The following is a 227032-nucleotide window of genomic DNA, read 5'->3' as shown; positions in this document are numbered from 1 at the left end:
CTGCTGCTGGCCGTAGCCCTGTTGCTGCTGCTCGGCCTGGCCGTACGCCTGCTGCTGCCCGTACTGCTGCCCGGCCTGCTGCTGGGGCTGCTGGCCCCACTGCTGCTGGCCGATGTCAAGGCGCGTGCTGTCGGGAACGCCGGGGGTCTCGGCGGCGTGCCGTCCCTGGGACGGGGCGGACGGGTCGAACGCCTCGGTCGGGCGCGCGTCCTCGACACCGCTCTCGCCGGGCGGGCGGTACAGATCGTCCACCGAGGGCGAGGGACCGGACGACTGCGCGCCGGCGCCCGCGCCGAACCCCGGCTCGGGCGGCGGCACCATCATGGTCCGCTCGTGGTCGGCCTGGCCCTGCTGGGGACGGCCCGGCTGGGGCGCCTCGGGCGTCCAGGGCTCGGGCGTGGACGGCGGCGTCGGCGCCTGCCACGGCTCGGCCGGCGGTTCCTGCTTGCGCTCGGGACCGGTGGCGACCGGGATGTCGGTGCCCGGCGACCAGTGCAGCGTCGCCTGGTCGTCGATGGCGGGCCGCTGCGGCTGCTCGGGCTCGGGCACGGCCGCGCCGGGACCGGGGACGATCATCGTGCGGTCGCCGGAGAGGTCCTGCGACTGCTCCGGCGGCGCCTGCTCACCGGGGACGCCGGGCTCGGGCGCGGGGAAGGCGCCGGGCTGCCCGTACTGCTGCTGCTCGTACTGGGGCCGGCCGTACTGCTGCGGGTCCTGCGGCGCGCCGTGCATCGGCTGCTGCGGGTACCCGGACTGCTGCTGCGGAGGCTGCTGCCCGTACTGCTGCTGCTCGTACTGGGGCGGCTGCTCGTACTGCGGCTGCTCGTACTGCGGCGGCTGCTCGTACGGGGGCTGCTGGCCGTAGCCGGGCTGGGGACGGCCGTACTGCGGCTGCTCTCCCGGCGGGACGTACTGCTGCGGGTCCTGCGGGGGCGTGAACCCACCGGGGCCCTGGGGCGGGCCGTAGGGCTGCTGCCCGGCGGGCGGCTGCCCGTACTGGGGCTGCTCCTGGGGCGCGCCGTAGGGCTGCTGGGGCGGCGCCGGAGGCTGCTCGCCGAACTGCGGCATCGGCTGCTCGACCATCGTGGGGGGCGGCGGGGGCGGAGCGGGCCGCTCCCCCTCGCGGGGCTCGGACGGGGGAAGCGGCGTCGGGCCGCTCTGGCCGCCCAGTTGCGGAGCCCCGAACACCACGGTGCGGTCCCCGAGCGGCCGGGCGGGGGGCTCCTGCCCCTCCACCGGCGCGGGCTGCCCCTCGTCGTCCGGCAACGGCCGCTGCGGGCCCTGCGTGCCGTCGTTCTCGGTCATCGTCGGGCTCCTTCAGCGCCGTCGTCCCGGGGCTCCTCAGCTCCCGGAAGCCCGGAGGCGCGCGGCGCATAACGCCGCCTCCGAACTTTCATCCCTGTCCCCGCGTGGCGGTCTTGCCATGCGTGGGCGTTCTCGTCCACAGCCTGCCCCGATCGCCTGGGGGATCGCAAATCACGCCCTTGAATAGACGCGGGACGGCCCCGGAGCGTTCCTGCCCGGGGACGTCCGCGTCCCGGCGCGTCAGGAGTGCCCGACGACCGCGTGCGGACGGTACGGGGCCTCCAGTCGCGCGACTTCCTTCCCGTCCAGTTCGAGGGCCTCCGCGGCGAGCGCGTCGTCCATGTGAGTGAGTTTCGTCGCTCCCACGATCGGCGCGGTCACTCCGGGACGGCCGAGCAGCCAGGCGAGCGCCACCTGCGCCGCCGGAACGCCCCGCTCGCCCGCGACCTCCCGCACGGCGTCCACGACGTCGAAGTCGGCGTCGGTGTAGAGGCCGTCCCCGAAGGCGTCGTTCTGGGACCGGACGGTCTTGCGCTCGCCGCCCCGCTCCCGGTTCCCGGCGAGCATGCCGCGCGCCAGCGGGCTCCACGGGATGAGGCCCACGCCCTGATCGGCGCAGAGCGGGTTCATCTCCCGCTCCTCCTCCCGGTAGAGGAGGTTGTAGTGGTTCTGCATCGAGATGAACTTCGTCCAGCCCCGGAGCTCGGCGACGTGCTGCGCCTTGGCGAACTGCCACGCGTACATGCTGGACGCCCCGATGTACCGCACCTTGCCCGACTTCACCACGTCGTGCAGGGCCTCCATGGTCTCCTCGATGGGCGTCCCGTAGTCCCAGCGGTGGATCTGGTAGAGGTCCACGTAGTCGGCGCCGAGCCGGCGCAGCGAGTCGTCGATGCCCGCCAGGATGTGCTTGCGGGACAGCCCTCCTGCGTTCGGGCCGTCCCCCATGGGGAGGTAGACCTTGGTGGCCAGGACGTAGTCGTCCCGGCGGGCGAAGAGCCGCGGGAGAAGGCGTCCGGTGATCTTCTCGCTGGCCCCCATCGAGTACCCGTCGGCGGTGTCGAAGAACGTCACACCGCCCTCGACGGCCCGCCGGACGATCGGCTCCGCCGCCTCCTCGTCCAGGGCCCACTTCCGGAGCGCGGGGTCGCCGTAGCTCATCATCCCCAGGCAGATCCGCGAGACCTTGAGCCCGCTCGTACCGAGCCGCACCTGTTCCATGCCGTCTCCTCTCAACCCTCTCCACGGTGTACCGCCACTCCGGCGATCACCAGTCCCACTCCGGCCGCCTCCGCCGCCGTCGGCACCTGCCGCAGCACCACCAGCCCCGTCACGGTGGCCGTCGCCGGCAGCAGCGCGACCATCAACGCCTACGTTGCACGGCTGAGTCGCGCCATGGCCAGCTGATCGCACACGTAGGGGATGACGGACGACGTGACGCCCACGCCGATTCCCGCGGCGAGCACCACGGGGTCGCCCAGCACCGGCACGGCCTGCACGCCGCCGAGGGGAAGGACGAACACGGCGGCCGCGACCATCGCCATGGCCAGCCCGTCGATGCCTCCTGCGTCCGACCGCGCGGCCTTGTGCGCGACCACAACGTACAGCGCGAAGAGCGCCGCGTTCGCGAACGCGAAGGCGAACCCCAGCGGCTCGCCTTCGAGCCGCACTTCCGTCAGCACGTACACGCCGCTTACCGCCGCCGCCAAGGCGACCAGGTTGCGTCCCGTCCGCACTCCCAGGGCGGCCAGGGCTATGACGGGCAGGAACTCGGCGGAAGGGACATGGCCATATCGTCGGCCGATGCCTAAATTGGGGGAATGGCGAACCGCAGGAGTCGGCCTGGCCGCGCCTACGAACCCAAGCCGCTCGACGCGATCGACCTTCAGATCCTCACCGAGTTGCAGCGGGACGGCCGTACGCCGCTCGCCGAGCTGGGCCGCCGCGTCGCCCTGTCCGGCCCGGCCGTCGCCGAACGCGTCCAGCGCCTTGAGGAGACCGGCGTCATCACCGGCTACCACGCGACCGTCGACCCGGTCGCGCTCGGCTTCCCCCTCACGATCCTCGTCCGGGTCAGTCCGCATCCCCGGGAGCTGAGCCGCATTCCCAAGATCGCGGACGAGGTCCCGCAGATCACCGAGTGCCACCGCATCACGGGCGACGACTGCTTCTTCTTCATCGCCCACCTGCGCAGGGTCGAGGAACTGGAGCCGATCCTCGACCGCTTCACCCCCCACGCCCGGACGACGACGTCGATCCTCCAGTCGTCTCCGGTCCCCCGCCGGCCCCTTCCGCTCGGCTGACCTGCGGCCGGCCGCCCCGGGAGAGCCGCGGCGCAACCGGGCGGGGGGCTTCGGGATAGAGGAGGTGTCAGCATCCTCTAGCCCCGGAGAAGCACTCCATGAAGACACGCGCATGCACGCGGTGAGCCGTGCCGAGGGCGAACTGGACGATTCCCGGATCGTCGCCGCGTCGCTGGACGACCCCGAGGCGTTCGGCGAGCTCTTCCGCCGGCACGCGCCGCGGCTGCACGCCTACGTCAAGCGGCGTCTCGGGGCGCCTCTCGCCGACGACCTGGTGTCGGAGGCGTTCGCGACCGCGTTCCGGCAGCGGGCGAGGTTCGACGGGCGCCGGGAGTTCGGCGCCTGGCTGTGGGGCATCGCGGCCAACCTGATCGCCCGGCACCACCGGCAGGAGACCCGCATGTACCGGGCGTACGCCCGGACCGGCGTCGACCCCGCCGAGGACGCCGACGCCGTGGCCGACGCGGCCGGCGACCGCGTGACCGCCGCCGCGCTCGGGCCCCGGCTGGCGAAGGCGCTCGCCTCGCTGAGCGCGCAGGAGCGGGACGCCGTCCTGCTGCTCGCCTGGGCCGAGATGTCCTACGCCGAGATCGCGGCGACGCTCGATCTGCCGCTCGGCACCGTCAAGGCCAAGATCCACCGGGCCCGCACGAAGCTCCGGAAGGCCCTTCCCCAGGAGAAGCACCATGGATGAACTGGACGCGCTGCGGCAGATGCGGACCGCACTGGCCCAGCAGGAGAGCCCGGAGCGCCTCGCTCTGCGCACCGACTGGAGGCACGGCCCCCGGGAACGTCCTCGGGAACGTCGCGTGCGCAGCCTCCGGACGCCGCTGCTGGCGACCGCGGCGGCCGCCGCCGTCGCGGCCGGAACCGTCGGCGTCATCGCCTTGCGGCCCGGAGAGGACGCGGTGCCCGCCCCCCGCGGGGAGCAGACCCTTACTTCCGGCAACGCGCTGCTCGTCGCCGCGACCAACGCCCAGAAGGCGCCCACCGGACGGTACTGGCACACCAAGACCGTCATGGGCGAGGTCTACGCGGTCGGCAAAAGCGCCGCGAACCACTACAAGGTGGATTCGAGGCAGGGGAACGAGGCGTGGACCGACCTCGATGGCCGCCGGCGGATGGTCCATCTCGAGATGGCGGACGTCCCGCTCACCGCGCGGGACAGGCAGAAGTGGCAGGCGGCGGGCTCGCCCGGGTGGGTCAGCGTCCCGAACCCGGAAGGGGGAGGCGGCACGATCCAGCTGGACATGTCGGACCGAACGGCCGGCCGGTCGCCCTGGCCGGCGTCCGTCGAACGGTTCCACGGCATGACGCCGCGCCAGATCGCCGAACTGCCCACCCGGCCGGACGCGCTGGAGAAGCGGCTGCTGGACCTCAGAGGGCGCTGGCACGCCGTCTCGTCGGACGGTGAGCCGGAGGAGCCGATCCGCGCTCTGCGGGGGCAGGAGCGGATCCGGGCGCTGAGCGACGTCGCCGGGACGCTGCTGTCGACCGCGCCGGCGCCGCCCGCGGTGCGCGCCGCGGTGTTCCGGATGCTCGCGAGCCTGCCCGGCGTCACGGTCGAAGGCCCGGCGACCGATCCACTCGGCCGGCCCGGGACGGCGATCTCGCTGCCGCTGAAGACGACCGCGCCGCTCGGCCTGTTCACCGCTCCGAAGCAGCTCGGCGCCTACCGGCGTCAGTTCATCGTCGCCCCGGGCGCCGGTTCCCTGCTGGCGATCCGCGACCTGGTCGTGACGCCGCCGCACGGCAGCCGGCCGCTCCCTCCCGGGGACGACGGCAAGCCGCGCTCCCTGAAGGCGAAGGACATGCCCGACCGCTTCCACAAGCCCGGCGAAATGATCGCGTACCAGGCGTTCGACGTCGCCGAATGGACCGACGCGAACCCCCCGGGGAACTGACTCCCCACCGCGGAGGGCCCGTCCCGGTGGGGCGGGCCCTCTTGAATGCCCCAGATATCCGCAAAGGTGCTGCTAAGAGCCGGTTGGTCATGGTTTGCGACCTCTATGAGGGAGGGCACCCTTCGGTCACCGGGTCGGCAGCGCCGTACTGCGGCCGACCGTAAGGGGGATCACATGACGACCAAGACCGCCGCGCCCATGGCACGGGAGCGGCACCGGACCTCGGGATGGCTGGCGTTCGCCGGCACGCTCGCCCTGGTGATCGGGGCGTTCAACGTCATCGACGGCCTGGTGGGACTGTTCAGGGACGACTACTACCTCGTCGCCCAGAACCAGCTCCTTGTATTCGACTACACGACGTGGGGCTGGATCTGGCTGATCATGGGCGCCGTCCAGATCGGGATCGGCGCGGCGATCCTGTCCGGGAAGATGTGGGCTCGCGCGACCGGGGTCTTCTTCGCGGTCGTCGCCGCCATCGGGCATCTGGCGTTCCTGCTCGCCTTTCCGCTCTGGTCGGTGCTGACCATCGCGCTGTGCGTCCTGCTGATCTACGCGCTCACCGCACCACCGCCGGGGGCGAAGGCCGGCTGACCGGGGCCGGACGTCGAGAGGCCCGTCCGGGGGACGGGCCTCTTCGCGGTGCCGGGGCGGGTCGAGGACGGCGACGTCGAAGCCACACCCCCGCAGAACGGTGCTCCGGGCATGCGAAGGGGCCCGTCCCCCGGACGGGCCCCTTCTGTGCGGCTGTCAGCCGAAGGCGGAGCACTCCACCACGGCGCGCCGGTCGGTCATGCCCTGCTGGACCGCCGAGTCCACGCACGCCCGCTGCTTCTCGGTGAGCTTCGGCTGGCCGCACTCCGTGACGCTGGAGTACGTGCGGCAGTCCTGGCGCGTGCTCTGGCCCTGGGCGGGGTCGGACGCCTGGGCGACGGCCGCGCCGCCCGCGCCCACACCCCCGACCCCGACCACGGCGGCGATCAGGGCGCCGGTCATGACCCTCTTCATCTGCTCTACTCCCCCGTCGCGTACATCGGGCAACGACCACCTACCTCCCCGGGCGCTAACCGCCCAAAACCCGACAAAGGGTCAAGAAAGCGATCGTCTTCGCAGGTCAAGCGCCGGTGACGGGACGCGGCCGGGGCCGCGCGAACTCGGCGCGGACGCCCAGCAGGCGCACCGGACGGCGTCCGGCGAAGCGGGCGAGCGCGGCGAGCGCGGCCTCCTCGATCCGCTCCGGGACGGACGTCGGCGCGTCCAGCGTGCTGCCGTGGGTCCGGGTGGTGAACGGCGCGTACCGGACCTTCACGACAACGCGGGCGACGTCCCCGTGCTCGTCCGCCACGTCGTCCGCGACGCGGCGCGCCAGCCGCGAGACCTCGCGGCGCACGCGCGTCCAGTCGTCCAGGTCCTGCTGGAAGGTGGTCTCGCGGCCGCGGGAGCGCGGCACGTGCGGGGCGTCGCTCACCGCCGAGCCGCCCAGGCCCCGGGCGAGCCGCACCAGCCACGGACCGGTCGCGGGGCCGAACCGCTCGGCGAGCGCGCCCGGATCGGCCGCCGCGAGTTCGCTGACGGTGGTGATCCCCAGTTCCCTCAGCCGCTTGGCCGTCTTCGCGCCGATGCCCCAGAGCGCGTCGGTCGGCCGGTCGCCGAGGACCGCGAACCAGGTGTCCCCGGTGAGCCGGAAGACCCCGGCGGGCTTGCCGAGCCCGGTCGCGATCTTCGCCTGGAGCTTGTTCTCGCCGATGCCCACCGTGCAGTCGAGGCCCGTCGCGGCGTGGACGCGGGCCCGGATCTCCTCCGCCACCGCCTCCGGATCGCCGTCGACCGCCAGGAACGCCTCGTCCCAGCCGAGCACCTCCACCACGGCGCCGAGGCTCCGCAATGCGGCCATGACCTCGTCCGAGACGGCCTCGTAGAGTTCCCTGTCCACCGGCAGGAACACGGCGTCCGGACATCGGCGCGCCGCCATGCGGAGCGGCAGCCCAGAATGCACGCCGTAGGCACGGGCCTCATATGAAGCCGTGCTGACCACGCCGCGTTTCGTCGGATCACCGTCACCGCCGACGACGACCGGCCGCCCGCGCAACTCAGGCCGGCGCAGCACCTCGACCGCCGCGAGGAACTGGTCCAGATCGACGTGCAGGACCCACCGAGCCACCCGCCCATTGTCCCCCGACCAGCAAGAACACGAAGCATGCGGGCCCGCGATCGCCCCACCTCGGGACCCGTCCCGCGATCAACAGGGCGGAGCTCCGCGCTACCGCTCGCGGTCGGGTGGACGAGTCTTGACGAACATGCCGCTGATTCAGGCGGCGGTGGCCGGGCGCCGCCCCGACCGGCCGGTACCGCCGATGGCCGGTACCGCCGCGATCGGGGCGGTTGTGCATCTGCTGGCCACCGCCATCGAGGAGGGCCGGGACCCGTCCTCAACGAGCGGCGTCCTGGCCGGCACCGCCTACTGTTTGCTGCCGGCCTGACGGCGGGGCCGGCGGGCGGCTAGCTCAGATGCCGGGTGAAGAACCGGGCCGCGGCGTCCCCCGCGGACTGCGGGACGCCGGTGTGCCCGCCCATATTGGCGTTCAGCGTCTTCTCCTTGGAGCCGAAGGCGTCGAACAGGTCCAGGGCCATCTGCCGGTCGTTCCCTTCGTCGTCCCACTGCAGCAGGACATGCAGCGGAATGGTGACCTGCCGGGCCTCCTCGAACAGGACCCGAGGCACGAAACTCCCGGCGAACAGAACGGCGGCCGAGATGCGCGGCTCGACCACCGCCAGCCGGATCCCGATGGAGATCACTCCCCCCGAGTACCCGACCGGACCGCCGATCTCGGGCAGCGAAAGGAGGGCGTCCATGGTGGCCTGCCATTCCGGGACCGCCTTTTCGACCCCCGGGAGGACGAGCCGGCCGACGATCTCGTCGGAGACCGGCTCGCCGGCCTCCAGCGCCCCTTGCAGGTCGGCGCGAGCCTGCTCGGTGGCGGCCGAGCGGGGCCGGTCACCGCTCTCGGGGAGCTCGATGGTGGCCGCAGCGAAGCCGTCCGCCGCGGAACGCCGGGCCCGCGCCACCAGCCGGGGGTACATCTTGTGCATTCCGAGCGGGGGGTAGCCGAGCAGGATCAGCGGGACCGGTGCGGATGCGGATGCGGGCGTCCACAGGATGCCGGGGATCTCGCCGAGGGTGAATTCGCGTTCGAGGAGGCCGTCATCGAGGCGCTGCTCAGAAGTGAATCGCATGGTCGTGCCTTTCGGGAGTGCTCTTGAACGGCGCTCCCGGACGACCTATCGTCCGACCGTGGTCCCAGAGGGGAGCACCCATGTCGATACTGTGTTCACGGGTACCACCTCCTCGTTCTCTCCCACGGCCACGTGAAAGTTAGCAGTGTTCGCCATGGTCCGCCAACAGGTTTTTTGAGCGGTCATGGTTCCCCCTTCCGGCAACGGTCGCGCTCGACCGCGCCCCGCCGTCCGCGACTACAAGACCCACCTCAAGACTGGGCTGGGCCGGCCGGCAATTGATGACCAGTCTTACTGCGCAGTGTTCCGATTTCGCCACGCTGCGATCACGTCACAGACCCGAAGCCCTCAACTACACGGCCTTGGCTTTTAGGCGAGTGGCTCCGTGGCATCCGGCCACGGAGCCTCCGTAAAACCAGTTGGTGGACCACGGCGACCACTGCTACTTTTCCGGAGGCCGTGCGAGAGAACGAGGAGGTGGTACCCGTGAACACAGTCACCCATGGGTGCTCCCTCAGTCCGGCACGGTCCCGCGGCTGACGTTCGGTGTCGCCAGGAGCGCCCTGAGATCGAGGCATTCCTGGAAGGAAGACTCCGATGAACATGAAGCCTCTCAAATCCGGCCTGAGCGAGAACGCGGTGATGATCACGCGTGTCGCGGACAGGCATTGGCATGCGCTGGATGACGACCTGGTGGTCGGCCGTGGGTATGCGGAGCACCGGCCCGACGGACGCTTGTTCGTCGGCATCGACGCCTGGCACGACGCCACCTTCGACCTGCTCGCCGAGGCGATGCTGGCGGAACTGCCGGCGCCGCTGTACACGGTGCTCGACGAAGCCGACGTCGAGCTGACGGCCTGCTGGCGGCGGGCCGGTTTCACGATCCGGCACCGCGAGTGGGAGTACGTCGTGCCGACCGACCCGCGGGTCACGGGGCTCGAAGAAGTCCTGCCGCCTTCGGGCGTGACGATCGTGCCCGCCGGTCAGACGGACGAGGGCCTGCTGCGGGCGGTGGACCGCGCGATCCGCGACGAAGTCGAGGCGACCGTCGGATGGCGGTCGATGCCCGCGGAGGTGCTTCCCCGCCCCGAAGGCGTCACCATCGTCGACCCGTCGAAGTACGCGGTGGCCGCGGTGCCGGACCGCTACCTGGGTCTGATCCGGGTGGTGCCGGTGACCCGGCAGCCGCACATCGGGCTGGTCGCGGTCCGGGCCGGCGAGCAGCGCCGCGGCATCGCGCGGGCGCTGCTGGCCCACGCGCTGGGGACGCTGCACCACTCCGGGGCCGCCGCGGCCTCGGCCGTAGTCCACGAGTCCAATCAAGCGGCCTCGGCGCTGTTCGAGGGCATCGGGGCCCGGCCGGTTAGCAGCAGCCTGGAGCTGGTGCGATGAAGAACAAGAACGGCATCGAAATCGAGGGCAAGGTCGTCGAGTGCCTGCGCGGCGCCATGTTCACCGTGGAGCTCGACAACGGCCACCGGGTGCTCGCGCACATCAGCGGTAAGATCCGCCAGAACTTCATCAAGGTCAATCTGGAAGACCGGGTGCTGGTGGAGCTCACGCCGTACGACCTGACGCGCGGCAGGATCGTGTTCCGGTACCGGAACTAGCGGCGGTCGGCACCTTCCGCGGTAGCTGATCCTGGGCCCCGGTCACGGCGTTTCCGTGACCGGGGCCCCGTGCCGGGCATTGGCGCCAGCTCCGGCGGCAACTCCGTCATCTCGGTGATCTCAGTGCGGCCCTGGTTGAGCAGCCGCAACGTCTGATCGTGCAGGTAGGCGCACAGATTCCGCTGCTGCGAAAGGAACGCGACGATTTTGTCGGTCCCCCACGCCGGCCAGTCGTGGGACGCGAACGCCACGTCGGTGTCGTCGGCGAACAGCGTGATCGCCTCGTCCAGGTAACGGGCCCAGACCCGCGTATCGCGGACAGGGGTGCCGCGCAAGGTCAGGCGCCAGGATCGGCACCCCGTCCGGATTGGCGGGCTCGATGACGCCCTCCGCGCCACCGAAGTGGTCAACGTGGGAGTGGGTGTAGACCAGGCCGGTGACCGGTCGGTCACCGCGATGCTCCCCGTACAGCGCCAGCGCGGCGGCGGTCTCCACCGAGACCAGCGGGTCGATCACGATCACCCGCGGTCGCCCTCGACCAGGGTCATGTTGGACAGATCGAGGCCCCGCACCTGGTAGATGCCACACACTCGCCGCCGTTGGCAGTGGTGTAACTCGACTTGCGCCAGGCGGCCTCGGTCGCATCCATGTCTTCCACCGTTCGGGGGCCAGACTCGGACTACTGCTTGATACCAGACAGCAGCGCGGCGAAGGCACGGCGCGTCACCACCGCCTGACTTGCCTTCGGATCGTGGTGAGCGTGCTCGCGGTGCCGGGCGGGATGTGGGTCTGATGGTGTCGCAGCTGGCCGCCGAGTGGGGCACGCGACCGCTGGTGGAGGGAAAGCCGTCCGGCGAACGCGACGAGGCCCCTCCCGAGCGGAAGGGGCCTCGTCGCGTGTCGTCAGGCACGGGTGTCCGCGAGCGGGACGCCGCCGGAGCGGCGTCCCGGACGGGACGCTAGCGGTTGTACTGACCGAAGTCGTACTCCTCCAGCGGGACGGCCTCGCCGGAGCCCTGGCCGAAGGCGTACTCGGCGCCGTCGTCGTAGGAACCGACGGAGTAGACCGCCGCCTTCGCCTCCTCGGTCGGCTCGACCCGGACGTTGCGGTACTGCGGCATGCCGGTACCGGCCGGGATGAGCTTGCCGATGATGACGTTCTCCTTGAGGCCGAGCAGCGGGTCGCTCTTGGCGTGCATCGCGGCCTCGGTGAGCACCCGGGTCGTCTCCTGGAAGGACGCCGCCGACAGCCACGACTCGGTCGCGAGCGAGGCCTTGGTGATGCCCATCAGGACGGGGCGGCCGGCGGCGGGCGTGCCGCCCTCGGCCACGACGTTCCGGTTGCGCTCCTCGAAGATCGGCCGCTCGACCAGGTCGCCGGGCAGCAGGTCGGTGTCACCCGACTCGAGGATGTTCACCCGCTTCAGCATCTGGCGGACGATGATCTCGATGTGCTTGTCGTGGATCGACACGCCCTGCGACCGGTACACCTCCTGGACCTCCTGGACGACGTGCAGTTGCACGGCGCGGGGGCCCAGAATGCGCAGCACCTCGTGCGGGTTGATCGCACCCGCGATGAGCTGGTCGCCGACGCCGACGGCCCCGCCCTCCTTGACCAGGAGACGCGACCGCATCGGCACCGGGTAGGCGATCTCCTCGGAGCCGTCGTCCGGGACGACGACGACCTTGCGGGCCTTCTCCGTCTCGTCGATCTTGACCCGGCCGGCGACCTCGCTGATCGGGGCCACACCCTTCGGGATGCGGGCCTCGAACAGCTCCGTGACACGCGGCAGACCGTGCGTGATGTCGCCGCCGGCCACACCGCCGGTGTGGAAGGTGCGCATCGTCAGCTGCGTGCCGGGCTCGCCGATGGACTGCGCGGCGATGATGCCGACGGCCTCGCCGACGTCCACCCGCTTGCCGGTGGCCAGCGAACGGCCGTAGCAGGCGGCGCAGACACCGATCTTGGCCTCGCAGACGAGGGCGCTGCGGGTGCGGACCTTGTCCACCCCCGCCTCGACCAGGCGGGACACGACCGCGTCGGACAGGTCGGTGTCGGCGGGGAAGATGACCGTCCCGTCGACGACGACGTCCTCGGCGATGGTGCGGCCGACCAGGCTCGTCTCCGAGGTGGCCAGCTTGACCAGGGTGCCGTCCTGCAGGCGGTCGGCGACCTCGAACGGGATCGTGCGGTCGGTGCCGCAGTCCTCCTCGCGGACGATGACGTCCTGCGCGACGTCCACCAGGCGCCGGGTCAGGTAACCCGAGTCGGCGGTGCGCAGCGCGGTGTCGGCCAGGCCCTTGCGGGCGCCGTGCGTCGAGATGAAGTACTCGACGACCGACAGGCCCTCGCGGAAGGACGACTTGATCGGACGCGGGATGGTCTCGCCCTTGGGGTTGGAGACCAGGCCGCGCATACCGGCGATCTGGCGGAGCTGCAGCGGGTTGCCGCGAGCGCCCGACTGGATCATCATCCAGATCGGGTTGGCCCTCGGGAACGCCTTCTCCATGTCCACCGCGACGTCCGCGGTGGCCTTGTTCCAGATCTCGATGAGCTCCTGCTTGCGCTCGTCGTCGGTGATCAGGCCGCGGTTGAACTCCCGCTGCACCTTGTCGGCACGCGCCTCGTAGCCGGCCAGGATCTCCGCCTTGTTGGGCGGCGTGATGACGTCGTCGATCGCGATCGTGACGCCGGACCTGGTCGCCCAGTGGAACCCGGTGCTCTTCAGCGCGTCGAGCGCGTTGGCGACGGCGACCTTCGGGTACGTCTCCGCCAGCTCGTTGACGATCACCGAGAGCTGCTTCTTGCCGATCTCGTCGTTGACGAACGGGTAGTCGTCCGGCAGCGTCTCGTTGAACAGCGCGCGGCCGAGCGTCGTCTCCAGCCGGTACGGCTGGCCGGAGTCGTAGCCCTCCGGCGCGATCCACTCGCGCGGCGGCGGGATGTCCTTCAGCCGGATGCTGACCTTCGCCTGCATGTCCAGCTCGCCGCGGTCGTAGGCCATGATGCCCTCGGCGATGGAGCCGAACGCGCGGCCCTCGCCCTCGGCGCCGTCCTTCTGCGTCGTCAGCCAGTACAGGCCGATGACCATGTCCTGGGTGGGCATGGTGACGGGCTTGCCGTCCGACGGCTTCAGGATGTTGTTCGTCGACAGCATCAGGATCCGCGCCTCGGCCTGCGCCTCGGCGGACAGCGGCAGGTGCACGGCCATCTGGTCGCCGTCGAAGTCCGCGTTGAACGCGGTGCAGACGAGCGGGTGGATCTGGATGGCCTTGCCCTCGACCAGCTGCGGCTCGAACGCCTGGATGCCCAGCCGGTGCAGGGTCGGCGCGCGGTTCAGCAGCACCGGGTGCTCGGTGATGACCTCTTCCAGGACGTCCCACACGACGGGACGCGCACGCTCGACCATCCGCTTGGCGGACTTGATGTTCTGCGCGTGGTTGAGGTCGACCAGCCGCTTCATGACGAACGGCTTGAACAGCTCCAGCGCCATCTGCTTGGGCAGGCCGCACTGGTGCAGCTTCAGCTGCGGGCCGACGACGATGACCGAACGGCCGGAGTAGTCGACGCGCTTGCCCAGCAGGTTCTGCCGGAACCGGCCCTGCTTGCCCTTGAGCATGTCGGACAGCGACTTCAGCGGACGGTTGCCGGGCCCGGTGACCGGGCGGCCGCGGCGGCCGTTGTCGAACAGCGCGTCGACGGCCTCCTGCAGCATCCGCTTCTCGTTGTTGACGATGATCTCGGGCGCGCCCAGGTCGAGCAGGCGCTTGAGCCGGTTGTTCCGGTTGATGACGCGGCGGTACAGGTCGTTCAGGTCGGACGTCGCGAAACGGCCGCCGTCCAGCTGCACCATCGGACGCAGGTCCGGCGGGATCACCGGGATGCAGTCCAGCACCATGCCGAGCGGGCTGTTGCGGGTGTTGAGGAACGCCGAGACGACCTTCAGCCGCTTCAGGGCGCGGGCCTTCTTCTGGCCCTTGCCGGTGCGGATGATGTCGCGCAGCTTCTCGGCCTCGGCGTCGAGGTCGAAGTTCTGCAGCCGCGCCTGGATGGCCGCGGCGCCCATGCCGCCCGCGAAGTACTTGCCGAAGCGGTCGCGCATCTCGCGGTAGAGCAGCTCGTCGCCCTCCAGGTCCTGGACCTTGAGGTTCTTGAAGCGGCTCCACACCTCGTCGAGGCGGTCGAGTTCGCGCTGCGCGCGGTCGCGCAGCTGCTTCATCTCCCGCTCGGCGCCGTCGCGCACCTTGCGCTTCTGGTCGGCCTTCGCGCCGGCCTCCTCCAGCTCCCCGAGGTCGCCCTCCAGCTTCTGCTGGCGGGCCTCGACCTGCGCGTCGCGGGCCTGCTCGATCTGCTGGCGCTCCACCGAGATGTGCGCCTCCAGCGTGGGCAGGTCGCGGTCGCGCCGCTCCGCGTCCACGCTGGTGATCATGTAGGCCGCGAAGTAGATGATCTTTTCGAGATCCTTCGGGGCCAGGTCCAGCAGGTAGCCGAGCCGCGACGGCACGCCCTTGAAGTACCAGATGTGCGTGACCGGCGCGGCCAGCTCGATGTGGCCCATCCGCTCACGGCGCACCTTGGCGCGGGTCACCTCGACGCCGCAGCGCTCACAGATGATGCCCTTGAAGCGGACGCGCTTGTACTTGCCGCAGTAGCACTCCCAGTCCCGGGTCGGGCCGAAGATCTTCTCGCAGAAGAGCCCGTCCTTCTCAGGCTTGAGGGTCCGGTAGTTGATCGTCTCCGGCTTCTTCACCTCGCCGTGCGACCACTGGCGGATGTCGTCGGCGGTCGCCAGACCGATGCGAAGCTCGTCGAAGAAGTTGACGTCAAGCAACTGTTTTCCCCTTGAGTTCTCAGACCTCGTCGACGCTCATCGCGCCCTCGTTAGGACGGCGGGACAGGTCGATGCCGAGCTCCTCCGCGGCGCGGAAGACGTCCTCGTCGGTGTCGCGCATCTCGATGGACATGCCGTCGCTGGACAGCACCTCGACGTTGAGGCACAGCGACTGCATCTCCTTGATGAGCACCTTGAAGGACTCGGGAATGCCGGGCTCGGGGATGTTCTCGCCCTTGACGATGGCCTCGTACACCTTCACGCGGCCGAGGACGTCGTCGGACTTGATGGTCAGCAGCTCCTGGAGCGCGTAGGCGGCGCCGTACGCCTCCAGTGCCCAGACCTCCATCTCACCGAAGCGCTGGCCGCCGAACTGGGCCTTACCGCCGAGCGGCTGCTGGGTGATCATGGAGTACGGGCCGGTCGACCGCGCGTGGATCTTGTCGTCGACCAGGTGGAGCAGCTTGAGGATGTAGATGTAGCCGACCGAGATCGGGTCGCGGTAGGGCTCGCCGGTGCGGCCGTCGAACAGCCGCGCCTTTCCGCCCGGCTCGACCATGCGGTTGCCGTCGCGGTTGGGCAGCGTGCTCGTGATGAGGCCGGTGACGTCGTCCTCGCGGGCGCCGTCGAACACCGGTGTCGCCGTGTTGGTCCACGGCGCGGCCTCGTCGGCGCCGATCTCCTTGAGCGCGCGCTTCCACTCGGCGTCGTCGCCCTCGACCTTCCAGCCGCGGGAGGCGACCCAGCCGAGGTGCGTCTCCAGGACCTGGCCCACGTTCATGCGCCCGGGGACGCCCAGCGGGTTCAGGACGATGTCGACCGGGGTGCCGTCCTCCATGAACGGCATGTCCTCGACGGGGAGCACCTTGGAGATGACGCCCTTGTTGCCGTGCCGGCCGGCCAGCTTGTCGCCGTCGGTGATCTTGCGCTTCTGCGCGACGTACACCCGGACCAGCTCGTTCACGCCGGGCGGGAGCTCGTCGCCGTCGTCGCGGGAGAACACCCGGACGCCGATGACCTTGCCCTGCTCGCCGTGCGGCACCTTCAGCGAGGTGTCGCGGACCTCCCGCGCCTTCTCACCGAAGATCGCGCGCAGCAGCCGCTCCTCGGGGGTCAGCTCCGTCTCGCCCTTGGGCGTGACCTTGCCGACCAGGATGTCGCCGGGGACGACATCGGCGCCGATGCGGATGATGCCGCGCTCGTCGAGGTCGGCGAGGACCTCCTCGGAGACGTTCGGGATGTCCCGGGTGATCTCCTCGGGGCCGAGCTTGGTGTCGCGGGCGTCGACCTCGTGCTCCTCGATGTGGATCGAGGAGAGGACGTCGTCCTGCACCAGGCGCTGGCTGAGGATGATGGCGTCCTCGTAGTTGTGGCCCTCCCACGGCATGAACGCCACGAGGAGGTTCTTGCCGAGCGCCATCTCGCCGTTGTCGGTGCACGGCCCGTCGGCGATGACCTGGCCGACCTCGACCCGGGCGCCCTCTTCGACGATCGGCTTCTGGTTGAAGCAGGTGCCCTGGTTGGACCGCTTGAACTTGGCGACGCGGTAGGTGTTCCGCGTGCCGTCGTCGTTCATGACGGTCACGTAGTCGGCGGAGACCTCCTCGACGACGCCGGCCTTCTCGGCCGTGATGACGTCGCCGGCGTCGGTCGCCGCGCGGTACTCCATGCCGGTGCCGACCAGCGGCGCCTCGCTGCGCAGCAGCGGGACGGACTGGCGCTGCATGTTGGAGCCCATCAGCGCGCGGTTGGCGTCGTCGTGCTCCAGGAACGGGATCATCGCGGTGGCGACCGAGGTCATCTGCCGCGCCGAGACGTCCATGTACTGGACCTCGCGGTCCGGGACGAGCTCGACCTCACCGCCCTTGCGGCGGACCAGGATGCGGTCGTCGACGAAGGTGCCGTCGTCGTTCAGCAGGGAGTTGGCCTGCGCGATGACGTACCGGTCCTCCTCGTCGGCGGTCAGGTAGTCGATCTGCTCGGTGACGACGCCCTCGGTGACCTTGCGGTACGGGGTCTCGACGAATCCGAACGGGTTGACCCGGCCGAACGCGGCGAGCGAGCCGATCAGGCCGATGTTCGGGCCTTCCGGCGTCTCGATCGGGCACATGCGGCCGTAGTGGGACGGGTGGACGTCGCGGACCTCCATGCCCGCCCGCTCGCGCGACAGACCACCGGGACCCAGGGCGTTCAGCCGCCGCTTGTGCGTGAGTCCGGCCAGGGGGTTGGTCTGGTCCATGAACTGCGACAGCTGGCTGGTGCCGAAGAACTCCTTGATGGAGGCGACGACCGGCCGGATGTTGATCAGGGTCTGCGGCGTGATCGCCTCGACGTCCTGGGTGGTCATCCGCTCGCGGACGACCCGCTCCATGCGGGCCAGGCCCAGCCGGACCTGGTTCTGGATGAGCTCGCCCACGGTGCGCAGGCGCCGGTTGCCGAAGTGGTCGATGTCGTCGACCTCGATCGGCACCGGGACGGCCCCGAGGGTGGCCTCCTCCTCGCCCGCGTGCAGCCGGACGAGGTACTCGACCGTGGCGACGATGTCGTCCTCGGTGAGGGTGCCCTGCCGCATCTCCAGGTCGAGGCCGAGCTTCTTGTTGATCTTGTAGCGGCCGACCTTGGCGACGTCGTACCGCTTCGGGTTGAAGTACAGGTTCTCCAGCAGCGTCTGCGCGGACTCGCGCGTCGGCGGCTCGCCCGGACGCAGCTTGCGGTAGATGTCGAGTAGCGCGTCGTCCTGGCCGGACGTGTGGTCCTTCTCCAGGGTGACGTTGATCGACTCGTAGGAGCCGAAGCGCTCGCGAATGCGCGCCTCGTCCCAGCCGAGCGCCTTGAGCAGCACGGTGACGGGCTGCTTGCGCTTGCGGTCGATGCGGACGCCGACGTTGTCGCGCTTGTCGATCTCGAACTCGAGCCAGGCGCCGCGGCTCGGGATGACCCGGCAGCCGTAGATGTCCTTGTCGGACGCCTTGTCGAGGGCGCGGTCGAAGTAGACGCCGGGCGACCGGGTCAACTGGGAGACGACGACGCGCTCGGTGCCGTTGATGATGAAGGTGCCCTTCGGGGTCATGAGCGGGAAATCGCCCATGAACACCGTCTGGCTCTTGATCTCACCGGTGGTGTTGTTGATGAACTCCGCCGTGACGAACAGCGGAGCGGAGTAGGTCATGTCCTTGTCCTTGCACTCCTCGACGGAGTACTTGGGCGGCTCGAACCGGTGGTCGCGGAACGAGAGGGACATGGTTCCGGAGAAGTCTTCGATCGGACTGATCTCTTCGAAGATCTCCTCCAGCCCCGACTGGGTCGGGACGCTCTTACTTCCGGCCTTCTGGGCCGCCTCGACCCGGGCCTTCCACCTCTCATTGCCCAGCAGCCAGTCAACGGAGTTGGTCTGCAGTGCAAGGAGGTCCGGGACTTCGAGCGGCTCCTTGATGCGCGCGAAGGAGACGCGGTGCGGACCGGTTGCGGTATTCGAGGCGTTGCGCGAGGCTGCCAAGAGTGGTCCTTCCGAGGGCTCGCGGCGTAACTGACGACACGCACGCCAGACGATCCACGTCCGAGACCTGGTGTTTCGGGGTCCATGACGGACCCCTGCAGGGGTGCACTCACACGTGGATAGTCAGAGGGCAGCGCAAAGGGGCAGTGTAGCCGACCGGTACACCGCTCGCAACTCTAGCGCCGCAGTATGCATCACGTTGCCATGGAGCATCGCCCCTCAGCGCCTCTCAGTCAAGAGCGGACTTGGACTTTTCGTGCCCTGACCTGCAGTGAGGAACGCCATAGTTTACCGGGGTGACGAACCCCCGCGTCCCCCGTCGCGAGGCGGCCGATCCTCGCGCCACCGTGCGGGTTCGGCGTGGTCGTGCGGCCTGTTCGCCCAAGAGAGCACCCCGTGACCTCGGGTGAGGGCACGGGGTGTGTCGGACTCTGCGGGCTAGGAGATGACGGTCAGTTCGGAGGCAAGCCACTTGCCGTCCTTCTGCACCATCGTCATCTTGATGCGCAGCGGCTCGGGGAGGCGCTGCTGCTTGTCGCTCTTGGTGGCGGACGAGCGGTTGGCGTAGACGAGCGTGACCACCTTGTCGGGAGTCGCGCTCACGACGCCGACCTTCATCACCGTGGTGTTGGAGACGGCCTGCTGCTGAACGGCCACGGTCCTGAGCTCCTGGGCGAGCTTCTCGTAGTCGGTGTGCAGCTTGCCCGTCGTCATGGCGGACGCGGACTTCAGGTCGGCGTCGAGCGTCTGGTAGTCGTACGAGGAGAGCTTCTGCGCCGCGCGGGACGAGGCGAACGACGCCTCCTTGCTCGCCTGGTCGGCCGCCTTCTGCTCGCCGACCTTGAGGTAGAGCATCGTGGTGCCGACGCCCAGCGCGACCGTCAGGACCACCAGGACGGCGATCACCGTCGCGGCGCCGCCGAGACGTGACCGGCGGGGCCCGTCCTCGCCGTCCTCGCCGTCCTCGTCGTCGGTGTCGGCCTTGGCCGTCTTCTTGAGGGTCGGGCGCTTGGACTTCGCCGGCTCCTCGTCGTCGCCCTCCTCGTCCTCGTCCTCGTCCTCGTCGGCGTCGGCGTCGGCGTCGGCGTCGGCGTCCTCGACGTCGGCCGTGGCGGCCTCGGAGGGCTCCGTGGCGACGGAACCGGCTTCAGACGGCTCTGATTCGGCCTCTGGCGCGTCTTCGGGGTCGGGTGCGGCTTTGGACGTCTTCCGGGGGGCCTTGGGCTTCTCCAGGGACTTGGGGGCGTCGTCCGGTTCGTCGGCGTCCCCGTCCTCGGCGTCCTCGGTTTCGGCGTCCTCGGCCTCGGCCGCCGCGTCGGCGGCCATCTGGGCCAGGCGGGCGGCCTCGCGGGCCTTGGCCGCGGCCTCCTCCGCCAGGCGGGCGGCCTCGGCGGCCTCCTCCGCCTTCGTCGCCATGTCCGACTTATCCGACTTGTCGTCCTTGTCGTCCGGCTTGCCGCCGGGCTTCTTCTTGTCCGCAGCGGAGCGCTTGCCCCGGCCGAGCATCGTCACGGGACAACCTCCAGTCCGGACACGAGCCAGCGGTCGTCGACCCGCGTGAGGTCCATCTGGTAGCGGTAGCCCTGCGGCGTACCGTTCTGCACCTTGTCGTTGGTGACGGTGCCGTTCAGGGACACCATCACCTCGGCGGAGTCGTCGTCGATCGAGACCAGGGCGGCCTCGACGTCACTGACCGTCGACTTGGCCTTGGCCTTGGTCACCTGCTGCATGAAGGAGTTCGACTGACTCGCGAGCTTGTTCTTCAGGTCGCCGGTCGTGCCCGACACGATGCGGTCGAGGTCGCGCTGCGCGGTGGCGGCGTCGAGGGTCATGAGGTTGACCCCCATCTGCCGCGCCGACTGGATCGCCTTCGCCCGCTGGTCGGCCTCGTCCTTGTTCCGCAGGGTGACGACGCCGAGCCAGCCGGCCGCGATGGCCAGGCCGACCACGATGACGCTGAGCGAGAGGGCGGTGACCAGGGGCAGGCGGCGCCTCACCGTGTCCGCCTCACTGGCTCAGCGGTCCGAGCAGGAGCCACTTCCACGAGGATTCTTCTCCCAACTGACGGGTTCCGGCGCTGCGCGGCATCACGTATCGCTTGCCATCGGGCCCGTAGACCGCACCGGTCGTAGGATCGTATCCAGCGAATTCCACTGAATCTGCCGGATACGACAAGGTCAGCTGACCGTCGGCGAGCTGGCCTGTGGGAGCCACCGCCGCGGCCTTCGTCTTACCGTCCTTCTCGCCCTCGGCCTGCGACTTCCCGTCGTCGCCGGTGCCGGTGGCGCCCCCCTCGGGGAAGCCCGCGCCGGCGGTGGCGCCCGCCGGGACCTGCGGGAACGGCAGGATCTCGTTCTTCGGGAAGTTGCGGGCGCCGCGCACCGCGGTGGGCGCGTCGTTGGGGGCCTTGCACCCGGCGTCCAGGCGCGGCTTCTTCGGGGACGTGTCCTGCGGCCAGCGGTGCTTGACCTTCTCGTAGCCGTCGGTGCAGGCGGCCGGGGCGTCGATGTTGAGCGCGAGGCCCAGGTGCTGGGTTCCGTCGCCGGGGGTGACGGTGAACGCGCCCGCGACCGACACCGGGTACAGGACGAACAGCGACCGGAGCCCGGCCTGGCGGGACGTGATGATCTGGCCGGTCGTGGTGAGGTTCGCCAGAAGGGTGGGCAGCGTCGGCGCGAGCTGGTTGATGGCCTTGTGCGTCTCGTCCACCGCGCCGGGCGCGTTGTCGATGGTCTTGCGCAGGGCGGGGTCGTCGTTGCGCAGGGACGTGGTGAGCGCGTTCAGGTTGCGCGCGAAGCCCTGGATGTTGGCGGCCTGCCCACGCTGGGTGTCCAGGACGGTCACGCTGTTGTCCAGGAGCCGCTTGGTGTCGGGGTAGGCCTCGTCGGCGGTCTTCAGGAGCCGGTCGGTGTCGTCCAGGATCGACTGGAGGTCCTCGGCGGAGCCGGAGAACGCCTTGTCCAGCTCGTCCACGATGACGCCGAGGTCCTTGGTGTTGACCGACCCGACGAGCGAGTCGACGTTGCGCAGCAGCTCGGCGGTGGACACCGGCAGCGTGGTGCGGTCCCTGGGGATCGTGTAGGCGTCGCCGTCGTCGAGGTAGGGCCCGCCCTTCTTGACGGGTTCGAGGTCGACGTACTGCTCGCCGACCGCGGACCGGTTCGCGACGACGGCCTTGAGTCCGTCGCGCGGGATCCGCTGGCCGCGTTCGAGGAGCAGCTTGACGCGGATGCCGTCCTTGGTCAGCTCGATCGGCCCGACCCGTCCGACGGGGACGCCCCGGTAGGTGACCTCGGCGTTGGTGAACACGCCGCCGGAGTCGGTGAGGTCGACGTAGGCGACGTACTGCTTGCCGAGCACGTCGCGGCCCAGCCCGATGTAGTTCACCGAGACGATCGCCACGCCGACGACCGTGATGACGGCGAACGCGATCAGCTGGACGATGACGCCGCGCTTGAGGATCACGACAGGCCCCCCGTCATCAGGGTCCGCAGGCCGCCGTCACCGGATTCGGGGGCGAGCGCGCCCGTCCGCTGCGGCATGGGCGTACCGGACGTCTTGGTCGGTGTCGGCGTCTTCTTGGAGGTCGGCGTCGACTGCCCGGGCAGGCCGGGGACGCCGCCGGGCGTCTGCGGCAGCACGCCGAGCGGCGAGTCGGGCAGCGTCACGTTCGGCACCTGGAGCATGTTGCGCATCTGCGCGCCGTTGCCGAGCATGCCTTCGAGGTCGGTGCCGCCGAGCAGGTTGCGCGCGATGGACTCGAAGTCCAGGTCGACGGTCAGCCGCACGTTGCCGTAGTCGCCCTCGATGACGTTCTCGAACGTGGCCGGGAACGGGAACGTGATCAGCGATTCCAGCGACCTCGGCAGGTCGCTGCCGGCCTTGTTGAGGTTCCGCAGGATCGTGTCGACGTCCCGCAGGTTCGCCAGCAGGTCGGCCTTCGACCGGTCGATGACGTAGGTGGTGGTGCGGCTGAGCTTGTTCAGCGCGACCAGCATCTTGGTGAGGTCGGCGCGGTTGCGGTTGAGGACGCCGATCGCGGGGCCCGTCTCGTCGATGGTGTCCTGGATCGTCTTGCGCTCGTCCGCGAGCTTGCCGGTCAGCCGGTCGATGCTGTCCAGCGCCCGGGTGATGGCGGCGCGGTTGCGGTCCAGCGTCCCGGCGAAGGTGTTGACCCGGTCCAGCACCGACCTGATGGTGGACTCGCGCCCGCCCATCGCGGCCTGCAGCTCGTGGCTGATCGTGGAGACCTGCTCCAGCCCGCCGCCGTTCAGCAGCAGCGACATCGCCGACAGCACCTCTTCGATCTCGGTGCCGCGGGACGTGCGGTTCAGCGGGATGAGGTCGCCGGAGGCCAGCCGCCCGATCGGCGCCTCGTCGCGCGGCGGCTCGATCTGCACGAACTTCTCGCCGAGGAGGCTCGTCTGGCCGACCGTAGCGATCGCGTTGTCGGGCAGCTCGACGTCCCCGCGCATCTTGACGGTGACGAGGGCGTGCCAGCCGCCCTGCCCGGCCGTGCCGCCGGCGAGCGTGATGTCGTCGACCTTGCCCACCGACACGTCGTTGACCTTGACCGCCGACTGCGGGACGAGGTCCAGCACGTTCGCGAACTCGATCTTCACGGTCTTGGGGTGGGAGCCGAGGTCGGGGCCGCCGGGCAGCGGCAGCGACTCCACGCCGTTGAACGAGCAGCCCGACAGGGCCGTCGCGGCGGCGATCGCGGCGGCGCCCAGCAGGTGGGCGCGGCGCATCGGCCGTCTCCTGCTCATCGGCCACCTCCCGGCAGCAGCGCGCTGAGGTCCCCGGGCTTGCCGGTGCGCGCCCCGGACGTCGCGGTCTTGTTCGTCTTGGCGTTCGTCTTGTTCGTCTTGCCGCCCGCCCCGCCCCGCGGACCGTAGGCGTCCGGCGGGATCGGCACCGGGTCGTAGTGCGTGGTCAGCGCGGTGATCCAGGACAGGTCCAGGCTGAAGCCCGTGAGCGCCTTGCCGATGCCGTTGTACGGCTTGACGAAGTCCAGGCACTCCTTGGCGGGCGTGCCCACCGAGTACGCCAGCGAGCAGATCCAGTCGGCCAGGTCGTGGAACTGGCGGAAGTTGTCGCGGGTGTGGATGGTGCCGCTGATCGGGTCGTAGGCGCGGGCCAGGTTGTTCACGGCCAGCGGGCCGGCGGTGAGGATCTCGCCGAGCGCGTCCTTCTCCTTCACCAGCACGCCGGTGATCTGGGCGAGCTGCCGGACGTTCGCGGCCAGCTCGCCGCGGTTGTCCTTGACGAACCGCTGCACGTTCCGCAGCGTCGGGGCGAGCGTGTTGAGGGCCGCGGACAGCTCCTCCTTCTCCCCCGAGAGCTGCGCCGACACCCCGTTGAGGTGCCCGGTGAACGACTTGATCTGCTGGTCGTTCGCCTTCATCGCGTCGGTGATGACCCGCAGGTTCTTGATCGTCGCGGCGACGTCGCCGCGGTCGGTGCTCAGCGTGCTGAGCGCCTTGGACGCGTCCGCGATCGTCTGCCGGATGTCCTCGCCCTGGCCGTCCAGGTTCGCGGCGCCGACCTGCAGCAGCCGCGACAGCGACCCCTGCTGGCCGTTCGCGCCGGGCGCGTTGGCGCCCTGCGGGCCGAGCGCCTCGGTGAGGTCGCTCAGGCTGCCGCTGACCTGGTCGACCTCGACCGGGACGGCGGTGCGGCTCGTGGTCAGCGTCGCGCCGTCGGCGAGGACGGCGCCGCCCTTGTAGACCGGCGTCAGCTGGATGTAGCGGTCGGCGACGAGCGTCTGGTTGATGATGACGGCCTGCGCGCCGGCGGGCACCTTGTACTTGGCGTCGTACTCCAGCTCGACCTTGACCGCGTCGCCGACCGGTTCGACGCTCGTGACCTCGCCGACCGGGATGCCGAGGATGCGGACGTCCGCGCCCTTGTACAGGCCGACGGTCTTGGTGAAGTACGCCGTCATGCGGCGCTGCTCCGGCTCCTGGAGGATCAGCAGGAGCGCGGCCACCAGCACTGCGACGGCGATGACCGCGCCGCCGATGCGGAGGATGGTTCCTGAGTTGCGCACTGTGACCTGCCTGCTCACGGGAGGAACGGCAACGGGTTGTTGCTCTGGTTGCCGGTCTGGTTGCCGGTCTGGCCGCCCTGCTTCTTCGTCGCCGCCCCGCCGCTCCCGGGGGCGTCCTGGATGGAGGCGGGGATCGGGAGGAGGTTCTGGATCCAGGAGTCGAACCAGCGCCCGGTGCCCGTGACGTCCGAGAACTGCCGCGCGAACGGCGCGAACAGCTGGAGGACCCGGTCCAGGTTGTTCTGGTTCTTCAGCAGGATCTGGTTGACCTGGGCGAGGTTGTTCAGCATCGGCCGGAGCTGCTTCTCGTTCTCCTTGATCAGCGCGTTCACCTGCTGGGACAGGGTCACCGTGTTGATCAGCAGCTGGTGGATGACCGCGCGGCGCGCCTGCACCGCCTGGAGCACCTTGTCGCCGTCCTGGACGAGCTTGGCGAAGTCCTGGTTGCGGTCGGCGAGGAGCTCCGACACGTCCTTGGCCTTGCCTGCGAGCTCGTGCAGTTCGTCGTCGCGGGACGCGACCGTGTTGGACAGCCGACGCAGGCCCTGCAGCGACGCCCGGACCTCCTCCGGCGAGTTCTTGAACGTGTCCGACAGCACGTCGAACGACTTCGCGACCTGTTTGACGTCGATCGCGCCGACCCGCTGGCTCAGCTCGCTGATCGCGGGGACGACCTCGAACGGGGTGTGCGTCCGCTCGATCGGGATGCTGCGCCCGAGCCGGCCGGCGCCGCGCGGGGTGAGCTCCAGGTAGTGCGCGCCGAGAATCGTCTTGATCTTGATGCCGGCCTCGGTGCGGGCGCCGAGCCGCACGCCGTCGTCCACCCGGAAGGTGACCTTGACGTGGTCGCCGTCCAGGTCGAGGGCGGTGACCTTGCCGACCTTGACGCCCGCGATGCGGACCTCCTCGTCGGCCCTGAGCCCCGCCGCCTCCTTGAACGAGGCGGTGTGCGTCTTGCCTCCGGCGACGAACGGGATGCTCTCCAGGTTCATCGCCAGCACCAGCAGCACGGCGATGATCGCGAACGCGGAGAGCCCGATGGGGACCGGGTTGCGCTCCCGGAACGAGATCCTCATCTACTTGCACCTCGCGTTCTCGTTCACGATCGCCGGCGTCTGGTAGACCGGTCCGCCCGGCAGCCGCACCCGCGCGTCGAGACCGCAGATGTACATGTTGAACCAGGAGCCGTAGGACGAGATGTTCACGAGCCCCTCCAGCCGCTTCGGCGACCGCTTGAGCCCTCCGTCGATCGCGTCGCCGTTGGCCGCGAACGTCCCGGCGAGCTTGCGCAGCCCGGCGATGTCGTCCTTGATGTCGGGCCTGGCGTCCGAGAGCAGGTCCTGCGTCGTGCCGGTCAGGTCGTTGAGCGCCGCGACCGAGTCGAAGATCGCCTTGCGGTCGCCGGAGACGCCGCTGACGAAGCTGCGCAGGTCCCGCACCATCTGGTCGACCTGGTCGTGCCGATCGTCGATGGTGCCGAGGACGGTGTTCAGGTTGTCGATCACCTGGCCGATGACCCGGTCCCGGTCGGCGAGCGTGTTGGTCAGCGACGCGACGTGCGCGAGCAGGCTGTTGATCGTCCCGCCCTCGCCCTGGAGCACCTGGATGATCTGCATCGCCAGCGTGTTGACGTCCTTCGGCTCCAGCGCGCGGAACAGCGGGCGGAAGCCGTTGAACAGCGTCGTCAGGTCCAGCGCGGGCTTGGTCTGCCCGATCGGGAGCGTCGCGCCCGGCTTCAGGTAGTCGTTGGCCTGCCCCGCGCCATCGGCCAGCGCGAGGTACCGCTGGCCCATCAGGTTGCGGTACCGGATCTGCGCCTGCGTGGTCGACGGCAGCCCCGCCTTGAGCGGGCCGTCCTGCTCGATGCTGAACGTCACCTCGGCCTTGTCGCCCTTGTAGAGCTTGATGGACTCGATCTGGCCGACCCGGACGCCCGCGACGCGGACGTCGTCGTTGTCCAGCAGCCCGGTCACGTCCGAGAAGACCGCCTTGTACTCGCGGGTGTCCCGGAAGCGCATGTTGGAGATCGTCATCGCCAGCACGCCGGTGGCCACCGAGGTGATGACCACGAAGGTCAGCAGCTTGATCGCCGCGCTCGTCGTCTTCACTTGATCGTCACCACCGATCCGTCGCCCAGCAGCGGCCCGAACATCAGCTGCGACACGTCCGACAGCTCATCGGCGGGGGTCCGCGTCAGCGGTCCGAGGACGCTTTTCAACTGCTGCTCGGGGGTCAGCGAGCCGGTGTCGACGAACACGTTCGACAGCGCCCGGCCGCGGCTGCCGCCCCCGCCGTTCGGGTCGTCGGGGTTCTTCCACCACAGGTCGTCCTGCGTGCCGTCCAGCGCCAGGTAGTCCGGGAAGGGCTTCTTCGGGTTCGGCAGGCCGTAGCAGCGCGGGTTCCGCTGGTCCTTGGCCTCCGGCTGGTCCAGCGGGTGCTTGTAGCCCGGCCGCGGCTTGACGATCTCGACCGTCAGGTTGAAGGTCTTGGACCCGCCGCCGCCGGCCACCCGCTCGGCCTCCGGCTTGAGCTTCATCAGCCCGGCGAACACGCACGGCAGCGACGGCGAGTAGCGGGCGACGAGGCTCGCCACGTCCCGGTTCGCGATGTTCACGCCGATGATCTTCGGGCCGTTGTGCCGCATGAACACGTCGCCGTCCTGCGCCAGCGCGGTCGTCGCGGGGATCAGCTGCTCGATCGTCGCCTTCTTGTCGGTGATCGTCCGGCTGGTCACGTTGATGTTGCGGAGCGTCTGCAGCAGGTCGGGCGCCGCCGCGGCGTAGATGTCGGACACGTCCGCCAGGCCGTTCAGGTCGTGCACCAGCGTGCCGAGCTGCGGGTTGATCTTCTCCAGCAGCGCGTCGGCCTGCTCGACGTTGCGGCCGAGCTGGTCCCCGCGGCCCTGCAGCGCCGTGGCCAGCGCGTTCAGCGTCGAGTTCAGCTCCGCCGGCTTCACCGCCTGCAGCAGCGGCAGCAGGTCGTTCAGCACCTTGTCGATCTCGATGGCGGTCTGCGAGCGGTCCTGCTGGATGACCGCGCCCGCGGGCAGCCCGAGCGGGGCCGGCTGCTCGGGGATGCCCAGGTCCACGTACTTCTCGCCGAACAGCGTCTTCGGCAGCAGCCGCGCCTGCACGTTCCGCGGGATCAGCTTCGCCTTGCCCGGGTCGAGCGCGAGGTGCAGCGTCGCGCCGTCGCTGGTCGCGTCGGTGCCGCGCACCTCGCCGACGATCAGGCCGCGGACCTTCACGTCCGAGTGCGGGAGCAGTTGCAGCCCCGCCCGCTCGGCCTTCACCGACACCTCGGTCACGGGCGTGAACGCCTTGTTGTACAGCGCCACGGTCAGCGCCAGCAGCAGGACGATCACGATGACCATCGAGACGCCGAGCACCCGGTAACGCACGCGTTCGCTCATCGCGCTACCCCGCAATCCGTACGCCGGTCGTGGTGCCCCAGATCGCCATGCCGAGCAGCAGGTCCGCCACGTTGATGACGACGATGCTGGTGCGCACCGCGCGGCCCACCGCGATGCCGACGCCCGCCGGGCCGCCGGACGCGTGGTAGCCGTAATAGCAGTGGATCAGCATCACCAGCACCGCGAAAATGATCACTTTGCCGAAGGACCACAAGATGTCGTTCGGCGGTAGGAACAGATGGAAATAGTGGTCGTAGGTGCCGGTCGACTGCCCGTAGAACATCGTCACGATCACCCGCGTCGCGCCGTAGGAGGCGAGCAGGCCCACGATGTACAGCGGGACGACCGCGATCATCCCGGCCAGCATCCGGGTCGTGACGAGGAACGGCATCGACGGGACGGCCATGACCTCCAGCGCGTCGATCTCGTCGGAGATCCGCATCGCGCCGAGCTGCGCGGTGAAACCGCAGCCGACCGTCGCCGACAGCGCCAGCGCCGACACCAGCGGCGCGATCTCGCGCGTGTTGAAGTAGGACGCGACGAACCCGGTGAACGCGGCCGTGCCGATCTGGTTCAGCGACTCGTAGCCCTGCAGGCCGACCTGGCTGCCGGTGAAGAACGTCATGAAGCCGACGATCACCACCGAGCCGCCGATCACCGCGAGGCCGCCGGTGCCGAGGCTCACCTCGGCGAGCAGCCGCAGCACCTCGGTGCGGTAGCGGCGCAGCACCCGGAACACCCAGGCGAACGCGCGGGCGTAGAACGACAGCTGGTGGCCGAAGTCGTCCAGCCGCTGCAGGGGCGCGTTCACCGCCCGGCGGGCCGCCTGTCCCGTCTTCCCAGGGACGGCCATCACATCCCCTTCGACGGGACGAACTGGAAGTACAGCGTGGAGATCAAGAAGTTCTCCAGGAACAGCAGCATGAAGGTGATGACCACGGTCTGGTTCACCGCGTCACCGACGCCCTTGGGCCCGCCCTTGGCGTTCAACCCCTTGTAGGCGGCGACCAGGCCGGCCGTGATGCCGAAGACGAACGCCTTGAACTCGGCCTGCAGCAGGTCGGGCAGCTGCGCGATCGCGTTGAACGACGCCAGGTAGGCGCCGGGCGTCCCGCCCTGCAGCATGACGTTGAAGAAGTAGCCGCCGAGCAGGCCGACCACCGACACCAGGCCGTTCAGGAACAGCGCGACGAACGCGCAGGCGAACATCCGCGGCACCACCAGGCGGTGCAGGGGGTTGATGCCCAGCACCTCCATGGCGTCGATCTCCTCGCGGATCTTCCGGGAGCCGATGTCGGCGCACATCGCCGACCCGGCGGCGCCCGCGACCAGCAGCGAGGTCACCAGCGGACTGGCCTCCCGGACGATCGCGACCACCGCGGTCGCCCCGGTGTAGGACTGCGCGCCGAGCTGCCGGATCAGCCCGCCGACCTGCAGCGACAGGACGCCGCCGAACGGGATGGCGACCAGCATGGTGGGGATGACGGTGACGCTGACGATGAACCACGCCTGCTGGATGAACTCGCGCCACTGGAACGGCCACTGGAACGTCGCACGGGCGACGTCCAGGCATAGGGCGAAGAAGCGTCCGGGCTCCCGGACGGCGACGTTCGCCGCGCCGTCCCCGATCTTCCGGAACGTCGCGGCGGAGCCGCCGCCCTTCCCCTCTCGCCGGCCCGCGCCGATGCCGGTTTCTTGAGGAGCGGACATCAGTACCCTGCACCGCCGGCGTGCCGGCCGGGCGGCGGGTTGCCCGGGAACTGGCCGCCGGGAGGCGGACCGGGCGGCGGGCCGCCGGGACCGCCCGGGGCGGGGGCCCCGACGGGCGACACGGACGCCACGTACCGCGGCCACTCCTCAACCCAGTTGCGGCCGAGGTCGTCGATGAACGAGCCGGGCGGCGGGGTGACGCCGTGCGCGGCGCACCACGCGCCGGGCGCGTGCATGCCGGCGCGCAGCATCCCGTTGCTCGCCATCTGCTGCGGCGGGATGGGCGGCAGCTTGCCCGAGTCGAGGCCCATCCTCGCCTCGGCCTCCAGCTCGGAGGCGTCCTTCTCCTCGGACATGCCGATGGGGCCGACCTTGCTGGCGTTGAGGAACTGCCGGACGACCGGCTCCTCGCTGGACAGCAGCATCTCCCGCGGGCCGAACATGGCGAGGTTGCGCTGGTACAGCAGGCCGATGTTGTCCGGGACGGTGCGGGCCGTGTTGATGTCGTGGGTGACGATGAGGAACGTCGCGCCGATCTGCGCGTTCAGGTCGATGAAGACCTGGTTCAGGAACGCGGTGCGGACCGGGTCGAGGCCGGAGTCGGGCTCGTCCACCAGGAGGATCTCGGGGTCCAGTACGAGCGCGCGGGCGAGGCCGGCGCGCTTTCTCATACCGCCCGAGATCTCGCCGGGAAGCTTGTGCTCCGCGCCGAGCAGACCCACCATTTCCATCTTCTCGAGGACGATGCGCTTGACCTCGGACTCGGACTTCTTGGTGTGCTCGCGCAGCGGGAATGCGATGTTGTCGAACAGGCTCATCGAGCCGAACAGCGCGCCGTCCTGGAAGAGGACGCCGAACAGCTTCCGGGTCTCGTACAACTGCGACTCGGGCAGGTGGGGGAGGTCCCGGTCGCCGATCCAGATGTGGCCGCGGTCGGGCTTGAGCAGCCCGACGAGGGACTTCAGGAAGACCGACTTGCCGGTACCGGACGGGCCCAGAAGAACGGAGATCTCACCTGCGGGAATGGTCAACGACACGTCCTGCCAGATCACCTGGCGGCCGAAGGATTTGGTCAGGCCCTCGACTCTGATCTCGACGCCCACTCGTCACCTTTCGTCCAGGCCGGGGGGAATCCCGAACCAATGAGCGAGTAGCACTCAGGCTCTTGCTGTCGTCACACGGCGTGTCCGCCGTGTTGCTACCGTCCGGTAGCCGCGCCGGGTTCCACTACCGTAGCGGCCCGCCGTCCAAATGGAAGGGGTTCCGATCCAGATCAGCGGCCAAATGCGACGTCGTAAGACAATCGTTACTTACGGCGTCTATGAGACTAGTGGTCCAAGAACCGGAGCCTCAAGCCCGGTGCCCCGACCGGTCGCCGGCGGTCCACCGGACGGACGTACGGGACGGACACGGCCTGGTGTGACCACAGCGTCAGGACGGGACGCTACGCCGCCCGCCGAGCGCCACACAACCCGTCGCGGCACACGCTTTTCCGCGGCCGTTTATCACTCCGGTACAGGAAACGGACGCCCGCCGCGCACCCCGGAACAACAAGGAGGCGGCCACCCCCGCAAGGGGTGACCGCCTCCTCTGGAGAGCGGGTCGGAGCCGCGCGGGCTCCGGAGCTCTGGAGTTCTGGAGCGTCCTACTTGACGGTGACCGAAGCGCCGGCCTTCTCCAGGGCCTCCTTGGCCTTGTCGGCCGTCTCCTTGTTGACCTTCTCCAGGAGCGGCTTCGGCGCGCCGTCGACCAGGTCCTTGGCCTCCTTGAGGCCGAGGCTCGTCAGCGTGCGAACCTCCTTGATGACCTGGATCTTCTTGTCGCCGGCACCCTCGAGGATGACGTCGAACTCGTCCTGGACGGCGGCCTCTTCGCCACCGGCCGCCGGGGCGCCCGGGGCGGCGGCCACGGCCGCGACCGGCGCGGCGGCCTTGACGTCGAACTCCTCCTCGAACTTCTTCACGAAGTCGGAGAGCTCGAGAAGGGTCATCTCCTTGAAGGTGTCGAGCAGCTCGTCGGTGCTGAGCTTCGCCATGATGTCTCCTCCGCTATGGCTTGTATCTCGGGTGGTACGGAACCGCGGGTGTGCCTACTCGGCGGCGGATGCCTCGGGCGCCTCGGCAGGCGCCTCGGCGGTCTCCCCGGCGGCCTCGCGCTTGGCGCGCAGCGCCTCGGCGAGCTGGGCCGCCTGCGTCGGCAGGGCGTTGAACAGCGCGGCGGCGTTCGCCATCGAGCCCTTCATCGCACCGGCCAGCTTGGCGAGGAGAACCTCGCGCGACTCGAGGTCCGCGAGCTTGGTGACCTCGGCGGCGTCCATCGACTGACCGTCGATGAAGCCGCCCTTGATCACCAGCATCGGGTTCGCCTTGGCGAAGTCGCGCAGGCCCTTGGCGGCCTCGACCACGTCGCCGCGCACGAACGTGATGGCCGAGGGGCCTTCGAGCAGCTCGCGGAACTGCTCGTCGACACCGGCCTCGTTCGCGGCGCGCTTGGTCAGCGTGTTCTTCACCACGCGGAACCGCGCGTTCTCGCCGAGGTTGTCGCGCAGCTCCTTGACCTGCGCGACGCTGAGCCCGCGGTACTCGGTCAGCACGGCGCCGCTGGAGCTCTCGAACTCGCTCTTGAGCTCGGCGATCGCCGCGTCCTTGTGGGCCTTGGCCATAGCCCTCCTTCCGATTACCTGGGTGGTCCGATCCGCGCCCGTTCCCGCGCGGGGACGGGGACGCCGATCCACCAAAAAACGCCCCGGCGCAGGCGCACGGGGCGTCCAGGCAAGGCACGGAGGCCATGCGGAAGCTCTCGTCTCACCTACGCAGGCCGCCCGACAGGGTCGGGTCCTTCGGTCACCTCACGGAGGTGACGACCGGCGGTCTTCGGCATCGGACAGAGTACGCGCTCATCGTCCGTCCCACCAAATCGGCGGGACGGGCGCTCCGCCGGGACGGCGAAGGGACCGCGCCCCGAAACGGGTCGCGGTCCCTTCACCGGTCCAGCGGGTCAGGCGTTCAGCGGGTCAGGCTCCGCCGAGGCCGCCGAGCTGCTTCAGCACCGCGGCGAAGTCGGTGACCTCGCTCGCCGGCGGCTCGGTGATGTCCACCGGCTTGCCGTAGTCCCGGTAGTTCATCGTCATGGACAGGGTGCCCTCGGACGTCTGGTTCGACTTCATCTTGAGCTGCTGCGGCAGCTGCTGGCCGTCGACCCAGAGGTCGAAGTTCATGTTCTCCATCCCGGACGAGGTGGCGTTCTTGCGGTAGGCCTCCTGCATCTCGGGGGAGAGCTTCGCGATCGCGTCGTCCATCCGGTAGGTGCCGGTGTAGTGCGTCGTCTCGACGCCGTTCACCGTCTCCTTGCCGACCTCGCGCACATCCTTGGAGGCCGTCAGCATCTTGGTGTTCTGCACCGGGTCCAGCTGGCGGGACTGCTGGAGCATCTGCTCGATGTTCATGCCGGACTTCTTGCCCAGCTCGTCCAGCGAGATCTTGATCCAGGGCTTGGCCGCCCCGCCGCCGAGCTCCGACAGCATCGGCATCTTCATGTACATGGCCTGGCCGACGAGGCGCTGCTCCATGCCGCCCATGGACTTGCCCGCCATCTTCATCTCGGTGAAGTTCATGCTGTAGGCGAGGTCGGGCTTCGTCCGGTACTGCATGGAGCCGTTCATCGTGAGGTCGCCCTCGGACGTGCCGGCCATCTGCATCGACATGTCGGCCTTGAAGGAGCTGGTGTCGCCGGTCTTCTCGGCGGCCTTGCCGAGCACCTGCGCGGCCGACAGCTTGATGTTCTTCCCGGCCTCGTCCACCTTGTTGCCGGCGTCCCCGAGACAACCGGTCAGCGAGAGGGCGAGGCCGGTCGCCAGCGCCGTACCGGCGACGAAACGACGGATCATCGTGGGGGTTCTCCTAGTTCTTCTGGTCGCCCGGACGCACGGGCCGAACAGTAGGTCAGACGCAGGAGAACCAGGTTCGGTTCACCCGGAGCGAGGTGATCCGGGGCCTCAGTTGCCACCCAGGAGCGACCCCATCGAGAGCTGACCCACCTGGTCGGACGGCGGCGGGTTCACGGTGAACGACTTACCGTAGTCGCTGTAGAGGACGGTCACCGAACCGGTCTCCCCGCGGGATCCGTCGGCCTTCGACACGATCTTGCGCGGCAGGTTGTCGCCGTCCGTCCACAGATCGAAGTTGATCTTGCCGTTGGCGCGGTCCTTCGGCAGCCACTTGCTCACCTTCGCGCGCGCCTGCGCGTCGAGGCGGTTCAGCGCGTCCTGGACGGTGACGGTGCCCGCGTAGTGCGTCGTCTTCACGCCGTCGACCGTCTCGGAGCCGACCCGGCGGGCGTCCTTGGAACCGGTGAACATCTTCGTCTGCTCGGCCGGGTCCACCTTCTGCACCTGGTCGACCAGGCCCTGGACGTCGAACCCGGTCCGCTGCGACACCTGGCCGACGTCGATCTTCACCCACGGCTTGCCGCCGCTGACGAACTGGGCGAGCTGCGGGACCTTCGCGTACAGCACGTCTCCGGTGAAGATGGCCTGGCCCTTGGCGCCCGGCACGCTCTGCCCGTTCCGCTGGAACTCGTCCAGCTTCGCGCTGAAGGTCAGCTCCGGGCGCAGCCGGAACTGCCCGTTGGCGTGGATCTTGCCGGCGCCGTCCCCGGTGCCGGTCACGGTGAGGTCGGCCTTGAACGTGTCGGCCTGCCCCGTCTTCTCGGACGTCTTCGCCAGCGCCTGACCGGCGCTGAGCTTCATGTTCTCCGTGTTCGCCGACCCGTCCCCGTTGCATCCGGACAGGACGAGCGCGGCACCCACGGCGGTGCCGCCGGCCGCCACCACGAGTCGTCGGTTCATGAGGGTTGAGCCTCCCTTGTCGCCCTTCTGGTGTTCCCAGTGTCGCGGGAGACCGACATCGGGGCATCCCCCGGTGGTACGAACGGGAACGCGGTCGGTACGACCAGCGGCGTAGCCCCGGCCGCGAGTTGTGGAGACCCTGTGGACGGCTCGTGGACGGCGCGTGGACGCGGTGCGGACGTCGCGTCAGCGGTAGGAACCGAAGGTCATCGACCCGTTGAACGCGGCGCTGGGCGCCTGCGCGTTCAGCCGGATCGACGTCGGACGGGCCTTGGTGTCGGCCAGCATGTCGAGCCCGCAGCCGGTGGAGTCCGGGATCCAGGTGCGGAACCGGCTCGCCGCGTCCTGCGGCAGCAGCGCGTACACGGCGCCCATCAGCGCCTGCGCCGTGAACTGCGTCGCGCCGGACGCGTCCGGCTCGCTCGCGGTCATCCCGGGCAGCGTCCCGATCATGAAGGTGAACTGCCGGGGGTCGGAGTCGTTCTGCAGCTTGCCGAGCTGCGCCGCGGTGAGCGTGGACGTCGTCCACTTCTCGCCGTCGAAGCCCTTGAGCGTGCTCCCGCTCACGACGACCTTCTGGGTGACCTTGCTCAGCTCGCCGTTCAGCATCGTCTTCGTGACGCCGGTGGCGCTCATCCCGAACTTCGGCCACAGGGTGAAGGTGGCCGTCTCGGCGGCGTGCCGGTAGTCGCCGTTCGCCCCGATCGACACCTTCATGTCCGTCTTGCGGGTGAAGGAGTGCAGGCTGGGGCCCGGCTGGGGCGGGGCCGTGGGCAGGCCGTGCGCACCGCCGTTGCCGGGAGCGCCCGGGGCGGGGGTCTTGCCGCTGCCCGGGGACGGCGCGGTGGACGCGCCCGGCGTGACCTGGCCGGGCGCCGCGCCGTTCGGGTTGGTCCGATCCTGCTGGGCCATGGCCGCGGCCGGCGGCATCGAGCCGGCGTCCTTGGCGGAGCCGTCGCCGATCTTGACGACCATCAGGATCGCCGTGGGCACGACGGCCACGGCGGTCACGGCGGAGATGGCGATGGCCCGGTCCGTTCGACGCTTCACGAGGACAATTCAACACCAAGTTCCTCTTAGGTAACAAAACAATCGAGGAACGAAATGTCCGGTTCCGGACTGCGATCTAGGTATCCGTCGCGTTCGGTGGTAGAAGCGTCACGATTCAGGGGAACCGGTGAGGCGGTCGCGGAGCGCCGACTTGCGGATCTTGCCGGTGCCGGTGCGCGGCAGCGCCGCGGCGTACTCGATGCGGCGCGGCGTCTTGAAGCCCGCGAGGCGGGCCCGGCAGGCGGCGATCAGCTCGTCCTCGTCCGGCGGCGGCTCGCCGGGCACGACCACCGCGCAGACCGTCTGGCCCCAGCGCGGGTCCGGCAGCCCGACCACCGCGACCTCGGCGACGCCCGGGACCGTGCGGAGGACGTCCTCGACCTCGAGCGAGGAGACGTTCTCGCCGCCGGTGATGATCACGTCCTTGAGGCGGTCGACGAGGTAGAGGTAGCCGTCCCCGTCGACGCGGCCCGCGTCGCCGGTGCGGAACCAGCCCCCGGCGAACGCCTCGGCGGTCGCGTCCGGATCGTCCCAGTAGCCGGGTGTGACCTGCGGCCCCCGCACGGCGATCTCGCCCAGCGCGCCGGGCGGAAGGCGCGTCCCGTCCTCGCCGAGCACGGCGATCTCGACGCCGGGCGCGGGACGTCCCGCCGAGCCCGCCAACTCCGGCCGCGCCGAGATCGCGGCGCGGTGGTCGCCGGGCGACAGGAACGTCGCGTTGCCGGACAGCTCGGTCATCCCGAACCCCTGGTTGAAGTCGCATCCGAGCACGTCATCGGCGCGGCGCAGCAGCGGCACCGGCATCGGCGCCGACCCGTAGGCGATCACGCGGACGGCGGCGCGCAGGACGTCCAGCGTCTCCGGGTCGTCCGCGGCGTGCGCGAGCAGGTCCTCCAGCATCGTCGGGGCCAGCGACAGGTTCGTGACGCCGTGCCGCCGCGTCGCCTCCACCAGCGCGGACGGCGTGAACCGGCGCAGCACGACGGCATGCCGCCGGAACAGGTGGTGCAGAACGACCTGGTACCCCGCCACATGGCACAGCGGGAACGGCGTGCAGAACACGTCTCCCGGCCGCACGGGACGCCCCGACGCCGTCACCTCGATGGCCGCGAGCAGGCTCCGGTGCGTCAGACGCACCCCCTTCGGCCGGCCGGTGGTGCCGCTGGTGAACATCAACCACGCGACCTCGTCCGGGTCGGCGCCGGACGGAGTCGCGGGCGCGGGCTCGTCCCACGGCAGGTCGTCGATGCCGGTCAGCGGCGGATGCACCGCGGGCATATCCCCCTCCGCGGCCAGCCGGTCGAGCAGGCCGGGCTCACCGATGACGAGTTCGGCGCCGCTGCGGGCGATCTGGTCGGCCCACTCCCGGGGATGCAGCCGCTGGTTGAGCGGCACGAGGATCCGGCCGTCACGCGGGACCCCGTAGTAGGCGGCGATGTACTCCAGGCGGTTGTGCGCCAGCAGCGCCACCCGCGCTCCGGGCGTGCAGCGCGCGGAAAGGTGCGCGCTCAGCGCGTCCGCCCGCGCGCGCAGTTCCCGGAACGTCCACGTGGTGGCGTCCACCGACAGCGCCGGAGCGTCGGGAGCGTCCACCGCCGCCGCATCGAGGACGTCGTAGAGCCGTCGCGGCGAACCGTCCATGAATTCCCTGGGCATATCGGCGACGAATCTACCGATCCCGCGCCGGCCCGGGACGGCCGATACCACTGGGTGGGCACCGCCTCCGCAGAAGCGGAAGGGCGCCCCCGCCGCAGCGGGGACGCCCTTCCGAAGGTGATGCGATCAGGCGTTCTCGAACTCCGCCCCCAGGTTGCGGATCGCGTTCGGGTCCACCGGGATGCTCGGGCCCATCGACGTCGCCAGCGACGCCTTCTTCACGTACCGGCCCTTCGCCGCGGACGGCTTGAGCCGCTGGATCTCGTCGATCGCCGCCGCGTAGTTCTCCACCAGCTGACGCTCGTCGAAGGACGCCTTGCCGATGATGAAGTGCAGGTTCGCGTGCCGGTCGACCCGGAACTCGATCTTGCCGCCCTTGATCTCGGTCACGGCCTTCGCCACGTCCATGGTGACGGTGCCGGTCTTCGGGTTCGGCATCAGGCCGCGCGGGCCGAGCACCCGGCCGAGCCGTCCGACCTTGCCCATCTGGTCCGGCGTGGCGACCACCGAGTCGAAGTCCAGGAAGCCGCCCTGGATCCGCTCGATGAGGTCGTCCGAGCCGACGATGTCGGCGCCCGCGGACTCCGCCTCCTGCGCCTTGGCGCCGACGGCGAAGACCAGCACGCGGGCGGTCTTACCGGTGCCGTGCGGCAGGTTGACGGTGCCGCGCACCATCTGGTCGGCCTTGCGCGGGTCGACGCCCAGCCGCAGCGCGACCTCGACGGTCGCGTCGAACTTGGTGACCGCGGTGTCCTTGGCCAGCTGCACGGCCTCGGCCGGGCTGTACAGCCGGTCCCGGTCGATCTTCTCCGCGGCTGCGCGGTAGCCCTTGCTGCGCTTCATGGTCGTTCCTCCAATGGAACTCGTGGTGCGGGCCAGCGCCGGCCCTTCCACAGGTGGGGACTACTTGACGTCGATGCCCATCGAACGCGCGGTGCCGGCGACGATCTTCTCGGCGGCGTCCAGGTCGCGGGCGTTGAGGTCGGGCATCTTGGTCGTGGCGATCTCGCGGACCTGGTCGCGGGTCACCGAGCCGACCTTGGTCTTGTGCGGCTCGCCACTGCCCTTCTCCACGCCCGCGGCCTTCAGGATGAGCTGCGCGGCCGGCGGGGTCTTGGTGACGAAGCTGAACGAGCGGTCCTCGTAGATGGTGATCTCTACGGGGATGACGTTGCCGCGCTGGGACTCCGTGGCAGCGTTGTACTGCTTGCAGAAGTCCATGATGTTGACGCCGTGCGGACCGAGCGCGGTACCGACCGGCGGCGCCGGCGTCGCCTGGCCGGCCTGCAGCTGGACCTTGACGAGCGCGGCGATCTTCTTCTTCTTCGGAGGCATGCGAACCCCTTTGTCCCATTTATCGATGGCTCCGACTCCCGGTCGTCCGGGCAACACGACGGCTGGGACGCATCCACCGTGTAGGAACCTCTTGGATCCGGCCTCTCCGCCTGCGCGGGAACCGGAAGATCAATCGCCGACCTCCGCGTCCGATCGCCTCGCGGACGGGACATTCGGTCGGCGGCCGCCCGCCTGGGCGGGGGCAACCCGTCCAGGATACGGCCTCGCGGAGGGCGGTCGGTCCAGCCTGGGCGGCCCCGCCCGGACGGGAAAGCGCTCGGGCCGCCCCCGCGTCGGCGGGAACGGCCCGGACACGGCCTGAGGTCAGATCTTGGAGACCTGGTTGAAGCTGAGCTCGACCGGGGTCTCCCGGCCGAAGATCGAGACGAGCACCTTGAGCTTCTGCTGCTCGGCGTTGATCTCGTTGACGGTGGCGGGGAGGGTGGCGAACGGGCCGTCCATGACGGTGACGGACTCGCCGACCTCGAAGTCGACGGCGGCCGGGGTCTTCGCCTGCTCCTTGGCGGTCTTCGCGACGCCCTCTTCGGGCTCGGGGGCCAGCAGGTTGGCGACCTCGTCCAGGCTCAGCGGGGACGGCTTGTTCAGCAGGCCGACGAAACCGGTGACGCCCGGCGTGTTGCGGACGGCGGCCCACGACTCGTCGGTCAGCTCCATCCGGACGAGGATGTAGCCCGGCAGGACCTTCTCGTTGACCTTCTGCCGCTTGCCCTGCTTGATCTCGGTGACCTCGTGCTGCGGGACCTCGATCTGGAAGATGAAGTCCTCCATGTTGAGGGTCTGCGTCCGGGTCTCGATGTTGGTCTTGACCCGGTTCTCGTAGCCCGCGTAGGAGTGCACGACGTACCAGTCGCCCGGCTGGAGGCGAAGCTGCATCTTGAAGTCGGCGTACGGGTCGGCCGGCGGCTCGGGCGCGGCCTCCTCGGCGTCCTCGTCACCTTCGGCCTCGTCACCCTCGGCCTCGGCGTCCTCGACATCCGCGCCCTCGGCGTCCGCGCCTTCGACGGCCTCGGCCAGGTCGGCGGCGCCTTCGGCGGCGTCCGGCGCGGGGCCCTCGCCCTCGAGCTTCGTGTCCGCGGGCTCGGCGTCGCCGGCGGAGACGACCGCCTCGGCCGCCTCGTCGGCGGGCTCGGCCGCCTGGTCGGCCGCAGCAGCCGCAGCGGACTGGGCCTCTTCAACGGCCTCGTCGTAGGGCTGTGAGGACTCGGACACAGTGACTCTTTCTCTCGGTCTGCGGTGATGGACTTGCGAAGGTACGGCGGAAGGCGATCCGGAACGTACCGCGGTCTGCTCGGACGCGCGGCCGAACCGCCGCGGCGTCAGCCGAAGATGGCGTAGACGCCCTTCTGCAGCCCGTAGTCGAAGCCGGAGACGATGGCGACCATGACCAGCACGAACACCAGTGCCGCGGTCGTGTAGGTGACCAGCTCCCGCCGGGTGGGCCAGATGACCTTGCGCAGCTCGGCGAGGACCTGGCGCACGAACAGGACGGGAGACGTCCGCTTGGACGGGGACTTCTTCCTGCCCTTGCCCTTGCCGTCGTCCTTGGCCTCGGGCTCGTCGCGCTCGTCACGCGTCTCAGTCGCCATTTGCCGCCGTTCACCTCATAGGTCGTGATCCAACCACCATGTGGTTGCCGCGCTGTCCCGTGACGCGATCGGCACGGGGGCGCGCACCGCACCTCGCAGGGCAGGAGGGACTCGAACCCCCAACCGCCGGTTTTGGAGACCGGTGCTCTACCAATTGAGCCACTGCCCTTCATTCTCCGGTGAGGGAGAACACCCGGCCATGGGGCCGGGATGGTGCCGGGTCCCAGCTTACGGCCTCTTGCGCTGCCCGCGTGCGGACAGGCTCGTATACCGGCGACGCGTCACTTGGAGGGTGAGTCTACGTGGATGAGGCCCCCGCGTCGAACCGATACCCGCGGATCGTCCGCGGGCCGCCGGCGCGGCCGATCTGACCGGCCCGGATATATGGCCCGGGTCACAGGAGCCGATCTGTAACGATGGGGGGATGAGCACTGACCGTCCTCGCATCTCCAAGCGCATCGCCGCGATATCCGAGTCCGCCACGCTGGCCGTCGACGCCAAGGCCAAGGCGCTGAAGGCGGCGGGCCGCCCGGTCATCGGCTTCGGCGCGGGCGAGCCCGACTTCCCCACCCCGGACTACATCGTCGAGGCCGCGGTGACCGCCTGCCGGGTCCCGCGCTTCCACAAGTACACGCCGGCGGGCGGGCTGCCCGAGCTGCGCGCCGCCGTCGCCGAGAAGACCGCGCGCGACTCCGGCTATCCGGTGGAGGCCAACCAGGTCCTCGTGACCAACGGCGGCAAGCAGGCGGTGTACGAGGCGTTCGCGGCGCTGCTCGACCCGGGCGACGAGGTGATCGTCCCGACCCCGTACTGGACGACCTACCCCGAGTCGATCAAGCTGGCGGGCGGCGTGCCGGTGGACGTCGTCGCCGACGAGACGACCGGCTACAAGGTGACCGTCGAGCAGTTGGAGGCGGCCCGCACCGGCCGGACGAAGGTGCTGCTGTTCGTGTCGCCGTCCAACCCGACCGGCGCCGTGTACACGCGGGACGAGATCGAGGCCATCGGACGCTGGGCCGACGAGCACGGCCTCTGGGTCGTCACCGACGAGATCTACGAGCACCTCGTGTACGGCGACGCCGAGTTCCACTCGATGCCCGTCGTCGTGCCGGAACTGGCCGACCGGACGCTCGTCCTGAACGGCGTGGCGAAGACGTACGCGATGACGGGCTGGCGGGTGGGCTGGCTGATCGGCCCGGCGGACGTGGTGAAGGCCGCGCAGAACCTCCAGTCGCACGCGACGTCCAACGTGGCGAACGTGTCGCAGGCCGCCGCGCTCGCCGCCGTGACCGGCGACCTGTCGGCCGTGGCGGAGATGCGGTCGGCGTTCGACCGGCGCCGCAAGACGATGGTGCGGATGCTGAACGACATCCCCGGCATCGTCTGCCCCGAGCCGGAGGGCGCCTTCTACGCCTACCCGTCGGTGAAGGCGCTGCTCGGCAGGGAACTGCGCGGCAAGCGGCCGGAGACGTCGGTGGAGCTGGCGTCGCTGATCCTGGAGGAGGCGGAGGTCGCGCTGGTGCCCGGCGAGGCGTTCGGCACGCCCGGCTACTTCCGCCTCTCGTACGCGCTGGGCGACGACGACCTCGTCGAGGGCGTCTCGCGGGTGGCGAAGCTGCTCTCCGAGGCGGGCTGAACCGCCGCGTCCAGCGGACGCGCATGAACCGGCCCCGGGGCGCACCGCCCCGGGGCCGGTTTCTCATGTGGACGGGGCATGCCCGGCCCCGTCCCGGATCGCCCGGCCGGACGCGTTCCGCCGCGCGCGTCCGCCAAGGCGTCGTCCTAGGGGCGCACCCCTTCCGCGATGCGCATGAGCTGGCCCTTGGCCGGTCCCCGCGCGGTCACGGTGACGCCGACCCCGGGCCGCGCCAGCCACGAGATCTGGCGCGCCGAGTCGGGACGGTCGCCGGTCAGCGCCGGCATCCCCCGCACGGACGTGCGGCCGGGGATGCCCGGCGTGCCCACGAGGTCCTTCGGGCCGGTGAGCCTGCCGCTCTTGACCAGGGCGATCTCCACCCAGCCGGTCTCCCCGCGCCACGCGCAGGTCGTCGTCCTGCGGGCGGCGTCGCCGGTCACGGCGCACGGGCCGGCGGCGGCCAGGCCGTCCGGAATGTAGGTGATCCAGCCCGGCAGCCCGCCGATCGCGCCGCCCGCGCCGGGCCGGTCCGGTGCGGTGCCGCCGCCGGGCGACGGGTGCGCCTCCGGCTTCGGTGAGGCTCCCGCCCCGGGCTTCCCCTCGGACGGCGGGGACGCGGGGAGGCCCGGGGCGGGAGACCGCTCCGGCGGCCGGGACGCCGAGACCGTTCCGGTGGGACGGGTGGTCTCGGAGTTCCCGGCCGGTGCGACCCGGAACGTCTGGTAGGCGGGCACGAGGGCGAGCGCGGCGACGGAGGCGGCGGCCACGCCCGCGGCGGTGCGGATCCGGGCCGCGCGGCGCCGGTGCCGCCGCTTGACGTCCGCGACGAGCGACGGCGACGCGGACGTCCCGGCCACCTGCTCGGCCATGGCGTTCCGCAGTTCACTCTCCAGGTCCATCGCTCATCTCCCCAGTGGCGCCAGGTTCGTGTCGAGGCGCTCCCGGAGCCTGGCCAGCCCCCGGGACGCCTGGCTCTTGACCGTTCCGACCGAACAGCCGAGCGCCTGCGCCGTCTCCGCCTCCGACAGGTCCTCCCAGAAGCGCAGCACCAGCACCGCGCGCTGGCGCGGGCCGAGCTTGCGCAGCTCGTCCATGAGCGTCCCCCTCAGCTCGACGGCGTGGTTCGGTGACGCCGCCGGCGTCTCCGGGAGGCGCTCCATGTGGATCTCCCGGAGCACCTTCCAGCGGCGGGCGCGGCTGATGACGAGGTTGACCAGGATCCGGCGGACGTACGGTTCCGGATCGCTGTCCTCCTCCAGCCGCCCCCAGTGGCGGTAGGCCTTCTCCAGCGCGGTCTGCAGGATGTCCTCGGCGTCCTGCCGGGCCCCGCACATCAGCGCGGCGGTGCGCAGCAGGGCATCGCCGCGTGCCGCCACGAACTCCACGAACGACTCGTCGTCTCGACGCCCCACTGTGCTCCGTCCCGGCCGATGCGGTTCCGGTGTGTTCTCGCCGGGGCGGACGGCCCCCGCGCCGAGGCCGTCCGCCCGCGTCCGTCGCCTACCGCGCCTGGCGCAGCGCGGCGGTCACGTCCTGCAGCCCGCCGGCGAGGACCGGGCTGCCGTTGACGAAGAGCGAGGAGCCGTTCGGGTCGAACAGCAGCACGCCGCCGCCGTTCGGGCTCTGCCAGCCGGCGACGCCCGCCACGGTGACCGGGGTGCCGCCCTGGGGCAGCCGCAGCGCCTGCCGGAGCTGATTCTGCGTCATCCCGGCGGGCGTCTTCAGGGTTTCGACGGTGAGCCACCGGCCGGCCGTGCCGGTCCACTTCTGGGTGACGGCGCAGATCTTCTGCTTGCGCAGCTCGGCGGCGCCCGGGACGGCCGACGCGAACCGCAGGCCCTTCGGCAGCATGACGGCCTTCTCGGCCGCGCCGCCGACCTGCACGGCCGGCCGCAGCGTGCTGCAGTCGAGCTTCGGCAGGGCGGGCACGCCCGGCTCGGCGGGGACGCGCGCGGACGGCTTGTCGGCCGGGGCGCCGGCCGGCAGGTCCTTGGCGGACGGCGCGCAGGTCGGCAGGTCGGCCGGGAGCCCGGCCCCGGCGTCCGGGGCCTTGACGCCCGGGACCCCGGTCTTGGGCAGTTCCGCCTTCGGCAGGCCCTCGGCGGGGACGCCCGTCTCGGGCAGGTTCCGGGTGACGGGGTTCTGCTCCAGCTGCTTCTCGACCTGCTTCTTCGCACCGGCGTCGGGGACCTTGACGTCGGGGAGCTTGGCGCCGGGCGCCTTGGCGCCGGGCAGGCCGGGCTTCGCCGGGAGGCACGTCGGGAGCGTCTTCGGCGCGGCGTCCTGCACCTTGCGCTCGGCGGCCGGGGCCTTCGCGCCGTTCGACTGGAGGCCCGCCTCGTGGTGGGTGCCGGTCATCGCCCACGTCGCGGAGCCGCCGACGGCGACGGTCCCGATGGCGGACGCGGCGATCAAGGCGGCCTTCAGCGTGATCATGGTGTATCCCTCTCTGCCCGGGTCTTTCTCGCGGGGGGTTGCCCGTTTCTCTCTGGCGCCCCTCGTATACGCACGGTGCCCGGACGGGGTTGCACGCCGTTCCGAAGTTTTTTCCGGGATGCCCATGGGCGGGATGGCCGCCGCGTGTCATGCGAGGTAGTCCGCTGTGGTGATCCTGCGTGTACGGGATTCGATCGGGCCCGTGATCCGGCAACATTGGCTCATGGAGGCACGTACCGTTTCAGCGCGTCCGGCCCAGGACCGTCCCCTGCCGGACGACCGGGAGCCCGCCGCCGCGCGCGGCGCCGCCCGTCCGGACGTGGCCCTGCTGCCGAAGGCGCATCTGCATCTGCACTTCACCGGGTCGATGCGGCATTCCACGCTGGTGGAGCTCGCCGCCCTGCGGGGCGTCCACCTGCCGGACGCCCTCGTCGACGACTGGCCGCCCAAGCTGCACGCGACCGACGAGCGCGGCTGGTTCCGGTTCCAGCGCCTGTACGACATCGCGCGCTCGGTGCTGCAGACGCCGGACGACCTGCGCCGCCTGCTGCGCGAGACCGCGGAGGACGAGGCGGCCGAGGGGTCGGGCTGGCTGGAGATCCAGGTCGACCCGAGCGGCTACGCGGCGAAGTTCGGCGGCCTGACCCCGACCGTGGAGCTGGTGCTGGACGCGGCGCGGGAGGCGTCGCAGGCGTCCGGCGTCGGCATCGGCGTGGTGATCGCCGCGAACCGGACGCGGCACCCGCTGGACGCGAAGACGCTCGCGCGCCTCGCCGTCCGGTACGCGGGCCGGGGCGTGGTCGGGTTCGGGCTGTCCAACGACGAGCGGCGGGGCCGCGCCTACGACTTCGAGGGCGCGTTCCGGATCGCCAAGCGCGGCGGGCTCCTGTCGGACCCGCACGGCGGCGAGCTGCTCGGCCCGGCGAGCGTCCGGGAGTGCCTGGACACGCTGGACGCCGACCGGATCGGGCACGGCGTCCGCGCCGTGGAGGACCCGCGGCTCCTCGCGGCGATCATCGACCGGGGCGTGACGCTGGAGGTGTGCCCGGCGTCGAACGTGGGGCTCGGGGTCGCGGCGACGGCGTCGGACGTCCCGGTGCGGCGGCTGTTCGAGGCGGGCGCGTCGATCGCGCTGGGCGCGGACGACCCGCTGCTGTTCGGGTCGCGGCTGGCCCGCCAGTACGAGCTGGCCCGCACCGAGCACGCGTTCTCCGACGCCGAGCTGGCGGAGCTGGCCCGGCAGTCGATCAGGGCGTCGACGGCACCGGACGACCTACGCAAACGCCTGCTCGCCGGGGTCGACGCCTGGCTCGCGGGCTGAGCCCGGGCCGGCGCGGGGCTAACCGTCCGGCGCGTCGCGGAGGTTCTCCGCCCAGACCTCGGTCGCGCGGGGAAGGCCGGGGCCGGCCGGGGCGCCGAACACGGCCTGGACGTTGGCGAGCAGCGCGTCCGACAGGAACCGCGCCACCTCCTCGGCCGGCTCCCCGGAGAGGTCGCCGATGACGCGCCACAGCCGGGCCCAGCGGGCGCGGCCGAGCCCGCGGACGTCCTCGTCCCTGATCGCGATCGCGTAGATCTTGAGCTGGAGGCGCGGGAGCACGGGCCGCTCCCGCGGCAGCCGGGCCCACGCCTCCGCCATCGCGGCCAGCGCGTCGCCGCCGCGCCTGCCGCCGGCGGCGGCGCGCAGGACGTCCTCGACGTCGTCGAAGCAGCGGTCGGCGGCGGCGAGGAACAGCGCGCGCTTGGACGGGAAGAGCCGGAACATGTAGGGCTGGGAGACGCCGACCCGCCGGGCGATCATCCAGGTGGACGTGCCGTCGTAGCCGCCGTGGGCGAACTCGGCCATCGCGGCCCGGACCGCGAGCTCGCGGCGTTCCGCGGCGCTCATCCTCGGGCTCATGCCGTCCAAGTTAGCCGCCGCGCTCACGGGCCCCCGGCCGGGCGCCACATGCCGCGGCGTTCGAGGTGCGCGGTCAGCAGCTCGCCGACCCGCACAATGTGGCCGCGCATCTCGGCGCCGGCCGCCCGCGCGTCCCCGCCGCGCAGCGCGGCCAGGATCAGCGCGTGGTCGGCGGCGGCGAGGGCGGGCCAGCCGGCGAGCCTCCCGTACAGGCCGCGCGGGACGTACCGGGCCGTCGTCGCGAGCGACCAGGCGAGCTTCGGGGAGTCGGCGGCCAGGTTGATCTCCCGGTGGAAGAGGTGGTCGTACTCCTCGGTCAGGTCGGGGCGGCGGGCGTCCACGGCCCGCTCCAGGGCGCGCTGGAGGCCGTCCAGCTCCCGGACGGTCGCGGGCCCGGCGCGCCGGGCGGCGCGGGCGGTCAGTTCGGCGGCGATGCCCGCCTGCACCCAGAACAGGTCCTGGACGTCGCGTTTCGACAGCGGCGCGACGACGAACCCGCGCCTCGGCTCCAGTACGACGAACCCCTCGCTGCGCAGCGACTTCAGCGCCTCCCTGACGGGCGTGACGCTGATGCCGAACTCCAGGGCCAGCCGTTCCAGCCGCAGGTAGTCGCCGGGCCGGACCCGGCCGTCCATGATCAGCTCGCGGATGCGGGCGGCGGCCTCGTCGCTCAGCTGCGGCCGGGTGCCGAGCGCCCGCCGGGGCGGGGGAAGGGGGGCGGGTAGGGCCACGGTCGTACTCCCGTCCGGGCCCTGCCGCGGCGAGCCCCGCGGCGTCGAGGGCTCCGTCCCTATGGTTCCCGTTCCGTCACGCGGTGATGCCCTCGACCAGCAGGATGACGCCGAACACGGCGAACCCGGCGGCGGCGGCGTACTTGATGACGTGCTCGGGGAGCTTCCGGCCGAGCATCTGCCCGGCGACGATGGCGAGCGCGTCGGCGGCGACCATGCCGATCGTCGAGCCGAGCCAGACGCCGGCCAGGGCGAGGAGCCCGCCGTGGTCGGCGGCGAGGGTGACGGTGGCGAGCATCGTCTTGTCGCCCAGTTCGGCCAGGAAGAACGCGGCGCCGACCGCGAGGATCGCCGAGCCCTTGGCGCGCCGGGCCTTGTCGCGTTCGTCGTCGTCCAGTTCGTCGCCGCGCAGCGTCCAGAGCGCGAAGCCGAGGAAGGCGACGCCCGCCAGGATCGAGATCGGGCCGGTGGGGAGCGCCGCGCCGAGGGCCGCGCCGAGGGCGACGCTCGCCAGGTGGACGAGCGCGGTCGCGGCCGTGATGCCGATCAGCACCTGGGACGCGCGGAACCGGGTGGCGAACGTCATGGCCATGAGCTGGCTCTTGTCGCCCAGCTCGGCAACGAAGATCACGGCGAGGCTGATGAGGAAGGCGTACATCTGATCCCTGTCGCTCGGATGCCGGGCGAAGGGCGGGGGCTGTGCGCGCACGACCTCGGCCCGGCATGACTACCGGGCCGAAGGTCTCGTCCGCCGCGGTCGTGAAACCGGGCCCGCGTGACCGGGCGCCGCCTGCGGCGCCAGTATGTCGATCACGCGATTGGGACTACTCCCCCTCGACGCGTCAACCCTACCAACCCCGGCCGCCGGGGCCGTGTGGGGCGGGTCACACCAGCTCAGCGGGCCGCGCCGGACGGGCCGACCGGGTCAGAGGGCGACGCCGACGAGGACGGGCTCGTTGACCAGTTCGACGCCGAACGCGTCGCGGACGCCGGCGCGGACCTCGCGGGCCAGCGCCAGCAGGTCGGCGGTACGGGCGCCGCCCGGGTTGGTCAGGGCCAGGGTGTGCTTGGTGGAGATGCGGGCGGGGCCGAGGGCGTGGCCCTTGGTGAACCCGGCGCGGTCGATGAGCCACGCGGCGGACGTCTTGACGCGGTCGGCGCCGTCCGGGTAGCGCGGGAACGTCGCGTCCGGGCCGAGGCGCTCGGCGACGCGGCGCTCCAGCTCGGCGAGCCCGCCGGGGGCGAGGATCGGGTTGGTGAAGAACGATCCGGCGCTGCGGGTGTCGGGGTCGGCCTCGTCCAGGACCATGCCCTTGCCGCGCCGCAGTTCGAGGACGGCGTCGCGGGCCTCCTTGAGCGCCACCCGGTCGCCCGGCCGGACGCCCAGCCTGCGCGCCAGCTCGGCGTAGGCGATCGGCTGCGACTCCTCGGCCTCGTGCAGCGCGTACGTCACGTCCAGGACGACGTACCGGTCACCGCCCTTGAAGACGCTGTGCCGGTAGGTGAAGCGGCAGGCGTCGCGGTCGAGCGTGACGACGGCGCCGGCCTCCCGGTCGTAGGCGCGCACCGCGACGATCGTCTCGCCGACGTCCTGCCCGTAGGCGCCGACGTTCTGGATCGGGGTCGCGCCGACGCGTCCGGGGATGCCGGACAGGCACTCGACGCCGGCGAGGCCGTCGGACACGCAGCGGGCGACGAACGGGTCCCAGTCCTCGCCGGCCTGGACGCGGACGTGGATCCGGCCGCCCTCGGCGGCGGTGCGCTCGGTGCCGCGGGTGCCGACGTGCACGACGGTGCCGGGGAAGCCGTCGTCGGAGACGACGAGGTTGCTGCCGCCGCCGAGCACGAGGACGGGCTCGCCCTCGTCGTCGGCCTTGCGGATCGCGGCGACCAGCTCCGCCTCGCTCGTCGCCTCGACGAACCGCCGGGCCGGACCGCCCAGGCGCAGCGTGGTGTACCCCGCCAGGTTCACGTCTTCGGCGAACACCGCCACGTCGTCTTCCCTCCCGTACGTGCCCGGATCCCCGTGGTGGCGACGACCGCGGCGGGGGGGGGCGGGGCGGGGCCCCCCGGGGGGGGCGCGGGCGGGGGCGCCCCCCGGCGGGCGCCCCGCGACGGTCAGGCGAGCTTGACGACCGCCTTGGCGCGCGTGAGGACCTTCTGGTCCGCCGACCTGGCGGTGAGCGCCACGACGACCTTGTTGTCGTCGAGCTTCTCCTCCACCTTGCCGCTGATCTCCAGGGTCGCGCCGCCCTCGTCGGGGACGACGACCGGAGAGGAGAACCGTACCCCGTAGTCCACCACGGCACCCGGGTCGCCGACCCAGTCGGTCACGAACCGGCCGCCCTGCGCCATCGTGAACATGCCGTGCGCGATCACGTCCGGCAGGCCGACGGCCTTCGCGACGGACTCGCGCCAGTGGATCGGGTTGAAGTCGCCGGACGCGCCCGCGTACATGACGAGGTTCGCGCGGTCGATCCCGTACGTCCGCACGGGGATCTCGGTGCCGACTTCGACATCCGCGTAGTTCACCTTGGCGGTCATCAGGCCCCCCGCTCCACGATCGTGTTGTAGGACTTGCAGATCAGCTCGCCCTCGGTCGTCTTGACGTCGGTCTCGATGACCATCTTCTCGTTGTTCCCGATCGACTTGATCTCAGTGATCGTCGCGGTGCAGGTGACGACGTCGCCGGCGTGCAGCGGGCGGGAGTACTCGAAGCGCTGCTCGCCGTGCACGACCATCGCGTAGTTCAGCCCGAGGTCGGGGTCGGCGAGGCCCGCGTTGCCGAGGGAGACGACGATCGGGAAGGTGGGCGGGGCGATGACGTCGGGGTACCCGGCCGCCTTGGCCGCCTCCTGGTCGCGGTAGATCGGGTTGCGGTCGCCGATCGCGTCCGCGAACTCGCGGATCTTCACCCGGCTGACCTCGTAGGGGTCGCTGGGCGGAAAGCTCCGCCCGATGAAATCACGGTTGAGTGCCATGCAATCCGTCCCTCCAGGTCGAGCGGGGCCGCCCTGCCTGGGCGCCTGCCCGGGCGCCCGCCTGAACGCGCCTGTTCCGTTTCGCTCGGACGTTAACAGAATGACGTTCAGCCCGCCCTCGCCGGGTCTCACTGGCGGGGACGGGCTGGATCACGTCAGGGCAAGCATGCGAAGAAGCAGCCGCTCGGGCGGCCCCGCTGCGATGAGCGGTCTTACCGGTGGGTGCGGCCGGTGCGGGCGGACGGTGCGCCGCGGCCGCGTGCCATGGGCACGGCGGGCGGCACGTCGCCGTCCGGAACCTCGGCCGGCGGGCCTCGGTCGGCGGACCTCTACTGCCGAGTGTCGGCTACTGCCGAGTGTCGGCTAGCGGGTCTCGCGGTGGGGGCGGTGGCACCGGCAGTTCGGGCAGTACTTCTTGATCTCGAGGCGGTCCGGGTCGTTGCGCCGGTTCTTCCGCGTGATGTAGTTGCGGTGCTTGCACTCCTGGCAGGCCAGCGTGATCTTCGGCCGGACGTCGGTGGCAGCCACGATGGAGTGCCTTTCTGGGTAAGGGACATGGATCTCGGACCTCGGCCGCCCCAGGAGGGCGGCCGGCGATTCGACCCAGCCTGCTCACCCCCGGGACGGAGGTGAGAGACATGGGTAGTAGCGAGGGCCGGACTTGAACCGGCGACACAGCGATTATGAGCCGCTTGCTCTGCCTGACTGAGCTACCCCGCCGCGATGGTCGGTGTGGACCGGATTGCAAGGATACCGGATGCTCACCGAACCGTGGAAACGCGAAAACCCGGTCGAGATCGGGAATCGGTTCCGTGGGCTCCCAAGGGACCGCTTCCCAGGGTACCGGGTGTGCCGATGAGCTGCGAAACGTCCTGCTGGAACCGGTGGGACGGTACCACAGGCCCAGGTATGGAGCGAATCAACGCGTTCCGGTTCCGGGACCGCCTGCCCTCGGCTTCCGGCCCCCGGAACGACGATGGCCGCCGTCCGGTGGTTCCGGATGGCGGCCGATAAGCCGTGAGCCCCTTTACGGAATCGAACCGTAGACCTTCTCCTTACCATGGAGACGCTCTGCCGACTGAGCTAAAGGGGCCTGCGTCGTTCGCGCAGTGAAACCATACACGGCCTGGGCGGGTGTGGCGAACCGGTTCGGCCCGCCGGCGTCGGCGCCGGTCAGCGCAGGAGGTCGCGGGCGATGACGAGCTGCTGGATCTGGCTCGTCCCCTCGTAGATGCGGAAGAGCCGGACGTCGCGGTAGAAGCGCTCGACGGCCACGCCGTGCATGTAACCCATGCCGCCGTAGACCTGGACGGCGCGGTCGGCGACGCGTCCGACCATCTCGGAGCAGAAGTACTTGGCGCAGGACGGCCCCTGCTTGGTGTCCTCTCCGGCGTCGTAGGCGCGGGCCGCCTCCAGCACCATCGAGCGACCGGCGTACAGCTCGGTCTGGGAGTCGGCGATGAGCCCCTGGACGAGCTGGTATTCGCCGATCGTCCTGCCGCCCTGGCTGCGTTCCTTGGCGTAGGCGACGGTCTCGTCCAGGATCCTCTGGGCGAGGCCGACGCAGACGGCGGCGATGCTGACCCGCCCATGGGCGAGGGACGCCATCGCCGTGCGGAACCCGGTCCCCTCCGTCCCGACCATGGCGGACGCCGGGACGCGCACGCCGTCGAAGAAGACCTCCGCCGTGTGCGCGCCGCGCTGGCCCATCTTCTGGTCGGGCGGGCCGACCGTCAGGCCGTCCGCCCCCTGCTCGACGAGGAACGTGGAGATGCCGCGCGATCCGGTGCCGCCCGTCCTCGCGAAGACCATGAAGACGTCGGCCTCGGGGGCGTTGGTGATGAACCGCTTCGCGCCGTCGACGATGTAGTCGCCGCCGTCGCGCACCGCGGTCGTGGACAGCGTGCTGGGGTCGGAGCCGGCCTCGGCCTCGGTGAGCGCGAACGCGCCGACGACCTCGCCGGACGCGAGCTTCGGCAGCCACGCGTCCTTCTGCGCGTCCGTGCCGGAGTTCACCAGGACCTGGCCGGCGATGCCGTTGCTGGTCCCGAACATGGAGCGGAACGCGGGGCTGGCGTAGCCGATCTCGAAGACGAGGCGCACCTCCTCGCTCAGCGACAGGCCGAGGCCGCCGTACTCCTCGGGCAGCGCGTACCCGAACAGGCCCATGTCGCGGGACGTGCGGCGCAGCGCCTCGGGGATCGCGTCGGTCTCCTCGATCTCCTCCTCGCGCGGGACGACCTGCTCGCGGACGAAGCTGCGGACGGCCTTGAGCACGTCGGCGAAATCCTGTGGCTCCATGAGGCCATCCTAGAATCAGATTCCAAAATGCGGAGGCTTCCGAGCGGATTCCGCACTGTCATGCCCGCTGTGCCAAGGTGATCAACATGCCGCTCCAGCATGTCGTCGAGGACGTCGTCCGCGCCGCGATCGTCGAGGACCGGTCGTTCGGCGACCTCCTGCCGCGGCTCATGGACGCGTCCCGGACCGCCTCCCCCGCCGAACTCACCGCCGCGCTGCCCCGGCTCGCCGAGGGCATCGCGGAGGCGCCGCCGAACCTCGGCGGCTGGCTCGCCGTCGTGTCCGGCGCGTGGATCGAGAACGGCGCCGATCCGGGGCCGGCCGGGCGGGCGCTCGTCCACCGGATCACCGAGGTCACCGCGGCCGCGCTGGCGTTCGCCGACGCCTGGGAGCAGGCCGCCGACGGCAAGCCGCCGCCCGACATGCAGCAGGAGCAGCCGTCCCAGGACGTGTTCGGCACGGTCGCGCCCGGCCTCGGGGACGGCGCGGTGACCGCGATGATGGCGTGGTTCGCGCTGCCCCAGTACGCGATGGCGGGCTGCACGCTCCTGCAGAAGGCGCCGGCCGTCCGCGCCTCCGTCGACGACCGCGACCTCCGCGTGCACGCCGCCGGCGAGGCCGCCCGGTACCTCGGGCAGATGGACCACTACCAGGCGCTGCTGCGCGTCCTGGACGGCGAGCGCCTCCTCGTCCTCGACCGGGCGAGCCGCAGGGGCTGGACGGTCACGATCGGCGGCATCGGCGACAACTTCCAGCTGCACGTCCTGCTCGGCGGAGCCCTCATCGGACGTCCCGGCGGGCTCGCCGGGCACCGGCCCGCGCCCGAGATCGTCGCGTGCTTCCTGAACGCCGACGCCCCGGACGAGCCGCCGATCGCGTCCACCCCGTGGAACCTCGTCGACGCGCGCGGCGAATGGATCTGGAACGAGGGCGTCCCCGCGGACGTCCCCGCCGTCAACGGCACCCGCGTCGTCGTGATCGACCCGCCGTCCTACGAGCGGACGTTCCCGGCCGGGCGGCGCTTCCCGCTGATGCCCGCCACGCTCCGCGTCGACGGGATGCACCTGCCGGAGGACCTCGCCGGCTGGTGGCGGCACATCAAACCGGCGACGCGCCAATAGCGGACGACGCGCTCAGAAGCGGACGAAGACCGCGGTCGCGTCGTCGTACTGCTTGCCGCGCGGCTTCGTCCCGGCCGCCTCCGCGATCCTCGTCCGGCGGACGAGCTCCCTCGGGCCCTCCTCGTCCAGGAGCTGGAGCAGCTCGTCCCAGCCCATGTGCCCGAACCGCTCCACGAGCCGGGACGCGCCGTCGCTCAGCACCGCGGCCCTGCGCAGGCCCTCGACCGGCACCTCCCCGGTCAGCCCCTCGTACGCGGCCTCCGGCTTCGTGCTCGCCACCCAGAACCCGCCGGGACTGTTCCGCGACCCGCGGACGCCTTCGAGGGTGTAGCTGGGCAGGTGGTCGACCCGGTCGTCCCGGAACACCCTGATCTCGCCGACGTCCACCACGATCGGGGAGTCGGCGAGGACGAACCACTCCACGGCCTCGCCGCGGCGCCGCAGCAGCGACACCGTCGCCGACGGGCTGTCCGGGTTCTCCAGATCGCACGTCGCGGTGTGCGCCTCGCCCGTCACCTTGATCGCCTCGGCGACCAGGTCGGGCAGCGGCTTGCCGTCCTCCAGCGCGAGCAGCGCCGCGATCCGGCCGCCGAGCCTCCGCACCAGCCACGCCGGGTCGTGCCGGCACCCGCTGTCCACCCCCGGCGGCGCCGTCGCCCCGTCCAGCAGCACGACCCAGCCGGGCCCGGCCGCCACGAAGTCCTCGTTCTCCCGTCCCGGCGTCGCCTCACTCACATAACTCACCTGCACGAATGCAGGTCTACCCGGTGCGGCGGCCGACCGGCACCGCTAGACCGAAACCGCACACCCCGCCGCGCCGACCTGCACGTTCCTGTATCGGCCCCGTCCCGGCCACCGGCCCGTCCGCCGGGCGCGACCCGGATGCGGCTCACCACCGGTCGATCAGGAATGTCTTCTCGGCGGGACGGACCTCGCCGCAACGGGCGTCCTCATCCCCCAACGCTTCAGCACGGTCACGTCCCGCCCGACCCCACTCCTCCGAAACGGAGGGCCGGTTACGCCCTACGTTCAGCCGAAGGTGCGAAGGCCCCGCACGCTGCCGACCACCGCCCACCCGCCGCCACGAGCCATTCCGCCGCGCGGCTCCGAGCCGCAACCTGCCGTCGGAACTCGTTGAGCGTCGCGGTGATGACCTCCGCAGCTGCCAATCACCCGGTGACGTCATCGTCATACTTGTGATCGTTCAGCGGAACCGTATCGAGTTCCAGCATGCCGTTGTCATACGCAGTGAGCGTCAGCCCTTTGTTCCGCAGAGTTGGCTGGACGTCCATGGTTTCACGGATCCGCTTCAGGCTGGCCGGCATCGAGCCTCCAATGGCTGCGTGGTTACCGGCGTCAATATAGAGCGAACTTGACAACCGTCCGACCTTGCCAACCGAGGAAAAACGCCGCACCCCAGAACCGTCCAGCCGCCCCAGAGCCTGCCGCCCTGGCGCCTACCGAGATCCGGCACCGCCCGATAGACGTCTCTGCAGCTTCAACGACCTATTGCGCCACATGCTCTTAGACTCCCTGCACTCACGGCGATCTCGGCAGGTTCCTTCACCGACCAGGGCGTTCCTGAGAGCGCGCGACACATTGGGGTGGTGGGCGATCGTTTCACGGTCCAGGAAGTAGCGGTCTCCGGCTCGGACCGTCTCAAGCGCCGCCATGTGGCGCAGGGCCGCCTCGGGTGTGTTCGGATGAAGCATCGCGATCCGGCGGACGTAATCGTCTTCGTCGTGGGCCAGCCGCTCCAGTGCATCCGGTGGAGTACGAGGACTCAGACCGGCCCAAACACGTACGGGCCCTACTTCGTCGTCGGCGAGGACCCGGAGACGATCCGGGGACGTGGCCAAGTCCCGTGCCTCCAGAACCCTGCGATACCCGGCCAACTGCTCGGCCCGCGACCGCGGCACCCGTCCAGCCATGACTCATGATCCCAAGGCGCCACCCAGACCACAAGCGAACAAAGCGTCCCGCAAGTTCGGCGGCACCAGTCCCTCGTCCCAGGCACGCGTATTGAATGCCGAGATTGCTGTAGCCGGCCGCTAAAGGTCCTGGTGCGCGTCCAGACGGCGTTGGCCGCCCACGGCCCCGAACACCGGACGCCGCGCGGCCATACAAGACCGGCCGTCCCCTCCCCTGAATGCACAAGGACCTAATTCGCGTTCATTCCCCTGCGCCGTCACGTGGCCACAACGCGTCGCCGAACCATCGGCGAGGCCCTCAAGGACGCCACAGACGCGCCGCCATACACGGACGCAGGCGGAGGTTGTACGGGGCCCAGTGTGGCCGTCGCCAAACGCAAAGCCAAACACGCGAGAACCGCTCCGACCAGCAGCCTGTCGCGGTTCTAGCAGCCGCCGCGATTGAGGGCAGTCAGCCAGATCGGCAGGCGTACCTCGAAGTCCTGAGAGCATACGGTCTCGTCCGCTCGGTCAGCGTGCCAACACCACGCGGTGCCACCTGATTACAGGAAACCGGCCGCCTCAAGATCGTCAAGATCGCCGCAGGTAGGCCGGGGTGCAAGTGGTTGCCGGCGACGAGGAAAAGGCAACGTCGAACGGCACTACAAGTTTCGAGCGTGACGGAACTCAACGATGCAGGATCATCATGTAGCACCCCGGGAAGCTTGTTGACCAGATATCCCGTGCTCACTCGAACCGCTCTCCGGTGAATGCTCAAGCTGGAGTTCGCGCTCGCGTTGTTCTTCCTTCAACACTTCAACGCGCTCCGCGAAAAGTCGAATAGGATCTATCCCCTCTTCGGCATAATCATGAATTAGCAACTCAGAATGTATGTACTCCTTCTCAATATTATTTGCGGTCTGCTGCTGACTGAAACTGAGTTCACGCCAGCGAAACAATGTCCCGAAGCCTGCAGCACCCGCTACCGATATGCTGACGAGCACAACCATCCAATTCGTTGGATTGTTAGGAGCCATAGCGCCGGTCAGTGCAGTGACCAAAATCGATCCCAGCATGACGATCGACTGACTCAGGCGGTGCCGACGACGATTTCTCGCAGCTTTACTGCGCTCTTGCTCCAGAAAATCCCACGCATCCGCTCGATGGCGCTCGCGAATAGACTCCAGAGAAGTCGTGTAGCCGACACCACCAGTACGACGCAGAGCAATTAGCCGCTTACGATCCTTTTCAATCGTGAAAATTGTATCCTGCTGCCATTTTAGGATCACTGCGATCGCCAACAAGAAGAAGGCGGGAACGGCAAGGCACCAATACTGCGCCTCACGGGGGAATGTTTTAAAGCCAGCGATTACAATCCACCCGAAGGCTATTGTTAACCCGAGACTCAGGATAAGGAAGACTCCAAGAAGTCGCTGATAAAAGCGCCGTTGGCGCAGGCTCTCCTCCACCTCGGCTAGTTGCGTGCCAATGTCTGCACCATCCGACAGCCCGTCCGTCATCACACCCATCCCTTGTAAGCCATTTCTTCACGGAACGCCACAAAGATTATATTTCGCTACCCCCTCGTGCAAGGTAGCGATCATGTGGCTCTGACGCTACGATGGGGCATTTTTGGTCGTCCGAAAACGCTAGGTGAGTGGTCTCTCAACGTTGGATGGCCGAGCCGACCGTAGTTCGCAGCCGCCCCAGAACGAAGCAGTATTACCGGAGCTCTTGGGGCCGCAGGCGTCAGCATCTGGCATTCCCGGGCATCTCTTTAGAAGAGAGCTCAAGGCTGTCCAGGACTGTCCCCACAAGTCGCCTAACCAGCCCGCGACGTCCCGCAGGTCCACACCCGTCCCAGATCATCCATGCCTCCTGGTTAGCACCGCCGTTGGCACGCAGCCCATCCCGGAGGGTTCGCCCGCGCGAACGGTGGGCCTAGACAGGACGGGCGTCCCGGCTGACCTTGGGTTTTAGGTGCCTTGGCCGCCGATGGTGGGGCCTGTTGGCCAGAGGGCGGTCAGGTCTGTAGGTGTGAGTGGGTCGCGATAGGCAGCCTGTAGGACGGTGGTCCTGGTGAGCTTGTCGGCTTCGGCGAGGTTGGCGAACCAGTCGAGTCCGGCCGGGTAGGCCCACAGGTAGGAGCGGAGTTGGGGGTTGGCTCCTCGGTCCGTGAGGTTGTCGGCGATGGCGGCTTCGCTTGTCCAGGGCATGCGGAAGCGGGCATGGTCGGCCAGTTCGGCGATGCTGGCACCCTCGTTAAGCGCTACGTGCAGCTCGGCACGCAGTAGTTGGTTGTAGTGGTCGAAGCGGGTGCGGGTGACCAGTAGCTCGTCATCGGGGCGATGAAGAGGGGGAGGGCCTGGGCGAGTCCTTCTAGGAGGACTTGTTGGGGGGCGTGCACCGACATCAGGCGTACCCAGGGGACGTCTTCGGCGGCGGCTTGGGCTGACCAGCTCGCCCCTTGTAGGCCGTGGCCTAGGACTTCGTGGAGGGCGAATTGGCGGGCGGCGACCTTGGTGAAGCTGGCGCGGCGGAGGTTCAGGCGTAGTCGGACCTTGTCGCCGGCACCGTCCAGCCAGTACGCCCAGTAGGCGTCTACCTCGGTCGTCTCGATGGTGAGGTTGAACGGGGCCCGGCTCCCGGTGGCCTGGCGGACGGCTTGTTCGTAGTCGGTGGCGGCCTGGCGGATCGCGTCGGGGGCCTCGTCGGTCTCGATGGGGCCTTCGATGGCGTTGAGGTCGCGTGCGGTGTCGGGGCCCCACTGGATACCTAGGGCGGTCAGTGCTTGGCGGGCCTGGTCGCCTCGGTGGGTGATGTAGCCGTCCTGCCATCCGGCCGCGGGGCATCCCTGGGTCGCCTGGACATAGTCGTTCAGAGACGGGTGTTCGCCCAAGAGAGCGCCGAGGTATGCCAGGTCGGCGGTGAGACGGGCCGTGAGGCGGGTGGCTCCGGCCTCGGTGGCGCGGGCATGGAGGTCGGTGAGGCGTTCATAGACGGCCAGGCGGCTGGTCGCCTGTTCAGTGGCGGCGGTGGTGGGGGCGCAGTCGAAGTCGATGACGGCGACTGATCCGCGGCCTGTCTCGTAGGCGTGCCAGGCGCGTAGGGTCGCCTCGATCTCGTCACGCAGGTTCACGGATCGGCTCCCAGCGCAGCGTCGCGAACTGGTTCGGGCGTAGGTGGTCACGGGTCAACGACATGACGGCGTCCCGGCCGTCGATGTCCCAAACGAGGCTATCTGTGGCGGAGTTCTCCGAACCGTCCGGGTGTTCCTCGCTGGCGGTGCATCCGCCTAGGTCGATGTGCCGTTGCCAGACGTTGATCTCATAACGGCGGCAGTAGCGGGGCATCTGCCAGTCAACCCGCTGACCCTAGTGAAGCCGATTCGCCCGGAGCTCGTCACGCTGCTGCGCCACCACGTCAAGGAGTTCACAATCGGCGGGCGGCCGGCTGTTCGTCGGGCCGCGCGGCGGGATCATGACCGACCGGACGTACCTCGGGGCCTGGCACAGGGCGAGGGCGGCGGCGCTGACTGAGCGGGAAGCGGCCTCCCCACTGGCCGAGACACCGTATGCCCTGCGACACGCGGCCGTGTCGACGTGGCTCGGTGCGGGCGTTCCTCCGGCTCAGGTCGCCGAGTGGGCGGGGCACAGCGTGGCCGTCCTGCTGCGGGTCTACGCCAAGTGCGTGGCGGGTCAGGAGGAGGACGCCAAGCGCCGAATCAGTGAGACGACCAGGCCAAAGACGCCTTAGAACTTCGGCACGTATTCGGCACAGCCACCCGTAGAACGCCGTTGACGATCAGCGACAGCCGGACACGACGAGAACAGCCCCTGACCGGGTCTTGCCTGGTCAGGGGCTGTTTCTGCTGTTGTGGCGGGTGCAGGGTTCGAACCTGCGTAGGCTAAGCCGACGGATTTACAGTCCGCTCCCATTGGCCACTCGGGCAACCCGCCGTGGCGTCGCTTGCGCGACGGCACTGGAAAGAATAGCGGACGTCGGGAGTGGGTGTGACATCGCGGTGGGCGTGCGGGGCGTGGGCTTGATCGTTAGGAGTCGATACGCTCTTCGGATCGCGAAGGTGCTGCTGAGGGGATGTGTGTGCGATGGCCGACAGCTCTTTTGACATCGTCAGCAAGCTCGACCGGCAGGAGGTCGACAACGCGCTGAACCAGGCCGTCAAGGAGGTGGCGAACCGGTTCGACTTCCGGAACGTGGACGCGGGGATCAAGTGGTCGGGCGAGACGATCGAGATCCAGGCGAACACGGAGGAGCGGGCCAACGCCGTCCTGGACGTGCTGAGGGACAAGCTCGTGAAGCGGGGGATCTCGCTGAAGGCGATCGACGCGGGCGAGCCGAAGCTGTCCGGGAAGGTGTACAAGCTGAGCGTGGGGCTCAAGGAGGGCATCGCGCAGGACGACGCGAAGAAGATCGGGAAGATCATCCGGGACGAGGGGCCGAAGGGGATCAAGGCCCAGATCCAGGGGGACGAGCTCCGGGTCACCTCGAAGAAGAAGGACGACCTGCAGGACGTCATCGCGCTGCTCAAGAACAAGGATCTCGACGTGGCGCTGCAGTTCGTCAACTACCGCTAGTCGTTCAGGGAGCGCGCCGGCCCCATCCCCCGCAGAAGGGGCCGGCGTGCTCTCGTGTTCTATGACGCGGCCGGGACCGGGGTGGTTCGCTCGATTCCGGACAAAGTTCTAGCGGCGGCCGGCCATGCGCTCCAGGCGGGCGATGCGGTCGGCGGTGGGCGGGTGGGTGGAGAAGAGCTTGCCGATGCCGGCGCCGGTGAAGGGGTTGGCGATCATCAGGGAGCTGGTGGTGGCGAGCTCGGGGTCCTGGGGCAGCGGCATGGCGCGGGTGCCGGCGTCGATCTTGCGGAGGGCGGAGGCGAGGGCCAGCGGGTCGCCGGTGAGGCGGGCGCCGGCGGCGTCGGCGGTGTACTCGCGGGTGCGGGAGATCGCCATCTGGACGACGGCGGCGGCGATCGGGCCCAGGACGAGCATCAGGAGGGCCCCGAGGATCCCGGGGCCGTCGTCGTCGTCGGCGCGGCCGATCGGCAGGAAGATCGCCAGGTGGGACAGGTAGGTGATCACGGTGGCGATGGCGGCGGCGACGGACGAGATCAGGATGTCGCGGTTGTAGACGTGGGAGAGTTCGTGCCCGAGGACGGCGCGCAGTTCCCGTTCGTCCAGCATGCGGAGGATGCCGCGGGTGCAGCAGACGGCGGCGTTGCGCGGGTTGCGGCCGGTGGCGAAAGCGTTGGGCTGGCGGGTCTCGGAGACGTACAGGCGCGGCATCGGCTGCCGGGCGGCGGTGGACAGTTCCCGGACGAGCCGGTACAGCACCGGCGCCTCGACCTCGCCGACCGGGTGGGCGCGCATGGAGCGCAGCGCGATCCGGTCGCTGAAGAAGTAGGCGACGCCGTTGGTGCCGAGGGCGATGACCAGCGCGATCGCCAGCCCGGCCGTGCCGCCGAACGCCCATCCGGCGGCGAGCATCAGCGCGGACAGCGCGGCGATCAGTGCTGCCGTCTTGACGCCGTTGCTCCGCACTTCCGTTGGTCCTCCCCGTTGACTCCGGCATGAACATCAACGCTTTGACCTGGGTCGACGTTCCCGGCCCGGCGGGGCCCGCGAGCCGGGCGGCTAGAGGGCCCGCGCCACGGTCTGCAGGACGATCTGCGGCGCGACCGACAGCACGACCGCGGCGGCGGCCGTGGCGGTGATCGCGACGCGCACCGGCAGGCCGGGGGCGGCGGCGCCGGCCTCGTCCGGGCCGGACGGCGTGAACAGGCGCACGGCCCAGGCCAGGTAGTAGTACAGCCCGATCACCGTGTTGATCGCCAGCACGACGGCCAGCCAGGTGGCGTCGCCCGCGACGGTGGCGCGGAAGACGACGACCTTGGCGAACAGGCCCATCACCCCCGGCGGGAGCCCGGCGAGGCAGATCAGGAAGAAGGCGAGGGCGGTGGCGGCGGCAGGGTTGCGGCGGGCGAGGCCGCGGTAGTCGTCCAGGGTGCGGCGCTTGTGGAAGCCGATGACGACGGCGAACGCGCCGAGGTTCATGACGGCGTAGAGGGCGACGTAGGCGACGGTGGCGGCGACGGCCTCGGCGAGGCGGTGCTCGCCGACCGCCAGCGGCGCGAGCATGTAGCCGGACTGGGCGACCGACGACCAGGCGAGCAGCCGGATCGCGGTCCGCTGCCGCAGCGCGAGCAGGTTCCCGAGGGTCATGGTGAGCGCGGCCAGGACGGCGATGACCGGCCCCCACACGTGCGCGTACGCGGGCAGGCCGAGGGCGAGGACGATCGCGAGCCCGGCGAATCCGGCGGCCTTCGACACGACGGACAGGAACGCGGCGACGGGCAGCGGGGCGCCCTGGTAGACGTCCGGCGCCCAGAAGTGGAACGGGACGGCGGCGACCTTGAACGCGAACCCGGCGAGGACGAGGACGGAGCCGACCGACGCGATCGGGTCCAGGTCGGCGGGGAGATCGTCCAGGGCGGGCGCGATCCGGTCCAGGTGCATGGCGCCGGTCGCGCCGTACACGAGGCTGATCCCGAACAGCATGATCGCGGTGGAGACGACGGAGACGAGGAACAGTTTCAGCGCGGCCTCGGACGCCGTCCCGTCGTAGCGGCGGAGGGCGGTGAGGGCGAACACGGGCAGCGACAGCGTCTCCAGCGCCACGACGAGCAGGACGAGGTCGCGGGCGGCGACGAGCGCCAGCGCGCCGATGACGGCGGCGAGCAGCAGGAAGTGGTACTCGCCGACCGGCATCCTGGACTCGGTGATCTCCCGCAGGGACAGCAGGACGACGATCACGGCGGCGCCGAGGACGATCTCCTGGAACAGGATCGTGAAGTCGTCCACGACGTAGGAGCAGGAGGGCGGCCCGCCGGCGCGCAGGCCGCCGGGCAGGCAGAACGTGGCGCGCCGCTCGCCCGCCGCGAGGACGAACACGGCGATGAGGGCGGCGAGCAGCGATCCGGCGGACAGCAGGGACAGCACGCGCCGCGGCACCTCGAACGCGTCGGCGAGCAGCAGGCCGAGCGCGGCGACGGCGAGGATCAGCGGCGGCGCGATCGCCGCGTAGTCGATGCCCTGGATCATCAGCCGCCTCCGAACAGCGCGCGGACGGGGCCGGCGGTCACGTCCAGCAGGGTCTTCGGCCAGAGGCCGACGAGGAGGGTGAGCGCGATCAGCGGCGTCCAGGCCGCGTACTCCTGCATCGAGACGGCGGCGACGGGGCCCGGCGCGGCGCCGCCGGCGGGCCCGTGGGTGAGTTTGGCGAGCATCCGCAGGAAGTAGGCGGCGGTGAGCACGGCGCCGATTGCGGCGACGGCCATGAACGTCACGAACGTCTCGCGGGGCAGGCCGGCGTGCGGGCGGTACGCGCCGACCAGCGCGAGGACCTCGCCCCAGAATCCGGCGAGGCCCGGCAGCCCGAGCGAGGCGACGGACGCGAACGTCAGGATCGAGGCCAGCCGGGGCGCCGTGCCGAGCATGCCGCCGCCGATCGCGGCCATGTCGGTGGTGCCCCAGCGGTCCTTGACGGACCCGGCGAGGAAGAACAGCAGGCCGGTGATCAGGCCGTGCGCGATGTTGCCGAACAGCGCGGCGTTGATCCCGACCGGGGTGAGGGTCGCGATGCCGAGCAGGACGAAGCCCATGTGCCCGACGGACGAGTAGGCGATCATCCGTTTGAGGTCGCGCTGGGCGAGGCAGGCGAGCGCGCCGTAGACGATCCCGATGACGGCGAGGAGGCCGAGCCAGGGCGCCCAGAACTGAGCGCCGTCCGGGGCGAGGGGCAGCGCGACGCGGACCAGCCCGTACGTGCCCATCTTCAGCAGCACCCCGGCGAGCAGGACGGACCCGACGGTCGGCGCCTCGGTGTGCGCGTCCGGCAGCCAGGTGTGCAGCGGCCACATCGGCGCCTTGACCGCGAAACCGATCCCCATCAGCGCGAACGCCGTGATCTGGAGGCCGTGCGAGAGCCCGGACCCGTGCCGGTCCGCGAGCGCGGTCATGTCGAGCGTGCCGGACTTCGCGCCGACGAGCAGCATCCCGGCGAGGAGGAGTCCGGAGCCGAGCAGGGTGTACAGGATGAACTTGTAGGCGGCGGCGCGGCGTCCCGGGCCGCCCCACAGCATGATCACCACGTACATGGGGACCAGGACGGTCTCGAAGAACACGAAGAACAGCACGAGGTCGAGGGCGACGAACGTGCCGAGCATCCCGGTCTCCAGGACGAGCAGGAGCGCGGTGAGCAGCCGGATCCGGCCGCCCGCCGGCGGGTGCCGCAGGGTGTAGAGGAAGCACAGGAACGTCAGCAGCGCGGTGAGGACGACCAGCGGCAGCGAGATCCCGTCCACGCCGAGGTGGAAGCGCAGGCCGATCGCGGGCGCCCAGGCCCGGTCGGTCTCCAGCTGCATGCGGGACGTCGCGCCGAAGTCGAAGGCCGTCAAGGCGGAGATCGAGACCAGCAGCGTCGCGCCGGACACGGCCGTCCCGAACGCGCGGACGGCGAAGCCGGTGCGCAGGAACCGGTCCGCCGGGACGAGCATCGCCAGCGCCCCGCACACCGGGATCGCCATCATCAGCACGAAGATCACAGGAAGAGCACCACCCCGGCCACGATGACGACGACGCCGGCGAGCAGGCCGGTGAGGTAGGTCTGCGGGTTGCCGTTCTGCGGGACGCGGAGCAGCCGGGCGAGGCCCCGCGCGCCGCGCGCGGTCCCGACGACGGCGGCGTCCACGCCCGCCCGGTCGAACGCGACGACGTACCGCGCGAGCGCCTTGACGGGCCGGACGATGGCGACCGCGTAGAACTCGTCCACGAAGAAGCCCCGCGCGAAAGCGGGACGGACCGGGCCGAGCGCGCGCGCCGGATCCAGTGCGGGGTCACGGTTCCAGACCAGGAACGCGGCACCCGCCCCAAGGCCCAGCAGCAGGACGCTCAGCAGCGACGCGCCGAGGTGCGGGCGCAGTTCCGGCGCGCCGAGCCCGAAGAATCCGAGGACCGCGGCGGGGACGGCCAGGGCCGCGACCGTCCACGACATCAACTTCGACGGCTCCCGGATCTCGTACGCGCCGCGCGGCTCACCGAAGAACGTCATCAGCCATGTGCGCATCGCGTAGGCCGCCGTCAGCACGACCGTGACCAGCAGCCCCAGGTAGACCAGCCACGCCACCCCGCCCGGAAGCCCCTCGACGAGCCGGTAGGTCCACACTTTCGACCCGTCGGCCGCTGCGGGGCGCGCGGCCACCGCGTCGAGAGGGGCGTGGGCGAACCGTCCGGCGCCCGCGGCCTCGCCGCCGTTCGCGGCGGCGTGCTGGGCGGCCTCGATGACGGAGTCCTTGGAGAACCAGCCGCTGAACGGCGGGACGCCCGCGAGCGCCGCCAGGCCGACCGTCATCGACCAGAAGGTGATCGGCATGCCGCGGCGGAGCCCGCCGTAGTGCGCCAGCATGGTCGACCCGGCCGTCACGATGACGCATCCGGCGGCGAGGAACAGCAGCGCCTTGAACGCGCCGTGCGTGAGCAGATGGAAGATCGCGGCGGACTCCGCGCCGACCGCGAGCGCGGCGGCCATCACGGCGAGCTGGCTGATCGTCGAGTAGGCCAGGACGCGTTTCAGGTCGTCCTGCGCGAGCGCCGCGCACGCCGCGCCGACCATGGAGATCACCGCGATGACGGCGAGGACGGTGCGGGCGCCCGGGGTCAGCAGGAACACCACGTACAGCCGCGCGACGACGTAGACCCCGGCCGCGACCATCGTCGCCGCGTGGATCAGCGCGCTGATCGGCGTGGGGCCCGCCATCGCGTCCGGCAGCCAGGTGTGCAGCGGGAACTGCGCGCTCTTGCCCGCGACCCCGGCGAGCAGCAGCAGCGCCGCCGCGGTGACCGTCGAGCCGGGCAGTTCGCCGGCCCGCGCGAGGATCCCGGAGATCTGGAACGTCCCGGCGCCGACGCCGAGGACGATCACGCCGATCAGGAACCCCGCGTCGCCGAGCCGCGTGACGAGGAACGCCTTCACCGCCGCCCGCGAGTTCGCCCGCTCCTCCCAGTGGTGCCCGATCAGGAAGTACGAGCAGATGCCCATGACCTCCCAGCCCGCGTACAGGACGAGGAGGTCGCCCGCGTACACGACGAGCAGCATCGCCGACGTGAACAGCGAGATGAACGCCGCGTAGGACGAGTAGCGCCGGTCGCCGCGCATGTAGGCGAGCGAGTACACCTGGACGGCGAGGGCGACGCAGCAGACCATCAGGCCGACCACGGCGGACAGGCCGTCCACCTGGAGCCCGACCCTGATGGGCACCGATCCCGTGTCGACCAGCGCGAGCGTGCCCGTCCGCGCACCCGGGTCGCGCCACACGACGAGCGCCACGACCGCCGACAGCACCGCCGAGACGCCGAGGGGCGCGCAGGCGAGCACGCCGGGGCCGCCGCCCGGCACGCCGCGCACCACCCGGGTCAGGGACGGCCCGAACAGCATTCCGGCGAAGGCGGCGAGGAACGGCAGCAGGGCCGCCAGAGAGGCGAGCCAGATCATCGCGTCTCGACCGCCTCGGGCTCCGGTTCCGGATCGGCCGGACGCGGCGGGCCGTCGCCGTCCTCGGCGAGCGTCCGCAGCCGGTCGACGTCGATCATCTTCCGGTTCCGGAACACCAGCAGGACGATCGCCAGCCCGAGCCCGATCTCCGCCGCCGCGATCACGATGGTGAACAGCGTGAGGACCTGGCCGCCGTGCAGCCGGTCCTGGTACCAGACGTCGAACGTGACGAGGTTCAGGTTGACCGCGTTCAGCATCAGCTCGACCGACATGAGCACGAGGATCGCGTTGCGGCGCGCCAGCACCCCGTACACGCCGACGGAGAACAGCAGCGCGGCGACGACCGTCGGGTAGGCGAGATGCATCAGCCGTCCTCCTCCCCCTGCTCCGGGCCGATGTCGGAGCGCGACAGGACGATCGCGCCGACCAGCGACGCGAGCAGCAGCACCGACAGCACCTCGAACGGCAGCACCCACGTCCGGAACACGGCCGCGCCCAGCGCCTCCGCCGACCCGCCGCCCGCGTGCAGCGGCATCCGCTCGTCCCGGAACCCCATGAGCATCACGGTGACGAGGACGGCGGCGGTGGCGGCCGCGACCGCGAGGGCGGCCCACCGGTTCCCGGAGTCGAGGTCGGCGGACTCCCCGATCGGCGCCCGCGTCAGCATGATCCCGAACAGCAGCAGCACGACGATCGCGCCGACGTAGATCAGGACCTGCACCCAGGCGACGAACTCCGCCGTCAGCACCAGGTAGCCGCCGGCGAGGCCGCCGAACGACACCACCAGCCACAGCGCCGCGTGGACGAGCCGCCGCGTCGTCACCACCAGGACCGCCGAGCCGACCGCGACGACGCCGAGCAGCGTGAACACGATCTCCTGGCCGCTCACCGGGACGCCCCGGGGGGCCGGCGCGCGGCCCGCTCCGCCGCCTTCTCCGCCGCGCCCACTTCCTTCGGCGGCTCGGCGGCCGGGTCGTGGGCCTGCGGCGGCGGGACGGTCCACATCCACTCGCGCAGGCGCTCCTTCTCGTGCGTCAGCTCCGCGATGTCGTACTCGGCGTACTCGAACTCCGGCGACCAGAACAGCGCGTCGAACGGGCACACCTCGATGCAGATCCCGCAGTACATGCAGAGCGCGAAGTCGATCGCGAACCGGTCGAGGACGTTGCGGGTCCGGGGGCGTCCGCCGCCCTCGGCCGGGAGGGTCTCCTTGTGGGAGTCGATGTAGATGCACCAGTCGGGGCATTCGCGGGCGCACAGCATGCAGACGGTGCAGTTCTCCTCGAAGAGCGCGATGACTCCGCGGCTGCGCGGAGGCAGATCCGGTCGCACTTCGGGGTATTGACGCGTTATGGATCGCCGCGTCATCGTCCGCAACGTGACCGCCAGCCCCTTGGCCAGCCCGCCTCCTGGTAGCCGTCCCACGCGCCCCATGATTGCGCACGATGGACGCGGGGGGAACGCGATGGGCCCGGCGTTCGTCTTATCTGGAGTAGGCCGTGTGGTAGGTGGCGTGCTCACGGGCAGGGAGGGCATGTGAGTCATCACGCAGACCGCCCTTACGATCCCGAGCCGGGCCGCCGTCCGCGGCCCTCTTCGGGTCATTCGGGTCACACGCAGCCCGGGCACTCTCCACCGGGTCACATCCAGCCGGGCCACCGTCCGCCGCCCCGGCCGTACGGGCCGACCGGGGCGCGCGCGCCGTTCCCCGGGCCGCCCGGCCCGCCGCCGATGCTGCCGCCGCCCTCGGAGGCGACCGGCGGCGTCCTGTGGGCCTTCGTGCCGTTCGTCACACTGGGCTACGGGACGCCGTTCTCGTTCCTCTACGCCGCGCTCCGCCGCGGCTCGTGGCCGCTCGGGGCCACCGCCGCCGGGTACGGCGTCGGCACGGCCACCGTCCTCGCCATGGTGCAGACCGGCAACCAGTTCCTCACCGTCCTCGGGTCGTTCCTGGCGATCCTGCTGTGGCTCGCGGGCACCGGGCACGCGTTCGCCGTCCGGACGTCCGTCTTCCCCCGCGAGACGCCCCGCAACGCGCAGAACGCGCACGCCATCGAGGTCGCCAAGTACCGCCGGACGCTGCGGGAGGAGGCCCGCGCCCTCGCCGCCGAGGACCCGGCGCTCGCCCGCGAGCTGCGGATCGGCCGTCCCGACGTGCCCCGCACCTACGACGACGGCGGGCTCGTCGACGTCAACCACGCGCCGCGCGAGATCCTGGAGGCGCTCCCCGGCATGACCCCGGAGATCGTCGGCCGCGTCCTCTACCGCCGCGAGGAGACCGGCGGGTTCATGTCCGTGGAGGAGATGGCCGTGGACGCCGACATCCCGCCCGACGCCCTCCCCGAAATGGCCGATTTCACCATCTTCCTGCGCTGACCCCGCGACCCCGCGACCCGGCGGCCCGGCGGTCCTCAGAGCGCGACGCTGAGGACGCCGGTGAGGGCGAGCTGGGCGAGGGACAGCGGGACGAGCCAGGCCCAGGCGAGTTTCTGCAGCTGGTCCTCGCGCATGCGCGGGTAGCTGACGCGCAGCCAGATGACGCAGAACGCCAGCACGCCGGTCTTGAGGAGCGTCCAGAGCCAGCCCAGCTCGGTGTTCAGGAACGGGCCCTTCCAGCCGCCCAGGAACAGAACGGCCGTCAGCGCGCAGAGCACCACGATCCCGGCGTACTCGGCGAGCAGGAACAGCGCGAACCGCAGCCCGCCGTACTCCGTGTAGGGGCCGAAGATGATCTCCGAGTCGGCGACCGGCATGTCGAACGGCGGCCGGCGCAGCTCGGCGAGGCCCGCGACGAAGAACACCACGCCGCCGACCGCCTGCCACGGCAGCCACCACCAGCGCCACTCGCCCACGATCCCCTGCAGCGACAGCGTGCCCGCCGCCATCGCCACCGACGACGCCGCGAACACCATCGGCAGCTCGTAGGACATCAGCTGCGCGGCGACCCGCATCCCGCCGAGCAGCGAGTACTTGTTCGCCGACGCCCAGCCCGCCATGATCGCGCCGATCACGCCGACGCCCATGACGGCGAGCGCGAAGAAGATCCCCGGCCCGAGGTCGAGCGCGACCTGCCCGCCGGGACCGACCGGGATCACCAGCAGGACCAGCAGGTACGGGACGATCGCCACGCCCGGCGCCAGCTTGAACACCCACCGGTCGGCGTCGCGCGGGACCACGTCCTCCTTCTGCGCGAACTTCACCCCGTCGGCGACGAGCTGCGCCCAGCCGTGGAAACCGCCCGCGTACATCGGGCCGAGCCGGCCCTGCATGTGCGCCATCACCTTGTGCTCGGCCTGCCCCACCAGCAGCGGGAGGAGCGCGAACGCGGCGGCGACCAGCACCAGCTTCACGACGATCTCAAGCATCCGGGCCCTGCCCTTCCGGGCCGCCCGGAGGGGGCTTCGCGCGGCCCTGGCCCGGCCGGCGCTCCGCCGCGGCCGCCCAGGGCCCCTCCTCGGGGACGCCGGGCGGGCGGACGCGGCGGCGGCTCGGCGCGCCGTGGCCCGACTCGCCCGGCTCCTTGGCGCCCGGCCACGGTTTCGCCACGCGGGCGGCGAGGACGAAGTCCTTGCGCAGCGGATGGCCCTCGAAACCGTCCGGGAGCAGCAGCGGGACGAGGTTCGGGTGGCCCTCGAACAGGATCCCGAACATCTCCGCCGTCTCGCGCTCGTGCCACGCCGCGCCCCGGTAGACGCCCGTCGCCGTCGCCAGGACCGGGGCCCGCTTCGGGACACGGGTCCGGATCAGCAGATGGTGGCGGCGCTCCAGCGAGTACACGTGGACGACGACGGCGAAGCCGTCCGCCATCTCGTCCACGCCGGTCAGCCAGTCGAAGAAATCGCAGGCCAGGTCGTCGCGCGCGAAGGTCAGCGCGGCCGTCCAATGCTCGGGCGGGACGCCGACGGCGAGGCCGCCGAACGTCTCCTCGGTGCTGACCTCGTCGGCGAAGCGGCCCGTCCAGGCGTCGGCCAGCCCGGCGCTCACCGGTCGCGCCCGATCTGGTCGTCGTGCTCGTCGCCGACCAGCCCGGGAATGATCGACGGATCATGGTCGGGCGACCAGTGCCGCTTCCCGCCGCGCCGCCCGCCGGTCTCTTCCTCCGCGACAGGCTCCTCCTCCACGGCGGGCTCCTGCTCTACGGCAGGTTCCTGCTCCGCAGTGGGTTCCTCCTCCGCAGCAGATTCCTGCTCCCTGGCGGGCTCCTGCTCCGCGACAGGTGCCTCCTCCATGGCGGGTTCCTGCTCCGATATGGGGGAAACCTCGCGGGTCGCGTCGGCGGGAGGTTCCTCCTCCGGGGCCGGGACGGGCGCGGTGGCCTGCTCGTCCTCGACCGCGGGCACGGGCTGGGTGTCGGCGTCGGCAGGGGGCGGGGGCTGGAGCGGGCGGCGCAGCACCGTGGCCGACATCGGACGCGGCGGGGGCGCCGGGGTGAGCGCGTCGCCGCCCGCGTACCGGTCGCCGAGCGACTCCCCCGCGATCTTCTCCTGCAAGTGGACGATGCCCTGGAGCAGCGCCTCCGGACGGGGCGGGCAGCCGGGCACGTACACGTCCACCGGGATGATCTGGTCGACGCCCTTGGTGACGCAGTAGGAGTCCCAGTAGGGGCCGCCGCAGTTGGAGCAGGCGCCGAACGAGATGACGTACTTGGGCTCGGGCATCTGCTCGTACAGGCGGCGCACCGCCGGGGCCATCTTGTCGCTGACGGTGCCGGAGACGACCATCAGGTCGGCCTGCCGGGGGCCGGGCGCGAACGGGATGACGCCGAGCCGGATGAAGTCGTGCCTGCTCATCGACGTCGCGATGAACTCGATGGCGCAGCAGGCCAGGCCGAAGTTGAAGACCCACAGCGAGTAGCGGCGGCCCCAGTTGAGCACGAACTTGATCGGCTTCGGCGCGACCCGCGACAGCGGTCCCACACTCGGCGGCGGTAGATCGATGGTGCCCACAGCGCCATTGTTACAGCGCCCGGGGCCTCAGACCCAGGAGAGGACGCCCTTCTTGCCCGCGTACGCCAGCCCGGTGGCGAGGAACGCCAGGAAGACGAACATCTCACCGAGCGTCGTGGCCCCGTAGCCGGGTGCGGAGAAGACCGTCGCCCAGGGGAAGAGGAACACCGCGTCCACGGCGAACACCACGTACAGGTAGGCGAAGACGTAGTAGCGCACGTACGAGTGGGCCCAGCCCTCGCCCACCGGATCGACGCCGCACTCGTAGGTGGTCAGTTTCTCCGCTGTAGGACGATGCGGGCGCAGCAACCGGTTGGCGGCCAGCGCGCCGCCGACGATTCCGGCGCCGGCGAGGAGGAGCACGGCCACAACGACATACGTGTCGAAATAGTTATGCACCAGGACCTCCTCGCATGCGTCTCATCCAGTATCTCCCTAGAGCAGGGTCAGGGGAGTGTGGCGTCGTACCTCCACCCCGGAGGATCACAATGTCATGGTTTTGCTGCACACTAGGTTTGCATTGGGTCAGGGTGACCTGGAAGGACGTGACCGGATGAGCAACCCCCCGCCGCCCCCGGGCTGGGAATCCCCGGGCGGTGCCTCATGGCCGCCCCCGCCGCCCCCGGCGGGCCCCGGCGGCCCCGGTCCTGGCGGACCCGGAAGCGCAGGTGGTCCCGGTGGTCCGGGCGGCCTGGGCGGGCCTCCCCCGCCCGGCGGCTACGGCGGCCCGGGGACACCTCCCCCCTTCTTTCCGCCGCCCCCCGGAGCCCCGATGGGGCCCGCCATGCCGCCGCCGAGGCGCGGCGGAGGCGGCGGCCTCATCATCGGGCTCATCGGGGGCGGCCTCGTCTTCCTCATCATCATCGCGGTCGTCGTGTACGCGGTGACGGCGGGCGGCGGCAAGTCGCCCGAGGAGAAGCTGACGGCCGCGGCCGCCAACATGGACACGGCCCGCGCGGTCCAGCTGAAGGGCACCTTCGGCGGCGCCGAGACGCTGCGCGGCGAGCTGAACGTCACCAAGGGCGGCCGCGCGATGGGGCCGGTCACCTGGGGCGGCGACAACGTCACCGTCCTGTCGGCCGACGGCAAGGTGTTCGTGAAGGCCGACAAGTCCTACTGGGACCGGGAGATCTCCTCCACCGACGACCCGTTCTACCTGGAGTCCGGCGAGCAGTGGGGGCGGCTGAGCGACGACGAGCTCGACCTCGACTTCAAGACGCAGCTGGCGCCGGCGGCGCTGGCGACCAAGCTGCGCTCCGCCCGGACGTCGCGGGTCAAGCCCATCGAGACCACGTGGCAGGGCAAGAAGGCCCTCAAGTTCAGCACCTTCTCGTCCACCATCTACATCACCGACGACGACAACGCGGAGCTGCTGCGCTTCGAGGCCACCTCGCCGCGCGTGGCGCTGGACGTCACCCCGAAGGACTCCGGTGACGCCTCGTCCCTCATCTCGGACATGCGGACGAGCATGGGCGAGCTGAAGGACGCCTTCAGCACCGCCGGCCGGCCGTCGGTCGACGAGTGGAAGAAGGGCGGCTGCAACGGCAGCTCCGGCTGCACGGTCCAGGCCAGCATCCGGCCGCCGTACAACGTGGAGAAGCCCGTCACGATCGACGTGCGGTTCCGGCTCACCGCCGGCACGCTGACCGGCAAGGACCTCGGCAACTGCACGACCCGCATCACCATCAGCGGCACCTCCTCGGAGTGGGCCAGCTGCCGGGTCAGCACCAGCGCGTGGCGCAGCTGGGCCAAGGCCACCGGCGGCACGTTCTACAAGCACGCCGAGTACAAGGTGATCGGCGCCACGTCCACCGAGGTGCAGGCTCTGCAGAACGGCCTCGAAAGCGAATGAGCCGCAGGTGAGGCGCATGGTGCCGGACACCGCGCGCTGATCCTCGGCCACCCGGGTGCCCGGTGGCGCTCCTCCCCGTCCGGGGGGAAGCGCCGCCGGGCACCCTTATGCTCTGTGGAGACGCCCCTCCAGGGCCCCGGCGACCGCCGCCCATCACCCCCCTGAGACGGTCCCGAGCCTCGCCGGCACCCGCTGGAGGACGCGCACAGTTCCCTTGCTTTGTGCCTGACGGTCGGGCCGGAACCGGCCCCGGAAGTGAGAGCAGAGTGAGCCCCCAGTGAGCACTGAACAGGACGCCCCGCCCCCGTCACCCGTGCCCCCCTTGCCGCGTCCGCCCGGCGGGCGGCGGCCCCGGAGGCGGGGCGCGCGGGCCATGGCCGTCGCCGGGGCCGCGGCCGTCGTCGTGGTCGCGGGCGTCGCCGCGGCCGCGGTCGCGTTCGGCGGGGACGACGGGCCGGCGAAGAAGAAGGCCACGTCCACCGCATCCGCGGCCCCGCCCGCGTGGACGGTCGCCGCCGGCCGCGGGCTCACGTCCGGGACGGGCGTGCGCTACGACGGCACCGTCACGCTGAAGGGCCTGCCCGTCCAGGCGCACCTGCGGGTGACCCCGGCGGGCTCGGCGACGGGACGCATCGTCGCGGGCACGCTGACGGCCGACGTCGTCGCGGTCGACGGCACCACCTACATCAAGGCGGGGCTCGCGTTCTGGCGCGCCTACGCCGCCGAGATCACGCACCCCGACTACTACGCCGGCCGCTGGTCGAAGGCGCCCGCGTCCGTTCCGGGCTTCGACGTGCCGGACGTCCTCGGCCCCAAGGCCATCGCCAAGGCGCTGGCGAAGACGTCCGGGAACCCTCCGGCGGAGGACGTGGACGGCGTCCGGGCGTACCGGGTCAAGACGCCGGACGCCGAGTACCTGATCATGGCGGCGGCCCCGTACCGGCTGCTGTCGGTGCGCGCCGCCGGGCAGAGCGCGCCGCGGTTCGCCGCCGCGCCCGTGGCCGCGCCCGCGGCGGTGTTCGCCGAGCTGCGCCCGAGGGTGGCCGCGCTGGGCGGCGCGGGCGACCCGAACCTGCAGTTCCGGCCGGGGACGCTGACGTTCAGCAACTGCGAGCAGAACACCAACGGCTGCACGGTGAGCCTGCCCGCCACGCTGACCGCCCCGGAGGGCGCGGTGCCGGACGGCGCGCGGGCCGCGCTGCTCGCGTCGATCACGTCCCGGGGCAGGCCGCTCGGCACCTGCCGGACGGCGGCCGGCGTGGCGGCCGACCGCTCGGCCGTGCTGCGCTGCACCGTCACGAGCAGGCTGTGGCGGAACTGGATGAAGAAGGCGCTCGACAACCCGGGCTCCTACCCGTACGAGGCGTCCGCCCGCGTCTCCGGCGAGGCGCTGGACGAGGCGGACGTCCCGGAGCTGCTCGACCAGGTCGACCGCGAGCGCAAGGCGGTGCCGAAGCCGGAACCGGTCACGCCGAATCCGGCCGCGTCCGGGCCGGGCGGGCCGTCGGCCGAGCGGACGGACGGTCCGGAGATCGCCACGTCCCGGTCGCCGGGGCGGCCCTGAGACGCCGGTCCAGGGGCGGTGCCGCCGCGGGGGACCCGCGCTGTCTACACTTCGCATCGTGAACTCCACGCCCCTGGGGAGCCGCGGCTCCTCGACGCGCCCTGCGCGACGCCTGGTCAGGCGGCTGCACGTCGACCTGTGCCGGCAGCGCAGCAGCCTGTGTTCGGGATGAACTAGGACGCCGCCCCAGGTCGTATCTCCCGGTGAGCGGTCGTCCCGAGAACACCATCCGATCCCGGACATACCATGAAGGTAAGCCTAAGTAGCATCACGATCCCGGGTGCCTCCCCCGGGAAGGGTGCTGCCCGTCGAGGAGGTCTTCCTCTGTGACCAAACAGGTCCAGCAACTCGACCGCGTCATCATCCGCTTCGCCGGCGACTCAGGCGACGGCATGCAGCTGACCGGTGACCGCTTCACCCAGGAGACGGCGGCGTTCGGCAACGACTTGTCGACGCTGCCGAACTTCCCGGCCGAGATCCGCGCGCCCGCGGGGACTCTGCCCGGCGTGTCCAGCTTCCAGCTGCATTTCGCCGACCACGACATCCTGACCCCCGGGGACGCGCCCAACGTACTGGTCGCGATGAACCCGGCGGCCCTCAAGGCCAACCTCGCGGACCTGCCGCGCGGCGCCGACCTCATCGTCAACACCGACGAGTTCAGCAAGCGCAACCTCACCAAGGTCGGCTACGAGACGAGCCCCGTCGAGGACGGCTCGCTCGCCGAGTTCCGCGTGCACGCGCTGCCGCTGACGTCGATGACGGTGAAGGCCCTTGAGGACTTCGACATCTCCAAGAAGGACGCGGAGCGCGCGAAGAACATGTTCGCGCTCGGACTGCTGTCCTGGCTGTATCACCGTCCCACCGACGGAACGCTCGGCTTCCTGGAGCGCAAGTTCGCCGCCAAGCCCGAGATCATGAAGGCGAACATCGCGGCCTTCCAGGCGGGCTGGTCCTACGGCGAGACCACCGAGGCGTTCTCGGTGCAGTACGAGATCAAGCCGGCCGAGCACGAGCCCGGCCTGTACCGCAACATCACCGGGAACCTCGCGCTCGCGTACGGGCTGGTCGCCGCGGGCGTGCAGAGCGGGCTGCCGATCTTCCTCGGCTCGTACCCGATCACCCCGGCGTCCGACATCCTGCACGAGGTGTCCAAGCACAAGAAGTTCGGCGTGCGGACGTTCCAGGCCGAGGACGAGATCGCCGCGGTCGGCGCGGCGCTCGGCGCCTCGTTCGGCGGGTCGCTCGGCGTCACCACGACGTCCGGGCCGGGCATCGCGCTGAAGAGCGAGACGATCGGCCTCGGCATCGCGACCGAGCTTCCGCTGCTGGTCATCGACGTGCAGCGGGCCGGTCCGTCCACCGGGCTGCCGACCAAGACCGAGCAGGCAGACCTGCTTCAGGTCATGTTCGGCCGCAACGGCGAGGCGCCCGTCCCGGTGGTCGCGCCGCAGTCCCCGTCGGACTGCTTCTACGCGGCGATCGAGGCGGCCCGGATCGCGGTGAAGTACCGCACGCCGGTGATCCTGCTGTCGGACGGCTACCTCGCGAACGGCTCCGAGCCGTGGAAGCTGCCGGACGTGGCGGCGCTGCCGACGATCGAGCCGAACTTCGCCGAGCCGTCGCAGGAGGAATTCCAGCCGTTCAAGCGCGACCCGGAGACCCTCGCCCGCCCGTGGGCGATCCCGGGCACCGCGGGGCTGGAGCACCGGATCGGCGGCCTGGAGAAGGCCGACGGGTCCGGCAACATCTCCTACGACCCGTCCAACCACGACGCCATGACCCGGCTCCGCCAGGCCAAGGTGGACGGCATCGCGAACGACATCGAGCCGCTCGCGGTGGACGACCCGTCCGGTGCGGCCCGCGTCCTCGTGCTGGGCTGGGGCGGGACGTACGGGGCGATCTCCGCGGGCGTCCGGCGGGTCCGCGCGACCGGCCGGAACATCGCGCAGGCCCACCTGCGGCACCTCAACCCGTTCCCCGCGAACCTGCCCGAGGTGCTGCGCTCCTACGACAAGGTCATCGTCCCGGAGATCAACCTCGGCCAGCTCGCGCTGCTGCTGCGCGGCCGGTTCCTCGTCGACGTGATCGGCTACAACCAGGTCCGCGGTCTGCCCTTCAAGGCGGAAGAGCTGCAGAACGTCATCCAGGATGTGATCGACAGTGAGTGAGAACGGCTCCTCCAACGGGAACGGCGCGGTCAACGGGAACGGGAACGGCGGCGGGATGTCGCCGCTCTCCCTCGTCCCGAAGGCGGACGCGAAGCAGACCCTGAAGGACTTCAAGACCGACCAGGAGGTGCGCTGGTGCCCCGGGTGCGGTGACTACGCGATCCTCGCGGCCGTCCAGTCCTTCCTGCCCGAGCTCGGGCTGCGCCGGGAGAACATCACGTTCATCTCCGGCATCGGCTGCTCGTCGCGGTTCCCGTACTACATGAACACCTACGGGTTCCACTCGATCCACGGCCGGGCGCCCGCGATCGCGACGGGCCTCGCCACGTCCCGCCCGGACCTGTCGGTGTGGGTGGTGACCGGGGACGGCGACTCGCTGTCGATCGGCGGCAACCACCTGATCCACGCGCTGCGCCGCAACGTCAACCTGAAGATCCTGCTGTTCAACAACCGGATCTACGGGCTGACGAAGGGGCAGTACTCGCCGACGTCCGAACTCGGCAAGATCACCAAGTCGACGCCGATGGGCTCGCTGGACGCCCCGTTCAACCCGCTGTCGCTCGCGATCGGCGCGGAGGGCACGTTCGTCGCCCGCACGATCGACTCCGACCGCAAGCACCTCCAGTCGGTGCTGCGGGCGGCGGCGCAGCACCGCGGCACCGCGCTTGTGGAGATCTACCAGAACTGCAACATCTTCAACGACAACGCGTTCGAGCCGCTGAAGGACGCGTCGGTGCGCGACGACGTCACCGTCCGGCTGGAGCACGGGGAGCCGATCGTCTTCGGGGCGGACCGCTCCAAGGCGCTGCGCCGCGGTGCGACCGGGTCGTTCGAGGTGGTGAACGTCGCGGACGTCGACCCTTCGGAGATCGCCGTCCACGACGCGCACAACCCGGACCCGTCGCAGGCGTTCGCGCTGTCGCGGCTGGACCAGCCGGCGTTCGAGCACACCCCGATCGGCATCTTCCGGGACGTGGACCGCCCGTCCTACGACGAGCTGATGCGGGCCCAGCTCGACGAGGCCGTCGAGAAGCAGGGCGAGGGCGACCTGGCCGCGCTGCTCGGTTCCGGCGACACCTGGCGCATCGATTAGTCACATCCGTTAATCGCGTTTTGCGCAGGCCCGGCCCCGGTTTGTCCGGGGCCGGGCTTTTTCTTGCGTATTGAAGGCCCACGAACGGGGCACTGTTGGACATGATGACAAAGAGACGATTCGCGGCGGTCTTCGGACGAGACACGATGCGGGGGGACGTCTCATCCTGAAAGACTGGTAGAGATCATGGAGCCGGGGAGGTGACGATGCGGGTCATTCCGCGCCGCAGCAAGGATCGTCCGCGCGATGAGCCTCCCGTGCGGCCCGCCGACGCCGTTCCGTCCGGCGCGGACACCGCCCCCGGTACGGACGCGCCCGACACGAACGCTGCCGCGCTCGGCGGCGAGAGCGCGTCCGGCACGGACACGGAGCCGATCGGCGGCCCCCCGCCGGGTACGGGGTCCGGCGGCGGCACGCGGCCGCTGCGTCCGGCGGGCGGAGGCGACCCGGCGGAGGCGCTGGGGCAGGAGAGCCTGCGCGGCGGAGCGGGGCCGCAGGCGGCCACGGCCGTGCTGCCGGTACCCGACGGCGAGGCCGCGCGGCGGCGGGCGCGGGCGGCGGAGCGGCACCGCCAGGCCGCGGAGGTCAAGCGGAGCCGGGCCGGACGGCGCCGCCCCCGGCCGCGGCGGACGCCCGCGAACCCGGTCAAGGCCGCCGACCAGCACCGGGCCGCGCTGCTCGTCATGGTGCTCACGCTGGGGCTGCTGATCGCGGCCGTCGCGGTGACCGGCGGGCTGATCGCGTCCTCGATGAAGACGCGTCCGGTGGCGCTGACCGCGCCGCTGCACATCTACCCCGTAGCGCAGGCGACCGCCGGGCCGTGCCCGGCCGGGACGCAGGGCATCACCGGGCAGGCCGGCAACGGCCCGACGTGCTACCACCTCACCCAGGGCATCGCGATCCACAAGGTCGCCGACCTGCGCGTCCAGAAGTCGCGGGTGCGGCCGGGCGGGTACGACGTGGCGGTGACGCTGCGGCCGGTCGACCGGCAGGCGTTCGCCCAGCTGACCCGCGCGACGGTCGGCCGGGACCTCGCGTTCGTCGTCCGCGACCGGCTCGTCACCCTGCCCCGCGTCGACATGGCGATCACCGACGGGAAGGTCGTGGTGACCGGGTCGCCGGACCGGGCGACGGCGAAGCGGCTCGTCCGCGAGCTCAAGGGGCGCTGAGTCCGCGCCGGCGGGCCGGGGTCAGCCCGCCGGGAGCTCCTCGCCCCGGACGGCCTGGATCTCCAGCTCGACCCGGAGGCTCTCGCCGACCAGTGCGACGCCCGCCTCCAGGATCTGGTTGAACCGGATGCCGAAGTCGGCGCGGCGCAGCTCCGCCGTCGCGCGGAACGCGGCCCGGACGCCGCCCCACGGGTCGGAGCCGCTGCCGAGGTAGGTCATGTCGAGGTCGACCGGCCGCGTGACCCCGTTGAGGGTGAGGCGGCCGTGGACGGTCCAGCGGTCGGGCCCGGCGGCGGTGAGCCCCTCGCCCTCGTAGGCGATGACCGGGTGGACGTCGGCGTTCATGAAGTCGGCCGAGCGCAGGTGGTCGTCGCGCATCTTGTTGCCCGTGTCGATGGACGCGGCCTCGATGCGCGCCGTGACCCGCGACTCCTCGACCGGTTCGGCGACCTCGACGCGCCCCTCGAACGCGGCGAACCTGCCGCGGACGCTGGACAGCCCGAGGTGCTGCGCGACGGCGCCGACGGCGGAGTGCGCCGGGTCGATCGTCCACGGGCCGGGCGGCGGCAGCTCGGCGCCGCCGGCGCGGCCCAGCACGATCCTTCCGACGTCGGCCGTGCCGGAACTGGACACGATGAGGGTGGCGGCGGCCGGCTGGAAGCCCGTCGCCGTCACGATCACCGTGTACGTCCCGGGGGGCAGCGGACCGGCGGCGAGCACGCCGTCCTCCCCGGTCCGCTCCCGCGCGACCTGGTCGCCGGCCAGGTCCGTCACCGTGACGATGGCGTGCCGTACCGCCCAGCCGTCCTTCGTCCGCACCGTTCCGCGCAGACCTCGTTCAGCGTCCATCAACGATCCGCACTCCAGGTTGGTGTAGCCGGGCCGCCGCCGGACGGCCCGGGGCCGCGTCCGTCATTCGACGGGATGGCCGAGCCTCAGGTCGTGCTCGTCCAGCCCGCCGCCCGAGAGCGACAGACCGGTGGCGACCGGAGGATAGCCGGACGCGATCACGGTGTACTGGCCGCCGGTCAGGTCGGTGAACGCGTACTCGCCGTCCGGCCCGGTGATCACCATCGCGACGACGTTCCCGGCCGCGTCCACGAGCGTGACCCGCGCGTCGCCGACCGGCTCGCCGGACTCGTTGCGGACCGTCCCGCGGATCCGCGCGCCGGGCGGCAGCTCCACGTCCTGCCGGGTCTGCCCGTTCCCGACCACGTCCACCGGCAGCGCGACCGGACGGTGCGCGGCGGCGGACACGGCGAGCGTGTAGCCGCCGGACGTGACGTCCCGGAACAGGTAGTTCCCGGCGGCGTCGGTGCGCTCGGTGCCGACGACGTCGCCGCGCACGTCGGTGACGACGACCATCGCGTTCGCGATCGGGGCGCCGTCGCCGCCGCGGACCGTCCCGGCGAGGCCGCCGTTGCCCGCGAGCAGCAGGTCGAAGTCGACCGGCCGGTCGCCGACGACCAGCGTCGCGGCCTGCGGCTCGTGCTCGCCGGTGGCGGCGATCAGCACGTAGCTGCCGGGGCCGGGGGTCGGCAGCGCGTACCGGCCGTCCTCCCGGGTGACCGTGCGGCCGAGCTGGTGGCCGTCCACGCCGATCAGGGTCAGCGCGGCGGACGACACGGGCGCGCCGTCGCCGGTCCGGACGACGCCGCGGACCGGGACGCCGCCCTCCGCCGCCCCGCCCTGCCCGTTCTGAACCTGCCCGTTCTGAACCTGCCCGTTCTGCGCGTGCCCGTTCTGCTGTGCCAGGTGCTGCGCCTGCGCCGCGAGTTCGGACACGCCCGGGGAGGCGGCCATGGCGGGCGGGGACGCGGCGACCGCGGCGAGCCGCCCATCGGGAGCGCCGCCGTTCTCGTGCAGGTGCCGCGCGGCGCCGACCGCGCCGGCCGCGCCCGTCCGCGCGGCGGCGGCCGGGGGACGGACGACGCCGTTCTCGCCCGGAAGACCGTCCGCCGGGGGCTTCTTGGCGGCCCGGCCGGTCCCCGCCGAGCCGCGCAGCGGGAGTTCCTTCAGCGCGAGGACGGCGAGGAAGCCGATCACCGCCACCGGGACGCCGACCAGGAAGACGGCCTCCATCGCCTTCGTGAACGCCTCCTGGATGATGCCGTGCACCGGTTCGGGCAGCCGCTGGATCTCATCCGGCGAGCCGAGTTCGCCGGACGCTCCGGCCGGCATCCGGACGCCGGCCGCGCGCAGGCCCGAGGCGATCTCCGCCCCCACCCGGTTGGTGAGGATCGCGCCGAACGCGGCCACGCCCATCGCGCCGCCGAGGTTCCGGAAGAACGAGACGCCGGACGTGGTCGAGGCCAGGTCGGCGGGGGCGGCGGCGTTCTGCGCCGCCAGGATCAGGATCTGCAGCGTCAGGCCCATGCCGAAGCCGAGCAGGGCGAGGTCGGCGCCGATGATCAGCTTCGAGGATTCGGTGTGCAGCTGCGACAGCAGGAACATGCCGCCCGCGACGCAGGCCAGCCCGATCACCGGGAAGATCTTGTAGCGGCCCGTCCGGGTGACGATCTGCCCGGAGCCGGTCGAGGTGACGAGCATGGCGAGGACGAGCGGCAGCGTCATCAGGCCGGACGCCGTGGGGCTCATCCCCTTGACGATCTGCAGGTACTGCGGCATGTAGATCATCACGCCGAACATCGCCATGCCGACGCAGATGGAGACGAAGGACGTCAGCAGGAACACCGGGTTGCGGAACAGCCGGGGCGGCAGGATCGGGTCGCGGGCGATGCGCTCGGCGAAGACCGCCAGCACGACCAGGACGACCGCGGCCCCGAGCAGGATGTAGGTCCACTGGGAGTTCCACGCGAACTCCGTGCCGCCCATGGACAGCACCAGCATGAGCAGGGCGGCGCTGCCGGTGATGGTGAACGCGCCGAACACGTCCACCCGGGTGTCGCGCCGGACCTTCGGCAGCGTCAGCACCTTCTGGATGACCAGGAATGCGACCAGGGCGAGCGGGACGCACACGTAGAAGCACCAGCGCCAGCCGAGGGCGTCGGCGTCCACGATGAACCCGCCGAGCAGCGGCCCGGCGACGGTCGCGACGCCGAACACCGCGCCCATGTACCCGGCGTAGCGGCCGCGCTGCCGGGGCTCGACGACGTCCCCGAGGATGACCTGGGCGAGCGCGGACAGGCCGCCGACGCCGAGCCCCTGGAACGCGCGGGCCGCGATGAGCTGGCCGATGTTCTGCGACAGCCCGGCGCCCACCGAGGCGAGGACGAAGATCAGCAGGGCGGTCTGGAACATGAGCTTGCGCCCGGCGATGTCCGACAGCTTGCCCCACAGCGGGGTCGACGCGGTCATCGTCAGCAGCGACGCGCTGGCGACCCAGGACAGCTTGTCCTGGCCGCCGAGGTCGCCGACGATCGTCGGCAGCGCGGTGGCGACGACGGACGTCGAGATCATCGACGTCAGCATCGCCATCATCAGGCCGGCGAGGATCTCCAGGATCTGACGGTGCGTGTACTGCGGTCTCACCGGCTCGGACGCCGCCGGTTCGTGCGACGCCACGCTGGTCTGAGCCACCCATTGCCCCCATGCTCACGGAATTACCTGTGCCGTGCAGGTATCTTATGTAGACGCTTGTTTACTTGCAACTCGATGGATACTGGACACTGACCGTTACCGACAGGGCCGGGGATGGAGATGCGGGTCGAGGACGAGCGCACGACGCTGTCCGGCACGGACGGGCCGTCCGGCACGGACGGCATGAGCGGCATAGGCGCCATGGGCGGTATGGGCACCGGCCCGCCGCCGCCGGAGGACCGGGTCCGGCGGCCCAAGCGGGACCGGGAGGCGACCGAGCGCCGCATCCTGGACGCCGCCCGCGACCTGTTCGGCGAGCACGGCTACGACGGCGTCACCGTCCGCATGATCGCGGCGCGGGCGGAGGCGAACGTCGCCCTGGTCAACCGGTACTACGGGTCCAAGGCGGGGTTGTTCGAGGAGGTCCTGACCGGCGAGTCGGTGATCCGCGGCGTCATCGCGGGCGACCCGGCCGGGCTGCCGCGCCGGCTCGCCGAGCACTTCGTCCGCCAGGTCGACCAGCGGCCGGTGAGCGCCATGTCCCGGATACTCGACCGCTCGGCGGGCCACCCCGAGGTCAAGAAGATCCTGCTCCACTACCTGGAGGAAGTGATCGTCCAGCCGATCATCGCCCAGTTGGACGGGCCGGACGCCCGCGCCCGCGCGCTGCTCGCGTCCACGGTCATCATGGGCGGCGGGCCGGTCCGGCGGCTCTTCGGCCTGGACGACCTGCGCGCCGCCGACCCGGCCGAGGTCATCGACCGCCTCACCGCCATGTTCACCGCCGCGCTCGCCCCGCCCGCGCCCCGTGGACCCGCGCACCGCGAGCCCGCCGACCGGGAGCCCACGCACCGGGAGCCCTCGCACGGGGAGCCCGTACGCCGCGAGATGTAGGGGCGGCGGGCGGCGTACGGTCACGGGCGCAGTGGAGATCCACTCCCGGTCGGAGCGGCCCGCCGTACGCCGCGCATAGGGTGCTGACCATGAGGCTGGGGGGCGCTCTCCGGGCGCGGTGGGGCAGGACGGGACGGGCCGCGCGCTGGACGGCGGCCGGCGCGGCGGTCGTGCTGGCGGGCGGCGGCGCGGCCTGGGGCGCCGGGGCCGGCGACGCGCCCCGCGTCCGGACGTCCGAGCAGCGCGTCGCCGTCGTGGACGGGCCGGGGGACGACCAGCGCGTCCAGCTCGACACGACGTTCTACCGGCCGGTCGGGCGGGCGAAGGGCCCGGCGGTCCTGCTGGGGCACGGCTTCGGCGGCTCGAAGCGGGACGTGGCGGGCGAGGCGCGCGGGCTGGCCCGCGCCGGGTACGCGGTGCTCGCGTGGTCGGCGCGCGGGTTCGGGCGGTCGACCGGGGAGATCGCGCTCAACTCGCCCGACTACGAGGTGAAGGACACCCGGCAGCTCATCGACTGGCTGGCGAAGCGTCCCGAGGTCGTCCTGGACGGGCCGGGCGACCCGCGCGTCGGCATGGCGGGCCAGTCCTACGGCGGCGCGATCGCGCTGCTGACCGCCGCGTACGACCGGCGGGTGGACGCCATCGCTCCGCAGATCACCTGGAACAGCCTCGCCGACGCGCTGTTCCCGTCCGCCGCCGGCGCGGGGCCCGAGGAGGGCGTGTTCAAGAAGCTGTGGGCCGGGGTCTTCTTCACGAGCGGCGCGGGCCGGACGGCATGTGGGCGTTTTCTACCGTCGTTGTGCGACATGTACCAGGAAGTCGCGACGAAGGGGCGGCCGACCGCGTCGGCGATCGAGACGCTGCGGCGGTCGAGCCCGGCCTCGGCCGCGAGCCGGATCAAGGTGCCGACGCTGCTGATCCAGGGACAGGCCGACTCGCTGTTCCCGCTGGACCAGGCCGACGCGAACGCCCGCGCCATCGCCGCGTCCGGCGCGCCCGTGTCGGTCGTCTGGTTCCAGGGCGGGCACGACGGCGGCGATCCGGAGACCGAGCGGGTCGAGGGGCTGGTGCGCGACTTCTTCGACGCGCGGCTCCGCCGCTCCGGGCCCGCCCTGGACGGTCTCACGGTGACGCGGGCGGGCGGGCTCGACTCGTCCACGCAGCAGGTGGTCGTGGAGGAGGCGGCGACGTCCCGGTATCCGGGGCTCTCCGGCGACCCGGTGGCGATGCCGCTCGCCGGCCGCGAGCAGACGATCTTCAACCCGGCGGGCGGCTCGCCGGCGTCGATCTCGGCGGCGCCGGGGCTGGGCGCGCTCGGCTCCCTGGGCGCGCTCGGCGGGTCGCTGCCGGCCGACATGCCGGGGCAGACCGCCACCTTCGACACACGTCCGCTCGACCACCCCGTCCGGTTGACCGGGGCGGCCACGGTCCGCCTCAAGATTCGCGGGGACGGCCCACTGTTCGCCAAGCTCTACGACGTCGCGCCCGGCGGGAGCGCCGCACCGGCGCGGCGGCTGGCGGCGCCCTTCCGGGTCTCGGACGCCTCGGACGGCGGCGTCACCGTGACGCTCCCCGCGATGGACTACCGCTTCGACCGCGGCCACCGCCTGCGCCTCGTCGTCGCGACGACCGACATGGGCTTCGCGACGCCCGCCGAACCCTCGTCCTACAAGGTTCAGGCGGTCTCGCCACTGACCGTTCCCACGGCGCCCGCGTTGACGACGGCGTCCCCGCCGCTGCCCGCCTGGGTGTGGGCCCTGCCGGTGGCCGCTCTCGCCGTGGTCGCCGCCATCCTCCTGCCCGGACGTCGCAGGCGGGACGCTTCGGCGGGCAACGACGTCCCGTTGGAGATAACGGGCCTCACGAAGGCGTACAAGAACGGCCACCTGGCCGTGGCCGACCTGTCGTTCCGTGTGGAAAAGGGGCAGGTGCTGGGTCTGCTGGGCCCGAATGGCGCCGGGAAGACCACGACCCTGCGCATGCTCATGGGCCTCATCCACCCCGACTCGGGTGAGATCCGCATCTTCGGTCACCGCGTCACTCCCGGAGCGCCCGTCCTGTCCCGCCTTGGCTCCTTCGTAGAGGGACCGGGGTTCCTGCCCCACCTCTCCGGCCGCGACAACCTGGACCTGTACTGGCGCGCCACCGGCCGCCCCCAGGACGAAGCCCACCTGGCCGAGGCGCTGCAGATAGCCGGCCTGGGCTCCGCCCTGGACCGGGCCGTCCGCACCTACTCGCAGGGGATGCGGCAACGGCTCGCCATAGCCCAGGCCATGCTCGGCCTGCCGGACCTCCTCGTCCTGGACGAGCCCACCAACGGCCTCGACCCGCCCCAGATCCGCGAGATGCGCGAGGTGCTCGTCCGGTACGCCGCGGCCGGACGCACCGTGATCGTCTCCAGCCACATGCTCGCCGAGGTCGAGCAGACCTGCACGCACGCGGTCGTCATGGCCGGCGGACGCCGCGTCGCCGCCGGCCCCGTCAGCGAGATCACCGGCTCCGGCCGCCGCCTCGAGGACGCGTTCCTGGAGATCATCGGAGAGGCCCCATGACGACCTACGACGTCCGGCGGACGCTGCCCCTGCGCGTGGAGGCCGTCCGCCAGTTCCGGCGCCGCCGCACCCTGGTCGCGTTCGGGATCCTGCTCGTCCTGCCGTGGGTGCTCGTGCTCGCGTTCAAGCTCGGCGGCGACCCCGGCCCGAACGGCGTCCCCAGCCTGGTCGACGTCGCCACGTCGTCCGCGCTGAACTTCGCCCTCTTCTCCCTGTTCGTCTCGACGGGGTTCCTGCTGGTGGTCGCGGTCGCCCTGTTCTGCGGCGACACGGTGGCGAGCGAGGCCGGCTGGTCGTCCCTGCGCTACCTGCTCGCCGCGCCGGTGCCCCGCGCCCGCCTGCTGCGCCAGAAGCTGATCGTCGCGCTCTCCTACGCGGTCGTCGCCGTCGTCAGCCTGCCGCTGATGTCCCTGGTGGCCGGGACGGCGGGCTTCGGCTGGGGCGACGTCGAACTCCCCACCGGCGGCACCGTCCCGGTGAGCACCGCGCTCGGCCGGATGGCGATCATCGTCGGCTACTCGCTGGTCGCCCAGCTCGTCGTCGCCGCGCTGGCGTTCCTGCTGTCCGTCACCACCGACTCGCCGCTCGGCGCGGTCGGCGGCGCCGTCGGGCTCGTCATCGTCAGCAACATCCTGGACGCCGTCACCGCACTCGGCTCCTGGCGCGACTTCCTCCCGACCCACTGGATGTACTCGTGGATGGACGCGCTGCAACCGCAGATCCAGTGGACGGGCATGGCGAAGGGCGCCGCATTGTCCCTCTCCTATGCCCTGATCCTTTTCGCTCTGGCCTTCCGCCGCTTCCGGACCCGCGATATCGTCTCCTGATTTTCGCCACATTGAGCGACCATCGCACCACACCGCGTCGACAATATCTCGCGAAAATCGGTCGAACCGGCAGGGTCGGTGGCATAAGCTCAGCGAACCGCGCGGACGCCGACCGCGTCATACGAGGCGACGACGATTAAGTCGGGCCCGTTGGGGGGAGATGATCACCATGGCACGGCAGCAGCTCATCAAGCGCCCCAAGCCCCCACGTCCACCGAGCCAGCCCGACCTGAGGACCCCCTCGGGCCGCCTGCTCCCCTACTGAAGCCGCGCCAGAAACCGATCCCGGTCGACCACCACGCGCTCGACCCGTCCGCTTCCCACCACCGACCCGCGCTCGTCCACGGCCCTGAACCCGAACACGAGCCGCTTCCCGTCGATCTCTTCGAGCTCCGCCTCCACGGTCACCCGCGCTCCGACCGGACTGGCCGCGCGGTGCTCCGCTTCCACGCGCGTCCCCACCGACGTCTGCCCGCCGCCGAGACGCCCCGCGAGAGCAGCGACGGTCGCCGCCTCCGCGAGCGCCAGCAGCCGAGGCGTCGCCAGCACGGGGACGTCCCCGCTCCCCAGCGCGACCGCCGTGTCCACGTCCCCGACCACAGCGGACACCTGGCCGCACAGCCCCGGCCTCACAACTCCCGCTCCAGCCGCGCCGCGACCTCCCGGTAGCGGCTGACCGGCACGAGATGGACCCCGTCGAACGCCCCCGAGTCCCGGAGGGCGAGCACCTGCTCGCAGGCCGCCGCGACCCCGGCCGCACGGTCCCGCTCGACGGCCTCGACGAGTTCACCGGGAATGTCGATATCGGGGATGGCGGCGGCCAGATTGCGCGCCATCCCGGCACTCGCGAGGACCATGACGCCCGCGTAGACGGGCCCGTCGAGTTCGACGCCCTCCCGCCACCGCAGCAGGTTCTCCAGCGAGTAGCTCACCTGGACGAACGTGAAGTCCGCGGCCCGCTTCCACTCGGGCACCGGCCGCAGCCCCGACGTCACCCCGACCTGGAACGGCCCGCACCCGGCGAACACCTCGTCCTCGCTCGCCCCGCGGGCCTCCTCCATCATGGCGCGGACGGTCAGCTCACTCGTCCGTCCGCCCACTCTCGGCTTGTCCCCGTAGACGAACAGGAACCGCTCGACCCCGTAAGCCGCCGCCGTGAGCAGGTCCCTGCGAAACCCGAGCAGATTCCGATCCCGCGAGTTCAGGCAGGCAATGCCCCGCGCGCCCATGGCCTGCACCTCATGGGCGACGGCCACACTGGAAACAGTGGCCCGCCCAATATGGTTGTCGGGAATCAGGAACGAGTCCGCCACCGGACTCAGCACCCCGATCTGATGCCGCACCTTCTGCAGATCGGGCCGAGTAGGCGGCTCGACCTCGCACACAACCTCGAAGCCCATGCCGTGAGCCTACCGAGCGGCCGGCCTCCAGACCCCGGCTTACGCCGATGTGGAGATCGAATGCCACCTGGCCGATAGCAAGGTTACTTTAAGCCATCCGCTAGATCACTTGCTGTCACCGCGACTGAGATTCACGCAGGTCACTCGCGCGGTTCCGGGTGGAGGCAAGCAGGCTTGGAGCTACCGGCGAAGTGCCATGTTGCTAACCGACCCATGTTTATCTGCCCATAGCAGCCTGCATCAGGCAGAATTGACCTGACAGCGGCTTCGAGGACGGCAGATGACACTTCGATGGCCCGGCTCCGCCGGCGGAGCGCGACTCGTGTACCGCCTGCTCCTCGCGGTGGATCTGGAGAGGTACAGCCGGCTGGACGCGCAGCAGCAGCTCGCCGCCCAGACCGACCTTCGCGGGCTGCTCGACGGCTGCGCACGGCGAACCGGGCTCCGCACGAGCGGCTGGTACCGCCAGCCCGGCGGGGACGGGGAACTCGTCGTCATGCCCGTCGACGTCGACGTCCCGCGCGTCGTGGGCGTCTTCGCCCGCGACCTCGAACGCGCGCTCGCCGAACTCAACCGGCACCGCGCCCCCCGCCTGCGGATGAGGCTCGCCCTCCACCACGGCACCATGATCGAGGGGCCGCTCGGCCCGGCCGGGGACGCCCCCATCGTGGTCTCCCGGCTACTGGAAGCCCCGCCGCTGCGCGACCACCTCACCGAGCACCAGGACCGCGACCTCGTCCTGGTGGTGTCCGACACCCTCTACAAGGACGTCGTGGGAAGCGGCTTCTGCGCCCTGAACCCGGCGGACTTCGTCAAGCTGGAAGTGGTGATCAAAGAGAGGCCCTACAGCGGTTACATCCACCACACCGGCCGCGTCCCGCCGAAACGGCGGCCCTTCTCCCTGCCCGCCGCCGGATGACCGTCATTCCGGGAGATCGCCGTGCCCGCGGGCGATCGAGCACCGCAGAATCCGCCACTGCGCGACCGGAATCGTCAGGACGGCGCCGCGGTGGTCCTTGGAGTCCCGCACCAGGACGGAGGCGCCGTCGAAAGCGATTTCGACGCAGTCACCGCCACCGCTCCGGCGGCTCTTCCTCCAGGTCACCCGCGGTCGCTCCGCCCTGTCCACACCTGCTCCCTCCAGCGGCCCCGGCACCCCGATGCGGCGGCCGGAATGCGGATTCCCACCCTTGAATCCAGGCACACCGAATTGCCATGTCGCGCACTGTCAAGGTGAGAGTCTAGGCGGATCGCTCACCAGGCGCCAACGGCGCCGTTCAGAGGGATTCGGCGACCGTGTTGAGCAGGACGGCCGACCCTTCCGGACCGAGCGAAATCCCGCGCAGGGTCGCGAAATTCTCGCGGTATCGGACGACTTCCTCGCGATAGTCGCGGCCGATGAGTTCGCCCTGCGCGCCTTCCAGATAGAGCACGTCGTCGTCTTCGGGCTCCGCGAACTCGATCAGCTTGAACGGGCCGCTCAACCCCGGATGGGCGCCCCGGTCGAGCGGGACGATCTCAATCGTCACATTGGGGCGCTTCGCCATCTCGAGCAGATGCGACAACTGGGCCCGCATCACCGCGGCGCCGCCGACGAGCCGGCGGATCGCCGCCTCGTCGATGACGAAGAAGAACCTCGGCGGCGCCTCGTCCTCGAAGATCTCCTGCCTGCGGACGCGCACCTCGACCAGCTCGTTGATCCGCTCGGCCGCGTCCGCGCTGCGCAGGCTGGACAGGATCTCCCTCGCGTAGGCGCTGGTCTGCAGCAGCCCCGGGATGATGAGGGGCTGGAACTCCCGGGAGACGCCGGCGGCCGACTCGAAGCCGATCAGCTCCGCCAGCTGCGGGCTGAGGACCCGGCGATAGGCGCTCCACCAGGCCGTCTCGCGCGCCGCCCGCGCCAGCCCCAGGAACTCGTCGAACCGCTCGGCCGGCACCTCGTACTGCTGCAGCATCACGCGGACGTCGCTCACGGCGACCCTGACCGTGCCGCCCTCGATGCGGATAATCTTCGAAAGCGACCATTCCAGGGCTTTCGCCGCCTGTTCCTGAGTCAGCCCGGCGGCCTCCCGCGCTCTCCGCAGCTCGATCCGAAGGCGTCGCTGGTGAACAGTCGGACTGTCCGGCATGCCCAACACCTTCCCCTTTGTGTGCCAGAAGGCAGTCTGCAACCTTTCAAAGTGCCTAGGGCGCAAAGACTAGTGCAACCGCAGCCGCATGTGCCCGACTTCCCCAAGAGGATTTACCGAACGCTGACCACGGCCCAGGAAAGCGGGCGCAGCGTGCTCGCGATCTCGTCCAGATCCTTGATCTCTTCGCCCGGTCGCATTCCGAAGGTGATCCCGCAGATCTTGTCGCCGGGCGCCGGCGCCCGGAACCGGACCGCGCTCGCGGCGACCGCCGCCTGCACCGCGAGACGCCTCCGTTCGGCCCGCAGACACCGCTGATGTTGTTGATGTAGCCACCGGAGGCACCGGCCGCGTCGACCACGTAGAGCAGGTCCCTTCCCTTGAGCGCGGCGCAGCACCGGTGCTCTTCGCGGGAGCGGCGGCATCCCTGGCTTCAGAGGAACAACCGGCCGACAACGTCATCATGCTTACGGCGATAATCGGTGCACGCTTCATTCAGATACCTCGCCGGGAGACGCCGCGCGCCCGACTGCTGCGCGGTGGAGCGCCCGTTCATCCACCGCACGGGAGGAGACCTGTGACCGGACACGCCCTCGGCGACCAGGTTCGGGACCCCTTCGGCACGCTGCGCCGAGCGCTGTGGATCGGCGGAGGGCAATGGGCCGGCAAGTCCACCGTGGCCCGGCTGCTGGCCGTCCGCTACGGCCTGACCGCGTACCAGTACGACTACCACGACGCCCGCGGCCACAACGATCGCCGGATCGCCCTCCGCATCAAGCAGGACCGGCCTCCCGCCGACCCGGACCCTGACGCGTCCTGGGTGAACACCACCCCCGCGGACATGGCCGCCGAAACACTGGCCGGCTTCCCGACGCGTTTCGAATGGGCCCTGGACGACCTGCGCGCCCTGGTCTCCGGACGTCCCGTCATCGCCGAAGGCTGGGGGCTCCGCCCCGAACTGGTCGCCCCGATCATCGACTCACCGCGGCAGATGGTCGTCATGGTGCCCACCGAAGCCTTCCGCGACCGGCAGGTACGGGAACTCGCCCGCGCCGCCGCCATCGGCGGCGATGTCAGCGATCCCGCCCGCGCGCAGCGGAACCGCCTGGAGCGAGACCGCCTCGTCGCCGGTGACGCCGTCCGTTCCGCCCGCCGCCTCGGAATCCGCGTGATCGAGGTCGACGGCGCCCGCGACGCCGCCGCCGTCGCCGACCTGGTGGCCGAGCAGTTCCGCCCCTACCTCCCTCGTCCTTCCGCGCGGGTCGCTGACCAGCGCTGAACGCTTTACCCCCTCGGCCGGCAATTCCCGGATGCAAGGCGATCCGAAAACGAGGAGGGTCATGACATCCGATCCGGATGAGGCCGATGACGCGGAGTTGATCGCCCGGTCGCTCGACGGCGATGCGGACGCCTTCGTCGAGATGGTCCGGCGCCACGAGGCGGCGGTGGGGGCCTACCTCGCGCGGCGGGTCGGCCGGGACCTCGCCGAGGACCTGCTCGGCGAGGTCTGGGTGGCGGCGCTCGCGTCCCGGGCGTCCTACGACCGGTCGTTCCGCGACGCAGGCCCGTGGCTGTTCGGCGTGGCCCACAACACGCTCCGGCGGCACTGGCGATCCCGTCCGGCCGAGGTGCCGCGAGCGGACGTGACCGACATGGCGTCCGGGGCGGACCCGTGGCCCGCCGTCGACCGCCGCGTCGACGTCGAGGCGGTGCTGCGGCACGCCCTGGCGCTGCTGGGGCCGCGGCAGCGGGAGATCTTGACCCTCGTCGCCTGGGAGGACCTGACCGTCGCCGACGCGGGGCGGGCGATCGGCGTACCGCCGGGGACGGCGCGCCGCTACCTGCACGAGGCGCGCACGGCGCTGCGGAACGCGCCGGGGATGGTCGCGCTGCTGACCGATCACGACACGGTGAAGGAGGCCAACTGATGGTCGATGAGATGGACCTGCTGAGGGACCTGAAGGCGACCGAGGCCGTGCGGCCGCGCGCCTTCGACGAGGCCAGGACGGTGCTGCGGGCGGCGATGGCCGCCGAGGGCGCGCCGGAGCCGGAGACCGCGCCCCGCCGGCGGGCCCGGTGGGGCACGCGCCGCACGGCGGGCGTCGCCGCCGCCCTGGTCGCCGCCTCCGTGGCGACGGCGCTGGTCGTGACGTCCTCGCCGACGCCCGGCGAGCCCCCGGTCAAGGCGACGGCGGGGAACCCGGTCCTGACCCGGCTCGTGGCGGAGATCACCCCCCTGCCCGCCAAGGCGCCCGGCGACGCGACGCTGGAGATCCGCAACCAGTCGCCGACCAGCGACGCGCTGGGCCGCAACGGCATCGGCCTGTTCACCGACGACGGCACCTACTACTGGGGGAACGACAAGAGCGCCCTGCGCCGGGCCGTCGTCCGGAAGGACGGGGGCGACGACGTGTTCAAGCGCGACATTGCGGTGGCGCTCTACGCCGTGAAGGGCGACATCGCCACCGCGCGCGCACGTATGGCCGTCGCCAACCTCGCCCCGGGCACGGACCAGGACCCGGAGCGGCAGAGGATCGAGAAGCTCAAGGGCCTCGCCAAGGCGCGGGGAGAGAAGTACGTGCCGCCGAAGCCGCGGACCCCCGAGGAGAAGCAGGAGATCGACGACAACCACATCTGGTCGAACGCCGTCGACGCGCTGATCGCGGCTCCGGAGAACCCCCAGGTGCGGGCCGGCGTGCTCCGCATCATGGCGACGATGCCGAAGGTCGAGGTCACGAAGACGACCACCGCCGGACAGCCGACGCTGACGCTGGTGGACACCTGGCCCACCGCCGGGAAGATCAGCGAGAAGCTGGTCGTCAACGCCGGGACGGGCCGTCCCGTCGCCTTGACCGGCAGCGCCCCGGACGCCCCGTCCACCACGGTGTACTACCACACGTCCCGCGTCCGGCTCGCCGACATCGAGGCCGGCAGGTTCTGACCCGCGAGACCGTGCGGGCCGCCCGGTGGACGGGCGGCCCGCACACCCACTGGTCGCGCGCGAAGTGGCCCGCTGTCTCAGGGCTCGTCATGAGCGTCGTTCTTCTTGGCTGGTTACCGAGTAGGGTGCCGGACGTGGTGAAACGGGGCATGGCGTTCGGGGTCGCGGCATATGCGATATGGGGGCTGTTCCCGCTGTACTGGCCGCTGCTGAAGCCGGCGGGGGCGGGCGAGATCCTCGCGCACCGGATCATGTGGTCGCTGGTCGCGGTGGGCGCGGTGCTGGCGGTGCGGCGGACCTGGCAGCGCGGGATCGGACGGCGGCAGGTCGGCCTGCTGGTCCTCGCGGCCGTGGTGATCACGGTGAACTGGGGGACCTACATCTACGCCGTCAACAGCGGGCGGACGGTCGAGGCGGCGCTCGGGTACTTCATCAACCCGCTGATCAGCGTGGTGTTCGGGGTGGTCGTGTTCCGGGAGCGGCTGCGGCCCTGGCAGTGGGCGGCGGTCGGCCTCGGGGCCGCCGCGGTGGCCGTGCTGACGGTCGACTACGGGCGGCCGCCCTGGATCGCGCTCGTGCTGGCCTTCGCGTTCGGGATCTACGGGCTGCTCAAGAAGTTCGCCGACATGCCCTCGGTGGAGAGCCTGGCGATCGAGACGGCCGTCATGTTCGTGCCCGCGCTGGTGTTCGTGGTGGCGCTGGAGGGACGGGGCGAGGCCGCGTTCGGGCATCACGGGGCGGGCCATGCCGTGCTGCTGGTGGGGGCCGGGGTCATCACGGCCGTGCCGCTGATGCTGTTCAACGCGTCCGCGATCAGGCTGCCCATGACGACGATCGGGATGCTCCAGTACGTGGCGCCCGTGCTCCAGTTCCTCATCGGCGTGTTCGTGCAGCACGAGGAGATGCCGGCGAGCCGGTGGGCGGGGTTCCTGCTGGTGTGGCTGGCGCTGGCGACGCTGACGTGGGAGGGGTTGCGCGGCGGACGCCGGGAAGCGCTGCCCGAGACGGTCCGGACGGGCTAAAGTGCCGGACGTCGAATGCCGGATTCGAGGGAGTTCCGTTGCGTTTGGTCACCGTCAGCGTGTTGGGCACGGCGCTGATCTCGGCGGGAATGCTCGCCCCGGCGACGGGCGAGGCGACGGCGACCGCGACCGCGCATGACGGCGTCGCGGTCGAGCCCGGCGTGGTGCGGCCGGGCGAGCGGGTCCGGATCTCGGTGCCGGGGTGCGCGGGCGGGGCGCGGGTGGCGTCCGAGGTGTTCGCCGGACGGGCCGCGGACGGCACCGCGACCGTGCGGCCGGACGCGACGCCGAGCACTTACACCATCGTGGCCCGCTGCGGGCCGCGGACGGTGACCGGCGAACTTCGGGTGGCGGGACGCCTGGTCTGGCCGGACCTCATGCCGACCGGCCACTGACCCTAAGTAATTAGGATAAATGGGGACAATTTCCCCTGTGTGACCATTACCACGCGCCGTGTTCGGCCTCTGACGCGAAGTTTTCTTCGGCACGCCACCTGCGCGAATACTGTCAAGCCGTCTCGACTATTGAGACAACCCATCCGGAAAAGTGACGAACGCCACTCTTACTGGACCGATATTTCCTACCTTCCCCCCCTTGATCGCGTCAATTGATCATGTGATACTCCCACGGAAATCTACAAATCGCCCAAGTACCCCAGACGCCTACAGAGAACTCGAATCGCTCCCCTCTGCTCCGCCCGCACACCCGTGCGCGGCGGAAACCGCAGAGGGGTGATTGCTTTCAACCACCTCACCTTGGGGGGCAGTCGGAAGTGTCCGTCGACGTTGACGCCGTTCCTGTACGCAGTGCGAGAAACTTTCCCCTCCATCGGACCGTCTCCAAGCTCGTCCGCAACCCGCTGCGGGAGATCCTCCGCATCAGCACGGCGGCCGGCGGCGACATCGCCCGGCTCGACCTCGGCGCTTCCCATCCCTACCTGGTGACCCATCCCGACCACGTCCAGCAGGTGCTGCGGAAGGAATCGCAGAACTTCGTCCGGGACGGCACGTTCTGGCGCCCCCTGCACAGCCTGTTCGGGGACAGCATCATGTCCGAGTACGACGAGTGGGAGCTGAGCAAGCGGATCCTGCAGCCGGTGTTCTCGACCGGCACCATCAGGTCGCTCAGCGACCACATGGCGCGGGCGATCAACGAGGCCGTCCGGCAGCTGGACGAGCCGGCGCGCGAGGGCCGGCCCATCGAGGTGCTGCCCGAGATGGGGCGCATCGTCCACGACACCGTGATCAAGGTGCTGTTCGGCGACAAGATCCGGCAGGCGGAGGCCGACCGGATGATCCCGGCGATGGAGCGGCTGGCCACCTCGATCGCGTTCCGCTTCCTGCTGCCGTTCGTCCCGAAGTCGATCCCGCTGCCCGGCGACCGCGCGTTCGCCGAGGGCCTCAAGGTCATGGACGAGACGCTCAACGAGCTCGTCGACCGGTTCCGCTACGACGCCGGCGAGGGATACGACATCTTCACCGCGCTGTGCAAGGCCCGGATGACCGAGGGCAGCGGCCTGGACGACCGGTGGGTGCGCGACAACCTGCTCGCCATGTGGGCCACCAGCACCGAGACGACGACCGTCGCCCTGACCTGGCTGTGGCCCATGCTCGGCGAGCATCCCGAGGTGACCGACCGGCTCTGCGCGGAGATCGCCGAGGTCGTCGGGGACGAGGACGTCCGGCCCGAGCACCTGCGCAGGCTGCCGTACGTTCGGCAGGTCGTCCAGGAGCTGCTGCGGCTGTACCCGGTCGGCTGGATCTTCCCGCGCATCGCGCTCTCCGACACCTCCATCGGCGGCGTCCAGATCAAGAGCGGGCAGACCGTGCTGGTCAGCCCGTTCCTCACGCACCGCCTCGAATCGGTGTGGGACCGGCCGCTCGAATTCGACCCCGAGCGCTTCACCGCCGAGGCGAACCGCACCCGCCACCGGTACGCCTACTACCCCTTCGGCGGCGGCCCGCACCAGTGCATCGGACGGCACGTGTTCAACATGGAGGCGGAGCTGATCCTCACCGCCATCCTGAGCCGGCACCGCCCGTCGCTGATGCCGACGGACGGCCCGGTGGAGGCGCGGATCGGCGCGACCCTCCGTCCCGACCAGCCGCTCTACCTGAAGCTGGACCCGATGGGGCGGCCGCGATGACGGAGACCGCGTCCGACGAGCTCGCCGATCCCTCCCATCGGGGCGTCCGGCCCGCGGGGACGCCCGGCGGGCCGGCGACCCCCGCGCTCGAGGCCGGGACGATCTGCGCCGTCGCGGGCCAGGCACAGCGGCAGATGCGCGGCTGGGCCGCCGACCACCCCGCGCTGTACGACGCGAAGGCGTTCGACCCGGCGCTGTTCAGCACGCTCGCGCTCGCGGCGGCGTTCAGCGGCCCCGGGCTCAGCGCCGGGCGGCTGCGCATGGCCAACCGCGTCTGCCTGTGGTGCTTCGGCCTCGACTGGCTGATCGACTACTCCGCGTCGTCGCGCGCGGAGGTGGCGGGCCTCGTCCAGCGGTGCGCGAGCGTGGCGGACGGGGCGCCCGCCCCGGACGGCGCGTCCGCGGAGGACGAGCTCGGACGCTTCCTCGCCGACGTCCGCGCCGAACTGGAGGCCGAGCCCGCCTATCCGGAGCTCCGCGACGTCTGGCGGGACGAACTCCAGCGCATGCTCGACGCGATGGCCCTCGAATGGGACTGGAAGGCCGCGCGGAACAGGGGCGAGCGCGGGCCGACGTTCGAGGAGTACCTCGCGAACGCCGACAACCTCGGCTTCTCGTTCGTGTTCGCCTCGCACTGGATCGCGTCCGGGGGCGGCGGGAACGCTCCGGTGGTCCGCGAGGCGAGCCGGGCCGTGCAGCGCGTCGTCCGGCTGCTGAACGACCTCGGCACCTACGAGCGCGACGTCCAGTGGGGCGACCTGAACGGCCTGCTGCTCGACCGGACGCGCGCCGAGGTCGAGGAACGGATCGGGGAGCTGACCGGCGAGGCCCGGACGCTGCTCCGCGACGCCGCGCCGAGCGCCCCGGAACTGGCCCGGTACATGGAACGGCAGATGGACTTCTGCGCCGGCTTCTACGGCGTGACCGACTTCTGGGGCACGTTGTGAGCGTCGACGACCGTCCGGCGCTGCGAACCGCCGTCCCGTCCGCGCGGCGGCCGCACGCGGGCGCCGTCGACACGGTCGGCGCGGCGCGCGAGCTGATCGGCGGGCTCGTCGCGCGCCCGTGGGGGCAGGTCTCGCCGTCGGTGTACGAGACCGGCCGGGTGGTGACGTTCGCGCCCTGGCTGAGCGGCCACGACCGGCGCCTGTCCTATCTCCTCGAAACGCAGCGGCCGGACGGCGTCTGGGGGGCGCCGGACGACGGGTACGCGCTCGTCCCGACGCTGAGCGCGGTCGAGGCCCTGCTCACGGAGCTGACCGGGGAGCGCCGGACGGCGCGCGGCGGCGGGGCCGTCATGCACAGCGGCTGGCTGGTGCGCTCGGCCGCCGCCGGGCTGCGGGCGATCGGCGCGCGGATGTGCGGGCCCTCGGCGGCGTCCCTGGACCTCCCCGACCTGCCCGCGATCGAGCTGATCGCGCCGGCCCTGACCGGGCGGATCAACGCGTCCCTGGCGCGGCTGGACGATCGTCCGGTCCCCGGCCTGGCCGAGTGGGCGGGACGCGAGCTCGGCCCCCCGGCGGGGCTGGGCGGCGCGAAGCTGGAGTTCGTCCGGGCGCTGCTCCGCTCCGGCACGGACGTGCCGCGCAAGCTGCTGCACGCCCTGGAGATCGCCGGGGGCGGGCCGGCCGGGCCGCCGCAGCTGCGCCCCGAGCCGACCGGCACGATCGGCGCGTCGCCCGCGGCGACCGCGGCCTGGCTGGACGCGCGGGCGGCGGACGATCCGAGCAGTCCCGCCCGCTGGTACCTGGAGACCGTGGTGGCGCAGCACGGCGGGCCCGTGCCGTGCGGATTCCCGCTGACGGTGTTCGAGCGCGGCTGGGTGCTGGCGTGGCTGGTCCGCGCGGGCATCCCGATCGCCGTCCCGCCGGAGCTGGTGCTGAGCCTGACCGCGCCGCTCGGCCCGGCGGGCACCCCGGCGGCGGAGGGCCTGCCCGCGGACGCCGACACCACCGCGGGCGCGCTGTACGCGCTGGCGCTGCTCGGCGCGCACCACCGGCCCGACCCCCTCTACTCCTACGAGATGGACACGCACTTCTGCACCTGGCAGGGCGAGGAGGGCGCGTCGGTCACGACCAACGCGCACGTCCTGGAGGCGTTCGGGCAGTACATCGCCGCGTGCGACCGCGCCGGCGGAGCGCCGGGCGCGGACACCGCCCGCTACGCCTCGACCGTCGCGAAGGTCGCCGGCTGGCTCCGCGGGCAGCAGCAGCCGGACGGAAGCTGGGCGGACCGGTGGCACGCCTCCCCGCTCTACGCGACGGCGTGCGGCGCCATCGCGCTGGCGGGCTTCGGCGGGACGGAGTCGTCCGGCGCGGTCGACGCGGCCCGGGACTGGGTCCTCGCGTCGCAGCACCCGGACGGCTCGTGGGGCCGCTGGGGCGGCACTCCGGAGGAGACGGCGTACGCGGTGCAACTCCTGCTGCTGACCGGCCGCCCCCTCGACCGAGCCGGGCGGGACGCCGTCGCGCGGGCCGTCCCGCCGCTGCTCCGCTCGCTGACCAGCGGGGACGGCGGCGCCGCCGACGAGCCGGCGCTCTGGCATGACAAGGATCTCTATCGGCCCACGGCGATCGTCCGCGCGGCCGTGCTGGCGGCGCTGCACCTGGCCGGAACGGTGCCGGTCACGGACGCAATGCGCGGTTGAGGTGAAATTGGCCACATCCCGCTAACCGGACACACTCACCGAATGCGGCAAAACGTTCGGCGTTGACGATTCACCTTGAGTGGCTATGGTCGTGTTGCTAGTCTTCTAAGCCGTATGTAACGGCGGCCAGCCGTCGCCCTTGCAACCCACCACACCGCGCGACCCGCTCCTCCTTAACCAGGCGAAAGCGGGTTGCCAGCCATTTAATATATTGTTGGGGCGATAGTAATGCGCTTCCGCAACTCGCGCCTGAGAACCAAGATCACGGCCCTGTTGCTCTCCCTCGTCGCACTGTGGGTTTTCGCGGCCTGGGTGACACTGCGCGAAGGCGTCAATCTGCTCGGCGTCAGCACGCTGGACAGCGCCCTCGCGCAACCGACCGACCCGCTGCTCGCCGACCTGCAGCGGGAGCGCAGGCTCTCCATGGTCCAGCTCGCGAGGCCCGGCCCCGCCGCGCGCGCCGCGCTGAACGCGCAGCGCGTGCAGACCGACAAGACGCGCGCGGAGGCGGTCCGGCTCGCACGCGGCGGCAACGTCGGGCGCTTCGGCGGCGACATCCTCGAACGGCGCGTCGCCCAGATGCTCGACCGGCTGAAGGCCGTGGACGGCACCCGGCGCTCGATCGACGCCGGGGCCACCGACCGCGCCCGCACCGCCGGCGCATATTCCGAAGTCGTCGAGTCCATTTTCCGGGTCTACGATTCGCTGGCCACCCTGGACGACAAGGATTTCGCCCGGGACACGCGGACGCTTCTCGAACTCAACCGCATGTGGGAACTCCTATCCCAGGAGGACGCCCTGATGGCGGGGGCCCTCGCGGCCGGCCGGATCACCCAGTCCGAGCTCATCACGTTCACCCAGACGGTGGGCACCCGGCGGCGCAACACCGCGCAGGAGCTCGTCACCGTCCAGGACTCCGACCGCGCCCTGTACACGGGCCTGACGGAGAACGCGAAGCTCAGCAGGATCCAGGAACTCGAAGACCAGGTCATGCAGAACCGCCGGGCCTTCTCCGCGACCTCCGCGACGCAGTCCCGCGGCACGCTGCGCCCCACGCTGACCGCCGACCAGTGGAACTCCGCGGCCGAGCCCGCGCTCGGCGACATGCGCCACCAGATCCAGTCGTCCGGTGACCGGCTCGTCGACCGCGCCACGCCGATCGCCACCGGCGTCATCATCCGGCTGCTGCTCGCCGGCGGCCTCGGGCTCATCGCGGTCATCGCGTCCATCATCGTGTCGATCACCACGGCCCGCGCGCTCGTCCGGCAGCTCGAACGGCTGCGCGGCGCGGCCTGGGAACTGGCCGAGCAGCGGCTGCCCAGCGTCGTCGACCGGCTCGGGCACGGCGAGAAGGTGGACGTCGCGCTCGAGGCACCGCCGCTGAGCTTCGGCAGCGACGAGATCGGCCAGGTGGGACGCGCGTTCAACGCCGTCCAGGAGACCGCGATCCGCACCGCCGTCGAGCAGGCCGAACTGCGCCGCGGCATCCGGGACGTCCTGCTGAGCCTGGCGCGCCGCACCCAGACGCTGGTGCACCGGCAGCTCACCATGCTGGACACGATGGAGCGCCGCCGCGACATCGAGGTCAAGGAGCTGGAGGAGCTGTTCCGGCTCGACCACCTCGCGACCCGCATGCGGCGCAACGCCGAGAACCTGATCGTGCTGTCCGGCGCCCTGCCCGCCCGCGGCTGGCGCAACGCCGTCCCGATGGTGGACGTCATCCGCGCCGCGGTCGGCGAGGTCGAGGACTACACCCGCGTCACCGTGCTGCCGTTCGGCCCGATCGAGCTGGCCGGCCGCGCGGTCGGCGACGTCACCCACCTGCTGGCCGAGCTGATCGAGAACGCGGTGTCGTTCTCCCCGCCCGACACCGTCGTGCAGATCGGCGGCCACCTCGTCGCGAGCGGCTTCGCCATCGACATCGAGGACCGCGGGCTCGGCATGACCGACGAGCGGCTCACCGAGATCAACGACCGGATCGCGAACCCGCCCGACTTCAACCTGCAGAGCTCGGTGCAGCTCGGCCTGTTCGTGGTCAGCAAGCTCGCCGAACGGTACAACCTCCAGGTGTCGCTGAAGCGGTCCGCGTACGGCGGCACCACCGCCGTCATCGTCATCCCGCGGGAGCTGATCGTCGAGCAGGGCCCGGCCCCCGTCGCCGCCGGCACCACCACCCCGAACGGGCTGGAGGTGCGCCGCCCCGCCGCCGTCGGCGCGGCGGCCCCGGCCGGGCACGCGGCCGCCGGCGCCACGGCGACGCTGTCCCCGACGAGCACCGGCCCGCAGAACGTCGGCCCCGCCCTGGTCGCGGTGCCACCGCCCGCGTCCGAGCCGTCCCTGCCCGAAGCGTCCGCGTCCGAGCCGTCCCTGCCCGAAGCGTCCGCGCCCGAACCGTCCGCGCCCAGGGCGGCCCCGCCGCCCGCGCGGGCGCCCGGCGGGAACGGCGCCGGGCCCCAGGCCGACCCCGAGGCCCCGACGCCGGACACGCCCGCCCGGCCGCACGACGCGCCGGCGGCCGGGGAGCGTCCCGACACCACCCAGCCGGAGGACCAGCCACCCGTGCCCGACATCTCCACCACACCGTCCGGCCTGCCCGTCCGGGTGCCGCAGGCGAACCTCGTCGAGCCCCTGCGCACCGACGAGGCCGCCGACGACGAGCAGGAAGAGCAGGAACTCCCGGCCCGCTCCCCCGCGGAGATCCAGCGGATCATGGGCTCGTACCAGCGCGGCACCCGGCAGGGCCGCTCGGACGCGGCCCGCTCGGAAGACGGCGAGAACGCAGCGGAAGGCGAGGAAGATCAGTGACACAGAAGACCGGTTCCCCCTCCGATCTGGGCTGGTTGCTGGACGACCTGGTGCGCCGGCTGCCGCACACCCGCACCGCGGTGGTCCTGTCGGCGGACGGCCTGCTCATGGCGTCCTCGGAGGGCATGTCGCAGGACGACGGGGAGCATCTCGCCGCCGTCGCCGCCGGCATCCAGAGCCTCGCCAAGGGGGCCGGCACCCGCTTCGGCGGCGGCCCCGTCCGGCAGACGATCATCGAGATGGCCACGGCGTTCCTGCTGGTCACGGTGGCGGGCAAGGGCGCGTGCCTGGCGGTGCTGGCCGAGGAGGACGCCGACGTCGGCCTCATCGCCTACGAGATGGCGATGCTCGTGACGGCCATGGGCCACCACCTCACCTCGCCGTCGCGCTCGGAGTCCGCCGGGGAGGGACGTTCGGCATGATGCCCCCCGAGGACCCCGTGCCGGAGCCCTGGGCGGACGATCCGGCGCCGCGGCCGGCCCACGACCGGCTGCTGGACGACCAGGCCGGCCCGATGGTGCGGCCGTACGTGATGACCAGCGGCCGCATCGAGCCGACCCGCGGCAAGTTCGACCTCATCACCCTGGTGGTGGCGGTCGGGCCCGAACCCGAGGGCGCGATCGGGCTCGGCCCCGAACATCTGGCGATCCTCCGGCTCTGCCAGAGCGTCATGTCGGTCGCCGAACTCACCGGGCACCTCGACCTGCCGGTCGCGACCGTGCGGGTGATGCTCGGCGACCTGCTCGACAAGGGTTTCGTCTCCATGCAGGAACCCGAACCGGAGGCGGACATGCATGACATCAGGCTCTACAAGGCGGTGATCGATGGTCTCCGGGCCCTCTAGGGGCGTGCGCGCCCGCCGGCTCCCCACCGCGGTCAAGATCGTGATCGCGGGCGGTTTCGGGGTCGGAAAGACCACGATGGTGGGCACGGTCTCCGAGACCCAGCCGCTGCGCACCGAGGAAGTACTCACCGACCAGGGCGTCGGCGTCGACGACATCTCCGGGGTGGAGCGCAAGAACACCACCACGGTCGCGATGGACTTCGGCCGCATCACGATGCAGAACGAGTACGTCCTCTACCTGTTCGGCACCCCCGGCCAGGAGCGCTTCTGGTTCATGTGGGACGAGGTCTCGCTCGGCGCGCTCGGCGCCGTCGTCCTCGCCGACACCCGCCGCCTGTCCGACTGCTTCCCTTCGGTCGACTACTTCGAGCGACGCGGCACCCCGTTCATCGTCGCCGTCAACTGCTTCGACGGCGCCAAGCAGTACGACCTCGGGGAGATCCAGATGGCCCTGAACCTGGGCCCGAAGGTTCCCGTCATGCTCTGCGACGCCCGCAGCCTCGACTCTTGCCGGGAGGTCCTCATCGACCTCGTCCTGCACGCCATGAAGGTCCGCGGCCTCACCGGAGAACCCGAACCGCAGAACGCCTGAGAACGAGAACGGGGCCGTGTGCGCCGCCGGCCGAAGCCGGCGGCCGCACACGGCCCCGTTCGCTCACATCCTGAGGCCGCCGGGCCCGAAGGAGCGGGGGACGCCGTCAGCCCGTGCGGGAGACGACGTAGTCGCAGAGGTTCGTGAAGGCGTCGCGGGCGGGGATGTCGGGGAGGGTGAGGAGTTCGGCGCGGGCGTCCTCGGCCCACTGGCGCAGGTCGGCGCGGGCGCGGTCCATGGCGGGGTGGGCGCGCAGGAGGGTGAGGGCCTCGGCGTGCAGGGCGTCGTCGGTGAGGTCCTGGACGAGGAGTTCGCGGAGGCGGGCGTCGTCCGGGCCGGACCCCGCGCCGGCGAGGACGAGGTGCATCGGGAGGGTGCGGATGCCTTCGCGGAGGTCGGTGCCGGGGATCTTCCCGGACTCCTCGGTCTCGGAGTCGATGTCGAGGATGTCGTCGGACAGCTGGAACGCGACGCCGATCTTCTCGCAGGCGGAGGTGACCGTGTCGACGACGTGGGTGGGGGCGCCGGACAGCAGGGCGCCGAACTGCCCCGAGACGGCGATCAGGGACGCGGTCTTGTCGGCGACGACGCCCAGGTAGTGCTTCAGGGGGTCGGCGTCGGCGCCGGGGCCGACCGTCTCCTGGATCTGGCCGCGGACGAGGCGGGCGAACGCGCGGGCCTGGATGCGGACGGCCTCCGGGCCGAGGTCGGCGAGCAGGTCGGACGCGCGGGCGAACAGGTAGTCGCCGGTGAGGATCGCGACCGTGTTCGTCCACCGCGAGTTGGCGGACTCCTGCCCGCGGCGGACGGTCGCCTCGTCCATCACGTCGTCGTGGTACAGGGTGCCGAGGTGGGTCAGCTCGACGACGACGGCGGCGGGCACCACGGCGGGCGCCGCGGCGTCGCCGAAGTGGGAGGCGAGCAGCACCAGCATCGGCCGGAACCGCTTGCCGCCCGCCTCGACGAGATGCTCGGACGCCTCGGTGAGCAGCGGGTCCTCACCGCGCACGCAGTCGAGCAGCATGGTCTCGACCTCGGCCAGCCGCGTGTTGGCGCTGGACGCGAGCGCGGCGTCGATGGGAAGCCCGAACGGGCCGGACACCGTGCCGGCCGGCCCGCCGGACTTCGCAGCGGATGGGTTGCTCACCCAAGACTCCCTAACGGACGAACATGTGGGTCGTGGCCTGGCCCGCGAGGTCCAGGACCGGCTGCGGGATCACGCCGAGTACCACAGTAGCCGTCACACCGAGGGCCACGGCGACCGCGGTCGCCGGCCCGGCCACCACGACCGGCCCGTCCGCGTCCGGCTCGCTGAAGAACATGACGACGATCACGCGGACGTAGAAGAACGCGGCGACGGCGGACGACAGGACGGCCACGATGACCAGCGGCGTCGCGCCCTCCTCGACGGCCGCCTTGAAGACCGCGAACTTGCCGGTGAACCCGCTGGTGAGCGGGATGCCGGCGAACGCCAGCAGGAAGAAGGCGAACACGCCCGCGACCACCGGGGAGCGCTTGCCGAGCCCGGCCCACCGGGACAGGTGCCCCGCCTCGCCGCCCGCGTCCCGCACCATCGTGACGACGGCGAACGCGCCGACCGAGGTGAAGCCGTAGGCGAGCAGGTAGAACAGGGTGCTCGACAGGCCGTCCGGGGAGCTGGCGATCACGCCCATGAGCAGGAAGCCCGCGTGCGCGATGGACGAGTAGGCCAGCATCCGCTTGATGTCGGTCTGGGTGATCGCGATGATCGACCCGGCGACCATCGTGAGAATCGCCACACCCCACATGACGGGCCGCCAGTCCCACCGGAGGGTCTCGAACGCGACGTAGTAGACGCGCAGGATCCCGCCGAACGCGGCGACGACCGTGCCGGACGCCATCAGCGCCGTGATCGGCGTCGGGGCGCCCTGGTAGACGTCCGGCTTCCACATGTGGAACGGGACGCCGCCGAGCTTGAACAGCAGCCCCACCGACAGCAGCGCGACGCCCGCGAGGAGCAGGGTCTCGCTGCCGGCGTCCTTGCCGATCTGCGCGGAGATGTCCGACAGCCGCACCGAGCCGGCGTACCCGTACAGCAGCGCCGCCCCGTACAGGAAGAACGCCGACGAGAACGCGCCCAGCAGGAAGTACTTGACCGCCGCCTCCTGCGAGAGCAGGCGCCGCCGGCGGGCGAGCCCGCACAGCAGGTACAGCGGCAGCGACATGACCTCCAGCGCCACGAACATCGTGAGCAGGTCGTTCGCGGCCGGGAACATGATCATGCCGCCGACGGCGAACATCATCAGCGGGAAGACCTCGGTCTGCAGGAATCCCGCCTCGCCGGCCCGCTGCTCCGCCTCGCTGCCCGGCAGCGCGGACGCCTGCGCGGCGAAGTGCCCGCCGGTCGTCACGCGGCCGCCGCCGCGCTCGGCGATCAGCAGCAGGCTGACGAGCGCCAGCACCAGGATCGTGCCCTGGATGAACAGCGTCGGCCCGTCCACGCCGAGCGCGCCCTCGGCGGCGACGTGGTGCGGGTTGTCGCGCCACGCCAGCGCGGCCGTCCACGCGAACCCGCCGGCGAGGCCGAGGAACGCGATCGGCACCTGCACGTAGTAGCGGGCGTTGCGGCCGACGAACGCCTCGACGAGCACGCCCACGACGGCGGCGCCGAGGACCAGGAGCAGCGGGGCGATCTGCCCGTACTCGATGTGCGGCGCGGGGATGTCACCCCCCTGCGCGAGGACCGCGCTCACCTGGCTGGAGGTGCTCATGGACGGGCTCCGTTCTCGGCGACGTTACCGGTGACGTCCGGCGCCGGGTCGTGCTGATCGACGCGGGCCAGGGTGTGGTGCACCGACGGGTTGATCACGTGCAGCACCGGCTGCGGGAAGAAGCCCATCGCCACGATGATCGCGATGATCGGGGCGATGACCCACTTCTCCCGGGCGGACAGGTCCTTCATGCCCTCGACCGCGGGGACCGGCGGGCCGCCCATGGTCCGCTGGTACATCCACAGGATGTAGATGGCGGCGAGCACGATGGCGATGATGGAGGCGACGGCGGCCCACTCGTAGCGGCTGAACGTGCCGACCACGACGAGGAACTCCGACACGAACGGCGACAGGCCGGGCAGCGACAGCCCGGACAGGCCGGCGACGAGGAACGTCCCGGCGAGCACCGGCGCCACCTTCTGCACGCCGCCGAAGTCGGAGATCCGCGCCGACCGCCGCCGGACGATCAGGAACCCGACGATCAGGAACAGCGCGCCGGTGGAGAAGCCGTGGTTCACCATGTACAGCGCCGCGCCCGACTGGGCCTGCGACGTCATCGCGAAGACGCCGAGCACGATGAACCCGAAGTGGGAGATCGACGTGTAGGCGATCAGCCGCTTCATGTCGACCTGCCCGATCGCGAGGATCGCGCCGTAGATGATGCTGACGACCGCGAACGCGAGCACGGCGGGCGTCGCCCACTTGGCCGCGCCCGGGAACAGCTCCAGGCAGAACCGGAGCATCCCGTACGTGCCGACCTTGTCCAGGACGCCGACGATCAGCACCAGCGCGCCGGCCGGGGACTGCTGCGCCGCGTCCGGCAGCCAGGTGTGCACCGGGAACATCGGCGCCTTGATCGCGAACGCGATGAAGAAGCCGAGGAACAGCCACTTCGCCGTCGTCGGGTCGATGTTCATCTTCGACAGCTCGTCGAACATGAACGTGCCGTGCCCGAGGCCGCCGTCGTCGACCGACTTCGCCGACAGCGGGTACAGCCAGATGACGGCGACGAGCATCAGCAGCCCGCCGAACAGCGAGTACAGCAGGAACTTCACCGCGGCGTAGGAGCGCTGCGCGCCGCCGTAGGACCCGATGATGAAGTACACCGGGATCAGCATCGCCTCGAAGAAGACGTAGAAGAGGAACACGTCGGTCGCCGCGAAGACGCCGATCATGGCCGCTTCCAGCGACAGCAGCAGCGCGAAGTACGTCTTCGCGGACCGCTTCGGCGGGACGTCCGTGCCGCCCGACCGGTCGGCCTCGCTCCAGGAGGCCAGGATGACCAGCGGGACGAGGATGACCGACAGCAGGATCAGCGTCAGCGCGACGCCGTCGACGCCGACCGCCCAGTGGACCCCGAACTCCTTGATCCACCAGTACTTCTCTTCGAACTGGAAGCGCGCCCCGCCCGCGTCGAAGCCCGCCGCCATGACGCCGGTCAGCACCGCGACGACGAGGGAGACGCCGAGCGCGAACTGCTTGACCAGCGTCTCCCGCTGGCGCGGGATGACGATGAGCAGCAGCGCGCCCACCAGTGGCAGTCCGATGAGGACGCTCAGCCAGGGAAAGTCGCTCATGAAACGTTCACCACCAGGAGCGCCGCGACCACGAGGGCCGCGCCGCCCAGCATCGAGAGTGCGTAGGAGCGGGCGAATCCGGTCTGGATCCGGCGGAGCCGCCCGGAACTGCCGCCGACCCCGGCGGCCGTGCCGTTGACGAGGCCGTCGACGCCGCGGCCGTCGAACCAGACCGCGAGGCGGGTCAGCCACTGGCCGGGACGCATGAGCAGCGACTCGTTGAGCGCGTCGCCGTACAGGTCCTTGCGGGCCGCGACGGTGACGAACGAGCCCTTGGGCGCCTCGCGCGGCACCTTCCGGCTGCCGTACTGCCGCCACGCGATCGCCGCACCGATGATCATCAGTACGAAGACCGCGATGCCCGGACCGGTGATGAACTTGAACTCGTGCTCGTGCTCGGGCGCCCCGACGACCGGCTCCAGGAAGTCGGCGAACCCGCCGAGGATCAGGAACCCGCCGGCGGCGACGGAGCCGACCGCGAGCAGCATCAGCGGGATCGTCATGACCTTCGGCGACTCGTGCGGGTGGACGTCGTCCGCCCAGCGCTTCTCGCCGAAGAACGTCATGAACATGACGCGCGACATGTAGTAGGCGGTGACGGCCGCGCCGACCACCGCGCAGACGCCGAGGATCATCCCGGACGTGCCGCCCTTGTCGAACGCGGCCTCGATGATGGCGTCCTTGGTGAACCAGCCGGACAGGAACGGGAACCCGATGATCGCGAGGTACCCGAGCCCGAACGTCACCGCGGTGGCCATCATGACGCCGCGGAGCGCGCCGTAGTGGCGCATGTTCACGTCGTCCTTCATGCCGTGCATGACCGAGCCGGCGCCGAGGAACAGGCCCGCCTTGAAGAAGCCGTGCGCGATGAGGTGCGCGATGGCGAAGACGTACCCGGCCTTGCCGAGCCCGGCGGCCAGCGTCATGTAGCCGATCTGCGACATCGTCGACCCGGCGAGGGCCTTCTTGATGTCGTCCTTGGCGCACCCGATGATCGCACCGAAGAGCAGCGTGGCCGCACCGACGATCGTCACCACCAGCTGCGCGGTCTCCGACATCTCGAAGATCGGCCCGGACCGGACGATCAGGTACACGCCCGCGGTCACCATCGTCGCCGCGTGGATGAGCGCCGACACGGGGGTCGGGCCCTCCATCGCGTCCAGCAGCCAGGACTGCAGCGGCAGCTGCGCCGACTTGCCGCAGGCGCCGAGCAGCAGGAGCAGCCCGATCGCCGTGGCGGTGCCGGAGCTCAGCTTCGTCGCGAGGCCCGCGTGCTCGGGGCCGAGCCCGAGGATCGGCCCGTAGTCGATGGTGCCGAACGTGGCGAACAGCAGCGCGATCGCGATGATCAGCCCCATGTCGCCGACGCGGTTGACGACGAACGCCTTCTTCGCCGCGGTCGCCGCGGTCGGCTTGTGCTGCCAGAACCCGATCAGCAGGTAGGAGGCGACACCGACGCCCTCCCAGCCGAGGAACATGACCAGGTAGTTGCTGCCGAGCACCAGCAGCAGCATCGCCGCCACGAACAGGTTCAGGTAGGCGAAGAACTTGCGCCGCTCGGGATCCTCGGCCATGTAGCCGACGGAGTAGACGTGGATGAGCGAGCCCACCCCGGTGATCAGCAGGACGAAGCTGATGGACAGCGGGTCCACCAGCAGGTCCATCCCGACCTTGAACGAGCCGACGTCGATGAAGTCCCACAGGTGCAGGGTGCGGCGCCGCGCATCGGCGTCGTACCCGAGCATCTGGACGAAGATCGCGACACCGACCGCGAACGACGCGACCGACATCGTGACGCCGAGCAGGTGGCCCCACTTGTCGGTGCGCCTCCCCCCGAGCAGGAGGATCGCGGCGCCCGCGAGCGGGAGCGCGATGAGAAGCCAGGACGCGGCCTGGATGCCTTCCGCTTGCATTCCCGACCTCTCAGTACTTCAGCAGGTTCGCGTCGTCGACCGACGAGGACCTGCGGGTCCGGAAGATGGTCATGATGATCGCGAGGCCCACGACGACCTCCGCGGCGGCCACGACCATCACGAAGAACGCGATGATCTGACCGTCGAGGTTGCCGTGCATGCGGGAGAACGAGACGAACGCCAGGTTCGTCGCGTTCAGCATGAGCTCGATGCACATGAACACCACGATCGCGTTGCGGCGCACGAGGACGCCGAGCGCTCCGATGGTGAACAGGATCGCCGAGAGCGCCAGGTAGTGCCCCGGACTCATTGACCAGCCTCGCCTTCACTCGCGCCGCCGCCCGCGGCCGGCGTCCCCGACTTCACCGAGCGCGACTCGGCGTCGGCGTCCGCGGCCTCCGCGGTGACCGCCTTGACCGCGGCCACGTCCCGTTCGAGCGCCTCCTCCTCGGTCCCGCCGAACAGGTCGGCGTGCCGCTCGGCGGTGTCGGTGCGGGCCGCGATGACCGGGTTGACCGACAGCTCCGACGGCGTCCCGTCCGGCAGCAGCGCCGGCATGTCGACGGCGTTGTGCCGCGCGTAGGTGCCGGGGCCCGGCAGCGGGCCCGGGTGGTCGCCGGACAGGAACCGTCCCTTGGACAGGTCCTTCTGCGTCGCCTTCGGCTCGGTGCGCTCCCGGTGCGCCAGCACCATCGCGCCCAGCGCCGCGGTGATCAGCAGCGCGCTGGTCGCCTCGAACGCGAACACGTACTTGGAGAACAGCAGCCGGGCCAGGCCGACGATGTTGCCCTCGGCGTTGGCCTGGCTCAGGCCGGCCGAGTCGCCGAGCGCCGCGTTCCCGAGGCCCGTCCCCAGCAGGGCGATGAACCCGATCGCGGCGATCACGCCCCAGAAGCGCTGGCCGCGGATCGTCTCCACCAGCGAGTCGGTGGAGCTGACCCCGACGACCATCATCACGAACAGGAACAGCATCAGCACCGCGCCGGTGTAGACGATCACCTGGACGAACGCCAGGAACGGCGCGTTCTGGATCGCGTACAGCGCGGCGAGGCTCAGCATCACGGTCGCCAGCAGCAGCGCCGAGTGCACCGCCTTCCGCATGAAGATCATGCCGAGCGCGGAGAGCACCGACACGACCGCCAGCAGCCAGAAGAAGAACGGCTCGCCGGACTGCTTGTCGGCGACCTCGGCGGCGAGGATGTGGGCGGTGCTCACGCGCGCTCACCGCCCCTGCGGCGCTTCTCCGCCCGCACCGCCTGGTCGGCGCTCGCCCGGCCGCCGCCCTCGGCGGGGACGGCGGGCGCGTCGTCGGGCTGGAGGCCGAGGCGGTAGTACTCCTCCTCGGTGTCGCCGAGCCGCATCTCGTGCGGCGGCGTCTCCATGCCCTCGCGCAGCGGCGCCAGCAGCATCTCCTTGGTGTAGATCAGGCTCTCCCGGCTGTCGTCGGCGAGCTCGTACTCGTTCGTCATCGTGAGCGCCCGGGTGGGGCACGCCTCGATGCACAGCCCGCAGAGGATGCAGCGCAGATAGTTGATCTGGTAGATGCGGCCGTACCGCTCGCCGGGCGAGTACCGCTCGTCCGCGGTGTTGTCGGCGCCCTCGACGAAGATGGCGTCCGCCGGGCAGGCCCAGGCGCACAGCTCGCAGCCGATGCACTTCTCCAGGCCGTCCGGCCACCGGTTGAGCTGGTGCCGCCCGTGGAAGCGCGGAGCGGTCGGCTTCTTCACCTCGGGGTACTGAACGGTCTCGCTCTTCATGAACATCTGGTGGAACGAGACCCCGAACCCCTTGACCGGGTTCAGGAAATCAGTGAGTCCCACTGGTGACCTCCTCAGGAGGGGTTTCGATCGTGGCGGGCCGGACCGGCTCCCGGGCACGGCCGTGGTAGTGGGGCGCGTCCATCGGCGGCACCGGGAACCCGCCCGCGGCCGGCTCCGTCCGCTCGCCCCGGCCCGCGCCCGGCACGATCTCCTTGTCGTCCTCGCCGCCCCGCAGCATCTCCCAGACCACCGTGGCCACCAGCACGATCGCGGCGGCCACCGCGGCGACGATCACGATCTGCCGCATGTCGTAGCCGTCGTTGCGCAGCGCGCGGATGGTCGCGACCAGCATGATCCAGCCGAGCGAGAAGGGCATCAGCACCTTCCAGCCGAGCTTCATCAGCTGGTCGTAGCGGACGCGCGGCAGCGTGCCGCGCAGCCAGATGAAGAAGAAGATGAACAGGAAGATCTTGATCAGGAACCACAGCACCGGCCACCAGCCGGAGTTGGCCCCCGCCCACACCGTGGAGATCGGCGCGGGGGCGCGCCAGCCGCCGAGGAACATCGTGGTGGCGAGCGCCGACAGCGTCGTGAGGTTGATGTACTCCGCGAGGAAGAACATCGCGAACTTCAGCGACGAGTACTCGGTGTGGAAGCCGCCGACCAGCTCGCCCTCGCCCTCGGGCAGGTCGAACGGGATGCGGTTCGACTCGCCCATCATCGTGATCACGTAGACCACGAAGGACGGCAGCAGCAGCACCACGAACCACTTGTCGTGCTGCGCCGCGACGATCTCCGAGGTGGACATCGAGCCCGCGAACATGAACACCGCGACGAACGACAGGCCCATCGCGATCTCATAGGAGATCATCTGCGCGGACGAGCGGAGCCCGCCGAGCAGCGAGTACGGCGACATCGACGACCAGCCGGCCAGCACGATGCCGTAGATCGCCATCGACGACATCGCCAGCACCAGCAGCACCGCGACCGGAAGGTCGGTGCCCTGCAGCGCCGTCTGGTGGCCGAAGACCGACACCGTCGGGCCGAACGGGATGATGATGAACGAGATGAACGCCGGCACCGCCGCCATCACCGGGGCGAGGACGAACACCACCTTGTCCACCTGGCGGGGGACGATGTCCTCCTTCAGCGCCAGCTTCACACCGTCCGCGAGGCCCTGCAGCAGGCCCTGGGGCCCGGCGCGGTTCGGCCCGACGCGCAGCTGCATCCGGCCGATGACGCGCCGCTCGATCCACATCGTCATCAGCACGGTCACGACGAGGAACACGAAGATGACGAGGACCTTGCCGCCGATCAGCCACCACGGGTCGCTGCCGAAGTCCTTCAGCGTCGGGTCGGCCGGCGCCGCGGCGAGCGGGCTCATTTGCCACCTCCAGCGTTCTGCGCGGCGCTCGCGAGCACACCGCTCGCGATCTTGACGACGCCGCCGGCGGCCGCGCCCAGATCCCGGTACAGGGCGCAGCCGGCCGAGTTCGTCGGCAGCCACACCACCCGGTCGGGCAGGTCCGGGGTGATCTCCAGCGGGAGCGTCACCTCACCGCGCGCCGCCGACACGGTCACCGCGCCGGTCGCGCCGATCTCCGCGGCGGTCGCGGGCGACAGCCGGGCGGCGGCGGGCTTCGCGGTGCCCGCGAGGAACGGCTCGCCGTCCTGCAGCCGGCCCCGGTCGAGCAGCAGCCGCCACGTCGCGACCAGCGCCTCGCCCTGCCCGGGGCGCGGCGGCAGCTCCTGCGCCGTGTTCGGGGCGTCCGGGCGCTCGCCGCGGTAGCCGCCGAGGCCGGTCAGCTCGCGGCGCGCCGCCTCGGGGCCGGGCAGGCCCAGGTGGACGTCCATCTCGTCGGCCAGCGCGTCCAGCACCCGCAGGTCGGACATCCGCCCGGCCGACTTCAGCACGGTGTCGAACGGGCGGCCGCGGCCCTCCCAGTCGACGAACGTCCCGGACTTCTCCGCGACGGCCGCGACCGGGAACACGACGTCGGCGCGGTCGGTGACCGCGCTCGGCCGCTGCTCCAGGCTCACCACGAACGGGGTGGCGTCCAGCGCCCGCAGCATCGCGTCCGGGTCGGGCAGGTCGTACGGGTCGACGCCGCCGACCAGCAGCGCGCCGCGCCGGCCCTGCGCGGCCGCCGCGACGATCCCGGCGGTGTCCTCGCCGGGCACCGCGGGCAGTTCCGCGACGCCCCAGGTGCGGGCGACCTCGGCCCGCGCGGCGGCGTCGGCGACCGGACGGCCGATCGGCAGCAGCCCGGGCAGCGCCCCGGCCTCGATCGCGCCGCGCTCCCCGGCCCGGCGCGGCACCCACGCCAGCCGGGCCCCGGTGACCTGCGCCAGCCGGACCGCCGCGGTCAGCGCGCCGGGGCTCGTGGCGAGCCGCTCGCCGACGAGGACGACGGCGCCGGGCGTCTCCAGCAGCGTCCGGACGTCGGCGCGGCCCTCGTCGCCGATGAGGGCGCCGAGCGTCTCGGCCTCCGCGCCGGGCGGCGTCGCCAGCAGCGTGCCGCCGACCTTGGCCAGCCCGCGGGTCGCGAACGGCGCCACCGCGTACACCGGCAGCCGGTGCTTGCGGAACGCCTTGCGGAGCCGCAGGAACACGATCGGCGACTCCTCCTCCGGCTCGAAGCCGGCGAGGACGACGACGGGCGCCTTCTCCAGATCGGCGTACGACACCTCGATGGAGCGCCCCGCGACGGACGACGCGATGAACCGCGCCTCCTCGTCCGACAGCGGGCGGGCCCGGAAGTCGACGTCGTTGGTGCCGAGCGCGATCCGGGCGAACTTGGCGTAGGCGTAGGCGTCCTCAAGGGTGACGCGGCCGCCGGTCAGCACGCCGGCCGAGCCGCGCGCCGCCGCGAGTCCGCGCGCCGCGATGGTGAGCGCCTCGGGCCACGACGCCGGCTCCAGCACGCCGTCCTCGTTGCGGACGAGCGGGTGCGTGAACCGCTCGGGCCGCGTCCCGTAGGTGAACGCCCAGCGGCCCTTGTCGCAGTTCCACTCCTCGTTGACCTGCGGGTCGTCCCCGGCCAGCCGGCGGGTGATCTTCCCGCGCCGGTGGTCGGCGCGGATCGCGCAGCCGGACGCGCAGTGCTCGCAGACGCTCGGCGACGACACGAGGTCGAACGGCCGGGACCGGAACCGGTAGGCGGTGCCGGTGAGCGCTCCCACCGGGCAGATCTGCACGGTGTTGCCGGAGAAGTAGGAGTGGAACGGCTCGCCGTCGGCGGTGCCGACCTCCTCCTTCGCGCCCCGCTCGAACAGGTCGATGAACGGGTCGCCGGCGATCTGCTCGGAGAACCGGGTGCAGCGGGTGCACTGGATGCACCGCTCCCGGTCGAGCAGCACCTGGCTGGACAGCGGCAGCGGCTTCGGCCACGTCCGCTTGGTCTCGACGAACCTGGTCTCGCCGCGCCCGTTGGACATCGCCTGGTTCTGCAGCGGGCACTCGCCGCCCTTGTCGCAGACCGGGCAGTCCAGCGGGTGGTTGATGAGCAGGAACTCCATGATGCCGTGCTGGGCCTTGTCGGCCACCGGGGAGGTGAGCTGGGTCTTGACGACCATGCCCGGCATCACCGCGGTCGTGCACGACGCCTGCGGCTTCGGCATGCCGCGGCCGTTGCCGGCGTCCGGGATCTCGACCAGGCACTGCCGGCACGCGCCGATCGGGTCGAGCAGCGGATGCTCGCAGAACCGGGGGATCTGGATGCCGAGCAGCTCGGCGGCCCGGATGATCAGCGTGCCCTTCGGCACCTCGATCTCGAAGCCGTCGATGGTGCAGGACACCATCTCCACCTTCTCCACCGCCGACTTGTCGTCGGTGACGGTCACTTGGCACCTCCCCAGAGGGTGGACTTGGCCGGGTCGAACGGGCAGCCGCCCTGCTCGAAGTGCTGGAGGTACTCGTCCCGGAACAGCTTGATGGACGACACGACCGGGCTGGTGGCGCCGTCGCCGAGGGCGCAGAACGCGCGGCCGAGGATGTTGTCGGAGATGTCCAGCAGGGTCTCCAGGTCCTCCTCGCCGCCCTCGCCGGCCTCCAGCCGCTTGAACATCTGCTTGTACCAGTAGGTGCCCTCGCGGCACGGCGTGCACTTGCCGCACGACTCGTGCGCGTAGAACTCCGACCAGCGCTGGACGGCCCGCACCACGCAGGTCGTCTCGTCGAAGATCTGCAGCGCCCGGGTGCCGAGCATGGACCCGGCGGCGCCGACGGACTCGAAGTCCAGCGGGACGTCCAGGTGCTCCTCGGTGAAGATCGGCGTGGACGACCCGCCGGGCGTCCAGAACTTCAGCCGGTGCCCCGCGCGGACGCCGCCCGCCATGTCGAGCAGCTCCCGCAGCGTGATGCCGAGCGGCGCCTCGTACTGGCCGGGCCGGGTGACGTGCCCGGACAGCGAGAAGATCCCGAAGCCCTGCGACTTCTCGGTGCCCATCGCCGCGAACCACTCCGGCCCGTTCCCGATGATCGAGGGAACCGAGGCGATCGACTCGACGTTGTTGATGACAGTGGGCCCGCCGTACAGGCCCGCGACCGCCGGGAAGGGAGGCTTCAGCCTGGGCTGGCCGCGGAACCCCTCCAGGGAGTCCAGCAGCGCCGTCTCCTCGCCGCAGATGTAGGCGCCGGCGCCGCTGTGGACGACGACGTCCAGGTCGTAGCCGGACCCGAGGATGTCCTTGCCGATGTAGCCGGCCTCGTACGCCTCGGCCACCGCCTGCTGGAGGCGGCGGATCACGTGCAGCACCTCGCCGCGCACGTAGATGAACGCCTGGTTCGACTTGATCGCGTACGAGCTGATGATCACGCCCTCGACGAGGACGTGCGGGTTCGCCATCATCAGCGGGATGTCCTTGCACGTACCCGGCTCGGACTCGTCGGCGTTGACGACGAGGTAGCGCGGGTTCGGGCTGGTCGGCGGCAGGAAGCCCCACTTCATCCCGGTGGGGAACCCGGCGCCGCCGCGGCCGCGGAGGCCGGAGTCCTTCACCGCCTGGACGATCGCGTCCGGCTCCATGCCGAGCGCCTTGCGCAGCGACTTGTAGCCGCCCTCGCGCTCGTATCCGGCGCGGGTGAAGGAGTCGCCCTGGTCCCAGTTGCTGGTGAGGACGGGGGTCAGCGTGGTCACTTGTTCCGCCCTTCCTGGGAGCCGGGCTTGACGTCGCCGCCGATGGGCTCGCCCGGTTCGTTCGGGGGCGGGTCGGTGACCTCGCCCGGCTGCACCGGCTCGTCCGGCCGCGCGCGGTCGACGTCGGCGGACGGCGCCGTCCAGCCGCGCTCCCGCGCGAGCTTCAGGCCGACCAGCGACTCGGGCCCGGCCTGGACGCCCTCGCCGGCGAGCCCGTCCGGGAACCCGGCGAGCACGCGCGACGCCTCCTTCCAGGTGGCCAGGCGGTTCGGCCCCCGGGAGGGCAGGACGTCCTTGCCGAGGCGCAGGTCGTCGACGAGCTGCTTGGCCTTCTCGGGGGTCATGTTGTCGAAGAACTCCCAGTTGACCATCACCACGGGGGCGAAGTCGCAGGCCGCGTTGCACTCGACCCGCTCCAGGCTGATCTTGCCGTCCGGGGTGGCCTCGTCGTGGCCGACGCCGGCGTGCTCGCTCAGCTCGTCCCAGATCTGGTCGCCGCCCATGATCGCGCACAGCGTGTTCGTGCAGACGCCGACGTGGTAGTCGCCGACCGGCTTCTGCTTGTACTGCGTGTAGAACGTGACGACGCCCATCACCTGGGCGGGCGTGATGCCGAGCGTCTCGGCGCAGAACGCCACGCCGTCCTTGGTGACGTGGCCCTCCTCCGCCTGCACCAGGTGCAGCATCGGCAGGAGCGCCGACCGCGGCCGCGGGTACCGGCCGATGATCTCCTTGGCGTCCCGCTCCAGCCGCTCGCGTACGTCGGGTTCGTATGTCATCGGTCCACTCCCCCCATGACCGGGTCGAGGCTGGCCACTGCGGCGATGACGTCGGCGACCATGCCGCCCTCGCTCATCGCCGGGGCGGCCTGCAGGTTGACGAAGGACGGGTCACGGAAGTGCGCGCGGAACGGGCGGGTCCCGCCGTCGCTGACCACGTGCGCGGCGAGCTCGCCGCGCGGCGACTCGATCGGCACGTACGCCTGCCCCGCCGGCACCCGGAAGCCCTCCGTCACCAGCTTGAAGTGGTGGATCAGCGCCTCCATCGAGGTGCCCATGATGTGCGCGATGTGCCGCGGCGAGTTGCCCATGCCGTCGGCGCCGATCGCGAGCTGCGCGGGCCAGCCGATCTTCTTGTCCTCGATCATGACCGGGCCCTTGACCGTCTGGAGCCGCTCCACGCACTGCTCGACGATCCGCAGCGACTGCTCCATCTCGTCCATGCGGACGAGGTAGCGGCCGTACACGTCGCAGGTGTCCTGCGTCGGGACGTCGAAGTCGTAGGTCTCGTAGCCGCAGTACGGCTGCGACTTGCGCAGGTCCCACGGGATGCCGGTCGAGCGGAGCACCGGGCCGGTGATGCCGAGCGCCATGCAGCCGCTCAGGTCCAGGTACGCGACGTTCTGCGTGCGGGCCTTGAAGACCGGGTTGTCGTCCATCAGCTTGCGCAGCGCCTGGAGCCGCTTCGGCATGCGGTCCAGGTAGTCGCGGAGCTTGCTCGCGGCGCCGCTCGGCAGGTCCTGCGCGACCCCGCCCGGCCGGATGTAGGCGTGGTTCATCCGCAGGCCGGTGATCTCCTCGAACAGGTCGAGGGTGTACTCGCGCTCGACGAACCCGTTCAGCATCACGGTCGTCGCGCCGAGCTCCAGCCCGAACGTGGCGATCGCGACCAGGTGCGAGGAGATCCGGTTCAGCTCCATCATCATCACGCGGATGATCTGGGCCCGCTCGGGGATCCGGTCCTCGATGCCGAGCAGCCGCTCGACGCTCAGGCAGTACGCCGCCTCGTTGAACAGCGGGGCGAGGTAGTCCATCCGGGTGCAGAACGTGGTGCCCTGCGTCCAGGTGCGGAACTCCATGTTCTTCTCGATGCCGGTGTGCAGGTAGCCGATGCCCACCCGGGCCTCGGTCACCGTCTCGCCGTCGAGCGTGAGGATCAGCCGGAGCACGCCGTGCGTGGACGGGTGCTGCGGGCCCATGTTGACGACGAGCCGCTCGTCGCCGAGGTCCTCGGCGGCGTTGACGACCTTGTCCCAGTCCTGCCCGCCGACGTCGAAGACCTTGCCCTCCGCCGCCTCTTCGGCGGCGTAGGCGTCGTACTCGGTGTACTTCGTCGAACTCATACGTACGACCGCCTTTCGTCCGGCGGGGGGATCTCCGCTCCTCGGTACTCGACGGGGATGCCGCCGAGCGGGTAGTCCTTGCGCTGCGGGTGCCCGACCCAGTCGTCGGGCATCTCGATGCGCGTCAGCGCGGGGTGGCCGTCGTAGATGATCCCGAAGAAGTCGTACGTCTCGCGCTCGTGCCAGTCGCTCGTCGGGTACACCGGGACGAGCGACGGGACGTGCGGGTCGGCGTCGGGGCAGCTCGCCTCCAGCCGGACCCGCCGGTTGTGCGTGATCGACAGCAGGTGGACGACCGAGTGCAGCTCGGCGCCCTCGTCCTTCGGGTAGTGCACGCCGGACACGCCCGAGCACAGCTCGAAGCGCAGCGACGGCTCGTCCCGCATGGTCTTGGCGACCTCGCGCAGGTGCTCGCGCCTGACGTGGAACGTCAGCTCGCCGCGGTGCACGACGACGCGCTCGATCGCGTCCCCGAAGTCGGGCCCCGTCTTCTCCGGGGACGACCCCGGAGTCCCCAGGGCGCGCTCCAGCTCGTCCGCGATCTCGTCGAACTCGCCGGGCTCTGCCGCGCCGCCGGGCCCGCCGTACGGGCGCGGCGCCGACACCCGCGGGCTCTGCCGGACGACGAGCCCGCCGTAGCCGGAGGTGTCGCCGGTCGTCTTCGCGCCGAACATGCCCTTGCGGACGACGGGCTGCTCCCGGCGCTCCTCCTCGGTGTGCGCGGGAAGCTGGTCGGCGGCCTGCTCGGCCTGCTGCTCGGGGTGCTGTGAACTCACGTCAGGCCCCCTGTCCGAGCAGCGGCAGCTGGCGGCGCTTGGCCGCTTCGAGCTCGGCGATCTGCTTCTCGCGCTGCGGCCCGAGCTTGGTGTTCTGGATCTTGTCGTGCAGCTTCAGGATCGCGTCCAGCAGCATCTCCGGCCGCGGCGGGCAGCCGGGCAGGTAGATGTCGACGGGGACGATGTGGTCCACGCCCTGCACGATCGCGTAGTTGTTGAACATGCCGCCGGACGAGGCGCACACGCCCATCGCGATGACCCACTTCGGCTCGGTCATCTGGTCGTAGATCTGCCGCAGCACCGGCGCCATCTTCTGGCTCACCCGGCCCGCGACGATCATCAGGTCGGCCTGCCGCGGGGTCGCCGAGGCACGCTCCATCCCCCACCGGGAGAAGTCGTGCCGGGGGTCGCCGGCCGCCATCATCTCGATCGCGCAGCAGGCGAGGCCGAATGTCGCCGGCCACACCGAGCTCTTGCGCGCCCATCCCGCGACCTGCTCGACCGTGGTCAGCAGGAATCCGCTGGGGAGTTTCTCCTCTAGGCCCATGTCAGTCCCACTCCAGACCGCCGCGCCGCCAGATGTAGGCGTACGCGACGAGCACGGTGACGATGAAAAGAACCATCTCGACAAGGCCGAACAGCCCCATCCGGTCGAAAGCGACCGCCCAGGGATAAAGGAAGATGATCTCAATGTCGAAGACGATGAAGAGCATCGCCGTCAGGTAGTACTTGATCGGAAAACGTCCGCCGCCGACGGGCTGGGGAGTCGGCTCGATGCCGCACTCGTAGGCGTCCAGCCGGGCGCGGTTCCAGCGCTTCGGGCCGGTGAACGCGGCCATCAGCACCGAGCCGCCGGCGAAGGCGAAGGCGACTACCCCAAGCACGATGATCGGAATATAGAGATCCATGTCTCTACGACCTCTCCTCGGGACGTACGACGTTGTACGGGACGGGCCGACCGCGACCCGCCACCCTAACCAAGGTGATCAATAGCGCTCCCCTCAGGGGGTCGGATAATGCACTGTAGTCCGCTCACCTGCGGAAGCTTGAATTCGACGGGTGCGCTCATGCGGCCGGCGCCACCTTCTGCATCGCGTTGATGACGCGGTCCATCGCGTCCCCGCCCTTGGGGTCGGTCAGGTTGGCGAGGAGCTTGAGCGTGAAGCGCATCAGCGTCGGGTGCGGCAGGCCGTGCGACGTGAGGAACTTCATGACGCGCGGGTCGCCGATCGCCTGCACGAACACGCGGGCGAGGGTGAAGTACCCGCCGTGCTCGTCCTTCAGGATGCGCGGGTACTCGTACAGCGTCCGCTCGCGCTGCGCGGGGGTGCGGCGGGCGAGCGCCTGCACCATGATGTCGGCGGCCAGCCGGCCGGACTCCAGCGCGTAGTCGATGCCCTCGCCGTTGAACGGGTTGATCATGCCGCCGGCGTCGCCGACGAGCAGCATCCCGCGGGTGTAGTGCGGCTGCCGGTTGAAGCCCATCGGCAGCGCCGCGCCGCGGATCTTGGAGGTCGCGTGCTCCTCGTCGAACTGCCAGTCCGCCGGCATCTGCGCGCACCAGCGCTTCAGCATGCCGCGGTAGTCGACGCTCTGGAACGCCTTGCTGGTGTTGAGGAGGCCGAGCCCGACGTTGGACGTCCCGTCGCCGACGCCGAACACCCAGCCGTAGCCGGGCAGGAGGCGCTCGCCGTCCCAGAGTTCGAGCCACGCCTCCATGTAATCGTCGTCGTGGCGGGGCGTCTCGAAGTAGCGGCGGACCGCGACGCCCATCGGGCGGTCCTCGCGCCGCCGCAGCCCCATCGCCAGGGACAGCCGGGTCGAGTTGCCGTCGGCGGCGACGACGAGCGGCGCCCGGAACTCGATCTCCTCGCCGTCGAGGACGGCGGTGACGCCGACGACGCGCTCGGTGCGGCCGTCCAGGATGGGACCGGTCACGTTGCAGCCCTGCAGCAGCTGCGCGCCGGCCTTCGCGGCGTGCTCGGCGAGGAGCTGGTCGAGGTCGGTGCGCTTGCGGACGAGCCCGTAGTCGGGGAACGACGCGAGCTCCGGCCAGGGCAGCTCGACCTTGACGCCGCCGCCGTAGATGCGCAGGCCCTTGTTGCGCCCCCAGCCGGGGTCGTTGATGTCGACGCCCATGCCGATGAGCGCCCGGACGGCGCGCGGGGTGAGCCCGTCACCGCAGATCTTGTCCCGCGGGAAGGCGGCCTTCTCCAGCAGGAACACGTCGAGGCCCGCCTGCGCGAGCCAGTAGGCGGTCGACGATCCGGCGGGGCCTGCCCCGACGACGATGACGTCCGCGTGTCGGGTGGAGTCGGTCACGGCGGGTTCCTCTTCAGCTCGTTCGCTTGTGAAGCACTTCACAAGGATCCGACGGGGAGTCTATTCCTTTATCACGACTGGTGGGTACTTCTGGGTCGGTCTGGCGTTGGACCGGTCCGAATCCCCTCAGCCTGGATTGACCGCGCGGTGCAGCGCGGCGACGCCGAACGTGAGATCACGCCAGCGCACCTCGCCCCACCCCGCGTCCTCGATGAGCCGCGCCAGCGCCGCCTGACCGGGCCAGGCGAGCGTCGACTCGGCGAGATAGCGGTAGGAGTCGGGATTGGAGCTGACCCGCGCCAGCAGCGGCAGCCCGTACCGCAGGTGCGCCTTGTGGCCGAACGCCAGCAGCGCGTTCGGCGGATGGCTCACCTCGCAGACCAGCAGCCGCCCGCCCGGCCTGGCGACCCGGCGCAGCTCGCGCAGGGCCCGGCCGGTGTCGGCGACGTTGCGCAGCCCGAACGAGATGGTGACCGCGTCGAACGAGGCGTCCGCGAACGGCAGCCGCAGCGCGTCCCCCGCCACGAAGCTCAGCCCCCGCACGCCCGTCGGCCGCCCCCGGCCGTGCCGCCGCACGCCCACGCGCAGCATGCCGAGCGAGAAGTCGCACGCCACCGTCTCGGCGCCCGCGTCCGCGAACGGCACCGAGGACGTGCCCGTCCCGGCCGCGAGGTCGAGGACGCGCTCGCCGGGCCGCGCCTCCAGCGCCCGGACGACCTCCCGCCGCCACCGCCGGTCCTGCCCGCCGGTCATCAGCGTGTTCAGCAGGTCGTACCGCTCGGCGGTGCCGTCGAACATCGCCGCGACGTCGGCGGGCTGCTTGTCAAGAGAGGCGCGGGTCATGCCCCCAGCCTAGAAGGACGGCGGACCCGCCGTGCGCACCGCCCGGCGGCCCGGCGCGCGCCGCTCCGCGCGCGCTACTCCGCGCCGGGGCGCACGCCGTCCTCCTTGGTGAGGGATTTCTCGAACTTCCCGCGCTGGGCGCGGATGCCGCGGGTCACCGTGGCGGACATCCGGTCGCGCTGCGCGGACAGCAGGACGTAGCTGACGACGCCGCTGATCAGCAGGGCCAGCAGCAGGAGCAGGAAGCCGCGGGCGCCGAAGAGCGCCAGCACGCCCGCGGTCGCGGCGAAGATCGCGAGCCGCGCGAGGGTGTAGAGGATGACGGAGCGCATGACCCTTCGAGGTTAACCCCGGCCCCGCGTGCTCCCGCCCCGGGGGTCACGTGAGGACGTCGAGGAGCAGCGCCGGGTCGACGTTGCCGCCGGACAGGACGGAGACGTAGGTGCGCCCCTCCGGGAGTTCGCCGCGGTGGCAGAGGTAGGCGGCGGTGGCGACGGCGCCGGCGGGCTCGGCGATCAGGCGGGCCTCGCGGGCCAGCCGGCGCATCGCGTGGCGGATCTCGTCCTCGGTCACCGTGACGACGCCGTCCACGTGCGCGCGCATGTGCGCGAACGGGAGGTCGCCCACCTGCTGGACGCGCAGGGCGTCGGCGAGGGTGCGGCCGGTCTTCTCCGCGTCCCAGGACACGGGGCGCCCGGCGGCCATCGAGTCGCGGGCGTCGGCGGCGAGCTCCGGCTCGACGCCGATGATCCTGGCCTCCGGGCGCAGCGCCTTGACGGCGGCGGAGACCCCGGCGATGAGGCCGCCGCCGCTGATCGGGACGAGCACGACGTCGACGTCCGGCCTGTCTTGGACGATCTCCAGCCCGGCGGTGCCCTGCCCGGCGATGACCCGCGCGTCGTCGTAGGGCGGGATCAGCGCGAGGCCGTGCGCGGCGGCGAGCTTGTCGGCGGTCTCGGCGCGGGCCAGCGCGTTCGGCTCGACGTAGACGACCTCGGCGCCGAGCGCGATGCACCGGTCGACCTTCACGCCGGGCGTGGTGTGCGGCATGACCAGGACGGCCTTGATGCCGAGGGCGCGGGCCGCGTAGGCGACGGCCTGCGCGTGGTTGCCGCTGGAGTGCGTCACGACCCCGGCGGCGCGCTCGTCCGGGGCGAGGGACGCGATGGCCGCGTAGGCGCCGCGCACCTTGAACGCGCCGACCGGTTGCAGCGACTCGGCCTTGACCAGCAGCTCCGGCTCCGCCGCCGCTCCGGCGGACGGGGGAGCCGGGTCGCGGGGGAACGGGACGAGGGGGGTCCGGACGGCGACGCCCGCGATGCGCTCGGCGGCCCGTTCGATCTCCCGCAGCGAAACGAGATCCGACATGGTCGCGAGACTACTTCGACCACCGCGCGGGAGTGTGCCGCGGGCATGTTTCCGCCGTTACTTGGCAGGTCAAACGGGGTCAGCGTGGACTCTGGGGCAGTGGAGCCGAATACTGAGTGCGATCGCTCCTGCTCGGGAAACTACGGTCGGTGATCTTTTCCGAAAACAAGGGAGAAATCGGTCTTGACCCGCCACACTGTTAAACAGTCCACCCGCGCCGAGAGCGGGACAAAGGGGGAGAGAAAACGTGGAGAGCACGAGCGAGCGCCTGCTGACCCCAGGGGAGGTCGCCGCCCTCTTCCGGGTCGACCCGAAGACGGTCACCCGGTGGGCCGCCGCGGGCCGCATCAGCAGCATCCGCACTCCGGGAGGCCACCGGCGCTTCCGCGAGTCCGAGGTGCACGCGCTGCTGCGCGGCGAGGAGCCCGTCGCCGAGCATTCGGCCCGCTGACGAGCCTCTGGCCGCCCGGACCGCCGCGCCACGGATCGGTCCTCCAGCCGGGCGGCCGGGGTATCGCACCGGCCGGCGCGCCCACCCCCTGGGCGCCTCCGGTCACTCTGTCACCCTCGCACTCGGTCACCCCGCACCTGGTCACCCCGTACTCAGTCGCCCGCGCACTCGGTCACGCCGCACTCGGTCGCCCGCGCGCTCAGTCCGGCATATCGCCCTTCCACTCCTCGAACCGGCGGAGCAGATCCGCGTCCTCTTCCCGCCAGCGGCGCCGCCGCTCCGCCAGCTCCTCCTCGGTGAGCGACTCGCGGAGAAGGCGGTCGTAGTCGGGGTCGCCCGGTCCGATCTCGATGTAGGCGTCGGCGATGATCCGTCCCTCGCGCGCCTCCGGCCCGGCCTCGGCCCCGTCCGCGTCGGCGACGACGCTGTGCGGAACCCGCAGCGTGCCGTCGGGGAGCCGGATCACGTACATCGTCGATCACCCTCGCCGTCCTGCGTCGCGCGGCCTGCCATCACGGTGTCCTAGATCCCGTACCTGCGGTTGAAGAAGAGCATGACCTCAAGGGCCGTCCTGATGTTGCCGGCGAGCATATCCACGAGCGCGGGCCGCTGCCGGGAGGAGATCGCGGCGAACGCGTCGGCGAAGAACTCGCGGCGGCCGAGCGCGTCCGGCTGCCGGTGGAACGCGCTCGCGAGATGCGGCAGGCATTCCTCGTACAGCCGGCGGAAGGCGGGGCTGTCGGACGTCCACTCGCCGTCGTCGCCGTCGATGTCGTCGAGCGCGTGCCCGACCTCGTGCAGCATCACGTCCGGGGTCGGCGACGGCCGGTCCCCCACGACGATCTTGCGGTCGCCGTAGGCGCCGGCGCAGATGTCCCAGGTGGCCCGGCCGGACGGCAGCGGACGGTCGCGCAGGTGGCCCATGTCGTCGAGCTGCGGGACGCCGCCCGGCCCCACGTAGATGCCGTCGAGCCCGGCCGCCAGCTTCTCCTTCAGCGGCTCGGGCAGCGACGCCAGGCTGTCGACGGCGCCGATCACCTCGGGTGTCGGCGGCCCGTCCCGGACGTCCCACTGCCGGTGCAGGACGCCCTCCAGCACGCCGCAGTCGCGGCGGCCGTCGGCGGCGTGCGGCATGCCCGGCGGGTGCGGCTCCGCGCGGAGCCGCTCGTCCTCCAGCTCGAAGTCGCTCCAGGAGTAGTCGCCGGCGCGCGGCCGGCCGTGCCCGCGCCGGGCGAGCCTGCCGGTCAGCCCGCGCGGGCCGCCGGCCGTGTCCGCGCCCGGGGGGCCGTCCGGGCCGTCCACCGCGAAGTCGTCGTCGCGGCCCGCCTTGCGGAACCGGCCGAACCGGTCGCGCGGCTGGTTGCTGCGCGGGCGCACCTGCCCCGAGTCGGGCGGGGACGGGGCGTAGGCGACCTCGTCGCGGGCCGTGTCGGCGCGCAGCCGGCCGCCGCGCGGCGCCTCCCGGGCACGCGGCTCCCGGGACTTGCGGTGGACGCCTTTGAAGCGCATCGGGCTCCTCTGTCCGCGGGACCGGCAGGGTAGAGAGCGGCGTGCGCCACCGGACCGGGTCCCCGGAGGCAGGGTAAGCCGGAACCCGACACGCCGTCATCCCCGAGAGTCACGCGCTCGGCGGGCGGGGGCGCGTTCAGGCGTAGGAGTGCAGGCCGGAGAACATGTAGTTGACGCCGAAGAAGTTGAACAGCAGCGCGGCGAACGCGATCAGCGACAGGATCGCGGCCTTGCGGCCCTTCCACCCGGCGGTGGCGCGGGCGTGCAGGTAGGCGGCGTAGATGACCCACGTGATGAAGGACCAGATCTCCTTCGGGTCCCAGCCCCAGTAGCGGCCCCACGCCTGGTCGGCCCAGATCGCGCCCATGATGATCGCGGCCGTCCAGATCGGGAAGGCGAACATCGTGACGCGCATCGAGAGGCGGTCGAGGGCCTCGGTCGACGGCAGCCGGGACAGCACGCCGCCCGCCGCGACGCCGCCGCGCGACTCCGCGCGGTCCTTCAGCAGGTACAGCAGCGTGGCGGCGCCCGCGACCGTGAACGCGCCGGTCGCGATGATCGCGGCGGTCACGTGGATGGCGATCCAGTAGGAGTTCAGCGCCGGGCTGACCGGGCCCACCGAGTCGTACAGCCAGATGTTGGCGACGCCGAGCGCGACGGCGGCGGCGACCATGACGAACGCGCCGAGGAACCGCGCCTTGTACCGGAACATCACGACGAGGAACGCGGTGACGGCGGCGAAGGCGATGGCGGTGAGGAACTCGTACATGTTGCCCCACGGCCACCGGTTCGCGGCCAGCCCGCGACTCACCAGGACGCCCAGGTGCGCTCCCCAGCCGAGCACGTTCAGCAGGACGGCGAGGTTCGCCCAGTCGATCCGGGGGCGCTCGGACTCGCCGTCGTCCCCGTCCGGGTCGGCCTGGGCCGCCCCGGCGGTGGACGCGTCGCCGGACGCGGTCTCCGCGCCGGCGGCGCCGACCAGGACCTTCGCCCGTTCCGTCTCCGCCAGGGCCTGCTGCTCCGCCGTCCCGGCCGCGGCCGCGCGGCGGCGGCCGAAGCCGAGGTCGGCGGCGTAGGCGACCATCGCGACGATGTACATCAGCACGGTGGTCAGCATGAGCTTGTCGCTCAGGTTCGCGAGGTCGGCAGTGCTCACCTCGTCACTCCTTCGATTCGGGGGCGGGCCCGGGTTCGTCATCGGCGCCGGGGGCGTGCTCCGGGCCGGGCTCGGGGCCGGGCCCTTCCTCCGGACCGCGCAGCGCGGTCACGATGTCGTCGAACTCCGAGGTCGGGTTCCCCAGCGTGAGACCGCCGACCTCCACAACCGTACGCCCGCCCTCTCCGGCGCGCGCACGGACCCACACCCTGCGCCGCCGGACCATGAACGACGTCGCCACGCCGAGCACCGCGAGGATCGCCGCGATCAGCGCGGGGATGCGTCCCGGGTCGTGGTTGACCGACAGGCTCGTCCACTCCTTGAGCCCGTCGAACGTGATCGAGCCGGCGTCGCCGGGCAGCTTGAACGTCTGGCCCGGCTCCAGCAGTTTCTGGCCGTCCTTGACGGGCTGGAGCGTCTTGCCGATGCCCTCCAGCTTGTAGACCGACTGGGGGCTGCCGGAGTCGAGCCCGATGTCGCCCTTGAACGCGGTGATGGTGACGACCGGGCGGATCGGCGCGGGGAACGCCGAGACGATCTGCTTGCCGTCCGCGCTGGCGGTCGCGGTCGGCCACAGGATCGCGTAGAAGGCGAGCTGGTCGGGCTGCGCGTCGGGCGCCTTGATGACGCCCTCGGACGTCAGGTTGCGCGGCTCCATCTCCAGGAAGGGCACCGAGTCCTGGAAGGCGACGTCGCCCTTGGCGTCCCGGACGGTGAACACGGGCGCGTACCCGTGGCCGAGCAGGTACACCTTGGTGCCGTCGACCTTCAGCGGATGGTTGATCCGCAGGTCCCACGGCTTGGACGCGCCGTCCGGGCTCTCCCGGTAGTGGATCTTCGCGTTGAACGCGGTGGCCTGGCCGCGCTTGGCGCCCTCGGTCTCGTAGTCGGCGCGGAAGTCGTCCAGCGTGACGGTGAACGGCGCGAGGTCGTCGCCGTTGGACGCCCGTCCGGGCTGGAACTGGTCGTACAGGCTCAGCGAGTTCGCGAACGTCTTGCCCTCCGTCAGCAGGACGTTCCCCCGGTAGCCGAACAGGTTGCCGAGGCCGAGCGCGAACAGCAGCGCGAGCAGCGCCAGGTGGAACAGCAGGTTGCCGCTCTCCCCCAGGTAGCCCTTCTCGGCGGCCGCGGAGCCGCCGGAGACGTCCACCCGGAACCGGCGGCCGCGCAGCACCGTGCGGGCCTCGGCGAGGACGTCCTCGGGGGACGCGTCCGTCTCGTACGTCGTGGACTGCGGCAGCCGACCGAGGTTGCGGGGCGCCGCCGGCGGGCGGGCCCGCATCGACTTGTAGTGCTTGACCGCGCGCGGCAGGACGCAGCCCGCCAGCGACACGAACAGCAGGATGTAGATCGCCGCGAACCAGGGCGCGGCGAACACGTCGAACATGGAGAGCCTGTCGAGCCACGGCCCGAGCGTCTCGTGCTCGTCCAGGTAGGCGGCGACCTTCTCCGGCGCCTGCCCCCGCTGCGGCAGGACCGACCCCGGCACCGCGCCCAGCGCGACCAGGAACAGCAGGATCAGCGCCGTGCGCATGGTGGTGAGCTGCCGCCAGGCCCAGCGCAGCCAGCCGAGCGGGCCGATGCCCCGCGGGCGCGGGATCTCCTCGGGGGCCTGCCGCGCGGCGGGCGCCGCGGTGCCCGATTCCGTTGTCTCAGTCATCTCAAATCACCGGTTCGAAGCCGCTGATCCACGACCTCAGCTCGATGGTCAGGTTCCCCCACAGGCCGCTCACCAGCAGCACCCCGATGAGGACGAGCATCCCCCCGCCGATCCGCATGACCAGGGGGTAGTGGCGCTTCACGGCGCCGAACGCGCCGAGCGCCCTGCGGTAGGCGATCGCGGTCACCACGAACGGGACGCCGAGGCCGAGGCAGTACGCCAGCGACAGCAGCGCGCCGCGTCCGGCGCTGGCCTCGGTGATGGCGAGGCCCTGCACGGCTCCGAGCGTCGGCCCGATGCAGGGCGTCCAGCCGAGTCCGAACAGGACGCCGAGGAGCGGCGCGCCGGCCAGCCCCGCCGCCGGCAGGCGGCCCGACTTCATCGTCCGCTGCAGGCCGGGGACGAACCCCATGAACGCGAGGCCGAACACGATCGTGACGACGCCGAGCACGCGGGTGATCGTGTCCTGGTACTCCAGCAGCCAGCGGCCGAGGCCGCCGAAGACCACGCCGTAGCTGACGAACACGACGCTGAAGCCCGCGATGAACAGCAGCGCGCCGGCGACGAGCCGTCCGCGGCGCTGCTCGGCGAGGTCGACGCCGGTCATCCCGGTCACGTACGAGAGGTAGCCGGGGACGAGCGGCAGGACGCACGGCGAGGCGAACGAGACGAGCCCGGCGAGGGCGGCGAGGGGCGCCGCCGCGACCAGCGACCCGCCCACCACCGTCTCGTTGACCGTGCTCAATTCCCCGTGCTCACTTTTCCGTGCTCACTTCTCCTGGACGACTTTGGCGACCAGGGGGTTCAGCTTCGAGTACGTCGTCGCGCCGATGATGCGGGCGGCGATGCGGCCCTGCCGGTCGAGGACGAGCGTGCTCGGGATCGCGCTCGGCGGCACCTCCCGGAACGCCAGCGTGACCTGGCCGTCCGCGTCGAACAGGCTCGGGTAGGTGACCTTGAACTTGCGCTCGAACGCCTGCCCGTTGGCCTTGGAGTCCTTGAAGTTGACGCCGATGAAGTCGACGCCCTTGCCCTTGTTCTCGGTGTAGACCTGCTCCAGCGACGGCGCCTCGCCGCGGCACGGCGCGCACCACGACGCCCAGAAGTTGACGACGACGACCTGGCCCTTGAGCTCGGACAGCTTGAACGCCTTGCCGTCGAGGCGCTCCCCGGCGACGTCCTGGACGCTCTTGCGGCCGGCGGGCCCGTACTCCGTGATGTTCCCGTCGCCGGAGATGAAGCGGTTGTCGCCGCCGTCCGGTCCGCTCCCGGCGGCGTTCGTCCCGGCGCAGCCCGCGAGCAGGCCGCACAGCGCGACCGCCGGCGCGGCGACGCGGAACGGGGAGATTCGGGGGCTCAACGGACCCTCCTACTACTACATGGCGTAGTACAAAACTTAGCGGTGCGGTCACGCACCGGCGACACTGGGGCCCTTCGCGAGCCCGGCGGCGGGCTCGCAGTAGGCGACCTCCACGAGCCTGCTGCCCTCGAACGTCAGGCTCGTCAGGCTGGCCAGCCCGCATTCGCGCCTGCTCGGGTGGTGCCACAGCCGGCGGTGCTCGGCGTGCAGCCGCAGGATCCAGATCGGCAGCTGGTGGCTGACGCACACGGCCTCGTGGCCGCGCGCCGCCTCCCGCGCGCGGATCACGGCGGCCCGCATCCGCCCGGCGAGCTGCTTGTACGGCTCGCCCCAGGACGGCTTCAGGGGGTTGACCAGGTGGCGCCAGTGCTCGGGGCGGCGCAGCGAGCCCGCCCCGGCCCCGAACGTCAGCCCCTCGAAGTGGTTGTCGGCCTCGATCAGGCGGTCGTCCACGGTCACCGGGAGGTCGAGCGAGTCCGCGAGCGGCGCGGCCGTCTCCAGCGCCCGCTGCATGGGCGAGGAGAAGAGAGCGCTCACGTCCCGGTCGGCGAACCACTTGGCGGCGGCCTTCGCCATGAGGACGCCGTCCTCGCTCAGCCGGTAGCCGGGCAGCCGCCCGTACAGGATGCCCTCGGGATTGTGCACCTCACCGTGCCGAAGCAGGTGAACGATCGTCGTCTCACTCATCGCGGTCAGGTTACCCGCGCCGCGCTCCTGACCGGGCAGGGGGCGCGTCCGGGCGGGGGGCGGCGGCTCAGACGCGGGTGGCGTCCACGTACCCGGCGATGCGCTGGGCGACCCGGTCGAGGACGGCCTTGGCGGGCTTGGCGTTCCCCAGCATCTGGATGAACCAGTAGGTGAGCGCCGACTTGCAGATGCCGGCGTTCGCCGCCGGGGCGACGCAGCTGATCGGCGAGGCCGTGCCCTGCGGCGACAGGACGGCCACCTCCGCCTTCACCGCGGGCGACGGCGGGAGGTCGTCGGTGCCCGGCCCGCGGGTGATCATGGCCTGGAAGCCGGGGACGCCCGTCTCCAGCGGCTCCCAGTTGCCCAGGATGCTCGTGCACTCGTTGCCCTGGGCCCGTTCCCGGTCCGCCCGTGCGGACTCCGGGAAGTACTGGCAGAGCTGGCTCCGGATGCCGCCGATCGAGCCCTGCCAGACCTGGGTGACCTGCGCCGTCCCGAAGTCGCCGATCGTGCTGGAGCCGCCGTTCGCGCCGATCGACCCGTCGCAGCGGGCCCCCGCGGGGCCGATCAGCAGCCCCTGGCCGGACCGGTACACGGCCGCGTTCTTCGGCAGCTCGACCTGGGCGGGGAGCGTCACCTTCGCGGGACCGCCGGACGCCGTGATGACCGCGCCCGGCGCCTGGGTGACGCACGGCCGCACGTCCGCGGCGGCGGCGACCCTGACCGTCGCGGACGGCCTCGGCGCCGGGTCCGCCTTGGTGACCTGCTGGACGGCGACGGCGCCCGCGCCGACGACCGCGGCGGTCCCGACGGCGGCGGCCGTCATCCCGGCGCCGGTGCCGAGGAACGCCTTGACGGCCGAGCCCGCGGCGACCTTCCCCGCGACGGACGCGGCGCCGGACGCCGTACCGGACGCGGAGACCCCGGCCGCCGCCCCCGCGCCGGTCCCGGCCGCCGCTCCGGCGGCGGACACCGCGCCCGCGGCGCCGGGCATCAGCCAGGCGGCCAGCGGGAACAGCGCGGCGAGCGCGACGGCGCCCGCGGACAGGACGTGGACGCCCCGCGCCTCCCAGTCCCGGCCGTAGGCGTCCCGGGCGGTGCGCTCCAGCTCGTCCACGAAGCGGGCGGCGCCGCCGGGACGGTCCTCCGGCGCCTTGGCCATGCCCCGCTCGACCAGCGGACGCAGCGCCTCCGGCACCGCGTCCACGGGGACCTCGCCGGTGAGGTGCGCCGCCATGAGCTCGGCGCGGCCGCCCGTGTAGGGCCGCCGCCCCGTCACGCACTCCACGAACACGCAGGTCGCCGCGTACACGTCGGACGCGGGCGTGGCGACGTGCCGGCTCCACTGCTCGGGCGCCATGTAGTACGGGGTGCCGGCGCCGCCCGCCTCCTCCCCGGCCGGCGCGGCGATGCCGAAGTCGACGAGGCGGCTCCGCCCGTCCGCCGGGACGACGACGTTCGCGGGCTTGTAGTCGCGGTGGACGACGCCGACGGCGTGCGCGGCGGCGAGCCCCAGCAGCGAGCCCTTGAGGACGGCCAGCGACGCCTCCGGGCCGAGCGCGCCGTGCCGTGCCAGCAGTTCCTTCAGCGAGACGCCGTCGACGGCCTCCATGACGATGGCGGTGGTCTCCGGGCCCTCGACGAGCCGGAAGAGGCGCGCCACGTGCGGGCTGCCGGCCCGGCCGAGCATCAGGGCCTCGTGCCGGAGCCGCTCGCGCTCCGCCTCGTCCGCCCGGGTGGCCAGGTACTTGATCGCCACCGGCGTCCCGGACGCGTCGTGCCGGGCGAGCACGACCCGCCCCTGGGCGCCCGCCCCGAGTTCGCGCACCTCGGTGTACCCGTCGACCCGCCAGTCGCCGTCGACCCGCCACTCGCCGTCCACGCGCCCCTCCGCCCCGACCCCGTTCATGATCGCGAAGAACCTACCGAATGACGTTCTTCGCGGCGAGTCGTGACGAACGGCGTCAACTCGGGACGGGCGCGACCTCCGGGACATCCGCCGGGACGGCGGCGCGCAGCGCGGTCACCGCCGCGCGGATCGCCGGGCGGCGCGCGGCCTCCTCCCGCCACACCGCGTACACGCGGCGCGACAGCGGCGCCGACAGCGGCACGATCGCCACGCCGGGCGGGACGTCGCAGCGGCCGAGGCGCGGCAGGATCGCGTTGCCGAGCCCGGCGGCGACCAGGGCCAGCTGCGTGGCGAACTCGTAGGCCATGTGGTCGATGTGGGGCTCGCTGTCGACGGCGCGGAGCGTGCGCAGCAGCCAGTCGCAGCAGATGCTGTCCGGCGAGGAGCTGATCCACGGGTCGCCGGCCAGCTCCTGGAGGTCGATCGTGTCGCGCCCGGCGAGCGCGTGGCCCTCGGGCAGCGCCACGTCCGCGACGTCCTCGCAGACGACGCCCTTGCGCAGGCCCTCGGGGAAGGGCAGCGGCTCGTTGTTCCAGTCCTGGACGACGGCCATGTCGAGGTCGCCGCGCGAGACGAGCGGCATGCTGCGCATCGGGTCCTCCTCGCGGAGCAGGACGCGGAGGTCGGGGTGGTCGGCGCGGAGGGCGCGCAGCGCGGCGGGCATGAGCCCGCGGATCGCGGTGGGGAACGCGGCGACGGTGAGCTGGCCCACGACGGAGCCGCGGTGCGCCTCCAGGTCGGCCTGCGCCTGCTCCACGAGGGACAGGATGCGCTCGGCGTGCGCGACGAGGAGTTCGGCGGCGTCGGTGAGCCGGACGCCGCGCCCGTTGCGTTCGAGGAGCTTCTGCCCCGTCTCCCGCTCCAGCTTCGCGAGCTGCTGGGAGACCGCCGAGGTCGTGACGTGCAGGACGTCGGCGGCGGCGCTGACCGAGCCGTACGTCGCGACCGAGTGGAGAGCGCGCAGCCGTTCCAGATCAAGCATGAAGCAATACTAAAACGAGATGTCAAGCATTTATCGCTTGTCCTAAATAAAGTCGGCGGCGACGATCGGGGGATGAGATCGCGCCACGTCCTGCCGGCGACCGTGATCGCGGCGCCGTGGGGCTTCACCTTCGTCCCCCCTCAAGGTAGCCCTGGACGACTTCACGGCGCTGTTCGCGGGCCTGCTGCTGGGCGAGCGGCGGCCGTCCTGCTCGGCGAGCACGTGACCGCCACGCGGCTCGCCTGCGCCGCGCTGATCATCGCGGGCGTCGCCGCCGGGAGCGTCCGGCTGCCGTCCCGCCCGGCCCTCCGGACGGCCCTGACCAACGAGGCGGCCTGACATGCACGGAATCCACGCGTCGCTCGTCACGCCGTTCACCCGCTCCGGCGACGTGGACGCGAAGTCGCTCGAACGGCTCGCCGTCCACTGCCTGGAGAACGGCGTGGACGGCCTGGTCGCGCTCGGCACCACCGGCGAGGCCGCCCTGCTGACGCCCGGCGAGCAGCGGACGGTCCTGGAGGTGTGCCGCGCCGTCGCCGCGGCCGCCGGGGCGCCGCTGATCGTCGGCGCCGGGACGATGGGCACCCGCGACTCGATCGGCGAGGCCCGCGAGCGCGCCGCCTTCGCCGACGCGCTGCTCGTCGTCGTCCCGTACTACCTGCGCCCGTCGGACGACGCCGTCGTCGAGCACTTCGCCACCGTCGGCGCGGCCGTGGACGTCCCGCTCGTCCCGTACAACATCCCGTACCGGACGGGGAAGCACCTGTCCGCCGAGACGCTGCTCACGATCCTGGCGCTGGACTGCGTCGCCGGGATGAAGCACTGCGCGGGCGGCATCGACGCCGACACGCTGGCCATGCTGGCGCGCAACCCCGGCAAGGCGGTGCTGTGCGGCGACGACGCCTACATCTACCCGATGCTCCGGCTCGGCGCGGCCGGGGGCGTCGCCGCGTGCGCGTGCCTCGCGCCGTCCGCCTACGCGGCGATGCTCGACGCGACACGCCGGGGCGACGCGGCGGACGCGCTGGCGGCGCACGGCAGGCTGCTGCCCATGGCGGAGGCGCTGTTCGGCGAACCGGCCCCGGCCGTCCTCAAGGCGTGCCTGGCCGAGGCGGGGCTGATCGACGACGCCGCGGTGCGCGCTCCCCTGCGCGCACCGCGTCCCGAGTCGGTCGCCGCCGCGATGCGGGCGTTCCAGGCCCTCTAGGACGAGGCCCGGGCGGCGGCGCGGGCGGCGTGCGGGAGGGCGTCCAGGACGCGTCCGAGAGCCTCCTCGTCATGCGCCGCGGACAGGAACCACACCTCGTACGCCGACGGCGGCAGGTACACGCCGTGCTCCAGGGCGGCGTGGAAGAACGCCGCGTACGCCTTGACGTCCTGCCGCTGCGCGGCGGCGAAGTCGCCCACCGCCTCCTCGCTGAAGAAGATCGAGAACAGGTTCCCGGCGTGCTGCGCCGAGTGCGGGACGCCCTCCCGCGCCAGCGCCTCCGACGCGGCCTTCGACACGATCTCCGCCGACCGGTCGATCGCCGCGTACACCTCGTCGGTGGCGTTCCGCAGCGTCGCCAGCCCCGCGGCGGTCGCGAGGGGGTTCCCCGACAGCGTGCCCGCCTGGTAGACGGGACCGGCCGGGGCGAGGTGGTCCATGACGTCGGCGCGCCCGCCGAACGCGGCGGCGGGCAGCCCGCCGCCCATCACCTTCCCGAACGTCATCAGGTCGCCCGGCACGCCCTCGATCCCGAACCAGCCGGACCGGGACGCGCGGAACCCGGTGAGCACCTCGTCGATCACGAGCAGCGCCCCGTACCGCTCGCACAGCCGCTTCAGCAGCGCGTTGAACCCGGCCAGCGGCGGCACCACGCCCATGTTGCACGGGACGGCCTCGGTGATGACGCACGCGATGTCGGTGCCGTGCTCGTCGAACGCCGTCTCCGCGGCGGCGACGTCGTTGTACGGGAGGATCAGCGTGTCCGCGGTGGTCGCGCCGGTCACGCCCGGCGTGTCGGGCAGCCCGAACGTCGCGACGCCCGACCCGGCGGCGGCGAGCAGCGAGTCGACGTGCCCGTGGTAGCAGCCCGCGAACTTCACGATCTTGGTGCGTCCGGTGAAGCCGCGCGCCAGCCGGATCGCCGACATCGTCGCCTCCGTCCCGGAGTTGACCAGCCGGACCTTGCCCGCCGGCGTCCGCGACACGATCTCCTCGGCGAGCTCCACCTCGCCCTGCGTCGGCGCGCCGTAGGACGTGCCGCGGCCCGCCGCGTCCCGCACCGCCTCGACGACCGCCGGGTGCGCGTGCCCGAGGATCATCGGGCCCCACGAGCACACCAGGTCGACGTAGGTGTTCCCGTCGGCGTCCGTCAGGTACGGGCCGCGCGCGGACGCCATGAAGCGGGGCGTCCCGCCGACGGCGCCGAAGGCCCGCACCGGGGAGTTCACCCCGCCGGGGACCACCCCGGAGGCACGGTCGAACAACTGCTGGGAGCGATCGATACCAGTCACGTTTTCAGTCTCTCAGTTGCAGTTCGGCGACTTGCCTTGACCTCGCGGTGTACGGGCCGATATTCCACCAAGTACGACATCGGAGGGATGGGCTTTCAACGTGGTTGACGGCTGGACGGTCCCGGGCTTCACCCACGAGCGGGAGCTCGGCGGCGGAGCCTCGGGCCGGGTGCTGCTGGCGGTCGACGACCCGACCGGCACGAAGGTCGCGATCAAATACCTCGACGGCGCGCTCGCGGCCGACGAGGCGTTTCTGACGCGGTTCCGTGCGGCCGCGCGTCCTCTGTCCCAGCTTGAGGACGCGAACGTGGTCGACTTCTACGACTTCGTGGAGTCCGCGGACGGCGCCGCGATCGTGATGCAGTGGGTCGAGGGCGTCAGCCTGCGGCGGGTGCTGGCCGCGCAGGGCCCCACCGGCCCGCTCGCGGCCCTGTCGATGCTGGGCGGGGTGCTCCTCGGCCTCGCCGCGGCGCACCAGCACTCCGTCGTGCACGGCGCGCTGCGTCCCGCGAACGTCCTGGTGGACACCGAAGGCAACGCGCAGGTCACCGACTTCGCGACGGCGCCGGCGGGCACCGAGGCCCGGTTCGGCGCGCAGTACGCGGCGCCCGAACTGTGGGACGGCGAGCCCGCCACCGTCGCCACCGACCTGTACGCCGCCACCGCGCTCTTCTACGAGTGCCTCACCGGCCGCCCGCCGTTCGCGGGACGCAACCTGGCGCGGCTGCACCGCGAGGCGCCGATCCCCGCCGACGAGGTGCCGGGCCCGCTGCGCGAACTCGTCCACCAGGGCCTCGCGAAGGAGCCGGGGGCGCGGCCGAAGTCCGCCGCCGACTTCCTCGGCGCGCTGGAGGACGCGGCCGTCTCCGCGTACGGGCCGTCCTGGGAGGCGCAGGGCCGCGGCCGGCTCACCGAGCTCGCCGCGCAGGCCGCGCAGCAGCCGGAGCCGCCGAAGCCGAAGCCGTCCCGCGCCAGCGGCCGCAACCCGGTCGTCGCCGGCAAGCAGCCCGGCGGCCGGTCCCGGACGCCCTGGGTGGTCGCCGCCGTCGCCGTCCTGGTCGTCGCCGGGGGCGGCGCGGGCGCAATGACGCTGCTGAAGGACGACAAGAAGGCGCCGCCCGACCCGTCCCCGGCGCAGAGCAGCACCCCGCAGTCGGCGCTGCCCGAGGGCGGCGTCGACCCGGCGCCGCTCATCGCGCAGATCGACCGGGCCGTCGCCGCTGCGCCCGGCGCCGCGTTCAGCTACCAGCAGTCCGGCTGCTGCGGCTTCCCCGTCAGCGGCCGCGGCACGTTCGGGCTCCAGGGCGGGCAGGCGTCCTTCTCGATGACGCTCGCCGGGACGGGCTCGGCCCGCAAGCCGCTGCGCGCCGTCCTCGTCCAGGACCGGCTGTACGTGCGGGTGGGCAAGAAGTGGAAGTCGTCGGCGCTCGGCGGGCGCGGCTACCCGGCGGCGGCCGACCAGGTCCGCCAGGGCGCGTCCGTCGCGAACCTGACGACGCTGCTGCGGTCGGCGACGAAGCTCACGCAGTCGAACGGGATCTACGAGGGCGAGGCGCCCGCCGCGAAGCTGGCGCAGGCCCCCGGCCTCGGCCCGATGTACGCGCGGATGGCCCAGGCGACCGGCGCCCAGCAGATCGCCTTCGCCGTCAAGTTCGACGCGGCGCACCGCCCGGTGAAGTTCTGGGTGCGCGCCGGGGCGGACAAGGGCCGCAACCAGATCCAGCGCGGCTCCTACTCCCAGTGGGCCGCGAAGCCCGCCGTCAAGGCCCCGCGCTAGCGGCGGCGGCTCAGGCGTCCTCGCAGGCGTCCGCGAGGACCTCCAGGAGGCGCAGCGGGTCGGGCAGCGTGTCCGGGGCGGGCGGCCTCAGCCAGGCGGTCTCGTGCCCGGACGGCAGCACGGACGGCGGCGCGACGACGTAGCTGTCGCGGCAGTGCCACCGCATCCCGGGCGTCTCGTCGACGTCCTCCGGGAGGGTGTCGAGGTGGCACGACCACCATTCGTCCTCGTCGGCGGGCGCGCCGCGGGTCGCGACGAAGAACAGGTGCCGGTCGCCCCCGAACGACGCGACCGGACCGACGGGACGGTTCTCCCGCTCGATCCGGTCGAGGGCGATGGCGCCGGCGGCGGCCGGGACGTCGAACACGTCGAAGACCCGGCCCGTCGGCAGGATGACGTTGGCCTGCGGGAGTTTCGCCCACCAGCCCTCGATCACCTCGGGATCGACGCTGGTCTGATGCGCCCAGGCCGCCGACACCGGATGCGCGCCCGGGTCGGGACACCCGATCCGGTCGCACGAACACGCCCTGTCGGCGCCGACGTGCGCGCCCGGAAAGCACGGCCAGCCGAACCCGGCGTACTCGCGCGCCGCCGCGGCCATCCGGTTCCGTCCCGCCTTCTGCCGCCTGTGCCCCGTGACCGCCAGCATCTTCCGCCCCCCGCCTAGCCCAAGGTCCCCCGTGGTCCCCTGGTTAACGATGATGCCCGGCGTGGTCACCACCAGACACGGCAACCCCCGGAAAACGACCCTAAGTAACTAGTGATCTTCCCCCCACCGGCTGGTGACCTCAGCCGACAGAGCACGGGCAGGCACGCAGGGCGAGCACCAGCGAGCACAGCCGGTATTGACCCCAGCCCGCGGAACACGGGCAGGCACGCGGAGCGAGCGCCAGCGAGCGCAGAGGGCCTGCCCGCCGACGCAGGCGACCACAGCGACGCCGCACACACCCGCACAGGCACAAAAGACCGCAACAGCGGCGTGAGGATCGCCTGCGTCGCAACGGGGGTTCCAGGGGGTCGCCCCCATGGGCAAGCACAGCCTGCGTCGCAACGGGGGTTCCAGGGGGTCGCCCCCCTGGGCTAACAGCGCCGGGCGGCTTCGGTGGCCCAGTAGCTGAGGATCATGTCGGCGCCGGCTCGGCGGATGGACAGGAGCGACTCCATGATGGTGCGCTCGCGGTCGATCCAGCCCTTCTCGGCGGCGGCCTCGATCATCGCGTATTCGCCGCTCACCTGGTAGGCGGCGACGGGGACGTCCACGGTGTCGCGGACGCGGCGGACGATGTCGAGGTAGGCGCCGGCGGGCTTCACCATCACCATGTCGGCGCCCTCGTCGAGGTCGAGGAGGACCTCGCGGAGGGATTCGTCGGCGTTGGCCGGGTCCTGCTGGTGGGACGCGCGGTCGCCGAACTGCGGGGCGCATTCGGCGGCTTCGCGGAACGGGCCGTAGTACGCGGAGGCGTACTTCACCGAGTACGCGAGGATCGCGGTGTCGGTGTGGCCGGCCTTGTCGAGGGCCGTCCGGATCGCGCCGACCTGGCCGTCCATCATGCCGGACGGGCCGAGCACCGCCGAGCCCGCTTCGGCCTGGGCGAGGGCGATGGAGGCGTACCGCTCCAGCGTGGCGTCGTTGTCGATCTCGCCCGCGCCGGTGAGGACGCCGCAGTGCCCGTGGTCGGTGTACTCGTCCAGGCACAGGTCCGTCATGACGACGGTGGCGTCGCCGAGGTCGGACGCCAGGTCGCGCAGCGCGAGCTGGACGATGCCGTCCGGGTCGTCGGCGGCGGACCCGACGCCGTCCTTCACCGCCGGGATGCCGAACAGGATGAGGCCGCCGACACCGGCCTCGGCCGCCTCGTGCGCCGCTTTCCGCAGGCTGTCGCGGGTGTGCTGGAAGACGCCCGGCATGGACGCGACCGGCTGCGGTTCGGCGATGCCCTCCTTGACGAACATCGGCAGGACGAGGTCGGCGGGCGCGAGGCGCGTCTCGGCGACCATCCGGCGCAGCGCGGGCGTGCGGCGGAGCCGCCGCGGCCTGGCGACGGGGAACTGTGCGGACATGGATTCCCTCTGGCTGGTCTACTTCCGGCGCCGGGCCCCCCGGCGCATCTGGCTGGGCTTGCGGAGCGGGTCTCCCGCCTCGGTCTGTGCCGCCCGCCGGTTGGCACCGTACTCCGCGAGCGCCTCGGCGAGGGCGGATACGGACGGCTTGTCCGCCATAACGTCGACGCGCAGCCCGTATTCCTGCGCGGTCTTCGCGGTCTGCGGCCCGATCACCGCGATCACCGTCACGTTGTGCGGCTTGCCGGCGATCCCGATGAGGTTCTTCACCGTGGACGACGAGGTGAACAGGACGGCGTCGAACCCGCCGCCCTTGATCGCCTCGCGGATCGGCGCGGGCGGCGGCGCGGCCCGGACCGTCCGGTAGGCGGTGACGTCCTCGCACTCCCAGCCGAGCTCGGTCAGCTTGGCGATGAGCACGTCGGTGGCGATGTCGGCGCGCGGCAGCAGCACCCGGTTGATCGGGTCGAGGTCCTCGTCGTAGGGCGGCCACTCGGCCGCGAGGCCCTCCCCGGACTGCTCCCCGGCGGGGACGAGGTCGGGCTGCACGCCGAACTCGACCAGCGCGGCGGCGGTCTGCTCGCCGACGGCGGCGACCTTCAGCCCGGCGAACGCGCGGGCGTCGAGGCCGTAGTCGGTGAACTTCTCCCGGACGGCCCGCACCGCGTTGGTGGAGGTGAACACCACCCACTCGTAGCGTCCGGTCACGAGGCCCTTGACGGCCCGGTCCATCTGCTGGGGGGTGCGCGGCGGCTCGACGGAGATCGTCGGGACCTCGTCCGGGACGGCTCCGTAGCCGCGGAGCTGGTCCGACAGCGTCGCGGCCTGCTCCTTGGTGCGCGGCACCAGCACCCGCCAGCCGAACAGCGGCTTCGTCTCGAACCAGGACAGCTTGTCGCGCCAGCGCACCACGTCCCCGACGATGATCAGGGCGGGCGACTCCATGCCCTTGGTGTCGGACGCGAGCCTGCTCAGCGTGGAGACGACGGTCTCCTGCTCGGTGGTGGTGCCGAGGCTCGTCATCGCGGCGGGCGTGGAGTCGGGCCGCCCGGCCGCGATCAGGCCCTTGGACACCTCGGCGACCGCGGCCTCCGCGCCGGCGATGACGAGCGTGGCGCCGTCGCCCGCGAACGCCTCCCAGTCGACGCCGCCGGCCGAGGCGTCCACGAACCGGAACTCGCGGTGCTCGGGGTCGGTGAGCGGGATGCCCGCGTAGCCGGGCACACCGGTCACCGCGGACACGCCCGGGACGACCTCGAACGGCACGCCCGCCTTGTGCAGCGCGGCGCCCTCGGCGGCGAGGCCGCAGGCGACGCCCGGGTCGCCGGGGAACATCCGGACGACGCGCCGGCCGGCCTTGGCGGCGCGGACGGCGAGCTTGACCGGGTCGCCCTCGGCGGTGTCGAGGATCTCCGCGTCCGCGCGGCAGTGCGCGAGGACGTCGGCGGGGCAGTGCGCGCGGCTCACGATGACGGTGTCGGCGCGTTCCAGTTCGGCGGCGGCGCGCAGCGTCAGCAGTCCCGGATCGCCCGGTCCCATGCCGACGATCGCGACCGTGCCCGGGTCGGCCGTCCGGCGCGGCGCCGCCTCGGCGGCCGGTGCGCTCCTGGTGCCCTTGGCACCGGTCCTGCTCTCAGCGGTCATGCTCGCGGCGGCGGTGCTCTTCGCGGCGGGGCTCAATCGCGCTCCCCCATCAACTGGTCGGCCCCCTGCGCGAGCAGCCGGGCCGCGAGGTCGCGGCCGATCTGCTCGGCGCCATCCGGGTGGCCGCTTGCGGACAGCCTGATCTGCCGGCTTCCGTCGTACGCGGCGACGGTCGCGGTCAGATGCAGCTCTTCATCTACTTCGGCAGCGTATGTTCCCACGGGTGCGGAGCAGCCCGCCTCCAGCACGGCCAGCACCGTCCGCTCGGCGGTGACGGTGCGCCTCGTCGCGGCGTCGTCGATCGTTCCAAGCAGCTCCAGCAGGTCGGCGCGGTCGGCGCGGCATTCGAGCGCGAGCGACCCCTGGCCGGGCGCGGGCAGCATCTGGTCGGGGTCGAAGACCTCGCCGACGTCCGCCAGCCGGCCGATCCGCTTCAGGCCCGCGTGCGCCAGGACCACGGCGTCCAGCTCGCCGCCGGTGACCTTGCGGAGCCGGGTGTCGGCGTTGCCGCGGATCGGGACGATCTCGAGGTCCGGGCGGAGCGCGCGCAGCTGCGCGACCCGGCGCGGCGAGCCGGTGCCCACGCGGGCGCCGCGCGGCAGGTCGGCGAGCTTGCCCGGCCCGCACAGCGCGTCCCGCGGGTCGTCGCGCACGGGCGTCGCGGCGAGCGCGATCCCCGGCGTCTCGGACGTCGGCAGGTCCTTCAGCGAGTGGACGGCGAAGTCCACCTCACCGGAGAGGATCTTGTCGCGCAGCGCGTTCACGAACACGCCCGTGCCGCCGATCTGGGCGAGCAGGGCCTTGGAGACATCACCCTGCGTGGTTACCCCGACCAGCTCGACGGCATGCCCCGTCAGCCGGGTCAACGCGTCCGCGACGCCCTGCGACTGGGTCGTCGCCATCAGGCTCTTGCGGGTGCCGAGCCGCAGCGGGCCCCTGCCAGTACTCACGTCTCGTCTCCTTCGCGCCCCGGGACCGCGTCCCGGGCACTGACCGCCCGGACGCTCGCGGCCTGGGCGTTCACCGTCTCAACGTTCACACCGTCCGGCGGCACCGCGCTGCCCGGCACGGCGCTCCCCGGCACGGCGCTCCCCGGCACGGACGCCGGGCTGACGCAGTCGGCCTCGGCGCACTCGGCCGCGGTCGCCGCCGCGGCCGCGGTCGCCGCCGCGGCCGCGGCCGGCTCGTCCTCGCGCATGTCGGCGCGGGCCACCGCCTCGGGGGCCTTCGGGTCCAGGTCGAACAGTTCGCGCAGCGCGTCGGCGTAGGAGTCGCCGCCCGGCGCCGCCGCCAGCTCCTTGACCCGGACGGTCGGCGCGTGGAGCAGTTTGTCCACCACGCGCCGCACGGTCTGCTCGATCTCCCTGCGGTCCCGGTCGTCGATGCCGGGGACCCGGCCGGACAGCCGGGACAGCTCCGCGTCCACCACCTCGGCGGCCATGCTGCGCAGCGCGACGACGGTCGGCGCGACCGCGGCGGCGCGGGCCGCGCTCAGGAACGCCTCGACCTCCTCGCACACGATCCGGCGGACCGCCTCGACGGCGGCCGGGCCGATCGCCTTCATGGCCTCCTGCGCGGTCCGCAGGTCGTCCAGTCCGGCGAGGCCGACGCCCGGCAGTTCGCGGACGGACCGCTCGACGTCGTGCGGCAGCGCCAGGTCGAGGAAGAAGCGGCGCCGTCCGTCGTCGCCGACGCCGCGTGCCGCGAGCCGCTCGGTGCTCAGCACGAGACCGGCGGCGCCGGTGCACGACACGACCAGGTCGGCGCCGGCGATCGCCGTGTCCAGGCTCGCGAACTCGATCGCGTGCGCGGGGACGTCCAGCGACTCGGCGAGCCGGACGGCGCGCTCATGGGTGCGGTTGGCGATCACCACCTCGCGCGCCCCCGCGCGGCTCAGCGTGGCGGCGGCCAGCGAGCTCATCGAACCGGCGCCGACCACCAGGGCGCGCACGCCGTCCAGCGGCCCGAGGTGCCGGGCGGCGACGTCGAGCCCGACGCTGACCAGCGACGCGCCGGCCTTGTCGATGCCGGTCTCGTGGTGCGCGCGCTTGCCGACCCGCAGCGACTGCTGCAGGACGTCGTGCAGGTCGCGGCCGAGCGTGCCCTCGTCCTTCGCGAGCTTGAACGCCTGCCGGATCTGGCCGAGGATCTGCCCCTCGCCGACGACCATCGACTCCAGCCCGCACGCCACCGCGAACGCGTGCTGGACGGCCCGCTCCTCGTAGTGGACGTACAGGTGCCGCGACAGGTCGTCCATCGGGACGCCGGAGTGCAGGGCCAGCAGCTCGGAGATCGCCGAGACGCCGCCGTGGAACTTGTCGACCACCGCGTAGATCTCGACCCGGTTGCACGTCGAGACGATCGCGGACTCGGCGATGTTCGCCGAGTCGTGCACCGCGTGCAGCAGCTTGACCAGGTCGTCCCCGGCCACCGCCGCCCGCTCCAGCACCGCCACGGGCGCGCTGCGGTGACTGAGGCCCACCACCAGAATGCTCATGCCGCATCCTCGCTCGTCATCCGGCTCATGCTTCCACCGTCTCTACGTACTGCGCCGCGCCGGGGGGCGCGTCACCGGCGGCCAGCGGCGCGACGCCGTCCGGCCCGCCGGCCTTGCGCTGCTCGTGGAACGCGAGGATCTGCAGCTCGATGGACAGGTCGACCTTGCGCACGTCGACGCCGTCCGGCACCGACAGGACGACGGGGGCGAAGTTCAGGACGCTGGTCACGCCCGCGGCGACCACGCGATCGCACACCCCCTGGGCCGCGCCCGCGGGGGTCGCGATCACGGCGATGGAGACGCCGTGGCCCGCGATGATGTCCTCCAGCCGGTCGATGTGCTGCACCGTCATGCCGGAGATCTCCTGGCCGACGATGGAGTCGTCCGCGTCGAGCAGGCCCGCCACGCGGAAGCCGCGGGACGCGAAACCGCCGTAGCCGGCCAGCGCACGGCCCAGGTTACCGACACCGATGATGGCGACGACCCAGTCCTGGGTGAGGCCCAGCTCGCGGGAGATCTGGTAGACGAGGTACTCGACCTCGTAGCCGACGCCGCGCGTGCCGTAGGAGCCGAGGTGGGAGAGGTCCTTGCGGAGCTTGGCCGAGTTGACGCCGGCCGCCGCCGCCAGCTCCTCGGACGAGACGGTCGCGACGCCGCGCTCCTGGAGCCCGGTGAGGGCCCGCAGGTACACCGGGAGCCGTGCCACGGTCGCTTCGGGGATGCCGCGGCCCGCACGGTCGCGGTGCCGGTTCTGTCGAGGTGTCACGGCCTGCTCTTCGGGCTCGACGCTGGGGACGGGGCGCTCGGTGAGCCCCTCGCCCCGGCGCTCGCGGCCCGGTAACGGCCTGACGACCGCGGCCCGACCGCCCCCAGGGCTGGACACCAGGTTAAGCCTTTGTGAACACGCGCACAAAGTCACCCTCCGGTCACGCGGGCCGGACGGCACCGCGGAAAGGCCGCCCATCAGGGACTTGCAGCCTACGACGCCACAACCCGAATGTCGTTCGGATGTGACCGACGAGACACCCCGGAGCGCCCCGGAGCAAGCAGAACCGGGTTTACGGCCGGCCGGAGAGCCGGGTTACGGCCGCGCGCGCTTGGTCTACGACCGCGCGGACAGTTCGGTCACGGCCGGGCGGAGAGTTCGGTCACGGCCGCGCGGAGGCGGTTCTCGTCGACGCGCCAGAAGTCGTGCTGGACGCCGTTGACCAGCGTGACCGGGATCTGCTCCCAGTACCGCTCGTGGTCGGCCTCCGACTGCGTGATGTCGCGTTCCTCCCAGGCCACGCCCAGGTCGGCGGCGACGCGCTCGATCACCGCGCGGGCGTCGTCGCACAGGTGGCAGCCGGGCTTGCCGAGCAGGGTGATCACGATCGCGTCCGGCATGTCACCTCCCGGGGAACTCGGGCGCGGGCAGCGGCACCTTGGCGGGGCCGAGCTTCAGCTCGATCACGTTCGTGGCGAGGACGTGGGTGCGGGAGTCGGCCAGGAACCGGCGCAGGTGCGCCTGACCGCGGTGCGCGGCGAACGCCGCCTCGTCCCGGAAGAGCTGGTAGAAGATCCGCTGCGTGGGGCCGCCGACCACCTCGTGGCAGGCGAAGACCACCGTGTCGGGCTCGGCCGCCAGCGCCGCCTTCACCAGGTCGGCGGCGAGCCGGTCGAACGCCTCCTCGCGTCCGTCCAGCAGCGTGTAGACGGTGATCTGGCCGCACGCGCCGGCCAGCTCGCCGCCCATCCGCGGCATCCCGGCCGGGACGGGGACCCCGGGCGGCGCGGGGACCCCGGGCGGGCCGCCGAAGCCGTCGACGGCGGTCGGCCCGGCGGGGTTGTCGGACGGGAAGCGCAGCTCCTCGGCGGCCGGCTCGGGGAAGCGCAGCTCGCCGCGGCGCGGCTCGGGGGCCCTCGACTCGGGCGACGGCGTGGGCGCCGGGACGGGCTCGGGCTTGGCGTACGCCTGCTCCTCGTAGCCGGTCGCGGGCTGGTCCGCGTAGTCGCCGCGGTCGTCGTACCCCTCGTCGTCGTCGTAGACGGGGATGGTGCGCATCGCGCCGTACCAGACCAGGCCCGCGGCGGCGCCGATCGCGATCACCGCGAGCGGCGCGGGCAGGAACCCGCGGGTGCCGCTGACCACGAGGACGCCCGCGAGCGCGACGAGCGCGACCGGGATGAGCAGCTCGGCGGCCTCCTGGTCCTGCTTGCCGGCCAGCCACGCGGTGACGCCGGTGCACGCCACGAGGGAGATCACCGCGACGACGTGCGCGCCGTCGACCAGCAGCAGCGGCAGCGCGCCGTAGGTGGAGCTCGGCTTGGGCAGGCTCTTGGCGAGCGAGCCCTTGAGCGGGTCCAGGATGAGGATGACGATCGCGACGACCGTGTAGGAGATCGCGAACAGCCAGGCGGCGAACCGCACCTGCACGTACCGCGCGATCAGCTCGATCATGCCGAGCGCGAGCCAGACCGGCCCGATCAGCGCGGCGCCGAGCTCCATGACGCGGAACAGCGGGCCGTTGAACCCCATCATGAAGCCGACGGCCATGCACAGCAGGGCGAGCGTCAGCCCGACCTGGGTGAACGACCAGGCGATGAGGTAGAGCAGCCGGTCTTTTTGGGCGCGCTGGACCAGCAACCCGGTTGCCGCCAGGGCACCGAGGGTCGCCAGGAGCGCGAGAAGAGCGTCGACCATCGCGCCTAATGGTGCCCGATGCCGCGAGCGGACGGGTAACCGCACCGTGGAACAGGCCATTGCTTCCCGTACCTTCCGGTATCTAGAGTGGCAGATCACGTCGGAGGTCGCGTTCGCCCCGAGGAGAACTGCATGAGCAGCTTGACCCTCGATGCCGGGGTCATCCCGCTTCCTCGGCCTTCCCGGACGCGCACCGCCCGCCCCGCCCGTCCGGCCGAGCCCGGAGCCGACCGGGCGGAGGTCCTGAAGGCGCTGGTCCTGCGGGCGCGGGACGGCGACGCCGACGCGTTCGGCTCCCTCTACGACCACTACGTCGAACTCGTCTACCGGTACATCTACTACCGGGTCGGGACGCACTCGCTCACCGAGGACCTGACGAGCGAGACGTTCCTGCGCGCCCTCCGCCGGATCTGCGACTTCCACTGGCAGGGCAAGGACTTCGGGGCCTGGCTCGTGACGATCGCGCGGAACCTCGTCGCCGACCACTTCAAGTCCGGCCGCTACCGGCTGGAGGTCTGCACCGCCGAGCTGATCGAGCCGGACCGCCACCACGAGGGGCCGGAGCGGGCGGTCCTGGACGCGCTGACCAACCGGACGCTGCTGCTGGCCGTCCGGCGCCTCGGCTCCGAGCAGCAGGAGTGCGTCGTCCTGCGCTTCCTGCACGGGCTGTCGGTCGCCGAGACCGCACTCGTCATGAACAAGAAGCCGGGCGCGATCAAGGCCCTGCAGTATCGCGCCGTCCGGTCGCTGGGCCGTATGCTCCCGGACGACCTGCGCCATTGACCTGCCGCTGAACCGCCGTCGCCCGCGCCGCGCGGCCAGGCTTTATTGGACTGTTTATCAATACATTTCCGGGCCGTAACCCGCCGCGCCGCCCGATCGTTCTTCGGGCAGAGGCGCTCTGCGCGCCCGGAATCCGCAAGGGAGCGGCCGATGAGAACCGGGCTGTGAAGACCAGGCGGGGAAGGACCGCCGAGCGGGGGGACGCGCTCGCCAGGCTGCGGCCGGCCGGGACGGGGCCGGATCCGCGTTTCCGCGAGGGGCTGCGTGAACGGCTGATGGCGGCGGCGAGCGACAGAGGTGAAGAGTGTCGCAATCACCGCCGGGAGGACGGCCGCCGGGAGGCGGTTGACTAGGCTTCGCCTCATGCGGCGATTCTGGCAGCGCGACGTGGACCACAAGAGCGCCGGAGAGGCCGCCGCCGCGGCCGCGGCCCCGCCGGGCCCGCTTCCCGAGCCCGACCCCGCCGCGGCGGCGTTCTTCGACGTCGACAACACGATGATGCGCGGCGCGTCCATCTACTACTTCGCCCGCGGCCTCGCCGCCCGCAAGCTGTTCACCATGCGCGACCTCGCGATGTTCGCGTGGGGGCAGGCCGTGTTCCGGATGCGCGGCACCGAGAACTCCGAGCACATCGGCAGCGCCAAGGAGGCCGCGCTCGCGTTCGTCGCCGGGCAGCAGGTCGACGGGATCGTCCGGCTCAGCGAGGAGATCTACGACGAGGTGATGGCCGACCGCATCTGGCACGGCACCCGCACCCTCGCCCTCCAGCACCTCGACGCGGGCCAGCAGGTGTGGCTCGTCACCGCCACGCCCGTCGAGGTCGCCCGGACGATCGCGCACCGCCTCGGCCTCACCGGCGCGCTCGGCACCGTCGCCGAGACCCGCGAGGGCGTCTACACCGGGCGGCTCGTCGGGAACCTGCTGCACGGGCCGGCGAAGGCGGAGGCCGTCCGCGCGCTCGCCCACCGGGAGGGCCTCGACCTCGCCCGGTGCTCCGCCTACAGCGACTCGGTCAACGACCTGCCGCTGCTGACGGTCGTGGGCCACCCGCACGCCGTCAACCCCGACGCCGAACTGCGCGCGCACGCCCGCGACCACGGCTGGCCGATCCACGACTTCCGCACCGGCCGCAAGGTCACCATGGTCGCGCTGCCCGCCGCCGCGGGGGCGGGCGCGCTGGCGGGCGGCGTCGCGGCGGGCATCGCGCTCCGCCGCCACTACCGCACCTGACCCTCCGAGTCGGCAGCCTCCGGGCGCCGCCTCTTCCCGGACGCCCTGATGACCGCCCCGTACGTCCTAATCTGTCTACGTGGCCGCCGAGTTGTCGCTGCTGTCGCGGGTCGCCTGCCGTGGGCGGGACGTGACCGGCGCACGCCTGCGCGACCTGCTCGCGCTCCTCGCGGGCGAGCCGCGGGCGGGCGTGTCCGTGAACCGGCTGGTCGAGGGGCTCTGGCCGGACGACCGGCCGGAGAACCCCGCCAAGGCGCTCCAGGTCGTCGTGTCCCGGGCCCGTTCGCGGCTGGGCGCGGACGTCATCGCCAGCACGCCGACCGGGTACCGGCTCGGTCTGGACGAGTCCGAGGTGGACGCGTCGGCCGTGCTGCTCGCCGCGTCCGCGAGCGCCCGCTGCTCCCTCGACGGCGACCATGCGGGCGCGCTGGACCATGCCGAGGCGGGGCTCGCGCTCTGGGACGCGCCGCCGGAACCCGGCGGCGGGGACGATCCGGTGTCCGTGCTGCGCGCGGAGCGGATCCCGACGTACCGGACGCTGAGGCGGGCGCGCGCGCTGGCCCTCGCACGGCTCGGACGGCACGCCGAAGGGTTCGACGCGCTGACGGGCGTCGTCCGCGAGCATCCCCGGGACGAGGAGGTCCTCGCCGAGCTGCTGCGCTGCGAGGCCTCCACGGCGGGGCCGTCCGCCGCGCTCGCCCGGTACGAGTCCTACCGGCGGTCGCTGCGGGACGAGCTGGGCACCGATCCGGGCGGCGCGCTCCGGCACGTCCAGCAGGACCTTCTCCAGCACGACCTTCACCGGCATGAGGCGCCGGCCGTCCGGAGCGGGGTCGCGCACGAGCCGAATCCGCTGCTCGGCCGCGACGGCGACGTCGCCGCCGTCCTCGACCTGCTGCGCACGTCCCGCGTCACCTCCATCGTCGGGGCGGGCGGGCTCGGCAAGACACGGCTGGCGAACACGGTCGCGCGGGACGCCCCGCAACGCGCCGTGCTCGTCGTCGCGCTCGCGGGCGTCGCGCGGAGCGAGGAGGTGGCCGGCGAGGTCGCGGCCGTCCTCGGCGTCGGCGAGCCCGCGCGGGCACGCGGCCGGCTCGGCGGGCCCGCCGACCTCGTCTCCGGGATCGCGGAGGCGCTCGGGCCCGGCCCCGTCCTGCTCGTCCTGGACAACTGCGAGCACGTCGTCGACGGGGCGGCGGGCCTGGCCGGCGCCCTGGTGTCGATGACGCGGGACCTGCGCGTGCTCACCACGAGCCGCGCGCCGCTCGGACTGTCGTCGGAGTCGGTGTACCCGCTGCCCGCGCTCGACCCGGAGACGGCGGCGGAGCTGTTCCGGCAGCGGGCGCGGGCGGCGCGTCCCGGCGTCGCCCTGCCCGCCGCCGCGGTCGGCGAGCTGTGCCGTCACCTGGACGGGCTGCCGCTCGCCATCGAGCTGGCGGCGGCGCGCGTGCGGGTCATGTCGGTGCCCGACATCGCGCGCGGCCTCGACGACCGGTTCGCGCTGCTGCGCGGCAACGCCCGCGACGCGCCGTCGCGGCACCGGACCATGCACGCCGTCGTCGACTGGAGCTGGAACCTGCTGCCCCCGGCCGGGCGGGCGGCGATGCGGTCGCTGTCGGTGTTCTCGTCCGGCTTCACCGCGGCGGCGGCGCGGTACCTCCTGGACGGCGGCGACGTCCTCGCACTCCTGGACGATCTCGTCGGCCAGTCGCTCCTGGAAGTGACCGAGGGCGGGCCCGGGACCCGGTTCCGGATGCTGGAGAGCGTCCGCGAGTTCAGCGCGGCGCACCGGGAGGCCGAAGGCGAGACCGGCCGCGCGGTCGAGGGGCTCCTCGCCTGGGCGCGGGAGTTCGGCGCGGCGCACCGCGAGCCGATCTTCGGGGCGGACCCGTTCGGCCACATCGACACCGTCCGGACCGAGCAGGACAACCTCCTGCACGCGCTCCGGCACGGGCTCGCGCGGCGGGACGGGCCGTCCGTCGCCGCGATCACCGCCGTGCTCGGCGGCCTGTGGACGCTCGAATCCGCCTATACCCGGCTGGTCGTCCTGGCGGAGGAGACCGCGGGCCTGCTCAGCCGGTTCCGGCCGGGCCCGGAGGATGTCGAGGTCACCCGGTCGGCCCTCGCGCTGAGCGTGATGACCACCGGCATGCTGAAGGGGACGCGGCCGACCCGGGCGCTCGTCGCGCTCCGCCGCCTGCCGCCCGCTGCGCCGGGCGGCACGCTCCAGGCCATGGCGGTGCTCGTGGCCGCCCTGCCGGAGATCCTCCGGCCGGACTCGCCCGTCCTCCGCGAGATGTGCGCGAGCGGCGACCCGGGCCTCGCGGCCATCGCGAACTGCGCCGCCGGCTACATCCGCGAGTGGAACGGCGACCTCGACGGGGCGCTCGCCTCGGCCGAGGCGGTCATGGCGGCCGCCGGCACGCCGTCCTCGCCGTGGCTGCGGCTGGTCGCCCACTCCCGCCTCGGCGAGTTGCTGATGCAGCTCGACCAGGGCGAACGGGCCCGGCACCACCTGCGGACGTCGCTGGACCTGCTCGAACGGTACCGGTGGCCGGACATGTTCGGGCTGCTGTGGGCGCTCGCGTCCGTCCACGCGTCGCTCGGCGAGTACGACGAGGCGGAGCGGTGGCTCGACAAGTCCCTCGTGCAGGGACCGGACGAGACGTTCGGCACCGCCACGTTCAACCTCGGCGCCCGCGCGGAGATCGCGTTCGCGCGCGGCGACGCCGACGCCGGCCTGCTGCTGTGGCGGCGGGCGGTGGAGCGGCTCGCGGGCGCGGAGGGCCCCACGGTCGCGCCCGGCCTCGACCCCTACACCCTCGAAGCCCACTGCGCCACCGTGATCGCCCACGCCCGGCACGGCCGCCTCGACCTCGTCGAGGACGTCGTCGCCGGGCTGCCCGCCAAGCTGGCGGCCCTGCTCGCCGAGCCGCGGCTCCCGATGCCGGCCTTCTTCATGGACCTTCCGGTCAGCGGCGGGCTGCTGCTGGCGCTGGCCATGGTCGACCTCGCCCGCCCCGGGGCGTCCCCGGACGTCCGAACGCGGGCCGCGCGGACGATCGCGCTGGCGCAGCGCATGCATCACATCAGGTCGTTCCAGCCGACCATGTCCTCGGCGCTCGCCCGGCGCGCGGCGGAGGAGGCCGACGCGCCGGCGTACTCCGCCGCGGTGTCGGAGTACGCCGGCCTGAACCGCACGGAACTGCGGGACGCGGCGCGCGCCCTCGCCACCGGGCTCGCTACCGGGGCGCCTTCCGGTTGAACAGCGCCTTCGAGGCGGCGTAGGCGGCGACGGCGAGCCCGGCGCACCAGGCCGCGGAGACGACCGCGTCCCCGCCGTCCGGCGAGCCGAGCAGCAGCCCCCGCACCGTCTCGATGACCGGGGTGAACGGCTGGTACTCGGCGAACCACCGCACCCCGGCCGGCATCGACTCCGGCGGGACGATCGCGCTGCCGAAGAACGGCAGGAACTGCACGATCATCGGCGTGTTGCTCGCGCCCTCCGGATTCTTCGCCAGCAGCCCGAGCATGACGCCCACCCAGGTCAGCGCGAACGTGAGCGCCACCAGCAGCCCGCCGGCGGCGAGCCAGTCGAGGACGCCGCCGCTCGTCCGGAACCCCATCGCGACCGCCGCCCCGATGACCGCCGCCGTGCTGAGCAGCGTCTGGATCATGCTGCCGATCACATGGCCGGTCAGCAGCGACGCCCGTGCTATCCCGAGCGTCCGGAACCGGTCCACGATGCCCTCGGTCATGTCGACGCAGACCGACACCGACGTCTGCAGGCACCCGGACGCGATCGCCATCAGGATGATGCCGGGCGCCACATAGTTGATGTAGTCGCCCTTGGCGGGGCCGCCGACGCCGTTCCCGAGCGCGTTCCCGAACACGCCGACGAACAGCACCATGATGAAGATCGGCATCATCATCCCGGCGAGCGTCAGGGACGGGTAGCGCAGCGCGTGCCGCATGTTGCGGCGCAGCATCGTCGCGGAGTCGGTCATCGTCAGTGCGAGCGCGCTCATGGTGAGACCTTCTCCTTCTCGCCGGTGAGGGCGAGGAACACGTCGTCCAGGTCGGGCGTGTGCACGGACAGCTCGCCGACCTCGACGGCCGCGTCCTCCAGCCGCCCGAGCAGCTCCCGCAGCGACCGGACGCCGCCGTCGCTCGGCACTTGGAGGGCGAGCGCCTCGTCGTCGCGCGCGACCTCGCCGAGCGCGCGCGCCGCCGCGTCCAGCTCGACCGGTCCGGCGAACCGCAGCCGGACGTGCCCGCCGGGGACGAGGCGCTTCAGCTCCTCCGACGTCCCCTCGGCGACGATCCGGCCGCCGTCCAGCACCGCGATCCGGTCGGCGAGCTGGTCGGCCTCGTCCAGGTACTGCGTGGTCAGGAAGACCGTCACCCCGCCCCGGACCAGGCCCCGGATGATCTCCCAGGTCGTCCGGCGGCTGCGCGGGTCGAGCCCGGTCGTCGGCTCGTCCAGGAAGATGATCTGCGGGCTCCCGATCAGCGTCATCGCGATGTCGAGCCGCCGCCGCATCCCGCCCGAGTACGTCGCGACCGTCTTCTTGCCGGCCTCGACCAGGTCGAACCGCTCCAGCAGATCATCGGCGGCCCGCCGCCCCGCCGCCTTCCCCAGATGGTGGAGGTCCGCCATCAGGATGAGGTTCTCCCGCCCGGTGAGCAGGCCGTCCACCGCCGCGTACTGCCCCGTGACGCCGATCGCCTTGCGCACCCCGCCGGGATCCCGCGCCAGATCGCACCCGGCGACCCGCGCCTCGCCCCCGTCCGCCCGGATCAGCGTCGACAGGATCCGCACGGCGGTCGTCTTCCCGGACCCGTTCGGCCCGAGCAGCGCGAACACCGTCCCGCGCGCCACCTCCAGATCGAGCCCGCCGAGGACGGTCTTCTCCCCGAACGCCTTCCGCAGCCCGACCACCGAAATGGCCGTCTGCCGTGCCTCTATCGTCATGCGGAGAACACTGGGACCCCCCGCCTTCAACCCGCTTTCACCCCGGTTTCACGGGGTTTCGCGACCCGGCGCCCGCGGGCGCCGGGTCACTCGTCCCGCGCTAACCGACCGTGCCGAGCGGGTAGTCCGGGACCGTGTTCGTCCAGCCGCAGGAGACGATCGCGCGGTAGCCGGTCACGGTCGCGGGCTTGCGGACGTCTTCGTGCGCGAGCATCCGCCCGGTCGCCGGGTCGATCACCAGCCACTCCTCGCCCTGGCCGCCCCCGGCGACCGGGCGGGCGATCGCCGTCCCCTTCCGGCCGAGCGGGTCGCTGACCTGGCCGACGACCCGGAGCCCCGGATCGGTGGCGAGCAGCCGGTAGGTCGCGCCCAGCGTCTTCGGCGACGCGGGCGTGGTGCCGATCTTCTGCGCGTTGGCGAAGAGCCATTCCACCGGGTCGATCGAGCCGCCGTCGGCCCGCACCGACCGCTTGAGCGCCTGCGCCAGGAAGATCTTGAGGCTCCGCGGGTCCTCCGGGAGCCTGCGCACGTCCGGCGGCGTGAGGCTGCCCCACTCCTGCAGGCGGAACGCGTGCCCGCCCGGCACCTTGACCTTCGTCCAGCCGGTCGGACCGCTGTCGGTGGTCCGCTCCGGCTGCGGCCTGCCGCCGTTGTCGATGACCTTCGGCCCGCCCTTCGGCGCGGGGCCGAGGTAGCGGCTGCCGAGGCCGCGGGTGGCGGACCACGCCTCGCGGCCTGGCCCGGCGTCCCACCATCCCGTCTGCGAGGTGGAGTCGAACATGCCCTCGCCCATGATCATCCTGACGCGCTCCTGCGACACCACGTGCCAGTACTTCCCCTGGGTGAGCGGCGTCCGCTCGACCGTCGACGCCGCCGAGAGCAGCACGGTGCGGGCCGACATCGGCCCCGCCGCGTCGGGTGCGCGGGGCGTGGTGCCCGAGGACATCCCGACCGCGACGGCGGTCACCGCGGCGACCGCCCCCGCGGCCAGCACCGGAACCGCGATCCTCCAGCGCGGCATCGAGAACCGGGGCGTCCGCCTGGGCGACCGGACCTCCCGCTCCAGCCGCGCGCGTCCCTCCTCGACCGACCGCCGGGACGGCTCCTCGTCGAGCAGCGTGCTGATCATCCGCATTTCGTCCATCGCTACAGACCTTCCAGTTCGAGGGCGGCGCGCAGCTTGCGGCGCGCGCGGTTGAGACGGGAGCCGACCGTGCCGTACGGGATGCCGAGCGCGGCCGCGACCTCGTCGTGGCCGAGCCCGCTCAACGCCACGAGCAGCACGACATCGCGCTCCTTCGCCGACAGTGCGGCGAGCGCCCGGGCCAGCTGCGGTTGGAGGCCCTCAGCGGTCACCCACGTGACGACCTGCTCCTCGTGGCTGCCGACCGCGGGATCGGCCCCGACCCTGGCGAGCGCCCGGTAGCGGCGGGTCTCGGCGCGGCGGTGCTGCGACACCAGCTTCGTTGCGATGCCGAAGAGCCAGGACCGCAACGTGCCCTTGCCCTCGTCGAAGCTCGTGCGCCGCCGGAACGCGACCAGGAAGGTCTCGGCGGCGATGTCGTCGGCCGGCTGCGAACCGAGACGGCCTGCGACGTAGCGATAGACGACCGTGTAATGCCGGTCGTAGACGGCGGTGAACTGCTCCGGATCGTGCAACGACTCACGGATGAGCCGCGCGTCCTCCGCATTCACCATGTGATGCGCCGCTCCGGAATCCGACGTTCGGTCGTCGTCGGGCGGCGCATCCACGGGGTAGGCCATAAGGGGAACCCTCCGGGATCGTGTGTCCGGCTGTCACCCCAACTCCGCCGCACCCCCCAATCCCTTTCGCTCCGAACCCCCTCGATTTCCCCACCCCCCTCGCACAGCACACGAAGACCCGGTCAACAGCCCGAACGCCAGAACAGCCCCAGACCGGCTACGGCGAAGATCACCGAACGCCCCGTCAAGCGCCCTGCGCACGCGTGTCTGGCATCGGCCCCGGCGCTGGTGACCCCGACCTCGGTCCGCGCCACGATGTCTCGCGCCGAGTTCACAACGGAGATGCGCTCGCACGGTGCTTCCCGACCACGTGGACGAACTCGCCTTCACCGAAGAGGACCCCGACGGTCCATTCCCGTGAAAGTAAGCGCGCCACCGACGACCTGGACCGCACGTCCTTCGCCATCCAGGACGCACCCGCACTCCAGGCTGTCGTGAAATTGGGCGACACGGCCCTTGGCGAGACGAAGTACGAGGACGGCACGTCGAGACGATCGAAGTGACCCGAGCATGACCGTCCACCTCGTCAAGCCCAGCTACTCGCGAACCCGACCACCGGCCAGGGCTCCGGGATCGGTCCTTCCCAACGACACCGCCTTGGGACTGCGGAGGGTGACCCTGGCATGCAGGGCCGTACGCCCAGGATCAGGGGACTTCTGGAGGCACGGGGGCATTGCCGCCGAAGGCCCCGTGCAGATCCGCGGCAAAGCGCAGCCATCCGACTTCAGGGCTCGGCTCGTACCAACTGACCGGATCCTCCCGGACGCCGACGGCCCAGGTCAGGTGAAACAGACCCGACTCGCGCATCCGATGGCACATGATCACAGACCGTTCGAAGTAGGAGCGCCCATCAAAGATCGGGTCGGCTCCACCGAAAGCGGTCCGCACCTCCACCGGGTTGAGGCTCTCGGGGGTGAGGCCCATAACGAATACATAGGCTCGACGCAGATTCTTCAAGAGCCGCCCGTTGAGTTCCGCTTGCCGAAGGTCCTCGGCCATCCCGAATATCTCGTCGGCACGATTGTTGAGGTTCTTTCCCTCACTTCCCTTCATTGATTTGTACTCCACGACGAGCACGGGGCAGCCGTGCTGAAGTACAAGCAGATCCCATGCCTTGGACGGCCGGTAGTACCCCGGCAGGGTGGCCTTTCGATTGGTCCGGATCTCCAGGCCGGACGCACCAGTGCTCCGTATTTCGTCCACGATCAGAGTGTTCAGCCCGTCGAGATGCCCAGCACCGGTGACCGCTGACCGGTTACCCTCCTGAGCATTGCCGCTGGCCCTGGACTTTTCTTGCTGCTCGCGACGCACTTGAACCCAGTGCTCAAGGGCAAGCTGCACTCTTTGCTCGGCCGTATGGCCCATGGACTACTCCGGGGGGAGGGGAGGAGGCGAAAGCTAGGGAAGCGCGCTCAACTTGTAGGCAGCCAACGCTGCGGCCGTGGCTGCGGCCCTATCGCGAGCCCTGAATGCCACGACGAGCTCATCTGCTATGTCCGCAGAGATCTCCGCGGGCCGCGGAGCATGCACTCTGCGGAGATACTGAGCCTGAAAGCGCAAGGTGTTACCGCGCATCTTCACGCAGTATGCCGCAATCTGGCGCTCTACGACCTCAGAGAGGAGGAGGCCACCCAAGACCTCCAGGTCCCACTCCTGAGACACCAGGTAGTAGAGATTGTGGTGCGGATAGTGGCCGCCCGGCTCCAGGACGGGATTCGGCTGCCGCTTCATGTCTTCGAGAAGAAGCTTCGGCCGGTCGGTGAGAGACGAGGTGACGCGGTCGATGGTGCGGAACCAACTCGCAGGTGACCGCTTCGAGATCGAACGGCGCAGGATGGCGGTCGCGTTCCGGCTGAGGTACTCGGACAACTGTGGCCATTCGTCCAGGTCGACGAGACCATCGTCGTCCCATGGGTTGACCAGGTAATGCCCCGTCCAGCCATAGGTGCCGCTCTTCACGTCGGCGGACATGGCGAGCGGCAGCATACGTTCCGGTTCGGCCGCCTCGGCGTCCTGTGTGATGTAAACCGCGTCGGCTCCGGTCGCGACACCGATCCCTATCCGGGTGCCGGCCCCGCGATCTTCGAGCGGCGGATGCCGGTCCTGCAAATCCTCAAGCCACGCCAGGGCCTCGGGAGTTCCGTCCGGCCACGAGTCGGCGGTGCGGTGCCAATGCGGCAGGCGCGACCCCCGTACAGCTGTGTCATGGAGGGGGTTACGCGTCCGGAGGCTCGACCAGGACGCAAAGTCCGCGGCGGCTTTGAAGTCGAAGGTCTCGCCCGCCTCGCCGATGCCCACATCGCCTTGCGGTCCACGCGTGAGGACGGTGATAGCCGGATAGGCGGACACTTCGTTCTCGAACGCAGCGACGTCGTGCATCACCAAACAGGAGTCGACGGCGAAACCACCATTGACGATCTTCTCCCGCAAGCGGCGTCCGTACTGGTTCCGCATCCAGCGGTCAGCACAGATGAACGCCAGAGTGCCGCCTTCACCGAGCAGGTCGAGGCCGCGCTCGAAAAAGCCGATGTATACATCAGCCCTGCCTCCCATAGTGGGGCAGGCCCGCCGGTACGCGGCAAGAAGGCCGGGAGCCACGTCTTCGATGCGAATGTACGGTGGGTTCCCGACCACATAATCCACGCCGCCGGCGACCTTGTCGAGCAGAAAATCCCCTTCCCGCACCCAGGCGACCGCGAGTCGGTTCGCGGCTTCAGCCGGGCACCCCGCCCTGGTGAGTCGTTCCACGACGAGCCGTCGGCAGTTGCGCACATGCCCGGGCTGAACGTCCATGGCGAGGATGGTGGGAAGCAACTCATCCCAGGGCCCGTCGGGCGAGTACTTCTCCTTGGCTTCGCACAGTCGGTCCAGGACCGGCATGAGGAAGGCACCGGAGCCGATGGCTGGCTCTACGAGCCTTTTCGTTGTCAGGTCCGTGTCCACGGAGTAGCCGCAGAGATCGAGGATCAGTTCAACGATCCACCGCCGGGTGAAGATCTCCCCGTACTGCACCGGCGCGGCGCCTGCGTTCGGCGTCGTGTCAGCGAGGCTCCCACCCGGCTCCGTCAGCATGGCCTTCATCGTAGACGCCCCCTGTGACACCACCGCGCCGCCACACTGGCAGCTCCGCCGGTCCTCGGCGTGCACGCAACGTAGTACCGACCGGCTGATCCCGCTGCTGACGGGTCATGCCGGCCGACATCCCCATCCCCATCCCATTGGTTCGCTCGCAGATCGTTGGATCGGCCGGAGGATGAGTAGCCCGCCGGGGCTAACGGCCGATCAGGCCGCGGAGGGCCGCCCGCAGGATCGGACGCGGAACGAGCAGGACCGCCCCGTCCCGGTCCTTCGAATCCCGGACGGCCACACCGCCGCTCGTTGCGGCGAGTTCGACGCACTGGCCGCCAGAGCTGCCGCTGTGGCTCGACTTACGCCAGGTCACATCGCGCATCGTGCTTCCTAAGCAGTCACACGCAGGATCGCCTCACGCAACGCTGCTGAGCGGACAACGAGGACTGGCCCGTCAGGGTCCTTCGAGTCCCGGACCGCAACCGCGTCCTCCACACCGGCCACCTCAACGCACTGGTCTCCAGCGCTGCTGCTGCGACTCGACTTTCGCCAGTTCAGTTCAGGCTTCATGTCATCCACTTCTCTTCAATCGTCCGATTGATCAGTTCGACGCTCATACCCACCGGGAGAGCTTGCGTGCAGATTGCGTCGAATTGCTCCTTGAGTGTGGAGATGTCCTCTTGTCCTTCCATCATGATGCCACGTGCAGCCGTCAGAACGTAGGCCATCTCCCGGCCATTTGGCAGCGTCGCCAGGGTAAAGGTCCCAAGGTTGCCCGGGTGGGCCACACCGTTCGGTACCACTTGGACGCTGAGGCGGGGCCCCACTGCACCCGATAGACGCTGGAGCTGGGCACGCATCACCTCTGGCCCTCCCACGTCGTTCCAAAGCACGGTCTCGGGCAGCAGGTAGATCAGGCGCGGTGGGGGCGGCGCGGTGCGCGTGAGGATCGCCTGCCGGGCCATTCTCGCGTCGACCGCCTCGCTGTCGCCGAAGAGGAGGGTGCTCGCGTACTCCTCGGTCTGGAGGAGGCCGTAGATGACCTGCGGCTCGTAGACCTTGAGGGTCCGCGTTTCCTCCTCGACGCCGGGCCACTTGCGGAACCACTCGGGGAAGCCGTCCTTCTTGTCGCCGAACAGGCCGTCGTGGAGGTGGGCGAGGGCCTGCTTGGTGTCGAGGGAGGCGTCGCAGTGTTCGGCGAAGTTTCGTTCGCAGTGGCATTCGGCGCGTTCGACGGCGCCGATGAAGGACGGGCTGTATGGGATCTTGTCGGCGAGTTGCTTGATGCTGTAGTTCGCGAGCACGCGGTATCTGCGGACTTCTGATCCGAACAGGTCGAGGGCGCTGTTCGACGGGGTGAGGCGCTTCGGGGGTTGCGGCACGGCTTCTCCCTATGACCAGCCATGACCAGCGACGACCAGTGGTCGGGGGCCATGGTCCAAGGTTGCCTTGTGGGGTTCCTTTCGCATTTCCCAGCATGACACTTTGCGCGATGCTCGGCCAGGGGATGACAGAAAAAGAGTCGGCATGTTCGACGCAGATCTTTTGACAGTTCCCCACGAAACGGTCATAGCGGAATTGGTTTTCGCAACCTGTCGGGCAAATCGGACGGGATGGAGTGCTGGGCAATGTATCAATTCACAAAGGGAGTGGCCGCGATGTGCGACGAGGGCGTTTCGACTCTCGTCCTCGAACCGGACGAGCACGCGCCGGCCGAGGCGCGGCGGTTCGTCGCCGAGCGGTTCGCCGGGTGGGGCGTCACCGACGACCACACCGGGCGGCTCATCGTCTCCGAGCTGGTCACGAACGCGCTGCTGCACGGAGAGGGGCCGATCGTCCTGCGCGTGTTCCAGGACGAGCGCGACGGCCTGCCCACGATCGAGGTCCGGGACGGCGGTGACGGGCGGCCGGTGGTCCAGCCGGAGAACCACGCGGCGATCAGCGGGCGCGGGCTCCAGATGGTGGCCGGTCTCGCGCGCGACTGGGGGACGCGGCCGCTGGTGGAAGGAGGGAAGCTGGCGTGGGCGCAGTGCGGGATCTAGCCGGACGCCATCTGCTCCGGTGGCGCACCCGGCTGGGGCACCAGACGGCCACGCGGTACCTGGACGACCTCACCGCGGTGCTCGCTCCCCAGGGCTGGCGGTTCGTGAGGTTCTACCGGCGTGAGGAGTTCCCCGTCCCGGCCCCGGCCGCCGCCCAGATCGATCGCCTTCTCAAGCACCGCCTCTTCCCCGCGACCTGGTGACCTCCGGGAAAACCAGTCGCGTGCGGCGCGCGACGGTGTCTACGCTGGCGAGTCCACCGGATCGCATGTACCTGGCCTTGTGCCTTAGGAAGAGGATTTATGTCCCAGCCCGTGCCGAGCGTTACTCGGCGCATTCTGTAACCGTTCGCCGAGACCGCTCGGCCGCCTCTTGCTGTCTTCAACGACTCTCAGCAAGGAGCTTCCGGGTGTCCGACACCTTCCTCTGCATCAAATGCGGTCTGAACGTCACCGTCCGCGCCGCTGACGGTACGCGCCGCAATCACTGTCCCGCGTGTCTGCATTCCGAGCACGTCATCGACCACATCGAGGGCGGCCGGAGCGACTGCCGTTCGCGGATGATGCCCATCGCCATCGCGGTGCTGCGCACCGGCGACTGGATGGTCGTCCATCGCTGCGTGGGCTGCGACCTGCTCACGTCCAATCCGGTGTGCACGGATGACAACCAGCTCATCCTCATGCGCATGGCGGTGCGTCCGCTGGCGGAGCCGCCGTTCCCCCTCGAAACGTTCGGGTCGCTTTGATATGGCACGGCGAAAGAACTCGCGGGGACGGCGGCCGCAGCGCCGCAAGGACGTCCTCCATACCGAGGGCGGGCGCGCGGGCGCCTTCCGCTGCGTCGGGTGCCGCCTCGACGTGTCCTTGGACGCGCCGGGCAGCGCCCACCGCAACCACTGCCCGAACTGCCTGGTCAGCCTGCACGTGGACCACCGCGTCCCCGGCGACCGCGCGTCCGCCTGCCGGAGGCGCATGGAGCCGCTGACGCTGTCGGCGCGCCCCGACGGCGAATGGCTGATCATCCATCAGTGCCTGACCTGCGGAAAGGTCAGCGCCAACCGCATCGCCGGTGACGACAACGCGCTGGCCCTGATGCGCCTGGCCCTGGCGCCGCTCCAAGACGGGGCCATCGCCACCCGCACGATGCTCACCCTGTGAAGGCCGCCGTGGGCGGTGCCCCGGCACCGCCCACGGTGCGCGCGATCAGCCGCCGAGTCGGCGGGCGCTATCCGGCGACGTTGACCACGAAATAGATGGGCCTCGCGCCCGGCAGGAACTGCTGTCCCCGTCCGTCCACCATCTTCCAGCCGACCCAGCACGAACCGGGTCGGCTCGGCGCCACGACGGGGACTGCGATCCGCACATTGCGGCCCGGCGCGGTGTCGGGGATCCGCACCTTTCCAGGAGTGGAGCAGGTCCCGTTGTCGGCGGGCAGGTCGGCCCTCAGCAGAAACCGGTCGTGCCAGGGGACGGTCCCGGCGTTCTTGATCTCCCACGTTTTCACGAACCGCTCGCCGACCTTCACCGCCGTCCCATCGGGAATGGTGACGTCGCGGACGAAGACGCTTCGGTCGCCGGGGAAGACGGGCCCGGGAGGCGGGGTGTCCGCGGCGGCGGTGGAACGCGTCCCCGGACGGCTCTGCTGCTCCTGCCGCATGTACACGGCGGTCCCGCCGACGATCAGCAGCACTCCGCAGGCCGCGCCCACGACGGCGTACGCGCGCGGCGACCTCCGGACGCGATCGTCGTCCGCGCCCGGCATCTCGATGGTGTCCTCGCCCGGACCGTCGGCGGCCCCGGCCTCCCCGGCCTCCCCGGCCTGGTCGGCCTGCTCGGCTTCTCCGGCGCCGGACGCCTCGTACCAGCGCGCACGCCATTCGTCCACGTCTCCGCCGCACACCTCGACGAAGGCCCGCGTCGTCAGCCAGCTCGGGAACCGGACGCCCTTCGCCGCCTCGTGCAGTGTCGTGTGGCTGACGGTGCCCGCCTTGCCGGCCATCGCCCGGAACGACGGGTTGCCCGCCGCGGCGCGCAGCCGCCGCAGCTCCCCGGCGAACTGCTCCTCGCGGTCTCGTCTTCCGTCCGCGGGTGTTGACGAACCGGCCTCGGGCAAGGCTTACTCCCGTCCTGGCGCCCGCCGACCGGACGCGTTCCGGTGAAGGTCCTGTCGCACGACACGGTTTCCCGGTCCCGCGGCACACCGTTTCTGATCTTGCAGAAAACACCTCCGCCGCGCAACCGACCCGCGAGAAGCGGTATGGCGGGGACGGAACGCCGCCGGGTTCACACCGCGTGCCGGAGACGCCCCCGCCCGCCGCCGTCGCGGGTCAGCGGGGACGGTCGGCGATCATCATGGTCCAGTCGTAGAACGCCGCCGGGTCGCCGAGTGCGTTCCGGACGCCGGGGTCGATGACAGGCGCGTTGGCGGCGTTGAGGAGATCGCACAGACCGAGGTAGGCCCACTCCCAGACCATCGCACCGAAGTTGTAGGCGTGCATCAGCGGCGTGAGACGCCGGCGGATTTCGGCGACCTCCCGCGCGGCGAATCCGGCCCCGTGCAACCGGGCGAGGGTGGCGCGTTCGTCTTCGGGGTCGAAACGCGTGTCGAGGAAGGGTTCGAGAAGATCCCCCCAGGCGTCGAAGCGGAAACTCCTGGTGACGCCGTTGCGGACGCAGAACCGTTCAAGCTCGCACTGCCGCGCGCGGGGCAGGAACAGGGTCTCGCCGAGAGTCGTCCGGATCTCGGGCCGGACGGCCGTCCAGTCGGCGTCGCGTATCCGCGCGGCCGTGACCATTCCGGTGGGGTGGACCGTGGCGCCGCGAAAGCCGTAGCGCGGGAAGGTGATGTGCTCTTCTGCGAAGACGGCCTCCATCGGTTCAGGTTGGTCCTTCACCGGCCCGTCAGGAAGGGGGGCGCGCTGTGAAGTGCGCCGCTCCGGCCGTGCCGCCGAACCGCTTTCGCGTTTGCCGCACACCACATAGGGTGACCGGAACAACACGCGGGAGGCCAGACGAATGGACGCGGCGCAAGCGATTTCCCTGGTGGTGGAATGGATCCGCTCGCGCGGCCTGGACTATCCCACCGAGGGTTTGGCGGCGGATCGTTTCGAGTCCGGTTGGAGCGTGTACGCGCCGGTAGAGGTCGACGAGAGCGACCCGATGGCGTTCCTCGACATTCCGGTGGGGCGGTCGGTGTTCCTGGTCGGCGACTCGGGCCGCATCGAGGAGGTGTCGTCGTCGGTGCCTCCGCGGCAGGCCCAGGACCGGTTCACCGCGCGGGAGCGCGGCACCTCGCCGCCCGGCGCCGGGCTCGGCTCCGACGAGTACATGGCCGAGTTCGTCCGGTGGCTGGAGCAGGACGGCGACCGGGACGAGCCGGTCTTCAGCAGCTTCACCGTCGTCGGGCCCGAACCCGAGGACGCGGTCGCCGCGGAGGCCGCCCAACTGATCGAGCCGATCGTGCAGGAACTGGCCCGGCTGGGGCCGCCCGAATGGGAGTGGCTGCGGGCGGAGTTCGCCTTCACGGTCTCCGCCGAGATCGCCCACCTGCGGTTCTCGTCCTATCAGCGGTCGGTCGTCGCGCCGGTGCCGGAGCCGGTCGCCGCGCTCGTCCGGGGCCAGCGGCTCGCCGCGGCGGAGATGCCCGCCGGGCCGTGGTGGCGGCTGCTGCTGACCGTCACGAGCTTCGGTGAGACGACCGTGAACTACGACTACGGCGACGGCCCGTTCCCCCACGACCAGTTGCTGGCGCCCGAGCACTACCTCGACGACCTCCAGGCGTATCCCCGCCCGGACGTGCCGGCCTGGCTCGCCCGGTACATCGACGGGCCGGGCTCGCGCGACCTCCGGTTCTAGCGGATCTCACCAGCTCAGCGGGAGGGTGTCCAGGCCGAGGACGAGGCTGGCGTGCTCAAGCGGCTCGGTGCCCGGAGTGATGCGGTAATCCGGCATCCGGGCGTGCCACTCGCGCAGGGCTATCTGGAGTTCGAGGCGGGCGAGGTGCGAGCCGAGGCAGCGGTGCGGGCCCGCGCCGAAGGCCAGGTGGCGGGTCGGCGGACGGTCCAGGTCGACGGACGAGGCGGCGGGGACGGCGCGCGGGTCGCGGGTCGCCGCCGAGAGCGGCAGCATGACCATGTCGCCGGCCTTCATCGGGCAGCCGTGCAGGTCGACGTCGCGGGTGAGCTTGCGCGCGGGCAGGACGATCGCGTAGACGCGGAGGAACTCCTCGATCGCGTCGGGGACGCCGTCCGGGTCGGCCGCGATGCGGGCCCGGTCTGCGTCGTGCCGGGCCAGGTGCCAGAAGATGTAGGACAGCTGCGCCGTGACGGTGTCGAGGCCGGCGAGGAACAGCAGGGTGCACAGTTGCAGCAGCTCGTCGTCGGTGACGGGCCGTCCGTCGACGGCGAAGGCGGTCGCGGCGCTGATCAGGTCGTCCCGCGGATGCGCCCGGCGCTCCCGGATCAGCTCGGTGAAGCACTCCGTCACCGCCGCCATCGCCGCGGCCCGCCCGCCGCCGGACGGCGGCGGGTGCAGGATGGCGTACTCCCAGCCGAGGAACTCCTCCAGCCTGTCGATGGGGAGCCCGACCAGTTCCAGGAAGATCGTCGTGGGGTAGAGGCGGGCGAAGTCGGCGACGAAGTCGCACGAGCCCCGGGCCGCGAGGCCGTCGATCAGGGCGGCGCAGTGCCGGGTGATCCGGTCCCGCAGCACGGCGGCGGCGACGGGGGTGAAGAACGGGCGGAGCAGCCGCCGCCACGTCGTGTGGAGCGGCGGGTCGAGCATGACCGGGATCCACTGGTACGCGGGGTCGGGGTCGCTGACGGCGATCGCGCGGCTGGAGAACGTCCCCGGGTCCTGGAACGCGGCGAGGACGTCGTCGTAGCGGGTCAGCACCCAGAAGCCGTGCCCGGCGTCGCTGCGGAACGCGGGGTGCCGCTCGCGCAGCTCGTCCAGCCGCGGATGGACCCGCCCGGCGGGCGCCGGACCGGTGAACGGGTCGAACGCAACGTGCGGGGCGGGGGCCTCCGCACCGGTGGGCACGTTCTCCGAAGCCATGGCGCCTCCAGTTCGGCGGTGCGACGACCGCGATGATCGGACGTGCTCGGCGCGGGCGGGCCGCCCCCACATTCTGCGCGCCGGGCGACGGTCGCCGCCAGCAGCAGGACGAGAACGATGAACACCCGGCCCGCCACCCCGTCCGGCCGGGACGAGCGAGCCCCCGCCGCGGGCCCTGGAGCGGCGAGGCGGCGACGGTTCCGTAAACTGCGGCCGGGGGGATCACGGTCATGGACGAGTCGCTGGACGAGGCCGCGTCGGTGTTCGCGGGGCTGCGGCCCCGGCTGTTCGGCATCGCCTACCAGATGCTCGGCGGCGTCGCGGAGGCCGAGGACGTCGTCCAGGAGACGTGGGTCAAGTGGCAGACGGCGGACCGCGCCGGCGTGCGCGACCCGGCCGCCTTCCTCGTGACGATGACGACCCGGCTGGCGATCAACGTGATCCAGTCGGCGCGGCGGCGGCGCGAGAAGTACGTCGGGCCGTGGATCCCCGAGCCGCTGGACACCGGCGGCGGGCCCGAGGCGGGCGCCGAGCGGGCCGCGGAGGTCGAGCTGGCCCTCCTGATGCTGCTGGAGCGGCTGTCCCCGCCGGAACGGGCGGCGTACGTCCTGCGCGAGTCGTTCGACTACCCCTACGCCGACATCGCGGCGATCCTTCAGGTGAGCGAGGCGAACGCCCGGCAGCTCGCCAGCCGGGCGCGGCGGCGCGTCGCGGCGGAGCGCCGCACCCCGGTGAGCCGCACCGCGCACCGGCGGCTGCTGGAGACATTCCTCACGGCGGCGAGGACGGGCGACCTCGGCGCCCTGGAGGAGCTGCTCGCCGCGGACGCGGTCAGCTACACCGACGGCGGCGGCGCGGTGCGCGGCGCGTCCCGGATCCCGGTGGCCGGACGCGACCGGGTCGCGAAGTTCGTCGTGGCGTTCGCGCCCCGCTTCTGGCCCGGCGCGACGGTCACGTGGGTCGAGGCGAACGGGCGCCCCGCGGTGCTCGTGTCGCGGGACGGGGCCGCGTTCGCGCTGCTGTCGATCAGCGCGTCCGGCGACGGCGTCGACCGGCTGCTCTGGCTGCTGAACCCCGCCAAGCTCGGCGGCTTCCAGCGGAACGCGCCTGCGGGCTCCTAGCGGACCGCGCCTACAGGAACGCGCCTACAGGAACGCGGGGCCGCGCCGCAGCAGCGCCTCGTAGAGCATGTGCTGGATCTTCTCGCGGACGTGATCGGTGATCTCGAAGACCGTCATGGGGTCGTCGGCCGCGTCGGCGTCGAAGTCGTCCAGCGTCATGGGCTCCCCGAACTGGATCACCCACTTGGACGGCAGCGGGACGAGCCCGCCGAGCCCGAGCAGCGGGAACGTCGGCGTGATCGGGAAGTACGGGAGGCCGAGCAGCCGCGCCAGCGGACGCAGGTCGGCGATCTTGGGGTAGATCTCCTCGGCCCCGACGATGGCGCAGGGGACGATCGGCGCCCCGGCGCGCAGCGCGGTGCCGACGAAGCCGCCGCGTCCGAAGCGCTGGAGCTTGTACCGGTCGGCGAACGGCTTGCCGACGCCCTTGAAGCCCTCCGGGAAGACGCCGACGAGTTCGCCCTTGGACAGCAGCCGCGAGGCGTCGGCCTGGCAGGCGAGGGTGTGCCCGGCCTTGCGGGCAAGGTGGCCGAGCACCGGGATCTGGTAGACGAGGTCGGCGCCGAGGAGGCGGACGCACCGGTCGGCGTTGTCGTGCAGCGCGACCGACAGCATCAGCGCGTCGAGCGGGATGGTGCCCGAGTGGTTGGCGACGAGCAGGGCGCCGCCCTCCGGGATGTTGTCCAGCCCGGACAGCTCGACGCGGAACCAGTGCTCGTACAGCGCGCGGGCGAACGGCAGCAGGACCGTGGAGTTGAACTCGGGGTCGAAGCCGAACTCGTCGACCTCGTACTCGCCGGACAGCCGGCGGCGCAGGAACGCCAGCCCGGACGCGATACCGCGCTCCAGCGGGCCGGGCTCCTCGACGGGCTCGTCCCCGGCGGAGCCCTGGTGGCCGGTGTCGAGCCGGATGACCTGCGCACCCTCGTCGTCGTCGTCCAGGTGGCGGGCGTTCATCATCCGGGCTCTCCTCTCAGGCTCGTCCGAGCAGGTTCGACAGCCGGCCGTGGCCGAGGCCGAGGCCCTGCGCGGCGGCGAAGTCGGCGAAGGCGGCCTCGGAGCCGTACTTGGGGTGCCACGACAGCTCGCGCTCCAGCGCGGTCGTGTCGATGACCCGCCCGTACGTCAGCCAGCGCAGCAGCTCGGGCGAGAATCCGGACAGGCCCGCGAAGCGCCGCCCCAGGTCGCCGAGCGCGGAGATCGACGGCGACGGGACGGGAACGTACGGCCGTCCGGCGCGGCGCAGGGCCTGGGAGAGCAGCAGCACGCCGTCACCGGCGACGTTGAAGCAGCCGGGGTGGTCTTCGACGGTCATGCGGCGCAGCACCTCGACGCCGTCGTCCTCGTGGACGAACTGGAGCCGCGGGTCGAAGCCGAGCACGGTCGGGACGACCGGCAGGTGCAGGTACCGGGTGAGCGGCGAGTCGACGCCGGGGCCGACGAAGTTCGCGAACCGCAGCACCGACACGGTGAGGTCGGAGCGGCGCCGCATGAGCCCGCGGACGTAGCCCTCCACCTCGACCGCGTCCTTCGCGTAGCCGGACTTGGGCGCCTCGACGGGCTCGTCCCGCTCGGTGAAGACCGCGGGGTCCATCGGCGAGGAGCCGTACACGGCGGCGGAGGACCGGACGACGAGCTTGCGCATGTCGGGCGAGCGCTGGCAGGCCGCGAGCAACTGCATCGTGCCGATGACGTTGAGCTCTTTCACCTTCGCCCGCGGCGCGGACGAAGAGGTGACCAGGTTGAGGTGCACGACCGTGTCCACACCCGCCGACGCGATGATCTTCGCGATGCCGGGCGTGCGGATGTCGACGCGGACGAACTCCGTGCGGCCGAGGGACTCCGCGGGCGGCACCGTGTCCACCCCGATGACCCGCTCGATGCCCGGGTCCGCTTGCAGCGCGTTCGCGACCCGCGCCCCCAGGAAACGGGACACACCCGTGACGAGGACGACACGGGCCGCGGCGGTGGGCATGGAGGACACTGTGCGCCCCACCCCTTACGGCTGACTCGCCGGTGTGATCACTTCTTGTTGCGGCGCTGAATACGCGTCTTCTTCAACAGCTTGCGGTGCTTCTTCTTGGCCATCCGCTTGCGACGCTTCTTGATGACAGAGCCCACGGGACCTCGCTCGGCGTATCGGGTGATGTGCAGGAGACGAACGTGCCGCAAGCGAGCAGGGCTCGACGAGAAGCGCGCACGGTCCGCCCAAGACTACCGCCGAACGAACGGGGATCACGCCGTGCCCCGCTCCGGGGCAGGGCTCATGCCGCCCGCGGCGCGGGCGGTGCGGCGTCCGGCGCCGCGCGTCGCACGGCGCCGGGCACCGTTCCGCCGGGGCGGGCCCTGTCGCCGGCCCCGCGGCCGGCCGCCCGTCCCGTCCGGTGTCCGGACCGAATCGCCGGGCCCGGGACGGCGGGGGCGGTGCCCCCGTTCCCCGGACGCCGGCTCCGGCGGCCGCGCGGCCGCCGGCCGGTCCTCGTCCTGCCTCCCCAGCTTCGGGACGGTCCCGAGAGATCGCCCCGATGCCCCCTGCACGGCCGGGTGCGGAGTATTCGGCGGGGTCGTGGCTCATGCCCCGCCCTTACCCGTTATCCGGCTTCGATGTACGCGTCGCGCAGGTAGTCGTGAACGGCCTGCTCGGGGACCCGGAACGAGCGGCCCACGCGGATCGCGGGAAGCTCGCCCGAGTGGACGAGGCGGTAGACGGTCATCTTGGACACCCGCATCACCGCCGCCACTTCGGCCACGGTCAGGAACCTGACCTCGCTCAGAGGTCGCTCGCCTGAGCTCATCGGACGCCCTCTTCCACACGTGCCGCGCACCGGCCCTTCGGGTGACTTTGATCACGCACGTGTACTTCCTCCAGCGTAAATCGCGTATCGGCAGTCGCAAGAGGGGAGTTCCGCACATTTCCGTACCCCGACCTGACCCACGGGTTACAGTGCTGAGCCCGCACGCAGCGTGGACGTGACGGCACTACGCGTGTCACGACGAACGGTTGTCAACCAGAACCCCGCACTGACCTGCGGTTCCGCTGTCCCCGCTGGCGCAGCGCAAGCCCATGCGCCCCGTTACGGCCGTCCTGTCACACGCCGTGACAGGACCGACGGCGCCAGGACGTCCCCGCGCGGCGGTAAGGGGACTCAGCCGGACGGGACGGGCCCGGCGGGCAGACCCGCGCGATCGAGGATGTAGGCGGTCAGCGGCGCGTAGTGGTGCGGGGAGACGCCGTCGTCGAGCGGCACGACCACGTCGATCTTGCCTTCGGCGGCCCCGGCGAACAGCGCCGGGTCGTTACAGTCCGCGAACCCCACGGTGTCGATGCCCGCCTGACCGGCGGCTCCGGCCCAGCCGTGATCGGCGATGGCCAGATCCGGCCAAAAATCAGGTTTAGCCCCCACGGACGACTCGGAAACGCTAGAAGCCAGCTCCCGGAGCATGGCCTCCATCGGGTGCGGGTCGTGCGTGTGGTGCGTCCGGTGGTCGTCGCCCTCCAGCATCGCCACGCCGGGCTCGGCGTAGACGATGCGGCGCAGGTCCGAGCCGCCGTAGCCGGTCTCGATCTCGTACGTCCAGCCGGCCGCGGGCGTCAGCACCCGGCAGCCCGCCCCCTCCAGCGCACGCGCGACCGCCTGGTACAGCGGCGTCAGCGTGGCCGGATGGCCGGTCGCGACCACCACGTCCTCCTGGCGGCGCGCGGCGAGGCCGATGCGCTCGCCCATCGCCTCAAGCGTGTCGAGCGTGATGTCCGGATCGATGGTGTCGTCCCCGAACAGGTGCCGGGGGTCGGGGTCGACGCCGCAGCGCTCGACCATCATCTCCAGGACGGTCCGCTCCGTCCACGAGGGCTTCAACTCCAGGCCGAACTGGTAGTACGGGTTGCCGTTGGCCATCCGGCGGTAGTGCAGCAGGTTGTTCTGGCGCGGCGTCGCCACGTCGCCGGCGATCATCGTCCGGACGAGGTGGGCGCGCAGCTCGGCACGGGTCGGTGCGGGTTTCACGGGGCGGGCCTCACTCGTCGGTCATCGGGTCGAGGCCGTGCTCGGGGAACACCGCCCGCCGCGTCGCCAGGATCGCCTGGTCGATCGGGTTCGCCGGGTCGTAGCCGTCCCCCCACCTGCTGACCTCCACCACGTCCGTCCCGTCCGTCATGCGGCGCGGGGCGATCTCCTCGGTGCGCGTCCGGACGAAGTCGCGCCATGCCTCCGGGGTCGCCGTGGCGGGCGGGACCGGGTCGCCCGCCGCCTCGGCCAGCAGGTGCGTCCACGCGCGCGGCACGACCTGGACCAGCTCGTAGCCGCCGCCGCCGGTGAGCACCCAGCGGCCGCCCGCCGTCTCGTGCGCCAGCCGGTGCAGCAGCGCGTACGCCGTCCGCTGGCCGTCCACGCTGAGGGTGAGGTGCGCGAGCGGGTCGAGCGCGTGCCCGTCGGCGCCCTGCTGGGTGACGAGGACGTCGGGTCGGAACCGCCGCAGCAGCGGCGGGACGATCGCGTCGAACGCGCGCAGCCACGGCCGGTCGCCGGTGCCGGGCGGCAGCGAGATGTTGACGGACGTGCCCTCCGCGCCCGTCTCGTTCGGGAAGCCGGTGCCGGGGAACAGCGTGCGCGGCGTCTCGTGCAGGCTGATCGTCAGCACGCGGGGGTCGTCGTAGAAGGCGGCCTGGACGCCGTCGCCGTGGTGGACGTCGATGTCGACGTAGGCGACGCGCTCGGCGCCGTTCTCCAGCAGCCAGGCGATCGCGATGGCCGGGTCGTTGTAGACGCAGAACCCGCTGGCGGCGCCGCTCAGCGCGTGGTGCAGTCCGCCGGAGATGTTCGCGGCGTGCTCGGCGCCGCCGGTCCACACGGCCTCGGCGGCGGCGACCGACGCGCCCGCGACCAGGGCGGACGCCTCGTGCATGCCGAGGAAGATCGGATTGTCGGTGGTGCCGAGGCCGTACCGGATCTCCGGCAGCCCGGTCGCGCCGGCGTGCTTGACCGCCGCGATGTAGGGCTCCTCGTGGACGAGCCGGAGCAGTTTGTCGTCCGCCGCCTCGAACTCCGAGACCCGCACGTTGGGACGCTCCAGGACGCCCAGCTCCCGCGCCAGCGCCATCGTCAGCTCGACGCGCACGGGGTTCAGGGGATGCCCGGGGCCGAAGTCGTAGGAGATGAGCCGTTCGTCCCAGAAGATCTCAAGCCCGCAGTTCGCAGGATCGGAGGATGGGGACGAACCGGGACCGCTCATGACCTCACGGTATCGCGCCGGTCACGTGGCCTGGCTCACACGTCCCGGCGCCGCCGTCCGCGCCGGACACGGAGCTGTGACGTGACTAACTCCCCAAAAGGGGGCATATAGATCACACGACACCTAAACACTGAGGGGGGTACATGGACAGCCCGAGCGTTCGCAGCCGTGCGATCAGCAGCGCTCTGCGTCTGGGCGTCCGGCCTCTCCTGCACTACCTCCCCGGCCACACCACCGGTCTGCGGACCGCCCGCTCCACGGTGGACGCGGCGTCATTACTGATGAGGCCGTGCTCCGGTGTGCGGATCGAGGGACTCGACGAACGGCCGGACGGGGACGGAGCCGGGCACGACGACGACCGCCCGGTCAGGGGCGAGTGGGTCACCCCCCGCGACGCCCCCGAGGGGCCTCCGGACGGAGCGGTGCTCTACCTCCACGGCGGCGGCTACGTGGCGTGCTCGCCGCGCACGCACCGGCCGATCACCTCGCGGCTCGCGCACGACACGGGCCTGCCCGTCCTCGCGGCCCGGTACCGGCTCGCGCCCGAGCACCCGTTCCCGGCGCCGCTGGAGGACGCCGTAGCCGCGTACCGGTGGCTGCTCGCGCAGGGCGTCCCGGCGTCCGGCATCGTCATCGCGGGCGACTCGGCGGGCGGGCACCTCGCCGCAGTTCTCGCGGGGGAGATCTGCCGGCTGAGCCTGCCGAACCCGGCCGGGCTCGCGCTGTTCTCCCCCTGGGTCGACCTGACCTGCGAACTCTCCATCGAGGCGCAGGAGCGCGCGCACGACCCGTACATCACCGCCGCCTCGGCGCGCCGGATCGCCCGGCTCGTGGTGGGTCCGGCCGGTTTCGACGACCCGCGGCTCGCGCTGCTCACCTGCGCGTGGACGAACTCGCCGCCCGTGCTCATCCAGGTCGGCGGCGCCGAGGTCCTGCGCACCGAGTGCGAGGCGTTCGCGGACGCCCTGAAGCGCGCCGGCGCGGCCTGCGAGCTCCAGGTCTGGAAGGGCCAGATGCACGTCTTCCAGATCCTGAACCGCGTGCTGCCCGAGGCCGGCGAGGCGATGCGCGACGCGGCCCGCTTCATCTGCGCCGTCACGCACCACGCCTCCCCCGGACGCATCGAGGCGGCCTAGCGCCCCCGCCGCCTCCGGCCGGGCAGGTGGGCGGCCAGCAGGGCGGCCGCGTGGTCGGCCATGAAGCGCGGCGCCCCCAGCCTCAGCAGCATCCGGTGCAGGGCGGACGCCGGGTACGGCATCTCGTTCGCGCGCTCGCGCCGCTCATCCATCCAGGACCCCCCGATTCCAAGATCAACTGGATGATAACGGGACGATCCCGGTGACCGCGACGAAAACGATCTTTCCGGGCGCAGGTCAGCGGCGGGCGGCGGGCTCTCGATCGAAGATCTCGTCCTCGTCGCGGCGCCGCCCGCGTCCCGCGGCGAAGAACCCGACGAGGGCGGCCAGCGCCGCGCCCCCCTCGCCGACCAGACTGATCGTCTTGTCGAGGTACCAGACGGGTTCGTGCATGTCGGGGAGGGGGCCGAGCGCCCCGAGGTCGACGTAGTAGTAGAGGACGACGGCGCCCGCCGCGCTCGCCGCGACCAGGAACGCCAGCGCGTGCGCCCAGCGGCTCCCGTAGGTGAGGACGATGACGGCCACCACGCCGGCGACCGCCGCCTGGATCCGGAAGAGCAGGTCGCCGCCGATGGCCCCGCCCTCGACGAAGGCCATGTCGGGCGCGAACATCCAGTGCACGATGGCGTCGGCCGCCAGCCCGGCGGCGACGATCAGGCGGAGTATGAGTCCCATACTCCCTAACACGAGCGCGCACCCCTGAGCGGCTCAATGTTCAAACGTGAACTTTTCATGAGAAACCCGCGCGGGCCGCCGGTCAGCCGCGTGGGCCGGGCGGCCGGCGGTCAGCCGCCGGCCAGTTCGCGGCCGCGGTTGCGGGCCGCCTCGATGGCCTCCAGGACGGCGGCGCGGACGCCGTGCCGCTCCAGCTCCCGGATCGCGGAGATCGTCGTCCCGCCCGGGGAGGTGACCGCCTCGCGCAGCAGCACCGGGTGCTCGCCGGAGTCGCGCAGCATGACCGCCGCGCCCACGGCCGACTGGATCACCATCTCCAGCGCGGCGGCGCGCGGCATGCCGAGCAGGATGCCCGCGTCCACCATCGCCTCGACCAGGTAGTAGAAGTACGCGGGGCCGCTGCCGGACAGGGCCGTCGCGCCGTCCTGCAGCGACTCGGGGATGCGCAGCACCTTCCCGACCGGGGTGAGCAGCTCCTCGGCGAGCTTCAGGTGCTCCTCCGCCGCGTGCGAGCCGGGCGAGATCACGCTCATCGCCTCGTCCACGTGGACGGGCGTGTTCGACATGACGCGGACGACCGGGACGCCCGCCGGCAGCCGCGCCTCGATGAACCCGGTCGTGATGCCCGCCGCCATCGAGATCACCAGCCGGCCGGGCGGCACGTGCGCGCCGATCTCGTCCAGCAGGGCGCCCATGTCCTGCGGCTTGACCGCGAGGACCAGCGTCCCGGCCTTCGCGGCGGCGTCCGCGTTCGGCACGGTCTCGACGCCGTACCGCTCGCGCAGCAGCGCGGCCCGCTCCTCCCGGCGCGCGGTCGCCATCAGCTCGGACGGGCGGCGGCCGGCCCGGAGCACTCCGGACAGCAGCGCCTCGCCCATCTTCCCGGCACCCAGAATCGCGATCATCGGCATACCTTGACGTGGGGTTTCAACGACCGGCCCAGCCTAGCGCCGGCCCTGTCCCCCTAGGGGGGACGACCCCCCGCACCCCCTGGAAGAACGCTCTGGTCACGTGCGACGGGCGAGGGAGCGCGCGAAAAGGCGCAGGTTGGCGGGACGTTCCGCCATGCGCCGCATGAAGTACCGGTACCAGTCGCGCCCGTACGCGACGTAGACGCGGACCTGCGCGCCCTGCGCGGCGAGGCGGCGCTGCTCCTGCGGACGGACCCCGTAGAGCATCTGGTACTCGAACGTGCCCGCGTCGCGCTCGTGCAGGACCGCCAGCGCACCGGCGATGTCGATGAGCCGCGGGTCGTGCGTGGCGAGCATCGGGTAGCCCTTGCCCGCCATCAGGACCTTCATACAGCGGACGTACGACTTGTCGATCTCTTCCTTGTCGGTGAAGGCCACCGCCGCCGGCGCCGAGTACGCGCCCTTGCACAGCCTTACGCGCGACCCCTCGTAGGCCAGTTCCGTGCAGTGTTCCTCTGCCCGCCGCAAGTACGACTGGATGACCGCGCCCACGTCCGCGAAGTCGCGCCGCAGTTCGTGGACGATCCGCAAGGTCGAATCGACGGTGGTGTGCTCCTCCATGTCGAGGGTCACCGTCGTGCCTGCGGAACGGGCGGCGTCGCAGACGCGCCTGGCGTTCTCCAGGGCGAGGTCTTCGCCGAGGGTCTGGCCGACGGCCGAGAGCTTCAGCGACACCTCGGCGCGTGCGCCGAGCCCGGCGGCGCCGAGCCGTTCCAGCAACCCGGTGTAGTGCGCGACGTTCGCCTCGGCGCGGCCCTTGTCGTGCGTGTCCTCGCCGAGGACGTCCAGGGTGACGAGCAGGCCCTCGCCGGTCAGCCGCCCGGTGACGCCCGCCGCGTCCTCGATCGTCTCCCCCGCGATGAAGCGCCGGACGACGTCACCGGTGAACGGCGCGGTCTCCAGGACCCTTCGCGCGCCGCCACTGCGCGACGCGACGAGCAACGCCTGACGAAGCACTTGTGCGCACCCCTCGGTTCCTGGGGCGGTCGGTTCCCGGACCCCCTCGTCCCAGGTTAAGCCCGTCCCGCCCCGGAGATCACGACACGGTGCCGAGGTTGTTGCCGCCGCCGTGCCGCTTGACGTACTCGCCCATCCGGGCTGTCTTCACGGCGTTGAACAGCTGCCTCGCCTTCGTCCCGTCCAGGAGCACGACGCTCTGCCTGGCGCGCGTGCCCGTGCCCTTGAAGGGGAGCGTCATGAACTTCACGTCCGACGCCCGGACGCTGCGCATGCTCAGCGCCAGCGAGCGCAGGTCGCCCGCCGACACGCCCTCGTCCACGCTGATCGACTTGCTGAGCGCGGACAGGAACCGGTCCAGCTTGAACGGGTTGGTGAGCGTGCCGCGGTCGGCGGCCTGCTTGGCGAGGGCGCCGAGGAACGCCTGCTGGCGCTTGATCCGGTCGAAGTCGCCGTTCGGCAGGTTGTACCGCTGCCGGACGAACAGCAGCGCGTCGTCGCCGTTCAGCTTCTGCCTGCCCGCCGGCCACTGCTTCTTGCGGGCCGGGTCGTACACGCTCTGCTTGATGTTGACGGTGACGCCGCCGAGCGCGTCCGTCATCGACTTGAAGCCCTCGAAGTCGATCGCGCCGTAGTGGTCGACGCGGATCCCGGTGAGGTTCTCCATCGTCTCGATCAGCAGCTTCGGCCCGCCGAACGAGAACGCGGCGTTGATCTTCTGGTTGCCGTAGCCGGGGATCTCCACCCACGAGTCGCGCGGGAACGAGATGACGTACGCCTTCTTCCGGTCCGCCGGCAGGTGCAGCAGCATGATCGTGTCCGTGCGCTGCCGGCCCGGCTTCCAGACCTGGCTGCCCTCCCCGGTCGTCCCCGTCTCCCGCGAGTCCGAGCCGACGAGCAGCCAGTTCTCGGTGCCCTCCACGTTCGGGCCCGGCCGGTTCGCGCCCTCGCCCGGCATCGCGCCCTTGATGCGGTCGATGTTGCCGTTGTAGGACGACTGGCGCTGCCACAGCAGCCCGCCGAGCCCGGCCACGAGCAGCGCCACGAACAGGCCCACGGCGATCAGGACGCGCGGCCAGCGCCGCTTGCGCTTGCGCTCCGCGCCGTCCGCTCCAGCCCAGAACGCGTCGCCGGGCTCGCCCGGAGGAGCCTCCGCCCCCTCCGGAGCGTCGGCGGCCCGCACCGCCCCCGGCGGCCGCGGACCCTCGTCGGGCCGCCGCGGCGGCTGCGATCCAGGGTGGTCTGGGGAGGTCATGGCGCGAAGCTACCAGCCCCCTAGACCGGAGATAGCCCACTTCGCCCCACCTGTCCGGTTAAGGCGGATCACACCCGTGCAGGTAAACCCATCCCCCTCTTCACGTGTCAGGGCGTGCGGCGGCGGAGGGTCACCGCGCCCAGCACCAGGGCCACGAGCGTGAAGGCGGCGATGACGGCCACGTCCAGGGCCAGGGTGGCGGTGAAGCCGGAGCTGCCGCTGATCTCCTGCATGCCCTCCACCGCGTACGACAGGGGCAGGACGTCCGAGACCGCGCTCAGCCAGGACGCCATGTCGTCGCGCGGGATGATCAGCCCGCACAGCAGCGTCTGCGGCAGGACGAACGCGGGCATGAACTGGACGGCCTGGAACTCGGTCCGGGCGAACGCGCTCGCGAACAGGCCGAGCGACATGCCGAGCAGCGCGTCCAGCAGGGAGACGAGGACGAGCGAGCCCAGCGAGCCGTTCAGGTCGAGGCCGAGCCAGGTCAGCGAGATCACCAGCACGACGCCGACCTGCACCAGCGCGACCAGCCCGAACGCGAGCGCGTAGCCGAGCAGCAGGTCGAGCTTGCCGAGCGGCATGGTCATCAGCCGTTCGAGGGTGCCGCTCGTCCGCTCCCGGAGGGTGGCGACGCTGGTCACGACGAACATGACGATGAACGGGAACAGGCCGAGCAGCATCGGGCCGATCCGGTCGAAGACCATCGGCTGGTCGAACACGTAGCGCAGCAGGATCATCAGCAGCGCCGGCACGGCGATCAGCAGCGCGAGCGTGCGGTGGTCGTGCCTGAGCTGCGCGAGGATGCGCCGCATCGTGGCGAACGTGACGGCCGCGCTCATGCCGGGCTCCCCGCCGTCTCGGTGATCAGCTGGAGGAACGCCGCCTCCAGGTCGGACGCGCCGGTGCGGGCGCGCAGGCCGTCCGGGGTGCCGTCGGCGAGGATCACGCCCTCGCGCATCAGCAGCAGCCGGTCGGTGCGGCCCGCCTCGTCCATGACGTGGCTGGACACGACGAGCGTGGCGCCCCGGCCGGCCAGTTCCCGGAACAGCTCCCACAGCTCCTGCCGCAGGACGGGGTCGAGGCCGACGGTCGGCTCGTCCAGGACGAGCAGCTCCGGCGAGCCGAGCAGCGCGACCGCGAGGTTGACGCGGCCGAGCTGCCCGCCGGACAGCGTCGCGGCGGTCTGGTCGCGGCTGCGGCCGAGCCCGACCTCGTCGATGACGCGGGCGACGTCCGAGCGCGGCGCGCGCAGGACGGACGCGAAGTAGCGCAGGTTCTCGGCGACGGTCAGGTCGGCGTACACGGCCGGGGACTGCGTCGCGTAGCCGACGCGGTGCCGCAGCCCGGCCGACCCGGCGGGCGCGCCGAGCACCGTCACCGTCCCGCTGCGCACGATCTGGACGCCGACGAGCGCCCTGATCAGCGTGGTCTTCCCGCAGCCGCTCGGGCCGACCAGCCCGACGACCGAGCCGCGCGGGACGTCGAGGGTGAGCCCGTGCAGCACCTCCCGGCCGCCGCGGACGACCCGCAGGTCCCGCACGCGGACCGCCGGTTCGGCGCCGCTCGCCGGGCTAGAACTCATCATGTGTTGAATTTAAGCGGACGCGCGGGCCCGGTCAAGGGCGTTCCAGGGATCTCAGGACGTCAGATAGCGCTGGATCGTCGGCGCGACCAGTTCGATCAGCTCGTCCTCGGAGGCGGACGCCATCGGCTCGACGCGCAGCACGTAGCGCAGCATCATCAGGCCGATCATCTGCCCGGCGGCCGCCTGGATGCCGAGCGGCGGCGCCTCCGTGACCTGCCTGGCGCGGCCGAACAGGGCGGTCGTGACGAACTCGCGCAGCAGGGCCGCCGCCCGCTCGTTCGTCATCGCCGAGCGGAGCATCGCGAGCATCGGGGCGCGGCGCTCCTCGTCCCCCCACACGCCCAGGAACGTGCGGACCATCGCCTCGCCGATCCCGTCGCGGGGGGCCGCCATGATGCGCGGCAGCACGACGGACGGGTCCACCGGGAAGCGCATCGCCTCGACGAACACGCCCTCCTTGTTGCCGAAGAAGTGGTGGACGAGGGCGGGGTCGACGCCGGCGGCGCGGGCGATGGCCCGCAGCGAGGCGCCGTCGTAGCCCTTCTCGGCGAACAGCTCGCGCGCCTCGGCCAGGATCTTCTCGCGCGTCTCGGTCGGACCGGGCCGGCGGCCCGGACCCCGGCGCCGGTCGGTGTCGGTCACCGCACGCCCCGCCGGCTGATCTCCCCGGCGGGCGTGACCTCCCAGGTGTGCTCGGCGGCGGCGAGGTGCAGGCGGGCGAACGCCAGGGCCTCGGCGAGGTCCTCCATGCGCTCGACCCGGCTGGACGCGCGCCGCGTGTTCACCTCCAGGACGATGTGCCCCCGGAAGCCGCCCTCGGCGAGGTTCTCCAGCATCTCCCCGCACGGCTGGTTGCCCCGGCCCGGGACGAGGTGCTCGTCCTTGTTCGTGATGCCCACGCCGTCGGCGAGGTGGATGTGGCGCAGGCGGTCGCCCAGGTCCCCGGCCATGTCGATGGCGTCCGACCCCGAGACGGCGGTGTGGGACAGGTCGAGGGTGACGTACGGGTAGTCCTGGTCGACGGGGTTCCAGTCGGGCAGGTACATGCCCGCTTCGGCGCCGCGCGCCTTGAGCGGGAACATGTTCTCCACCGCGAACAGGACGTCGGTCTCGTCCTGCATGCGGGCGAGGCCCTCGACGAACTCCTTCGCGTAGTCCCGCTGCCAGCGGAACGGCGGATGGACGACGACGACGTCCGCGCCCAGCTCCTCGGCGACCTCCTTGGAGCGGACGAGCTTGCCCCAGGGCTCGCGCCCCCACACCCGCTGGGTGAGCAGCAGGCAGGGCGCGTGGATCGACTTGATCGGGACCTGGTGGTAGTCCGACAGGCGCCGCAGGACGTTCAGGTCCTGCGAGGAGGCGTCCGTGGACACCATGACCTCGATGCCGTCGTAGCCCAGCAGCGCGGCGATCTCGAACGCGCTCGGTACCTTCTCGGGGTAGACCGACGCGGTGGAGAGCGTGATCGGCGCGTCCGGTACCCGGAGTGCCGGTGTACTGACGCCGTTGTGCTGCGGGGTCAAGGCTTCCTCGCCAGAGATGATCGCTCGACGATGGTCATCGGGTTCGCACGTAAAGCCTATGCGGCGGCGGCCGCGATGAAACAACCGCCCGGAGTGATCCTGATTGCTCCGCCGCCGGGCGCCGCTACGCTCTGTCCGCGTGGCCGAGATCGCGCCGGGCGCCGTGCCCAGCCCCAACATCTGGAACTCTCCGCAGGTCTACGAGCTGGAGAACCGCGCCGTCGACCCCGACGGGGTGCTGGCCGGCGCGATGCGCGCCATCCGCCCCTGGACGGGCGCGGACGTCCTCGACCTCGGCTGCGGCACCGGCTTCCACCTGCCGTTCCTCGCCGCCGAGGCGCGCCGGGTGATCGGTGTGGAGCCGCACGCGGGGCTCGCCTCGGCCGCCGCTCGTCGGACCCGCGACCTCTCCAACGTCACCGTCCGTGTCGGCGCGGCCCAGGCGCTGCCGCTCCCGGACGCCTCGGTCGACGTCGTCCACGTCCGGTGGGCGTACTTCTTCGGGCCGGGCTGCGAGCCGGGCCTCGCCGAGCTCGACCGGGTCGTCCGGCGCGGCGGGGCGATCTTCATCATCGACAACGACGCCACCCGCTCCACGTTCGGCCGCTGGTTCCGGCGCGGCCTGCCGAAGTACGACCCCGGCGCGGTCGAACGCTTCTGGACGCGGCGCGGCTTCTCCCGCGAGCCGCTGACGATCCGGTGGTCGTTCCAGAGCCGGGACGACCTCGCCGCCGTCCTGCGGATCGAGTTCCCGCCCGATCTCGCGGACGCGTGCCTGCGCGAACTCGACGCCGCGGGGGGCGGCCTGGAGGTGGACTATGCCGTGAATTTGTGGTGGCGTTGCCCCTGAGTTACTGACTGGTCGGTCATTTGGGGAGGAACGGACCATGGGCCGTGTCACTGCTGGAAGAGCGTTCGGCGGCCTGCTCGCCGCCACCGCCGTCGGCGCGGCCGGCGCCGGCGCCGGCCTGGTCGCCCAGCGCCGCGCCATGCGCCGCCTCCAGTTGCGGCCCGACCCGTTCGCCGGCGAGCCGTTCGGGGCGCTGCGCGGCCGCCCCGTCCCCGTCCGCGCGGACGACGGCACCCGCCTGTACGCCGAGGTCGACGGCGACGACCGCACCGACCTCGCCGTCGTGTTCTCGCACGGCTGGACGCTCACCCAGGACTCCTGGCACTTCCAGCGCAAGGCCCTGCGCGGCCTCGGCCGCCTGGTGTTCTGGGACCACCGCGGCCACGGCCGCTCCGACGGCGGCGCCCGCGACGGCTACGCCATCCCCCGCCTGGCCGCCGACCTCGCCGCGGTCATCGCCGCCACCGTCCCCGCCGACACGCCCGTCGTCCTCGTCGGCCACTCCATGGGCGGCATGACGATCATGCGGTACTGCGACGAGCACGCCGACCAGGTCGGCCGCAAGATCCTCGCGACCGGCCTGCTGTGCACCTCGGCGGGCGGCCTCGGCGAGGTCACCCTCGGCATGCCCGCGCTGGTCGCGCGCACCACCCACCGCGTCCTGCCCCGCGCCCTCGGCGCGGTCGGCGCCGGCTCCGGCGCCGTCGAGAAGGTCCGTCACCTCGGCCGCGACGCCGCCACCCTCGTCGAGGACCTCGTCGCCTTCGGCCCGGACGCCGGCCCCGCCGCGGTCGCCTTCGCCGAGCAGATGATGACCGAGACCCGCATGGACGCGTTCGTCGACTACTTCCGCTCGATGATCACCACGGACGTCATCAGCGACTGCGCCTCCCTCGCCGCCGCCGACACCCTCGTCCTCGGCGGCGAGAACGACATGCTCACCCCGCTTGAGCACAGCCTCAAGATCGCCTCCTGCGTCCCGTCCGCGCGCCTGGAGGTCGTCCCCAACGCCGGCCACATGGCCATGCTCGAACGCCCCGGCGTGGTCTCCGACCACCTGGGCGACCTGATCGAACGAGCCCGCAAACAGACCTAGCCCCGTGACGGGCCGCACTGTCGGAGCGGACGTCTAGGCTCGGCGCATGGCGAAGGCTAAGACCGCCAAGGCGGCTTATCGGTGCTCGGAGTGCGGGTGGCAGACGTCCAAGTGGGTCGGGCGCTGCGGCGAGTGCCAGACGTGGGGGACGGTCCTGGAGGCGGCGTCCGCCACGCCGGCGCGGGTCGTGTCCGCCGGGCCGGTCAGCACGCCGGCGCTGCCGATCGGGCAGGTGGACGTCCGGTCGTCGCAGTCGCGGCCCACGGGCCTGGACGAACTCGACCGGGTCCTCGGCGGCGGCATCGTGCCGGGGGCCGTCCTGCTGCTGGCGGGCGAGCCGGGCATCGGCAAGTCGACGCTGCTGCTGGAGGTCGCGGCGCTGGCCTCGACGGGGTCCGGCGACGCGGGGGCCAAGAACGTCCTCTACGTGACGGGTGAGGAGTCGGCCGAGCAGGTGCGGCTGCGCGCCGACCGGGTCGGGGCGATCACCGACCACCTGTACCTGGCGGCGGAGACCGAGCTGTCGGCGATTCTCGGGCATGTCGACACCGTGGGGCCGTCGCTGCTCGTCGTCGACTCCATCCAGACGATCGGGACGTCCGAGGCGGACGGCGCGCCCGGCGGCGTCACGCAGATCCGCGAGGTCGCCGCCAACCTGATCAGGGTCGCCAAGGAGCGCGGCATCACCGTCGTGCTGGTCGGCCACGTCACCAAGGAGGGCGCGATCGCCGGCCCCCGCCTCCTGGAGCACCTGGTCGACGTCGTCCTCTACTTCGAGGGCGACCGGCACTCCCGGCTCCGCATGATCCGCGCGGTGAAGAACCGCTACGGGCCGACGGACGAACTGGGCTGCTTCGACCTGTCCGAGGTCGGCATCGTCGGGCTGCCCGACCCGAGCGGCCTGTTCCTGACCCGCCGCGAGGAGGCCGTCCCCGGGACGTGCGTGACCGTCACCCTGGAGGGACGGCGGCCGCTGGTCGCCGAGGTGCAGTCGCTCGTCGCGAAGTCGCATCTGCCCGCGCCGCGCCGGGCCACGTCCGGGCTCGACACGTCCCGCGTCGCGATGGTCCTCGCCGTCCTCGCCCAGCGCTGCAAGATCTCCATGCACGAGCAGGACGTCTACGTCTCGACGGTGGGCGGGGTGCGGCTGGCCGAGACGTCCGTCGACCTGGCGCTGGCGCTGGCCGTCGCGGGGTCCACGGTCGAGCAGGCGCTCTCCAACAGCCTGATCGCGCTCGGCGAGGTGGGGCTCGCCGGGGAGGTCCGCGTCGTGCCGGGCGTCCAGCGGCGGCTCGCCGAGGCGGCCCGGCTCGGGTTCAAGCACGCCGTCGTCCCGCGCGGGGCCCTCGAACTCGCCGACGGGTCGCCGCTCAAGCGCGCGGACCCGCAGCTCAGCAGCTACGAGGGCATGAAGGTGATGGAGGTCGACAGCCTGAAGCAGGCCCTCCAGGTCGCGTTTACCGCCCCCTGACACGGGTCACGCCAGAGTATTACTGCACACAACCCACGCTTGCGACCTGGGGAGGAACCGGGGCGCGGCCCGTCTCGGTAAACTGACGCCGTCCAGCGACCTCCGGGGGTCAGGTGCCATCACACGACAAGGGTCATGACGAACGACGCCGCGCCACGTTGGCCGCGGTGGCCCCGGGCACTCAGATCCGCGACGGGCTCGAGCGGATCCTGCGGGGCCACACCGGCGGCCTGATCGTCCTCGGCTACGACAAGACCGTCGAGGAGCTGTGCTCCGGCGGCTTCGAACTCGACGTCGAGTTCTCCGCGACCCGGCTGCGCGAACTCGCCAAGATGGACGGCGCCATCGTCCTCGACGGCAGCCACGGCCGCATCGTCCGCGCCGCCGTCCACCTCGTGCCCGACTCGACCATCCCCACCGAGGAGTCGGGCACCCGCCACCGCACCGCCGAGCGCGTCGCCCGGCAGACCGTCTACCCGGTCATCTCGGTCAGCCAGTCGATGCACATCATCGCGCTGTACCTCGACGGCATCCGCTACGTCCTCGAAGACTCGGCGGCCATCCTCTCCAAGGCCAACCAGGCCCTGGCGACGCTCGAACGCTACAAGCTGCGCCTGGACGAGGTGTCCGGCACGCTCTCCGCCCTCGAGATCGAAGACCTCGTCACCGTCCGCGACGTCAGCGCCGTCGTCCAGCGCCTCGAGATGGTGCGGCGCATCGCCGACGAGATCGAGGGCTACGTCGTCGAGCTCGGCACCGACGGCCGGCTGCTCTCCCTCCAGCTCGACGAGCTGGTCTCCGGCGTCGACGCCGACCGCGAGCTGATCGTCCGCGACTACCCGTCCGACGACACCCGCGCCCGCGGCGTCGCCGCCATCCTGTCGTCCCTCGACACGCTGTCCGCCAACGAGCTCCTCGACCTGTCGACGGTCGCCGAGGTGATGGGCTTCGCCGGACCGGACGCCCTCGACCTGCCCGTCAGCCCCAAGGGCTTCCGGCTGCTCGCCAAGGTCCCCCGGCTGCCCGGCATGGTCGTCGAACGCCTCGTCGAGCACTTCGGCGGCCTGCAGAAGCTCCTCGCGGCCAGCATCGACGACCTCCAGGCCGTGGGCGGCGTGGGCGAGTCCCGGGCCCGCAGCGTCCGCGAGGGCCTATCCCGCCTGGCCGAATCCTCGATCCTCGAACGCTACGTCTGATCCGCCGCTACGTCTGATCCGCCGCGGGCGGCCGTCTCAGCGGAGGCGGAAGACCTGCTCCTCGGCCTTCTCGCCCTTCAGGTCGGCCACGTACGTGCCGGGGCGGGCGGCGCGGCCGTCCTCGCAGCCTCGCCGGCGGTCCCAGATGACGGTGTCGACGTACGGGATCCCGCGGCGGAGCGTCGCCTCGGGCGCGTCGCCGCGGCGGCATTCGGCGGACGACCAGATCCGGTCCGAGCCGGACGTGATGCGGACGTCCAGCGACCCCGTGTCGAACGCGCAGGCCCCCTCGCCCGTGTTGACGACCGTGACGCGGAACTCGGGCCGTTCGGTGCGCGGAAAGGTGTCCTCGGCGGCCGACATGGCGACGACGAGGTCGCCGTCGTCGCAGGGGCCGCCGTCGTCGGCCGGGGACGGCTCCGGCGAGGCCGTCGTGGTGACCGTGACCGTCGGCATCGCGGTGGGCGGGGACGGCGCCGGGCTCTCGGCCGCGCCCGCGTCGCGGCCCGGCTCCTCCTCCCCGGTTCCGGCGCACGTCCAGGTCAGCAGGCCGACGGCGGCGAGGACGCCCGCCAGGGCCACCGCGCGGCGCCGCCAGTACTGGTCCAGCCCAGAACCGTCCGAGTCACGCCCAGTATTCGGACCCATGCGGTCAGTATGCATTCGGCGAACGGGAAAGAGGGGACGACCCGCCGCATGCCACAATGGCGGCGCGCCATGAACCCGAACTCCGTGTACACCGCCCCGATCCTCGCCTGGTACGAGGCGAACGCCCGGGACCTCCCGTGGCGGGCGCCGGACGCGACCCCGTGGGGCGTCCTCGTCAGCGAGATCATGCTCCAGCAGACGCCGGTCTCCCGCGTCCTGCCCGTCTGGGACGCCTGGACGACGCGCTGGCCGACCCCGGCGGCGCTGGCCGCGGAGCCGTCCGGCGAGGCCGTCCGGGCATGGGGGCGGCTCGGCTACCCGCGCCGGGCGCTGCGCCTGCACGAGAGCGCCCGCGCGATCACCGAGCGGCACGGCGGCGAGGTGCCGTCGTCGCACGAGGCCCTGCTGGCGCTGCCCGGCATCGGCGCCTACACGGCCGCCGCCGTCGCCAGCTTCGCGTTCCGGCAGCGGCACGCCGTCCTCGACACCAACGTCCGGCGCGTCCTGGCCCGGCTGGTGTCCGGCGCCGAGTACCCGCCGAAGTCGCAGACCAGGGCGGAGGTGACGCTCGCGGAGAGCCTCCTGCCCGCCGATCCGCCGACCGCCGCCCGCTGGGCCGTCGCCGTCATGGAACTGGGCGCGCTGGTCTGCACCGCCCGCACGCCCCGCTGCGCCGACTGCCCGGTGCTCGGCGAGTGCTCCTGGCACCTGGCCGGACGTCCCGCCTACGACGGGCCGCCGCGCCGCGGCCAGACGTACGCGGGCACCGACCGGCAGTGCCGCGGCCGCATCCTCGCCGTGCTGCGGGACGCCGAAGGCCCGGTCGCCAAACCGGCCCTGGACGTCGTCTGGTCGGACGCCGTGCAACGCGAACGCGCCCTCGACGGCCTCATCGCCGACGGCCTCGTCGACCCTCTCGAAGACGGCCGCTACGCCCTTCCCGGCTGACCGGGGCCGCTCGGGTCTCCCCGGCTCGACGCGTCATTCGCAAAACAATGGGCTCCTTGTGCTGTGGCCAGCGCGAATAATGGTTGGCAGGCCCTGTCGGCGTGCCCGTACCGTACGGCCGTGCGCGATCTGCTGAGCCTGCCCAAAGCCCACTTGCACGTCCACCTGGAGAGCACCGTCCGGTGGGACACGCTCGGGGAGATCGGCGCGGCCAACGGCGTGGAGGTGCCCGGCCGCGCGGGCGCGTTCGGCGACTTCGCGTCCTTCTTCGCGCAGAACGACCTCGTCCGCGCGTGCCTGCGGCGCCCCGGCGACTTCCGCCGCGTCGCCTACGAATTCTGCGCGGACGAATCCGCGCAGGGCGTCCGGTACGCCGAGGTCTCGTTCACCGCGGCCGGGCACGGCGAACGGCTCGGCGACCTCGCCATGCCCCTCCAAGCCGTCCTGGAGGGCCTGGAGGCCGGACAGGACGCGTTCGGGATCGACTGCCGCCTCATCCTCGACCACTCCCGCCGCCGTTCCGTCGAGCGCGCCTGGCGGACGCTCGACCTCGCCCGCCGCCACGATCGCGTGGTCGCGGTCGGCCTCGCCGGAGACGAGGCCCACCCCGGCGTCCCGTTCACCGAGGTGTTCGCCGCCGCCCGCGACGCCGGGCTCCACGTCGTCCACCACGCGGGCGAAGGCGAGGGGCCCGCCAGCATCCGGCAGGCCCTCGGCCCCGGCCGCGCCGAGCGTCTCGGCCACGGCATCCGCGTCCTGGACGACCCCGCCCTCACCGCCGAGGTGCGCGAGCGCCGGATCCCCCTCGAAGTGTGCCCGTCCTCCAACGTCGCCCTCGGTTTCGCGCCGTCCCTCGACGCCCACCCCCTTCCCCTCCTGCGCGACGCGGGCCTGCTCGTCACCCTCAACACCGACATTCCCGCACTGATCGGCACATCGCTGACCACCGAGTACGCCAACGTCCGCGACGCGTTCGGCTACGACGACCACACCCTCGCCGAACTGTCCCGCGACACCGTGACCGCCTCCTTCGCCCCGCCCGAGACCAAGACCCGCCTCCACCAGGAGATAGCCGCCTGGCTGACCCCCGCCGGGCCGGCTACGCGCTGAGCCTTGTCAGGGGGCCGGCCCGGATCTCGCGAAGGAAGGGGTCGGTGTCGTTCTGCCACTGGGCGGACGTCCGGGCGACGGGGTGGACGGGCAGGCCGAGGCGCGCGGCCGCCTCCTGCGCCGCGTCGAAGGCGGCGTCCGCGCCGACGTCGCCGATCACCAGCACTTCGACATCGCCGGGAGGGTCGCCGGACGGACGCTCGTACCGTTCGGCCCAGGCCCCGAAAAGGTAGATCTCCCGGACGGACGGCAGCCCGCCGAACTCCTCCGCCACGACCGCCGCCGGGCCGAACGTCAGCATCAGGAGGTGCGCGAGCGGCGCGTACAGGGGGCTGTCGGCGTTGCGCGTCACCAGCCGTCCGGCGAGGGTGCGGCGGAGCGTGAGCAGGCCCGCCCGGGTCAGCCTCTCGACCTCGCGCATCACCGACGCGAGGTCGGTGCGGAGCATCACGGCGAGGTCGAGCATCGACACCTCGCGGACCGGGCCCAGCAGCAGGCGCGCGAGCAGCTCGCCCTGGAGCCGCGACCGGAAGATCGGGAGCCGTTCCGGCGCGCGGGCCCGCACGTCCCGCAGGAACGCCTCCGCGATGCGCGCCTCGCCCACCGGGACGCGCGCTCCCCGCCTCCGGAACTCCGCCGCCGACCCGACCACATTCGATCGCATGTTCGAACAGTACGTCCCGCCACCGACATCCGGAGAGGACTCCGGGACGACCGCGTCCTCAGGCGGGCGCCTCGGGCTCGCGGAGGAAGAGGCAGAAGGGATGGCCGACCGGATCCAGATAGACGCGGACATCGTCCTCGGGCTGGAAGTCGGCCAGGACTCCGCCGACGGCCTCGGCGTGCAGGCAGGCGTCCTCCATATCGTCCACCTCCAGGTCGAGGTGGGCCATGATCTGCTGCGCGCCCTCGGCGGCGGGCCACGTGGGGACGGTGTAGATCGGCTCCGTCTGGAACGACAGGCCGGTGCCGCCGCCCGGTGGACGCAGCTTCACCCAGTCGGGCTCGTCCTGGACCACGGTCCAGCCCAGAAGGCGCTGATAGAAGTCGGCGAGCACGTGCGGGTCAGGGGCGTCCAGGACGGGGGCGGACAGGATCATGCGGCTCACTTCGGCTCCTGCGAGTCGGGGATCTCCATGAGCCCATGCTGCCCGCGCGGCCCCCCGTGCATGCACGACACCCCAAAAGCCCGAGCGCGGACGTCCGCCGCGCATGCCAAAGGGCCCGTGACCGGGTGGTTCCGGTCACGGGCCCTTGGACGGGACGTCAGTCCTTGTTGAAGTTGACCGCGCCCTCGACGGGCGGCGGGCTGTCGGGGACCGTGGACGGCTTCGGCACGCCCTTGAACGTGAACTTGGCCTTCTCCACCGTGTCCGTGTTCTCGGGGTCGAAGCCCTCGGTGCCCACGATCACGATCTGGCCGGCCTTCAGCTCGCTGTACAGGATCTTCTCGGACAGGCTGTCCTCGATCTCCCGCTGGATCGTGCGGCGCAGCGGCCGGGCGCCGAGCACCGGGTCGTAGCCCCGGAGCGCGAGCAGGTCCTTGGCCTCCTGCCGCAGCTCGATGCCCATGTCGCGGTCGCGGAGCCGCTCGTCCACCTTGGCGATCATCAGGTCGACGATCTGGATGATCTCCTTCGGGGTGAGCTGGTGGAAGACCACCGTGTCGTCGACGCGGTTCAGGAACTCGGGGCGGAAGTGCTGCTTCAGCTCCTCCGACACCTTCGCCTTCATCCGGTCGTACGAGCCCTGCTCGTCGTTCTGGCGGGCGAAGCCCATCGAGACGCCCTTGGAGATGTCCTTGGACCCCAGGTTCGTCGTCATGATGATGACGGTGTTCTTGAAGTCCACGACGCGGCCCTGCGCGTCGGTGAGGCGGCCGTCCTCCAGGATCTGGAGCAGCGAGTTGAAGATGTCCTGGTGGGCCTTCTCGATCTCGTCGAACAGGACGACCGAGAACGGCTTGCGGCGGACCTTCTCCGTCAGCTGGCCGCCCTCCTCGTACCCGACGTAGCCGGGCGGGGAGCCGAACAGCCGCGAGACCGTGTGCTTCTCCATGAACTCGGACATGTCGAGCTGGATCAGCGCGTCCTCGTCGCCGAACAGGAACTCGGCGAGCGTCTTGGACAGCTCGGTCTTACCGACGCCGGACGGGCCGGCGAAGATGAACGAACCGCCGGGGCGCTTCGGGTCCTTCAGGCCGGCGCGGGTGCGCCGGATCGACTGCGAGAGCGCCCTTATGGCGTCCTCCTGGCCGATGACGCGCTTGTGGAGCTCGTCCTCCATGCGCAGCAGGCGGGTCGACTCCTCCTCGGTCAGCTTGAAGACCGGGATGCCGGTGGCGGTGGCGAGGACCTCGGCGATCAGCTCGTCGGTGACCTCGGCGACGACGTCCATGTCGCCGGCCTTCCACTCCTTCTCCCGCTGCGCCTTCTGGCCGAGCAGCTGCTTCTCCGAGTCGCGCAGCGCCGCGGCCTTCTCGAAGTCCTGCGCGTCGATCGCGGACTCCTTGTCGCGCCGGACGTCGGCGATCTTCTCGTCGTACTCGCGCAGGTCCGGCGGCGCGGTCATCCGGCGGATGCGCATCCGCGAGCCGGCCTCGTCGATCAGGTCGATCGCCTTGTCGGGCAGGAACCGGTCGCTGATGTAGCGGTCGGCGAGCTGCGCGGCCGCGACCAGCGCGCTGTCGGTGATCGACACGCGGTGGTGCGCCTCGTAGCGGTCCCGCAGGCCCTTGAGGATCTCGATCGTGTGCGACAGGGACGGCTCGGCGACCTGGATCGGCTGGAAGCGGCGCTCCAGCGCGGCGTCCTTCTCCAGGTGCTTGCGGTACTCGTCCAGCGTGGTCGCGCCGATGGTCTGCAGCTCGCCCCGCGCCAGCATCGGCTTGAGGATGGACGCGGCGTCGATCGCGCCCTCGGCGGCGCCCGCACCGACCAGCGTGTGCAGCTCGTCGATGAACAGGATGATGTCGCCGCGGGTGCGGATCTCCTTGAGGACCTTCTTCAGGCGCTCCTCGAAGTCGCCGCGGTACCGGGAGCCGGCGACCAGCGCGCCCAGGTCGAGGGTGTAGAGCTGCTTGTCCTTGAGCGTCTCGGGCACCTCGCCCTTGACGATCTTCTGCGCGAGCCCCTCGACCACGGCCGTTTTACCGACGCCGGGCTCGCCCACGAGGACGGGGTTGTTCTTGGTGCGGCGGGACAGCACCTGCATGACCCGCTCGATCTCCTTGTCCCGGCCGATGACCGGGTCCAGCTTGCCCTCGCGCGCGGCCTGCGTCAGGTTGCGGCCGAACTGGTCGAGGACGAGGGAGGTGGACGGAGCCGACTCGGAGGGACCGCCGGAGGCGGCCGGCTCCTTGCCCTGGTAGCCGTGCAGCAACTGGATGACCTGCTGGCGGACCCGGTTGAGGTCGGCGCCGAGCTTCACCAGCACCTGGGCGGCGACGCCCTCGCCCTCGCGGATCAGCCCGAGCAGGATGTGCTCGGTACCGATGTAGTTGTGGCCGAGCTGCAGCGCCTCGCGCAGTGACAGCTCGAGGACCTTCTTGGCACGCGGAGTGAACGGGATGTGGCCCGACGGCGCCTGCTGACCCTGGCCGATGATCTCCTCGACCTGCTGGCGCACCGCCTCAAGGCTGATCCCGAGGCTCTCCAGAGCCTTGGCAGCGACACCTTCGCCCTCGTGGATCAGGCCGAGGAGGATGTGCTCGGTGCCGATGTAGTTGTGGTTGAGCATCCTGGCCTCCTCCTGAGCCAGGACGACAACGCGCCGCGCGCGGTCGGTGAACCTCTCGAACATCTCGTCGCTCCTCACAGAGCGGTTGGGCAGAGTCCGGAACGTCCGGAACTGTCCTTCCGCATGCTAGCCCGCCCCGAGGAGGCCGCCCGGTGCACTCCCACCAGAAGACGTTCCCCAGCTAAGCGCTGTTCAGTCTCATCCAACTACCGCATCGGTGCGTCATGTTCCCGCTACGCCTCAAGCGAACGGGGGGCTTTCCGCAGGTCGACGGGCTGCGGGGAGAGAGTGACCAATGGGGCCGTTGTTCCGCCCCGCGCGGCCTGTCTACCGCGCCGCGCGGCGCGCGAACCCCATTGCCGCTACGCCACAAGCGAACGGCCCGTCTCGTAATCGGAGACGGGCCGCAGGCGGAGGAGCGACTCAGTTGGCCGCCTCGTACTGCTCGATCACGTGGGCCGGGATGCGTCCGCGCTCATTGACCTTGATGCCATTGTTCTTGGCCCAGGCGCGGATCTCGGCACTGCGTTCGCGGCTGGACGCGCCACGCTGCCGGCGGCGGCGCGAGACCGCGCCCGCCTTGCGGGACTTCTCCACGAACGGCTGCAGCGATTCCCGCAGCTTCGTCGCGTTGGCGCCACTCAGGTCGATCTCGTAGGAGGCGCCGTCGATCGAGAACGCTACGGTCTCGTCCGCCTCGCCACCGTCGAGGTCGTCGACGAGAAGCACTTGAACCTTCTGTGCCATGGGGACAGACCTTTCAGCTGGAGCAAAACTTCAATCGGTTGACAAAGATATACCGAGAACTCCGCGGATGACAATTCCAGCACTCGTGTTGAACCGGCAGTGCGGACGAAGTCGCCTTCCCGCCGGTGACCCGGCGTAATCGGACTCATCGTTTCCGGGCATCCGGCGGACGTGCCGGGGCCCGCGACGGCCCGGCCGCCGCGTGAATTTCCGGCCGGCGGCCATGGCCGGAGATTTGGCGTGACCGGTGTCACCACGGACGACGCTGACCTGGCCGCACTCAGGCATTGGGGCGGGTTTGCGGACGTCCCGGTTTCCAGCGGGACGTCCGGCCCGGACGGAAAAGCCGCCGCCCGGGACCTTAACAGCGGGTGCGCGGCGGCACCGCGGCCAACGATTAACCCTGACGTAACGGTGCTAACCGGCCGCCGACGGGGAGAGACGGCCGGCAGAGACATCGCCCTGACCGGGCCATGTCGAGGGATAACAGGAAGGGCGGCGGAACCGAAAATCTGTTCCGGAGCCGGGCGGCCGGGAAGTCGCCTTCCGCGATCCGGCCAAGCCCGCCGCCCCCGCTTCGACGAGTGAATCAGGAGATTGAGGCACAATCCGACCGCACGATCTCCCACTTCTTCAAGCTCGCGTCCGGCCGCGCCGGCGCGAACGCGGCCCTCCTAGCGTCCCGTCGCGCATGGCCGCGGGAAAGTCCGTTCGGGGTGAGACCGCGTCCCACTCAGAGTAAGTCCTCCACCGCTATGAAGCGACGTCTTGAAGCGGCATCCGGGGCCGCGCGTAGGCGGCGGGGCAACAGCGGCGTAAGAAACTTCCAATCCGGAGGCGGCGTCCGGGACGCGACACATCCCGGTCCGATTCAGGGCCGTAACCGGAACGAGCTGCGATTCGCCCGCGAACGCGGGCGTCCGAAACAGACCCGGCCATCTCCCATCAAAGGCGGGCGGGAGGCGGGCGAATAGCATCGTCCCGCGATGGATCGCGGGCGATGGACGGGCTCCGGCCGGGCGATGGGCGGGGATCGAGCCGCCGCGAGCGCACCCGAACGCGGCTGAGAGGGCTCCAGAAGGCCCGTGAATCAGGGGTGGGGGCGTTTTACGACGAGCGTCCCGGCGAGCCTGTCGTGGGCGGCCTGGCGGCGCGTGCCCTCGAACATGAGCCCGGCGTTCGCGACCCAGAAGACGCTCGCCAGCAGACCGAGGACGGGGATCGGACGCGCCGCGATCGGCAGCGAATAGACCGCCGCGCGGAGAACGGACGGCAGGACACCGGGACGGGTCTCCCCGCCCGCCGTCTCCGGGGCCGCCCCGCCGGGCTGTCCGTCCGGCGGGGCGACGACGACCTCGATGCCCGCCAGGCGCTTGCCCACGGTCCGGCCCCAGAGGGCGAGCTGGATCGCCTCGTACAGCAGCATGCACGCGGCCACGGCGGGCGGGGCGACGACGTCCACCGTGTGCCCGGACACCAGTCCGCGGACGACGACGATGACGGGCACACCGACGATGAGCGTGTCGACGACGCGCGCGAGCAGGCGCTGACCCGGTTCCGCGAGGGAGGCCCCCATCGCGGCCTTACTCCGCGTACTCGGCGTGCTCGTCGTATCCGACCCGCTCATCGATGACGAGCGTGCCGGCGAGGCGGTCGTGCAGAGCCTGGTGCAGAGGCTGGTCCCAGATGGCCCACAGGTAGGCCATCAGGCCGCCCACCCAGACGAGCGCCATGCCGTACGCGGCGTACTCCCACACCATCACCGCCAGGACGAGGAAGAAGAAGACACCGATCTGGTAACCCACATGGACTATCCCGGCGCGCCAGGCCGCCTGCGTCGTGCTCATCGGCTGTCCCGCGGGACGCGCCTGCACGATGCCCAGGCCCATGATGCGCTTGCCCAGCGTCCGCCCCCACATGGACAGCTGGACGGCCTCGTAGAGGAACGGCAGCACCGACATGACGCAGAACAAGGTGAAAATGATGGGCCAGTTCCAGATGCCGCTCTCCTCCTCGTCGGAGGCGCCCGTGTCGCCGAGGCCGAACGCGGCGACGGTCACCGGCAGGATGAGCGCGAAGCCGAAGACCGCGACGAGCCCGTTGTCGATGAGCCTGGCGACGGCCCTCCGGTGGATCGGGGCAAGCTCCATCTCACCGCCGTGGGCGTCGTCGTAGGAGCCGCCGTACTGGTCGTAGGACGCCTCATGGGTCTGCCCCCAGTCCTGCTGGGGCTGCTGCTGCCATTGCTGCTGCGCCGGTTGCTGCTGGGGTTGCTGCCATTGCGACGCTTGGTACGGGGGTGGCGGGCCGTAGGAACCCTGGCCCTGCGGCGGCTGGTAGGGCCGCCCGCGGTGGGGGGAATCGCTCATTTGGGTCAGTCCTCCAGGCGAAGCAACATCCGGGTGTTGCCCAACGTATTCGGCTTGACCCGGTCGAGGTCCAAGAACTCTGCCACGCCTTCGTCGTAGGAGCGGAGAAGCTCCTCGTACACCTCTGGCGCCACCGGAGTCCCGAGGATCGGCTGGAAGCCGTGGCGGGCGAAGAACTCCACCTCGAAGGTAAGGCAGAACACCCTCCGCACGCCGAGTTCCCGCGCGGTCTCCAGGAGGCGGGTGACGATGCGGTGCCCGATGCCGCGCCCGCCGTGCCCCTTCTCCACGGCGACGGAGCGGACCTCGGCGAGGTCCTCCCACATCACGTGCAGGGCGCCGCAGCCGATGACGGGGCCGGGCGTCCCCTGCTGGACGTCCTCGGCGACCCAGAACTCCTGGACGTCCTCGTACAGCTTCACGGTGGACTTCTTCAGCAGGCGCCGCCCGGACCCGGCGTACAGATCCACCAGCCCGCGTATCTCCTGAACGTCGGCGGTATGCGCACGCCGGATCACGACCTCCACAAACAGGCGAGATTATCGAACACCGGGCATTACCAAACGCTCGCGTCCGCATACGCGTCGTGAGCGGCCCATACGTGTGACTAGATAAAAACGACTAGGCACGGCCTTCGGCGCTCGGAAAGTGACCCAAAACACACCGCGAACCCGGGGCCCGGACCCGCCTCCCGTCACGCCCCGCCACGGCGACCTGCGATTTCGCGAGTTCTAGTTGGCATCCATTGCTGGTTCCGTTAGTGTCCATCGCTGACGTCGGCCGCCCGTAGAACGGAGGCCGAACCGCCGAGTCCGCGGGCCGCAACCAGCGCCCCTGGAGCCGGGGACCCACTTTCGGAGCGGCCGGGGGATCGTCCTCCCGGGCCGAATCCGTGAGGGGTGAATCCGCAGTGTCGCGGGCCGACCCGCACATGCTCGCGGACGGGCTGCTCCGGCCCGAACCCGTCAGCTAACCCGGTAGGCGGACCTGGAGAGGAGAATTCGTGGAGCCATCGCGGCCTGCTTCCCTTTCACGCTTCCGCGGCCGCGCGGTGACCGTGGCCGGCGCGCTCGTCGCCCTGACGGCGGCACCGCACGTCGTCGCCCCGCGCACCATCGCCGTCGCGCACGCCGACCCCGAGCCCTCCACCAAGGAGCTCCGGTCCCAGGCCTTCAAGCTCGCCGACCAGCTCGAGCAGCTCACCGAGCAGTACAACGGCCTGAAGGTGAAGCTCGCGCAGTCCCGGCGGGCCGCCGAGGTCGCCGCCGAGAACGCCGAGCGGCAGGAGAAGACGCTCCGGACGCTCCGCCAGAAGGTCGGCGCCCTCGCCGCGACCAGCTACATGCAGGGCGGCTCCGACCCCGCGGTCTCGTTCGTCGCCTCCCAGGACCCGCAGGCCGTCCTCGACCAGGCCGCGACGCTCAACTACTTCGCCAAGCAGGACAGCACCAAGGTCCTCGGGCTCATGCAGGCCATGCAGGCCGCCCAGCGCGCCCGCAAGTCCGCCGAAGGGCGCGCCAAGCAGGTCAAGGACCTGCGGGCCCAGCTCGACTCGCAGCGCAAGAAGGTCACCGAGACCTACGAGAAGGTCCGCGGCACGCTCGTCAAGCGGGACCCCACCCAGCTCGCCAAGCTCCCCGTCATCGGCACCGGCAAGGCCGCGCAGGCGCTGCGCCTCGCCATGGGCAAGATCGGACGCCCCTACGTCTGGGGCGCCGCGGGCCCGACCACCTTCGACTGCTCCGGCCTGACGATGTGGGCCTACAAGCAGGTCGGCATCAACCTGCCGCACTACACCGGCAGCCAGTGGAACGCGGGCACGCACGTGTCGCGCAGCCAACTCCAGCCGGGCGACCTCGTGTTCTTCTACGCCGACCTCCACCACATGGGGATGTACGTCGGCGACGGCAAGATGCTGCACGCGCCGCACACCGGCGACGTCGTGAAGATCGCCCCGATGGGCGGACGTCCCTTCGCCGGCGGCGTCCGAGTCGCCTGACCGGCCGAATCGCCTGACCGTCCGAATCGCTTGGCCGGTGGGGCTCCTGACCGTCAGAGTCGCCTGACCGCTGGTTCCCCGGTCCGCCGCGAAGCATGCTGACGAGATCCGTCGGCGTGGAACTCGAACGCCGTCCGCGGCGACGCCTCCTGCAGGGACCTACCTGTCAGAGCGCCGGCGCCGCCGCTGCGGGGTCGGACGGAATTCGGGTGCGTTCGCCGCCTGGGTCTCTCGACGACGCTGATCTCTCGGTGACGCTCGCCCGTCCCCTGGCGAGCGTCGGGGGTGAAGCCGGTTAGATGAGCTGCCTCCGGGCCGCCCACACCACGGCCTCGATAGGGGTGTTGACCTCCAGCCGGTCGCAGATCGTCCGCAGCCGGCGCCGCAAGGTCCGTGCGCTCAACTCCAGCTTGCGTGCCGCCACATCGGCGGTGACACCGCTCGCGATCTGGGCGAGCAGCCGGATCTCCTCCTCGTTCAGCCCGAAATCGTCGGTGCCACGACGTGCGAGTGTGGCTGTTTCCACTCCGTCCTCCCTCGTCCGTGGTGATGACCGCGGGGATGCAGCCGTCCGCTGCACAGGCACGGGGTTTGGGCCTCTGTACGCGCGTTGGGTTGCCGGGTCCGGAGCCTTCCGGACTTAGATCATCGGGTTCCTTTGCCGTCTCACGTGCTTGGCCGGAGGTGGCCGCCTGGCCGATTGCGGGGTCGTTCGGGGGAACTCCGGGTGACGATTCACTCGTTGGCCGTCCGAGGGAGCCGGGATGAGACCGCCAGCCATCCACCCGTCCCCTCTCGTCGGACTCGCCGGTTCTGGCCGTGGACCAAGATCGTGAATCGTTTCAAGCTACGCTTCGGCTCGGAACGCTAGGCGGCCGGATCCGGCCCGTCAAGCGCTGTCCGAACGCGGTATGCGACCGTTTGACGACGGTACGTGGCCGCTATATCGGCGGCATGCCGCCCATAACTCCACTACCTGGGGAAACACTCCTGGGACGGGACGAGGAGCGAGTTGCCACAGACCAGTATTCGTGAGGTCGCGAGACGTGCTGGAGTCTCAGTTGGGACCGTTTCGAATGTCCTAAACCGGCCAGATCTCGTGGCCGAAGCTACCCGTGACCGCGTCCGCGCGGCGATCGAGGAGCTCGGATTCGTCCGGAACGAGACCGCCCGCCGGCTCCGCCGGGGCCCCGAGCGCACCGCGGGCGAGTTCGGCGATCAGCCGCGCCGGGCGTTCGGCATCGTCGTCGAGGACCTCGCCAACCCGTACGCGTCCGATGTCGCGCGCGGCGCCGAGGCGGCGCTCAACGCGGCGGGCCACGACGCCCTCTGGCTCTCCAGCGACCAGTCGCCGGCCAAGGAGCGCCGCTCGCTGGAACTCCTGGAGGAGCAGCGCGCCGCCGGCGTACTGATCATCCCGGTCGGCGGGAATCCGGGCGACCTGTCCCGGCTGCGCGCGGCCGGGATGAGCGTGGTGGTGATCGACCGCGACGCGTCCGAGGCGTGCTCGGCGCGGGTCGACCATGTCGCGGGCGGGGAGATCGCCGCCGCGTACCTGCTCGGCATCGGCCGCGAGCGGATCGTCTTCGTGACCGGCGTCCCCGAACCGCTGCCGTGCGTGGACCGCCGCGACGGCGCGGCCCGGACGATCGTCGAGGCGGGTCTCCGCGAGCCCCGCACGCTGGTCCAGGACGCCCTGAGCCCCACCGAGGGCCAGGCCGCCGCCCACGAGGTCCTGGCCGTCTCGCCGCGGCCGGACGGCGTGTTCTGCGCCAACGACCTGCTGGCCATCGGCTTGATCAACGAGCTGACCCGGCTCGGCGTCCGCGTCCCGGACGACATCGCCGTCATCGGCTACGACGACATCGAGCTGGCCGCGAGCGCCGCGGTCCCGCTCACCACGGTCCGGCAGCCGCGCCGCGAGCTGGGCTGGGAGGCGGCCGAACTGGCGCTGGCCGAGATGAGCGAGGGCAAGTCCCACCAGCACCGCCAGGTCGTCCAGCGCCCCGAACTGGTCGTCCGCGAAAGCGCTTGACGCCCGCCGGGACCGGCCGGGCGGCCGCCCCTCCACCGCCTGTTGACATTTCGTCTTATTTCCGGGTGACTGTGGGGCATGGAGGACAGGACGGGGCAGGCCGTGGAGGCCGGCGCTGCGGCGGTCCTCGGGTTCGACCCGGGTGACCCGGCCTTCCGGACCGACCCTTACGCGCACTACCGCCGCCTCGCGTCCGGCAAGGGCCGCCTCCACCAGACGGACGTCGGCCTCCGTGTGACCACGTCCTATGGCCTGTGCGAGCGGGTGCTGCGCGATCCCCGGTTCGGGCACCGTCCCGAGGGCGGCGGGCTGTGGCGCGAGTCCCGAACCCGGAACCGGTCGTTCCTGACGCTGGACCCGCCCGACCACACCCGGCTCCGGCGGCTGGTGAGCAAGGCGTTCACCCCGAGGCTCGTCGAACGGCTGCGGCCCCGCGTGGAGGCGCTGGTCGACGAGCTGCTGGACGGCGTGTCCGGCGAGGTCGACCTGATCGCCGCGCTGGCGTACCCGCTCCCCGTCATCGTGATCAGCGAGATGCTCGGCGTCCCCGCGAAGGACCGCGACCTGTTCAAGGGCTGGTCCGACAGCCTCGCGCGCGGCCTCGACCCCGACTTCCTCCTGCCCGAGTCCGAGATCGCCTCGCGTGAGACGGCCCGTGAGGAGTTCGCGGCGTATTTCCAGGAACTGTCCACTGAACGGCGCGTTCGGCCCCGAGAGGACCTTCTGAGCGCTCTCGTGAGCGTCTCAGACGGCGGCGACGTCCTCTCGGAGGAGGAACTGCTCGCGACGTGCGTCCTGCTGCTCGTCGCGGGCCATGAGACGACCGTGAACCTCATCGGGAACGGCGCGCTGGCGCTGCTCCGCGATCCCGCGCAACTGGAGCTGTTTCGGAGGCGGCCTGGGAACGTCCAAGCGGCCGTGGAGGAACTCCTCCGTTACGACCCGCCCGTCCAGCTCACCCTCAGGGCCGCCCTAGAGGACGTCGACCTGGACGGCGTGTTCGTCGAACGCGGAAGGCTCGTCCTACTGCTGACCGGTGCCGCCAACAGAGACCCGGCCGTTTTCGACGATCCCGACCGGCTCGACCTGACGCGCTACTCCGAAGGACGGGAAACGCCACGGCACCTGTCGTTCGGGCACGGCATCCACTTCTGCCTGGGCGCGCCCCTGGCCCGGCTGGAGGGCCAGGTCGCGCTGAAGAAGCTCTTCGAACGCGACGTGGCCCTCAGCGGGGGCGCCGACCTCGTCTACCGGGACAACCTCGTCCTGCGGGGCCTGCGCGACCTTCCGGTCACTATTCGGGCTTGACCAGCGGGAACAGGATCGTCTCCCGGATGCCCTTGCCGGTGAACGCCATGATCATCCGGTCGATGCCGGCGCCCATCCCGCCCGTGGGCGGCATCGCGTACTCCAGGGCGCGCAGGAAGTCCTCGTCCAGCTGCATGGCCTCCGGGTCGCCGCCCGCCGCGAGCAGCGACTGCTCGGTGAGCCGGCGGCGCTGCTCGACGGGGTCGACCAGCTCGGAGTAGGCGGTGCCCAGTTCCGTGCCGAATCCGATGAGGTCCCACTTCTCGGTGAGGAGGGGCTCCTCGCGGTGCTGGCGGGTCAGCGGGGACGTCTCGACCGGGTAGTCCATGACGAACGTGGGCTGGACGAGGGTGTGCTCGATCAGCTCCTCGAAGAGCTCCTGGACGAGCTTGCCCTGCCCCCACTTGGGGTCCCACGAGATGTCGCGGGCGTCGGCGAGCTTGCGGACGTCCTCGATCGGCGTGTGCGGCGTGACCTCCTCGCCGAGCGCCTCCGAGACCGACCCGTACAGCGTGATGCGCGGCCACTGGGCCGACCCGAGGTCGATCTCCACTCCGTCATGGACGACCACCGTGGTGCCCAGGGCGGCGACGACGGCCTTCTGGTACATCCGCTGGGTCAGGTCGGCCATGTCGTTGTAGTCGAGATACGTCCCGTAGGCCTCCAGCATCGTGAACTCGGGGTTGTGCGTGGAGTCCGCGCCCTCGTTCCGGAAGTTCCGGTTGATCTCGAAGACCTTCTCGATGCCGCCGACGACGAGCCGCTTCAGGTACAGCTCGATCGCGATGCGCAGGTAGAGGTCCATGTCGTAGGCGTTGATGTGCGTCTGGAACGGACGTGCCGCCGCACCGCCGTGGATGGGCTGCAGCATGGGCGTCTCGACTTCGAGATAGCCCTCCTCATGCCAGAAGTCCCGTACGGCACGCACGGTCGCGCTACGGATCCGGGCCATCTTCCGCGCCTCGTCGTTGACGATGAGGTCGACGTACCGCTGTCGGACCCGGGCCTCCGGGTCGGTCAGGCCCGCGTGCTTGTCCGGCAGGGGACGCAGGCACTTGGACGTGATGGCGAACCGGTCGGCCATGACGGACAGCTCACCGCGGCGGGACGTGATGACCTCGCCCTCGACGCCGATGTGGTCGCCGAGGTCGACCTCGCGCTTCCAGAAGTCGAGCTGCTCCTGCCCCACCTTGGCGAGCGACAGCATCACCTGGAGGTCGCCGCCCGCGTCCCGGATGGTGGCGAAGCACAGCTTGCCGGTGTTGCGGACCAGCATGACGCGACCGGTGACGCCGACCTTCTCGCCCGTCTCGGTGCCCGGCTCCAGGCCGGGGTGTTTCTCGCGGATCTCGGCGGTCGTCGCCGTGCGCGGGAAGGTCACCGGGTAGGGGTCGATTCCGCTCTCGCGGAGCCGGTCGAGCTTCTCCCGGCGCACGCGCATCTGCTCCGGGAGCTCGTCGAAGGTCTCGTCACTCACCGCTCAAGGCTATCGACCCCGCCGCGTGCCCCGCGAACGACTTCCGAGGCTACGGGGTGTTGCGCTCGTAGATGAGGCGGAGGCCGATGAGGGTCAGCCACGGCTCGAACACGTCGATGCTGCGGGACTCCTCCAGGACGAGCGGGGCGAGGCCGCCGGTGGCGATGACCGTGACCTCCTCGGGCTCTGCGGCGAGCTCGTCCGACATGCGCTCGACGATGCCGTCCACCTGCCCGGCGAAACCGAAGATGATCCCCGACTGGAGCGCCTCGACGGTGTTCTTCGCGATCACGTTGCGCGGCCGGACCAGCTCGATCTTGTGCAGCTGCGCGCCGCGCGACGACAGCGCGTCTATCGAGATCTCGATGCCGGGGGCGATCGCGCCGCCCACGTACTCGCCCTTGGCGGACACGGCGTCGAACGTCGTCGCGGTGCCGAAGTCGACCACGATCGCGGGCCCGCCGTGGGTGTGGACGGCGGCGAGCGCGTTCACGATGCGGTCGGCGCCGACCTCCTTGGGGTTGTCCATGCGGACCGGCACGCCCGTCTTGACGCCCGGCTCCACGATCACCGCGGACACGTCGCCGTAGTAGCGGCGGCACATCTCCCGCATCTCGTGCAGGACGGACGGAACCGTGGAGCACAGCGCGATGCCGCTGATGTCGGTCTCCGCCAGCAGGGGGCTCTGCTGGACGAGGCCCTGGAGGACCACCGCGATCTCGTCGGCGGTGCGCCGCGGATCGGTGTTGATCCTCCAGTGCTCGATCACCTCGTCGCCCTCGAACAGGCCGAGGACGGTCTGGGTGTTACCGACGTCGATGGTGAGCAGCATCAGGTCCCCGCTGGTCAGGTGAAGTCAAGGCCGATGTCGAACACGTGCGCCGAATGCGTCAGCGCGCCGACGGCAAGGTAGTCCACCCCGGTCACGGCGACGTCTCGGGCCCGGTCCAGGGTAAGGCCACCGCTGGCCTCGATCTCCGCCCGCCCCGCGACAAGGCGTACCGCCTCGGCCGTCTCGGCGTCGGTCATGTTATCGAGCAGGATGCTCGTCGCGCCCACCGCGAGCGCCTCCTCGACCTGCGCGAGGGTGTCGCACTCCACCTGGACGTGCAGGGACGGGTAAACGGCGCGGATCGCCTCGTACGCCTTGGTGATGCTGCCGGCCGCCGCGATGTGGTTGTCCTTGATGAGCGCTGCGTCGTGCAGGCCCATCCTGTGGTTGACCCCGCCGCCGCAGTGCACGGCGTACTTCTGGACGGCGCGCAGCCCGGCGAGGGTCTTGCGGGTGTCCCGCACTCTGGCCTTGGTGCCGTCCAGGGCGTCGGCCCAGCGCCGCGTCGCCGTCGCGATTCCGGACAGGTGGGTGAGCAGGTTCAAGGCCGTCCGCTCGGCCCGGAGCACGGCCCTGGTCTGCCCGCTGACCGAGATGAGGACCTGGCCCGGGACGACACGGTCGCCGTCCTCCGCCTTCGCCTCGTAGGCGACGTCCAGCAGCTCGAACACGACGCAGGCCACCGGGATGCCGGCGACGACGCCCTCGTCCCGCGCCCGCAGGTCCCCCGCCGCGGCGTCCTCCGGCGCGAAGATCGGCATGCTGGTGACGTCGACCTCGCCGTCCTCGGCCAGCGCCGTCCGGACGAGGTTTTCCACAGTTCGCGGATCCAGCCCGGCGGCGCTCAGCCGCTGCGAGAGTTCCGGTGTCATGAGCGCTTTTCCTCCAGAGGTTCGTACGTGGTCGTCAGGGCGTTCCCCGCCAGCCGCGTCACCAGGTGACCGCGCCACGCGCCGTCCGCCCGGTCGGGGAAGTCCTCGCGCCAGTGGCTTCCGCGCGTCTCCTCCCGCCGCCGCGCCGCCGCCACGATCGCGGACGCGACGGTGTAGAGGTTGGTGACCTCCCAAGCCTCCACCCCCGGCTCCGCGCCCCGTTCACCGAGCCCCGCCAACGCCCGCACCGCCCGTTCCAGCCCGTCCGCACCCCGCAGCACCCCCGCATAGGACGACATGATCCGCTGGATCTCCCCGCGCGCCGCCGCTCCGACCAGCGCCGTGCGTCCACCCGCCGCCGCCGCGGGGGGGACGGGCGTGCTCGGGGAGGCGGGCGGCAGGTCGTCGTGGAGGGCGGTGGCGATCCGGGCGGCGAAGACGAGCCCCTCCAGGAGGGAGTTGGAGGCCAGGCGGTTCGCGCCGTGCACGCCCGTGCAGGCGACCTCGCCGCAGGCGTAGAGGCCGGGGACGGACGTGCGGCCGTGCAGGTCCGTGCGGACGCCGCCGCTGGCGTAGTGCGCGGCGGGGACGACCGGGATGGGCTCGGTCACCGGGTCGATGCGGTGGTGCCTGCACGCGGCCAGGATGGTCGGGAAGCGGTTCTCCCACATCGCGGCGCCGAGGTGGCGGCCGTCCAGGAGCATGCAGGCCGCGCCGGTCTCGCGCATCCGGTTCATGATCCCTTTGGCGACGACGTCGCGCGGGGCGAGTTCGGCGAGTTCGTGCCGTCCGACCATGAAGCGTTCGCCGGCGAGGTCGATCAGGTGGGCGCCCTCGCCGCGGACGGCCTCGGAGATCAGCGGCTGCTGCCCGGTCGCGCCCTCGCCGAGCCACAGCACGGTCGGGTGGAACTGGACGAACTCCAGGTCGGTGACCTCGGCCCCGGCGCGCAGTGCGAGCGCCACGCCGTCGCCGGTCGAGACCTCGGGGTTGGTCGTGGCGGAGAACACCTGGCCGAGCCCGCCGGTCGCGAGCACGACGGCGCGGGCGCGGACGGCGCCGACTCCGCCCGGCTGGCCCTCGCCCATGACGTGGAGGGTGATCCCGGCGGCGCGTCCGGCGGCGTCCTTCAGCAGGTCGAGGACCAGCGCGTGCTCGATCACCTCGACGCCGGACTCCTTGAGCTCGGCGCGGAGGGCGCGGCTGATCTCGGCGCCGGTCGCGTCCCCGCCCGCGTGCGCGATGCGGCGCCGGTGGTGGCCGCCCTCGCGGGTCAGCGCGATGCCGCCGTCGCCGGCGCGGTCGAAGACCGTGCCGAGCCCGATGAGCCCGTGGACGGCGTCCGGCCCTTCGGTGACGAGCGCCTGGACGGCGGCCTCGTCGCACAGCCCGACCCCGGCGGTGAGGGTGTCGGCGAGGTGCTCCTCGGGGGTGTCGTCCGGCGCGAGCGCGGCGGCGATCCCGCCCTGCGCCCAGCGGGTCGAGCCGGCGTCCAGGAGGGCCTTGGTGACGAGCAGCACCCGCCCGTGCGGACGGCAGCGCAGCGCGGCGACCAGGCCGGCGATGCCGGAGCCGATGACGACGACGTCGGCCTCGGTGGTCCAGCCGGGCGCGGGGGCGTGGAGAACGGAAGGGATCACGAGCCCTCCTCCGGGATCGGTTCTCGTCATTATGACCCTAACCCCGGAGAACCCGGACGCCCGCCCCCCGCGTTCCCCGCGCGGGGTCAGTCGTGGACCAGGTCGCCTCGGGCGGTCTTGGTGCCGGGAACGGGCTCGGCCGGGTCGGAGCCCAGCGAGATGATCTTGTTGGTGCGGTCGACGTGCACGACGGTGGGCACGAACTCGCGGGCCTCGGCGTCGGCGAGCTGGGCGTAGCTGATGATGATCACCAGGTCGCCGGGCTGCACGAGGCGGGCCGCGGCGCCGTTGATGCCGATGACGCCCGAGCCGCGCTCGCCCGCGATCAGGTAGGTCTCCAGGCGGGCGCCGTTGTCGATGTCCACGATCGAGACCTGCTCGCCGGGGAGCAGGTCGGCGGCGTCCATCAGGTCCTGGTCGATGGTGAGCGAGCCGACGTAGTGCAGGTCCGCCTGGGTCACCGTGGCGCGGTGGATCTTGGACTTGAACATCGTCCGGATCATCAGTGCTCCTTGCCGAGCTGGAGGTGAACGTTGTCGATGAGGTGGGTGGAGCCCACGCGGCCCGCGACGGCGAGGACGGCCGGGCCGGCGGAGGCGACCGGGGCGAACGTCGCCTGGTCGACGAGGACGAGGTAGTCGAGGACGAGGGGCGGGTCGGCGGCCGCGGCCTTGCCGAGGACGGCGCTCGCGGCGGCGATCACCGCGTCCGCCCCGTCCTCCGCGGCTTCCGCGCCGGCCTGGAGGGCGCGCGACAGGGCGAGGGCCGTGCCCCGCCCGGCCTGCGACAGGTAGCGGTTGCGGCTGGAGAGGGCCAGGCCGTCCGGCTCGCGCACGGTCGGGCCGCCCACCACGCGCACCGGCACGTTCAGGTCGGCGACCATCCGGCGGATCATCGCGAGCTGCTGCGCGTCCTTCTCCCCGAAGATCGCCACGTCGGGGCGGACGAGGTTCAGCAGCTTCAGCACGACGGTGAGCATCCCGTCGAAGTGGCCGGGCCGGGCCGCCCCCTCGACGACCTCGCCCATCGGGCCCGACTTGAGCGTGACCTGCGGCTCTTCCGGATACATGACGTCGCGGGTCGGCGCGAAGATCAGGTCGACGCCCGCACCGGCGCACGCCTCCGCATCGGCGTCGAACGTCCGCGGGTAGCGGTCGAAGTCCTCGCCGGGCCCGAACTGGAGCGGGTTGACGAAGATGCTCACGGCGACCGAGTCGGCGCTGCGGCGCGCCTGGCGCATCAGCGACAGGTGCCCCTCGTGCAGAGCGCCCATGGTCGGGACGAACGCCAGCGTGCCCTCGACACGGGCACGTGCGGCCGCGAGTTCGTTCCGCGTCCGCACAATGACGGGTTTCAAGAAACCTCCCACATCATCCGTCTCCGCCCCGGCGAGCGGCCTCCCGCTCGCCGGCCACCCGGCCGGACGGCATCCGGCCGTCCGCCTCCTGAACGCCGGCCGCGGAGCTCCGGCTTCCCGATCGCTCCCCCGCCGTCCGCCCGCCACCGCGGCCAAGCCTCTCGCCCATCGCCCGGCAGCCGCCCAACGCCTGGGCGGGCAGGGCGACGCCGAACCGTCGTACGGACACGGCCGCACCTGGGCCGCGTCTGGAGCCGCCCGGCGGCTGGGCGGGCAGGGCGAATGCCGAAGCTTCGTGCGTACACGGCCGTCCACTGCCCGCGTCTGGAAAAGCGTTCGGCACCGCGCTTGCGGGTCGGCCGCCATGGGGGGTGTGCGTGCTTGTGGGGGTCAATCGGCCAGAGCTTCCAGGAGGCGTTCGGCGTCTTCGGGTTTGAGCAGCCCCGCGCCGAGCGCGCGGTCGGCGGTGAGGCGGGCCAGGGCGATGTAGGCGCGGCGGCTCTCCGGGGAGACCTTGGCCAGTTCGGCCACGTGGTCGGAGACCGTGCCGGCGTCGCCGCGGGCGACCGGGCCGGTCAGCCCGTCGAGGCCGAGGCGGAGGCCGTTGTCCAGGGCGGCGCCGAGGAGCGGGCCGAGCATCCGGCCGGGTTCGGCCACGCCCGCGCGGCTCAGCAGGTCCATCGACTCGACGACCAGGGTGACCAGGTGGTTCGCGCCGCCGGCGAGGGCCGCGTGGTAGAGCGGCCGCGCGTCCTCGGCGATCCAGACGGGTTCGCCGCCCATCTCCAGGACGAGCGCCTCGGCGACCGGGCGCAGCGGCTCGGGCGAGGTGACGCCGAACGAGATCCCGGTGAGCCGGTTCACGTCGTCCGCGCGTCCGGTGAACGTCATCACCGGGTGCAGGGCCAGCGGCAGGGCGCCCGCGCGGGTGAGCGGGTCCAGGACGGCGGTGCCGTAGCGTCCGCTGGTGTGCGTGATCAGTTTGCCGGCGACGGAGACGCCCGCGGAGACCAGGCCGGCCGCGAGTTCGGGCAGCTCGTCGTCCGGGACGGTCAGCAGCACCAGGTCGGCGCGCGCCACCACGTCCTGCGGCGCCGCGACGTCCGCGCCGGGGAGGCGTTCCTCGACGCGCGTCCGCGACCGGTCGGACACGGCGGTCGCGGCGACCACGCGGTGGCCCGCGCGGGCCAGCGCGGCGCCGAGCGCCGTGCCGACGCGGCCGGCGCCGACGACGCCGACCGCGAGCCGCGCGGGCCTGTCCTCCGGGGTCTCCGGCTCGTTCTTCCGGGGAGGCGTCCCCCCGGAGGGCGGCCCGTTTCCAGGCGTGCCGGAGGAGGGCGTGACGTTGGGGTCCATCGGTTCGTTCCAGTCCTCACAGGTAGGTACCGGACGGGCGCGCACCAGAGTACCCATGGGACCCGGTCACGTGGTCCGGTGGGTGACGAGCGCCACCCCGGCCTCCCATTCAGTCATGCGCGAGGGACTCCACGATGGACGTCTTCGCGGCGCGCCGCGCGGGCATCACGGCGGCGAGCGTTCCGGCCGCGCCCGCGAGGACGACGAACGCGACCACCTGCAGATAGGGCAGCGCGAAGACCGAGTCGGCCGCCATCGCGTTCGTCGCTGCCCAGCCGAAGCCGATGCCGAGCACGACCCCGGTGAACGCGCCGATCACGGCCATGACCAGGGCCTCGATCGACAGCATCCGGCGGAGCTGGCGCCTGGTGAGGCCGAGGGCGCGCAGCAGCGCCGACTCGCGGGTCCGCTCCACGACCGAGAGGGTCAGCGTGTTCGCGATGCCGAACAGCGCGATGACGATCGCCAGCCCGAGCAGCCCCCCGAAGATCATCAGCACCATGTCGATCGCCTTGCCCAGCGTCTCCTCGAACTCGGCGGACGACGCGACCTTCGCGGCCGGGTAGGGCCGCGCGGCCTCGTCCACGGCCGCGCGGGCCTGGGACGCGGGGACGTCGTCCCGGGTCTTGACGTAGATCCCGATCGGGTCGCGGGCGCCGAAGTACCGGGTGAAGTCCGCCTCCGGGACGACGATCCCGTCGAGGCCCGCGCCGATCCCGTACACGGCGGCGATCTTCACCGGGACGGTGCCGCGGGCCGTCCGGACCTGGACGGTCTGCCCGACGCCGCGGCCGGGCGCCTTGGCCGTGCCCTCGTCCACCATCGCGGTTCCGGGCTTGAGCGCGGCGGCCAGCGTGCCCTGCTCGATGTCCGGTTTCAGGATCGTGCCGAGCGCCGACGTGGTGATCGTGGCGATCTCGCCGTCCTCGCCGCCGACCTCGGTGTCCTGGCGGCGCTCCTCCACGACGCCGGCGACCTCGGGCTGCCGGCGCAGCGCCTCGCCGAGCGCGTGCGGGAGGCGCCCGTCGTAGTCCTGCGTCCGGATCTGGAACTGGACGGGGAACTGCTCCGCCAGCTTGTGCGACGCCGTCGCCTTGCCGCTCGCCGCGACGACCGCGAACAGGCTCATCAGGCCGACGCCGACGGTCAGCGCGATCGTCGTCGTCGCGGTGCGGCGGGGCGCGCGCTGCGCGTTCGCGACCGCGAGCCGTCCGGGGACGCCGCCGAGCCGGGCCGGGACCGCGCCCGCGAGCCGTCCCAGCGGGCGGACGAGCGCCGGCATCGCCGCGATCACGGCGAGGAAGAACACGCCGCCGGCGAACGCGACCGCGAACATCGCGCTCTCGCCCTTCTCCATGGCGACCGAGGCGAGCAGCCCGAGGGCGAGTCCCGCGGCGCCGAGGACGACGGCGATCGCCGTGCGCGCCCGGCCGAGCCGGAACCGTCCGGTGCCCGGCTCGAGATCGGCGCGCAGCGCGGCGATCGGCGCGACGCGGGTCGCGGCGCGGGCCGGCAGCAGCGCGGACAGGACGGTCACGACGATGCCGACCGCCAGCCCGAGCACGATCGTCCGGACCGCGAGGGACGGCCCGGCGACCGCGATGTTGTCGTTCAGCCTGTTCACCGCGACGAGCGCGCCCTCGCCGAGGCCGACCCCGGCGAGGAGGCCGAGCAGCGAGCCGGCCAGGCCGACGACCGCGGACTCGGCCAGCACGCCGCCGAACACCTGCCTGCGGGTCGCGCCGACGCAGCGCAGCAGCGCCATCTCCCGCATCCGCTGCGCGATCAGGATCGAGAACGTGTTGTAGATGACCAGCGCGGAGACCAGCAGCGCGACCAGCCCGAAGATGAGCAGCCCGGTACGGATGATCTTGGTGTCGGCGCCCGCCGCGCGCGCCAGCCGAGCGCCGAGCTCCTCCCCCGTGTACACGTTGTAGGCGGCGCCGGCGGCGGCCTTGACGGCGGCCTCGTCCCCTCCCGCGACGTCGAGTTCGCGGTAGGTCTTCTCGCCGGTCATCAGCATCGCGGTCGCCGGGTCGAAGCCCACCGCGCCGCGGAAGCTCGCCTCCTGGTCGATGCCGAAGTCGACCAGTCCGACGACCTTGAACGCGTGCGGGCGGTCCTTCGGGCCCAGGACGGACACGGTGTCGCCGACGGCGTAGCCCTCCCGCTTGGCGAGCTTCGTGTCGAGGACGGTCTCGCCGCCGCCGGACGGAGGTCGCCCCTTGTCGACGTCGTAGCGCAGCAGCCGCCCGGACGGCACGGACATGCCGACGGTCGGGAAGTCACCGACCGCCTTGCCGTCCTTGCCGACGAGGGCGGCGTCGCCTTGCACCAGGCCCTGGACGTCCGTCACGCCGGGGAGCGCGCCGACTTTCTGCAGGATTTCTGCCGGGATGCCCTCGTCCGAGTCGTCGTTCTTGGGCAGAACCGCGAAATCCACCTTGTCGGCCGACTTCGCGAATGTCTTGGAGACGCCCTTGTCCATCGTGTCCGTCAGGACGAACGTGCCGGAAATGAAGCCGACGCCCAGGGTGATGGCCACCGCGGTGAGAAGCAGGCGCAACTTATGGGCGCGCAAGCCCGCCAGGGTCGTTTTCAGCATCACGCCCCCAGAGCCTTGAGCCGGTCCAGGACGGCCTCTGGGGAGGGCTGGAGGATCTCGGAGACGATCTCACCGTCCCGTAGGAACACCACCCGGTCCGCGTACGAGGCAGCCACCGGGTCGTGGGTGACCATCACGATCGTCTGCCCCATCTCCCTGACGGACGAGCGCAGGAACGCGAGGACCTCCGCGCCTGCGCGCGAGTCCAGGTTGCCGGTCGGCTCGTCCGCGAAGATGACCTCGGGCCGGGCGACGATGGCGCGCGCGCACGCCACCCGCTGCTGCTGTCCGCCCGACAGTTCGGACGGACGGTGCCCGAGGCGGTCGCTCAGGCCCAGGACGTCCACGACATGCCGGAACCAGGCGCGGTCGGGCTTGCGTCCGGCCAGCTCCATGGGCAGCAGGATGTTCTGCTCGGCGGTGAGCGTCGCGAGGAGGTTGAACGCCTGGAACACGAACCCGACGCGGTCGCGGCGCATCAGCGTCAACTGGCGGTCGCCCATCGCGGTGATCTCGGCGTCGCCGAGCATGATGCGCCCGCCGGTGACGGTGTCGAGGCCCGCCAGGCAGTGCATGAGCGTCGACTTCCCGGACCCGGACGGCCCCATGATCGCGGTGAACGCGCCCCGGGCGAACCCGACGCCGACCCCGCGCAGCGCGTGCACGGCCGCGTCACCGGACCCGTAGACCTTCGACACGCCCTCCGCGGTGACGGCGGGCGGTGCCGCGGCGGCGGGGGCTCCCCCGGGCGGTTCGGCGAACGTGCTGGTCACGGTGACTCCTCGTGGTCCCTGCGTGGTCTGGATGATCGGGAACCACGCTAGGAATCCGCGCCGCCGCTGCCATCGGCCCGGCGGCCACGCTTCGCGTCACCCTCCCGGCTATCCGCGCCGCCCGCGTACGACCTGAGTCGTACGGGCCCGTCCCCCTTCACACCGACCCGGGCCGCCGCCCCTGACTCGTATCGGGCGGGAACGCGAAGTGCCGGAGACCTGAACGGCCTCCGGCACTTCGCCGCCGGGCGTGGGGTGCCCGTCGTGGTCGATCAGCCCTTGACGGACGCGCCGCCCTTGCAGGACGCACTCTGGATGCCGAGGGTGAGGATGTTGTTGCCGCAGACGTTGACCGGGGCGGAGATCGGGACGATCACCTGGTTGCCGTTGAGCACCCCGAAGTTGCCACCGGTCTGGTTGTTGGAGCCGATTCCGCCGCCGTGGCCGTGGTGGCCGTGGTGGTGGCCGTGGTGGTGGCCCTTGCCGTGGTGGTCCCAGCCGCCGCCGTAGGCGGAGGCGTAGGCGGGGGTCGCGGCGAGGGCGGAGCCGGCGACGGCGAAGCCGAGGATGCCGGTGGCGGCAATCTTCTTGAACACGAGAGTCCTCCCGTACGTGGGCTTAGCAGGCCCGTTGTGACATTGCCGACGTCACCCCCAAAGGTGGCGTCGCGTACGGTAGTTACCCAGCTACTCTCAGGTAGGACAACGCCCTCCATCGCGATGAAGGCAAAAGGTCATCAGGGAGCAACCAAAGCGTTACGCAGAGTAACCGCTTTGCCCGCTTTTGACCAGGCCCGTCTCATAGGCGAACACGACCGCCTGCACCCGGTCGCGCAGCCCGAGCTTCATGAGGATCCGTCCCATATGCGTCTTCACCGTCGCCTCGGAGACGTAGAGCCGGCCCGCGATCTCCGCGTTCGACATGCCGCGCGCGACGAGCCGCAGCACCTCGCCCTCCCGGTCGGTCAGGCTGTCCAGCGCGCCGCCCGCCTTCTCCGCCGCGTCCGGCAGGTGCACCGCGAACCTGTCCAGCAGGCGCTTGGTCGTGCTCGGCGCGACCACCGCGTCCCCCGAGTGGACGGCCTTGATCGCCTCGATGAGCTGCGCCGGCCCGGCGTCCTTCAGCATGAACCCGCCGGCCCCCGCCTTGATCGCCGCGAACGCGTACTCGTCCAGGTCGAACGTGGTCAGGATGACGACCTTCGGGCCCGACCGCGCCACCACCAGGCGCGTCGCCTCGATCCCGTCCATCCGCGGCATCCGCACGTCCATGAGGACCACGTCGGCCCGCGTGGTCCGCAGCAGTTCCACCGCCTGCACGCCGTCGCCCGCCTCGCCGACGACCTCGATGTCGGGCTGGGCGTCCAGCACCATCTTGAAGCCGGCCCGCACCAGCTCCTGATCGTCCACGAGCACCACCCGGATGGGCTCCGCCGCGTCCTCGAACTCCACGTCCCCGACCTCCGTCATGCCGCCCTCTCCGTGATCGCCGCGCGCTCCATCACGCCGGGACCTCCATCACGCCGGGACCTCCTCGCGGACCGGGAGGCGCGCGACCACCTCGAACCCCCCGCCGGAACGGGGGGCCGCGCGGACGTCGCCCCCGTACACCGAGACCCGTTCCCGCATCCCGGCGAGGCCGTGGCCGCGGCCGTCGTCGAAGGCCGCCGCACCGCGCCCGTCGTCCGCCACCCGGACCTCCAGCGCGTCGTCCGCGTACCGCAGCCGGACCGACACGTTCACCTCGGGGCCGCCGTGCTTGAGCGTGTTGGTCAGCGCCTCCTGGACGATCCGGAAGACGGTGAGCTGGCGGCCCTCCGACATGTCCGCCGGCGTCCCGTCCACCTCGAACGCCACCGCCAGCCCGGACGCGCGGACCTGCTCGACCAGGTCGTCGATCTCGGCCACCCCCGGCTGGGGCGCGAACGCGCCCGCGTCGTCGTCCTCCCGCAGGACGCCGAGGAGCCGCCGCATCTCCGCCAGCGCCAGCCGTCCCGTCGAGGAGATCGTGTCGAGCGCCTGCCTGGCCCGTCCCACATCGGTGTCGATCGCATAGGACGCGCCGTCCGCCTGCACCACGATCACGCTGACGTTGTGCGCCACGACATCGTGCAACTCGCGGGCGATACGCGCCCGCTCGGCGGCCATCGCCACCTTGACCTCGTTGTCGCGTTCGCGCTCCAGCCGCTCCGCCCGCTCCTCGACCGAACGCAGGTAGGCGCGGCGCGTGCGCATGTGCAGGCCGAGCACGTACACGCCCGCCACCAGCACCGTCAGCATGATGAACGTGTACTTGCGGTCATCGGTGCCGGTCGGGTAGCGCCAGGCCACCAGGGCCGCGCCGACCTCGGCGACGAGCATTGCCGCGAGCCCCCAGCGGAACGAGCGGCAGGCCGTGACCGTGTACAGCCCCATGAGGACGGCGATGTTCGCCGGGACCGGCTCCACACCCGCCAGGCACTGGACGAACGAGGTCAGCGCGATCACGGCGAACACCGCGCGCGGGAACGTCCGGCGCAGGACGAGCGGGCCGACGAGCACGACTGTCAGCAGCGCGTACCAGTGCGCGCCCATCCCGAAGGCCCCGCCCAGCATCGAGGGCACCGCGAGCAACAGGACCGGTGCCGCGAAGAACGCATCGACCAGCGACTTCTTGCGCCGCAGCCACTCCCACACGCTCGCCACCATGCCGACAGCGTACGTACACGCAGGTCACCCCGGATCAGTCGCAGGTCGGACCCGCGTCCACCCCGAGGATGGCTCCCGCCCGCACCCCGAGCGGCGCCCGCCCGCAGTCTGGGCGGCTCCCGGGCCCGCATTCCGAGGATGGGCCCCGGCACGCAGCCCGAGGATGCCCACGGCCCGCACCCCGAAGATGGGCCTGGCCCGCGCCCCGGCGAAGGACAAGGACCGATACAGCGGGCAAGCCCCCTGAAGGCACGACGCGAAGGTCGAAGCGAAGGTCGACGCGAAGGTCGACGCGAAGGTCGACGCGAAGGTCGACGCGAAGGCGCGGGACGGCGCGCGGATGGGGCCGGTGGCGGGGCTCGGCGCGGTAACGTCACTGGCGTGGCGGCGTTGGTTTCAGAATGGCTGACTTGGCGCACGGCGATGGAGCGGGCGCTGTACGGGGAGGACGGCTTCTACCGGCGCGGGGAGCGTCCGGCCGAGCACTTCCGTACCTCGGTGCACGCCTCGCCGCGGTTCGCCGCCGCCCTCGTCCGGCTGCTCGCCGAGGTCGACGCGCTCCTGGGCCGCCCCGAACGGCTGGACGTCGTCGACATCGGGGCCGGGTCCGGGCGCCTGCTGGCCAACATCCTGGCCTGCGCGCCCGCCGACCTGGCGTCCCGGCTCGTCCCGACGGCGGTGGAGATCGCGCCGCGTCCCGCCGACGTCCCGTCCCAGATCGTCTGGCGGCCGGACCTGCCCCGCCGCATCACCGGCCTCGCCGTCGCGAACGAATGGCTCGACAACGTGCCGCTCGACGTGGTCGAACGCACCCCGGACGGCGTCCGGACCGTGCTGGTCGACCCGTCCACCGGGAGCGAGCGCCCCGGCCCGGCGCCGTCCGCCGAGGACCGCGACTGGCTGGAGCGCTGGTGGCCGCTCCGCGAACCCGGCGACCGGGCCGAGATCGGCCACCCGCGCTGCAACGCCTGGGCCTCGGTGGTCGGACGCCTCTCCCGGGGCCTCGCGCTCGCCGTCGACTACTCGCACGCGCGGGACGCCAGGCCCGGGTACGGGACGCTGACCGGCTACCGCGACGGCGCGACCGTCCCCGCCGTCCCGGACGGATCATGCGACGTCACCGCGCACGTCGCACTGGACGCCTGCACCACCGCCGGTGAACGCGCCGGCGCCACGTCCACCCTGCTGACCACCCAGCGCGACGCGCTGCGCGCCCTCGGCCTGTCCGGCACCCGCCCGCCGCTGGACCTGGCCTATCGCGACCCGCACGCCTACGTCGCCGCGCTGTGCCACGCGGGCGAGGACGCCGAACTGACCGACCCGTCCGGCCTGGGCGGTTTCGGATGGCTCGCCCAGACCGTCGGCATCCCGATCCCCACCGCGCTCTCCTCCCGGCCCGGCCCCACGGCCTGACCTGGGACGCCGAAACGCTCCGCGTGCCTCGCCCCCCGGGCGAGCGCGCAGATCAGCACTCGACGTAGAGGGCTTCCAGGCCGCGCAGGACGAATCCGGGCTTCCACTTGGGCTCTTCGGCCAGACGAAGTTCCGGGGCCGCGCGGAGCAGGGCGCCGAACGACTCGGCGAGTTCGATGCGGGCGAGCGGCGCGCCCAGGCAGTAGTGGACGCCGAGCCCGAACGTGATGTGCGGATTCGGGTCTCGGGACACGTCGAAGCGGTCCGGGTCGGCGAACACGTCCGGGTCCCGGTTCGCGGACGCGAATTGCAGCGCCACCTCGGCGCCCCGGGGGATATCGACACCGGCGACTGTGATGTCCTCCAGCACCCAGCGTTCGAACATGGGCGCCGGGGTGTCGTAGCGCAGCAGCTCCTCGACCGCCGTCGGGATGAGCGAGGGGTCGGCGCGGAGGCGCTCCAGCTCACCGGGGTGGCGGAACAGCGACCACCAGCCGTTGCCGGTCGCGTTGACCGTGGCCTCGTGCCCGGCGTTCAGCAGCAGGACGCAGGTGCCGATCAGCTCGTCCTCGGTGAGCCGGTCGCCCTCGTCCACGACCTGGGCGAGCGCGGTGATGAGGTCGTCGCGCGGCTCGTCCCGCCGGGTGCGCGCGAGACCGCGCAGGTAGTCGGAGAACTCGACGGCGGCCCGGACCGCCGTGTGCTGCGCCTCCTCCGGCGGGTTCAGCTCGTACATGCCGCAGATGTCGGCCGACCACGGGCGGAGCAGGGGCCGGTCCTCGACGGGGACGCCGAGCATCTCGGCGATCACGTTCACCGGCAGCGACTCGGCGACCTCGGCGAGCAGGTCGCCGCCGCCCTTCGCGGCGAGCTCCCCGGCCAGTTCCCCGGCGAGCCGCCTGATCGTCGGGCGCAGGCCCTCCACCATCCGGGCGGTGAACGCCTTGGACACGAGGCGCCGCAGCCGTGTGTGCGCGGGCGGCTCCACGTCCAGCATCCCGGCGCGGACCAGATCCCAGAACGGCTTGAGGAAGTCGGCCTCCGCCTGCCGGCCGAACTCCTCGTGGCTCGCGACGTGCAGATACGACCGTCCGAGCCGCCGATCCCGCAGCAGCGCGTCGACGTCCGCGTACCGGCTGATCACCCACTGCTGGGTGGCCTCGTGAAAGAACACCGGCCGCTCCGCGCGGAGCCGCTCGAACACCGGATACGGATCCGCCACGAACTGAGGCGCCCAGGGGTCATAAACCACATCACTCATGACCCGAACATATGCGTCTCCACCCCCCACGACCACCACGACCACCACGGCGCCTCTGCCGCTAGTCCGGGCCGTCCGCGGCAGGGGACGGCCCGTGCGCAGGCAAGAGGTGGCGGGCGAGGGTGTCCAGTGCGGCCATCACCTCGGCTGCGTGCTCGTCGCCGCCGAGGGCCGCCTTCAACGCCGCGTCGATGCGGGTCGCGCGCACCTCCGCCACGCGCTCGGACGTTCCCGCGGCCGTGCGGACGAGCGACCGCCGCCGGTCCTCCGGGTCGGGCGCGGTCACCACGGATCCGGATTCGCGGAGCCGCGCGACGGCTGTCGAGACCTGGCTCTGCGGCAGTCCGGTGCGGGCCGCGATCTCCCCTACGGCGCTGTCCGGGTGGCCGACGACGTCGCTCAGCACGACGAGGATCGCCCGCGGCCCGCCGGTACGTCCGTCGCGCGGCTCGGGCATGGCCTCCTCGCCGATCTTCATCAGCGTCCGCCCCAGCAGGAACAACTCGACTCCGTTCACGGACCCAACTTACATCCATACAGATGCATCTTTCTTGATGTATCTATCTCGATACTTTATGGTGGATGTCATCCGAGCGTCCCCGGCGGGCGGAACCGGTTGCGGCGCGGCCGCACCGGCTCCTCCCGCACGGGCCGGGGACGCGCTTCCACCACCTGCCTCGTCCAGACCGGACGATGCCCGGAGGGCACCATGACGACCAAGACCGCGATGCTCCCCGTCCCCGGCGCCGAGCTGTACTACGAGGTCAGCGGGGACGGCCCGCTCCTGATCATCGGCCAGAGCGGCGAGGGCGACGCCCGGCGCAGCACCGAGATGATCGACCGGCTCGTCGATCGCTACACCGTCGCGACCTATGACCGGCGCGGGCTGTCGCGCACGAAGGCCGAAGACCCCGACGCCCCCGTTCCGCCCCGGACGCACGCCGAGGACCTGCACCACCTGCTCGCCGCCCTGACCGACGAGCCCGCGCTCATGCTCGGATGCAGCCTCGGGGCCCTCTACGGACTGCACCTGGCGGCGGCCCACCCCGGTCAACTCCGCGTCCTCATCGCCCATGACCCCGCCACGCCCGGCCTGCTGCCACCCGCCGACCGCGCCCGCATCGAACGCACGCTGACCGAGGTCGAGGCCACCGCCCGGAACGGCGGATGGCGCGCCGCCATCGCCATGGTCGCCGCCGCCACCGGCCTGGACCCCCGCAACATGAAGACCGAGTCCGGCGTCACCGCCGTCCCCATGACCGGGGATCGCGAGGCGAACATGACGTACTACCTGACCAACGACGTCGCAGGACTGCGCCGCGACACGCTCGGCGCCGCCGAGGTCACCGCCGCCGCCGCGAGGACGCGCATCATCCCCGCCGCCGGCGCGGACTCCAAGCGCGCCTGGAACCACCGATGCGCCGAAGAACTGGCCGCCGTCCTGGACGCACCGCTCGTCGAGTTCCCCGGCGGACACAACGGCAACACCGCCTTCCCCCGCGCCTTCGCCACCCGCGTCCACGAAGTCCTGTCCACACCATGACCAGACCACCCCAACCGCTCCCCCGACCCACCGCACGAACAGAACCCACCGACAACCTCAACCAGAAGCCCAGCCCCCGGAGCCCCAAACAGAACCCCACCCACCCGAAGACCCTCTCGCCAGAAATCCAGGCACAGGACAAGCCGCCGAAGACCCGTGAGGACCACCCCTGAAGACTCAGGCACAACGCCACCGCCGGAGCTCACGCAAAACCCCACCCGCCGAAGACTCAGGCAGCCCCCACCCCGGGCCTCGGGCCGAACGCCACCCACCACCGGCGGAACACCATCCGCCGCAACCTCAGCCAGACACAAGCCGCCAGAAACTCAAGGGCGCCACCCGCCGGAGGCTTAGATAGAGCGCAAGCCGCCCGGAACTCAGCGGAACCCACCCTGCCTCGGGACTCGATCGGAACACCACCCGTCGAAACCCCCGGCAAAACACCACCCGCCGGACTCAAGTAGAACGCGACCCACCGGAAACACAGGCAGAACGCCACCCACTCCGGAACTCGTGCGGAACGCCAGGCACCGGAGGGTCAGGCGAAACGTCGGCCACCGAACACTCGGGGGCGCGCCACCTGCCGGAGACTCCGGCAGAGCGTCGGCCGCCGAGGCTCGGGGGGGGCGCCAGCCGCCGGGGCTCGGGTCACCGTCTGCTCCCACTACTCGGCCGACCCGGTCCGCGACGGCTGGCGCGCTCACCTGGCGATCGGCGGCCTGCGCCCAGCCGAGAGCGCGGCGCCGGCCACCGCTCCTCTAGTTGAAGCCGAATGTGGACGGGAGTGGGCGGGGCGTGAAGAGCCCGGCGGGGACGGCATCGGCGAGGGCCTTGTAGCCGACCGGGTTCAGGTGCAGATGGTCGCCGACGTCGAGGGCGGGGAGCAGCCGGCCCGAAGCGGACGGATCACGTGCCGCGCGGTCGAAGTCGATGACCGCGTCGAAGCGGTGGCCGGTGCGGATCCAGGCGTTGACCGCCTGGCGGGCGCCTTCGCGGCGCCCGTCCGGGTCGTCGTACATGGTGTTGCCTCCGAACGGGGTGAGCGTCGCGCCGTACACCCGGATCCCTTGGGCGTGAGCGCGGACGATGATCTGGTCGTAGGCGGCGATCAGGTCGTCCGCGACGTGCTTCTGGGCAGAGGGCGTGGCTTCGGCGGTGCCGATGTCGTTGACGCCTTCGAAGACGACCAGCCATTGGACGCCGCTCTGGGCCAGCACATCGCGGTCGAGCCTGGCGAGCACGTTGGGTCCGAGCCCGTCGTTGAGGACGCGGTTGCCACCGGCGGCTTGGTTCACGATGGCGATGTCGGATGTGGACGGGTGGGATTGCAGCCGGTCCAGAAGCTGGTCCGGCCAGCGGTCGTTCTTGTTGGTGGTCGACCCACGGCCGTCGGTGAGGGAGTCGCCCAACATGACCGCCGCCGCAGTCTCGGGTTTGGCCCACACTTCAAGGCCGCTCAGGAAGTACCAGTGGTCGACGCGGGCCGCATCGGGCAGATCGGCGTCCGCGACATGGTCACCGGCCACCATGTAGGAGGTGGTCCTGGAGCCGGGGTGGGACGTGATGTCGGTCGATGCCTGGCCGTCCGCCAGATAGATCGTCACTGTCAGGACGGATCGGGGCGCCACCGGAAACTCCAGCGGGTCGGAGACCGTCTGCGCCCCGACCGGGACGACGGCGGACGTCCGGCCGTGGAAGGTCACGGAGCGGGACGTCTTCGGTTCGATGGAGCCGACGCCCGCCTGCCCGCCGGTCGGCAGCGCCACCGAGACCTTCGTGATGGGGAGCGCCGCGCCGCCGAACGCGTTGGAGAACCGCAACCGCAGGTTGCGGCCACCGACGGAGACGCGGACGGTCTGCCGCACGGTCGCGTCGTCGAAGACCTCGCCCTCCCGTGTGAAGGGCGGAGGGGGCATGTTCCCCGGCTCAGTCAACTGCGGCATCGACGCCCAGCTGTCGACCCAGTGGCCACCGATCCTCGGCGCGGCCGGGCCGCCGGCGGTGCGGGACGCACCCTCGGCCCCCGTGAACGACGCGGCGATGAGGGCCACCGCGAGCAGGAGGACCGCGACCAGCCGTCCGGCCGGGGGCATCGAGTTCACGTCCTGCGCGAGCGCGCCCGCTCTCTGGATCGGGCGTCGGGCGCGGACATGCGGATTACGTCTCACCACAGGTCTCCGATCGGACTCTGCGTACGAAGGCGAGTGGATTCGAAATGTTTCGGCGACTTTCGAATCCTCCGCCGAACGTACGCCGGGGTGATCAGGCAGTCAAGCATTGCGCTTGGGCACCCGGAGGCGGCGCAATTTCGGAATGCGTACTGGCTGGGACGACAATCCTCCTCCTCACACCGCGTCGACTGCTCAGGTGACCGCCATTGACCGAGACCTCAGGTCGGCGTACCTTGCCCGATAAGATTTCCGATATCTTTCGAAACAGTTGGCGATGAGCCGACGCACCGCCGGGTCTCGGAACCACTCACCGCCACACGCTTCGGGCATCGCCTCCTCCGCCCCTCCAGCCCCGTGGAGAGAAGATGATCAGAGCCCCGCGCTCGTCCGGCCCCTCGCGGCGCATGGTGACGTCATCAGCCGCGCCGCCCACCGCCGCCGAGGTCACGATGGCGCCGGCGGCCGGGCGCGCCTCCGTCACCGGTGAGCACTCCCATCACCGCTGCCCCAACGGGTACGTCGCACTCACCTACGACGACGGGCCGACCGCTGCGACGTTGCCGGCGCTGCTGGACCAACTGCGGGCCGCCGGCGCCCGGGCCACCTTCTTCATTCAGGGGAACAACGCCGAGGCCCGCCCCGACCTGGTCCGCGCCGAGCAGCGCGCCGGCATGTGGATCGGCAACCACACGGACACCCACCCGCACCTGCCCGACCTCGGAGAGCTCGCCGCCTTCAAGGAGATCCTCGGCACCCAGCGGACCCTGCGCCGGATCACCGGCCGGCCGCCCACCCTGTTCCGGCCGCCCTACGGCGAGACCAACGACCAGGTCAGAAGGGACGAAACCCGACTGAGACTCCTCGAAGTGCTGTGGACCGTCGACTCCCGGGACTGGGCCGGAGCGACCACCGACGAGATCGTGGCCGCCGCGCGCACGCTCCAGCCGGGCGGCATCATCCTGATGCACGACTGGGCGCAGGCATCCGTCGACGCGGTGCCGCGGATCGTCGGCGACCTCCGCGAACGCGGCCTGTGCCCCGGCCGGATCGCCTTCACCCCGAAGAAGGTCCCCTTCGGGGAGACCTACTTCCACGCGACCGCCGTGGCCCCCTGACGATTCCCGGGTGAACCAGGGCGCCGGACGCGGCCTCCGGGCATGCGGCGTGAGCGGCCGGTTCGGACTGGACGGCATGACTGAATCGCCTCCCTCGGTGGGCGGTCGGCCCGCCTCCCCCCATGGGCGGGCCGACCGGTTCCCATGGTCGGGGAGGGCGTGGAGGCGCGGAAGTAGAACGGGATTCTGTGGAAAACCCCGCGTCAGCGGGCCCAGTGGGTGGGGTCTCCGCCGCCGGCCCGGCGGGCGGCCAGGGCCCGGCGGGCAGTGCTCTCGACGATCGCGCGCGCCTCGCCCAGGTCGCGGTCGGTAGCGGCGACCTGCACCGGACCAGGGGGCGCGTCAATGTGGACGGTGGCCAGACCGAGCAGGCGCTGGAACGGGTTCACGGTGAGCCGGACGCTTTGCGCGCGCGCGTGGGCGATCACGTCGGTACGGCGGCAGGGCCAGCCGTGCCGGGCAACGAAGACCACGTCGTCCGTGCCGGCGCCGTCCGCGCGGTCGATCGCCACGGCCTTGGAGGACGCGGGGACGAGGCCGACGGCGTCGACCTGCGTCCCAGGGAAGACCTGCGAGACGAGGTGCATGGCGACATGGCGGGGCGCCACGGGAAGCAGGGTCGAGGAAAGTGCCTGGCGCTCACCGGCGTAACCGGCGACGGTGACCTCCACACGAGCCCAGCCCAGGCTCCGCCAGATCAGGGGTTCGACGATGCTGACCGCCTGGACGCGCCCCGGAGGAAGTGTCTGCATGCGGGTTTCCAGGAGCCCGTAGCGCAGGCGTATCCCGTCCGGTGACATCGCGACCGTGAAATTGGCGTACATCACCAGGGGTGCGACCACGGCGCGGATGAGCCCGAGCAGGACGGGAATGGTGACGGCCAGCATGCCGCCCTCCGCGTACATCACCAGGAAGATGAGGGACGCCAGGAAGAGCAGCGCCGTCCCGAGAACCGGCAGCCGCACAAGGAGGGACCCGATCAGCGCACCGAACGGGACACGCCACATGTGCCGTTCGGGTGCCTCCGGGGTGTGTCCGGGCAGCCCGGCGGCGCGCGCGAGGAGCTCCGCACGCAACTGCTGTGCGGAGTGGCGTCCCAGGTAGCGGAGGGCGATCTCGCTCTGCTCACCGCCGGCCAGCTCCACCCGGACTTCCGCCAGGGCGAACACCCTCGTCACCAAGGGACGGACGAGGTCGATGGCCTGAATACGCGAAAGCGGAATCCGGCGCTTGTTCTTACGGAGGATGCCGGTCTCGACGACGAGGTCGTCGTTGTCGATGCGAAAACGGAGTGCGAGCCAAGCCCAAAGCCCCGTCACGACCGCGATCAGCCCCATCGGGATGGTCACGATGATGAATCTGAGTATGACCTCAGGTGTGAGGGCCAGAGTGATGCCGTCATCCGTCTGGGTCAGCAGCAGAGGGAAGCCGAGCAGGACGAAGTAGATGATGAGGAAGATGAAGGCGCGCAGCGGGGCCGTTGCCCAGTGCAGCCTGTGCGTGCCCTCGGAGAAGCGGATCGGCGGACGGCGCCCAGGCGGCGGGGCGTAACCGTACGGAGGACGCGGCGGACCATACGGCGGGCCGGGCGGACCGGGCGGCCGAGGAGCCCCTGAAGGCCCGTACGGCGGCTGGGGGGGCGGCGGGCCGTAGGGCGGCCCCGGACGGCCGTGCGGACCGTATGGCCCTGGCCCCGGTCCCCCTGGCGGGCCGTAAGGTCCGGGGCCGGGTTGCCCTTGCGGACCGTATGGGCCGTAGGGGCCACTCATAGACCCATGCTCCGTTCCTCGCCCTTCTGGGCGAGACGGTCACGCAGCAACGCGGCCTCGGCGGTGGGCAGGCCCGGCAGGGTCGCGTCCGTGGCTGCGGCAGCGGTGTGCATACGGACGGTGGCGATCCCCATCCACCGTTCGAGAAGCCCTGCCGTGACGTCCACGAACTGCATCCGGCCATAGGGGACGACGATGAGGCGCTTGACGAACACGCCGTGCGTGACGATGAGATCGTCCGCGCGCTCGGCGTACCCGTAGGCCCTGCGGTCCAGTTCGGCGACCAGCCACGTCACGGCCGCCCCCAGGACGACGGCGACGACCCACATGGCGGCGGCTACCACGCCGCCGTTCCTCCACACGATGAACGCGCCCACACCACCGATGGGGATCGCCCAGAGAACGGCGGTGAGAAGCCTGTGCCAGGCATGCCGTTTGGAAATGGGGGCCCACTGGAGGCCACCGCCAGGCGCGAACGCCTGATCCGCCCGATAAACGGGCGGCGTCTGCTGCGGCCCCTGATGGGGCGCCTGCTGTGGCGGATAATGTGCCGGTGCCTGACCTGGCGGTTGACCGCCTGGGCCCGGGCCAGAGGGCACGGGCGGATGCGCCGCGCCCTGGGGTCCGGGCTGCGCGGCGGGCTCGTACGGCGGTTCGCCATGGCTCGCGTTCATTGCCCCCTAGTCAACCGGAAAACGAGTACCGCTCGCCATGGGACCATGAAGCGGTGACCGGAGCGGCGGAGGCGCGACCATGACCACCGAACGGATCGTCGGGATCGGTGCGGGCGCCAAGGAGCTCGCCACCGAGGACATGACCCTGAACATCGGCCCCCAGCACCCGTCCACGCACGGGGTGCTCCGGTTGAGGCTGACGCTGGACGGTGAACGCATCTCGGCTGCGGAGCCCATCGTCGGCTACATGCACCGGGGCGCGGAGAAGCTGTTCGAGGTCCGGGACTTCCGGCAGATCATCGTGCTGGCGAACCGGCACGACTGGCTGTCTGCGTTCTCCAGCGAGCTCGGCGTCGTCCTAGCCGTGGAACGCATGCTCGGCATGGAGGTGCCCGTCCGCGCCGTGTGGATGCGGACCCTCCTGGCCGAGCTGAACCGGGTCCTGAACCATCTGATGTTCCTCGGCTCGTACCCGCTGGAGATCGGCGCCATCACGCCGATCTTCTACGCGTTCCGTGAGCGGGAGACGTTGCAGCGGGTGATGGAGGAGATCTCCGGCGGACGCATGCACTACATGTTCAATCGGGTCGGCGGACTGAAGGACGAGCTTCCCGCCGGTTGGACGGCGCGCGCGCGGACCGCCGTCGCCGATGTCCGTTCCCGCATGGGCGACATCGACGACATCATCATGGGCAACGAGATCTTCCGCGCCCGCACGCGAGGCGTCGGTGCCCTCACCCGTGAACAGGTCCTCCAGTACGGGGTGTCAGGGCCCATCGCCAGAGCGTCCGGCGTGGACTTCGACCTCCGCCGGGACGAGCCGTACCTCGCCTACGGCGACCTGGACGTCCGCGTGGTCACCCGCACGGAGGGCGACTGCCTGGCCCGCTTCGAATGCCTCCTGGACCAGGTGCACGCATCCCTGGACCTCGCCGACGCCTGCCTGGACCGCCTCGCCGAACTCCCGCCGGGCCCGATCAACCAGCGGCTGCCGAAGGTTCTCAAGGTCCCGGAGGGCCACACCTACGCCTGGACGGAGAACCCGCTGGGCATCAACGGCTACTACCTGGTGTCGCGTGGTGAGAAGACCCCGTGGCGGATGAAACTGCGGTCCGCGTCCTTCAACAACATCCAGGTCCTCACGGAGCTGCTGCCGGGCAACCTGGTCGCCGACATGATCGCCATCCTCGGCTCGATGTTCTTCGTCGTCGGCGACATCGACAAATGACCCCGTCCCAGGGCGGGCGGGCCTCCCGCACGTCCTGGAACGGGGGCCGTCCCTAGGCGCGGGAGGCCCTGCGGTCGCGCTCCTCTTCGTCCGGGTCCTTGGGCACGCGGCACGCGTACTCCAGGAAGAACGCCGCGGCCACCAGGACCACGGCCGCCAGGAACGTCGCGCCGCTGACGAAGAAGTCGTGCCGGGGGGTCGGCTTGTCGAGCTGGGACGCGAGGTTGGCGGCGAACCCGCCGAACACGCCCGCGATGACGGCGGCGGCGTGCGCGCTGGCCTTGCCGAGGGCGGCCAGCCGCGCCACCGCCATCGGCTCGATCGGCTTCGGCGCCCTCCGGCCGGCCTCCGGCACCCGGTTCTTCTCCGGCTTGCGGCGGATGCGGCGCAGCACGTTCCAGCCGCTGAAGCCCTCGCCGAGGGCGAGCAGCAGCATCGTCGGCACCGCCGTCCACGGCAGCGGCGGCAACGAGACGTAGGCCGAACGCAGCACCGCCCAGGTGATCACTGCGACGACGACCACCAGGGCGACGAGGAACAGCGGACGGGACGGTTTCATGCAGGCTGCTGCAGGGACAGGTCCTCCCGCCGGCGAACGGCCGACGGGCCACCCTCGGACTGTTTTGCCTGGGCCAGGTCACCGACGCGGCCGTGTCCGGCCAGGAGCACGTCCGGCTCGATGTCGGCCCACGGGACGAGCACGAACGCGCGCTCGTGCGCGCGCGGGTGCGGGAGCGTCAGATCGGGGTCGTCGGACGAGACGTCGCCGAACACGACGATGTCGATGTCCAGGGTGCGCGGCCCCCAGCGGACCTCGCGTTCCCTGCGCATGGAGTTCTCGATGTTGAGGACGCGTTCGAGCAGATTCTCCGGTGGCAGCCGCGTGTCGGCCACCAGCACGACGTTGAGGAAGTCCCCCTGCTCCGGGAGGCTCTCCCCGGGCGGGGCGTAGGGCGCGGTCTCGTAGACCGGGGAGAACGCCACGAAGTTCAGCCCCGGCGCGTCGAACAGCGCGTCGACCGCCTCCTGGATGTTGTCCATCCGGTCCCCGAGGTTGCTGCCGATCGAGAAGACGACACGGTGCTGGACCAGCATGTGCCCGCCGGTGGCGGTGCGGTCGGGCATGCGGTCGGACGCTGTCATGGGCGACTCCTCCTGATCTTCACGGCGATGTCCGTGAAGGGGTGCGGCACGGGGGCGCTCGGCTTGTGGACGGTGATCTCCACCTCGGACACCGCCCTATCTTCCAGACATATAGTCGCCAGCCGGTCGGCAAGCGTTTCGATGAGGTTGACGGGCTCGCCCTCGACGACCGCTACCAGCCGGCCGGCGAGCGTCCCATAGTCGACGGTACGCGAGAGGTCGTCCCCGGCGGCGGCGGGGCGGGTGTCGAGTCCGAGGACGGCGTCCACCACGAACTCTTGGCCCAGCTCACGCTCGGCGGGCAGGCATCCGTGCCGTCCCCGCGCCCGGAGGCCGCGCAGTTCGATGCGGTCGAGACTCATTCTTCCTCTGCATCCACGACATTGAGGACGGGTGAACCATGGTGGAGCAGGAGCCGCCACTCCCCACCCGTCCGTACGAACACGTTCGTCGCGACGATGCTTCCTCCGGCGAGGAATCCCGCCTCAGTGTCCTCATCGGCGGTGAGGACGTTCTCCTTGCACGTCACCACGGCGTGATCGCCGTACACGTCCGTCTCGACGTCGGTCAGCACGAACTGGATGTAGGGCGTGTTGGCCATGATGAGCGCCCAGGACCGCAGTACCTCATCACGTCCGCGCAGCATCGTCCAGCCCGGATGCACGCAGGAGACGCCGGAGGCGAACGTGCCGTCCGCCCACACCGCCGACATCCGGTCGAAGTCGCCGGCCTCGAACGCGGCGTAGAACTCGGCGTGGACCTCGTCCACATCGGCGCGGTTCACGGCACGGCTCATCGGCGGTGTCCCCCTTGCTGGGCGCGACCGTCCGCCGCGGCCGGTTCTGAGGTTTCGTCATCGGACGGACGGGCTGCGCTGATCGCGGCCGCCACGCGCACCGCGTCCGCGTTGGGACGGACACGGTGGACCCGCACGCACCACGCCCCGGCCACCGCCGCCAACGACGTGGTGGCCACAGTGGCGTCATCGCATTCGGCGAACGCGCGAGGCGTCCCGTCGGGGGCGGCTAGCAACTTGGTGAGGAAGCTCTTGCGTGACGCACCGACCAGCACCGGATATCCGGTCGCGGTCAGCGCGTCGAGCCGGGCCAGGAGCGCCCAGTTGTGGCCCGCCTTCGGGCTCTTGGCGAAGCCCAGCCCGGGGTCGAGCACGATCATCGACGGGTCGACGCCCTCCCGCAGGACGGCATCGACCCTCCGCAGGAGCTCGTCGCGCACTTCGCCGACGACATCCGCGTAGACGGCACGGGTCTGCATGTCGTGACTGTGGCCGCGCCAATGCATCACCACGTAGGGGACACCGGCGGCGGCGACCGCCCGTGGCATGTCCGGGTCGGCCAGGCCGCCGCTGACATCGTTCACCAGGCGGGCGCCGACGCTTACCGCGGCCGCCGCGACCTCCGCGCGCATGGTGTCAACGCTGACCGGGACGTTCTCGGCGCTCAGCGCCTCTATGACGGGCACCACCCGGCGCATTTCCTCGTCATGTGACACGCGCTGCGCGCCCGGCCGAGTGGACTCGCCGCCCACGTCCACGATGTCGGCGCCCTCCGCGACGAGGTCCAGCCCGTGGCGGATGGCCTTCTCGGGATCGAACCAGGCCCCGCCGTCCGAAAAGGAGTCCGGGGTCACGTTGACCACGCCCATGACGAGGCACCGCCCTGGCGCGGGCAGCCCCGGGACTACGGCATTGGTCATGTCA

218 protein-coding genes, 4 tRNA genes, 2 pseudogenes and 1 riboswitch (1 of these 225 running past the window's edge) are annotated in these 227032 nt (G+C 71.4%); of the genes and pseudogenes, 60 read left to right on the top strand and 164 right to left on the bottom strand.

Going from position 1 to position 227032, the window contains the following annotated elements:
- The 4 genes from ACA511_RS06230 to ACA511_RS06215 form a co-directional block, all read right to left on the bottom strand.
- Positions 1–1305, bottom strand: partial view of a hypothetical protein gene (locus ACA511_RS06230; RefSeq protein ID WP_375023083.1) — the 5' portion only. It extends 372 nt beyond the left edge of the window; the window shows 1305 of its 1677 coding nt (coding positions 1–1305); it begins with the start codon at positions 1303–1305; its stop codon lies beyond the left edge, outside the window.
- Between the two features lie 240 nt (positions 1306–1545).
- Positions 1546–2526 (bottom strand): aldo/keto reductase, encoded by a 981-nt coding sequence (locus ACA511_RS06225; RefSeq protein WP_375023082.1) that lies wholly within the window; start codon positions 2524–2526, stop codon positions 1546–1548.
- A gap of 11 nt (positions 2527–2537) precedes the next feature.
- Positions 2538–2669 (bottom strand): hypothetical protein, encoded by a 132-nt coding sequence (locus ACA511_RS06220; RefSeq protein WP_375023081.1) that lies wholly within the window; start codon positions 2667–2669, stop codon positions 2538–2540.
- A 6-nt stretch (positions 2670–2675) separates the two neighbouring features.
- Entirely contained in the window at positions 2676–2993 is a 318-nt protein-coding gene (locus ACA511_RS06215; protein WP_375023080.1) for a hypothetical protein, read from the bottom strand.
- A 132-nt stretch (positions 2994–3125) separates the two neighbouring features.
- Here ACA511_RS06215 and ACA511_RS06210 point away from each other — a divergent pair, with 132 nt between their 5' ends.
- From ACA511_RS06210 to ACA511_RS06195, 4 genes are all read left to right on the top strand, one after another.
- A complete protein-coding gene (locus tag ACA511_RS06210; protein WP_375023079.1) occupies positions 3126–3608 on the top strand; it encodes an Lrp/AsnC family transcriptional regulator in 483 nt (160 codons plus the stop codon).
- 112 nt (positions 3609–3720) lie between these two features.
- The gene (locus tag ACA511_RS06205) at positions 3721–4302 is read left to right on the top strand and encodes an RNA polymerase sigma factor (RefSeq protein ID WP_375023078.1); all 582 of its coding nucleotides are present in this window, start codon (positions 3721–3723) and stop codon (positions 4300–4302) included.
- Positions 4295–5512: a CU044_5270 family protein gene (locus ACA511_RS06200; protein WP_375023077.1), complete on the top strand. Its 1218-nt coding sequence runs from the start codon at positions 4295–4297 to the stop codon at positions 5510–5512. Before ACA511_RS06205 ends, ACA511_RS06200 begins: the two co-directional genes overlap by 8 nt.
- 174 nt (positions 5513–5686) lie before the next feature.
- Positions 5687–6103, top strand: a complete 417-nt coding sequence (locus ACA511_RS06195) for a hypothetical protein (RefSeq protein ID WP_375023076.1) — start codon at positions 5687–5689, stop codon at positions 6101–6103.
- A gap of 156 nt (positions 6104–6259) precedes the next feature.
- On the opposite strand, the gene ACA511_RS06190 is transcribed toward ACA511_RS06195, so the two are convergent.
- Entirely contained in the window at positions 6260–6517 is a 258-nt protein-coding gene (locus ACA511_RS06190; RefSeq protein WP_375023075.1) for a hypothetical protein, read from the bottom strand.
- Between the two features lie 106 nt (positions 6518–6623).
- Complete coding sequence (locus ACA511_RS06185; RefSeq protein WP_375023074.1) at positions 6624–7670, bottom strand: DNA polymerase IV; 1047 nt, start codon at positions 7668–7670, stop codon at positions 6624–6626.
- Between the two features lie 136 nt (positions 7671–7806).
- Here ACA511_RS06185 and ACA511_RS06180 point away from each other — a divergent pair, with 136 nt between their 5' ends.
- Positions 7807–7989, top strand: coding sequence for a hypothetical protein (locus tag ACA511_RS06180; protein WP_375023073.1), 183 nt, complete (start codon positions 7807–7809; stop codon positions 7987–7989).
- 19 nt (positions 7990–8008) lie between these two features.
- On the opposite strand, the gene ACA511_RS06175 is transcribed toward ACA511_RS06180, so the two are convergent.
- The gene (locus tag ACA511_RS06175; RefSeq protein WP_375023072.1) at positions 8009–8743 is read right to left on the bottom strand and encodes an alpha/beta hydrolase; all 735 of its coding nucleotides are present in this window, start codon (positions 8741–8743) and stop codon (positions 8009–8011) included.
- A 597-nt stretch (positions 8744–9340) separates the two neighbouring features.
- Here ACA511_RS06175 and ACA511_RS06170 point away from each other — a divergent pair.
- A complete protein-coding gene (locus tag ACA511_RS06170; protein WP_375023071.1) occupies positions 9341–10135 on the top strand; it encodes a GNAT family N-acetyltransferase in 795 nt (264 codons plus the stop codon).
- On the top strand, positions 10132–10353 hold the full coding sequence (gene infA / locus ACA511_RS06165; RefSeq protein WP_375023070.1) for a translation initiation factor IF-1: 222 nt from the start codon (positions 10132–10134) through the stop codon (positions 10351–10353). The genes ACA511_RS06170 and infA overlap by 4 nt, the downstream gene beginning before the upstream one ends.
- Positions 10354–10439: 86 nt before the next feature.
- Here infA and ACA511_RS06160 read toward each other — a convergent pair.
- The 25 genes and pseudogenes from ACA511_RS06160 to ACA511_RS06040 form a co-directional block, all read right to left on the bottom strand.
- Positions 10440–10937, bottom strand: a pseudogene (locus ACA511_RS06160) (MBL fold metallo-hydrolase); the annotation flags it as partial.
- 375 nt (positions 10938–11312) lie between these two features.
- Positions 11313–15185, bottom strand: coding sequence for a DNA-directed RNA polymerase subunit beta' (locus tag ACA511_RS06155; RefSeq protein WP_375023069.1), 3873 nt, complete (start codon positions 15183–15185; stop codon positions 11313–11315).
- 19 nt (positions 15186–15204) lie between these two features.
- Positions 15205–18681: a DNA-directed RNA polymerase subunit beta gene (gene rpoB, locus ACA511_RS06150; protein ID WP_375023068.1), complete on the bottom strand. Its 3477-nt coding sequence runs from the start codon at positions 18679–18681 to the stop codon at positions 15205–15207.
- Between the two features lie 438 nt (positions 18682–19119).
- Complete coding sequence (locus ACA511_RS06145; RefSeq protein ID WP_375023067.1) at positions 19120–20193, bottom strand: hypothetical protein; 1074 nt, start codon at positions 20191–20193, stop codon at positions 19120–19122.
- On the bottom strand, positions 20190–20678 hold the full coding sequence (locus ACA511_RS06140; protein ID WP_375023066.1) for a hypothetical protein: 489 nt from the start codon (positions 20676–20678) through the stop codon (positions 20190–20192). Before ACA511_RS06140 ends, ACA511_RS06145 begins: the two co-directional genes overlap by 4 nt.
- Positions 20679–20688: 10 nt before the next feature.
- Positions 20689–22146 (bottom strand): MCE family protein, encoded by a 1458-nt coding sequence (locus tag ACA511_RS06135; protein WP_375023065.1) that lies wholly within the window; start codon positions 22144–22146, stop codon positions 20689–20691.
- A complete protein-coding gene (locus ACA511_RS06130; RefSeq protein WP_375023064.1) occupies positions 22143–23450 on the bottom strand; it encodes an MCE family protein in 1308 nt (435 codons plus the stop codon). Before ACA511_RS06130 ends, ACA511_RS06135 begins: the two co-directional genes overlap by 4 nt.
- Positions 23447–24751, bottom strand: coding sequence for an MCE family protein (locus ACA511_RS06125; protein WP_375023063.1), 1305 nt, complete (start codon positions 24749–24751; stop codon positions 23447–23449). The genes ACA511_RS06130 and ACA511_RS06125 overlap by 4 nt, the downstream gene beginning before the upstream one ends.
- A complete protein-coding gene (locus tag ACA511_RS06120) occupies positions 24748–25809 on the bottom strand; it encodes an MCE family protein (RefSeq protein ID WP_375023062.1) in 1062 nt (353 codons plus the stop codon). The genes ACA511_RS06125 and ACA511_RS06120 overlap by 4 nt, the downstream gene beginning before the upstream one ends.
- Complete coding sequence (locus tag ACA511_RS06115; RefSeq protein ID WP_375023061.1) at positions 25810–26841, bottom strand: MCE family protein; 1032 nt, start codon at positions 26839–26841, stop codon at positions 25810–25812.
- Positions 26838–28145 (bottom strand): MCE family protein, encoded by a 1308-nt coding sequence (locus ACA511_RS06110; protein ID WP_375023060.1) that lies wholly within the window; start codon positions 28143–28145, stop codon positions 26838–26840. Before ACA511_RS06110 ends, ACA511_RS06115 begins: the two co-directional genes overlap by 4 nt.
- Before the next feature lie 4 nt (positions 28146–28149).
- The gene (locus tag ACA511_RS06105) at positions 28150–28998 is read right to left on the bottom strand and encodes an MlaE family ABC transporter permease (RefSeq protein WP_375023059.1); all 849 of its coding nucleotides are present in this window, start codon (positions 28996–28998) and stop codon (positions 28150–28152) included.
- Complete coding sequence (locus tag ACA511_RS06100; RefSeq protein ID WP_375023058.1) at positions 28998–29855, bottom strand: MlaE family ABC transporter permease; 858 nt, start codon at positions 29853–29855, stop codon at positions 28998–29000. Before ACA511_RS06100 ends, ACA511_RS06105 begins: the two co-directional genes overlap by 1 nt.
- Positions 29855–30958 (bottom strand): ABC transporter ATP-binding protein, encoded by a 1104-nt coding sequence (locus ACA511_RS06095; RefSeq protein ID WP_375023057.1) that lies wholly within the window; start codon positions 30956–30958, stop codon positions 29855–29857. Before ACA511_RS06095 ends, ACA511_RS06100 begins: the two co-directional genes overlap by 1 nt.
- Positions 30959–31500: 542 nt before the next feature.
- Complete coding sequence (gene rplL, locus ACA511_RS06090) at positions 31501–31890, bottom strand: 50S ribosomal protein L7/L12 (RefSeq protein ID WP_375023056.1); 390 nt, start codon at positions 31888–31890, stop codon at positions 31501–31503.
- Between the two features lie 54 nt (positions 31891–31944).
- On the bottom strand, positions 31945–32517 hold the full coding sequence (gene rplJ / locus ACA511_RS06085) for a 50S ribosomal protein L10 (RefSeq protein ID WP_375023055.1): 573 nt from the start codon (positions 32515–32517) through the stop codon (positions 31945–31947).
- Positions 32518–32868: 351 nt separating this feature from the next.
- Positions 32869–33741, bottom strand: a complete 873-nt coding sequence (locus tag ACA511_RS06080; RefSeq protein ID WP_375023054.1) for an LppX_LprAFG lipoprotein — start codon at positions 33739–33741, stop codon at positions 32869–32871.
- A gap of 108 nt (positions 33742–33849) precedes the next feature.
- Complete coding sequence (locus ACA511_RS06075) at positions 33850–34701, bottom strand: hypothetical protein (protein ID WP_375023053.1); 852 nt, start codon at positions 34699–34701, stop codon at positions 33850–33852.
- Positions 34702–34887: 186 nt separating this feature from the next.
- Positions 34888–35751, bottom strand: a complete 864-nt coding sequence (locus tag ACA511_RS06070; RefSeq protein ID WP_375023052.1) for a hypothetical protein — start codon at positions 35749–35751, stop codon at positions 34888–34890.
- A 108-nt stretch (positions 35752–35859) separates the two neighbouring features.
- Positions 35860–37407, bottom strand: coding sequence for a class I adenylate-forming enzyme family protein (locus ACA511_RS06065; protein ID WP_375023051.1), 1548 nt, complete (start codon positions 37405–37407; stop codon positions 35860–35862).
- Between the two features lie 126 nt (positions 37408–37533).
- Positions 37534–38250, bottom strand: a complete 717-nt coding sequence (gene rplA, locus ACA511_RS06060) for a 50S ribosomal protein L1 (protein WP_375023050.1) — start codon at positions 38248–38250, stop codon at positions 37534–37536.
- 60 nt (positions 38251–38310) lie between these two features.
- Positions 38311–38742 carry a 50S ribosomal protein L11 gene (gene rplK, locus ACA511_RS06055; RefSeq protein WP_375023049.1) on the bottom strand — a complete coding sequence of 144 codons (432 nt, stop codon included), beginning with the start codon at positions 38740–38742 and terminating at the stop codon, positions 38311–38313.
- A gap of 324 nt (positions 38743–39066) precedes the next feature.
- Complete coding sequence (gene nusG, locus ACA511_RS06050; protein WP_375023048.1) at positions 39067–39972, bottom strand: transcription termination/antitermination protein NusG; 906 nt, start codon at positions 39970–39972, stop codon at positions 39067–39069.
- Positions 39973–40079: 107 nt separating this feature from the next.
- The gene (gene secE, locus ACA511_RS06045; protein ID WP_375023047.1) at positions 40080–40349 is read right to left on the bottom strand and encodes a preprotein translocase subunit SecE; all 270 of its coding nucleotides are present in this window, start codon (positions 40347–40349) and stop codon (positions 40080–40082) included.
- A gap of 96 nt (positions 40350–40445) precedes the next feature.
- Positions 40446–40518 (bottom strand) — tRNA-Trp (locus ACA511_RS06040).
- Positions 40519–40773: 255 nt separating this feature from the next.
- Here ACA511_RS06040 and ACA511_RS06035 point away from each other — a divergent pair.
- Positions 40774–41985, top strand: coding sequence for a pyridoxal phosphate-dependent aminotransferase (locus ACA511_RS06035; protein ID WP_375023046.1), 1212 nt, complete (start codon positions 40774–40776; stop codon positions 41983–41985).
- Between the two features lie 146 nt (positions 41986–42131).
- Here the strand turns inward: ACA511_RS06035 and ACA511_RS06030 are convergent, their stop codons facing one another.
- The 3 genes from ACA511_RS06030 to ACA511_RS06020 form a co-directional block, all read right to left on the bottom strand.
- Entirely contained in the window at positions 42132–42884 is a 753-nt protein-coding gene (locus tag ACA511_RS06030; protein ID WP_375023045.1) for a hypothetical protein, read from the bottom strand.
- A 3-nt stretch (positions 42885–42887) separates the two neighbouring features.
- Complete coding sequence (locus ACA511_RS06025; protein WP_375023044.1) at positions 42888–43397, bottom strand: SigE family RNA polymerase sigma factor; 510 nt, start codon at positions 43395–43397, stop codon at positions 42888–42890.
- An 88-nt stretch (positions 43398–43485) separates the two neighbouring features.
- Positions 43486–44421: a hypothetical protein gene (locus ACA511_RS06020; RefSeq protein WP_375023043.1), complete on the bottom strand. Its 936-nt coding sequence runs from the start codon at positions 44419–44421 to the stop codon at positions 43486–43488.
- A gap of 367 nt (positions 44422–44788) precedes the next feature.
- Between ACA511_RS06020 and ACA511_RS06015 the strand changes: the two genes are divergently transcribed.
- Positions 44789–45742 carry an adenosine deaminase gene (locus ACA511_RS06015; protein ID WP_375024688.1) on the top strand — a complete coding sequence of 318 codons (954 nt, stop codon included), beginning with the start codon at positions 44789–44791 and terminating at the stop codon, positions 45740–45742.
- An 18-nt stretch (positions 45743–45760) separates the two neighbouring features.
- Here the strand turns inward: ACA511_RS06015 and ACA511_RS06010 are convergent, their stop codons facing one another.
- The 10 genes from ACA511_RS06010 to ACA511_RS05965 form a co-directional block, all read right to left on the bottom strand.
- Entirely contained in the window at positions 45761–46321 is a 561-nt protein-coding gene (locus tag ACA511_RS06010) for a TetR/AcrR family transcriptional regulator (RefSeq protein WP_375023042.1), read from the bottom strand.
- A gap of 23 nt (positions 46322–46344) precedes the next feature.
- On the bottom strand, positions 46345–47052 hold the full coding sequence (locus ACA511_RS06005) for a GntR family transcriptional regulator (protein ID WP_375023041.1): 708 nt from the start codon (positions 47050–47052) through the stop codon (positions 46345–46347).
- 76 nt (positions 47053–47128) lie between these two features.
- On the bottom strand, positions 47129–47710 hold the full coding sequence (locus ACA511_RS06000) for a TMEM165/GDT1 family protein (RefSeq protein WP_375023040.1): 582 nt from the start codon (positions 47708–47710) through the stop codon (positions 47129–47131).
- 267 nt (positions 47711–47977) lie between these two features.
- A complete protein-coding gene (locus tag ACA511_RS05995; protein WP_375023039.1) occupies positions 47978–49045 on the bottom strand; it encodes a UDP-N-acetylmuramate dehydrogenase in 1068 nt (355 codons plus the stop codon).
- Between the two features lie 125 nt (positions 49046–49170).
- Positions 49171–49596, bottom strand: coding sequence for a MaoC/PaaZ C-terminal domain-containing protein (locus ACA511_RS05990; protein ID WP_375023037.1), 426 nt, complete (start codon positions 49594–49596; stop codon positions 49171–49173).
- Positions 49596–50033 carry a MaoC family dehydratase N-terminal domain-containing protein gene (locus tag ACA511_RS05985; protein ID WP_375023036.1) on the bottom strand — a complete coding sequence of 146 codons (438 nt, stop codon included), beginning with the start codon at positions 50031–50033 and terminating at the stop codon, positions 49596–49598. The genes ACA511_RS05990 and ACA511_RS05985 overlap by 1 nt, the downstream gene beginning before the upstream one ends.
- A gap of 363 nt (positions 50034–50396) precedes the next feature.
- Positions 50397–50561, bottom strand: a complete 165-nt coding sequence (gene rpmG, locus ACA511_RS05980; protein ID WP_067629315.1) for a 50S ribosomal protein L33 — start codon at positions 50559–50561, stop codon at positions 50397–50399.
- Between the two features lie 118 nt (positions 50562–50679).
- Positions 50680–50753 (bottom strand) — tRNA-Met (locus ACA511_RS05975).
- 300 nt (positions 50754–51053) lie between these two features.
- Positions 51054–51126 (bottom strand) — tRNA-Thr (locus ACA511_RS05970).
- An 80-nt stretch (positions 51127–51206) separates the two neighbouring features.
- Entirely contained in the window at positions 51207–52334 is a 1128-nt protein-coding gene (locus ACA511_RS05965; RefSeq protein ID WP_375023035.1) for an acyl-CoA dehydrogenase family protein, read from the bottom strand.
- Positions 52335–52420: 86 nt separating this feature from the next.
- Here ACA511_RS05965 and ACA511_RS05960 point away from each other — a divergent pair, with 86 nt between their 5' ends.
- The gene (locus ACA511_RS05960; protein WP_375023034.1) at positions 52421–53455 is read left to right on the top strand and encodes a hypothetical protein; all 1035 of its coding nucleotides are present in this window, start codon (positions 52421–52423) and stop codon (positions 53453–53455) included.
- A gap of 12 nt (positions 53456–53467) precedes the next feature.
- Here the strand turns inward: ACA511_RS05960 and ACA511_RS05955 are convergent, their stop codons facing one another.
- The 6 genes from ACA511_RS05955 to ACA511_RS05930 form a co-directional block, all read right to left on the bottom strand.
- The gene (locus ACA511_RS05955; protein WP_375023033.1) at positions 53468–54190 is read right to left on the bottom strand and encodes a hypothetical protein; all 723 of its coding nucleotides are present in this window, start codon (positions 54188–54190) and stop codon (positions 53468–53470) included.
- A gap of 434 nt (positions 54191–54624) precedes the next feature.
- Complete coding sequence (locus ACA511_RS05950; RefSeq protein ID WP_375023032.1) at positions 54625–54780, bottom strand: hypothetical protein; 156 nt, start codon at positions 54778–54780, stop codon at positions 54625–54627.
- Between the two features lie 132 nt (positions 54781–54912).
- On the bottom strand, positions 54913–55386 hold the full coding sequence (locus ACA511_RS05945; RefSeq protein ID WP_375023031.1) for a hypothetical protein: 474 nt from the start codon (positions 55384–55386) through the stop codon (positions 54913–54915).
- 683 nt (positions 55387–56069) lie between these two features.
- Positions 56070–56885 (bottom strand): SLATT domain-containing protein, encoded by an 816-nt coding sequence (locus ACA511_RS05940; protein ID WP_375023030.1) that lies wholly within the window; start codon positions 56883–56885, stop codon positions 56070–56072.
- A 749-nt stretch (positions 56886–57634) separates the two neighbouring features.
- The gene (locus ACA511_RS05935; protein ID WP_375023029.1) at positions 57635–58504 is read right to left on the bottom strand and encodes a hypothetical protein; all 870 of its coding nucleotides are present in this window, start codon (positions 58502–58504) and stop codon (positions 57635–57637) included.
- A gap of 738 nt (positions 58505–59242) precedes the next feature.
- Positions 59243–59324, bottom strand: a tRNA-Tyr gene (locus ACA511_RS05930).
- 150 nt (positions 59325–59474) lie between these two features.
- Here ACA511_RS05930 and ACA511_RS05925 point away from each other — a divergent pair.
- Positions 59475–59963, top strand: a complete 489-nt coding sequence (locus ACA511_RS05925; RefSeq protein ID WP_375023028.1) for a YajQ family cyclic di-GMP-binding protein — start codon at positions 59475–59477, stop codon at positions 59961–59963.
- A gap of 108 nt (positions 59964–60071) precedes the next feature.
- Here the strand turns inward: ACA511_RS05925 and htpX are convergent, their stop codons facing one another.
- The 7 genes from htpX to ACA511_RS05890 form a co-directional block, all read right to left on the bottom strand.
- Entirely contained in the window at positions 60072–60926 is an 855-nt protein-coding gene (htpX, locus tag ACA511_RS05920; protein ID WP_375023027.1) for a zinc metalloprotease HtpX, read from the bottom strand.
- Between the two features lie 93 nt (positions 60927–61019).
- Complete coding sequence (locus tag ACA511_RS05915) at positions 61020–62486, bottom strand: NADH-quinone oxidoreductase subunit N (RefSeq protein WP_375023026.1); 1467 nt, start codon at positions 62484–62486, stop codon at positions 61020–61022.
- Positions 62486–63988 carry a NuoM family protein gene (locus ACA511_RS05910; protein ID WP_375023025.1) on the bottom strand — a complete coding sequence of 501 codons (1503 nt, stop codon included), beginning with the start codon at positions 63986–63988 and terminating at the stop codon, positions 62486–62488. The genes ACA511_RS05915 and ACA511_RS05910 overlap by 1 nt, the downstream gene beginning before the upstream one ends.
- Complete coding sequence (locus ACA511_RS05905) at positions 63985–65934, bottom strand: NADH-quinone oxidoreductase subunit L (RefSeq protein ID WP_375023024.1); 1950 nt, start codon at positions 65932–65934, stop codon at positions 63985–63987. Before ACA511_RS05905 ends, ACA511_RS05910 begins: the two co-directional genes overlap by 4 nt.
- Positions 65931–66299 (bottom strand): NADH-quinone oxidoreductase subunit NuoK, encoded by a 369-nt coding sequence (gene nuoK, locus ACA511_RS05900; RefSeq protein WP_375023023.1) that lies wholly within the window; start codon positions 66297–66299, stop codon positions 65931–65933. Before nuoK (ACA511_RS05900) ends, ACA511_RS05905 begins: the two co-directional genes overlap by 4 nt.
- Complete coding sequence (locus ACA511_RS05895; RefSeq protein ID WP_375023022.1) at positions 66299–66823, bottom strand: NADH-quinone oxidoreductase subunit J; 525 nt, start codon at positions 66821–66823, stop codon at positions 66299–66301. Before ACA511_RS05895 ends, nuoK (ACA511_RS05900) begins: the two co-directional genes overlap by 1 nt.
- On the bottom strand, positions 66820–67266 hold the full coding sequence (locus ACA511_RS05890) for a 4Fe-4S binding protein (protein WP_375023021.1): 447 nt from the start codon (positions 67264–67266) through the stop codon (positions 66820–66822). Before ACA511_RS05890 ends, ACA511_RS05895 begins: the two co-directional genes overlap by 4 nt.
- 399 nt (positions 67267–67665) lie before the next feature.
- Here ACA511_RS05890 and ACA511_RS05885 point away from each other — a divergent pair, with 399 nt between their 5' ends.
- A complete protein-coding gene (locus ACA511_RS05885) occupies positions 67666–68310 on the top strand; it encodes a helix-hairpin-helix domain-containing protein (protein WP_375023020.1) in 645 nt (214 codons plus the stop codon).
- Between the two features lie 35 nt (positions 68311–68345).
- On the opposite strand, the gene ACA511_RS05880 is transcribed toward ACA511_RS05885, so the two are convergent.
- The 4 genes and pseudogenes from ACA511_RS05880 to ACA511_RS05865 form a co-directional block, all read right to left on the bottom strand.
- Positions 68346–69299: an NADH-quinone oxidoreductase subunit H gene (locus tag ACA511_RS05880; protein ID WP_375023019.1), complete on the bottom strand. Its 954-nt coding sequence runs from the start codon at positions 69297–69299 to the stop codon at positions 68346–68348.
- Entirely contained in the window at positions 69292–69918 is a 627-nt protein-coding gene (locus ACA511_RS05875) for an NADH-quinone oxidoreductase subunit C (protein WP_375023018.1), read from the bottom strand. The genes ACA511_RS05880 and ACA511_RS05875 overlap by 8 nt, the downstream gene beginning before the upstream one ends.
- A gap of 479 nt (positions 69919–70397) precedes the next feature.
- Positions 70398–70850, bottom strand: a pseudogene (locus tag ACA511_RS05870) (NADH-quinone oxidoreductase subunit B); the annotation flags it as partial.
- A 57-nt stretch (positions 70851–70907) separates the two neighbouring features.
- On the bottom strand, positions 70908–71279 hold the full coding sequence (locus ACA511_RS05865; protein ID WP_375023017.1) for an NADH-quinone oxidoreductase subunit A: 372 nt from the start codon (positions 71277–71279) through the stop codon (positions 70908–70910).
- 373 nt (positions 71280–71652) lie between these two features.
- On the opposite strand from ACA511_RS05865, the gene ACA511_RS05860 reads away from it, so the two are divergent.
- From ACA511_RS05860 to ACA511_RS05840, 5 genes are all read left to right on the top strand, one after another.
- Positions 71653–72732 carry a hypothetical protein gene (locus tag ACA511_RS05860; RefSeq protein WP_375023016.1) on the top strand — a complete coding sequence of 360 codons (1080 nt, stop codon included), beginning with the start codon at positions 71653–71655 and terminating at the stop codon, positions 72730–72732.
- Positions 72733–73105: 373 nt separating this feature from the next.
- Positions 73106–74296, top strand: coding sequence for a hypothetical protein (locus ACA511_RS05855; protein WP_375023015.1), 1191 nt, complete (start codon positions 73106–73108; stop codon positions 74294–74296).
- Positions 74297–74622: 326 nt separating this feature from the next.
- On the top strand, positions 74623–76464 hold the full coding sequence (locus ACA511_RS05850; RefSeq protein ID WP_375023014.1) for a 2-oxoacid:acceptor oxidoreductase subunit alpha: 1842 nt from the start codon (positions 74623–74625) through the stop codon (positions 76462–76464).
- Positions 76457–77557 carry a 2-oxoacid:ferredoxin oxidoreductase subunit beta gene (locus tag ACA511_RS05845; protein ID WP_375023013.1) on the top strand — a complete coding sequence of 367 codons (1101 nt, stop codon included), beginning with the start codon at positions 76457–76459 and terminating at the stop codon, positions 77555–77557. Before ACA511_RS05850 ends, ACA511_RS05845 begins: the two co-directional genes overlap by 8 nt.
- A 257-nt stretch (positions 77558–77814) precedes the next feature.
- Complete coding sequence (locus ACA511_RS05840; protein WP_375023012.1) at positions 77815–78726, top strand: hypothetical protein; 912 nt, start codon at positions 77815–77817, stop codon at positions 78724–78726.
- A gap of 21 nt (positions 78727–78747) precedes the next feature.
- Here ACA511_RS05840 and ACA511_RS05835 read toward each other — a convergent pair whose 3' ends face one another.
- On the bottom strand, positions 78748–79575 hold the full coding sequence (locus tag ACA511_RS05835; RefSeq protein WP_375023011.1) for a YceI family protein: 828 nt from the start codon (positions 79573–79575) through the stop codon (positions 78748–78750).
- A 63-nt stretch (positions 79576–79638) separates the two neighbouring features.
- Entirely contained in the window at positions 79639–82266 is a 2628-nt protein-coding gene (locus ACA511_RS05830; RefSeq protein ID WP_375023010.1) for an MFS transporter, read from the bottom strand.
- Positions 82267–82380: 114 nt separating this feature from the next.
- Here ACA511_RS05830 and ACA511_RS05825 point away from each other — a divergent pair, with 114 nt between their 5' ends.
- The 3 genes from ACA511_RS05825 (at position 82381) to ACA511_RS05815 (ending at position 86539) form a co-directional block, all read left to right on the top strand.
- Positions 82381–83160 carry a TetR/AcrR family transcriptional regulator gene (locus tag ACA511_RS05825; protein ID WP_375023009.1) on the top strand — a complete coding sequence of 260 codons (780 nt, stop codon included), beginning with the start codon at positions 82381–82383 and terminating at the stop codon, positions 83158–83160.
- Between the two features lie 89 nt (positions 83161–83249).
- Complete coding sequence (locus ACA511_RS05820) at positions 83250–85712, top strand: alpha/beta fold hydrolase (protein ID WP_375023008.1); 2463 nt, start codon at positions 83250–83252, stop codon at positions 85710–85712.
- A complete protein-coding gene (locus tag ACA511_RS05815) occupies positions 85709–86539 on the top strand; it encodes an ABC transporter permease (RefSeq protein ID WP_375023007.1) in 831 nt (276 codons plus the stop codon). Before ACA511_RS05820 ends, ACA511_RS05815 begins: the two co-directional genes overlap by 4 nt.
- Positions 86540–86797: 258 nt before the next feature.
- On the opposite strand, the gene ACA511_RS05810 is transcribed toward ACA511_RS05815, so the two are convergent.
- Together ACA511_RS05810 and ACA511_RS05805 are read right to left on the bottom strand one after the other, a co-directional pair.
- Positions 86798–87139, bottom strand: coding sequence for a thioesterase family protein (locus tag ACA511_RS05810; protein ID WP_375023006.1), 342 nt, complete (start codon positions 87137–87139; stop codon positions 86798–86800).
- 29 nt (positions 87140–87168) lie between these two features.
- Positions 87169–87939, bottom strand: a complete 771-nt coding sequence (locus tag ACA511_RS05805) for a methylenetetrahydrofolate reductase (RefSeq protein WP_375023005.1) — start codon at positions 87937–87939, stop codon at positions 87169–87171.
- Positions 87940–88219: 280 nt separating this feature from the next.
- On the opposite strand from ACA511_RS05805, the gene ACA511_RS05800 reads away from it, so the two are divergent.
- A complete protein-coding gene (locus ACA511_RS05800; RefSeq protein WP_375023004.1) occupies positions 88220–88858 on the top strand; it encodes a hypothetical protein in 639 nt (212 codons plus the stop codon).
- Positions 88859–88861: 3 nt separating this feature from the next.
- Here the strand turns inward: ACA511_RS05800 and ACA511_RS05795 are convergent, their stop codons facing one another.
- The 3 genes from ACA511_RS05795 to ACA511_RS05785 all read right to left on the bottom strand — a co-directional run bounded on the left by ACA511_RS05795 (position 88862) and on the right by ACA511_RS05785 (position 90349).
- Entirely contained in the window at positions 88862–89044 is a 183-nt protein-coding gene (locus ACA511_RS05795; protein ID WP_375023003.1) for a DUF397 domain-containing protein, read from the bottom strand.
- Between the two features lie 172 nt (positions 89045–89216).
- The gene (locus tag ACA511_RS05790; protein ID WP_375023002.1) at positions 89217–90068 is read right to left on the bottom strand and encodes a helix-turn-helix domain-containing protein; all 852 of its coding nucleotides are present in this window, start codon (positions 90066–90068) and stop codon (positions 89217–89219) included.
- Between the two features lie 113 nt (positions 90069–90181).
- Positions 90182–90349 carry a hypothetical protein gene (locus ACA511_RS05785; RefSeq protein WP_375023001.1) on the bottom strand — a complete coding sequence of 56 codons (168 nt, stop codon included), beginning with the start codon at positions 90347–90349 and terminating at the stop codon, positions 90182–90184.
- Between the two features lie 296 nt (positions 90350–90645).
- On the opposite strand from ACA511_RS05785, the gene ACA511_RS05780 reads away from it, so the two are divergent.
- From ACA511_RS05780 to ACA511_RS05725, 12 genes are all read left to right on the top strand, one after another.
- The gene (locus ACA511_RS05780) at positions 90646–91347 is read left to right on the top strand and encodes a hypothetical protein (RefSeq protein ID WP_375023000.1); all 702 of its coding nucleotides are present in this window, start codon (positions 90646–90648) and stop codon (positions 91345–91347) included.
- Positions 91348–91408: 61 nt separating this feature from the next.
- Positions 91409–91996, top strand: coding sequence for an RNA polymerase sigma factor (locus ACA511_RS05775; protein ID WP_375022999.1), 588 nt, complete (start codon positions 91409–91411; stop codon positions 91994–91996).
- Positions 91996–93009, top strand: coding sequence for a hypothetical protein (locus ACA511_RS05770; protein WP_375022998.1), 1014 nt, complete (start codon positions 91996–91998; stop codon positions 93007–93009). Before ACA511_RS05775 ends, ACA511_RS05770 begins: the two co-directional genes overlap by 1 nt.
- 149 nt (positions 93010–93158) lie before the next feature.
- Positions 93159–94031, top strand: a complete 873-nt coding sequence (rarD, locus tag ACA511_RS05765; protein ID WP_375024687.1) for an EamA family transporter RarD — start codon at positions 93159–93161, stop codon at positions 94029–94031.
- Between the two features lie 38 nt (positions 94032–94069).
- Positions 94070–94426, top strand: coding sequence for a hypothetical protein (locus ACA511_RS05760; RefSeq protein ID WP_375022997.1), 357 nt, complete (start codon positions 94070–94072; stop codon positions 94424–94426).
- Positions 94427–94803: 377 nt separating this feature from the next.
- Positions 94804–96177, top strand: coding sequence for a cytochrome P450 (locus ACA511_RS05755; RefSeq protein ID WP_375022996.1), 1374 nt, complete (start codon positions 94804–94806; stop codon positions 96175–96177).
- Positions 96174–97124, top strand: coding sequence for a terpene synthase family protein (locus ACA511_RS05750; RefSeq protein ID WP_375022995.1), 951 nt, complete (start codon positions 96174–96176; stop codon positions 97122–97124). The genes ACA511_RS05755 and ACA511_RS05750 overlap by 4 nt, the downstream gene beginning before the upstream one ends.
- Positions 97121–98824, top strand: a complete 1704-nt coding sequence (locus ACA511_RS05745) for a prenyltransferase/squalene oxidase repeat-containing protein (RefSeq protein ID WP_375022994.1) — start codon at positions 97121–97123, stop codon at positions 98822–98824. Before ACA511_RS05750 ends, ACA511_RS05745 begins: the two co-directional genes overlap by 4 nt.
- A 312-nt stretch (positions 98825–99136) precedes the next feature.
- Positions 99137–101629 (top strand): nitrate- and nitrite sensing domain-containing protein, encoded by a 2493-nt coding sequence (locus ACA511_RS05740; RefSeq protein WP_375022993.1) that lies wholly within the window; start codon positions 99137–99139, stop codon positions 101627–101629.
- A complete protein-coding gene (locus ACA511_RS05735) occupies positions 101626–102051 on the top strand; it encodes a roadblock/LC7 domain-containing protein (RefSeq protein WP_375022992.1) in 426 nt (141 codons plus the stop codon). Before ACA511_RS05740 ends, ACA511_RS05735 begins: the two co-directional genes overlap by 4 nt.
- Complete coding sequence (locus ACA511_RS05730) at positions 102048–102473, top strand: DUF742 domain-containing protein (RefSeq protein ID WP_375022991.1); 426 nt, start codon at positions 102048–102050, stop codon at positions 102471–102473. Before ACA511_RS05735 ends, ACA511_RS05730 begins: the two co-directional genes overlap by 4 nt.
- A complete protein-coding gene (locus ACA511_RS05725) occupies positions 102454–103065 on the top strand; it encodes an ATP/GTP-binding protein (protein ID WP_375022990.1) in 612 nt (203 codons plus the stop codon). The genes ACA511_RS05730 and ACA511_RS05725 overlap by 20 nt, the downstream gene beginning before the upstream one ends.
- A 106-nt stretch (positions 103066–103171) precedes the next feature.
- On the opposite strand, the gene ACA511_RS05720 is transcribed toward ACA511_RS05725, so the two are convergent.
- From ACA511_RS05720 to ACA511_RS05630, 19 genes are all read right to left on the bottom strand, one after another.
- Positions 103172–104212 carry a polyprenyl synthetase family protein gene (locus ACA511_RS05720; RefSeq protein ID WP_375022989.1) on the bottom strand — a complete coding sequence of 347 codons (1041 nt, stop codon included), beginning with the start codon at positions 104210–104212 and terminating at the stop codon, positions 103172–103174.
- Between the two features lie 10 nt (positions 104213–104222).
- Positions 104223–105815, bottom strand: a complete 1593-nt coding sequence (nuoN, locus tag ACA511_RS05715; RefSeq protein WP_375022988.1) for an NADH-quinone oxidoreductase subunit NuoN — start codon at positions 105813–105815, stop codon at positions 104223–104225.
- A complete protein-coding gene (locus tag ACA511_RS05710) occupies positions 105812–107392 on the bottom strand; it encodes an NADH-quinone oxidoreductase subunit M (RefSeq protein ID WP_375022987.1) in 1581 nt (526 codons plus the stop codon). The genes nuoN and ACA511_RS05710 overlap by 4 nt, the downstream gene beginning before the upstream one ends.
- Complete coding sequence (gene nuoL / locus ACA511_RS05705; protein ID WP_375022986.1) at positions 107389–109305, bottom strand: NADH-quinone oxidoreductase subunit L; 1917 nt, start codon at positions 109303–109305, stop codon at positions 107389–107391. Before nuoL ends, ACA511_RS05710 begins: the two co-directional genes overlap by 4 nt.
- Positions 109306–109315: 10 nt before the next feature.
- The gene (gene nuoK / locus ACA511_RS05700; protein ID WP_089324562.1) at positions 109316–109615 is read right to left on the bottom strand and encodes an NADH-quinone oxidoreductase subunit NuoK; all 300 of its coding nucleotides are present in this window, start codon (positions 109613–109615) and stop codon (positions 109316–109318) included.
- Entirely contained in the window at positions 109612–110520 is a 909-nt protein-coding gene (locus ACA511_RS05695) for an NADH-quinone oxidoreductase subunit J (protein ID WP_375022985.1), read from the bottom strand. The genes nuoK (ACA511_RS05700) and ACA511_RS05695 overlap by 4 nt, the downstream gene beginning before the upstream one ends.
- The gene (nuoI, locus tag ACA511_RS05690; protein WP_375022984.1) at positions 110517–111125 is read right to left on the bottom strand and encodes an NADH-quinone oxidoreductase subunit NuoI; all 609 of its coding nucleotides are present in this window, start codon (positions 111123–111125) and stop codon (positions 110517–110519) included. The genes ACA511_RS05695 and nuoI overlap by 4 nt, the downstream gene beginning before the upstream one ends.
- A complete protein-coding gene (nuoH, locus tag ACA511_RS05685) occupies positions 111112–112449 on the bottom strand; it encodes an NADH-quinone oxidoreductase subunit NuoH (RefSeq protein WP_375022983.1) in 1338 nt (445 codons plus the stop codon). The genes nuoI and nuoH overlap by 14 nt, the downstream gene beginning before the upstream one ends.
- On the bottom strand, positions 112446–114908 hold the full coding sequence (locus ACA511_RS05680; RefSeq protein WP_375022982.1) for an NADH-quinone oxidoreductase subunit G: 2463 nt from the start codon (positions 114906–114908) through the stop codon (positions 112446–112448). Before ACA511_RS05680 ends, nuoH begins: the two co-directional genes overlap by 4 nt.
- Complete coding sequence (gene nuoF / locus ACA511_RS05675) at positions 114905–116203, bottom strand: NADH-quinone oxidoreductase subunit NuoF (protein WP_375022981.1); 1299 nt, start codon at positions 116201–116203, stop codon at positions 114905–114907. Before nuoF ends, ACA511_RS05680 begins: the two co-directional genes overlap by 4 nt.
- Complete coding sequence (gene nuoE, locus ACA511_RS05670) at positions 116200–116982, bottom strand: NADH-quinone oxidoreductase subunit NuoE (RefSeq protein ID WP_375022980.1); 783 nt, start codon at positions 116980–116982, stop codon at positions 116200–116202. Before nuoE ends, nuoF begins: the two co-directional genes overlap by 4 nt.
- Positions 116979–118325 (bottom strand): NADH-quinone oxidoreductase subunit D, encoded by a 1347-nt coding sequence (locus tag ACA511_RS05665; protein ID WP_375022978.1) that lies wholly within the window; start codon positions 118323–118325, stop codon positions 116979–116981. Before ACA511_RS05665 ends, nuoE begins: the two co-directional genes overlap by 4 nt.
- Positions 118322–119101 (bottom strand): NADH-quinone oxidoreductase subunit C, encoded by a 780-nt coding sequence (locus tag ACA511_RS05660; protein WP_375022977.1) that lies wholly within the window; start codon positions 119099–119101, stop codon positions 118322–118324. The genes ACA511_RS05665 and ACA511_RS05660 overlap by 4 nt, the downstream gene beginning before the upstream one ends.
- A 1-nt stretch (position 119102) precedes the next feature.
- Complete coding sequence (locus ACA511_RS05655) at positions 119103–119648, bottom strand: NuoB/complex I 20 kDa subunit family protein (protein ID WP_375022976.1); 546 nt, start codon at positions 119646–119648, stop codon at positions 119103–119105.
- Position 119649: 1 nt separating this feature from the next.
- On the bottom strand, positions 119650–120009 hold the full coding sequence (locus ACA511_RS05650) for an NADH-quinone oxidoreductase subunit A (protein WP_375022975.1): 360 nt from the start codon (positions 120007–120009) through the stop codon (positions 119650–119652).
- A 157-nt stretch (positions 120010–120166) separates the two neighbouring features.
- A complete protein-coding gene (locus ACA511_RS05645) occupies positions 120167–121423 on the bottom strand; it encodes a geranylgeranyl reductase family protein (protein WP_375022974.1) in 1257 nt (418 codons plus the stop codon).
- A 126-nt stretch (positions 121424–121549) separates the two neighbouring features.
- Positions 121550–122266, bottom strand: a complete 717-nt coding sequence (locus ACA511_RS05640) for a demethylmenaquinone methyltransferase (RefSeq protein ID WP_375022973.1) — start codon at positions 122264–122266, stop codon at positions 121550–121552.
- Between the two features lie 74 nt (positions 122267–122340).
- The gene (locus ACA511_RS05635; RefSeq protein WP_375022972.1) at positions 122341–122598 is read right to left on the bottom strand and encodes a DUF4229 domain-containing protein; all 258 of its coding nucleotides are present in this window, start codon (positions 122596–122598) and stop codon (positions 122341–122343) included.
- A 46-nt stretch (positions 122599–122644) separates the two neighbouring features.
- Positions 122645–123634, bottom strand: a complete 990-nt coding sequence (locus ACA511_RS05630) for a threonine/serine dehydratase (protein WP_375022971.1) — start codon at positions 123632–123634, stop codon at positions 122645–122647.
- Between the two features lie 247 nt (positions 123635–123881).
- On the opposite strand from ACA511_RS05630, the gene ACA511_RS05625 reads away from it, so the two are divergent.
- A complete protein-coding gene (locus ACA511_RS05625) occupies positions 123882–124085 on the top strand; it encodes a BldC family transcriptional regulator (RefSeq protein WP_021593176.1) in 204 nt (67 codons plus the stop codon).
- Between the two features lie 199 nt (positions 124086–124284).
- On the opposite strand, the gene ACA511_RS05620 is transcribed toward ACA511_RS05625, so the two are convergent.
- The 9 genes from ACA511_RS05620 to ACA511_RS05580 all read right to left on the bottom strand — a co-directional run bounded on the left by ACA511_RS05620 (position 124285) and on the right by ACA511_RS05580 (position 133348).
- Complete coding sequence (locus ACA511_RS05620; RefSeq protein WP_375022970.1) at positions 124285–124557, bottom strand: hypothetical protein; 273 nt, start codon at positions 124555–124557, stop codon at positions 124285–124287.
- A gap of 50 nt (positions 124558–124607) precedes the next feature.
- Complete coding sequence (locus tag ACA511_RS05615) at positions 124608–125594, bottom strand: hypothetical protein (protein WP_375022969.1); 987 nt, start codon at positions 125592–125594, stop codon at positions 124608–124610.
- Between the two features lie 136 nt (positions 125595–125730).
- A complete protein-coding gene (gene ccsB / locus ACA511_RS05610) occupies positions 125731–126750 on the bottom strand; it encodes a c-type cytochrome biogenesis protein CcsB (RefSeq protein ID WP_375022968.1) in 1020 nt (339 codons plus the stop codon).
- Positions 126751–126754: 4 nt separating this feature from the next.
- Entirely contained in the window at positions 126755–128410 is a 1656-nt protein-coding gene (locus ACA511_RS05605) for a cytochrome c biogenesis protein ResB (protein WP_375022967.1), read from the bottom strand.
- A gap of 1 nt (position 128411) precedes the next feature.
- Entirely contained in the window at positions 128412–129155 is a 744-nt protein-coding gene (locus ACA511_RS05600) for a cytochrome c biogenesis CcdA family protein (RefSeq protein ID WP_375022966.1), read from the bottom strand.
- A 24-nt stretch (positions 129156–129179) separates the two neighbouring features.
- A complete protein-coding gene (locus ACA511_RS05595; RefSeq protein ID WP_375022965.1) occupies positions 129180–129770 on the bottom strand; it encodes a TlpA family protein disulfide reductase in 591 nt (196 codons plus the stop codon).
- A 48-nt stretch (positions 129771–129818) separates the two neighbouring features.
- Complete coding sequence (locus tag ACA511_RS05590; protein WP_375022964.1) at positions 129819–130457, bottom strand: histidine phosphatase family protein; 639 nt, start codon at positions 130455–130457, stop codon at positions 129819–129821.
- 67 nt (positions 130458–130524) lie between these two features.
- Complete coding sequence (locus ACA511_RS05585) at positions 130525–132366, bottom strand: serine/threonine-protein kinase (RefSeq protein ID WP_375022963.1); 1842 nt, start codon at positions 132364–132366, stop codon at positions 130525–130527.
- Between the two features lie 55 nt (positions 132367–132421).
- Positions 132422–133348 (bottom strand): LysR substrate-binding domain-containing protein, encoded by a 927-nt coding sequence (locus ACA511_RS05580; protein WP_375022962.1) that lies wholly within the window; start codon positions 133346–133348, stop codon positions 132422–132424.
- A gap of 72 nt (positions 133349–133420) precedes the next feature.
- On the opposite strand from ACA511_RS05580, the gene ACA511_RS05575 reads away from it, so the two are divergent.
- A complete protein-coding gene (locus tag ACA511_RS05575; RefSeq protein ID WP_375022961.1) occupies positions 133421–133687 on the top strand; it encodes a hypothetical protein in 267 nt (88 codons plus the stop codon).
- A gap of 1 nt (position 133688) precedes the next feature.
- Entirely contained in the window at positions 133689–134555 is an 867-nt protein-coding gene (locus ACA511_RS05570; RefSeq protein WP_375022960.1) for a dihydrodipicolinate synthase family protein, read from the top strand.
- On the opposite strand, the gene hemL is transcribed toward ACA511_RS05570, so the two are convergent.
- Entirely contained in the window at positions 134552–135847 is a 1296-nt protein-coding gene (gene hemL / locus ACA511_RS05565) for a glutamate-1-semialdehyde 2,1-aminomutase (protein WP_375022959.1), read from the bottom strand. The genes ACA511_RS05570 and hemL overlap by 4 nt on opposite strands.
- A 100-nt stretch (positions 135848–135947) precedes the next feature.
- Between hemL and ACA511_RS05560 the strand changes: the two genes are divergently transcribed.
- On the top strand, positions 135948–137624 hold the full coding sequence (locus ACA511_RS05560; RefSeq protein WP_375022958.1) for a serine/threonine-protein kinase: 1677 nt from the start codon (positions 135948–135950) through the stop codon (positions 137622–137624).
- Between the two features lie 10 nt (positions 137625–137634).
- Here the strand turns inward: ACA511_RS05560 and ACA511_RS05555 are convergent, their stop codons facing one another.
- From ACA511_RS05555 to ACA511_RS05520, 8 genes are all read right to left on the bottom strand, one after another.
- A complete protein-coding gene (locus ACA511_RS05555) occupies positions 137635–138273 on the bottom strand; it encodes a bifunctional DNA primase/polymerase (RefSeq protein ID WP_375022957.1) in 639 nt (212 codons plus the stop codon).
- A gap of 431 nt (positions 138274–138704) precedes the next feature.
- Positions 138705–139685 carry a porphobilinogen synthase gene (gene hemB, locus ACA511_RS05550; RefSeq protein WP_375022956.1) on the bottom strand — a complete coding sequence of 327 codons (981 nt, stop codon included), beginning with the start codon at positions 139683–139685 and terminating at the stop codon, positions 138705–138707.
- An 18-nt stretch (positions 139686–139703) separates the two neighbouring features.
- Entirely contained in the window at positions 139704–141365 is a 1662-nt protein-coding gene (locus tag ACA511_RS05545; RefSeq protein ID WP_375022955.1) for a uroporphyrinogen-III synthase, read from the bottom strand.
- Positions 141362–142279, bottom strand: a complete 918-nt coding sequence (gene hemC / locus ACA511_RS05540; RefSeq protein WP_375022954.1) for a hydroxymethylbilane synthase — start codon at positions 142277–142279, stop codon at positions 141362–141364. The genes ACA511_RS05545 and hemC overlap by 4 nt, the downstream gene beginning before the upstream one ends.
- Positions 142276–143826 carry a glutamyl-tRNA reductase gene (locus tag ACA511_RS05535; RefSeq protein WP_375022953.1) on the bottom strand — a complete coding sequence of 517 codons (1551 nt, stop codon included), beginning with the start codon at positions 143824–143826 and terminating at the stop codon, positions 142276–142278. Before ACA511_RS05535 ends, hemC begins: the two co-directional genes overlap by 4 nt.
- A 25-nt stretch (positions 143827–143851) precedes the next feature.
- Positions 143852–144592, bottom strand: coding sequence for a redox-sensing transcriptional repressor Rex (locus ACA511_RS05530; RefSeq protein ID WP_375022952.1), 741 nt, complete (start codon positions 144590–144592; stop codon positions 143852–143854).
- Positions 144593–144951: 359 nt separating this feature from the next.
- Positions 144952–145212 carry a glutaredoxin family protein gene (locus tag ACA511_RS05525; protein ID WP_375022951.1) on the bottom strand — a complete coding sequence of 87 codons (261 nt, stop codon included), beginning with the start codon at positions 145210–145212 and terminating at the stop codon, positions 144952–144954.
- Between the two features lies 1 nt (position 145213).
- Positions 145214–146509 (bottom strand): antibiotic biosynthesis monooxygenase, encoded by a 1296-nt coding sequence (locus tag ACA511_RS05520; RefSeq protein ID WP_375022950.1) that lies wholly within the window; start codon positions 146507–146509, stop codon positions 145214–145216.
- Between the two features lie 132 nt (positions 146510–146641).
- On the opposite strand from ACA511_RS05520, the gene ACA511_RS05515 reads away from it, so the two are divergent.
- The 3 genes from ACA511_RS05515 to ACA511_RS05505 all read left to right on the top strand — a co-directional run bounded on the left by ACA511_RS05515 (position 146642) and on the right by ACA511_RS05505 (position 151787).
- Positions 146642–147292, top strand: coding sequence for a sigma-70 family RNA polymerase sigma factor (locus ACA511_RS05515; protein ID WP_375022949.1), 651 nt, complete (start codon positions 146642–146644; stop codon positions 147290–147292).
- A gap of 363 nt (positions 147293–147655) precedes the next feature.
- Entirely contained in the window at positions 147656–148522 is an 867-nt protein-coding gene (locus ACA511_RS05510) for an HAD family hydrolase (protein WP_375022948.1), read from the top strand.
- A 79-nt stretch (positions 148523–148601) separates the two neighbouring features.
- Positions 148602–151787, top strand: coding sequence for a BTAD domain-containing putative transcriptional regulator (locus tag ACA511_RS05505; RefSeq protein WP_375022947.1), 3186 nt, complete (start codon positions 148602–148604; stop codon positions 151785–151787).
- Here the strand turns inward: ACA511_RS05505 and ACA511_RS05500 are convergent.
- The 9 genes from ACA511_RS05500 to ACA511_RS05460 all read right to left on the bottom strand — a co-directional run bounded on the left by ACA511_RS05500 (position 151765) and on the right by ACA511_RS05460 (position 159712).
- A complete protein-coding gene (locus ACA511_RS05500) occupies positions 151765–152550 on the bottom strand; it encodes an ABC transporter permease (protein WP_375022946.1) in 786 nt (261 codons plus the stop codon). The genes ACA511_RS05505 and ACA511_RS05500 overlap by 23 nt on opposite strands.
- Positions 152547–153497: an ATP-binding cassette domain-containing protein gene (locus tag ACA511_RS05495; RefSeq protein WP_375022945.1), complete on the bottom strand. Its 951-nt coding sequence runs from the start codon at positions 153495–153497 to the stop codon at positions 152547–152549. The genes ACA511_RS05500 and ACA511_RS05495 overlap by 4 nt, the downstream gene beginning before the upstream one ends.
- Positions 153498–153597: 100 nt before the next feature.
- Positions 153598–154641: a CU044_5270 family protein gene (locus tag ACA511_RS05490; RefSeq protein WP_375022944.1), complete on the bottom strand. Its 1044-nt coding sequence runs from the start codon at positions 154639–154641 to the stop codon at positions 153598–153600.
- Between the two features lie 2 nt (positions 154642–154643).
- Positions 154644–155261, bottom strand: a complete 618-nt coding sequence (locus ACA511_RS05485) for an RNA polymerase sigma factor (RefSeq protein WP_375022943.1) — start codon at positions 155259–155261, stop codon at positions 154644–154646.
- A gap of 645 nt (positions 155262–155906) precedes the next feature.
- On the bottom strand, positions 155907–156626 hold the full coding sequence (locus ACA511_RS05480) for a PaeR7I family type II restriction endonuclease (protein WP_375022942.1): 720 nt from the start codon (positions 156624–156626) through the stop codon (positions 155907–155909).
- A 33-nt stretch (positions 156627–156659) separates the two neighbouring features.
- Positions 156660–158333: an Eco57I restriction-modification methylase domain-containing protein gene (locus tag ACA511_RS05475; RefSeq protein WP_375022941.1), complete on the bottom strand. Its 1674-nt coding sequence runs from the start codon at positions 158331–158333 to the stop codon at positions 156660–156662.
- Positions 158334–158532: 199 nt separating this feature from the next.
- The gene (locus tag ACA511_RS05470) at positions 158533–158712 is read right to left on the bottom strand and encodes a DUF397 domain-containing protein (RefSeq protein ID WP_375022940.1); all 180 of its coding nucleotides are present in this window, start codon (positions 158710–158712) and stop codon (positions 158533–158535) included.
- Positions 158713–158720: 8 nt separating this feature from the next.
- On the bottom strand, positions 158721–158900 hold the full coding sequence (locus tag ACA511_RS05465) for a DUF397 domain-containing protein (protein ID WP_375022939.1): 180 nt from the start codon (positions 158898–158900) through the stop codon (positions 158721–158723).
- Positions 158897–159712: a Scr1 family TA system antitoxin-like transcriptional regulator gene (locus ACA511_RS05460; RefSeq protein ID WP_375022938.1), complete on the bottom strand. Its 816-nt coding sequence runs from the start codon at positions 159710–159712 to the stop codon at positions 158897–158899. Before ACA511_RS05460 ends, ACA511_RS05465 begins: the two co-directional genes overlap by 4 nt.
- A 246-nt stretch (positions 159713–159958) precedes the next feature.
- On the opposite strand from ACA511_RS05460, the gene ACA511_RS05455 reads away from it, so the two are divergent.
- The 4 genes from ACA511_RS05455 (at position 159959) to ACA511_RS05440 (ending at position 161529) form a co-directional block, all read left to right on the top strand.
- Positions 159959–160372 (top strand): ATP-binding protein, encoded by a 414-nt coding sequence (locus tag ACA511_RS05455; protein WP_375022937.1) that lies wholly within the window; start codon positions 159959–159961, stop codon positions 160370–160372.
- Positions 160351–160575 (top strand): hypothetical protein, encoded by a 225-nt coding sequence (locus tag ACA511_RS05450; RefSeq protein WP_375022936.1) that lies wholly within the window; start codon positions 160351–160353, stop codon positions 160573–160575. Before ACA511_RS05455 ends, ACA511_RS05450 begins: the two co-directional genes overlap by 22 nt.
- A 206-nt stretch (positions 160576–160781) precedes the next feature.
- Complete coding sequence (locus ACA511_RS05445) at positions 160782–161117, top strand: RNHCP domain-containing protein (RefSeq protein ID WP_375022935.1); 336 nt, start codon at positions 160782–160784, stop codon at positions 161115–161117.
- 1 nt (position 161118) lies between these two features.
- Positions 161119–161529 carry an RNHCP domain-containing protein gene (locus ACA511_RS05440; protein ID WP_375022934.1) on the top strand — a complete coding sequence of 137 codons (411 nt, stop codon included), beginning with the start codon at positions 161119–161121 and terminating at the stop codon, positions 161527–161529.
- A gap of 67 nt (positions 161530–161596) precedes the next feature.
- On the opposite strand, the gene ACA511_RS05435 is transcribed toward ACA511_RS05440, so the two are convergent.
- Entirely contained in the window at positions 161597–162484 is an 888-nt protein-coding gene (locus tag ACA511_RS05435; RefSeq protein WP_375022933.1) for an NBR1-Ig-like domain-containing protein, read from the bottom strand.
- Between the two features lie 214 nt (positions 162485–162698).
- Positions 162699–163244 (bottom strand): hypothetical protein, encoded by a 546-nt coding sequence (locus tag ACA511_RS05430; protein ID WP_375022931.1) that lies wholly within the window; start codon positions 163242–163244, stop codon positions 162699–162701.
- A 250-nt stretch (positions 163245–163494) separates the two neighbouring features.
- Between ACA511_RS05430 and ACA511_RS05425 the strand changes: the two genes are divergently transcribed.
- A complete protein-coding gene (locus tag ACA511_RS05425; RefSeq protein ID WP_375022930.1) occupies positions 163495–164226 on the top strand; it encodes a hypothetical protein in 732 nt (243 codons plus the stop codon).
- Positions 164227–164232: 6 nt separating this feature from the next.
- Here the strand turns inward: ACA511_RS05425 and ACA511_RS05420 are convergent, their stop codons facing one another.
- Positions 164233–165426 carry a cytochrome P450 gene (locus tag ACA511_RS05420; RefSeq protein WP_375022929.1) on the bottom strand — a complete coding sequence of 398 codons (1194 nt, stop codon included), beginning with the start codon at positions 165424–165426 and terminating at the stop codon, positions 164233–164235.
- Between the two features lie 230 nt (positions 165427–165656).
- On the opposite strand from ACA511_RS05420, the gene ACA511_RS05415 reads away from it, so the two are divergent.
- The gene (locus tag ACA511_RS05415; RefSeq protein ID WP_375022928.1) at positions 165657–166547 is read left to right on the top strand and encodes an RNA polymerase sigma-70 factor; all 891 of its coding nucleotides are present in this window, start codon (positions 165657–165659) and stop codon (positions 166545–166547) included.
- A gap of 24 nt (positions 166548–166571) precedes the next feature.
- On the opposite strand, the gene ACA511_RS05410 is transcribed toward ACA511_RS05415, so the two are convergent.
- The 6 genes from ACA511_RS05410 to ACA511_RS05385 all read right to left on the bottom strand — a co-directional run bounded on the left by ACA511_RS05410 (position 166572) and on the right by ACA511_RS05385 (position 171722).
- The gene (locus ACA511_RS05410) at positions 166572–167507 is read right to left on the bottom strand and encodes a lysophospholipid acyltransferase family protein (RefSeq protein WP_375022927.1); all 936 of its coding nucleotides are present in this window, start codon (positions 167505–167507) and stop codon (positions 166572–166574) included.
- Positions 167508–167520: 13 nt separating this feature from the next.
- A complete protein-coding gene (locus ACA511_RS05405; protein ID WP_375022926.1) occupies positions 167521–168522 on the bottom strand; it encodes an NAD-dependent epimerase/dehydratase family protein in 1002 nt (333 codons plus the stop codon).
- 47 nt (positions 168523–168569) lie between these two features.
- Positions 168570–168668, bottom strand: coding sequence for a 30S ribosomal protein bS22 (locus tag ACA511_RS05400; protein WP_018654693.1), 99 nt, complete (start codon positions 168666–168668; stop codon positions 168570–168572).
- Between the two features lie 470 nt (positions 168669–169138).
- Positions 169139–169342 carry a helix-turn-helix domain-containing protein gene (locus ACA511_RS05395; protein WP_187233448.1) on the bottom strand — a complete coding sequence of 68 codons (204 nt, stop codon included), beginning with the start codon at positions 169340–169342 and terminating at the stop codon, positions 169139–169141.
- 351 nt (positions 169343–169693) lie between these two features.
- A complete protein-coding gene (locus ACA511_RS05390) occupies positions 169694–170551 on the bottom strand; it encodes a phosphatase (protein WP_375022924.1) in 858 nt (285 codons plus the stop codon).
- A gap of 10 nt (positions 170552–170561) precedes the next feature.
- Positions 170562–171722: an acetoin utilization protein AcuC gene (locus ACA511_RS05385; RefSeq protein WP_375024686.1), complete on the bottom strand. Its 1161-nt coding sequence runs from the start codon at positions 171720–171722 to the stop codon at positions 170562–170564.
- A 353-nt stretch (positions 171723–172075) separates the two neighbouring features.
- On the opposite strand from ACA511_RS05385, the gene ACA511_RS05380 reads away from it, so the two are divergent.
- Positions 172076–172912, top strand: coding sequence for an alpha/beta hydrolase (locus tag ACA511_RS05380; RefSeq protein ID WP_375022923.1), 837 nt, complete (start codon positions 172076–172078; stop codon positions 172910–172912).
- On the opposite strand, the gene ACA511_RS05375 is transcribed toward ACA511_RS05380, so the two are convergent.
- The 9 genes from ACA511_RS05375 to ACA511_RS05335 all read right to left on the bottom strand — a co-directional run bounded on the left by ACA511_RS05375 (position 172909) and on the right by ACA511_RS05335 (position 179881).
- Positions 172909–173064, bottom strand: a complete 156-nt coding sequence (locus ACA511_RS05375) for a hypothetical protein (RefSeq protein WP_375022922.1) — start codon at positions 173062–173064, stop codon at positions 172909–172911. The two genes, ACA511_RS05380 and ACA511_RS05375, sit on opposite strands and share 4 nt — an antisense overlap.
- A gap of 85 nt (positions 173065–173149) precedes the next feature.
- The gene (locus ACA511_RS05370; protein WP_375022921.1) at positions 173150–173587 is read right to left on the bottom strand and encodes a hypothetical protein; all 438 of its coding nucleotides are present in this window, start codon (positions 173585–173587) and stop codon (positions 173150–173152) included.
- 110 nt (positions 173588–173697) lie between these two features.
- Entirely contained in the window at positions 173698–174492 is a 795-nt protein-coding gene (gene proC, locus ACA511_RS05365) for a pyrroline-5-carboxylate reductase (protein WP_375022920.1), read from the bottom strand.
- A 102-nt stretch (positions 174493–174594) separates the two neighbouring features.
- Positions 174595–175515: a proline dehydrogenase family protein gene (locus ACA511_RS05360; RefSeq protein WP_375022919.1), complete on the bottom strand. Its 921-nt coding sequence runs from the start codon at positions 175513–175515 to the stop codon at positions 174595–174597.
- A 79-nt stretch (positions 175516–175594) separates the two neighbouring features.
- Positions 175595–176770 carry an LCP family protein gene (locus ACA511_RS05355; RefSeq protein WP_375022918.1) on the bottom strand — a complete coding sequence of 392 codons (1176 nt, stop codon included), beginning with the start codon at positions 176768–176770 and terminating at the stop codon, positions 175595–175597.
- 107 nt (positions 176771–176877) lie between these two features.
- A complete protein-coding gene (locus tag ACA511_RS05350) occupies positions 176878–177612 on the bottom strand; it encodes an ABC transporter permease (protein WP_375022917.1) in 735 nt (244 codons plus the stop codon).
- Positions 177609–178358 carry an ABC transporter ATP-binding protein gene (locus ACA511_RS05345; RefSeq protein ID WP_375022916.1) on the bottom strand — a complete coding sequence of 250 codons (750 nt, stop codon included), beginning with the start codon at positions 178356–178358 and terminating at the stop codon, positions 177609–177611. Before ACA511_RS05345 ends, ACA511_RS05350 begins: the two co-directional genes overlap by 4 nt.
- A gap of 51 nt (positions 178359–178409) precedes the next feature.
- Entirely contained in the window at positions 178410–179000 is a 591-nt protein-coding gene (locus ACA511_RS05340) for a TetR family transcriptional regulator (protein ID WP_375022915.1), read from the bottom strand.
- Positions 178997–179881: a sugar phosphate isomerase/epimerase family protein gene (locus tag ACA511_RS05335; protein ID WP_375022914.1), complete on the bottom strand. Its 885-nt coding sequence runs from the start codon at positions 179879–179881 to the stop codon at positions 178997–178999. The genes ACA511_RS05340 and ACA511_RS05335 overlap by 4 nt, the downstream gene beginning before the upstream one ends.
- Before the next feature lie 139 nt (positions 179882–180020).
- On the opposite strand from ACA511_RS05335, the gene ACA511_RS05330 reads away from it, so the two are divergent.
- The 4 genes from ACA511_RS05330 to disA all read left to right on the top strand — a co-directional run bounded on the left by ACA511_RS05330 (position 180021) and on the right by disA (position 184494).
- The gene (locus ACA511_RS05330) at positions 180021–180731 is read left to right on the top strand and encodes a class I SAM-dependent methyltransferase (RefSeq protein WP_375022913.1); all 711 of its coding nucleotides are present in this window, start codon (positions 180021–180023) and stop codon (positions 180729–180731) included.
- Positions 180732–180768: 37 nt separating this feature from the next.
- A complete protein-coding gene (locus tag ACA511_RS05325; protein WP_375022912.1) occupies positions 180769–181827 on the top strand; it encodes an alpha/beta fold hydrolase in 1059 nt (352 codons plus the stop codon).
- A gap of 46 nt (positions 181828–181873) precedes the next feature.
- On the top strand, positions 181874–183298 hold the full coding sequence (gene radA / locus ACA511_RS05320) for a DNA repair protein RadA (protein ID WP_375022911.1): 1425 nt from the start codon (positions 181874–181876) through the stop codon (positions 183296–183298).
- A gap of 113 nt (positions 183299–183411) precedes the next feature.
- Positions 183412–184494: a DNA integrity scanning diadenylate cyclase DisA gene (disA, locus tag ACA511_RS05315; RefSeq protein ID WP_375022910.1), complete on the top strand. Its 1083-nt coding sequence runs from the start codon at positions 183412–183414 to the stop codon at positions 184492–184494.
- A gap of 36 nt (positions 184495–184530) precedes the next feature.
- On the opposite strand, the gene ACA511_RS05310 is transcribed toward disA, so the two are convergent.
- Positions 184531–185142, bottom strand: coding sequence for a hypothetical protein (locus tag ACA511_RS05310; RefSeq protein ID WP_375022909.1), 612 nt, complete (start codon positions 185140–185142; stop codon positions 184531–184533).
- Positions 185143–185211: 69 nt separating this feature from the next.
- Between ACA511_RS05310 and ACA511_RS05305 the strand changes: the two genes are divergently transcribed.
- Entirely contained in the window at positions 185212–186090 is an 879-nt protein-coding gene (locus tag ACA511_RS05305) for an A/G-specific adenine glycosylase (RefSeq protein ID WP_375022908.1), read from the top strand.
- A 120-nt stretch (positions 186091–186210) separates the two neighbouring features.
- Positions 186211–187200 carry an adenosine deaminase gene (gene add / locus ACA511_RS05300; RefSeq protein ID WP_375022906.1) on the top strand — a complete coding sequence of 330 codons (990 nt, stop codon included), beginning with the start codon at positions 186211–186213 and terminating at the stop codon, positions 187198–187200.
- Here the strand turns inward: add and ACA511_RS05295 are convergent.
- From ACA511_RS05295 to ACA511_RS05265, 7 genes are all read right to left on the bottom strand, one after another.
- A complete protein-coding gene (locus ACA511_RS05295; RefSeq protein WP_375022905.1) occupies positions 187190–187864 on the bottom strand; it encodes a hypothetical protein in 675 nt (224 codons plus the stop codon). The genes add and ACA511_RS05295 overlap by 11 nt on opposite strands.
- A gap of 58 nt (positions 187865–187922) precedes the next feature.
- Entirely contained in the window at positions 187923–188300 is a 378-nt protein-coding gene (locus tag ACA511_RS05290) for a VOC family protein (RefSeq protein WP_375024685.1), read from the bottom strand.
- A 166-nt stretch (positions 188301–188466) separates the two neighbouring features.
- Positions 188467–191001 carry an ATP-dependent Clp protease ATP-binding subunit gene (locus ACA511_RS05285; protein WP_375022904.1) on the bottom strand — a complete coding sequence of 845 codons (2535 nt, stop codon included), beginning with the start codon at positions 190999–191001 and terminating at the stop codon, positions 188467–188469.
- Between the two features lie 360 nt (positions 191002–191361).
- Positions 191362–191685, bottom strand: a complete 324-nt coding sequence (locus tag ACA511_RS05280; RefSeq protein WP_067802398.1) for an Lsr2 family protein — start codon at positions 191683–191685, stop codon at positions 191362–191364.
- A 1090-nt stretch (positions 191686–192775) separates the two neighbouring features.
- Entirely contained in the window at positions 192776–193261 is a 486-nt protein-coding gene (locus ACA511_RS05275; RefSeq protein ID WP_375022903.1) for an RDD family protein, read from the bottom strand.
- Positions 193262–193268: 7 nt separating this feature from the next.
- The gene (locus ACA511_RS05270; protein ID WP_375022902.1) at positions 193269–194054 is read right to left on the bottom strand and encodes an RDD family protein; all 786 of its coding nucleotides are present in this window, start codon (positions 194052–194054) and stop codon (positions 193269–193271) included.
- Between the two features lie 5 nt (positions 194055–194059).
- A complete protein-coding gene (locus ACA511_RS05265; RefSeq protein ID WP_375022901.1) occupies positions 194060–194581 on the bottom strand; it encodes an amino-acid N-acetyltransferase in 522 nt (173 codons plus the stop codon).
- Between the two features lie 267 nt (positions 194582–194848).
- A riboswitch (cyclic di-AMP (ydaO/yuaA leader) is annotated at positions 194849–195054 on the top strand.
- 51 nt (positions 195055–195105) lie between these two features.
- On the opposite strand from ACA511_RS05265, the gene ACA511_RS05260 reads away from it, so the two are divergent.
- A complete protein-coding gene (locus tag ACA511_RS05260; RefSeq protein WP_375022900.1) occupies positions 195106–196053 on the top strand; it encodes a C40 family peptidase in 948 nt (315 codons plus the stop codon).
- A 295-nt stretch (positions 196054–196348) separates the two neighbouring features.
- On the opposite strand, the gene ACA511_RS05255 is transcribed toward ACA511_RS05260, so the two are convergent.
- Positions 196349–196579 carry a LuxR family transcriptional regulator gene (locus ACA511_RS05255; RefSeq protein ID WP_067629094.1) on the bottom strand — a complete coding sequence of 77 codons (231 nt, stop codon included), beginning with the start codon at positions 196577–196579 and terminating at the stop codon, positions 196349–196351.
- Positions 196580–197065: 486 nt separating this feature from the next.
- On the opposite strand from ACA511_RS05255, the gene ACA511_RS05250 reads away from it, so the two are divergent.
- Together ACA511_RS05250 and ACA511_RS05245 are read left to right on the top strand one after the other, a co-directional pair.
- Positions 197066–198088, top strand: coding sequence for a LacI family DNA-binding transcriptional regulator (locus ACA511_RS05250; RefSeq protein WP_375022899.1), 1023 nt, complete (start codon positions 197066–197068; stop codon positions 198086–198088).
- A gap of 78 nt (positions 198089–198166) precedes the next feature.
- The gene (locus tag ACA511_RS05245) at positions 198167–199396 is read left to right on the top strand and encodes a cytochrome P450 (RefSeq protein WP_375022898.1); all 1230 of its coding nucleotides are present in this window, start codon (positions 198167–198169) and stop codon (positions 199394–199396) included.
- On the opposite strand, the gene lysX is transcribed toward ACA511_RS05245, so the two are convergent.
- The 12 genes from lysX to ACA511_RS05185 all read right to left on the bottom strand — a co-directional run bounded on the left by lysX (position 199383) and on the right by ACA511_RS05185 (position 212995).
- Positions 199383–200837 (bottom strand): bifunctional lysylphosphatidylglycerol synthetase/lysine--tRNA ligase LysX, encoded by a 1455-nt coding sequence (gene lysX, locus ACA511_RS05240; protein WP_375024684.1) that lies wholly within the window; start codon positions 200835–200837, stop codon positions 199383–199385. The two genes, ACA511_RS05245 and lysX, sit on opposite strands and share 14 nt — an antisense overlap.
- A gap of 85 nt (positions 200838–200922) precedes the next feature.
- Entirely contained in the window at positions 200923–201705 is a 783-nt protein-coding gene (locus ACA511_RS05235) for a type III pantothenate kinase (RefSeq protein WP_375022897.1), read from the bottom strand.
- Positions 201706–201719: 14 nt separating this feature from the next.
- A complete protein-coding gene (gene nadC, locus ACA511_RS05230; RefSeq protein WP_375022896.1) occupies positions 201720–202577 on the bottom strand; it encodes a carboxylating nicotinate-nucleotide diphosphorylase in 858 nt (285 codons plus the stop codon).
- Complete coding sequence (locus ACA511_RS05225) at positions 202574–204217, bottom strand: L-aspartate oxidase (RefSeq protein ID WP_375022895.1); 1644 nt, start codon at positions 204215–204217, stop codon at positions 202574–202576. The genes nadC and ACA511_RS05225 overlap by 4 nt, the downstream gene beginning before the upstream one ends.
- A gap of 86 nt (positions 204218–204303) precedes the next feature.
- Positions 204304–204720 carry an aspartate 1-decarboxylase gene (panD, locus tag ACA511_RS05220; protein ID WP_375022894.1) on the bottom strand — a complete coding sequence of 139 codons (417 nt, stop codon included), beginning with the start codon at positions 204718–204720 and terminating at the stop codon, positions 204304–204306.
- Positions 204720–205574 carry a pantoate--beta-alanine ligase gene (panC, locus tag ACA511_RS05215; protein ID WP_375022893.1) on the bottom strand — a complete coding sequence of 285 codons (855 nt, stop codon included), beginning with the start codon at positions 205572–205574 and terminating at the stop codon, positions 204720–204722. Before panC ends, panD begins: the two co-directional genes overlap by 1 nt.
- Before the next feature lie 390 nt (positions 205575–205964).
- Positions 205965–206930, bottom strand: a complete 966-nt coding sequence (locus ACA511_RS05210; protein WP_375022892.1) for a Rossmann-like and DUF2520 domain-containing protein — start codon at positions 206928–206930, stop codon at positions 205965–205967.
- 109 nt (positions 206931–207039) lie between these two features.
- Positions 207040–209475 carry an ABC transporter permease gene (locus tag ACA511_RS05205; protein ID WP_375022891.1) on the bottom strand — a complete coding sequence of 812 codons (2436 nt, stop codon included), beginning with the start codon at positions 209473–209475 and terminating at the stop codon, positions 207040–207042.
- Positions 209476–209534: 59 nt separating this feature from the next.
- Positions 209535–210308 (bottom strand): ABC transporter ATP-binding protein, encoded by a 774-nt coding sequence (locus ACA511_RS05200; protein WP_375022890.1) that lies wholly within the window; start codon positions 210306–210308, stop codon positions 209535–209537.
- 272 nt (positions 210309–210580) lie between these two features.
- Positions 210581–210904, bottom strand: a complete 324-nt coding sequence (locus ACA511_RS05195) for a chaplin family protein (RefSeq protein WP_375022888.1) — start codon at positions 210902–210904, stop codon at positions 210581–210583.
- A gap of 159 nt (positions 210905–211063) precedes the next feature.
- Positions 211064–211777 carry a response regulator gene (locus ACA511_RS05190; protein ID WP_375022887.1) on the bottom strand — a complete coding sequence of 238 codons (714 nt, stop codon included), beginning with the start codon at positions 211775–211777 and terminating at the stop codon, positions 211064–211066.
- Positions 211778–211825: 48 nt separating this feature from the next.
- Positions 211826–212995 (bottom strand): sensor histidine kinase, encoded by a 1170-nt coding sequence (locus ACA511_RS05185; RefSeq protein ID WP_375022886.1) that lies wholly within the window; start codon positions 212993–212995, stop codon positions 211826–211828.
- Between the two features lie 381 nt (positions 212996–213376).
- Here ACA511_RS05185 and ACA511_RS05180 point away from each other — a divergent pair, with 381 nt between their 5' ends.
- On the top strand, positions 213377–214408 hold the full coding sequence (locus ACA511_RS05180; protein ID WP_375022885.1) for an SAM-dependent methyltransferase: 1032 nt from the start codon (positions 213377–213379) through the stop codon (positions 214406–214408).
- Positions 214409–214460: 52 nt separating this feature from the next.
- On the opposite strand, the gene ACA511_RS05175 is transcribed toward ACA511_RS05180, so the two are convergent.
- Positions 214461–215669 (bottom strand): cytochrome P450, encoded by a 1209-nt coding sequence (locus ACA511_RS05175; protein WP_375022884.1) that lies wholly within the window; start codon positions 215667–215669, stop codon positions 214461–214463.
- Between the two features lie 61 nt (positions 215670–215730).
- The gene (locus ACA511_RS05170) at positions 215731–216186 is read right to left on the bottom strand and encodes a MarR family winged helix-turn-helix transcriptional regulator (RefSeq protein WP_375022883.1); all 456 of its coding nucleotides are present in this window, start codon (positions 216184–216186) and stop codon (positions 215731–215733) included.
- 192 nt (positions 216187–216378) lie between these two features.
- Here ACA511_RS05170 and ACA511_RS05165 point away from each other — a divergent pair, with 192 nt between their 5' ends.
- The gene (locus tag ACA511_RS05165; RefSeq protein WP_375022882.1) at positions 216379–217212 is read left to right on the top strand and encodes an alpha/beta fold hydrolase; all 834 of its coding nucleotides are present in this window, start codon (positions 216379–216381) and stop codon (positions 217210–217212) included.
- A 758-nt stretch (positions 217213–217970) separates the two neighbouring features.
- Here the strand turns inward: ACA511_RS05165 and ACA511_RS05160 are convergent.
- Positions 217971–219380, bottom strand: coding sequence for an SGNH/GDSL hydrolase family protein (locus ACA511_RS05160; RefSeq protein WP_375022881.1), 1410 nt, complete (start codon positions 219378–219380; stop codon positions 217971–217973).
- 368 nt (positions 219381–219748) lie between these two features.
- Here ACA511_RS05160 and ACA511_RS05155 point away from each other — a divergent pair, with 368 nt between their 5' ends.
- The gene (locus tag ACA511_RS05155) at positions 219749–220498 is read left to right on the top strand and encodes a polysaccharide deacetylase family protein (RefSeq protein WP_375022880.1); all 750 of its coding nucleotides are present in this window, start codon (positions 219749–219751) and stop codon (positions 220496–220498) included.
- Between the two features lie 203 nt (positions 220499–220701).
- Here the strand turns inward: ACA511_RS05155 and ACA511_RS05150 are convergent, their stop codons facing one another.
- Together ACA511_RS05150 and ACA511_RS05145 are read right to left on the bottom strand one after the other, a co-directional pair.
- On the bottom strand, positions 220702–221847 hold the full coding sequence (locus tag ACA511_RS05150) for a PH domain-containing protein (RefSeq protein ID WP_375022879.1): 1146 nt from the start codon (positions 221845–221847) through the stop codon (positions 220702–220704).
- A 416-nt stretch (positions 221848–222263) separates the two neighbouring features.
- Positions 222264–222644, bottom strand: coding sequence for a PH domain-containing protein (locus ACA511_RS05145; RefSeq protein ID WP_375022878.1), 381 nt, complete (start codon positions 222642–222644; stop codon positions 222264–222266).
- A 376-nt stretch (positions 222645–223020) separates the two neighbouring features.
- Between ACA511_RS05145 and ACA511_RS05140 the strand changes: the two genes are divergently transcribed.
- Positions 223021–224169, top strand: coding sequence for an NADH-quinone oxidoreductase subunit D (locus ACA511_RS05140; protein ID WP_375022877.1), 1149 nt, complete (start codon positions 223021–223023; stop codon positions 224167–224169).
- 52 nt (positions 224170–224221) lie between these two features.
- Here ACA511_RS05140 and ACA511_RS05135 read toward each other — a convergent pair whose 3' ends face one another.
- Genes ACA511_RS05135 through folP form a run of 5 tightly spaced genes read right to left on the bottom strand, consistent with a single transcriptional unit; the run spans position 224222 to position 226977 of the window.
- Entirely contained in the window at positions 224222–224728 is a 507-nt protein-coding gene (locus ACA511_RS05135) for a DUF3180 domain-containing protein (RefSeq protein ID WP_375022876.1), read from the bottom strand.
- Positions 224725–225312 (bottom strand): 2-amino-4-hydroxy-6-hydroxymethyldihydropteridine diphosphokinase, encoded by a 588-nt coding sequence (gene folK, locus ACA511_RS05130; RefSeq protein ID WP_375022874.1) that lies wholly within the window; start codon positions 225310–225312, stop codon positions 224725–224727. Before folK ends, ACA511_RS05135 begins: the two co-directional genes overlap by 4 nt.
- Complete coding sequence (folB, locus tag ACA511_RS05125) at positions 225309–225674, bottom strand: dihydroneopterin aldolase (RefSeq protein WP_375022872.1); 366 nt, start codon at positions 225672–225674, stop codon at positions 225309–225311. Before folB ends, folK begins: the two co-directional genes overlap by 4 nt.
- A complete protein-coding gene (locus ACA511_RS05120) occupies positions 225671–226108 on the bottom strand; it encodes a nuclear transport factor 2 family protein (protein WP_375022871.1) in 438 nt (145 codons plus the stop codon). The genes folB and ACA511_RS05120 overlap by 4 nt, the downstream gene beginning before the upstream one ends.
- Positions 226105–226977 (bottom strand): dihydropteroate synthase, encoded by an 873-nt coding sequence (gene folP, locus ACA511_RS05115; RefSeq protein WP_375022870.1) that lies wholly within the window; start codon positions 226975–226977, stop codon positions 226105–226107. Before folP ends, ACA511_RS05120 begins: the two co-directional genes overlap by 4 nt.
- Positions 226978–227032 lie beyond the last annotated feature (55 nt).

Origin of the sequence: Actinomadura sp. GTD37 (assembly GCF_041951365.1) — a bacterium.
In the GTDB taxonomy this organism is placed as follows: domain Bacteria; phylum Actinomycetota; class Actinomycetes; order Streptosporangiales; family Streptosporangiaceae; genus Spirillospora.
Note: the sequence above shows the minus strand (reverse complement) of the source record. Positions and strands in the feature narration are given on the sequence as shown.

What these genes read in the sequence shown, in the direction of transcription:
- ACA511_RS05290 (WP_375024685.1), bottom strand. Translation starts at nt 188,300, where the DNA reads ATGATCCTGTCCGCCCCCGTCCTGGACGCCCCTGACCCGCACGTGCTC.
- ACA511_RS05555 (WP_375022957.1), bottom strand. Translation starts at nt 138,273, where the DNA reads ATGCTGGCGGTCACGGGGCACAGGCGGCAGAAGGCGGGACGGAACCGG.
- ACA511_RS05485 (WP_375022943.1), bottom strand. Translation starts at nt 155,261, where the DNA reads ATGGCCTACCCCGTGGATGCGCCGCCCGACGACGACCGAACGTCGGAT.
- ACA511_RS05210 (WP_375022892.1), bottom strand. Translation starts at nt 206,930, where the DNA reads ATGGACCCCAACGTCACGCCCTCCTCCGGCACGCCTGGAAACGGGCCG.
- ACA511_RS06080 (WP_375023054.1), bottom strand. Translation starts at nt 33,741, where the DNA reads ATGATCCGTCGTTTCGTCGCCGGTACGGCGCTGGCGACCGGCCTCGCC.
- ACA511_RS05750 (WP_375022995.1), top strand. Translation starts at nt 96,174, where the DNA reads ATGACGGAGACCGCGTCCGACGAGCTCGCCGATCCCTCCCATCGGGGC.
- ACA511_RS05375 (WP_375022922.1), bottom strand. Translation starts at nt 173,064, where the DNA reads ATGGATGAGCGGCGCGAGCGCGCGAACGAGATGCCGTACCCGGCGTCC.
- ACA511_RS05245 (WP_375022898.1), top strand. Translation starts at nt 198,167, where the DNA reads ATGGAGGACAGGACGGGGCAGGCCGTGGAGGCCGGCGCTGCGGCGGTC.
- ACA511_RS05470 (WP_375022940.1), bottom strand. Translation starts at nt 158,712, where the DNA reads ATGCGCGATGTGACCTGGCGTAAGTCGAGCCACAGCGGCAGCTCTGGC.
- lysX (WP_375024684.1), bottom strand. Translation starts at nt 200,837, where the DNA reads ATGCGCGTGCGCCGGGAGAAGCTCGACCGGCTCCGCGAGAGCGGAATC.
- ACA511_RS05345 (WP_375022916.1), bottom strand. Translation starts at nt 178,358, where the DNA reads ATGATGAGTTCTAGCCCGGCGAGCGGCGCCGAACCGGCGGTCCGCGTG.
- ACA511_RS05960 (WP_375023034.1), top strand. Translation starts at nt 52,421, where the DNA reads ATGCCGCTCCAGCATGTCGTCGAGGACGTCGTCCGCGCCGCGATCGTC.
- ACA511_RS06190 (WP_375023075.1), bottom strand. Translation starts at nt 6,517, where the DNA reads ATGAAGAGGGTCATGACCGGCGCCCTGATCGCCGCCGTGGTCGGGGTC.
- ACA511_RS05135 (WP_375022876.1), bottom strand. Translation starts at nt 224,728, where the DNA reads ATGAAACCGTCCCGTCCGCTGTTCCTCGTCGCCCTGGTGGTCGTCGTC.
- ACA511_RS05275 (WP_375022903.1), bottom strand. Translation starts at nt 193,261, where the DNA reads ATGGGGGCCTCCCTCGCGGAACCGGGTCAGCGCCTGCTCGCGCGCGTC.
- ACA511_RS05770 (WP_375022998.1), top strand. Translation starts at nt 91,996, where the DNA reads ATGGTCGATGAGATGGACCTGCTGAGGGACCTGAAGGCGACCGAGGCC.
- ACA511_RS05175 (WP_375022884.1), bottom strand. Translation starts at nt 215,669, where the DNA reads ATGAGTGATGTGGTTTATGACCCCTGGGCGCCTCAGTTCGTGGCGGAT.
- radA (WP_375022911.1), top strand. Translation starts at nt 181,874, where the DNA reads ATGGCGAAGGCTAAGACCGCCAAGGCGGCTTATCGGTGCTCGGAGTGC.
- panD (WP_375022894.1), bottom strand. Translation starts at nt 204,720, where the DNA reads ATGATCCGGACGATGTTCAAGTCCAAGATCCACCGCGCCACGGTGACC.
- ACA511_RS06210 (WP_375023079.1), top strand. Translation starts at nt 3,126, where the DNA reads ATGGCGAACCGCAGGAGTCGGCCTGGCCGCGCCTACGAACCCAAGCCG.
- ACA511_RS05580 (WP_375022962.1), bottom strand. Translation starts at nt 133,348, where the DNA reads ATGCTTGATCTGGAACGGCTGCGCGCTCTCCACTCGGTCGCGACGTAC.
- ACA511_RS06035 (WP_375023046.1), top strand. Translation starts at nt 40,774, where the DNA reads ATGAGCACTGACCGTCCTCGCATCTCCAAGCGCATCGCCGCGATATCC.
- ACA511_RS05790 (WP_375023002.1), bottom strand. Translation starts at nt 90,068, where the DNA reads ATGCCGGACAGTCCGACTGTTCACCAGCGACGCCTTCGGATCGAGCTG.
- ACA511_RS06015 (WP_375024688.1), top strand. Translation starts at nt 44,789, where the DNA reads ATGCGGCATTCCACGCTGGTGGAGCTCGCCGCCCTGCGGGGCGTCCAC.
- ACA511_RS06180 (WP_375023073.1), top strand. Translation starts at nt 7,807, where the DNA reads ATGCCGCTGATTCAGGCGGCGGTGGCCGGGCGCCGCCCCGACCGGCCG.
- ACA511_RS06205 (WP_375023078.1), top strand. Translation starts at nt 3,721, where the DNA reads ATGCACGCGGTGAGCCGTGCCGAGGGCGAACTGGACGATTCCCGGATC.
- ACA511_RS05510 (WP_375022948.1), top strand. Translation starts at nt 147,656, where the DNA reads ATGCGGCGATTCTGGCAGCGCGACGTGGACCACAAGAGCGCCGGAGAG.
- ACA511_RS05440 (WP_375022934.1), top strand. Translation starts at nt 161,119, where the DNA reads ATGGCACGGCGAAAGAACTCGCGGGGACGGCGGCCGCAGCGCCGCAAG.
- folP (WP_375022870.1), bottom strand. Translation starts at nt 226,977, where the DNA reads ATGGGCGTGGTCAACGTGACCCCGGACTCCTTTTCGGACGGCGGGGCC.
- ACA511_RS05120 (WP_375022871.1), bottom strand. Translation starts at nt 226,108, where the DNA reads ATGAGCCGTGCCGTGAACCGCGCCGATGTGGACGAGGTCCACGCCGAG.
- ACA511_RS05490 (WP_375022944.1), bottom strand. Translation starts at nt 154,641, where the DNA reads ATGGACGAAATGCGGATGATCAGCACGCTGCTCGACGAGGAGCCGTCC.
- ACA511_RS05775 (WP_375022999.1), top strand. Translation starts at nt 91,409, where the DNA reads ATGACATCCGATCCGGATGAGGCCGATGACGCGGAGTTGATCGCCCGG.
- folB (WP_375022872.1), bottom strand. Translation starts at nt 225,674, where the DNA reads ATGAGTCTCGACCGCATCGAACTGCGCGGCCTCCGGGCGCGGGGACGG.
- ACA511_RS05620 (WP_375022970.1), bottom strand. Translation starts at nt 124,557, where the DNA reads ATGTACGTGATCCGGCTCCCCGACGGCACGCTGCGGGTTCCGCACAGC.
- nuoK (WP_089324562.1), bottom strand. Translation starts at nt 109,615, where the DNA reads ATGAGTCCGGGGCACTACCTGGCGCTCTCGGCGATCCTGTTCACCATC.
- ACA511_RS05415 (WP_375022928.1), top strand. Translation starts at nt 165,657, where the DNA reads ATGGACGAGTCGCTGGACGAGGCCGCGTCGGTGTTCGCGGGGCTGCGG.
- ACA511_RS05650 (WP_375022975.1), bottom strand. Translation starts at nt 120,009, where the DNA reads ATGGATCTCTATATTCCGATCATCGTGCTTGGGGTAGTCGCCTTCGCC.
- ACA511_RS05395 (WP_187233448.1), bottom strand. Translation starts at nt 169,342, where the DNA reads ATGAGCTCAGGCGAGCGACCTCTGAGCGAGGTCAGGTTCCTGACCGTG.
- ACA511_RS06195 (WP_375023076.1), top strand. Translation starts at nt 5,687, where the DNA reads ATGACGACCAAGACCGCCGCGCCCATGGCACGGGAGCGGCACCGGACC.
- ACA511_RS05825 (WP_375023009.1), top strand. Translation starts at nt 82,381, where the DNA reads ATGGAGATGCGGGTCGAGGACGAGCGCACGACGCTGTCCGGCACGGAC.
- ACA511_RS05280 (WP_067802398.1), bottom strand. Translation starts at nt 191,685, where the DNA reads ATGGCACAGAAGGTTCAAGTGCTTCTCGTCGACGACCTCGACGGTGGC.
- ACA511_RS05140 (WP_375022877.1), top strand. Translation starts at nt 223,021, where the DNA reads ATGACCACCGAACGGATCGTCGGGATCGGTGCGGGCGCCAAGGAGCTC.
- ACA511_RS05940 (WP_375023030.1), bottom strand. Translation starts at nt 56,885, where the DNA reads ATGACGGACGGGCTGTCGGATGGTGCAGACATTGGCACGCAACTAGCC.
- ACA511_RS06100 (WP_375023058.1), bottom strand. Translation starts at nt 29,855, where the DNA reads ATGTCCGCTCCTCAAGAAACCGGCATCGGCGCGGGCCGGCGAGAGGGG.
- ACA511_RS05165 (WP_375022882.1), top strand. Translation starts at nt 216,379, where the DNA reads ATGACGACCAAGACCGCGATGCTCCCCGTCCCCGGCGCCGAGCTGTAC.
- ACA511_RS05370 (WP_375022921.1), bottom strand. Translation starts at nt 173,587, where the DNA reads ATGGGACTCATACTCCGCCTGATCGTCGCCGCCGGGCTGGCGGCCGAC.
- ACA511_RS05915 (WP_375023026.1), bottom strand. Translation starts at nt 62,486, where the DNA reads ATGATCCAGGGCATCGACTACGCGGCGATCGCGCCGCCGCTGATCCTC.
- ACA511_RS05515 (WP_375022949.1), top strand. Translation starts at nt 146,642, where the DNA reads ATGAGCAGCTTGACCCTCGATGCCGGGGTCATCCCGCTTCCTCGGCCT.
- ACA511_RS05155 (WP_375022880.1), top strand. Translation starts at nt 219,749, where the DNA reads ATGATCAGAGCCCCGCGCTCGTCCGGCCCCTCGCGGCGCATGGTGACG.
- folK (WP_375022874.1), bottom strand. Translation starts at nt 225,312, where the DNA reads ATGACAGCGTCCGACCGCATGCCCGACCGCACCGCCACCGGCGGGCAC.
- ACA511_RS05455 (WP_375022937.1), top strand. Translation starts at nt 159,959, where the DNA reads ATGTATCAATTCACAAAGGGAGTGGCCGCGATGTGCGACGAGGGCGTT.
- ACA511_RS05310 (WP_375022909.1), bottom strand. Translation starts at nt 185,142, where the DNA reads ATGGGTCCGAATACTGGGCGTGACTCGGACGGTTCTGGGCTGGACCAG.
- ACA511_RS05950 (WP_375023032.1), bottom strand. Translation starts at nt 54,780, where the DNA reads ATGCCGGCCAGCCTGAAGCGGATCCGTGAAACCATGGACGTCCAGCCA.
- ACA511_RS06220 (WP_375023081.1), bottom strand. Translation starts at nt 2,669, where the DNA reads ATGGTCGCGCTGCTGCCGGCGACGGCCACCGTGACGGGGCTGGTGGTG.
- nadC (WP_375022896.1), bottom strand. Translation starts at nt 202,577, where the DNA reads ATGACACCGGAACTCTCGCAGCGGCTGAGCGCCGCCGGGCTGGATCCG.
- ACA511_RS06075 (WP_375023053.1), bottom strand. Translation starts at nt 34,701, where the DNA reads ATGAACCGACGACTCGTGGTGGCGGCCGGCGGCACCGCCGTGGGTGCC.
- ACA511_RS06000 (WP_375023040.1), bottom strand. Translation starts at nt 47,710, where the DNA reads ATGTACGCCTTCCTCATCAGCCTCGCCGTGATCTTCGTTGCCGAGCTG.
- ACA511_RS05965 (WP_375023035.1), bottom strand. Translation starts at nt 52,334, where the DNA reads ATGGAGCCACAGGATTTCGCCGACGTGCTCAAGGCCGTCCGCAGCTTC.
- ACA511_RS05285 (WP_375022904.1), bottom strand. Translation starts at nt 191,001, where the DNA reads ATGTTCGAGAGGTTCACCGACCGCGCGCGGCGCGTTGTCGTCCTGGCT.
- ACA511_RS06200 (WP_375023077.1), top strand. Translation starts at nt 4,295, where the DNA reads ATGGATGAACTGGACGCGCTGCGGCAGATGCGGACCGCACTGGCCCAG.
- ACA511_RS05190 (WP_375022887.1), bottom strand. Translation starts at nt 211,777, where the DNA reads ATGACGGAGGTCGGGGACGTGGAGTTCGAGGACGCGGCGGAGCCCATC.
- rplA (WP_375023050.1), bottom strand. Translation starts at nt 38,250, where the DNA reads ATGAAGCGCAGCAAGGGCTACCGCGCAGCCGCGGAGAAGATCGACCGG.
- ACA511_RS05985 (WP_375023036.1), bottom strand. Translation starts at nt 50,033, where the DNA reads ATGGCACTCAACCGTGATTTCATCGGGCGGAGCTTTCCGCCCAGCGAC.
- hemB (WP_375022956.1), bottom strand. Translation starts at nt 139,685, where the DNA reads ATGTCCGCACAGTTCCCCGTCGCCAGGCCGCGGCGGCTCCGCCGCACG.
- ACA511_RS05235 (WP_375022897.1), bottom strand. Translation starts at nt 201,705, where the DNA reads ATGCTGCTCACCATCGACGTCGGTAACACCCAGACCGTCCTCGGCCTG.
- ACA511_RS06105 (WP_375023059.1), bottom strand. Translation starts at nt 28,998, where the DNA reads ATGGCCGTCCCTGGGAAGACGGGACAGGCGGCCCGCCGGGCGGTGAAC.
- ACA511_RS05570 (WP_375022960.1), top strand. Translation starts at nt 133,689, where the DNA reads ATGCACGGAATCCACGCGTCGCTCGTCACGCCGTTCACCCGCTCCGGC.
- ACA511_RS05710 (WP_375022987.1), bottom strand. Translation starts at nt 107,392, where the DNA reads ATGAGCGACTTTCCCTGGCTGAGCGTCCTCATCGGACTGCCACTGGTG.
- rplK (WP_375023049.1), bottom strand. Translation starts at nt 38,742, where the DNA reads ATGCCTCCGAAGAAGAAGAAGATCGCCGCGCTCGTCAAGGTCCAGCTG.
- rarD (WP_375024687.1), top strand. Translation starts at nt 93,159, where the DNA reads ATGGCGTTCGGGGTCGCGGCATATGCGATATGGGGGCTGTTCCCGCTG.
- ACA511_RS05185 (WP_375022886.1), bottom strand. Translation starts at nt 212,995, where the DNA reads ATGGTGGCGAGCGTGTGGGAGTGGCTGCGGCGCAAGAAGTCGCTGGTC.
- ACA511_RS06110 (WP_375023060.1), bottom strand. Translation starts at nt 28,145, where the DNA reads ATGAGCGAACGCGTGCGTTACCGGGTGCTCGGCGTCTCGATGGTCATC.
- ACA511_RS05585 (WP_375022963.1), bottom strand. Translation starts at nt 132,366, where the DNA reads ATGAACGGGGTCGGGGCGGAGGGGCGCGTGGACGGCGAGTGGCGGGTC.
- ACA511_RS05640 (WP_375022973.1), bottom strand. Translation starts at nt 122,266, where the DNA reads ATGACCCGCGCCTCTCTTGACAAGCAGCCCGCCGACGTCGCGGCGATG.
- ACA511_RS05500 (WP_375022946.1), bottom strand. Translation starts at nt 152,550, where the DNA reads ATGAGCGCGCTCGCACTGACGATGACCGACTCCGCGACGATGCTGCGC.
- secE (WP_375023047.1), bottom strand. Translation starts at nt 40,349, where the DNA reads ATGGCGACTGAGACGCGTGACGAGCGCGACGAGCCCGAGGCCAAGGAC.
- nuoL (WP_375022986.1), bottom strand. Translation starts at nt 109,305, where the DNA reads ATGCAAGCGGAAGGCATCCAGGCCGCGTCCTGGCTTCTCATCGCGCTC.
- ACA511_RS05495 (WP_375022945.1), bottom strand. Translation starts at nt 153,497, where the DNA reads ATGACGATAGAGGCACGGCAGACGGCCATTTCGGTGGTCGGGCTGCGG.
- ACA511_RS05665 (WP_375022978.1), bottom strand. Translation starts at nt 118,325, where the DNA reads ATGAGTTCGACGAAGTACACCGAGTACGACGCCTACGCCGCCGAAGAG.
- ACA511_RS05520 (WP_375022950.1), bottom strand. Translation starts at nt 146,509, where the DNA reads ATGGTCGACGCTCTTCTCGCGCTCCTGGCGACCCTCGGTGCCCTGGCG.
- ACA511_RS05815 (WP_375023007.1), top strand. Translation starts at nt 85,709, where the DNA reads ATGACGACCTACGACGTCCGGCGGACGCTGCCCCTGCGCGTGGAGGCC.
- ACA511_RS05635 (WP_375022972.1), bottom strand. Translation starts at nt 122,598, where the DNA reads ATGCGCTCCGTCATCCTCTACACCCTCGCGCGGCTCGCGATCTTCGCC.
- ACA511_RS05860 (WP_375023016.1), top strand. Translation starts at nt 71,653, where the DNA reads ATGGGGCCCGCCATGCCGCCGCCGAGGCGCGGCGGAGGCGGCGGCCTC.
- ACA511_RS05305 (WP_375022908.1), top strand. Translation starts at nt 185,212, where the DNA reads ATGAACCCGAACTCCGTGTACACCGCCCCGATCCTCGCCTGGTACGAG.
- ACA511_RS05805 (WP_375023005.1), bottom strand. Translation starts at nt 87,939, where the DNA reads ATGGGCTTCGAGGTTGTGTGCGAGGTCGAGCCGCCTACTCGGCCCGAT.
- ACA511_RS05880 (WP_375023019.1), bottom strand. Translation starts at nt 69,299, where the DNA reads ATGCTTGAGATCGTCGTGAAGCTGGTGCTGGTCGCCGCCGCGTTCGCG.
- ACA511_RS05945 (WP_375023031.1), bottom strand. Translation starts at nt 55,386, where the DNA reads ATGGCTGGACGGGTGCCGCGGTCGCGGGCCGAGCAGTTGGCCGGGTAT.
- ACA511_RS06010 (WP_375023042.1), bottom strand. Translation starts at nt 46,321, where the DNA reads ATGAGCCCGAGGATGAGCGCCGCGGAACGCCGCGAGCTCGCGGTCCGG.
- ACA511_RS05855 (WP_375023015.1), top strand. Translation starts at nt 73,106, where the DNA reads ATGGCCGTCGCCGGGGCCGCGGCCGTCGTCGTGGTCGCGGGCGTCGCC.
- ACA511_RS05350 (WP_375022917.1), bottom strand. Translation starts at nt 177,612, where the DNA reads ATGAGCGCGGCCGTCACGTTCGCCACGATGCGGCGCATCCTCGCGCAG.
- proC (WP_375022920.1), bottom strand. Translation starts at nt 174,492, where the DNA reads ATGATCGCGATTCTGGGTGCCGGGAAGATGGGCGAGGCGCTGCTGTCC.
- ACA511_RS06030 (WP_375023045.1), bottom strand. Translation starts at nt 42,884, where the DNA reads ATGGACCTGGAGAGTGAACTGCGGAACGCCATGGCCGAGCAGGTGGCC.
- ACA511_RS05430 (WP_375022931.1), bottom strand. Translation starts at nt 163,244, where the DNA reads ATGGAGGCCGTCTTCGCAGAAGAGCACATCACCTTCCCGCGCTACGGC.
- ACA511_RS05820 (WP_375023008.1), top strand. Translation starts at nt 83,250, where the DNA reads ATGAGGCTGGGGGGCGCTCTCCGGGCGCGGTGGGGCAGGACGGGACGG.
- ACA511_RS06175 (WP_375023072.1), bottom strand. Translation starts at nt 8,743, where the DNA reads ATGCGATTCACTTCTGAGCAGCGCCTCGATGACGGCCTCCTCGAACGC.
- ACA511_RS05405 (WP_375022926.1), bottom strand. Translation starts at nt 168,522, where the DNA reads ATGCCCACCGCCGCGGCCCGTGTCGTCCTCGTCACGGGTGTGTCCCGT.
- ACA511_RS06120 (WP_375023062.1), bottom strand. Translation starts at nt 25,809, where the DNA reads ATGAGGATCTCGTTCCGGGAGCGCAACCCGGTCCCCATCGGGCTCTCC.
- ACA511_RS05590 (WP_375022964.1), bottom strand. Translation starts at nt 130,457, where the DNA reads ATGAGTGAGACGACGATCGTTCACCTGCTTCGGCACGGTGAGGTGCAC.
- ACA511_RS05575 (WP_375022961.1), top strand. Translation starts at nt 133,421, where the DNA reads ATGAGATCGCGCCACGTCCTGCCGGCGACCGTGATCGCGGCGCCGTGG.
- ACA511_RS05630 (WP_375022971.1), bottom strand. Translation starts at nt 123,634, where the DNA reads ATGTCGGATCTCGTTTCGCTGCGGGAGATCGAACGGGCCGCCGAGCGC.
- ACA511_RS06065 (WP_375023051.1), bottom strand. Translation starts at nt 37,407, where the DNA reads ATGCCCAGGGAATTCATGGACGGTTCGCCGCGACGGCTCTACGACGTC.
- ACA511_RS05475 (WP_375022941.1), bottom strand. Translation starts at nt 158,333, where the DNA reads ATGCTGACGGAGCCGGGTGGGAGCCTCGCTGACACGACGCCGAACGCA.
- ACA511_RS05615 (WP_375022969.1), bottom strand. Translation starts at nt 125,594, where the DNA reads ATGCGCTTCAAAGGCGTCCACCGCAAGTCCCGGGAGCCGCGTGCCCGG.
- ACA511_RS05655 (WP_375022976.1), bottom strand. Translation starts at nt 119,648, where the DNA reads ATGGGCCTAGAGGAGAAACTCCCCAGCGGATTCCTGCTGACCACGGTC.
- rplJ (WP_375023055.1), bottom strand. Translation starts at nt 32,517, where the DNA reads ATGGCCAAGGCCCACAAGGACGCGGCGATCGCCGAGCTCAAGAGCGAG.
- ACA511_RS05905 (WP_375023024.1), bottom strand. Translation starts at nt 65,934, where the DNA reads ATGATCTGGCTCGCCTCTCTGGCGGCCCTGCTGCCGTTCCTCGCCGCC.
- ACA511_RS05295 (WP_375022905.1), bottom strand. Translation starts at nt 187,864, where the DNA reads ATGCGATCGAATGTGGTCGGGTCGGCGGCGGAGTTCCGGAGGCGGGGA.
- nuoN (WP_375022988.1), bottom strand. Translation starts at nt 105,815, where the DNA reads ATGAGCACCTCCAGCCAGGTGAGCGCGGTCCTCGCGCAGGGGGGTGAC.
- ACA511_RS05800 (WP_375023004.1), top strand. Translation starts at nt 88,220, where the DNA reads ATGACACTTCGATGGCCCGGCTCCGCCGGCGGAGCGCGACTCGTGTAC.
- ACA511_RS06130 (WP_375023064.1), bottom strand. Translation starts at nt 23,450, where the DNA reads ATGAGCAGGAGACGGCCGATGCGCCGCGCCCACCTGCTGGGCGCCGCC.
- nuoH (WP_375022983.1), bottom strand. Translation starts at nt 112,449, where the DNA reads ATGAGCCCGCTCGCCGCGGCGCCGGCCGACCCGACGCTGAAGGACTTC.
- nuoK (WP_375023023.1), bottom strand. Translation starts at nt 66,299, where the DNA reads ATGCATCTCGCCTACCCGACGGTCGTCGCCGCGCTGCTGTTCTCCGTC.
- ACA511_RS05270 (WP_375022902.1), bottom strand. Translation starts at nt 194,054, where the DNA reads ATGAGCGATTCCCCCCACCGCGGGCGGCCCTACCAGCCGCCGCAGGGC.
- ACA511_RS06170 (WP_375023071.1), top strand. Translation starts at nt 9,341, where the DNA reads ATGAACATGAAGCCTCTCAAATCCGGCCTGAGCGAGAACGCGGTGATG.
- ACA511_RS05990 (WP_375023037.1), bottom strand. Translation starts at nt 49,596, where the DNA reads ATGACCGCCAAGGTGAACTACGCGGATGTCGAAGTCGGCACCGAGATC.
- ACA511_RS05725 (WP_375022990.1), top strand. Translation starts at nt 102,454, where the DNA reads ATGGTCTCCGGGCCCTCTAGGGGCGTGCGCGCCCGCCGGCTCCCCACC.
- ACA511_RS05410 (WP_375022927.1), bottom strand. Translation starts at nt 167,507, where the DNA reads ATGATGAACGCCCGCCACCTGGACGACGACGACGAGGGTGCGCAGGTC.
- ACA511_RS06225 (WP_375023082.1), bottom strand. Translation starts at nt 2,526, where the DNA reads ATGGAACAGGTGCGGCTCGGTACGAGCGGGCTCAAGGTCTCGCGGATC.
- ACA511_RS05525 (WP_375022951.1), bottom strand. Translation starts at nt 145,212, where the DNA reads ATGCCGGACGCGATCGTGATCACCCTGCTCGGCAAGCCCGGCTGCCAC.
- ACA511_RS05480 (WP_375022942.1), bottom strand. Translation starts at nt 156,626, where the DNA reads ATGGGCCATACGGCCGAGCAAAGAGTGCAGCTTGCCCTTGAGCACTGG.
- ACA511_RS05420 (WP_375022929.1), bottom strand. Translation starts at nt 165,426, where the DNA reads ATGGCTTCGGAGAACGTGCCCACCGGTGCGGAGGCCCCCGCCCCGCAC.
- ACA511_RS05885 (WP_375023020.1), top strand. Translation starts at nt 67,666, where the DNA reads ATGCTGCCGCCGCCCTCGGAGGCGACCGGCGGCGTCCTGTGGGCCTTC.
- ACA511_RS05835 (WP_375023011.1), bottom strand. Translation starts at nt 79,575, where the DNA reads ATGGACGCTGAACGAGGTCTGCGCGGAACGGTGCGGACGAAGGACGGC.
- rplL (WP_375023056.1), bottom strand. Translation starts at nt 31,890, where the DNA reads ATGGCGAAGCTCAGCACCGACGAGCTGCTCGACACCTTCAAGGAGATG.
- ACA511_RS05355 (WP_375022918.1), bottom strand. Translation starts at nt 176,770, where the DNA reads ATGACCTCCCCAGACCACCCTGGATCGCAGCCGCCGCGGCGGCCCGAC.
- nuoE (WP_375022980.1), bottom strand. Translation starts at nt 116,982, where the DNA reads ATGACATACGAACCCGACGTACGCGAGCGGCTGGAGCGGGACGCCAAG.
- ACA511_RS05465 (WP_375022939.1), bottom strand. Translation starts at nt 158,900, where the DNA reads ATGAAGCCTGAACTGAACTGGCGAAAGTCGAGTCGCAGCAGCAGCGCT.
- ACA511_RS06020 (WP_375023043.1), bottom strand. Translation starts at nt 44,421, where the DNA reads ATGATCACGCTGAAGGCCGCCTTGATCGCCGCGTCCGCCATCGGGACC.
- ACA511_RS05535 (WP_375022953.1), bottom strand. Translation starts at nt 143,826, where the DNA reads ATGAGCATTCTGGTGGTGGGCCTCAGTCACCGCAGCGCGCCCGTGGCG.
- ACA511_RS05605 (WP_375022967.1), bottom strand. Translation starts at nt 128,410, where the DNA reads ATGACTGAGACAACGGAATCGGGCACCGCGGCGCCCGCCGCGCGGCAG.
- ACA511_RS05730 (WP_375022991.1), top strand. Translation starts at nt 102,048, where the DNA reads ATGATGCCCCCCGAGGACCCCGTGCCGGAGCCCTGGGCGGACGATCCG.
- infA (WP_375023070.1), top strand. Translation starts at nt 10,132, where the DNA reads ATGAAGAACAAGAACGGCATCGAAATCGAGGGCAAGGTCGTCGAGTGC.
- ACA511_RS05925 (WP_375023028.1), top strand. Translation starts at nt 59,475, where the DNA reads ATGGCCGACAGCTCTTTTGACATCGTCAGCAAGCTCGACCGGCAGGAG.
- ACA511_RS05325 (WP_375022912.1), top strand. Translation starts at nt 180,769, where the DNA reads ATGGGCCGTGTCACTGCTGGAAGAGCGTTCGGCGGCCTGCTCGCCGCC.